Consider the following 224376-nt stretch of genomic DNA (forward strand, 5'->3'; position numbering starts at 1 on the left):
GGCGCCGCTCGGCGTGCTTTTGCCGAACGGGCTCGGCCTCAATGTCGACGGAAAGGACATTGGCCGCGCCTATTTCGTGCGCTGCTTCCAGGACGGCTGCTATGCCGAGGTCATCCTCGAAAAGCCGCTGCTCGACACGCTGAAGACCGGCACGTCGGCGACGTTCATCGTCTTCCAGACGCCGGAAGAAGGCATCGGCATCCCTGTCGACCTCAAGGGTTTTGCCGACGGCTTCGCCGCCCTTCCCTGATCCCGAGCTTGGCGCAGAACCAGGTTCTGACGCAGCTCTCCTGAATGCCGCATCTGAATGCCGCATCGGCTGGCCGTCGTCATTCGCCGACGCCGATCGTCATTGCCGATTGTGCGAGCGCGGCTTCGCGCCTACATCGGGGGAAAGCAATCTTCCCACGGACGGACGCGCCATGAACAGCCTGATCGGCCAATTCGATATTTCCGACGATCGCATCAAGCAGATCGTCGCCGACACCATCAACGGCGCCGACGACGGCGAACTGTTTCTCGAATACAGCGAGAGCGAGGCGCTGATGTTCGACAATGGCCGGCTGAAGACCGCCAATTTCAACACCGACCAGGGCTTTGGCCTGCGTGCCGTCGCGGGTGAAGCCAGCGGCTACGCCCATTCGAGCGACCTCTCCGAAGCCTCGCTGCTGCGCGCGGCCGCTGCGGTCTCGACCGTCAAGGGCGGCTATTCCGGAACGCTTGCCGCCGCGCCCGCCCGCACCAACCGCCATCTCTACGGCGACGAGAACCCGATCCCCTCGCCCTCCTTCGAGGCCAAGGCAAAGCTGCTGCAGGAAATCGACGCCTGGCTGCGCGCCGAGGATCCACGCGTGCGCCAGGTGACGGCCTCGCTCGCCGCGTCCTGGCAGCATGTCGAGATCGTGCGCGCCGACGGCCAGATGGTGCGCGATATCAGGCCGCTGGTCCGCATCAACGTCTCGGTCGTCGTCGGCGACGGTGACCGCCAGGAAAGCGGCTCCTACGGCATGGGCGGACGCAAGGCATTTGGCGACTTCCTGATCGAGGACAGCTGGAAGCATGCCGCCAAGGAAGCGCTGAGGCAGGCGCTGGTCAATCTCGAGGCCATCCCAGCTCCGGCCGGCACATTCGACATCGTGCTGTCCAGCGGCTGGCCGGGCGTCATGCTGCACGAGGCCGTCGGGCACGGGCTGGAAGGCGATTTCAACCGCAAGAAGACCTCGGCCTTCGCCGGCCTGCTGGGCCAGCAGGTCGCCGCCAAGGGCGTCACCGTCGTCGACGACGGCACCATCCCGGAGCGGCGCGGCTCGCTCACCGTCGACGATGAAGGCACGCCCTCGGCCCGCAACGTGCTGATCCAGGACGGCAAACTGGTCGGCTACATGCAGGACCGGCAGAACGCACGACTGATGGGCATGAAAGCCACCGGCAACGGAAGGCGCGAAGGCTACGCGCACCAACCGATGCCGCGCATGACCAACACCTACATGACGTCAGGCGACATGGAACCGGACGAGATCATCGCCTCGGTCAAGAACGGCATCTACGCCGTCTCCTTCGGCGGCGGCCAGGTCGACATCACCTCAGGCAAATTCGTGTTCGGCTGCACCGAGGCCTACATGATCGAGAACGGCAAGGTGACGCAGCCGATCAAGGGCGCCATGCTGATCGGCAACGGGCCCGACGCCATGCACCGCGTCTCGATGGTCGGCAACGACATGAAGCTCGACAATGGCATCGGCATGTGCGGCAAGGCCGGACAGGGCGTGCCGGTCGGCGTCGGCCAGCCGCATCTCAGGATGAACCAGATGACGGTGGGCGGCACCAGGGTTTGAGGCTCGGGCCGTTCCGGTAACATCGCCCGCCAAAGTGATGTTTCCGAGTTGGGGCGGCCTGACAATGTCCAGATCCAAGATCGTCATCCTGACGGGCGCCGGCATTTCGGCGGAATCGGGCGTCGCGACCTTTCGCGATCCCGATGGTGTCTGGGCCAAATTCAACCTTGAGGACGTTGCGACGCCCGAAGGCTTTGCTCGCGACCCCGCCAAGGTGCAGGATTTCTACAACATGCGGCGGCGGCAGATGCTGGGAGAAATGGATGCGGGGGTGCTCGCCGAAGCACCCCGACGCCGCGTTAGCGATTGATGCCAACCAGATCGTCCGCGATCATCACCTTGAAGTGAACACAATTCGCATTAGGAAATTAGTAACTGTTAAACTGCCTGGGCTGCCTTTTTGCGCACGACGCAGCACCAGTTCCTCGTTGCGATGGTGGTTTCGGCAATGCGGCATTCTTCGGTCCTGACTTCGTCAATCCTGCTTGGCTTGGTTTCGTTGATCGGCGCGACAGCGCTGCAAGCCGCTCCGGCAGCAGCACAGTCGACGTGGTTCAAAGTGCGATCGACGCAATCTTCTGCCGTCACGGTCGGTGGTCCTACCAGCGTCCCCTACGGCTGGGTCGATTTCTGCCATCGCCGGCCAAAAGAGTGCAAGGTGCCCGCTCTGCCGGCCACGAACGTCAAGCTGACCGCGCAGAACCTGCGCACTCTGAAGCGGATAAATCAAAAGGCGAACAGTTCCATCAAGCCCGTCAGCAATTTCGACCACTGGGGCACGATGGCGGACCACTGGGATTACCCGGTTGACGGTAAGGGTGACTGCAAGATCTACGCACTCTACAAGCGCAAGCTTCTTCAGGAGGCCGGGTTCCCCCGGCAGGCGCTGCTGATGACCGTGGTGCACGACCTCGACAATGAAGGCCACACCATCCTGACGGTGAAAACCGACAAGGGCGATCTGGTCCTGGACAATCTGGTCGACGAAATCAGGCCGTGGAACGCGACCGGCTACTACTTCGTGAAACGCCAGTCGCAGCAGAACCCGAATATCTGGGTGTCGATCAACCAGCGGGGCGGCACGCCGCAGACCCTCACGAACGTTGCCAAGCTCGTAGATTGAGCAACCTTTATGGCCGTAGCAGTCCAGGCGCCACCGACGTCCGATGAGTTTCAGCGCTCGGGATGAAGGAATTGCCGCCAGCCTAGGCTGGCGGCAATAGCCGAAATCAGCTGTTGATCAGGTGGCCTTGCCACCGTTCTTCTTGCAATCGGCCCGGAACTTCTCGCGCGCCTTGCCGTGGAGCTTCTTGGCGTCCGCGAGTGCGGAACATTGCTTGGAAATCGCGGTCTTCTCCGGCGTCATGGCAGAGGCCGCCGATTTCTTCGCCGGGGCGGCCGTGGTGGCGGCCGGGGCAGCCGTGGTCGTGGTCGCTGCTGTCGTCGCTGCCGCGGCGACTCCCGTCGCTATGAACCCGGCCAGGGCGATGGACGTCAGAACGCTTGCAATCCTCATTGTGCTCACTCCGTTGAGACCCCCCGGCGCCGACTGGGTACCAGCGGGCCGAGGCACTGCGCAATCTTGGTCGTGGCCAACCACGCAGTTGTGATCTGATCGCGGGGTAACCGCCACGGCCCGCCATGTTTTGTCGCCGGCCGACACGGCCGGTTACCTCACACAACGCGACCAGCGACGCGTTTCAAGCCTTTGTCTCATGCATGTCCCGACCCAGGCCGAACCACCTCTGGCCGACATGCGCTATTTCTTGCAAGCGGGCTCATTGGGGTGCCCGCAAGACGGCTTCTTGACGGCCGGCGGCTGCGGCTGCGGCGGCCTTGGCTGTGCCTGCCGCTGCACCTGCTGCTGCATTTGCTGCTTCGGCTGGGCGTGGAACTCCGGCCTCTGCGGCCTGGGCTGACCCTGCACCTTCAGCTGCGGGTTGCCGTTGTTGACCTTGAATTTCTGCTGGACATTGCCACCACCATTTCCGTTGGCAGGCAAACTGTGGAATTTGGGACCGTTGCCATTGCCCTGTGCCCCATTGCCTTGCCCATTGGCCTGACCGTTCGTCTGGCCGCCGCCCTGATTGTGAAGCTTCTTGAACTTGCCGTTGGGCGGGTTCTGGCCTGAATTCTGGCCAATAAGCGCTGGTGGGTTGTTCACCCCATTCGCCGCGGACGTGCCGTTGGCGCCCGGAATCTTGCGCAACTTGGCATCCTTGCCGGTCTTGCCGGTACCATTCTGGCCTTGCCCATTGCCCTGGCCATTGGCCCCGTTTTGCCCATTAACCACCGGGTTGCCGGTCACGGCGTTTCCACCTGCCGTGGCCTGATTGTTCAGGAGCTTCCTGGACTTGTTCTTCGGCAGGTTTGGGTTGTTGGGCAGGTTCTGTCCATTGAGCACCGGCTTGCCATTGACGAGCGGCAGCGTGTTGCCGTCGGCGCCGGGCAAGGCATGACCCGTCCGCTTGTCGGCAGGCAATGTCTTCGACAGCGGCGTGACACCGCCCGGCTGCTGGCCACCCTGCCCCGGCTTCAGCGGGAGGCCGCCCGGGTTCTGCTTCGGCAGATTCGGGTTGTTGGGCAGGTTCTGCCCATTCAGCACCGGCTTGCCATTGACGAGCGGCAGCGTGTTGCCGTCGGCGCCGGGCAAGGCATGACCCGTCAGCTTGTTGGCAGGCAATGTCTTCGACAGCGGCGTGACACCGCCCGGCTGCTGGCCACCCTGCCCCGGCTTCAACGGGAGGCCACCGGGATTCTGCTTGGACAGCACGGTTTCCTTTTTCTGCAGGAAGGCCGGCAACGCGACCTTCGTTGCCAGCGCCGCCGCACCTAGGCCCACGGCGCCAGCAGTCAGTTTCTGGCCGGTGGTGAGGCCACCGCCCTGGTTGTTGTTCTCGTTGATCGTCGTGTTGTTGATGATCGTTGTGTTGTGGATGTTGTTGAAGATGACGTCGTTCGGCGGCGGGGAGATATCACGCGGCGGGTTAACCCAGGCAGGCACCGGCACGAAAACAGGCGTCGGCAGAAGGAAGATTCCGACTGGCGGCGGCGGTGGTGCCAGTTCAATGAAGTCGCGCGGCCGCGGCGGCAGGAAGATGACCGCCACGGGTGGCGGTGGCGCGAAATCGAATTCCGGGTCGTCGAAATAGAGCACGGGCCGGTCGACATAGACGATCTCATCGGGCGGTGGCGGCGGCACGTCGTAGGCGTAGACGGTAAAACCCTGCGGCGGTTCAAGCGCGGCGTCGAAATGCTCGAGCCTGCGCCTTGCGTCCCAGGCGTGCGGACCGTGCGGATAGCGATCGAGATAGGACCAGTAGGCTTCGGGCGTGTCCCTCAGCCAGGTCTGGCGCCAGGTGATCGCCTCGCGCCGCGCCGCCAGGATCGCGCGCACGCGCCTGGCCATCGGATCGTGGGGATAGGCGACCAGAAAATCCTCGTAGCCACGCATCGTGTCGCGATCGAGAGCCGCGATATAGGCATCATGCGCATCGAAGTCGCGGATTTCCTTGGTCCGCATGGCGCCGACCTCCGCTGACGACACCTGCTGCGGCGGGGCATCCGGCCCGCGGTCGAAGAAGACGAAAGGCTCCGTGATCTTGGAGGCGTTCCAGGGCAACTCCGCACCCTGCGTCACCTCGTTGACGCGCAGGCGCGTGCGGTCGAAAACATCACCAAGCTGCAGGCCGCCATCCCTGATCATCTCGGCAAGCGCCTGCGCATAGGCGCCGTAAGGTCCTTTGCCTTCCGGCGCGACCGTGCCCGGGGCGGCGTTGAAGGCGATCAGCATGTTCGGGTCGGGATCGACCAGTGCAAGGCCGCCAGCCAGCGGCTGGTTCGATTTGGCGAAGGAGTTTGGCCGCGCCGCATCTAGCACGACGATGTTGACCTTGGTCGGCAGCGCTGCAAGCGGCTTGGTGAGGTCGGAGATCCGCACCGCGGCCATCGGCACGTCAGCGGCGTTGGCGATCTGGGCATCGACGGGCGCGAAATAGTTCTCGCCCTCGAACTGCAGGCCCTGGCCGGCCAGATAGACAAACACCACGGCGTCGGGACCGGCTGCCGTCACCTTGGCGAGGAAATCGCGATAGGCGCCGCGCAGCGATTCCTGGTCGACGTCGCGCGCGCCGACCACGTCGAACCCCGCCGCTTGCAATGTCTGGGCAATCAGGCCGGCATCGTTGGCCGGCGTCGCCAGCGCGCCCGCCGGATAGGCGGCGTTGCCGATGACGAAGGCAAGGCGCTTCTGGCTTTGCGCCAGCGCCAGGGCTGTCGGCCCGAACGCGAAAATGGAGAGGGCGAGGAAGAAAGCGAGAAGTTTCGAGACCGTCCGCATTACGATCATCCGTCAGTGAGAGTGCCGAATCTTCCGCCCCAACCGGACTAGGCTGGCACAAGAAGGCGGCTTTGCGGCGTCAATCCGGCCGCTTTGGGCCGGGAGAGGCCGAAGTGCCCGGTCTCAACGAAACGTGATCACGGGCCGGTCTCAGCCGCGCCTTCTCCTGGGCTTTTCCAGCAGGGCGACCGCCTCGACATGGGGCGACCACAGGAACTGGTCGATGGGCGTCACGCTCTTCAGTTGATAGCCGCCGTCGATGAGGATGCGCAGGTCGCGAGCCAGCGTCACCGGATTGCAGGACACCGCGGCAACGAAGGGAACATCCGAGCGGGCGATCTGCTTCGACTGGTCTTCGGCACCCGCGCGCGGCGGATCGAAGACAAGGCCGTCGAAGGCGTTCAACTCCTTGAATGTCAGCGGCCGGCGGAACAGGTCGCGGCGCTCGCCCGTCACCCGCTTCAGGCCGGTCGCGAATCGTGCCCCCCGATCGAGCGCCGAGAGAGCCGCCGCATCGCCCTCAACCGCATGGACTTCCGACTTGGCGGCCAACCGCAAGGCAAAGCTGCCGCAACCGGCGAAAAGATCGGCGACCTTCTTGGCGCGTTTCAGATGCGTGCCTACGATCTCGGCCATGGCCTGCTCGGCTGCCTCGGTCGCCTGCAGGAAGGCGCCGGGCGGCACGGCGACAGCGACGCTGCCGAACATCACCACGGGCTTCCTCGGCTCGATGACGATCTCGTCATCGATGGACAGCCTGGCAAAGCCTTGCGCCAGGACAAAATTGGAGGCGATGCGGCGCTGGTGTTCGCCGAGCTTGCCGGACTCATGCACCGCGACGTCGAGGCCGGAACCCGTCACCGTGACCGCCATCCGGAACGATTTGGTGGTGGCGCATATCAAGTCGGCGAGCGCCCTCAACCGGTCGAGTGCTGCGACGATCTCGGGCAGCGAGATCGGACATTCCGATATGGAAATGATTTCCGGTGACAAATGGCGATTGAAGCCGAGCAGCATGCCCGTCTCGCTGCGTCGGGCGGCAAGCACGACGCGGCGGCGCGTGTGCGCCGCGCAGGCGACCAGTTCGTCAATGCCGCAATCGATGCCCTTCAGGGCGTGCACCACCTTCTCGCGCTTCCACTGGCGATAGGCTTCGGCCTCGAAATGCTGGAGGGCGCAGCCGCCGCATTCGGTGAAATGGCGGCAGGCGGGTTCGATGCGCAGCGGCGAGGCTGCCAGCACCGCCATCAGCGCTGCACGATCCCGTTCGCGCGCGGCGGTAACGGTCTCGCCAGGCAGCGTGAAGGGGATGAACAGATCGCCGCTTTCGGTTTCGGCAATGCCGTCACCCTGGGCGCCAAGCTTTTTGATGGTGAAGCGCGCGCTCATCGATCCTTGATCCCACCAAGCAGGAATTCGCGATTGCCGTCGCCGCCTTCGATCGGCGACAGATGCAGGCCGAGCGAACGCCAGCCCGGAACGGCGTCCAGCCAATCCTGCAGCAGGCCGGCGACGCGGGCGGCATCGAAGGGGTCCTTCAACAGGCCGCCCTTGCCGATCGCCTCGCGACCCGCCTCGAATTGCGGCTTGACCAGAAAGACCGCGGCAGCCCCAGGTTTGGCAATCGCAAGCGCCGGCGGCAGCGCCAGTCTCAGCGAGATGAAGCTGACGTCGGAGACGATGAAATCCGGAATGCGGCCGGCAAGATCCGCGGCGGTGAGGTCACGCGCATTCAGTCCCTCGATAACCGTCACGCGCGGGTCCTTGCCGACATCGGGATGCATCTGGCCGTGCCCGACGTCGATCGCGGTGACATGGGAGGCACCACGCTCCAGCAGCACCTGGGTGAAGCCACCGGTCGAGGCGCCGATGTCGATGGCCTCGCGGCCGGCCGGATCGAGGCTGAAGTGATCGAGCCCGCCGATGAGCTTCAGGGCCGCGCGCGAGACATAGCCTTGCGCCGGATCATCGATGGCAACAAGGCATTGCGGCGAGACGTTCTGACCGGGTTTACGGGCAATGGTGCCGTCAACCGTCACCGTGCCACGCTCGACCGCGTCGCGGGCACGCGAACGGCTGGCAAACAGGCCGCGCTGGACGAGCAGGTCGTCGAGCCGCTGGCGTGTGCTGGCTGGCAGAGGCGAGTTCATCGGCCTTCATGGCGAAAGCCGGCAGCGAAGGCAAGGACATTGGGACGGACGAAGAACATCCTCGCACGCAGGCGAATGGGTCAAGCCGCTCCGCGGCTTGCTGGAATCGCTTTGGGTCCGGCACAATGTTAGGGAGGCGAGCCGTTTGCTGTCAGAACTCGGAGGAGGAACGAATGCTGACGGGAACCTGCCATTGTGGCGCAACCCACTGGACCCTGGAAGGCGATCCCGGGCCGGTGACGGCCTGCAACTGCACGCTCTGCCGTCGCTATGGCGTGCTCTGGGCCTACGACTATGTCGACGAACGCATTCGCGTTTCGGGACCGACGGACAGCTATACGCGCGCCGGAAAGGCCACACCGTCGCTCGAAATCCTGTTCTGCCCGACCTGCGCCTGCGTGCTCGCCTGGCGTGGTTTGCGCGCCGAGGAATCTGGTCGCACACGCATCGCCGTCAATGTAAGGCTGGCGCCACCCGAGGCGGTCGCCGATCTGCCTATCGACCATTTCGATGGCCTCGACACATATGACGACCTGCCCCGCGACGGGCGTTGCGTGCGCGACATGTGGTTCTAGAAGATGGTGCGGGACACTTGGCGCTCGACGGCCGGAGACAAACCGTCGTCGCGACCCCCCGATGCCTGCACAGCAGGATGCTCGGTGGCATTGGCAGGCGGCGGAACAGGATCCGGCAAGACCACAAGCTGCGGCACCTGCTCGTAGGAAAAGCCGCCGCGGATATCACCCATCTTGCTGGCAACGATGCCCAGCGCCGCCTTTTCGAGATTGCGATCATAGCGCGTCTCGGCGGCGGCCGGCGCGACTATGGTGGCCAAGAGGGCCGCGCCGCACAGAAGCGTCTTCATTGTTCTTGTCTCCCTGCCTGACGCCGGTCTAGCAGGGCGCCGTTGAAAAACGGCCAAGGGACACGGTAAGCAAAACGCCAAACGGCAGTGTTAACAATGCGTTACGAAATCAAGCCGGCAAACTGATTCAAGCGCTTCAGATTTTGAGTCAGGCGCGCTGGGCGCGGGCCGTATGATCGAGCGCGGTGAAAACGGTGCGCACGATGCCGGTGGCATCGAGCCCGGCATCGGCATACATTTTTTCCGGCTTGGCGTGATCAGTGAACACGTCAGGCAGCACCAGCGGGCGCACCTTCAGGCCGCTTTCCAGCAATCCCTCATGGGCAAGGAACTGCAGCACATGGCTGGCGAAGCCGCCAATGGCGCCCTCCTCCACCGTGACCAGAACCTCGTGCGAGCGGGCCAGCCGGCGGATCAGATCCTCGTCGAGCGGCTTGGCGAAGCGGGCATCGGCAACGGTGGTGGAAAGCCCGGCCGCGCCGAGTTCCTCGGCAGCTATCAGGCAATCCTGCAGGCGCGTGCCGAAGGACAACAGCGCCACCTTTGTGCCTTCCCTGACGATGCGGCCCTTGCCGAGTTCGAGAACCGAGCCGCGCTCCGGCATGTCGACGCCGACGCCATTGCCGCGCGGATAGCGGAAGGCGATCGGGCCGTCATCATAGCTTGCGGCGGTGCGCACCATATGGCGCAGTTCCGCCTCGTCAGCCGCCGCCATCACGACAAAGCCCGGCAGGCTTGCCAGGAAGGTGGTGTCGAAGGCGCCGCAATGGGTGGCGCCATCGGCGCCGACGAAGCCGGCGCGGTCGATCGGGAAGCGCACCGGCAGTTTCTGGATCGCGACGTCATGGACGACCTGGTCATAGGCGCGTTGCAGGAAGGTCGAATAGATCGCCGCGAACGGCTTGTAGCCTTCGGTCGCGAGACCGGCAGCGAAGGTCACAGCATGCTGTTCGGCAATGCCGACATCGAAGGTCCGTGACGGGAACACTTCGCCGAACAGATCAAGCCCTGTGCCGCTCGGCATGGCGGCAGTGACAGCGACGATGCGGTCGTCCTCGCGGGCTTCCTGGATCAGGCTCTCGGCGAACACCTTGGTGTAGGCCGGTGCGTTGGCCGGCGCCTTGGCCTGCGCGCCGGTGATGACGTCGAACTTGTTGACGCCGTGATACTTGTCCGCGGCGGCTTCCGCCGGCGCATAGCCCTTGCCCTTCTGGGTGACGACATGGATCAGCACCGGGCCTTCGCCATTGTCGCGGACATTCTTCAGCACAGGGATCAGATGCTCGAGATTGTGACCGTCGATCGGGCCGATGTGGTAGAACCCGAGCTCCTCGAACAGCGTGCCGCCGGTGACGTAGCCGCGCGCATGCTCAACCGCCCTTGTGATCGCACGATCGGCGCGCTTACCGAGATAGGATGTCAGCTTCTTGCCGAAGTCGCGCAGGCCGGCATAAGCCTTGCCCGAGGCGAGCCGCGCCAGATAGGCGCTCATCGCGCCGGTCGGCGGCGCGATCGACATGTCATTGTCGTTGAGGATGACGATGAGTCGGGCATCGAGCGCGCCGGCATTGTTCATCGCCTCATAGGCCATGCCGGCCGACATGGCGCCGTCGCCGATGACGGCGATGACGTTGTTGCGGCCGCCGGAGAGGTCGCGGGCGGCGGCCATGCCGAGGCCGGCAGAGATCGATGTCGAGGAGTGGGCGGCGCCGAAGGGGTCGTATTCGCTTTCGGCGCGGCGGGTGAAGCCGGACAGGCCGCCCTCCTGGCGCAATGTGCGGATGCGGTCGCGGCGGCCGGTCAGGATCTTGTGCGGATAGGCCTGGTGGCCGACATCCCAGATCAGCCGATCGTCCGGCGTGTTGAAGACGTAATGCAGCGCCACCGTCAGTTCGACCACGCCGAGGCCGGCGCCGAGATGGCCGCCGGTGCGCGACACCGCGTCGACCAGTTCGAGGCGAAGCTCGGACGCCAGTTGCGGCAATTCGCTCTCGTCAAGCGCGCGCAGATCCGCCGGAATGCGGACCTTGTCGAGAAGCGGCGTATGCGGCGTTGCGTTCACGGGTGCTCAGGCTTTCTGTTCAACGGCGGGATAAGCCGCCGGCCGGCGAAAGTAAATGCGTGTCGGTGACGCGGATCAATCAGATCCCCTCGCCGATTTCCTCAGCTTTCCGGCAGCGGGATGAACTCTTTCTCATCTCCAGGAACGATATCGAAGCGTCCCGTCTTCCATTCCTGCTTGGCCTGTTCGATGCGCTCCTTCGACGAGGAGACGAAATTCCACCAGATGTAGCGCTGCGAGCCAAGCGAGGCTCCGCCGAAAAGCATGAAATGCGCACCGATGTGCGACGATATGATGATCTCGTCACCGGGCCGGAACACCAGCAACCGCTCTGCCGGAAAGACGTCGCCCGAAATCGCGACCTCGCCTTCCAGCGTGTAGATGGCGCGCTCTTCCGCGTCGGCGGGAATCTTTATACTGGCGCCCGGCGCCAGCCTAAGGTCGGCGTACAGTGTCTCGGAATCGGCTCTCACGGGGGAGCGCAACCCTTGAAAATCGCCGATGACGATGCGGCCGCGGACGCCTTCGGCATCGATCTCGGGCAGCCGCAAGGCAGCGGTGTTCTCGAAGACCGGGGCCACTTCCTCCTTGCCATCGGGCAAGGCGAGCCATGTTTGCAGGCCAGAGATCGACATCGGCGCTCCACGCAATTCCTCCGGCGTGCGCTCGGAGTGGACGATGCCGCGGCCGGCGGTCATCAAATTCACGTCGCCCGGCTGGATCACCATTTCGGTGCCCAGGGAATCGCGATGACGGATCTTGCCGTCGAACAGATAAGTCACCGTCGACAGGCCGATATGCGGGTGCGGACGGACATCGAGAGCCTGGCCTGCCCGCAGGATCGCCGGACCCATGCGATCGAAGAAGATGAATGGCCCGACCAGCCGCCGCCTGGCGGTCGGCAGAGCGCGGCGCACCTCGAAGCCGCCAATGTCCTTGGCATTCGGGATGACCATCAGTTCGATCTGGTCGCTGGCAAAGGCGTCGCCGGCTTCAGGGTCTTTTCCGGGAAAGAAGCTCATGGGCTCTCCTTGTCAGCGGTCGAGGACCGCTCTGGCCGCATCAGGCAAAGCGGATCGCCGCTTTTGCCCGCAGTTTGGCCGCCACCTCTTCGCGGTTGCGCGGGTGCTGATTGGTTTCGAGCGAATCGAGAAGTTCGCGCGCCGATGCCGCAATGGCTTCGACGGCGTGATCGAACGCATGCTGGTTCTGTTTCGAGGGCCGTGTCGTTCCGCTCAGCTTGCGAACGAACTGAAGGGCCGCGTCGCGCACTTCGTCATTGGTTGCCGGCGGGTCAAAATTGAACAGGGTCTTGATGTTTCTGCACATCGCTTCCGTATCTCCTTTTGTCCTGGAGCCGTTTCGGGACGAGCTTAATCCTCAACCTTGATCGTGTCCAAAAACCGGCAAGGCTACTCCGCGCCTCAATCCGCGTCGAGCGGCTCGGTTCCGACCGGCTTGCCGTCGCGCGACAGCCTGATCTTCTCGACCTTGTCTTCGGCGGCCTTCAGCAGCCGGTCGCAATGCGCCTTCAGCGCCTCGCCGCGCTCGTAGATCTTGATCGACTGGTCGAGCGGCACGTCGCCACGCTCCAGATCATCGACGATCTTCTCCAACGCGTCGAGTGCCTGTTCGAAGCTCATCGCCTTGACGTCTTCGTTGGTTTCACCAGCCATCATTCATCCTTTCATCAGTCGCCCGACATGGGCGGCGACCGAAAATGCCAGTCCCTGCAGATCGTAGCCGCCCTCGAGCAGGCTGACGAGCCGGTTGCCGCTGTGGCGCGCGGCGCGCTGCATCAGCTGGCCGGTCGCCCAGTCGAAATCGTCCTCGGTCAGGTTGATCTCGGCCAGCGGATCGCGGTGATGCGCGTCGAAACCGGCCGAAATGATGATCAGATCGGGCGCGAAATTGTCGAGCGACGGCAGCACCCGCGACAGGAAGGCATCGCGAAACACCTCACTGCCGGTCTGCGGCGCCAAGGGTGCATTGACGATGTTGCCGGCGCCGGTCTCGGTCTTCGCGCCAGTGCCGGGATAAAGCGGCATCTGGTGCGTCGAGCAATAGAGAACCGAGGGATCGTCCCAGAAAATATCCTGCGTGCCGTTGCCGTGATGGACATCCCAGTCGACGACGGCGACACGCTCGGCGCCATGCTTCTTCTGCGCATAGCGCGCCGCAATCGCCGCCGTGTTGAAGAAGCAGAAGCCCATTGCGGTGGTCTTTTCGGCATGGTGGCCGGGCGGCCTTGCGGCGACGAATACGTTGTCGGCGCGGCCTGCAAAGACGTCGTCAACAGCGGCGTTGGCCGCGCCGATCGCGGCGATCACCGCCTGCCAGCTCTTCGGGCTGGCGGTGGTGTCGGCATCGATGCGGGCAATACCCTCTTCGGGAATGGCGGCACGCACACGGGCGACGAAATCGGCGGGATGGGCGTAGAGGATGGTGGCCTCGTCGCCCTCCGGCGCTTTGACACGATCGAGCGCGGCAAAAGCCTCGTCGTCGAGCACGCGCTCGATGGCGCGCAGGCGGTCCGGCCGCTCGGGGTGACCGGGCGGTGTGATGTGTTCGAGGAAGATCGGATGCGTGTAGAGACGGGTTGTCATGCTCCCTATCTAGTGCCCCGGCGCCGCGATGGCCATGCATTGCAGCTTGATGGCTGGGGAAAATCGCGCCTGCGTCCATTGGCGTCGCTGCGGGGATTGGCGCGGCCGAGCCTTCGGCGTAAGGTCGCCGCTACTGCCTGGTGCCCGTCGCAAGCGGGAGAATCGGGAACACGGTTGAATTCCGTGGCGTGCCCAACGCTGTGAGGGGGACCGCGCCGGTAAATGCCACTGTCGATGACGGGAAGGCACCGGACGCGGGTTGATCCCAAGCCAGAAGACCGGCCTGGCAGGCATCGTCATCCGCATGGTCAGGCGGACGGCATTGATAGCGATCGCAAGGGGACACGCGATGCCGGAACACATGACCGCTGCTTCAGGTGACGAGTTTGACCAGATGGCGCGCGACGCGGTTTACCGCGCCATGTTCACGCGGCGCGACGTGCGCAGCCATTTCCTGCCCACCGGGCTCGACGACGCGGTGCTGGCGCGGCTTCTGCTTGCCGCCCACCATGCACCGTCGGTCGGCTTCATGCAGCCGTGGAATTTCATCGTCATCCGCGACGCCGCGCGACGGGCTGATGTGCGCGACCTGTTCCTGGCCGCGCGCGAGCAGGAATTGCCTGAAATCGAAGTGGAAAGACAGGCGCTCTACCGCAAGCTCAAGCTTGAAGGCATCTGCGAAAGCGCCCTCAACATCTGCATCACCTGCGACCGCGAGCGCTCAAAAAACTCGCCGCTGGGACGTTGGCACAATCCGGAGATGGATCTCTACAGCACGGTCTGCGCGGTGCAGAATTTCTGGCTGGCCGCGCGTGCCGAAGGCGTCGGCGTCGGCTGGGTCAGCATCATCGAGCCGCAAGCGTTGAAGAGCCTGCTGTCCATTCCCGAGCACGTGACGCCGATCGCATATCTCTGCGTCGGCCGGGTTTCCGAGTTCGCATCCAAACCGGACCTGGAAACGCATGGCTGGGGCCGGCGGCTGCCGCTGCCCGACCTGATCATGAGCGAGACTTTTTGCGGGCAAGGAGAGACGCCACTGAAGTCAGCGGTGGCGCACCTCAACACGGTTGCTGCTGCGCAGGCGAATCCCGCCGATCAGTGCGTCGCGCCGGCCGTGCCCCAGCGCGAGCCGCCAAAGGAGGCCAGCGCCTTGTCCTTCAACTCTCGGAACTTCGACGACGCCTCGGCCAGCCGGGCATCCCAGGCCGGATCAGGCACCTGGCCGGCGATGGTCTTGAAATAGACCTGCATCAGGCAGGCGATGGCGAAGGGCTCGATGAAGGCCGCCTTGAAGGCCCAGGCAAAGACGATGGCGAGCACGAAAGCCCAGCCGGCGAGTTGCCCTGGCATGAGGAAAAGAATGGCGGCGGCCGGGGCCAGCATCAGCAGGAAGATGACGAAGGAGACACCCCACATGATGACCGCCAGCCAGACGGCGTTCTTGATCATGGTCTTGCCGTTCTGGGCGTAGAGCACCACGCCTTGCCGAGCGGTTTCGAACGGTGAGGACGAATTGATGCGGATGTTGTAGCCGAGGATGATCTCGTCGACATAGGTGAGTGACAGGCGGATCACCGTGTTGATGAAGGAGACCAGGCCGCTCAGCCCCGGAATGGGCAGGAAGGCGGCGATGCCGCCGAGCAGGCCGGTGATGGCGCGGATGGCGCCCTTGACCAGCTGGTCGACGACGAAAAGGATGTTGGCCTCGGCGAAGCGCTCGGTCACGACCTGCCTGGCATAGGCGATCTGGTTCTGGCCGTCGGGAACATCCCGGCCATCAATCAGATGGACCATCACGGCGATATGGCCGGCCTTGACGACGTAGAGGATGTATTCGCGGATCCAATAGACGGCGATCGAAACCACGCCGAAGCCGACCACCCCGCCCCACAGGGCAAAGGACATCGGCCCGTCAGGATCGGTGGAGATATGGCCGACGCCATAGCCGACGGAAGCGCCGGTGCCGGTCGCCATGATGTAGGCCAGCGTGATGCCGAAATAGACGATTATGCGGAAGACAATGAAAGGCCAGGTCCGCACCATGATGGACACCGACCTGCCGATATCGAAATCCCACATGTCCCGAATCTCCCCTCAGAGATGGCTGGGAAGGATGCGCTCACCCCGAGGATTGTCAATCATGAGCGGTGGACAGCGGTGCGCCCAACGAGGATTTAGTTCTGTTGCGAACCCGGTTTTCTGAGCAGTCCCTCGAGCAGTTGCTTGAACGCCGCAACCACTATCTTCGACGTCGCTTCGGGGTCGTTAGAATTGGCGATCCGCTGCGCCGCCTGGCTGCTCGCCCCGTTGATCAGCCGTGCGGCGGTCTCGGGGTCGACGCCCGGGACGACCACCCCCTCCCCTTGCAGCGCGGTCAGATGATCGGTCATTGAGCCGACGCAGGCATTGGCATTCGACCATTGCGCCGGATCGCCCAAGACGGCCGGACCGTCGCGGAACATGATGCGCTGGATTTCCGGCTCCAGCGCCATTTCGATATAGGTCGTGCATTCGTCGACGAAATGCTGCCAGCGGGTCGGCGCTCTCGACGCCACCTCATTCACCCGGGCCGCCATCTCGCCGTCGATTTCGGCGATAACCGCCTCCAGCAGTCCCTTCTTGTCGCCGAAATGGTGATAGAGGGCGCCGCGCGTCAGCCCGGCCGATGCCGTGAAATCATCCATCGACGCTTCGGCATATCCGATCGTGCCAAAGGCCTGGCGGGCCGCGGCAATCAGCTTGGCGCGCGTTTCGGCGATCATTTCCTTGCGGGGTCTGTGCATTTCCGTCTGGTCCTATTCACATACGTTCCGTATGCCAATTGACATACGTCGCGTATGCTCTATCTAATCTTCATACGCTTCGTATGTAATTGTCGAACCGCCCTTTGTCGAGGAACCCCATGCAAAACCCCTATTCAGAAATCTTCCGCGCCCCTGGAGCGAGGGGCTTTGCGGCCGCCGGCTTCATGGCGCGCCTGCCGATCGCCATGGCGCCGATCGGCATCGTGGCAATGCTGTCGCAGACGCGTGGCGAATACTGGTTGGCGGGTGCCGTCTCGGCGACATTCGCTCTGGCCAACGCATTCCTGGCGCCGCAAATATCAAGACTGGTCGATCGCCTTGGCCAGACGCGGATCGTCGTGCCCACGACAATCATCTCCGTGCTCGCCTTCATCACTCTCACTGCGGCCGCCAATCAGGACTGGCCGGTTTGGACGCTGTTCGTGTCGGCGCTGCTGGCGGCGGCCATGCCCAGTATGCCTGCCATGGTGCGCGCGCGCTGGACGGAGCTTTTCCGGGGCCGGCCCGAGATGAACACCGCTTTCGCCTTCGAATCGGCGGCGGATGAACTGGTCTACATCGCCGGCGCATCGCTGTCGGTCGGCCTCAGCGCCGCCCTGTTTCCGGAAGCGGGCATGCTGGCGAGCACACTGTTCCTCGCCTTGGGGTCGACCGCGTTCATCCTGCAGAGATCGACCGAGCCGCAAGTGCGCCCGGTGGACCACGGCTCGAGCGGCTCGGCGATCCGCCTGCGGCCAGTGCAGATCATCACCTTTGCCCTGATCTTCATTGGCGCCACCTTCGCGACGACGGAAGTGAGCACGGTGGCCATCACAAAAGAGCTCGGCCAGCCCGGCGCCGCCAGCCTCGTCATCGGCGTCTACGCGCTGGGGTCGTTCGTGCTCGGCATCATTGTCGGCGCGCTCAACCTGAAGGCTCCACTGCAACGCCAGCTTGCCATCGCGGTCGCCCTGGTCACGCTCGGCACGCTACTGCCGCTCACCGCCAGCAGCGTGCCGCTTCTGGCGTTGACCGTCTTCATCAGCGGCGTGGCGATCTCGCCGACCTTCATCACGGCCTTCGGCCTGATCGAACGGCATGTGCCGGAAGCGATGCTGACCGAAGGCATCACCTGGGTGACCACCGGGATCGGCATCGGCATGGCGCTGGGCTCCTTCGCCGCCGGCGCCGTGGTGGATGCGTTCGGCGCCCAGAACGGGTTCTGGGTCTCGGTGGCATCAGGCACGATTGCGCTCGCCACCGTGCTGCTCGGCCAGCGCATCCTGGCCACGCAAAAATGCGAGCTGGACGGATGCGACGCTGCGGTCGTTCCCGCGGAGTGACACGGTCGGAATGGCTTGGGCCAGTGTGACTTCGTCATCCACGGGCGGAGCGACGCGAAGCGGAGCGCAGACCCGAGGATGACGACATCGCGGAGGTTTCAGGTAGCTAGAGGATCTCTGTCTTGGCGATGTGGATGCCAAACCCTTCGAGGCCGACATAATGACGCTCGCGCGAGGCGATCAGGTTGATCGAGGAAATGCCGAGATCCTTCAGGATCTGCGCGCCGAGGCCGATCTCGCGCCATTCGTTTTCGCGGCGGCGCGCCTCTTCGTGATCCTCGCGGTCGCCGCTCAGCGGACGCTTGCGCTCCTGGTGCGCGACGCCGACGGAGCCCTCTCTGAGATAGACGATGACGCCGCGCTTGCGCTCGCCCATCGCTTTCATGATGCCGTCCAGGCGATGGCTGGTGCCGAAGACATCGGTCACCACATCCTCGGAATGCAGCCGCACCGGCACGTCCTCGCCATCGCGTATATCGCCAAAAACGACAGCGACGTGATGCATCGTGTCCCAGGGCAGCGTGTAGGTGAAGACCTGCGCCTTGCCGCCAAGCGTGTCGATATCGGAGCAGGCGACACGCTCGACCAGCGTTTCCTTGCGCTGGCGGTAGGCGATGAGGTCGGCGACCGACACCTGCTTCAGGCCGTGCTCTTCGGCGAAAGCCTGCACTTGCGGGCCGCGCTTGACGGTGCCGTCGTCGTTGACCAGTTCGGAAATGACGCCGATCGGCGGCAGGCCGGCGAGCTTGCAGAGATCGACCGCCGCTTCGGTATGACCCGAACGCATCAGGACGCCGCCTTCGCGGGCGATCAACGGAAAGATGTGGCCGGGGCGGACGAAATCGGACGCGCCGACATTGCCGTTGGCAAGGTTGCGCACGGTCAGCGTGCGGTCGTCGGCCGAAATGCCTGTCGTCGTGCCATGCTTGAAATCGACGCTGACGGTGAAGGCGGTGGTGTGGGCGGAATCATTGTCGGCGACCATCGGCTGCAGGTTGAGCCGCTTGGCTTCCTCACGCGGCATCGGCGTGCAGACGATGCCCGAGGTGTTGCGCACGATGAAGGCCATCTTTTCCGGCGTGCAGTGAACGGCGGCGACGATCAGGTCACCCTCGTTCTCGCGCCCGTCATCATCCATGACGACGACGATCTCGCCGCGTTCGAATGCGCGGATGGCTTCGACAATCTTCTTCTGATCGTAAGGCATGGGATGCTCGCTTCGCTCGCAGGGATTCGGCAGTAGGCAGAAGGGAAGAAAAAGGCTGTTTCGGGCGGCCTACTGCCTATTCCCTACTGCCTATTCCCTTCCCTGTCTGTCCCCTGTGCCGCAGATAGTGATCGGCAATCGCGCAGGCAACCATTGCCTCGCCGATCGGCACGGCGCGGATGCCGACGCAGGGGTCGTGCCGGCCCTTGGTCATCACCTCGACGTCGTTGCCGTCCTTGTCGATCGACTTTCGCGGCGTCAGGATCGACGAGGTCGGCTTGACGGCGAAACGGGCCACGATCGCCTGACCTGTCGAGATGCCGCCAAGGATGCCGCCGGCATTGTTGGACAGGAACACCGGCTTGCCGTCATTGCCGATCCGCATCTCGTCGGCATTCTGTTCGCCGGTGATGCGCGCGGCCTCGAAACCATTGCCGATCTCGACGCCCTTGACGGCGTTGATCGACATCAGGCCCGACGCAATGTCCTGGTCGAGCTTGGCATAGATCGGCGCGCCAAGCCCTGGCGGCACGCCGTCGGCGACAATCTCGATCACAGCGCCGACCGAGGATCCGGCCTTGCGGATACCGTCGAGATACTGCGTGAAGACGGGAACCGAAGCAGGGTCGGGCGTGAAGAACGGATTCTCCGCGTCGCCGATGAAATTCCAGTTCCAGTTGGCGCGGTCGATCGATTTTTCGCCCATCGAAACCAGAGCGCCGCGCACCACCATGCCGGGCACCACCTTACGGGCGAGCGCCCCTGCGGCGACCCTGGCGGCGGTCTCGCGGGCGGAGGAGCGGCCGCCGCCGCGATAGTCGCGTGTGCCGTATTTGACGTCATAAGTGTAGTCGGCATGGCCGGGCCGGTACTGGCGGGCGATCTCGCCATAGTCCTTCGATCGCTGGTCGACATTCTCGATCAGCATGGAGACCGGCGTGCCGGTGGTGATCATCGTCTCGCCGTCCTCGTCGAGGACGAAACCGGACAGCACCTTCACCTCGTCGGGTTCGCGGCGCTGGGTGACGAAGCGCGACTGGCCCGGCCGGCGCTTGTCGAGTTCGGCCTGGATTTCGTTGCGCGTAAAGCGGATGCCGGGCGGGCAGCCATCGACCACGCAGCCAAGCGCTGCGCCATGGCTTTCGCCCCAAGTGGTGACGCGGAAAAGATGGCCGAACGTGTTGTGAGACATGGAAAAGTGCCCTGCCCGGCAGCGGAGCCGGTTGAAGCCTGCCTTCTATTGGCGTTTTTTGCGGTGGTCAAACTGTCATCCCTGCCGTTTAAGTTTTGACACATTCGGCTGGTTTCTGCTTTCTTCCATCCGCCGTTGAGGATCCGCCGCCACAGTGCCGGCGCAATGACCAAAGAGGACGATCATGCGTACCCTGATTGGCGCTGTTGCCGCCACCCTGCTCTATTCCACCGCCGCCTTCGCCGGACAGACCGAAGGCCTGATCAAGAAGGTCGACAAGGACGCGCTGACCCTGACGCTGGACGACGGTAAATCCTACAAGCTGAACGCCGAAACCGATCTCGACTCGCTGAAGCCGGGCATGGACATCGTCATCGCCTACGACGTGACCAATGGCGAGAATGTCGTGACCGATATGCAGTTGCCGGACAGCGACACGAACTAGGTCAGGCGGCTTAAAGCCACTCCAGGCTCTTGCCTTCGAGTTTGAGCACGCGATCCTGTGGTATTTCGAGGTTCGCGGCCTCGTCCTCGGCCATATCGAGCACGAAACGGAACAGGGTGCGCATGACGCCGCCATGCGTCACGCAAACCGTCTTGCGGTCGATCTCGTCGAAGCAGGGTTTCACCCGTTCGAGCAGCATCTGGTAGCTTTCCGCCCCCTCGCCCGGCGGCTGAAAATTCCATTTGTCCAATGCGCGGAACCGGCTTGCTCCGGGAGACTGTGTCTCGAGTTCGGCAAAGGTAAAACTCTGCCAGTCGCCGAAATTGACCTCGACCAGCCTGACATCGGTTCGATAGGCGAGCGGATCGAGTTTCATCGCGGCGCGGATGCGTTCCATCGTTTCGCGCGTCCGCCGCATCGGGCTGGCGACGAAGTCGAATTCCCCGGGATCGCCGACAAGGTCGGCCAGCCGACGCCCGTTTCCGGTCGCCTGCTCGCGGCCAAGGGCATTGAGATCGGTGTCGGCCTGGCCCTGAAGCCGGAATTCGGCGTTCCACGCGGTCTGGCCGTGGCGCACGATATAAACCAGCGGGTACATCAGGTCTTCCGGAGGTCGGGCCAGGGCCTGGGCGGAGGATGGGCGGAGGGCGTTATTCCTTGACCGTCGAAATATCAGGCGCGTCGACCGCCTTCATGCCCACCACGTGATAGCCGGAATCGACATGGTGCACCTCACCGGTGACGCCACGCGACAGGTCGGACAGGAAATAGACGCCGGAATCGCCGACCTCCTCCTGCGTGACCGTCTGCTTCAGCGGCGAATTGTATTCGTTCCACTTCAGTATGTAGCGGAAGTCGCCTATGCCCGAGGCGGCCAGCGTCTTGATCGGGCCGGCCGAGATCGCGTTGACGCGGATCTTCTTGCCGCCGAGATCGACGGCAAGGTAACGCACGCTGGCTTCGAGCGCGGCCTTGGCGACGCCCATGACGTTGTAGTGCGGCATCACCTTCTCGGCGCCGTAGTAGGTCAGCGTGAGCAGTGAACCGCCCTCGGTCATCAGCGCCTCGGCGCGCTTGGCGATGGTCGTGAAGGAGAACACCGAAATGTCCATGGTGCGCAGGAAATTGTCGCGCGTCGTCTCGACATAGCGGCCGGTCAGCTCGTCCTTGTCGGAGAAGGCGATGGCATGGACGAGAAAATCGAGCTTGCCCCAATGCTTGGCGACATTGGCGAAAACCTCGTCGAGGCTCGCCGGATCGGTGACGTCGCAATGGCCGGCGACAAAGGCGCCCAGTTCCGCCGCCAACGGCTCGACACGCTTCTTGAACGCCTCGCCCTGATAGGTCAGCGCGATCTCGGCGCCATGGTCGACGCATGCCTTGGCGATGCCGTAGGCTATCGACCTGTTGTTCGCGACGCCAAGAATAAGGCCGCGCTTGCCGGCCATCAGGCCCTGTCCACCCGCCATGTGAGCGCTCTCCGCAAGGTTTGTGCTTTGTGGAGTGCCTATCGCACAGGCACACAGCCCCTTCAAGCGCTCAAACCGGACAGTTCGGGGGACAAGAGCGCTGGATCAGCCTTTTTGACCACGCAGCAACGCTTCGAGAGCGCTGTCGCCGCCCTCCGGCAGCATGATGCGGACATGCGCGTAGAGATCGCCGTGGCCGCCGGCCTTTTCCGGCAGGCCCCTGCCCTTGAGCCGCAGGACCTTGTCCGAGCTCGACCAGGCGGGGACGTTGACCGCCAGCCTGCCGGTCGGCGTCTCGACCGGCACCTTAGCGCCGAGCACCGCATCCGCCAGCGACACCGGCAGATCGGCATGCAGGTCGCGGCCCTCGATGCGGTAGCGCGGATGCCGGCGGATATGGATCTTGACCAGCGCGTCGCCGGGCTGGCCCGGCCCCTGCTCGCCCTGCCCCTTCAGCCGGATGGTCTGGCCATCCTCGACAAAGGCCGGCAGTTTGACCGCCACCTTGCGGCCATCCGGGAACATCGCCGTCACCTTTTCGGCGGTCGCCGCTTCCTCGATGGTGACGTCGAGCGTGACGTTCAGATCAGCCGCCGTCGCCGGCTGGCGGCGGTCGCCCATGCCGGCACCGCGCGCGCCGGAAAAGGCGTCGCCGAAGATCTGGCTGAAAATATCGCTGTTGCCGTCGAACGGATCACCGCCCGGGCGCCCCGAACGGAATTCGAATCGCGAACCGCCGGCGCCTTGCTGGCGGCGAAACCCGGCAAAGGGGTCGCCGCCACCGGCGGCGCCCTCAAAACCCTGGAAGCGCGGCTTGCCGTCGGCGTCGATCTCGCCACGATCGAAAGCGGCACGGTTCTTCTCGTCGCCGACGATCTCATAGGCCTGATTGGCCGCGGCAAAACGGTCCTTCGCCTTGGGATCATTCGGATTCTGGTCCGGATGATGTTTCTTGGCGAGTTTCCGGTACGCCGATTTTATGTCCTTGGCCGATGCGTTCTTTGCAACGCCCAGGACCTCATACGGGTCGCGCATGCTTCCTGCCCTGGAAATGAGTTGAGTCCATACTTGCCCCCTATATGCGCTCGGATAGGAAGAAATTCCAGTAGCGGGTGGCCATATTGAAGGCGGAAAATCAGAGCCTGATCCGAAAGTCGGCGGCTGAGGCTTGGCGAGGGATTTTTGCCGATCCGGAAGGAGCCGATCGCAGCCGATATCGGGATATCGGCAAGATTGGCGACGCGCTGGGCGGCGAAAAGACCCGCCAAGCCGACCCGATCGACTTTCGGATCAGGCTCAGAGCGCCTTGAAGCCCTGCATGCGCCAGCCGCCGGCGCTGGCCAGGCAGAGCTCGCCCTCGAACATGGCAACGCCGTCAAAGCTTTCGCGCGAAGCCTTGAAGCGGCGGCAGGTCTGGCCCCGGTCCTTCAATTCCGCGAGTTCGGTGATGGAGCCGCGTGAACCGGTGCCGGCATTGGCCCACGGCACGGCCTGGCCGCCGAGCTGCTCGATGTCGGCGGAGGACACCGCATTGCCGATCGTCGTCTGGTCGGAGTCGCGATCCGAATCGGCAGGCGCCGATTGAGGCTGCGTGCTGCTGGTCAGGATCGAGCGGTCGACTTCGGCTTTTTCCAGGCTGAAGCCACCCGCGCCGCAGGCGGCAAGCGGCAAGGCGGCCGCCACGATCGCCGCTTTCGCGCTGGCCGAAGCGATAACGCTCCATTGCCTGCTGTCAAAAGCTTGCGCGATACGCGACAATCGGCAACCTCCCTGATTTCGTGACAATTTGAGAAAAACTATGAGTGACACAGAGTTAACAACCAGTGACTTTACCGAAGCGGCCGAGCCGTTTCGCCTCTTTGCCGCATGGCTTGACGACGCCACCAAGAGCGAAATCAACGATGCCAACGGCGTGGCGCTGGCGACCGTCGACGCCGAAGGCATGCCGGATGTGCGGATGGTGCTGCTGAAGGGGTTCGATGAAGGCGGGTTTGTTTTCTACACGAATTTCGAGAGCGCGAAGGGCCAGGAGATTCTTGGCAGCATGAAGGCGGCGATGTGTTTCCACTGGAAATCGCTGCGCCGCCAGGTGCGCATTCGCGGCCCGGTGGAGATCGTCAGCGATGCCGAGGCCGACGCCTACTACGCGACGCGCCCACGCGGCAGCCGCATCGGCGCCTGGGCGTCGAAGCAGTCACGGCCGCTGGAAAGCCGCTTCGCACTGGAGAAAGCTGTCGCCGAATACACGGCGCGCTACGCCATCGGCGAGATTCCGCGCCCGAAGCACTGGTCGGGTTTCCGCATCGTGCCGAAGACGATCGAGTTCTGGCACGACCGTCCATTCCGGCTGCATGACCGGGTGGTCTTTACCCGCAACGCCCAAGGCGATTGGGACAAGACGCGGCTCTATCCCTGAAAGGGCAAGGCCTCAGCTCTTCTTCCTGGTCATGAACGCGGCGAGCGCGGCGCGCGCCTCATCCGACTTCAGCCGCTCGCGAAAATGCTGGCTTTCCTCGCCGATGCGGGCAACGAGGTCGTCGCGCGAGCCGCGCATGAGATCGCGCGCGATCTTCAGCGCCTGCGGCGGCTTAGTGGCGATCTGGCTGGCGGCCGCAAGGACCGAGGCCTCCAGCGCGGCCTCCTCGACCACATCGTAGATCAAGCCGGCGGCCTTCGCGCGCTCGGCGGAAAAACCTTCGCCTAGGCCGAGCAGCGCGAAAGCGCCTTGCTGACCAAGGATGCGTGGCGCCAGCAGACTGGAGCCAGCCTCGGGCACCAGGCCAAGATCGACGAAAGGCGTCCTGAAGACGGTGCGCGGCGTGGCGAAGGTCAGGTCGCAATGCAGGTTGATCGTCGTGCCGATGCCGACCGCGATGCCGTCGACGCCGGAGACGATGGGTTTTTCGACCCTGGCCAGCGCCATCAGGAAATCCCAGACTTCCGTGCCGCCGTCACCGCCGGTGGCGACAACCATGAAATCGGCAAGATCGTTGCCGGAGGAGAAGGCGCCGGGCACGCCGAGGAAGACATGGACGCGGATCGCCGGATCGGCGTCACCCTCGGCAAGCGCCGCCGACATCTTTGCGTACATGGCACGCGTCAGCGCGTTCTTCTTGTCCGGGCGGTTCATGCGGATGATCTGGATGGCGCCCTGGCGCTCGACGAGGATATGGTCTGTCACGGTCTTCTTCCCTGGTGAGCGCTAAGAGAATTCAAGCTGATATCAGCGCCTTGCCGGCGGCAGCGAGGCTCTCCGCGCCGTCGATGACACGCTCCTTCAAGGCGCGTGCCTCGCCGAGCAGGTTTTCGGCGAAGAAGCGGCACAGGGCGATGCGATCCTGATCGGCAAGAGCGCCGCGCGCCAGATAGGCGCCGCCGGCGGCAAGCGAGATCAGCCTGAGATACGGCGTCGCTCCCGCCAGCACCTCTTCCATCCGGCCGTCGGCCGACGGTTTCTGCAGGAAGCGCGTCGCTTGCGTCAGGTCGCTAAGGGCTGCGTCGAGAGCATCGGCGGTGCGGCCGAAACCTTGCAGGTTTGAGGTCCGCACGGCGTTGGCGACGGCGGCCAGTTCGCCGATGAAGCCATGCACATGTTCGCCGCCGCCGAGCGGCAGCTTGCGGGTGACCAGATCGATCGCCTGGATGCCGTTGGTGCCCTCGTAGATCGGTGCAATGCGCGCGTCGCGGTAGAAGGCTGCTGCACCGGTTTCCTCGATGAAGCCCATGCCGCCATGCACCTGCACGCCGAGCGAAGCCACCTCGACGCCGACATCGGTCGAAAACGCCTTGGCCAGCGGCGTGAGCAGGTTGGCGCGATCACGCCAATGCACAGCCTGATCACCATCCGAGACGCGCGCCATATCGATGGCATGGGCGCAGGAATAACTGATCGCCCGCGCCGTCTGCGTCAGCGCCTTCATGGTCAGGAGATTGCGCTGCACGTCGGGGTGATGGACGATCGGCGCCATGCCGGCGTCGGCATAATCCGCCGCCTTGCCCTGGCGGCGCTCATTGGCATAGGCAATCGCCTTCTGGGTGGCGGCTTCCGCGACCGCGACACCCTGCATGCCGACGGCCAGGCGGGCATTGTTCATCATGGTGAACATGCAGGCGAGACCCTTGTTTTCCTCGCCGATCAGCCAGCCGATGGCGCCGGGTCCGGCGCCCTGGAAACCGTCGCCATAAATCATGGTGCAGGTCGGCGAAGCATGGATGCCGAGCTTGTGCTCGAGGCCGGAACAGAAGACGTCGTTGCGGGTGCCAAGCGAGCCATCATCGTTGACGAAAAATTTCGGCACCAGGAACAGCGAGATGCCGCGTGTGCCGGTGGGCGCATCGGGCAGCCGAGCCAGCACCAGATGGATGATGTTGTCGGTGAAATCGTGCTCGCCATAGGTGATGAAGATCTTCTGGCCGAAGATGCGGTAGGTGCCGTCGCCAGCGGGCTCGGCGCGGGCGCGCAAGGCGGCGAGATCGGAGCCCGCCTGAGGCTCGGTCAGGTTCATCGTGCCCATCCATTCGCCGGAGACGAGCCTTTCGAGATATTTCGCCTTGAGCGCTTCGGAAGCGTGCTTGTCGAGCGCTTCGACCGCGCCCATGGTCAGCGTCGGGCCGATGCCGAAGGCCATGGCGGCCGAGTTCCACATTTCGAGCGCGGCGACGCCCAGCATGGTCGGCAGCGCCTGGCCGCCATACTCTTCCGGCCCCGACAATGCGTTCCAGCCGCCATTGATCCAGCGGCGATAAAGCTCCTTCCAGCCGCGCGGCATGGTGACGGCGGCATCCCTAAGCACCGCACCTTGCTCGTCGCCGATCTTGTAGAGCGGTGCCACCTCCTCGGTGGCGAAACGGCCGGCCTCGCCAAGGACGGCGTCGACCAGGTCCTCGCCGAGATCGCCGAACCTACCGGCATCAAGGGCGGATTTCATGCCGGCAACATGCTTCAGCGTGAACGCGATATCCTCGACCGGTGCCCGATACATGCCGCTCGATCCTCCTGATGCACCGGCCTCGCCAATCCTAGAGCCGGCGCGGCTGCAAAACCATCCGCCTTTGGGCGGTCTCCGCGTTTCTTTTTACGTAAACGTCAAACTTTGTCACGTGGATTTTGCAATCGCGCCGGCCTGTATTAAATTCGATAGGCGCCGCATCAAGCCGACCGGCGACAGACCAGAACCAGCCGACCGGAACAAGCCCATGCTCGCCAGACCCGACGCCTATCGCTGCATCGAATGCGGCTTGCCTTACCGCGCGACAGGGTTTTGGCATCATGGCGGCCAGTTGGAGCACGGTGCGGCCTACTGGTCGGATCGCGGCATATTGTGCTCGCCGCAATGTTCTCTTGCCCACCACCGCAAGCGCGCCGCCGAAGGCACGCTGCAGCAGGAGCCCGCGCCCGATCCGTTTGAATTTCAGCCCTTCAGCCGGCGCTAGCTTCCCAACGGCCTCTGCATCGAGAAGCATTTCCTTAACCATAGCGGTTCACCATCGGTGTTTGATCAACGGGGACCCCCTGTTTGAAAACGCCGGCGCACCTTCTTCGCCGCTCAGCGATCGCTCTTGCGGCGATGATGGCGCTGATATCGGCGTCAAAGGCTTCGGATTTCTCCGAGCCGTGGAAGAACGCCGACCGCGCGCTGGTGATCGACGCCTACGAATACAATTCCATCGATTGGGCGCAGTTGGCCACCGACAAGCGCATCGCCGCCTTCATCAACAAGGCGTCGGACGGCATGCCGCCGCCCTATTTTTGTTTCGGCAGCGACACCGACGTGAAGCTCTGCAAGGCGCTGTGGAAACGCCATGCGGTGACGCGCGAACTGTTTCAGACGCGCCGGGTCGTGGCCAAAGCGCTGGGACTGAAATGGGGCGCCTATCATCTCGCCCGCCCCGGCAATCCGGTCGAGCAGGCCAATAATTTCCTCGATTTCGCCGATCCGGCACCGGACGATCTCATGGCGCTCGACATCGAGGGCATCGATCCCTCGCAATGGATGTCGCTCGACGATGCGGAGGAGTTCGTGCGCCAGGTGCATCGGCGCATCGGCCGCTTCCCGGTACTCTACACCAACGGCAAGACCGCGCAGTACATCGCCGACAACCGCTACAAGTACCGGCTCTTGTCGCGGCTGCCGCTTTGGTACGCACGCTACAAGCCTGATATCGACGTGCATTTTCCGATGGGCAACTGGCAGGGCTACGCGCTCTGGCAATTTTCCGCGCAAGCCAATTGCGGCCGCTTCCGCTGCCCCTACAGGGTGGCCGGCACGCCCAATGACATCGACGTCAACGTCGTGCCGGCGGATGCCGCCATGCTGCGCCAGCAATGGCCCTTTGGCGGGCTCATCGACGTGCCATCCGACTATCTTGCCAGCGTGCCGGTGCCGCTGTCGCGCGAAGCAGCGCTCGCCGGCAAGACCACCCTCATCTATGCGGATGTGGCAACGCCGCCGACCTTCGAGGAAATGGTCGCGGTCCTCGGTTCGCGCTGGTCCAAATTCCGCGACGGGTTCCGCATGCCCGTTGTGAAGACGGTGCCGCGCAGGCCGGGCTTCGGCATCGTGCAATATGTCGCCTGGAAGCGGACCGGGCAACGCTCACCCGAGCAGTTGGACGCCGCGCTTGCCGCGGCCGACCCCGTGAGCACCGGTTCGACCGAAATCGATCGCGGTCAGCCGTAGGCCGCCGCTCCGAAATCTCAGCTCGCCCGCTCGCGCGCCACGGCCTGCCAGCCGATGTCGCGGCGGCAGAATCCGTCCGGCCAATCGATCCGGTCGAGCGCGGCATAGGCCCGCTTCTGCGCCTCGCCGACCGTGGCGCCGGTGGCGGTGACATTGAGGACGCGGCCGCCATTGGCGACCAGCGCGCCGCCGTTGATGGCGGTGCCGGCATGGAAGATCTGGACGCCTTCGCCCGCCGCTTCCCCGACGCCGCGGATGACCGAGCCTTTTTCCGGCGTGCCGGGATAGCCCCGCGCCGCCATCACTACGGTGAGTGCTGCCTCATCGCGCCAGCGTATGGACGTGTGCGCCAGCTGACCGTCGACGGCGGCATTGAGCAGCACCAGCAGGTCGTCCTTGAGCCGCATCATCAGCACCTGGCATTCCGGATCGCCGAAGCGGGTGTTGTATTCGATCAGCTTCGGCCCCTTGTCTGATATCATCAGCCCGGCAAAGAGAATGCCGGCGAAGGGCGCGCCAAGCTCGGCCATGCCGCGCATCGTCGGCTCGATGATCTCGCGCATGGTGCGCTCAATCATTTCCGGCGTCATCACCGGCGCCGGGGAATAGGCGCCCATACCGCCGGTGTTGGGGCCGACATCGCCGTCGCCGACACGCTTGTGGTCCTGTGCCGTGCCGAAAGGCAGCGCGGTCGTGCCGTCGCAGAGGCAGAAGAAGCTCGCCTCCTCGCCGGTCATGAATTCCTCGACCACCACCTCCGCACCGGCTGCGCCGAAGGAGCCCTCGAAGCAGGCATCGAGGGCCGCCCGCGCCTCGTCCAGCGTCATGGCGACCGTGACACCCTTGCCGGCGGCGAGCCCATCGGCCTTGATGACGATCGGCGCACCCGTCTTTTCGACATAGGCCTTGGCCGAGGCCAGATCGTTGAAACGGCCATAGGCGGCGGTGGGGATGTCGTATCGGGCGCAGAGGTCCTTGGTGAAACCCTTGGAGCCTTCCAGCCGCGCGGCGGCCTTCGAAGGCCCGAAGACGCGGATGTTTTCGGCGCGCAAATCGTCCGCGATACCGGCGACAAGCGGCCCTTCCGGACCGACGACGACGAGGTCGATCTTCTTCTCCCGGCAGAAGGAGGCGACAGCGGCGTGGTCGGTGATATCCATCTTAACCAGTTCGGCCTCAGCGCCGATGCCGGGATTACCGGGGGCCGCGTAAAGCTTGGTCAGCAGCGGCGAGGCGGCGATCTTCCAGGCAAGCGCATGTTCGCGGCCGCCGGAGCCCAGAAGAAGAACGTTCATGGCCACCTCTTGATGCTAACCCTGGAGAGCACCCGCTATTGCTCTCCGGGCGACGGGTCAAGGCATCAGGGTGTTTTGATCCGAATTGCGCACGGGAACGTTATCCCCGGCCGAATATGGGCGCCGAATTCCGGCGCCCATATTCTGGCCCGCTTCAGCCGGGAAAGACCACCGGGAACCAGTCTTCGCGCAATTTCTGCCCCGGCCGCATGCCATGGCCGTGATAGGGCGGCGAGGTACGACCCGGCCGCTCGACATAGTGGGCATCGTCGCCGACCCAGCGCAGCGACAGCGCCCGGCGCCGCGCCGCGGTTAGATTGCCGCGCGCGCCATGCGCGGTGCGGAAGTCGAACAGGATGGCGTCGCCCGGCTCCATCTCCCATTCGAGCACTTTCATCGACGGGTCGTTGTCGGGATCCGGCACCGGCAAATAGTCGCCTTCGCCGGCATAAAAATTGCTGTCGTCGAGCCAGCGCACGGGCAGGATCATCTTGTCCCATTTGTGCGAGCCGGCGATCAGGCGCAGCGTTGCCTCCTTCACCGGATCGATGGGGATCCAGAAGCTGACCGTCTGCTGGCCATCGACGAAGTAATAGGGGATATCCTGATGCCAGGGCGTCGGCTTCTGCGTGCCGGGCTCCTTGACCAGAACGTGATCGTGGAAGAACTGCGCGGTGCGCGACTGCATCACCGCCGCCGCCAGTTCGGCGGCCGGCGACTTCCGCACCAACTCGACGAATTCGGGAATGCGCTCCCAGTTGCAGTAATCGTCGAAGAAACTGCCGCGGCCATTGGCGATGTCGGACGTGGTGGCGCTGCGGTTTTGCATGTTGCGCTCGATGCCGGCGGCAATCGTGTCGACCCAGCCCTTGAACGCGCCGCGGATACAAACCGCGCCGTCACGCTGGTAGTCGGCAATCGTCTCCGCATCGATCAGGCTGGTGTCGATGGCGCGGGCAGCAGTCTGGGGAGCCATGGTGTCCTCCTTTCAGGATCGGGACGACTATCGCAACCCGCATTCATTCAGTAAAATAATAACTTCTCATCTGATACATAGAATCAGACTATGAGAATCAGCCTCACCCAATTGCGTTATCTGGTCGCTGTCGCCCGCCACGGCAGCGTCACCGGCGCGGCCAGGGCGTTGAACATTTCGCAGCCCTCGATTTCGGTGGCGATCGACGCGATCGAAAAGGATTTCGGGCAAAAACTGTTCGTGCGCCAGCGCGGCAGCGGCGTCTCGCTGACCTCCTTCGGCCGCGTCGTCGTGGCCAAGGCAAAACAGGTTCTTGCCGAGACCGACGAACTGATGAGCCTGGGGGCGGGCAATTCGGCCGTCGGCGGCGAGTTGGTGCTTGGATGTTTCGAGGATCTGGCGCCCTATTTCGCGCCGGGTCTGATCCGCGCTTTTTCCGAACGCCATCCAGACGTCACGGTGATCGTTCGCGACGAAACGTTCGAGACGCTCGGGCGGCGTCTGACGGATGCCGCCATCGATCTCGGCCTCAGCTATGATCTTGGCCTGCCCGCGCATTTCGCCCGCATCCTGCTGCACGAGCTGCGGCCGCATGCATTGCTGCCGGCAGGTCATGCGCTGGTGGACTATCCCGAGGTCAGCCTGGCGGATCTGGCGGCCTATCCGCTGATCACGACGGACCAGCCGCACAGCTGGCAGCACATGCTCGACCTGTTCCGTGGCCGTGGCCTCTCGCCGGGGGCCGACAGGGCGACAAGCTCGTTCGAACTCCAGCGCAGCATGGTAGCGAACGGATTTGGCGTCGCCGTCAGCTACACCCGCCCGCACGGCGACCGCAGCTATGATGGACTGCCCCTGATCTGCAAGCCGCTGTCGGATCCTCTGCCGATGCAACGCATCATCCTCACCTATGACACGCATCAGCGCGTGTCGAACGCGGCACTGGCATTTGTCGAGACGGCGAAGGCCTGGTTTTCCACGCGCGACATCTTCGCGTCGTGACGGGTTGGCGGCCGTCCCTCGGCCGCTTGCCGCTTGACGGTTTCGGCGGCTGCTGCCACTCCATAGGCATGGAAACCATCCAGTCGAAAGCGGCCCAGGGCCGTGTTGCCGATGCACCGAACGGCCATTGGGTCTATCGCGTGCTGCCGCGCGCGGTTTGGCCCTATGCGCAGCTCGCGCGATGGGACAGGCCGATCGGCTGGCAATTGCTTTTGTGGCCGTGCTGGTGGTCGGCGGCGCTCGCGGCAAGCGCCTATCCCCGCCCCGGCGACCCGCTGCTCTCGCTGCTGCCGGCGCCATTGTATCTCGTGCTGTTCCTGGTCGGCGCCATCGCCATGCGCGGCGCCGGCTGCACCTATAACGACATCGTCGACGAAGGCATCGACAACCAGGTCGAACGCACCCGCTCGCGTCCGCTGCCATCGGGCCAGACCACACGCCGTCGGGCCTGGCTGTTTCTTGTCCTGCAGGCCCTGGTCGGCCTTGCCGTGCTTCTGCAGTTCAACAGCTTCGCCATCCTGCTCGGCATCTGCTCGCTGGTGATCGTCGCTATCTATCCATTCATGAAGCGGATAACCAACTGGCCGCAACTGTTTCTCGGCCTTGCCTTTTCCTGGGGCGCGCTGATGGGATGGGCGGTCGAGTTCGGCGATCTCGATGGCCCCGCCATCATGCTCTATATCGGCTCGATCCTGTGGGTGATCGGCTACGACACGATCTATGCGCACCAGGACAAGGAAGACGATGCCATTGTCGGCGTGCGCTCGACGGCGCGGCTGTTCGGCGACAACACCAAGGCGTGGCTGGCCGGGCTTTATGGCGGCACCCTGATCTGCTTCGCCATCGCCTTCGCCTCGGCGCAGGCGCCCGTTGTAGCGCTCGCCGGACTGATCGCCGCCGGCGCCCACATGGCGCGGCAGATCACGGTTCTGGATATCAACGATCCGGACCAATGCCTGCGGCTGTTCCGGTCGAACAACCAGGTCGGCTGGCTGATCTTCCTCGGCCTGATCGGCGGCGCATTGTGGGTGGCGCTGAAGCCGCTGGTGTAGTCTTCCTTCTCGCCGTCACTATACGGGGAGAAGGTGGCGGCAGCCGGATGAGGGGCAGCGCCAACCTTCAAGGTGAGAGGTTCAGCGGCGACACAACTCAACTAAGTCTTAAGGTAGTGACCAAACACTCAGGTCGGCGCTGCCCCTCATCGCCCTGCCGGGCACTTCGCCCCGTATAGTGACGGGGAGAAGAAGGCTAGTCGCGTGAAATGATCTCCTGGCCGTCGATGACCAGCCTGAGACCGAGGTTGCCGGCCCTGCGGCGGGCAAGGAAGCGCGGGCGGCGCGTGTTGGAAACGCGGCCCTTGCGGCGATCCTGCGGCGGCAGCGTCTTGATGGCGGCGCCGAGCGATTCTTCCAGGGTGCGGGCGACGCCGTCCGATTCGATCAACAGCATCGGCAGGCGGTAGGCATCGGCCCAGGCGCGCCAGTCGGCGGCGACATCGTCGAGATCGTCGGCCACCAGCAGCGGCACCGACAGCATCGGATCATTGTGCAGGAGTTCCAGGGTCACCGTGACATTGCCTTCCGGATCCTCCATCGCGCGGGCGGCGACGCCGCGGAACGCATTGGCCGGCAGGGCGATGATCGCCGGTAAGCCGCTCATCTCGAGCATGCGGCGGATCACGGCGCCACGGTGGTCGATGGTGAACGTCACGTCGCCATAATCGTCGCGCGTGGCGTAGCTGACCATCTGGGGCAGTCGGAATGGGTCGAGGCGCATGTTGCGTCCCGCCCAGACTGGCTTCAGTCCGGTGTTCATAGAGTGCCTTCCTGTCTGTCTCCTGAGAGCCGGTGTCCGGTTCTCTCCGGGCCAGTTTTCCCGGCCTCGTTATGGGGAAACAGTAGCGCGGGCTCCTTACCGCCGCGCTTAAGAAAGTCGGTTAAATTTTGCTGATCTCAGGGATGGTTATCGGAATGCCACCGGCCACAAGATGTTGAAAGGATCAGATAACCTTACCGGGATTCATGATGCCGGCGGGATCAAAGGCAGCCTTTACCCGGCGCATCAGATCGATGGCCATCGGCGGCGCCGTGGCGATCAGTTCGTCGCGCTTCAACTGGCCGATGCCGTGCTCGGCCGAGATCGAACCGTGAAAGGAGCGCACGACATCGTGCACCGCCTTGTTCATAGGATGGTAGAGGGCGAGAAACGCCTCGTCGTCGCCATCGACGGGCCGCGAGATGTTATAGTGAAGATTGCCGTCGCCCATGTGGCCGAAGCAGACCACGCGGGCGCCGGCACTGACCGACGCCACCGCGCCTGCGGCCTCTTCGATGAAGCGCGGGATCGATGCGATCGGCACCGAAATATCGTGCTTGATCGAGGCACCCTCCGGCTTCTGGCATTCGGGCAGCGTCTCGCGGAAATTCCAGAAAGCGTCGCCCTGGGCAAGGCTGGCCGCGACCACCGCATCGCCAACGATGCCTTGCTCGAGACCATCCGCCAGCACCTCCTCGATCAGTTCCCGGCCATCGGCTTCCGAGCGGCCGGAGGAAACCTGCATCAAGACATACCAGGGCCAGTCGTCGGCCAGCGGCCGCACGACACCTTGACCATGCCTGAGCGTAAAATCGTAAGGTCTCTTACCGATCAATTCGAAGGCGGTCAGCGAAGCGCCGGCGCGGTCCATGGCCAGGCTGAACAGCGACAGTGCCGCTTCGGCAGACGACAGGCCGGCGAACGCGACCTCACGCCCCTTCGGCTTCGGGAACAGCTTCAGCACGGCGGCAGTGATGATGCCGAGCGTGCCTTCGGCACCGACGAACAGGTCCTTCAAATCGTAGCCGGTGTTGTCCTTCTTCAGCTTGCGCAGATCGTCGAAGACCTCGCCTGTCGGCAGCACCACTTCGACACCGAGGCAGAGTTCACGCGCATTGCCGTAGGCCAGCACGCCGGTGCCGCCGGCGTTGGAGGAGAGGTTGCCGCCGATCTGGCAGGAGCCTTGCGCGGCGAGCGACAGCGGAAACAGCCGGTCGGCGGCGTCGGCCGCTTCCTGCAGCGTCTGCAGAATGACGCCGGCCTCCGCCGTCACCGTATTGGACAGGACGTCGATCTCGCGGATGCGGTTCAGCCGCGACAGCGACAGGATGATCTCGCGGCCGGATCTGTCCGGCACCTGGGCGCCGACCAGCCCGGTGTTGCCGCTTTGCGGCACGACCGGCGTTCCGGTCTCGGTCGCCAGCCTCATGATGCGGCTGACCTCGTCGACACTGCCCGGCCGCAGCACCAGCGACGTCGCGCCATGCCAGAGCCCGCGCCGCTCGATAAGATAGGGCGCGATGTCCTGCTCATCGCGCAGCGCGTATTTGTCACCGACGATCGCCGCAAAGCGGTCGATGAGAGCGGGATCGAGTTTTTGCAAAATTTCGGTCATGCGGCAAAACTATGTTGTGGGGTGTGCGTTGTCACCGGGGGGCGGCTGCACGCGAGAGCCGGTCGTTGATGGCCTCGCCAAGACCATCAACGGGAATCTTCTCGACAGCGATGGTGCGCGCGCCGCTGCGATCGAGTTCCTGCATATAGGCGAAAAGGTTGCTCGCCGCTTCACGCAGGTCACCGGATGCTGACAGGTTGAGGAAGGTTGTAGCATTGCGCCAGCCTTCGGCCCGCTGTCCGCCGAAGCCGAGCAACGCCTCGCCCTCGCCGACCATTCCGGCATTGAGCCGCATGGCAGCACCTGGCGCATAGTGCGAGGCGAGCATGCCTGGCGCCTCGATGCCCGCCCCTCCACCGCGCAACAGCTCCATGCCGATGGCCGCCTCGATCTCCTCGGCGGCAATGCCGCCGGGCCGGAGCAGGCGCACTCCTGCCCCTTCGGCCTTGACGATGGTCGATTCCAGCCCGACCGGCGTCGCGCCGCCATCGACGACCAGCTTGATGCGGGCGCCGAGATCGGCCGCCACCGCTTGTGCCGTCGTCGCGCTGATCCTGCCGGAAGAATTGGCGCTGGGCGCGGCAAGCGGCCGGCCGAGCTTTGCGATCAGGTTGCCGCCAAAGCCCCTCGGCATGCGCAAGGCGATCGTGTCGAGCCCGGCCGTGACCAGCGGATGGATGCCGTTGCCAGGCCGCTGCGGCAGCACCAGCGTCAGTGGACCCGGCCAGAACGCCTGCGCGAGTTTCTTCGACAGCGGATCGAACAGGGCGATGCGCTCGGCCATGGCCATGTCGGCGACATGGGCAATCAGCGGATTGAAGCGCGGCCGCCCCTTGGCCTCGAAGATACGCGCCACGCCGATGCCGTTGGTGGCATCGCCGGCAAGCCCGTAGACGGTTTCCGTCGGGATGGCGACGACATCGCCGCCCTCAAGCAAAGCCAGCGCCCGCTCCAACGCCTCGCCGACGGCAAGTATCTCAGCCACTCTCGTCACCTCGCAGATGCCGGCTGCGTAGTACGATGGCGGCTGTTGGGCAAGCCGGCTGTTCGGCAAGAGAAGGTCTTGGCGATTTATCAATCCCTAAAATGCTATGTTTGTGCGAAAGCCGGCATCAATTCCGGCCTGCTATTGAGCAGCTTCTGGGCAAGGGGAGCTATATCAGTGTCTGTGCGCGTATTGCTGGGAATAACTCTGGCCACGATGGCCAGCGGAGCTCAGGCCTCGTCCCTGGTCTTTCCCGGCGCCCCGGCCGCGACGCCCTCCATCCTGGTGCTGAAGGCGGCTGATATCAAGGCAAGCGATGTGGTGTCCGTCGTCGCGCTCGGCGAGCCCGACGTCACCTATGAGAAGGTTGCGGCGATCCCCAACGCGCCCGAGGCACGGCACGGCTTCATGCCAAGCCCGATGATCATCCGCGGCGGCATCGTCGGCGGCGATTTCTCGACGCCGACGCAAGCCAAGGCACCAGCCGCGACCACCGCTGCGGCTCCGGCCCCGGCCCAGGCGACCGCCTCGGCGGCTCCGGCGTCGGGCACGCAGAGGAAGCCGGCCGCACCGGCAGCCGCACCGAAGCCCGTTCCCGGGGTCGGCAAGGTCAAGTAGCGGCCACGAATTGCTGGACTAGTCAGCTCGTTGACAGCTTGATGGTGCCCTGCGCACCATTGTCGCGCGAGTTCGTGCCGGCATATCTGGCTGCTCGAAGCCGCCGCCTGAATTTGGTCAAGCGATTCAGGAAAAGGGGTGGCTCTGGCAGACGAGCTTCGTCGTTTCAAAGGGGGTTGATCATGAGACTATCCAAGACCGTTACCGTGGCCGGGCTTCTGCTGGCATCGCTGCTGGGCGCCGGTACAGCGCAAGCCGATGACATGCTGGGGTCCTATGTCGCGCGCATTTCCGATCGGGATCATCAGGCGAGCGACGGCTATGCGCTGGACAGCGCCGCGCAGATGGTGCGGCAGGACCGCGCCAACTGGCACAAATTCCATCGCCGCGACAGCGACGATGAGGGTGATGCCTGGTTCAGGACCAACGACCAGCGCGCCGATCTGCAGCGCATGCTGGAACGTCCCGGCGCGATGAGTTCGTCGACCAAGCGCGCCATCGTCAATGGCGAACCTCTGATCCAGGTCGACGTCTACGAGGACAGCGTGCGCGTCAGCATCCTGGAGAACTGACAAGCGCCCGGGAAGACGGATAAAAAAGGGCGGCGCCGATGCGCCGCCCTTCTTCTCGACAGAGCCGGATTGAAATCTCAGGCCGCTTCTTCCTTGTCGTCCTCGTCTTCCTCGGACGCGCTGTCTTCGGATTCTTCGTCGCCTTCGGCCTTCACGGCGTCGTCAGCGTCGTCCTCGTCTTCGTCGTCATCGCCCGAGAGCTTGGCGGCTTCAGCGCCGTCTTCGTCAGACTCTTCGCCGTCTTCGTCTTCTTCTTCGTCGTCGCCATCTTCTTCGTCGCCATCCTCCTCGTCGTCAGAGTGATCGGCGGCATCGACCGCCGTGGCAGCGGCATGGTCGAGGACGGTTTCGGAAGCGGATTCAAGCGCCTCGGCGGCGGCCGAGGTTTCTTCAGTCACTTCGATGTCGTGATCGGAATTCATGGAAGCCTCCGTTGGGTTGGGGAACATGTCCCTTTTGCCACGGAGAGATCATCGTCATATGACTGTAAGCCGGCTCGAACGGCCGGCTCGCAGATATTTTTCTCAGGCCTGCGACCTTTTTATCTGAGCATGATCGCCGGACAAACGAAAACCGTTTGTCCGAGAAAACCGGCACCAACTTTTTTGGATCATGCTACTCAGCCGGCGATTTTCGCGAAGTCCGCGACCTGACCGGTGGCCGCACGGATGCGAGCGAGCAGCGCCAGACGATTGGCACGTACGGACAAGTCCTCATCATTCACGAGAACATGCTCAAAGAATGAATCAACAGGTTCGCGCAACGCGCTAAGCGCCAGCATGGCGGCGGAAAAGTCTTCGTTTTGAATCGCTTCGCCGGCTTGCTTCTCGGCCTGATTCACCGCCGAAAACAGCAATTTCTCCGCATTCTCCTTGAACAGAGCCGGCTCAACGGTTTCGGCGACAGCCGTTTTCTTCTTCTCCTCGGCGGCCAGGATGTTGGCCGCGCGCTTGGTGCCGGCAAGCAGGTTCTTGCCGTCCTCGGTGTCGAGGAAGGAGCCGAGCGCTTCGACGCGGCGGACGATCTGCAAGAGATCGTCGGACTGTGGGGTGATGACGGCGTCAATGAGGTCGTGTCGGGCGCCCTGGTCGCGGAGGTAGACTTTCAGGCGGTCGTGGAAGAAGGCAACGAGGTCGGCGATGAATGGCGACAGCGATGTATTCAGCTCCATCAGACGCTGGCCATCGAAGAACTCTCGCTCCTGATCGGCGGAGCCAAAAGTTTCTGCACTTGCGTTGGCCAGCCCGCCTTTCAACAAGTTGGAAATCAGGCCTGCTTCCGACAACAGCTGGCTTGTCCCCTTGTAATCGCGAATGCGGGAATCGAGCATCGCGACCACGCCACGGCTGTCTGCGCCCTCGCCTTTTTGTTCGTATACAGCGAGGGCCGACGAGACCGCGGCCGCAATGGCAACGCCCAGCGAAAGCTTGAGCTTGTTTTCCAGAATGGTCCTCACCACGCCCAGCGCCGCACGACGCAGAGCATACGGGTCCTTCGACCCCGTCGGCTTTTCGTCGATGGCCCAGAAGCCGACCAGCGTATCGAGCTTGTCGGCAAGCGCGACGGCGACCGACACCGGATCGCTCGGCACGTAGTCGGACGGGCCTTGCGGCTTGTAATGTTCCTCGATGGCCGCGGCCACGGACGGGTGCTCGCCTTGGAGCAGCGCATATTTGCGGCCTATGGCGCCCTGCAATTCGGGGAATTCGCCGACGACTTCAGTGGTGAGATCGGCCTTGGCGAGAACCGCCGCGCGAGCGGCGAGAGCTGGGTCAGCACCGACGGTCGGCGCCAGTTCTTCGGCGAGCCGCCTGATCCGCTCCACCCGCTCGCCTTGTGTGCCGAGCTTGGCGTGGAACGTCACATTGAGATGGTCGAGCCGGGCCATGCGCTGGTCGAGCGGCTTTTTCAGGTCGAGGTCAAACTTTTTCGCCGAGGCTTCGAGCCGGCCCAGATCAGGCAGATCGCCCTGGTCGGTCGTCCAGAAATAGAGCGCGTCGGAGAGGCGGGCGCGCACCACCTTGCCGTTGCCGTGCGCGATCTCCTTGCCACCGTCCCTGGCCTCGATGTTGGCGGTGAGGATGAAGCGGTTGGACAGCGCTTCGCCTTCACCTTGCGGTCGGGTGACAAAGCACTTCTGGTTGGCGCGGATGGTCAGCCGGATCACCTCGGCCGGAATGGCGAGGAAATCCTCTTCGAACTCGCCCATCAGCACGACAGGCCATTCGACGAGACCGGACACTTCCTCCAACAGCCCTTCATCCTCGACCAAATCGAGCCCATTGGCGAAAGCGAGGTTGCGGGCGTCGGCAAGGATGATCTCCTTGCGCCGGTCGGCGTCGAGCACGACCTTTGCCGCTTCCAGCTTGCTCACATAATCGTCGAAGCGGCGTACGGTGATTTCGCCCGGTGCCAGGAAGCGGTGGCCGTAGGTGATGTTGCCGGAGCGGATGCCGTCGATCTCGAAATCGACCACGACCGGCTCCTCGGTTTCCGGGCCGAAGGTGCACAGGATCGATTGCAGCGGCCGCACCCAGCGCAGCGAGCCCGGCTTGGCCGAGGCCGGTCCCCAGCGCATCGATTTCGGCCAGGGGAAATTGCGAATAATGCCCGGGACCAGTTCCGCGATGATCTCTTCGGCCGCCCTGCCCGGCTTCGAAATGTGGGCGACATAGAAGTCGCCCTTCTTCGGGTCGGAATGGACATGCGCCTCGGCGACCGAGGACAGCCCCGCCTTGCGCAGGAACCCCTGGACCGCCTGCTCGGGCGCCGTCGTCGATGGTCCCTTGATCTCTTCGCGGATGTCCTTCGAGCGCGCCGTCAGGCCCCTGATGTCGAGCGTCAGGCGCCGCGGCGTCCAGTATTCGCGCGCCGCCTCATAGGTCAGCCCCGCCTCGACCAGACCGTCGGTCAGCATCTTCTTGAGATCACCCGCCGCCTTGCGCTGCATGCGGGCGGGGATTTCCTCGGAGCGAAGTTCTAGAAGCAGGTCGGGCATAGGGTCAACTCATGCGGGAGAGTGGTCCGGGCGGGGCATAGCAACTCGGCTGGCCGCTGTCACCCTTTCCGGAAATTTTGGCTGCCCTGTCGGGACGCGGCACCCCAGTCCGTCCTTGGATCAAAGATTTCCATGAACCGAACGCAGCGCTGAAGCGACCCACGCTCAGGCAGGGAACTATTGGCTGAACGACCATGAAAACAGCATCCAGACTTCTGCAGATCCTCGCGCTCAGCGCCTGCTTCACCGCGCAGGTCCATGGCGCCTTCTCGATGCCGGGTGTTCGGCAGGCATTGCGGACAATGGCTGGCCCGAGCGGCCAGATCCTGTCACCGATCAACGCTTCCCTCGAAACGATGAGGTCTGCCTGAAGCTCAGGCAGCCAATCCACCCGCCTGCGTCTTCAAAAACGCCTCGCCGCAGGCCTTCGCCAGATTGCGCACCCGCAGGATGTAGCTCTGCCGCTCGGTGACCGAGATCACGCCGCGCGCGTCGAGCAGGTTGAAGACATGGCTGGCCTTGATGCACTGGTCGTAGGCCGGAAAGACCATCTTGTGCATCGGCAGATTGTCGTTCGACGCCGGCGCTCCGGCCTCGAGCAGTGCCTTGCACTCAGCCTCGGCGTCTTCGAAATGCCTAAGCAGCATCGCCGTGTTGGCGTATTCGAAATTGTGGCGCGAATATTCCTGCTCGGCCTGCAGGAAGACATCGCCATAGGTCACCTTGTCGGCACCCTCACGGCCGTTGAAGTTGAGATCGTAGACATTGTCGACGCCCTGCACGTACATGGCCAGCCGCTCCAGCCCGTAGGTCAGTTCGCCCGCCACCGGCGCGCATTCGATGCCGCAGACCTGCTGGAAATAGGTGAACTGCGAGACTTCCATGCCGTCGCACCAGCATTCCCAGCCAAGCCCCCAGGCGCCCAACGTCGGGCTCTCCCAGTCGTCCTCGACAAAGCGGATGTCATGCAGCAGAGGATCGACGCCGATCGCCGCCAGTGAGCCGAGATAGAGCTCCTGCAGGTTCGGCGGGTTCGGCTTCAGGATCACCTGGTACTGGTAATAATGCTGCAGCCGGTTCGGGTTCTCGCCATAGCGGCCATCCTTGGGGCGGCGCGAGGGCTGGACATAGGCGGCGTTCCAGCGACGCGGCCCGAGCGCGCGCAGCGTCGTTGCCGGGTGAAAGGTGCCGGCGCCGACCTCCATGTCGTAGGGCTGGAGGATGACGCAACCATAGGCCGCCCAGTAATTGTGCAAGGTCAGGATCAGCCCCTGGAACGAGCGGCTGGGGTGCACATGGGCAGGGATTTCAATCGTCACGGGTGGCCTCGACAGCAAAGGCTAGCTTGCCGGCACGTCCTAGAGACACGGCGGCGAAGCGTCAAGCAAGGGCACGCCGGATGCGAGCCTCCATGGGTATGCCGCGCGGTGTTGAAGGTTTGCCGAGGGCTGGCCCATTGCCGACCTCGGGGGCCTGAGGTCTGTTCGTTCCTACAGTCCACATCAACGACGATAGGTCCAGCCATGCCGAGTTCCATCATCGTCCGCCTGGTCACGCGACAGGATTTCGATCGGTGGCTGCCGCTGTGGGACGGCTACAACGCATTTTATGGCCGCTACGGCGAGACGGCGCTGGCGAGCGAAATCACGGCGATGACATGGTCGCGCTTCTTCGATGCCTATGAACCGGTCCATGCGCTGGTGGCCGAAAGCGAGGGAAAGCTCCTCGGCCTTGTGCACTATCTCTTTCACCGCAGCACGACGGCGATCGCCCCGAACTGTTATCTGCAGGATCTTTTCACCACGGAGGCTTCGCGTGGCAAAGGCATAGGCCGGGCGCTGATCGAAGGCGTCTATGAGCGGGCGCAGGCCGCTGGCTCCGGACGGGTGTATTGGCTGACGCACGAAACCAACCAGACCGCGATGAAGCTCTACGACAAGGTCGGCGAGCGCTCCGGCTTCGTCGTCTACCGGAGGCTATTCTAGGGTCTGCTGATATTCAGGTGATGCCGGCCTGACCTGAATCTCAACAGCCCTAGACTGGAAACGAAAACGGGGCACCTAAAGAAGCCCCGTTCGCATTCAAACATCCGATCTCAGCCCTTCGGGACAGGCACCGGCTCGGGCTTGACCTTGGGTGTCTCCTGCGCCGTGTTGGATTCGATCGGCGGCAGGCCCTTCATCAGCTTCTGCTGCAAGGTGGCCAGCACGTCGGGATCGGGCTTGAGGTCGCGGGCCTGATTCCACTGGAAGGTGGCTTCCAGCTTGCGGCCGACGCGCCAGTAGGCGTCGCCGAGATGGTCGTTGAGAACCGGATCTTCCGGCTTCAGCGATACGGCGCGTTCCATCTCGCGCACCGCGTCATCGAAGCGGCCGAGGCGGAAATAGGCCCAGCCCAGGGAATCCACGATGTAACCGTCGCTCGGTCTGAGGTCGACGGCCTTCTGGATCATCGCCAGGCCTTCCTTCAGGTTGGTGTTCATGTCGACCCAGGAATAGCCTAGATAGTTCAGCACCTGCGGCTGGTCCGGCTGCAATTCCAGCGCCTTGCGGAAATTCGGTTCGGCCTTCGGCCATTCCTTCAGCCGCTCATAGGCGATGCCGCGCTGATAGAAGATGTTCCAGTTGGCAGCGGTCGGCGTCTTCAGCGCCTCGACGGCCTTGTCGTAGAGGTTGGCGGCCGAGCGGAAATCCTCCTTCGAGGAATAGACCCCGCCAAGCGCCAGATAGGCGCGCATGTCGTTGGGATGAGCCTCGACGAAGGCCTTCAGATGAGTGATCGCCTCGTCATGGCGGTCGAGATCGGCAAGGTTGAGGCCAAGCTGCAGGTCCGAAAGCTCCTTCAGCGGCGAAGAATCGGGAATCCGCCGATAGAGCGCTATGGCACCCTCGCCGTCCTTCAGCTGCTCGGCGACGGCAGCGAGTTGCACGAGAGCCGCGTCGCTGTCGGGCCGCAGGGCGAGCGCATATTGCAGATAAAGGCGAACGAACGGCTCGCCGCCGCCCCGGTTGAGCGCGGTGGCAAGGTCGAGCAGGATTTCGGAAGCACCGTCGGACGGACCGGAAACGAAGGGCGCGATCTTGTCGCCCTTGCTGATCCTGTCGCGCAAGGCGACGATTTCGAGCTTACCCGGCGAAAACGCCTCGGCCTGGTCGAGCACCGAGATCGCCTTGGCCTTGTCGCCCTTGCGGGCCAGGAACGAAGCATAAGCCTGCGCGTTGCGCATCCAGGTTTCGGGCGCGGCACCGCCGGCGGCGGTATCCTGCATCGTCGCGGCGTAGATCGCCTCGGCCTTTTCGGGCATGTTGGAGGCATCGGCGATCAGGGCGCGGTGGAAGGATTTGAACAGGCCGAACCAGTCCGGGCCCTGAAGCTTGTCGATCGAAGCCATCGCGTCGCCGGCTTGGCCAGCACCCTGTTCGGCCCAGCCGGACATCACGCCGGAGATCAGCCGGTCAAGGTCGGATTCCAGTGACAGCTTCAGCCAGTACTGTGCCTTGGTGAAATCCTTCTTGTGGAAAGAATCGACGGCCAGCGCCAGGCGCGAGAAGCGCTCGACATCGGGCACTTCCTTGAGCTTGTCGGCATAGACCAGGGATTCGTCGAAGCGGCCTTGCGCGATCAGCGACAGCATCAGGCTCTGCTGCAGGCCGGTGTCGCTCGGATCGAAGGCCAGGGCCTGCTTGTAGTAAGCGATGGCGCTGTCGAGGTCGTTGTCGCCTTCGGCGATCCGGGCTGCCAGATAGGCGCCCGAGAACGACGAGATCTTGACCGGTTCGGTGGATTGCTTGGCATAGGCCGGCAAAGCCGAAATCGCCATGCCCGTCACAATTGCCAGCCTTGTCAGCCAGCGCGCACGTCCTTGCTGCATCGTATCCCTTTCAGCCAGGCGCCATCTCCGCGTCAGCGGGATCGACGTAGACTCGATCTTTCCGGGCAAAGCATGGCCTTTTTGGGGTCGCGCTTCAATCCGCCTGAAATTCACAATCGAGGCAGCCGATTAACAAACCATAGCTGGAGGTGATTTTCGACTGGGGAAAAGCCGGCGTCAAGGTCAGTCCTGCACGATGGGCCGCCGCACCTTCGTCTCGGCAAAGCCGCCGGCCGCAATCGCGCCGCACAGCTCGCTCCACTCGCAGCCGCCGCAAGCCTTGCGCACGCCACCAACGGAGAACGCCTGTCGCAGCCGCGCCAGGATTGCCGCGTCGAGATCAAGGCGGACGCCGGGCTGGATTGGCAGGGCCAGAACATCCCCGACATCGCGTGCGGCAAGCCGGTCCCGTTCGACGACGCTCTCGTTGCGGCAATGCGGCTCCGGCCCGTCGAGCAAAGGCGCGCAGATGTCGTCAGGACCGGAAACGAGGAGGATGTCCTCGCCCCCGCTCAGGCGCTCCGCGATCACGTCATAATTAACGGTGAAGGCGGGGCTGTATCCCTTGCCCACATAGGTGAGCAGGCAAAGGAGATGATGGGCGCGCAGCCTGATCGTCACGGAGTGGCCGGCTTCGCCTTGCCGCCGCGAAGTGCCATCAGAGTCGCCGCACCAAGCGCCGACTTCAGCAAGCCGCCGACAATAAAGGGCACGAAGCCGAAGGTGATGGCCTTCTCAGTGCCGATCATGACGGCAAGCCATGCGGTACCGAGCACCAGGCAGGCAAGATTGCCGAGCAGCATGGCGGCAAAGGCAAGCACCACCCTGTTGCCGTTCCAGCCGCGTTCGGCCAGCCAGCCGACCAGGGCGCCGGTGATCGGGAAGGCGAAGAGATAGCCGCCGGTCGGCCCGACGAAATGCGCGACGCCGGCGGCACCTCCAGCCAGCACCGGAAAGCCGGCAGCGCCCTCGACAAGCCATGCCGCGATAGTGACCGCGCCAAGCCGCCAGCCATAGAGCGCACCGATCAGCGTCACCGCGAAGGTCTGCATGGTTACGGGAACCGGCACCATCGGCACTTCGATGTAGGAAGACAGCGCCAGGAACAGGGTGCCAAGCACGACGGCTCCGACCTGCCAGGCGAGCGAGCGGTCCTGAAGCCGAAGCGGGCTGAAGGACGGCTTGCGGGGCGTGAATGCGATGTCTGTCATGAGGGTCCCTTCGGTCGATTTGAAATTATAGATAATTTCTATTTTCGATCTATTATCGAATCCACATTTCTCGCGACATAGCAAGCCTTCCCACGACAAAGAGCGTCTGAACTGCGTCGCGATGTGCTTCGGGCCATTGCTTTGTGGATGTCGCCCCAAATTGAGGGCCACTTTTGGGTGACAGGCATCAACCAACGATCGCGAAGGCTTCACGCGTCGCGCCGGACGCCGTCTTGACCGGCTTGCGGCCAATCCACTGGACATGCCGACCCAATGTCGCCGCGGCCGATTCGGTATTTCCCTGCCGCAAGGCGGTCAGGATCGCCCGATGGTCCTGATCGGTACGCGTTTCCCACTCCGATCGCCATGCCGCGAAAAGGAAGCGGGCGCTGGCCGCATGCAGATCGTCGATGGTGGCGAGCAGGCGCGGCATGCCGCACGGCGCCAGGATCAGCCGGTGAAAGTCGCGGTTGGCTTCCTCCCAGGATCGGACGTCGCGGGACTTGTCGCCTGCCTTGGTCGCCTCCTCGGCGAGATCGAGAATGGCTGACGTCAGATGCGGCGCGGCGTGGCGCAGTGCCAGCACTTCGAGGGCGGCCCGCATTTCGGCGACCTCCTTGACCTCGCCGAGATCAAAAGCCGCGACGCGCACGCCGCGGCGCGGTTCGCTGACGGCCAGGCCTTGCGCCTCCAGACGGCGGAAGGCCTCGCGCACCGGAACATGGCTGGTGTTGAATTCCTCGGCGACATGATCCTGGCGCAGCCGCGCTCCAGGCTCGATCGCGCCCGAGATGATGCGGTCCGCCAGCGCCTTGCTGATGCGCACCGCGATGGTGTCGTCCGTGCCCTTTGCCATGTTTTATAGATAATTTGCGGCAAGGCACCTTGTCGAGACGGCGAAGCCGTGTTCGCCAAGGTTCTCCCCAGTACAAAGCGAGGGGAAATTCGGCGAAAGGTCGGCCTTCTCAGTTCACCCGGCTGATGCAGAAATCGATGACGTCGATCAGCGCCGATTTCTGCGGCGTTTCTTCGAGCGGCGCCAGAGCGTCGCGGGCGATCTCGCCGAAATGACGGGCGCGGCCGATCGTGTCGGCGATGGCGCCGTGACGAGTCATCAGGCCGATCGCCTTTTCCAGACCCGCGTCGTCGACGACATTGTCCTCGATGGCGCGCTTCCAGAAGGTGCGCTCGGCCTTGGTGCCGCGCCGGTAGGCGAGGATGACCGGCAGGGTCACCTTGCCCTCCCGGAAATCGTCGCCGACATTCTTGCCCAAATCCTTGCTGGTGCCGCCATAATCCAGCGCATCGTCGATGAGCTGGAAGGCGAGCCCGAGATTCATGCCGTAAGAGCGCAGTGCAGCGCGATCATTACGCGTTGCCTGGGCGATGACCGGTCCAACTTCGGCGGCGGCCGAAAACAGCGCAGCTGTCTTGGCCTTGATGACGGCGAAGTGCTCGTCCTCGGTGGTTTCAAGGTTCTTGGCGGCGGCGAGCTGCATGACCTCGCCCTCGGCGATGATCGAGGCGGCGCTCGACAGGATGTCGAGCGCTTCGAGCGAGCCGACATCGACCATCATGCGGAAGGCCTGGCCAAGCAGGAAATCGCCGACCAGCACGCTTGCCTGGTTGCCCCAGATCATGCGGGCGGTCTTCTTGCCACGGCGCATGCCGCTCTCGTCGACGACGTCGTCGTGCAGCAAAGTCGCGGTGTGCATGAACTCGACCGAGGTGGCGAGTTTGACATGGCCTTCGCCGGCATAGCCGAACATCTGCGCGGCGGCGAGCGTCAGCATCGGCCTGAGCCGCTTGCCACCGGACGAGATCAGATGGTTGGCGACCTCCGGAATCATCTCGACGTCGGAGCCGGCCTTGGACAGGATCAATTCGTTGACGCGTCCCATATCGGCCGCCGTCAGATCGATCAGATCCTTGATGGAGGCGGGCTCCCGCTTCCCGTTTTCGATGTTGAGAACGACACCCACGACAATCACTCCCGTCTTGTTGTAACGCGTGCGACGGCACCCTTAATCCCTATCCAGACTCTAGGGCGGCGGACACGGCCACGGCAAGTGGCGAATTGGCGCGGCGCCGGCGACAGCCTGTCAACCGGCACGGGAGGGAGCGAGGCTCCGCCACGGAAATCCCCTGCCCGTTTACATCAATGACGCAAACTGCGAGTTTCATATGATGATAGAACTTGTCCGTACCAACGATGCCGTGATCATCTCCTTCGTCGAATCGCTGATGCGCGACGCCGGTATCGCCTGCTTTGTCGCCGATCAGAATATGAGCATTCTCGAAGGGTCGATCGGTCTTTTGCAGAAGCGCGTCATGGTCGACGCCGACCAGGCCGATGCCGCACGTCGCATCCTCAGGGATGCCGGCATCGCCAACGAGATCCGCACAAAATAATGTCGGCCGCGCCAGCCGCCCCTGCCCTTGACACCCTTGGCCCGGACACGCCGGCCCATACGGTCGATGCCTTCCATCGCGGCCGGTTCTGGCTGGTGCAGCCCAAGCATGGCGGCCACCGCGCCGGCATGGATGCGATGATGCTTGCGGCATCGGTGCCGTCCGTCTTTGGCGGACGTCTCGCCGATTTCGGCGCCGGCGCCGGCGCTGCCGGCCTGGCGGTGCTGTCGCGCTGCCCGGCTGCCCAGGCCGTTCTGGTCGAACGCGCGCCGGAAATGGCCGCCTTCGCATCGGCCACCCTTGCTCACCCCGGCAATGCGCATCTCAGCGATCGCGCATCCGTGCTCGTCGCCGACGTCACGGTTTCAGGCCAGGCCCGGGTGGCGGTCGGTCTGGCCGACAATGATTTCGACTTCGTCATCATGAACCCGCCTTTCAACGCCGCCCGGGACCGCGCCACGCCGGACCGGCTGCGAAAGGAAGCCCATGTCATGGAGGACGGGCTGTTCGAAAGCTGGATCCGCAGTGCGGCGGCGGTGGTCAGGCCGCGCGGCGGGCTTGCCGTCATCGCGCGTCCCGAACAGCTCGGCGCCATTCTCGACGCGATGTCGGGCCGTTTCGGCGATGCCGAGATGCTGGCCGTGCACCCTCGCCCCGACGCAGCGGCGATCCGTATCATCGTGCGGGCAGCGCTCGGCGCGCGGGGAAAGCTCGCCATCCGTCCGCCTTTGATGCTCCACGCGCGATCGGGCAACGGCCCCGACGAGCGAGGCGAAATGATTGCCAACGGTCTCGCCTCGCTGTTTGAAGATTGAGCTATTCCTGGCCGCCGCATTGCCGTTGGCCGGGAAATCCCTACATGCCTGCAACCCATCGACCGGAGACCGCGCCCTCGTGAAACGCCTTTTCAACCGCCTGCTGCCGAAATCCTGGCGCTCCACCGTCGTCACCATTCCGGTCATCCGGCTGCACGGCACGATCATGGCCGGCGGTCAGTTCCGGCAGAATCTGTCGCTGGCCTCGACGGCCGGCCTCATCGAAAAGGCGTTTTCCTTCGATGCGCCGGCGGTCGCCATCTCGATCAATTCGCCCGGCGGCTCGCCGGTGCAGTCGCGGCTGATCTTCAAGCGCATCCGCGACCTGGCGGTTGAAAAGAACAAAAAGGTGCTGATCTTCGTCGAGGATGTCGCGGCCTCGGGCGGCTACATGATCGCGGTCGCCGGCGACGAGATTTTTGCCGATCCTTCCTCCATCGTCGGCTCCATCGGCGTGGTCTCGGCCTCGTTCGGCTTTCCCGAACTGATGAAGAAGATCGGCGTCGAACGCCGTGTCCACACCGCCGGCCAGAACAAGGCGGTGCTCGATCCGTTCAAGCCCGAGAAGAAGGAGGACGTCGAGCGGCTGAAGGCGCTGCAGCTGGAGGTGCATGAAACCTTCATCGATCTGGTCAAGGAGCGGCGCGGCACTAAGCTGAAGGACGATCCAGATCTGTTCACCGGCCTGTTCTGGACCGGCAAGAAGGGTCTGGAGCTCGGCCTCGTCGATGCGCTCGGCGACATGCGCACGGTGCTGAAGACCCGGTTCGGCGCGAAGACCCAGCTCAGGCTGATCACCGCGCCGCGCGGTTTCCTCGGCCGTTTCGGCCTGTTCGGCTCGAGCAAGGGCTTTTCAGCGCCCGATATCGCCGCCGCTGCCGCCAGCGGCGTCATCGATGCGGCGGAAGAGCGCGCATTGTGGGCTCGCTTCGGGCTTTGAAAACCGCGCAAAAGCGTCTAGCATGAAGGTTTGAAGTCCTATGCATGCCGTTTTCCCAAAACCGGACACAGTTTTGGGCGACATGCATCAACCGACCCGACCGGCCGCCTTCGCCGGCCCAGCGTGGTAGGAGTTGTGACATGCCGCAGATCATCTTCTTCGCCGTCGTTGGCGCCGCCGCCTATTTCGGCTACCGCACCTTCATCCGGGAAGCGGAGCGTGTGACGGCCAAGGTACGGCGCACCGAAAAGCAGGCGGCCAATGGCGCGATGGGAACGCTGGTCAAGGACCCGAAGACCGGCGAATACCGGCTGGCCAAGGACTGAGCATCATCCCCCATACGACTGACGCCGTGGACACCGAGATCGGTTCGCGCACCTGGCACGCGCACGCCAAGATCAATCTGGCGCTGCATGTCACCGGCAGGCGTGCTGACGGCTATCACCTGATCGAAAGCCTGGCGGTGTTCACGCGCTTCGGCGACAGGGTCGAGATCGCGCTCGCCGATAGCGACGATTTCGCCGTGTCCGGCCGCTACGCGCCAGCGGTTCCCGTCGACGCCAGCAATCTTGTGCTCAAGGCGCGCGATGCCTTGCGGCGAGAGGTTGGCTCCGGGCGAACTCCGCCCGTCTCGATAAAGCTGGAAAAGAACCTGCCGGTTGCCTCCGGCGTCGGCGGCGGGTCGAGCGATGCGGCGGCCGTGTTGCGCGGACTGGCGCAGGCATGGGCCCCGGACATGGACGACGCCGGCCTGGCGCGGATCGGCCTTTCGCTTGGCGCCGACGTGCCGATGTGTCTGGCGGCAAAGCCGCTGGTGGCGCGCGGCATTGGTGACGAGCTGTCGATGGTGCCGGACTTTTCGGCGCTGGGACTGGTGCTGGTCAATCCGGGCACGCCGGTCTCGACGGCGGATGTCTTCGCGGCCCTGTCCCGCCGCGACAACGAGCCCCTGCCGCCGCTGCCGCGCAGCATCGATTTCCATAGCCTGCGCAACTGGCTGGAGATTACCCGCAATGATCTGGAGCCAGCTGCGCTTGCGCTGCAGCCCGCCATAGGCCGCGCGCTGTCATGGCTTGATAAGGCCGGATCAGGCTTTTCACGCATGTCGGGATCAGGCGCGACCTGTTTCGGCCTGTTCGAGACCGGCAATGTCGCCAAGCGCGCGGCGGCCGAAATCCGCAGCCGCCAGCCCGACTGGTTCGTCGCGGCGACGCGCAGCATGTCATCGGAGGCTGAGTGAAATGGCTGGGATCAACGAGAGCCGTTCGTTCGTTCCGGTGCGTATCGCGGTGCTGACGGTTTCGGACACGCGCAGCCTTGCCGACGACAAATCCGGCCAGACGCTGGCCAACCGCATCACCGAGGCCGGCCACATACTGGCCGCCCGCGATATCGTCACCGACGACCGCGACAAAATCCGCCATACGGTGCTGGCGTGGTCGCGCGACAAGGCCATCGATGTCGTCATCACCACCGGCGGCACCGGCTTTACCGGGCGCGACGTGACCCCGGAGGCGCTGGAGCCGATCTTCGAAAAGCGCATGGATGGCTTTTCCGAAGTGTTCCACCGCATTTCCTACGACAAGATCGGCACGTCGACGATCCAGAGCCGGGCAACCGGCGGCGTCGTCAACGCCACTTTCGTCTTCGTGCTGCCGGGCTCGCCCGGCGCCTGCAAGGATGCCTGGGACGGCATCCTCAAGGCGCAGCTCGACTACCGCCACATGCCCTGCAACTTCGTCGAGATCATGCCGCGCCTGGACGAGCATCTGCGGCGCGGGAAGTAATACGCGGAATTGCGCTTCCAACAGTCCGCCCTCAGCGGATGACCGGTTCACCATGAAAGCGCCGGCGCGAGGGGCGTGAGACGCCGAAGCCGACTTCCATCATCAGCCTCGGCGTGCGCGCCGGCACGGTGCCCATGTGGAAGCCGAACGGATCCTCGACGAAGCCGAGGCCGGCTTCGCCGGTCAGCGTTACCGGACTTTGCTCGCCATAGACGTCCAGCACCTCCTGGGCGGGATGGCCGACCAACAGGGTGAGCTGGTGCTTGATGGCGCGGCGCCTGTGGCTGCCCCTGACATAGACATGCGGCCCGGTGTCGGCGTCGACCGGCTTGAGGTAGAAGAAGAACTTCAGCATGCGCCAGTCGTCGAGGTCGAAGTGATACTTGCCGAGCGAGGCAAGGTTCTTGTCGGCGTCTGAGGCTTCGCCGGTCGGAAAGCTCCACCAGACGCGCGTCGTGATCAGTTTCGCCTGAGCGCCGAGATAGTGCGCGGCAATGTCGAGAAGCAGCGGATCGCGCTGTACGGCGAGTGCGGCCGGGCAGTCGAGGATGCGCTCGAAATAGTGCCCGCTGAGCAGAGAGCGGCCGAGGCGTTTTTCGGCCTGCGCATGCTCGCCCGGCATGAATTCGAGACGGCGGTCGAAATTGCCGAAGCAAGGCGTGCGCCCCGCGAAATCCGCGATCTCTTCATGGATCTCCGAAGGCAGGGCGAGGCCTGAAAACAGGCCGTCGGAACGCAGCGCATCGACCACAGCCGCCCGCGCGACACCGGAAAACATCGTATCCCCGATATTGTTCGCAGGACGCGCGCGCTTTGCGCCCAGCCAATGCATCCGGCGCCCAGGCATGGTGCGCGCCAGCATGAACATCGGCAGCCAGGCAGGGTTTTCGCGCAGGTCCGTGAGATAGGTCGGAATGCGCACGGCAATGCGCCGCAGCAGGCTGCCGTTGCGCGCAATGGCCTCGAGACTGGCGGCTCCGGATTTATCGGGCGTTGAAAGGGTCATCGAGTCCTCTTCCATGAGGGTGACATCCGATGCCGCATCGGTGCCCACCACTCGCATGACCCAAACCCAATTCACCCGCCGCGAGGAAAGCTAATCTTACGTCGCATTTTGTGCAACGCACAATGAACAGAGCAGATGCAAAAAATCACTTCGGCGCCCGGGGCTGCTGCTTGGGCGGCGCCACCCAGATCTCGGCTTCGAGCTTCTTCGTCGCCAGGCCACGCGCCAGCGCCTCGGCGCTGCCGGCGTTTTTCGACAGGGACGCCGCCTGGCGCTTGCTGATCACCAGCCCGTCGGCGAGCGCGCGGTTTCCCGAAAAGACCCGGGCGAGGAACGGCGCGCGGCTGCCGCGCGCGCGAGAAAACCGTGCCGCCATGGTTTGCCTCGCCGTGTGGGCGACGACCGCGTCGATCCAGCCCTCCACCAGCCGCGCGCCCGGCTCCAGCAAGAGCAGCCAATCGCCCTTGGCCTGCCTTATCCCGGCGGCGATGCCGCCGCTTGCTACGTAGTGGCAGCCAGCATGCTCGGCGACATGATGCGTCTGGTCGGTGGAGCCGGTGTCGCAGACGATGACGTCGCGCACCACGCCCTCCACCGCGCCGCCGATCAGCGAGCCGAGCGTACGGGCGAGAGCCTCCTCGTCATTGCGGGTTTCGATGAGAACACTGAGCATATTTAGCCGAATAGCGGAAAGCCGCGCATAGCGCCAGTTTTTGCGGCGCAGCATAAAAAGTTCTTGCTTTGTTCTCATCGGCAAAATAGGAATAATTTCATGAACAGAGCGATTCGAAACAACATGGACAGTCCCTGGGAGCGGGCCAAGATGGAACCGATCGTGCGCGCCGACATTGCAGCCTTCGGGGCAGGGCGAGCCGAAATGGCCAATGCGATGATCGAGCAGAGTGGCATGCGCATCCGTCCGGACCGCAACCGCGGACGGTCGGCGGGCATCAATCCGTCCGGCCGCTTCGAACCGGTCAGCCGGCATGTGTTCGACGATGGCTGGAGTTCGCTGGAGGAACTGCCGCCGTTCAAGACCGAGGTGCAGGTGGAGAAGCCGCGCACCATCATCACCCGCAACGAATCGCCCGACATCTCCTTCGACCGGTCGATCAACCCCTATCGCGGCTGTGAACATGGCTGCGTCTATTGTTTCGCGCGGCCGACGCATGCGTTCATGGGCCTTTCGCCCGGGCTGGATTTCGAATCCAAGCTGTTCGCCAAGCCGGATGCGGCGCGGCTGCTCGACAAGGAACTATCCAAGGACGGCTACCAGCCGCGCACCATCGCCATCGGCACCAACACCGATCCCTACCAGCCGATCGAGAAACAGTACCGGATCATGCGCGAGATCCTGGAAGTGCTGGAAGCGCGCGGCCATCCGGTCGGCATCGTCACCAAATCCGCTCTGGTGACGCGCGACATCGACATATTGTCGCGCATGGCCGAACGCGGCCTGGCCAAGGTGGCGCTGTCGGTGACGACAATGGACCGCATACTGGCCAGGACGATGGAGCCCCGCGCGTCGACGCCGACCAAGCGGCTCGAAGCGATCCGGCAGCTTTCTGACGCCGGCATTCCGGCTTCGGTCATGGTGGCGCCGATCATCCCCGGCCTCACCGACCAGGAGATGGAGCGGATCCTCGATTCGGCGTACGCCGCCGGTGCGCGCGAGGCAGGTTACGTCGTGCTGCGTCTGCCGCTGGAGGTCAGCCCGATCTTCAAGGACTGGCTGCTGCGCCACTATCCCGACCGTTACCGCCACGTGATGTCGCTGATCCGCTCGATGCGCGACGGCAAGGATTACGATTCGGAATGGGGCAAGCGCATGAAGGGCGCTGGACCCTACGCCTGGCAGATCGGCCGCCGCTTCGAAATCACCGCCAAACGGCTTGGCCTCAATACCGAACGGCGCACGCTGCGCACCGACCAGTTCGTCGCCGCCGGAAAGGACCAGGAGCAGCTGATGCTGCTGTGAGACTGCAATTCGCCGCGGCGGTTTGAGCTGCCACGGCGCACAAAATCCCGTCCGGCCTGCCCCGGCCTGCAGACGGTGCCCTCCCGGTCCGGCGCCCCACCCGACCCGGAGGGACTTGCGGAGAATCGGAGCCAATGCGAACCTCGCCGCAACATGGCTCGCGCGCGTTCCGATTCTCCGCTTCTCTTCGAAATCGTCGAGAAACCCGATTTCTCCTTCGAAACGAAGGCGATGGCGGATGGGCTTTGGCCGGTCGCCGGGATGGACGAGGCTGGCCGAGGGCCGCTGGCTGGACCGGTGGTCGCGGCAGCGGTGGTGCTCGACCCAGCCAACATCCCCGAAGGCCTCGACGATTCCAAACGGCTCAGCCATTTGCAGCGCGAGGCGCTGTTCCTGCGCATCCTCGGCTCCGCACAAGCGGTCTCGATGGCCTCGATCAGCGCCGAGGGCATCGACGGCAGCAACATCCTCAAGGCGAGCCTCGAGGCGATGCGCCGCGCTTTGGTTGGGCTGTCGGTTCGCCCGAAGCTAGCGCTTGCCGACGGCCGCGACGTGCCGCCTGGACTGCCGTGCGACGGACGCGCCTTGATCAAGGGCGACCAGCGCTCGCAATCGATCGCCGCCGCCTCCATCGTCGCCAAGGTGATGCGCGACCGCATGATGTGCGGCTGCGGCAGCTACCACGACCGCTACGGCTTCGAGGTCCATATGGGCTATGCCACGGCCCGCCACCGCACGGCGATCGAGGCGCATGGCCCGGTTGCACGGCTGCACCGCGTGTCGTTCGCGCCGTTCAGGCTGGGCGGGGCGGAAGTGACCGAAGAAGAGAGCTTCGCAGAGCTCGATTGAGCAAACTGGCCGAGTGGGCGATCTCCGCTCTCGTTCGGAGATCGATAGCGTTGACCTCAGCGCTGAAACAAAAAAGCCGCCAGGTTGCCCCGGCGGCTTTCTGATTTCCAAATGTTGTCAGCCTAGTTCAGCTTGGCCTTCACATCCGCGAGCGAAGCCTTGAACAGGTCGGCTCCGGCCTTGACGTCGACCTTCGCGGCGAGCAGCGCGCGGGCGGCTTCGACGGCGATGTCGACGGCACTGGCGCGCACCTCGGCGACCGCGTCACGCTCGGCCTGACCGATCTTCTGCTCGGCAAGTGCCGTGCGCCGGGCAACATAGTCTTCGGTCTTCTTGTGTGCTTCGGTGGCGAGCATTTCGGCCTCGCGCTTGGCGGCCGCGACGATGTCGGCAGCCTCCTGCTCGGCTTCCTTGCGCTTCTTCTTGTACTGGCCGAGCAGTTGCTGGGCCTCGTCGCGCAGTTTGCGGGCCTCATCGAGTTCGCTGCTGATCCTGGCAGCGCGGGCGTCGAGCGCCTTGGCGATAAGACCGGGCACCTTGATGTAGATGGCGACGCCCAGGAAGATGATCAGGGCAATCGTGGCCCAAAGCGTTGCGAGAGATGTAGCGTCCATGATGCGCTCCTCACCGGGCCACGGATTTGACCGCGGCCGCGATCTCGGCCTTGCTGGCCTTGCCGCCGACCAGGGCCTCGACGATCGCCGAAGCAGTGTCCTCGGCGATGCTGCCGACTTCCTTCATGGCGTTGGCCTTGATGGAAGAAATGCGCGCCTCGGCTTCGCCAAGCTTCTCGTCGAGCGCGGCCTCGATCTTCTTGCGTGCGGTCTCCGCTTCCGCCTTGGCAGCATCGGCGGCCTGCTGGCCGATCGAGCTGGCGTTCTTCTTGGCTTCCGCCAGTTCCTGCTCGTAGGCAGCAACGGCGGCGTCGGCCTCGCCCTTCAACTTCGCTGCCTGATCGAGGTCCTGGCTGATGCGATCGTTGCGGACATCGATGATGCCGCCGACGCGCGGCACCACGACCCGCTTCAGGAAGAGGTAGAACAGCCCGAAAGTGATCGCCAGCCACAGAAGCTGCGACGGGAAGGTCGCAGGATCGAAGGGCGGAAATGCGCCATGCGCTTCGGCAGGCACGCCGGTACCGGAGTGCGTATCGGCTCCGATCGCAGCATGGCTGGTATCGGCTGATGGCGCGGACTCTTGCGCGAAGGCAGATGTCACGAACATAGACTATCCCCAGATATCAGGCCCGCCGCTCGCGCGGCCGGCCTGTCCAATCTTCCCAAAGCCTGGCTCAGCCGAACAGGGCCAGCAGCGCGATGAGAAGCGAGAAGATGCCCAGAGCTTCGGTCACGGCGAAGCCGAAGATCAGGCGGCCGAACTGGCCATCAGCAGCCGACGGGTTGCGCAGCGCGCCCGACAGGTAGCTGCCGAAGATGTTGCCCAGGCCAATGCCCGCGCCACCCATGCCCAGGCAAGCGATGCCGGCGCCGATGTACTTTGCTGCTTCTGCGTCCATTTGTTCAACTCCTTTGGATCTGAAATTCCGTTGCGTTTCCATCCGGCGCCGACGTCGTTGGGCCGGAAACTTTTCCTCAATGCCCGGGATGCAGGGCGTCGTTGAGATACATGCAGGTCAACACCGCGAAGACGTAGGCCTGCAGGAAGGCGACCAGCAATTCAAGCGCCGTCAGCGCCACCGCCATGGCCAGCGGCAGGACCGAGCCCGCGACGCCGACCGCGCCGAGAGCGGAAAGGCTGACGACGAAGCCCGAAAACACCTTCAGCGTGATGTGACCGGCAAGCATGTTGGCGAACAGACGAACCGAGAGGCTGACCGGCCGCGAGACGAAGGAGATGACTTCGATCAGCACCACCAGCGGCAGCAAGAACACCGGCACGCCATGCGGCACGAAGAGTTTCAGGAAGCCGAGACCGTGCTTCATGAAGCCATAGACCACCACGGTTCCGATCACCAAGGCGGCGAGGCCGAAGGTGACGATGATGTGGCTGGTGACGGTGAAGAAATAGGGGAACAGGCCGAGCAGATTGGCGACCAGCACGAACATGAACAGCGAGAACACGAAAGGGAAGAACTTCATGCCCTGCGTGCCGGCGGCATCGCGCAGCATGTTGCCGACGAATTCATATGCCATCTCGGAGATCGACTGCAGGCGGCCGGGAACCAGGCTGCGGCTCGATGTCGTGAGGAACAGGAACGCGGCAGCGACGACCACGGTCGCGACCATGAACAATGCCGAATTCGTGAAGGACAGGTCGTAGCCGCCGATGTTAATCGGAACCAGCTTGATGATATGGAACTGGTGGATCGGATCGACCTTGTCAGCTGCCACGTTCTAACCCCGTCAATGCCGCGTACGGCCAAATTACCATTGCCGCACGAGGGCGGCTATTTCCGAATGCCGCCTGAAGGGCGGTCATTTGCTGTCGTCCCGGCCAGAGCGCGATTTATCGCCCTGTCCGAATTCTGCCACAACGCCCGCTGAACGCATGACATTGAGCACGCCGGCGCCAAAACCAAGCAGCAGGAAAACGATCAGACCCCACGGCGATGTCCCCGCCATACGGTCGATGATCCAGCCGATGCCGGCGCCCACCACCACACCAGCGATAAATTCACTGGAGAGTTTGACCGCCTGGCCATAACCGGCCGCACTGCCCGCTTTCGCGTCGTCTTTCCCCTCGAGCCGGTTCGGCCGCCTTGTCGCAAGTGATGCTTCAAGTTCACGCCGACGTCGCTCAAGATCGTCGTCGCGGATGCCGGTTTCATGCTGCTTGCCGCGGCCGGTTTCTCCGGTTCCGTCTGGCCCATTCTTGTCGGCCATCGCAACCCCCCTGCCCGGTCAGACCGTCACCGTCCGTCCGCTTCTAAAGTCGCCGGCAACATAGTTAGAGGGTTTGCGCCCGTCAAGCCACGGGCGGAAGATCATTGCCATGTATTTTAGGCAATAAAATCAACAAATTAGAGAGGTGCGACATCGTGCCCGTCGCGATGATGTGGATGCGCCGCACGAATCCCCCCGGCAACGGCTCCCTGATCGAGCCTGTGGCCGGCGCAAAAGACCATCGGCCGGCGAGCCCTCAGCTCCAGCCGCCGCCATAGGTGCGGTAGAAGATATGCAGGCCGATCTTCGTCATCTTCTGCATGGTGCGCGCCCAGCCCGGATGGACATATTGGGCATAGTAGTGGGTCGACGATCCGACCTCGGGAATGAATATCTTGCCGGCGGTGACGGCCATGGCGATATCCTGCGCGGTCTTGTAAGCGGCAGGGCTGTCGATGCGCTTTCTCCTGCCGTCGCAGGCGAAGGAGAACTGGCAGCGGTTGAACCAGCTGTCATTCTGGTAGACCACACCGCAGATCGAATTGGGATAGGCCGGATTGCGCACGCGGTTGAGGATGACCTGGGCAACGGCGGCCTGGCCGCGCACGGATTCGCTCCGCGCCTCGAAATAGATGCCATTGGCCAGGCACTTTTGCTCAGGCTTGGAGAAGACGCTGGCCGGAAGCGGGTTCTGGATCCATGAATGGTCGCCCTTGGCCATCGGCGGAATAAAGCGGCCGCTATTGGGCTGCTCATCCTGCAGCAGAGCTTCGAAGGGCGAGGCCTTGGCATAGTCCGGCTCGGATTGCGCGTAGGCCGTCGCCAGAACATCCGGATGATCGTTGTTGACCAGGGCGGCAAGCATGGCCGGCACGCCGGGATCCGGCTTCTTGTCCTCACGCGCGTGGAATTCCGCGGCGATCTGGATTTCCTTGCCTTTGATCTGCGGCTTGGCGAAAGCCATCTTCAGGCCGCCGTCCATGCTCGGCCGCATCAAGGAAGAGGTCCGCTGGAAGATCGAACCGGCGTTGAAGTTTTTCGGCGGCGCAACGGGAGACACCTGGACGATGCGGCCTTTCTTGTCGGCGCGCACCACGCGGTCCTCGTCGGGCGAGCCACTGACCTTGCCGCCCTTGCCGCGAAACGACACGTTGCCGACGCCAGCCAGATGAATGCCCGATCCGGAGATCGAGCCGGTGACGTCGGAATCGACAAAGGGCATCTCGGCGGCATGGGTCGAACCGGCGACGGATCTCTCGACATAGGAATTCCAGCGCGCGGTCGGCGATTCGAGGCCGGAGACGAGACTGGTCATGTCCTGATAGGCGGCAACGGTAGGGAAGCCGATCCAGATGCCGAGGCCGATGATGAAAGGAGACACAAAATTGCGTTTCTTCTCACCGGCGGCGGCGACAAGCCGCTTCAAGACGCGTCGATGCACGGAACTCTCTCCAGGAACGCTACTGACCCCACTGGAGAGCAAAATGATGCATTAACCTTGATGGGGTGTTAATTTCTGGAGACTTTAATCATTGATTTTGTTAATCTTTTGGTAATAAACGCCCGCACCGGAGGCACCGAAGTGACCCTTGATTCCATTGAAGAAACCGGCATGGCGCCCGCACCTTGGAGATAGCAAAAATGACTGAGTGGAAACCAGACCTCTGTATCTATCACGGCGGTTGCGATGACGGCTTTGGTGCCGCATGGGCTATCTGGAAGAAATGGGGCAACGAGGTTGCCTATGTCCCTGGCTACTACGGCAAGCCTTTGCCCGATGGCGCTGGCCGCAATGTGCTGTTCGTGGATTTCTCAGCCAAGCGGCCGGAATTGGTGGCGATGGCGGATAAGGCAAAGAGCATCTTCGTGCTCGACCACCACAAGACCGCTGAGGCCGAGCTCGCCGACTGGAATGGACCGATGCCGGCGCTTGCCGATATCGAGCTTTTAGCGGCGAAAGCATGTACCGAAACCGGATCACCCATCGTCGCCGTGTTCGACATGCAGCAGTCGGGCGCAACCCTGGCTTGGCAGTTTGCCACCCAGACAAACAGGCAGGATGATCCTTGCCCGAACATCCTGTCGCTGATCGAGGACCGTGACCTTTGGCGGTTTGCTCTCGGCGACCGCACGAAGCAGTTTTCGGCGGCTCTGCGAACCTATCCCATGGATTTTGCGGTTTGGGATGAGATCGCCGCCCATCCTGACGATTTGATCTTCGAAGGCGTCGCCATCCTCCGCGCTCATCAGGCGAATATTGGCAAGATTTTGCAGGAGGTCTATTTCTCCGATGTCGGCGGCCATCTCGTGCCGACCGTCAATGCGCCATATCATTACGCTAGCGATGCCGCACACGAGATGCTGGCGAAATTCCCTGGCGCGCCGTTCACGGCTTGCTGGTTTCGCCGCGCTGATGGACAAATCCAGTATTCGCTTCGCTCCGAAGACGACCGCCTTGATGTGTCCGAGGTCGCAAAAACCTTCGGCGGCGGTGGGCATCGCAACGCAGCGGGCTTTCAGGTCGCAGCCTGACGTTTCTCAAAGGAGAGATGCATGGACGAGATACCCGAGGACATTCAGCAGACGGCAACCCGGTTCGCTGGCGAGTACCTGGCGCGCGACATCTCATGCGAGAGGCTATATCGCGATGTTGCTGCGCTGCTGGTTGCCGAACGTGAGCGGTGCGCCAATATCGTTGAGGGAATCGGGGATGTTGGCCGCGATTGGGCGCTAACCAGCTTCATGGGCAACCTGAGACGTGACATCGCTGCCGCCATCCGACGTTCCTAACCCTCCGCATGTTCGCACCACAGGATAGGAGCCCCATCATATTGCTCGTCTGAGGGAAATGATGGGATTGTATGTGATGGACCCATGATACCTCCCCGCGTCATCCTCACCCTTGCCGTGATCTTCGGGATTATCGTCATGCTTGGAGAGGTGGTGTATTGGGGGATTGAGATGGCGGGGTGGAGTTGAGGCGGTCGGGGCGCTACTCCCGAGAACGGAACATATCGGTGGCGTAGTTTGTGGCTCTTCTCCAGCCTGGCGCCAGTCAGTTTCCCGTCCGAAACCCCGAGTTACACCGATATACCAGCATGAAAGAACGGTTCGCGCTCTCTCGCCGCCTCGCTGATTTATAGCATGCCTCCAGACGCACGAAAAGAGCCCGCCCGGCGTGAGCCGAACGGGCGTGTTGATTTTTGCGACTGGATTGGAGGCGGGCGTGCTATACAAAGCGGGCCGGCTTGGTGTTTCAGCACCAGACCAGCCCTGACCGAAACGATCATGGAGTGATCGAATGGCTACCTCTCGGATATGCTCGATTGAAGGATGCGACAAGCCCCATCATGCGCGCGGCCTATGCGCTGGCCATGCCCATCGGCTGAAGAAGTATGGTGACCCGCTCGCTGGCGAAACATCCAAGGGGCAGGCCAGGGCGTTCTTTGAGAAGGCGCTTGCCTATGAAGGCGACGAGTGCCTGTTCTGGCCGTTTTGGCGCAACAATATGGGGTATGGAGAAATCAAGACAAAATCGAGCGTCAAGCAGAGTGGCATGGAGTACGCACATCGCAGAATGTGCATGGAGGCCCACGGCGAGCCGCCGAACCCGAAAGACGAAGCCGCCCATAGTTGCGGCAACGGAAAGCACGGGTGCATCACCAAGGGGCATCTGTCGTGGAAGACGCGCATCGAAAATCAGGCCGATCGGCTGACCCATGGCACCGCGCCGCGCGGGACAAGGTGCGGAACGAACAAACTGTCTGAGGCTCAAATCCACCAGATAAGAGCCATGAGCGGGAAGGTGCGCCAACGCGACATGGCCGACCAGTATGGCGTCAGTCAGTCGCTCGTCAGTGTCATCTGCTCGGGCAAGCTGTGGGCTTGGCTGGCCTAGCGTCGCCTTGGTGGTTGCCGCCGCGGCCGCTGCGCTTCCTGCTCTTCACGGCGATCTAGCCGTTCAAGTAGAGCTTTATGCATATCTTCCATCTCTTCGGTACGGCGATCGGCCAGAACCTCGAGCGCGAGACGGCATCCACGCACCTCGACGATCAGCCGTTCCTGCTGTTCCTTGTCGCCATAGCCTATGCCGATTCCGGTGAGAACCGGATGGTCTGGCTTTGCCGCCGGCCATCGTTTCGAATAGCCGACATATGCCGCGGTTGCCGCGCCCAGGAAGACGCCCGCCAATGTGATTGCATTAGTCCAGTCCACTGCCCTTACCCCGCGCCAAGACGTCATTGACGGTGCGGGCATCCCTCGCTGCACGCATGATGTTCACGATATCTGTGAGCAGCCATCCGCATGCCATTACGAAGGCAAAGCCGAAAGTGGGCTGAAAAGAGAGGACCAGTTGGGTCCAGAAGAAGCAACTAAGGAACGCCATCACGGCGCGCGCGATCGGACTTCGTCGCCAGGCGCCGTTGATGAGCAGGATGGCCAGCCGGAATGACCCGAACACGGTGAGCGTCGTTGCCCACACGCTCTGGCCTGCTATCTCCAGCAAGAACTCGTACCCCTTGCCGTAGCCGTTGGCGACCGAGGAGACCATCAGGTTTGTATTGACGCTCAGCATCATCCCGATGCCGAGGAGCACGAATGCGGCGGACCATTCTGCCCACCTGGGGAAGAACGCCGCGGTGAAATTGTCCCTTATGTGGGCAACTATCATTGTGACCGTCTCTAACCTTACCATCATCGCCCATTGCCCATGCGTATGCGATTAAGATGCCCGGCGTGAATTGGCTTCGCTAGTACCTGACGACGCCGAGCAACAACAAAACGAGCAGCGTCACGATGACGATCGCACTGACCAGCCAGGACGGCAGCCGATTGGGGACGATGCCCGCCGGCCAGCCTGTGATGGCCAGCACAAGCAGAACGATCAGGAGGATATCGAAGCGGGTCAGCATAGCTCAAATCCTCCCGAGCAGTAGCAACACCACCAGGACGATGAGGATCACACCGACGATGCTGCCCGGAGCTGCTCCCCAAGATTGAGAGTACGGCCATGTCGGCAACGCGCCGATCAGGACCAATATGAGAAGGATGACGAGGACGGTTCCGAGTGACATGATCAGGTTCCTTTATCCCACTGGTTGATCTTTTTGATCTGGGCCGTGCAGACCCGAAGGCCGGCTTCGTTGACATCGCCCCTGTCAAGCAGATCGCCGGTGACCTGTGGCCCGCCAGGCTTGGACCAGATCGGCGGCGGCTGGCGCTTCAGCGATGCAGGGATATGCCGCTCGACGGTGACGTACTTAATGACCACCTGCGGCTTTGGGGTTGCCATACAGCCCGCGAATAGCATCGGGGATAGGCAAACGGAGATAAGCATCAACGTCCGCATTTTTTGCCCTCAGATCGGCCAAAGCCTTGGCCATGTTCAGCGTTGAATTGTTCGCCGCTTCGACTTCATCGGCGAGATCGCCCGCCAGCTTGTCGACACGAACGTTTTCGGCCGCTTGCGCCGTCATGGTCTTTTCGTTGTCGGCGTTGACATCCAGCGCTGTCTTCAGGCTGCGTTCGGCTGCCTGCTGTGCCGCGACTGCATCGCGCGCCTCAACCTTGTAGTGATAGGCGACGAGGCCGGCGCCCATGGCGATGATCAGGCCAAGGATGGCGGCATACCCGGTGATGTTCACGCCCACATCCCATAGATCGCGGCAGCAATGGCGAGCGTGACGGCGGCTTTGGTGAGGCTGCGCATTACCGATTGGCCGTGCTAATGAACCAAACGCCGACGATGAGGCTGACGAGGCCAGAGACCACCTCGATGGCCATCAGGACGCCACCGACGGTGATTGCATGGTCCATCATGGTCCTTCTCCGGGCGGCGGTGGCATGGCCGGGCCTGTCGGCACCTCTGGCGGCACAACCGTCCGCTGATAGGTCTCTTGCATCGCGCCGCCACCGCCGATGTTGTTGAGCCCGCCCTTGTCGTCCCAGACGGCGCCGAAGACATAGGAGCCGATGACCGATGCCATCAGCAGCAGCAGGCCGTTGACGGCGGTTTCGGAAAGCTGGATCGGCCGGCCTAGGATCGCCAGATAGGTCACCATCGCACCGCACCAGACCAGCACAATGATGATGATCCTCCGGCGCACCAACCACGACGAGCGGAACGCATTGCGCGCGGTGCTGCGCGGGTTCATGTCAGCCAACCCATTCGCCCGTCAGGGCTTGGTCGTAGTGCTGCGCGATGACGGCAATCTCCTGCGCGCGATCGGTGCCGTTGATGATGCGGCGCGCGTCGACAAAGTCGGAATGCTGCAGGTCGATATAGTCTGCGAGCTTGCGGCCGGTGAACCAGCCCTCGCGCATGCCGGTCACGGCGATCTTGGCTGCGTTGGCGGGATCGAGCGCAAGCGTCGGATCCTGGTCGCAGGCGATGCCGAGCTCGCGTGCGGCCCGCTGGTAATTGGCTTGCCAGGTCAGTTGGACGAATCCGCGGCCGTACCACGGATAATAGCGGAGATTGTTCCGGCGCCAGTTTTCCGAAAGCCAGTAGGCCTCGACGACGGGCCGCATGGTATGCGCGGTCTCCCAGAACGACGTCGCTAGCACATAGGCGCACTGATTGCGAAGCAGACCCTGCGCCTTGCTCTCGTCGATAAGCATGCGCGTGCAACCGAGGGACAGGTCCATGGCAGTTCCTTTCCGCCCTCGCGGGCAGGTTGAATAACGGGGTATATCGATGGGAATGGCGACCCAGCCGGGTGGCGCTGCGCTGCGGGCCAACTCACCCTATGGTTAAGCTGCCAAAAATCTCTTTTGAATCACTAGCTTACGGGCCGGAGTATGACAGGCCAAAGTAGATGGTAGTTAAGCACTTGTTAAAATAACGTTGACACCTCTCGGGCCCAAGAACAGGATTATCGACGGGACCGGGGGATGAGCTTCACAACAAGCACCTCTGTCCGGGTAAATGGGTAAACAGGGGAATTGGCATGAAAAATCTTCTCAAGCAGTTCCGCGACGACGAAAACGGCGCCGCGATGGTCGAATACACGATCCTTCTGGGCATCATCACGATTGCAGTCATCGCCAGCGTCATCACCGTCGGCGCCTGGGTCAGCGGTCGCTGGGCGCTCCTCGCCACGACGCTCCCGTAAGCCGAGGCTTTTCGGGAGAACTCAAATGAAAAATCTCATGACGATCACACGGCGCTTCAGTGCCGATGATGACGGCGCAGCGATGGTGGAGTACACCATTTTGCTCGGCATCATCACCATCGCGGTGATAGCATCGATCATTACAGTCGGCGCTTGGGTTACCGGCCAGTGGGGCGGTCTTGTGGCCGTATTGCCGTGAACGAACAAAGCGTCGGGCCGTCGATTGAACCCGATCCTGACGCAGTGCCGGCGGTTTCGTCGCCGCCGGCACATCCCTTTTTTTGGGAAAGGCTGCACATGGACTTCGCCCGAGAGACATTTGATTGGTCCGTGAACAAGGTCAGAACCGACCCCTTTACGTTCGTCCTGTGCATCTATGCGATAGGGTTGCTGCCAGCCGCACTTACTTCTCTCCTTTTGACCTTTGTCAGAAATGCCGATGCGCCATGGCTGTTCGCGACGGTGCAGGCCTTGACCGATGCCGCCATTTGGCCGCTGAAGGTTGCCGGTTTTTAGGCTCCGATCCAGCTCTTGAAATTGTTGATGATGGTCGCGCGGTCGCCAGAGGATGGCACAGTCGAGAACGCCGCGAATTCGAACAGCTTGCCATCCATAAACGCACCAGAGCCAGCATAGCCGAGCCGCATCTGTCCGGTCATGACTTGCGTGTTGCCGGTGGCAGTCGCAGCGCTTTCGACGCCGTTGACGCCAATATAAAGGTTTCCGCCCTCATGACGCCATGTCAGCACATAGGCGGTCGATGCAGCAACTGAAGCCTGCGCGTAGTCTTCAGTTCCATCGTAGTTGTAGGCATAGACCAGAGGTGACCCGCCGTTCGACCGCAGCGTCATGCCCGCATAGAGAGCGGCATCCATGAAGACGCCGGAATTGCTATATTTTGTAGCGCTATCCGTCGGGAACGTGTCAATGAGGACACTGGCGATGACAAATCCGGCATTGTTGGCGATGATGGTCGACAGAGCGAACGCCCCATCGAGAGCATCATTGACGCCATCATAATCCGCGCACTGTCGACTATTCGGACCAGCAGTGCTGACCGTCGGTCTATTGGCGCTCGTACCCTGTGCGAAGTTTCTGGAAGCGCCGGATTGGTCATTGAGCAGCGAGACCGCGCCGGATGAATTCGTGAATCTCGCCCCGCCGGCATAAGTGGACAGCAGATCGCGCGAGAGCGAACATGCCAATGTCGGCGAGAGCCCATCCAAAGGGTAGACGATGGGACTGACCGAAGCCTGACCGAACAATTGCCCCGTTGAGAGCAGCATCAGATTGCCGTCCCTTTGAGCGTGGCGGCGATGTTGGCGACAGATGCCTCGGCCGGAGAATTTGACGGTGCAAAGAACTCGATGCGATGACCGGCCGAAACAGTCTTTGCTGTGCCGCTCGATGTCGTGAAGGTGAATGCCCCGCCAGTCGATATCGAGATGGTGCCTATCGATGAGCCATTGTCCTGCACATCGATCGCGAATGTTGCTGCAGGATTGGTGCCGACATGGCCGGACGATCCGGAGAAATTCGCGGCCAGCGCGATGTCGCGAACGGCGATGAGCTTGCCCATCAACTGACCAGCGGTCGGCGTTCCTGCAAAGCTCAGCGGCACGTCGTATGGCAGATCTGACCATGCCGGTGCAGCAGAGCCAAGCGTCTTCAGGAATTGCCCACTGGTGCCACCAACCAGTTGTTTCCAGCCTGCCGGTGAGTTGCTGTCGTAATACAGGATATTGCCCGCAGCCGCGCCGGCGAAGGCGTCAACGGTTATGACCGTACCCGATCCCGAGATGGTGACATCGCCATAGTCGCCATCGGCGAGCGAGCCGCCGCTTGTGGCCACAGAGGCACCATAGAGGCCCGGGGACGAGCCGTTGGTGTAGCCGATGAAGAATGCCCCAGGCGCCACTGCCTTGGTCAGGGCGGTCTCTGGCGAGGCGCCGTCCGTGCTTTTCAGCGTGACGGTGTAGGTGGCATCTGAGTTGTGGAAGATGAACGGCCGCTTGACCGCCGGGAGGATCAGCGTGCGCGCCGCGGCGAGCGCGGCGGCCGGCTTGTAGATCATGGCCGAACGGAACTGAGCGGCGGTCAGTGTGACGTTGCCGGCCGAGAAGTCGACGCCCGTACCGCCATAGATATCTGACAGCGCATTTGCCAATTGGGTCAGGCCGTCATTCGACGACTGCCATTGCCCGTCGGCCTGACTGTCTGCAATGAGCGTCAGGTTGAGATCATTCGCCATGGAGGCTCCTAAAGGGTGACGGTCGTTTCACGCGTCGGGCAGATGACGCCGGTTCCAGACACCTGCCGGACATCGAAGGTGAGGTTGCTCCCCGTGGTCAGCGGAGAGCCGAAATCCGTCGTCTGAAGATTTCCTGGATAGTCGTAAAGCGTGGCGTTGTTCACGGTGACGGTGCGCAGCACCGTGCCGGCGGGACCGCTCTTGATGCGCACGATGAATTGTTCCAACGTCTCGCCGAGCGGGGCGGTATATGCGTCCTCGCCATCATCAGCCCAAAAGGAGCCGATGCGGGAACGACGCACCCAAGACAGCCGCACATCGGAAGGGCTTCCAATAGATGCCTTGAGGTTGCAAGGCTTCGGAATCTTCTCAGCCTCGCCCGTGACGGTTCGGTTGACGGACGGCGTATTGTTGATGTTGCCGCCGAGACCGACCGGCTTGAAATCGAAGGCATCATCAAGCGAGGCGATCGTGTAGTCGATGCGCTGGACGTTCTCCTCCGAGAGCCAGACAACATAGTCACCGATTGCATGGAGAGCGGTGTATTCCTCCGAGGATTTGCGGCCGCGGCGAAGCCCTTCGAAGGTATAGGTGCCGTTAGCGTTTACGGTGATGGACATCACCTGGCAGACTTCCCACCTGCCCGGCTGGCCGATGGCGAAGAAGTTCGCGCCATTCACCATCTCGAGATAGGTCGCTGAGGTCAGCGTCGTCGGGTCGCCCGAGATGAAGGCAACATTCAGCGTGCGCGTGAATTCTGTGGCGTAAGGGATATCCCAATTCGGAAGAATTCCCAGAGCGACTCCGACAATGCCATTGGTGGTCTGGCCTGCCACCGCCTGATAGGTGCCTGACGAGTCCTTGCGGTAGAGCGTAGCGCCATCCCAATAGGGCTGCCCGGCCGAGGCCAACACATGATACTGCACCAGGCCGGAGCCCGCGAGATCGTGGCTATCGGACAGCAGCGGAATATCGAGATGGTAATAGCGGCTTGCCGGGGTGCCGATGGGCTCGGGTTCAATTGGTCTACCGACCGCGCCAGAGATAGACACCGAAACGCTTGACAGGAATTCCGTAGCGAGCACGTCGAGCAAGTAGTCGGGCCGCACGGTCGTTTCCGTGATGCGCGCGGTGATCAGGCGGTTGGCGAAGATGAACCGGGCGATATCCTCCGGCTCGACGTCCCCATATTTGGCGCGCAGCGTCATGGTGAACTCATGACGCTCGATCGCCATCCGGTTCACCTTCTGCGTGGCCAGTGTCTTGATCGTATCGGCATCGGCGATGATCGGAATATCGGCCTTCACCGACCAGTCAGCCGGCGCTACCGGCAGAGGAAGGGTCGGAATTTCCCCGAATTGCGCGCGCGTCTGGTATATCTGGTCAGGGTCGCGATAATTGATGCCGTAGCGGGAAACGAACTCCTCCGGGTTAAGGCGCCTGGCCTTGATCGCCTGTCCGCCACTGTCGGCAATGTCGCCAGAAGAGGAGAGCGTCAGATCAACGGCAAACGAGGCGTCAGTCAATGCCCGCTTGAAGATGATGACGCCGGAGCGTTCAAAGATGGCGATGGAATAGGGCTCGCAGGTCGCTCGCGCAATGTCTCGCACGCCTGCCGTCACATCGATCACAGCCCCCTGCACCTGATCATCAACATTGATGGTTTCGATCTGCGCTGGTTCGAATCCCCCTGCCGCCATCAATGCTTCCAAGAAATCCGACAGGTTGCGCAGAGACCCACTGCCTGCCACGTCAAACTGCCGGCGCTGCGGCACCGTGTTGTCTGTCGTTATGGCGATGCTGGAATCGGCGTCGTAGACATACCGCCCGCTCGACACATCGGCATTGGAGACCGTTCTGGTGGTCCCATCAATAAGACTGGTGAAATAGTAGGAAACGCCGGACTGGAAGAAGAGCGTGTCATTCAGATTGCTTGCATCAGCCGTTCCCAGGCGGCGCGATTGTGCGACTTCGATCTGGTAAGGGACGGAAACAGTCCAGACGGTGGCGCCTGTTGCGCCATCAATGCGGATGGCCTGAGCGTTGTCGTCCCAAACGATCACGTCATCATTGTAGAAGACCGCATAACGAAGATTATGTGCAAAGGTCGCGAAAGAGGTGATGCTTAGAACCTGTCCGAGCGCGTTGACGACGGCCTTGTAAAGCACCGTCCCGACGCAGACCCAGACGTCGGCGTTATCCGCGCGGATGTCGCCAATGGAAATGGATTCCGGCACCCCTCGTCCGTCCCATGACGCGCCAGAAAGGCTGACCCGAACGATTGAGCTTGCATTAAACGTGAAGAGAGAGACATAGCCGAGGTGATAACTTCCGACGATCAGGACGCCGGCACTGCCGATCTGAAAGGCACCTGCAGCATTGAGCAACTGACCGGTGCCGCCGATATCCAGACCTTCGGAGATCGCAACTCCCGTGACGGGGTTGAACAGGATCGGATAGGTTCCGCCGGAAATACCCGGCACGAAGCCAAAACCGATGAGCCTGTCGATATTGGGGAAATAGCGGAAATAATCCTCGACAATAGTCGAATAGGCACGGCCGAGGCCACTGACCGGGATGGCATAAATCTCTCGCAGAAACCCCGTCGAGAAGCGGCGGATCATCCCTGAATTGTTCGAAAACCCATACCAGGTGTTGCTCTCCCAATCTCCAGCGGCAACGGTGTCTACCGGATCCGATGAGAATCCGACGAAGTTCTGGACCGATACCGCGTCGCCGAGAGCCTGAACGAACTCCGCCTCGAACACTGGTGGGGAGCCAAACCCGAACACGTCATAGTCTTGGACGACGATATCGAGATAGCCGCGATGGGCTGAGACGTTGGCCTCACCCTCTTCGCTCACCATGGCGGGGTCACGGCCTTGCGTGCTGCGGCCATCGTAAAAACGGAAATTAAGGCCGTCGGCTCGATATCCGGTGGTCCCGTCCCAGATCAGCTTACCATTGGCGTAGAGTTTGCGTATCGACCATTGCGAATCCGGCACCAGAGGACGTGCAAAGCGAAGCCTGGCCGTCAACCCGGTCGTTGTCGTGGTGACGGTATCCCAGAACTCCTGATGCGTTGAAGTGATGGTCAGGATCGGCGCGCACCAGATATAGGCGGCCGGCAATCTAGCTAGGCCCCAAATAACCGGGATCGTCTGGCCATAGGCCGAGGTCGGCAAGGTGGCCTGGAAAGGCGGGACATCCGCAACCGTCGGCGTGGCCGGCGGCGGTCCCCCGATGTAGAGGATCGGACGCTTGATGCCCATTTTACTTGCCAGCCCCGATCAGGAACGCCAAGCCGGGCAGCAGGTTTTCACCACGGAAGTTTATCGAGTTGGCAAAGCGATCCCTGCACATGGTGAACGTCTTGTCGCAGCCGGGGACGATTTCGAACGTGTCATTAACGGCGACCGGCCAGCGGGCGGCACCCCAAAGCTGGATGCGTGACGTGGATTGCGTCCAGGCGCGCACCTGGTTGTACAGCCCGATATTCTGGCCCGAGGTCCATTTGATGACGCCATTGGTGAACCAGCCATCGACAGCACGGCTTTCGGTCAGGGTCGCGGTGAAGTCGCCATCATCGGTATGCGTCGCCACAACGCCGGAACGCACCCATGCCTCGGCCGCCGTGAAGACCGCCGTTCCGTCGGTCGTGGTCGCGGCTACGGTGTAATTGTAAGATGGAGCCGAGCTCGCTGTCGTTCCCGCCGTCGTGCATCGGAACATGCGGTTGTGATAGTTGCCAGCATCCGAGACACGTACATAATCGCCGACGGCATAGGCAGTGCTGCGCGCCACATTATTGGGATAGAGCGGCAGGGTGCAGAAGCCGGGGCGCGGGTCGCCGAGATCGGAACGGCAGGCGACCGACAGTTCCTCGACAGTGATCTCCTTGGCGCGCTGCAGGATGCCGCGCACCTCGAACACGGCAATCTTGCCTCTATCGTCATAGTTGATTTCGGAGACCGTGTAGGGGCCAAGCTGCATGCCGCCGTCTGACGGGCTGTCGAAGCTCACTACGAACAGGGTGATTTCCATCCCCTCGAACGTGCCGGCATAGACATCCTCGGCGTCATAGGCATCGGAGATCGCAGCAGGTGCCGTCACCTCGCCATCAGGGACCGAGCCATCACCGGTGAACTTCAGGGTCGAGCCCTTGAAGCTCTTGTCAGCCGTCCAGGTATGCGAGTTGAACGATTGATCCTGCCCTGTGCCTGAGACGCGAATGGTGGTTCCGTCGAGAAACACGAATTGACCAAGCCAGCCGAGCGTGTGCGGCGTGGCCGACATTGCAGCCTTGAGGCCGGCAGAGGTGAGCCTGCTCAACGGAAGCGCTCGACGAGAACGAAGGGCCCGGCCGAGGCGACTGGACGGGTATTATTCAGGGTGACCGGGAACGTGATTGGATTGTAATCCAGTTCGAAGCGGACGCGCGCAAACCAGTTGCATGACCCGACGGCTATAGCTTGTCCAGCCGTCGGGATATGTCCGCCCGTAAAGGTGACCACGCCATCGGCTTCGGTATAATTGGCCGTGATCACTCCTGCGACCTTCATGACAAGGCTATTTACGATGGTGATCGGACGACGGTATGGCCGATCGACGTCTGGGTAGGTTTTATAGATTTGGAATGACGCCGTGGTGCCGTCGCCAGTGCCGATGTTCTCGTCGGTCAGCGTGCTGTATTGCGGATCGCGCAGTGGGAATAAATTTGCCGCGCCGCGACGACCTAGCAAAAACGCCTCAAACGCCTGGATTTCGGCGATCGGCCTATTGATCAGGCTGGCCTCATACTTCCAAAGTGCTATGGGCCAGTCTTGGTTGCGATCCTCGAAACCACCGAGCAACGGAAGGGATGTTGTTTGAAAGACCGGCCCGCAGCGAAGCCCGAGCGCGAACTTGTCATTGATGGCGACGGTATCGACCATTATGCCCTCGCCGCCGCAGTCGTCATTGTGTAGTACATGTCGAGCGCCTGTTGCTTTGCGGTCTCATTGCTCACGCCCGGCGCCGCGGTATAGTTGAAGGTGATCGGATTGCCCGGCTGCTGGACATTGACCGAGGTGCCATAGTTCCCGTCGCTCGATGTCGTCGGGAATTTGACGCTCGGCCGCGTGGTTTTCCCGACACCCCAGCTTGAGATGTAGCTGCCATATTGGGAATCGAAGGAGTCCCCGAACATGGTTTTGCCGGTGCCCGTAGCGCCGCTGTCATTGTTGTGGACCAGGGCAGCCAGGGCATAGGAGTTGAGCTGCTGCATCGAAGCGCCAACGACCTGAGAAAGCCGACTGATTGCGATCGATTGCTGCTGTGAATAGCCGCCGATGTCGCGGCTCAAACTGCTGAGGTAATCCTTGGTGTTGGAGTCGAGTTTCGAAACGTTGTCGGCGGTCTGCTGGGTATAGGAAGCCGTACTCTTCGAAGAATCGAAAATCTTAGCGCCGTATTGATCGGTGTGCTCGGTTAGGAAATTGGCTGGGTTGCTCTGATACCCCCCGTACTTTCGTACCCTTACGCCGTTTACGACGGTATCGTCTGACCTAGATGACCGATCGATCAAGCCAAGGTCAGAAGACCCGGGGCCGTACTGCGTGACGCTTGGCGGACCGGATGTCCCACTCCGGTAGCCGGTGACTGTCGGCAGCGACTTGGGTGCGGCAGCGCCAATATTGCCCATCGACTTGAGCATTTCGTCGAAGGCACCAGACGCGTTGTTGGCTGCGGCTTGAGCGGCAATGCTGGTACGGCGCAACTCCTCCTGCAGCGCCTTCAAGTCTTCCTGCGCGCGGTCGGTCTGGACGGTAACATCGAGGCCGACCGCAGCATCCTTTCGCAGATTGTCGAGCGTCTGCTGCACCTGCTCGATATCGGCTTGGATGGCGGCTGTGCTGCGATGCGACGATTCCGCCAGCCCGTCGAGGCCGTTCTTGATGCTGCCCTCGCCAAAAATCTTGGCGAAGTTAGCGAGGCTCGGATTGTTGATGAAGTTGTCGATGACGGCGGCGGTGTTGTTCAATTCCTTGGAGAAATCGGCAAAGCCCTGGATCGAGCCTACCAGGATAGGCGCCAGATTGATCAGCGCCTGTCCCAACTGGACGCTGATGACCTTGGAGAGCAGATCGAGTTTGTCGTCGAGTTCGCCGGCGCGCTGCAGCAATTCGTCGGGAATGATGATGCCCATCTCGCGGGCCGACTGCTTGAACTTTTCGATCGAGGCGCGACCCTGCTCAAGGATGCGGGCCATCTCGATGCCGCCCTTGCCGAAGATGACCGTCGACAGCGCCGCCCTCTGTGTCGCGTCGCTGGTATTCGCCATCGCGTCGGATACAAGCTTGAGCCGTTCCTCCTGATCCTTGGTGTTCAGGATGGCCTGCAGCAGTTGCGGGTTGAGGTTTTTCAGGCCGGCATAGAGTGCGCCCTGTCCCCTTTCCGCTAGACCGGAGTTCTTGGCGAAAATATCGAGCGACGAGTTGAAGCTGTCGTACTCGATGTTTGCCTGTTTCGCGGCAAAGGCCAGCGCCTGGAACGTGTCGGTCTTCAGCCCCGTCGTCTTGGCATCGCTGGCTATCTTGTCGTATTCGGAGATGGTCTCCTTCAGCTTGTCGAATGCGCCGCTGAGCGATGCAATGGCGGTCAGGCCTGCACCAGCCGCCAATCCCGCGCCGAAATTCTTGAGCGTGGCGCCGACCGAGTTGACGCCCTTCTCAACCGTGCCGACGGCCTTGGCCATGCGCGCCGACTGCTGCTCGACCGTAGTCGCTGACGACTTGAAGCCATCCGCAAACTTGGCAGCATTTGTGGAGAGATCGATCGAAATCGATCCGACGGTTGCGACCACTGGATTACCTCAAATTCTTCAACCGCCAGGCCGGCCGAAAGCGGCGGCCAAGGCAAGAGCAGGATCGGGAGCTTGCTCCCAAATGGACGAGGGGGTTTTCGGGAGTTTCTTCGGATCGTGCCATGCGAAGACGTTCAGCTTGGAAGCGCACCATGCGAGCGTCCAAATGTCCTCGACCTGCTGCTGGAACGTGATCTCGATGCGCTGCCGAAGCGCACAAAGGGTTGACGACCAGAACTGATCGTCAGATATGCCGGCGCGGATGGCGGCCTTGTAGGCCTCGGCTACAATACCTCCGCGCCGTCCGGAGGGGGGTCGTCGGCCTCTTGCGGCTCGTTTGTCGATGCCGCCCATTCCTCATAGGGCTTGCCGTAGATCGCCATGGTGATGGCGTCCTGGCACTTCTTCGCCAAGAGAACGAACGGCTTGTCGAGCGGCCATTCGGGCATCGCATCTCCGCTTGAGAACAGCGTTCCCTTGTTATTGCGCAGGCTGGCCTTGAGGACCGCATTCATCTTCGATGCCGAGACCATCGACAGGCCAAGGAACAGCCTGTTCGACCATGTGAACTCACCGAACTCATCCTCGAGCGCGGCGAGCCCTGCCATGTCGAGACGCAGGACCACGCCGCCGCCGAACTCCGAGGCCGAAACCTCACCGATATGCCTGTTTGCCATTATGGGCCAGTGCTCCAGGTGACAGCGCCGGAGACTTCCAGCGTAACGTCACGCGTGATGATGGTATTCGGCGCGCCTTGGATCGGCCCGAGATTTACATAGGCCGAGAACGACACCAGGTTGTTGGTCGCCCAGATGGCCGTGAAGTCCAGCCGGAAGTTGGTCAGCACCTTGCTGTCGAACTTCGATTTGAGACCAGTCGCCGCGTCATGCGTGGCGTTGGTTGGATCGAAGTGACAGGTCAGCGAGACCTGCCCGCCGTCCTTCATGCCGGGGATCTTCTCCATGAACTCGCCGGAGTTCAGGTGCGTCCCGTCGAGCATGGTCATGCTCTCGTTGGGACCATTGAAGCTCGCCACGTTGGCAATGGCGGTGAAGATTTCCGGGGAGCCGGCATCGCCCATTTTAAGCAGCGTGCCGCGCCCGGCTTTGCCGGTTGTTGCAACCATTTCGAGAGTTCCTTTTCAGGCAGCAAAAGCCCGTCGGGATTGACGGGCCGGGGAAGCGCTTTGAGGGGCGCGGGTTATCGCCAGCGGACGGCGAAACTCATGACACGACGATGGGTGGACAGATCGTCGGCGAAATCAGTGAAGTCGACGGGCTCCTTGGTGAACCAGGCATCATCCGTCGGCGGCGAGTTGGTGCCGGCCCAGTGCAGATCGCGCAGGGCAATCTTGACCGCTTCGCCGATATCGATGGCTTCGCTCGCTTTGAGCGCGATGCAGTGGATTTGCACCGTCGCCTCCGGGTATTGAGAGGCGCCGGCGAGCAGGTATTCCTCATCCTCCGCCGACATGGCGACGGCGATAGCCGGCAGCGCAAGGCCCTGTGGCAATGGAAGCGGCTTGATCCGGGTCGAGACCAGCGCGGTCACGCTCGCCTGCGCCAGAAGCGCGTTGATGGTCAGGGAAACCGCGCTCATTCAACCAGGCTCGCTTGGATTTTGAGGAACTTGCGGCGATCGATTTCGCGAGGCCGGCCGACGATGCGATAGGTCTTGTCCTCGAAAACCAGTTGGTGATTGGGCTCAAGGCCGGTGCGATACCGGATGGTGAAATACAGGCCCATCTCCGCATATTGCCGAGCCGAAGCCTCGCCCTCCACAGACGTATGGAACTCCATCTTCGCCCAGACGGTGGCATAGGTCGACCACGCCTGAACGTCCTCATTGTAGGCGTTGGTCGTTGTGGTGTAGCTTTGAAGCTCGACGCGGCGGTCGAGTTCCCCGGCGCTGATTGAGGCCATTATGCTGTTCGCCCTTTACCTAGCGCTGTCATTCATTGTCGGTCTGGCCGCGCAGAACTATCGCGGCCGGCGTGGCATGCCCTGGTTCCTGCTGTCTTTTGTTGCATCGCCGGTGATCGGCGGCTTGCTATTGCTCGCCTCGAAAGACTTGCGGACTGCTCATGTCGCGGTGACGGTCACCGGGCCAGCCGAGCCGCGCTTCACCAATGGTCCGATCTTCGAAAAGACCTGCCCGCAATGTGCCGAGCAGGTTAAGGTCGACGCCAAGATTTGCCGGTTCTGCCGGCACGAGTTCACTTAGGCAGTTTCGCAGCCAGTTTCGCCGCTCGCTTTTCCATCTCCGGGCCGATCTTGTCGCCGAAGCGCTTCACGACCTGATCGCGGGTCGAATAATAGGCTGGCGCCATGAATGGATGCGGCGCCGAGCCAGGATGAACGACACCCCTGCCCGGCTGGTAATGCGGCGCCGTGCCGAACTCGACCAGATGAGCGTATTTGACCGGCCGGCGTGGACCGAATTCGGTGTTGCGCTGGAAGCCAGCGTTCGGGCCTACCTGAAACGTCGGATTGAGCTTTGATGTGCGCGGCTTCTGCCTGATAACCAGCGATGCCGCCAGCGTCCCGGTGCTTTCCTTCAGCGGCAGCGCCTTGGCATTGGCTCTTGCTGCCTTCAGCGTGGGCTGCAGAGCAAAGCGTGAGGTCACGCCAAGCGGAACCGCCACCTGCTGCGAAAGCGCCCGCAGTGCCCTTGCTGTTTCCTTGTCGCCGCGAACTGGCATGGTCAGGCCAACGTAGGATCGCGCATCGGGTAAAGCAGCGCTGTCACTGGCTTCGGAAGCTGCCCCACATCGAAGAACATGCCGTCCGGGTCGCCGTCGCGCTCCTTCAGCAGGATGCCGGCCAGCATCAGGACCGCCATCGCAACATCGTCGACCACATTGGTCAGATCGTCCGGCGGCGAGTTCGGCGGGCTGTCGATGATGAGAATGCTGCCGGCCTGCCATTTGAGATAGCGCACCACGGCGCGCGAGGATGCACTGAGCGCCCGCGAAATGACGGCATCGGTCTCAGCATCGTCGAGATGAAGCCAGTCCCGTGCTTCCTGGATGGTGACGATGAGGAACGCCATGTCAGTCGACCTTTACCGGCGTGATTTCGCGCGCGGGTTTTATGATCCCATCTTTGCCATCCCGCCCCTTTTTGACCGCCAAGGTCCAACAGCGCTGCTCACCATCCGGCTTGTCGGTCGTATCGGTATGGCAATGGTAGATATTGCCGCCCCAGGTGCAGACGTCACCTTCCTTATAGGATTCTCCACTGCGGAAGACGCCGCGATAGATCATCCATGGGGCTGTGAACGCAAATTCCTTGACCTGACTGCCTTTGACGAAGCGAAACTTGAACCCACGCTCGCCATCGAAGACGACGCTCATGTCATCGAACCCGACGCCGTCGGCACCGTCTTTGCCTGGCGCGCCGTCCTTGCCGACATATTCACCGAGATCGACCGTGGTGCCGTCGCGCAGGATTCCGTTCAGGTGTCCCCGATCATCCCTGATGAACTTCACGACGTCGAGCCCGTCCCGACCGTCTTTGCCGTCGACACCATCCTTGGGAACCGGAATGAGGGTGACAGCTTTTGTCACCGCTTCCTCGATCAGCGGACGCACATCGTCGAGGGTGACGCTTTGCCCATCCTTTGGCACGGGGAGAGCCGCCACCGCGCGTTCGACCTCTGCCATGATCTGCGCGGCCACCTCGACCGGATCGGCGTCCTTGCCCTTCTCTGCGGGCGGGAGCGCGGCAACGGCGTCTGCGACCATCTGCTTGATCAGTTCGGGATCGGCGTCCTTGCCGTCGATGCCTTCTGGAATCTTGTCGACTGCCTCCCGCACCATGGCACCAATATCGGGAAGTTGAGCCGCGAGGCGATCGACCTCTCCCTTGATCATCGGCGCGACATCATCAAGCGTGATCGACTTTCCCGGCTCACCGTCTTTTGGAACCGGCCAGGCGGCGATCATCTTCTCCATGGCCTCGATGCGAGCATTAAGCGGCGCTAGGCTGCGCTCGACATGCCCTTTGACAATGGCAACGATCTCCGCGCCGAAGACTTTCCCGTCGAACGTCATCAGCCGAGGCCCTTCCATATCTCGAGCAGAGCGTCTTTGGCCGCTGCTGCGGTGGCATTGTCATTTGAGGCCGCTTGCGGATCCTCCGCTTGCGCTGCCGGCGGCATCATCGGAACGGCCGTTGGTTTTGCGATAGTGAACGGATCAGGCTGAGCATCGCGCTTGGCAAGCGCCTCGAGGCTGTAATTCTGCTGCTGCAGGTAGACGGCGTTGCCACCCTTGGTCTTCTTCACGCCGATCCTGGCGCGCATCTCATCGATTTCGAGGATGCCGGCCGACTTGTTCAGGACGTCCATCTGCGTCAGCGAATCCATGCGCAGCAGATTGTCGACGTCGAATTCGGTGCCGTAGGTCTTGCCGGCAATGAGCACGCCCTCGCCGATGCCGAGCCCTTCATCGAGACAAAGCTCGGCGGACTCGATGAGCGCCTGCAGGCACTGCGAATAATATTCAGTGTTGAGCGCCTGGACGTTGTTGTTGGTCGGCATCTGGCCGACGCCGATCTTGTAGGGCGGCACATGAAAGACCGAGCAGACAACCTCGGCCGTCCATTTCAACTGGTCGATGAGCTGCGATTCCTCGGCGGTCAGCGCCATGCGCTCATATTTCAGGCCATCGCCGAGAACCGCGACCTTGCCGGCATTCTCGCCGGAGAACTTGGTGTCCCAGGCTTCTTTCAGCCGGGCCGCCGTGTCGTCGCCGATCGAGCCTGGCGCCGTGAGCACGCCGCCGGGCTGCGACTTGTTGCCGAAGAACTTCGCCGAGTTGTTCTGGATGGCCAGGCCCTGGGTGGCGGCCACACCGGCGGCATAGATCGGCGACGTCCCGACCAGCGGATGGAACAGGCAGTTGAACCGGTCGTGGATGATCTCGCTCGCCGGCACCGTGATCGCTTCGGTGAGGCCGGAGAGGTTGTCGTGGTTCAACCGATACCAGACCGAGCCGTCGTCGGCGACGAGCACCCGCACCCGGTTCGGGTCGAGTACATAGAGCGCCGTCACCACCTGGCGATTGTCGCGCACCTTCAGGACGTAGGTGTTGCCGCGCATGAGTTTGGAAAGGATCCAGCCTTCCCAGAACTGGATGCGGTTCTGGTAGCGGTTCGGCTTGCGCAGGACGGGCGAATAGGCTGGGCTGCTGACTTCGGTCCAGATGCCGTCGGCGTCTTCCTGGACCAGTTCGACGCAGAGCTTCGAAATGTCCGACGCGATCAGCGTGATGCACGCATAGACCGCGTTGTAGGAGAGCACCGAGTTGAAATCGACGGTGATGTTCTGCTGCCAGGCGCCGGCAAAGCTCTCGCGAATGAGGTTAATCCATCCGCCGCGGTTCTCGGCGACAGCGGTGGCGCTGGCCGGCACCGCCTTCGCGCGCGGCACGATGGCGCTGGTAAGGATCGTCAGTGCGTTAGCCATTCGGCTTCAGTCCCGAGCGGAGGAAGATGGCGGCGCCGAACATCAAAAGTCCGACAGCGATAAAGGCCCAAGGCATGCCCACCAGCAGATAGATGCCGACGACAATGAAGGCTGCGGCCGAGACGAACAGCACAGCAATGAAGGCAATCGCGATGTTCATCCGGTCGCTTTCTGCGTCGTGATGGTCAGGAAGGATTTCACTGGGTCACCGTCAGTCGCTCGGGCTGGTGGATGCGTTGGTTAGGGAGCCGGTCAGCGTGAAGGCACCGCCAGAACCCTTGTTGGTCAAAAAGCCAGTCGCGTCACCCGAGAAGAAGAACTCCGGCTGATAAGCGAATGGGGTAGAACCATCAGCACCCAGATCGACAGGCTTGCCGCCGCTTTCAAATTTCGCCCTGGTGGCAGAATCCGACCAGTCGACGTAATGCGTGGTCGTCACCCAGACGTCGGAATATTCGACGGCGCCGGCGTTGGCCCCCTTGTTCACGATAAAGTTGTGAGCACTCCACGGATAGAGAATGTCTCCCGGCCGGTCGAACAGTAGCGTTCCCGTGCCATCAACATTTCCTACCCACAAGGACCAAGTGCGCGCGCCACTGCCATTCACGGACAGCATGTAGTGCAGCCAGATGTCGTCGGAGAAAATATCCGTGACGCCGCCGCCGCCAAAGCCTGGGTTGTCCACGCCATCGTTTACAGCGAATGTGAAGTAGGCATCTGAGATAGTGCCCCAGTCGCTAGTTGCGACCACCTGAATATCATCCGATGCTAGATAGTCGGCTGACCCATTTAGGTCGGCCAGAGTGCCGGGGAATCTGATCCAGAAAGACGCCGAAAGAACCGAGGAGTCAGCTACATTGCCGTCCTGATGCAGGAACGCCGTTGCATCAAAATGCACACCATGCGTGACATAGTCGTTGCCGCCCCCACCACCCCCGCCCGCACCGATATTCGCCGCGACATCATCGAGAAGCCGCGCAATCGACGCCCTCAGATGCGAGAGAGACCCTCCATACTGCGCGTCGACCTCGGACAGCATTTGTGCGATGGACTTGAACAAATACGCCGTTGGATCGCCGAGCACCGTCGCCAGATATTGCGGCCATGTGTGGCGCAGCGGATCGTAAGCGAAGCCCTCGCCCTCAAGCGCGGCTATGACTTCTGCCTCCAATGTCTCCTGTGGGGTGGTCAGATAGCTCATAGCATCTTCCACAAATCTCCAGAGACGAGCTCGCGCTCATCGAACTGTGAATAGGCTAGGCTGTTCAGCCAAGGTTGCCGATCGGGATAGATCGGCTCTTCAATGCGCCCAAGATCGCAGCGCCCGACAAGCGAGGCCGCGCTATCCTGGTGGACGAAGACCGGGCATCCCATGATGACAGCCTCGACCGCGGCATTTGATCCGTGCGTCACCAGGCAATGCGCACCCTTCAAGTCTTCATGCAGTTTGCGGCCAGAGCGCTGCATTTCCTTGTTGCGGATCAGCAGTGGCCGGTCTGTCAATTCGTTCAGGCGCTTCACCGTGCGCCGCGTCCAGCCTTCGATGCCGTGAAAGCGCTCGTAGGTCTCGCTCGGCTCGGCAACGACGATGTGTCGGCCAGTGCGCTGCCATGGCCAGATTGGCGCGGGTTTGCGTTCCCAGCGATCAGCCGGCACATCGCGGACTGACTGCATCTGAAACGAACCGACATGCCAGCGATACATGCCCCCGTTGTCGCCTGTTGGCAGGTCGGTGGCGAAGACGCGGAAATAGTAGCCACGGTCCCAGTAAATCCACTTCCGGCCGCGCGCCCGCCACCCCTCGATCAGCGGCTTGATATCCGGCGTGCAGCCGACCACCGGAATGATGTCGTCCGACAATCGATCGAGCGCAGCGAAGTCGGCCCGCACGATGCAGCCGCCGGCCTTCTCGATTGTCGCTCCAATGCGGTTGAACAGATTGAGCTTGAACGCCTTCAGATGGCCGGGAATGAACAGGCAGACAGACGACGGAGAAATTCCACCCGTCATTCTCGAACCATCGGCTCTGGCAGAAGGTGGACCGCGATGCGATCGCCATCTCGCATGTTGGTCAGGTCAAGCGCCAAACGAACGATCGCATCGTGGATCTTGCCGGCCTCATCCTCGCCGTCCTCGACCTCGACATATTCGCGGTAGTCCTCGCCGTGCCCGTTTGGCGAACATTTCGATTCGAGCCCGACCCAATACCGTCTCACTGCCAACCCTCCCTGACCCAGGCTTCATTTACCGCCGGCGGCTTTGGCATGCCGTGGAAATACACGATGCGTGCCGCGCCCAGACCCTTGCCGCGAACATGCGCCTTGTATGACTGCACCTCGCCGGGCCAAATCGCGTCGATGGTCTCGTGCGGCTGCTTGCGGAGCCAGTCCATGTCGTTTTCGCCGCGCCAATCGTCGAAGATAGCCCGCTTGCCGGCCGGGCAGAGCACCACGCCGTTGCAGGCTTCCTTGCCGTAGGGATTCGGCAATGCAATCTTGTCTGCCGTCATGCACCAGTCGGCGAGATGGTCGATGTTGCCCAATATGACGGTATCAAGTCCGACGACAATGAGAGGCACGTTGAGTATAAACGGCTCGATGCAAAAGCCGTAATCAGGTTTGCCTCTGGTTCGAAATCTTTGCTGCAGGATGGGCTCATTGAACTCTCGATACCGATCGGTGAAACAGACAAACCTGAATGGCCTGGAGAGATTACGGTCGAAACCACGATATAGCTTTTCCACCCACGTTTCGTCATAGCCGCGCGAGAAATTTCGGGAATGCTCGTTAGCGTCCCAGAGCATCGTCGCGACGGTGATCAAGCGACATACCTCATCCGCCGCTTTGGCCAATCAGCGGGCCGCTGGAGCGCCTTCCAGTCGTTCCGGCGGTAGACGACGCCCGGAGCCACGCTCTTGCCCACAACGGCCCCTGCGGCCACCAGAGCGCCCTTGCCGATGCGAACACCCGGCAGGATGATTGCGCCGGCGCCGATCGATACATCATCCTCAACAATGACCGTCGGTCTGGTCGGGCTTTCAAACCCTTCCTTGTCGGTCGATGGCCACAAATCGTTGCAGAACCGGACACCCGGCCCGACGAACACACGATCACCGATGACTGTGCCGGGGTTGATCGAGCAATGGTCCTCGATACGGCAATCGGACCCTATCTGCGCGCCGTCGACCTTGGTGTATGGCCCGATGCTAGTCCGCTCGCCCACCATGGCGCAACGGATCACGCTTGCGAACTGCCAGACCTGCGCGCCGGCCGCCACGAAGGAGGTCTCAACAAGCGCCAAAGCGTGGATCATGCGCGCCAATGCTCGGCAACCCATGGCAACCGGACATATTGCGACGGGTCGCGCCAGCCGGGAAAGCACACCACTTTGGCATCCGCCGGCAGCGCCTCGCCCTTCGGCCAGCCGCGCTTCTGGAAGGCGTACACGCCGCTCTCCTTGCCGCATTGCCATCCGGCGGCATCAGGGATCATGTCGGCCAGCCACGCTTGGTCATCGGGGAACGAAAAGTACGGCACCTTCGCGGCCAGTTCCGGGGAAAACTCCTGCCATACATCCGGTCGGTAGCCGGCCTGAAGCATCCAAAGCGAGCCATTGAACGGGCAAGGATTGACCGCGTTGGCGCCCTGCAGGATGACGAAGGGCTCCGGCCGGTCGAACAGTTCATCCAGCGAGCCGGTGACAATCAGGTCGAGGTCCATGCAGACGATGCGGTCGCCTTCCTGAAAACCAAAAGCCTTCTGGAAAACGGTATCGAAAAGCCGGAGGCGCGCAAAGCAGCCTTTCATTTCGGCGAGGTGAATGTCCTGCGGGCCGGGAGAGAACACCCGGAACTCATGATCCTGCTTCAGGTGCCTCGCGACGCCAGCGCGAAGCCGATCGACATAGATCCAGTCGTATTTCGTGCCCCAGAGCCAAGTCGAGACTATGAGCGCCATAAGACGCCAATCCCGTTGTTCTTGCCGGTCGGGCAGAAGCGAAATTCCTCGACGCGCTTCCGTGCGAACTTAATGACGTGCCAGAATTCGGGAACGTCAATACGGACGCCCTCTTTCCAGTCCGGCGCACGATGCCATGCGATGTCATGGAACGCCACGATCTTGCCGATAGACCCGTAGTTTTCCCAATCCTTCCACAGGTAAGGCGTCGTATGGTTGGCGTCGATGAACACGGCGTCGAACGGCCCGAGCGCCCGCACCTGCGCGATGACATCCGGCGCCGTGCTGTCGCCCCAGATCAGGTGCGTATCGTAGCCTTTCAGGCGAAGCTTGGAGACCGTCGCTTTCAATTCGGCTTCGCTCTGTGGCCATGCCCGCGTGCCCCGTGGAAGATCCACCGAGACCACCCGCGACCCTACCGGCATCGCGCTTGCGAGACGTTCCAGCGAACCGCCGAACTTGGAGCCTATCTCGAGGAAGGATTTGACGCCCTCTTTGCGGAAGACCTCGGCGAGCGCGTCGATCTCGGCGGCAACTTGCATGATGGTCATGTGCGCGCCCAGATCGCTGCAACGCCGAGCTCGGCAGAGATGTAGGACGTGTGGATGCGGATCAGACCGACCTGCTTGAGGTCGCTGTCGAGGTTGCTGATCTCCTCGTCGTTCTCCTCCGGCTTGTCCGACGTCCCGCGCCAAGCGAAGTATCCCTTCGTCCACTTGCCGAAATGCTGCATCAGCGCCGTCAGGTCCGCCGGATTCATGATGCGCTTGAGCTTGTGATAGGTGGCGAGGCAGAGCGTGAAATCATACTGCTGCCCGACGAAGGCCGACAGCGCCGCCGGGCCCCTTGTCAGGTCTACCACCTCGAACCGGCTTTCAGTAGAGCGCAGATCGGCGAAGACCTCGCGCGCCGTGTTGATGCCTTCAGGGAAGATGTCGCAGCCATGAACCACCGTCGCGCCATTGTTGGCGAACTCGAACCCGACCAGCCCGCGGTTGCAGCCGATATCGAACACCGACTTGCCCTTGGCGCGCAGCAGCAGGTCGACCATGCCATCCATGCGGATATCGTGGTACCCGGCGACGCGACGCTGGACGGTGTACTTGGCCCCGACGGGGGTAAACTTGTCGACCATTCAGAGCCTTTCCCGAGCCTCTTCGATGACTTCCTCGACGGAGATTGCCTCCATCGCCTTCCTGCAGTGCGAGCAGGGCTTCAGAGAGCCACAGGCCTCAGCACCACCGGTCAGGTTCGCGTGCGTCGTGTAGCCGGTCACAGATGGCGGAATGAAGCCACCGAACAGGACAACCGCCGGAATGCCGACCGCGGCCGCCGCATGATGAAGACCGCCCTCAGAGCCGATGTAGATCGCCGCATGCGACAGCACCGCCACCGCATCGCGAAAGGACGTTGTCTTGAGCGCTGTCACACCGGCCAGCACCGGCGATCCCTTGTCGGACTGGAACTGCGCGACCTTGTGGCCCGCCGCCTTTAGCCGATCTGCCACGGCCTGGAACTTTGCCCTGCCCCAATCCTTGTTGGCCGCTACCGACTTCCACGGCGCGCTTTGCGGCTCGATGATCACGAACCCCTTGCCGAATCTGGCCCCTGCCTTCCGCTCGGCATCATCAAAATACATCTCGCCGGGGATGGCGTGGAAATCCATGTTCCAGACCCAGCGGTCGCCGGCCTGCCGATTGTAGAGACGATGACCCTTGTAGAACGGGATCCAGTCAATGCGATCGGCGCATTCAGACCCAGGAGCGACGATGTTCGGATTGCCGCGAAACACCTCGGCGCTGTGCTGGTCCCAGATGATCTTGATCCCGTTGCCGAAGGCGATGCGCCGGCCGCGCGCCGCGGCACCCTTGGCCAAGCCGGAGCCGAGGAGTTGGTCGCCGAAGCCCATTTAAGAGCCCATCGAGGCAACTGCAAATAGCCCTGCGACGATGAACAACGAAATCAAGATGACGATAGCTATCGGGAAACCGACGCCGTAAATTGGGTTTGCCGAAGCATTGAGCATTGCCGTCCGCTCTGGATGCGGGCCCCACTGATGGTCCGGTTCGCCAGCGAACAGATGAACTTCCAAATCGTAGGTTTCCGGATCGGGCAGTAGATCGACATTCATGAGGCCAGCGCGTTCAACTGCATACCTCTTGCCGGCGATGACGACCTTCAGTTCGCAGCCGCCATCCTCGGCAGACAGAGTTGCAAGAAATTCCTCAACAGTCACGCTGCCCACCTCGCCAGTTCTGCACGCCATTCGTCGGCGTATTCGCAATCCTCGTAGCCCGCCATTGCCGGCGTGCCATCTGTGAAATGCACGATCGCCGGGTCGATCGCCGGGTCGGAATGGCCGACCAGATAGTTCCATTTCGGATCGAGCGCGCCGATCTCCTCGTCCTTGAGCCAGCAGAAGGCATGCAGATCGCGGCCGGGTACCGAGTTGACCAGTTCCGGCGTCAGTTTCTGGTTAGCCGGGTGGTCGCAGTTGAACAGCATCACGCTCGACCAGTTCTTGCGCGGGTACCGGGTCTGGGCCTGCCCGTCCATTTTGGTGGTCGCCGTCGGCTGGTGATCGTGCTTCACCACCATGACGGCCTTGTCGGAGTCGGCCGATTTGAACAACGCCAGCAGATCGCGGCGCACCAGCATGTCGGCGTCGATGAACAGCGCCCATCCTGTCTTGGCCAGACGAGGCACCATGAAGCGGCTGCAGGCGAATTCCGTGCTCATCGGAGCATCGGAGATATCATCCCACAAACGCCCGTCCTTGCGGCTCGTTGGCCGGGTGTATAGCCCCCCGGTTCGAAGATCCGTCAGCACCACGCCGCGCACCGGTATCGGGGTGATGAGATGCCGGTTGATGGAATGACGCGCCACCGCGAATGCGTCGGCCTCACGCGGATCGAAGCCGACCCAGATCGATTGTTTCATTGCCATTCTGCGAGCATGTCCTCGATCGAGCGGCGCGGGAAACAGCGCATCGCCGAGCCCTGAAACGTATTGATGACTTGAACGCCCATTGCAGACAGCACCGGCGCGGCTTTGTCGAAAGCCTCGATCCAGCGGCGAAAGTTGGATTCGTTCGGGTTATTGGCGCCGTGCCAGGTATTGCGGCCGTACCAGTGGATACCGTTGCGATCAGTCATGTCGAAGCCGACGAGAAGGATTCTCTTGGCCCCGAATTGAACCGCCAGATTGAGCGCCTGGAACCCGCTGTTCCCGCCGGCCCCGACCGTGCCGATTTTCATCTGCAGATCATCGAGATAGCGATTGCCACCACTGGCCGCGATCTTCACCCGGCGAATGTCGGGAAACCCTTCAAGGCCATTGCTGGCCCAGCAGATTTTCAGGCCGTGGAAGTCGGGAAGGCCCTTGCGGTGCTTCCACCATGGCCCGTCGCAGCCGTAGACCACATCCGCCCATGGGCAGAGGTCGACGGTTTCCTTGATGGCGATGACCCGCGCCTTGTCCCGAAGCGCCTCGATATTCGATGTCTTGGCCGATGGCCCAGATGCTATGATTGCGACGGTTCGTCCTCGCCAGTCGGGCCAGGATAGCTCATTGGTCTGACCGCGGTTGTCTCTTCCGCCGTCATGTCGCGGCGAAGGTAAGCCCGCTTCGGCTTTGGGGTTTCGTCGACTTCGACCACCTCCGGCTTTGCTTTCTTCGGCGGGTCGACATGGGCGGGCTTTGCCATCTCGGTGGCGCGCATCGCCTTGTGGCGGCGCTCCAGGCGTTCTGCATCGCGCTCATTGGCGACATCGAACGTCTCGCCGGCCTTATATTCCTTGCCGTGATCGCCGTGATAATAGAGCCGCTGCGCAATCATCTTGACCATTGGGGATTCTCCTCAAAAAGAGAAACCCGCCGAACCGAAGCCCGGCGGGTCTATTGTTCCGATCAGCCGTAGTTGCCGCCAGTGATGTACTGGACGGCGCCGGTACGGGCCTTGACCCAAGTGACATAACGCTCGCAGCGGATGCCGACGAGGTTGTTCTGCCACAGGGACACGAGCTGCGTGGAAGCGGTGACTGGAGAATCCGGCGCGCTGTCGGTCTGGATCGAAGCTTCGGTCGAGACATCGACTTCCACGCCACCATCGTCGGCGATCAGGATGCTGTTCGCAGCCAGCGCGACGATGATACGGCCATCCGCCGGCGAACCGCCGTTGGCCGCGACGTTTTCGGAGGTGACCACCGGAACGCCTTCGATGAAGCCGCCGTCCTTGTTGATGTCGGGGAACTCGCGCCCACCGAAATCGTTGCGGAGCAGAGCAAGGCGAAGAGCCTGCGTCTGGCTCATGACGATGACCAGATCATCCAGAGTGTAGTTCGACGCCGTGTAGAGCGCCAGGAGGCGGCCAAAGTCGGCGCGGAATGCGTCGGCCGTGATGCCGCTGGCCGTGATCGGCGTTGCAGTGTTGGTGATGGATGCCGGGGAAACACCGGTAACGACAGCCTTCGACGGATCGAGGAAGTCGTTGTCCATCAGCTTGATGATCGCCTTGGTCAGCGAGTTGATCATCACGGCTTCAGCGCTCGGCTGCGAAAACCGGAGCAGTTCCTGGGTCAGGAACGTGATGCCGGCGATCTTGTTGAAGTCGAGCGTAACGGTGGCGAGCGCGCCCGCGCTGACTGGCTTGGGCGAACCCTGTCCGACCCAGTAACCGGTGGTCTCTCCGGTCTCGCTCGGCACCTTCACGTTGAAGGGGACGGCACGCAGGCCGGGGATGCGACCGATAAGGGTCTTGGGGCGAAGCAGTTCGAGAAACTCGTTCTGCAGGTTGTTGTAGGTCACCAGCGGGCCGGCCCATGCCGAATCCGTGGTCGATGCCGCCGCAACCGCCGCTTTGATGACATGCTTCGGCGTCTTCAGGAGTTCGGCGAGTTCGCTGCCCCATCCGCGCGAAATGGCGATGTCATACGGCGAGCAGCCGTCTTCCTTGGCCATGAAGCGGGCCGAGAGCAGGCGAACGAAGCCGGTGCCCTTGGGTGCGTTCTGCTTGACCTGGATGATGCCGGGCTGGCGCGAGCGAGTGCCTTCGGCTTCGCTGGAACCGCCAACCGCCTTGGCCGTTGCGATCACGTTCTTTTCCCGCTCACGAAGGCGGCCGAGATGCTCGTCGATCTCCTTCACTTCGCCCGAGAGCGTGTCGTAGGTTTCCTTCTGCTCGGCGTCGAGGGTCTCACCCTTTTCGGCCGCGCCGTCCATGATCTTGTCCATGTCGGCGGACTTCGCCTGACGCGTGGCTTCAAATGCGGAGATCTGCTCCGCGATGGTCTGTTTCATTTTCGTGCCCTCCTTGGGCAAAGATTTCACGGTTGTGGTGGGTTTTTCCCGTGTCGCCGGGGGAGGAACAGGCCGACCTTCGCCATCCGAAATGCCTGTCGCGGCGCGGATTTTGGTGTCGATCGACTTGATTTGAGAAATGGTGGCGTCGGCGTTGGCCGGAATCGTCACCAGTGAAAGTTCCATGACTTCACTGGAAATGAAGCGGACGCCGCCCGTGCCCTCGATGAAAGCGTACTCGATGGCGCGGAATCCGATGGAAACTGCCGAAACCAAGCCCGCTTTCACAGACTGCCAAGCCTCGTCGACGCGATCCTTCAGCGTGCCTGGCTCGGTGATCTGTGCCAGCTTCGCCTCGAACGTGATGCCGTTCTTGGTTGGCTTATCGAACTTGACGGTGCCGACCGGCTTGTCCGACTGGTGCTGCCAAAGCAGCGGCATCGGGTTCTTGAACTCGACGCCCATCGGCTCGACGATATCGCCCATCCGATCCGGCGTCGGAGTCGTGGCCGTGCCGCGGATAATACGGTTCTCGGTGTCGACGCTCTTAACGTCGAGCACGGAATAGGCTCGGTTCATGGTGGTGGTCCTGTTAAGGCCGCGTCAGCCGACGAACAGCATCTGGAATTTCTTGGCAGGGGCGCCCTCGTAGGCATGGGCGGCCCCTACAGCCATCGCGAGAGCAACGGCGCAGTCGATCTTGTTGGTTGCCCGCTCCTTGGCGAGCCAGTAGTTGCCCCAGCGGTCTTCATCGGTGACGGCCGACATCATCGCCGAGATCAGAACCGGGTTGCGTAGGAGCCGGATGCGCCCTTCGCTGATGGCGTCTTCAAGCATACGAACTGAGCCTGGCATCCACAGGCCTTCCGGCTTGCGCTTGGCTGCTTCGGCCGCATCCTTCATGGCCTGGTTCGGCTCGCCCTTTTTCGTCCCACCTTGCGGATGCTCTACGAACTCGACCGAGATCCCTAGCTTTTCGCATTCCGGTTCGAAACCGCGACGAAATGCATACCGGTCATAGGCCAGACACTTGACCTGGAAATCATGGGCGTATTCCGCGACCGCTTGCGCAACATGGTCGTAGCGGATGCTCAAACCCTTGGGCGCGTTGATGAAGCCGGCCTTCGCCCATTCTCCGTAGGGCTGCTTGTCCTTTATTGCCCGCGCTTCCATCGTGTCGCCGGGTGTCCATGCCTCAATCCAGGCATCGAACGTTGGCTTCAGGACAGATTGGATCTTGCCGTCCCGCTCGGCCTCGACCTCAACTTCTCCGGTCCTGACCACGCAGGCGAGCGCCGTGATGTCCTTGTTCTGGGAGAGATCGCAGCCCATCCAGATCGACTTGCCGCGGTGCTGTTCCTTTTCAAAACTGGCGATGCATGGCTCGAGCGCGGTGCGCGTCATCCATGCCGTTTCAGCATCCGTCCACACGCAGAAGTGGAGCCGTAGAATGTTGTTCAGCTTCGAAGGGATGTCCTTCGCCTGCTTCACGACACCGGCCAGGTATTCCTCAGTGATAGTGATGCCGAGCAGTGGGTTGGCCTTCGCCCAGCAGGATGGATCGGTCAACGGGTCATCGCCAACGTCGAGCCCGCAAACAAAACTGAAGGTGGTGTCGTCTATGATCTCGCCCAGGTAATGGGCGTCATCGTCCTTTGCGTCTCGGTTGCCAGCCGCCACCTTGACGGCATGTTCGTGTTCGTCGCGGCAGACGCTGGTCCGATCGCTGCCCGAATTCGTGATCATCAATAGCAGCGGTTGCCGGCGAAACTTGAACCCGCGCTCCAGCATTTCGATGATGCCGGAGTCTGGATGCTCGTGCAGTTCGTCGATGAGCGCGAAATGTGGTCGTGGGCCTGAGCCTGTCTTCTTCGTTTCCCGTGAAACCGGCCTGAAGAATGACCCGTTTTTCAAATAGGCGAGGTTGAATTCCTTGCCGGCAGAACCGCTGCGCTTGATGCGCTCGTCGAGATCAGGAGACTGGACAACCATCTTGACGGCATCGCGGAACAGGATGCCCGCCTGCTCCTTGGTGGCGCCGGCCGAGTAAATCTCCGCTCCAGCCTCGCCGTCATAGAGCAGACCGCACAGCCCTATCCCGCCGGCCATGGGGGACTTACCGTTGCCCTTCCCCTGCTCGATGTAGGCACGACGGAACCGCCTGGTCCCGTCAACCCGCTTCCAACCGAAGATTGATCCGACAATGAAGTCCTGGGACGGGTGAAGATTGAAAGCCTGCTTGTCGAACTGGCCTTCGCTGAGCTTCAGCTTGCTCTCGAAAAACTCCTCGATGATGCGGTCACCTTCGAACCCATCGAAGAAGATGTCATCGCGCTGGATATCGTCCAGGTGGCGGCGGCATGCATTCCTGACATGAGGCCCGGCCACTACATCGCCGGCGACAACCGCCAGCGCATAGGCCGTGGCCCGATCAGGCGAAGCCGCCGTCTTCCTTTTTGCCCTTGCCATCAGATCCGATACGGTTTCGCTCGTCAGTAAGGCCAAGCTCGCTCATGTAAGCGCGCATCTGCCCGTGCTTCGATGCGGGGAAACTTGTCGGCGCGAAGCGGAACTCCTGCCACAGTTCGCAAAAGGCGATCGCCGCGGCCTCTTTCGATCCGTCCAGCCATGACGCCGGTTCGATATAGCGTTTCCAGGCCGAAATGCCTTCGCCCTTCAGGGACTTTGGGCGCAAAAGCTTGCCGAATTTCGCGCTGGCGTCTTCGGCGATCTTCCTCAGCTTGCTCTCGGTTCCGTGGCGCGTTACGTTCCGCGTTCCGTCTATCAACCTGAGATGTGCTGGCTTTGGTTTTGCGCCCCGAGATGCCATTGCAGAATTCCAATCTCAAAACTTTAATCTGCAAAAACGCGAACTTTGGATCGGCGAGCGGTCGGGCTGGTTTTGCTTTGCTGCACTGCAATACCCCCCCCCCTACCGCACTGCACCATGCCATTTGTGTTGCGACGCACAATGGTTGTGGTTTGAACTGTCGATGTTTGAACGGGTCAGGGTTGAACGATCGACGATCTAGCGGTTCGAGGGATGACGTGGGTCTTGCGGCCATCCATCGGCACCGATCTGCGTGCTGAAGCCGAGCTTTTCCTCTGATTGGATTGGTCCATCATGGCATGGAGCACATGAGGACTCGAATGGACCAGCAAAGAAGGCTGTCTTCTTGGTCTCAGGGTCGACGTGGTGGCATACCGTGGCGATGGTGATGCGGCCTTGCTTCTTGCACCTGGCACACAGGGGATGCTTGGCTAGCTGCCCTGCCCTGATGCGCTGCCACTGTCCTGTCTTGTAGAGCTTGCGGTATGCTTCGGCTTCAGGGCTGCGTCTGTCTATGCGTGCCATCTACCTGAGAGGGATTGGCCGGTTGATCTGCAGCAACGAGACATCCACGCCTGCAGCCTTGGCCGCATCATAGACTGCCTTGCTGACGATTACGCGCTGGCCGTTGCACTGGGCCATGAACGACCGAAGCATGGCGTCGCATTCTTGGGGCGTCTCGGGTGCGAATAGCGGCATGCCCATGGCGTTCACCTGCAGTTCGGGTTTCCCAGCCACTCGCTTTGCGAGCAGTCGTGCTGGAACAACGGGTGAGCGCATGCCGATAGGGCCAGGATGGCGAGGGCGATCAGGATGCGCATGTCAACTCTTTCGGTTCGCGACCTCCGCGACTGCCTGCCGAACATCACTCGTCACGCGCAGGACGATAATGCCGGCCTCGATTGGGGTGTCGTACCCGTCCCCGATCAGCCCGATCTTGGCCTTGAATGTCTGGCCCCAGATGGTGACGTCGACCTCGACATCGGTAAACCGGATGAAGGTGTCTTTCAGCGGAAGGTCTCCGCCCATCACGCCGCCTGCTTCCTGCGCTGATGGTCTCGCTGGCGGCGCATCTGGTTGCGCTTGGCGCTCCACGAAAAGTCGTCTTGATCTGGTGAGAGAACCCTGGCGAAGGCCCCGTCGGCGATCCAGGAATTGATGCAATCCCGCTCGCCAATGTCATCGCCCGTTATATCTGCAACATCACTGATTTGAGGGGGGTCTTGCAACAGGCGGATTTGGGCCGATCCGCTATGCTGCGATGCGTTGCGAACCAGAATGGCTGAAATTTGGGCCAAAGCGCGATCTTTTCTTGCGCGGCCGGTGTTGGGATGGATGCCCTCGACCTTGAAACACCAGCGCCGAAATGACTTGCCACCGACCTTGGAGCGAGCCCAGGCGAGCAGCGCGCGCCGCTCATTGTCGTTGCCGACCGAGAGAAGCCATTCGTACAGCGCCTCGAGTTCGCTGATCTCCCGCGCCGACGGCATGAAGCCGATGCGCTCCCAGAATGCCTTACGCTCGGCCGCCAGCGGGTCTTCGTTGTCATCCAACCAGTCGCCTTGGATGAGCTTGCCCTTCTTGACGACGCGCTGTTCCCTGGCCTTACCCCATCCGTTCTTGTCTGCTTGGTCATGGACATAGGGAAGCTGCTGCGCTCGCAAGGGCGCCGGCCCCACATGCTCATGGCTGGCGCGCTCGATCTCCGCGGCTCGGATGAAGCGTTCTGCTATTTCCCCGATGTTCATGATTCTCTCCAGTGCGTAGGTTCTGGAACGCGGTGCTCGCTGTCGATACGCATCCAGCCGGTGGCGTCTTCCACCTCTGCGAATGTTTTGCCGGTAATAGGGTCGGCAAGCGAGCCGAAGCGAACTGTGCGCCAAACCGCTGGCCCTTCGTAGATTATCGCGCCTTCGTAGACTCGCTTGACATGAACCGTCGAGCCATCCTTTGGGGCAGTTTCGATAGACATCCACTTCGTCATGCTGTCCTCCGGCGGTCGTCGAGCAAATCAGGCTGATCCGCCCATTTCCCGAACCGCTTATATAGCCTCTCCTGCACCATGCCGGCCAGCGCCGGTCTGATCTTGACGAAGCCGCGCAACTGCTGGGCAACGAACTGAAGCTCGCCGACGGGTGCAGCATCCCATACCTCAAACCAGTCGGTTGGCCGCTCATGGTAGACCTTGGCATAGGCACGCAACAGGTCAGAGGCCGCCCACAGACCACTTTCGTCGAGCAGCGCCTTGTTGTTCGCGGTCTCGGCCAAGGTGCGCATGACGGCCCGCGCGTGGTGCATGCCGAAGCGCTCGATGATGCGATGGATGGATGCGACGGCGCGCGTCTGGCCTATGTCGGGATAGCGGTTCGCCGGCACGATCTCGATGCCGAATTCCTGACAGAGTGCGGTGACGCGCGGATCGATCATGCGAGACCTCGCTTGCGCAACGCCGCCAGGGCCGATGTATGATCGCGCCTGAACAGCCTGCCGAGTTGGTTGAGCGACATCGAGGGCCGCGCGGTCTTTACCGCCGCAACGGCGTCAAACCTAGCCTCGATGACGTTGCGCCTACGGCTCTTGCCGATGATATCCGCGAATTTCAGGCCGTGCTTGCGCGCGATATCGGCGATAATGGTCTGGGCTTCGGTGCGCGGGATGACCAGCCGCACCACGTTGTCCGCCACGGGGACGGCCACCAGCGCGATCTCTTCCCTCACCGCCTCAATGGCCGCGATGGGCTGTCCTCGCTCGCTGGCGCGTCTGGCTATGCCTGCCATGGTGCGGGAGTAGGCGTAGAGCTTGCTCACTTCGCCTCCCCGACATCATCGAAAGTGAATTTCTGCCCTTCAGGGCCAAAGCAGCCGGCGCCGATATGGTCCTTGTAAAGCTTCAGTTCGATGACGGTCCGCTTGCATTGCGCCTCGGTCATCTGGGTTTGCTTCACGTCCGATATCCCCGTGAAGCCGCCGATTACGATGATGAGAGCCCAAGTCGTCATGCCGATTTCCTCCGTTCAACTCGCACCTGACGCCCGCGCACGATCACGGCCCCCAGCGCCTGTTCCTGCTCTGCCGCGCGCTGTGCTGCTTTCTGTTCGTGCCAGGCAGCGATTCCGAGCACGTCGCGGGCCTCAGTGATTTCGCCCCGAATTGGCGGGTTGAGGCGCGCGCGGACGTATTCCTTGGCCGCTTCAAGCGCTCTTCCCGCTGTCGGATATGGCTCGCAGCCTGGAATGAACCGGAAGGGCTGGCTATCAAACAGGCGGTAGCTGCCGCGATATCCGCCACGGACGGGCACGGCGTTGAATTCGGGCAGGAAGCAGCCGGTCATGGCAGCGCCTCCAGATGGTAGCCCTCGGTGCCCGGCCCTGATCTCGCCTTTGGAATCGTCCAACCTAGCCTGGGCAATTTCTTCCGCAGCCGGATCATGATGACCGATATCGTCACGCCCGGATTGTCAGGGCCGCCGCCGGCTTCGTTGCTGTAGAGGATGTCCGCGAGCCGATCCCTGGTGATCGACCGTGGATATGCCCGCACCAAGATTTCCACGATGCGACGCTCAATCGGGCCAAGCGATGCGCTCGACAGTCCCTCTATCGGCGCGCGGGGCGGCGAGCCGGTGTTGACCAACGCTCAGGTGCTTTGCAAAGTCTGCCACACCGAAAAGTCTGGCGACGACATCCGCCGCACCAGGAAGGCTGACAAGCAGCGCGACAAGGCCAGCGGCGCCATCAAGCCAGCCGGCAAGCTTCGCGGCCCATCATTCGCCCAATCACCGAAACCCAAGCGCGAACGGCCTCAATTGCCCGCGCGCAGCCTTTTCAGGAGCGCATCATGAGCGGAGAGACGAAGACACTCGAAGCCCTTGCCCGAGCCTATGACCGCGAAGACGCCTCACAGCGTGGCGAGCCCGATCCTTGGGACGACGGCGCCGAAGATCCTATCTGGCGCGCTGAACGCCTCGCCTGTGCCAAAGCAGCGATGCAGGCGATCAGCACCCCTATAGCAGCGGGTGGCGGAGAGGCGACTGCCAGCGCGGTATTCGACGCTATCAGGCCCTATGTCCGCGACTTCGTGGATTTCGACCTAGTGCGACACGTCCTCCGCGAAGCCCTTTCCACCCCCGCATCTGGAGGACTGGCGGTGAAGGCGCTGCGCGACGCGATGCGGCAGGCAATGGACATTTATCAAGCCGATGCGGAGTCGGATATCGGCGAGGCCATGTTCATGGTTTTGCACACCGCGCTCTCTTCCCTCGACCGCACCACCCTTCCTACGGCGGAAGGATGGCAGACAATGGACAGCGCGCCGAAGGACGGGACGGCGATAATCGGCTCGAATGACGATGAAACAGCCTACATCTGCGCTTGGGTCGCTGACGACGCCGAGGGCAATGGTGACTGGCTGGCATATGGGTCAGACGTAGTAAACCCTCGCCGCTGGATACCTGTGCCGTCTGGAAAAGTGATGATCCGCGCATTCGTAGCCCCTTCTAATGGAGCCCAGTAATGGCCGACGACCTGATCGAGAGACTGCGGGACGCTGTCACGCACGAAGGCAATATTACCTTCACCGAATACGAATCCATCGTTCGCGAAGCCGCCGACGCCCTCGCCGCCAAGGACAAAGCACTGGAGGAATTGAGGGCGGAACTGGAGGCATTGAAGCGCGAGAACAAATCGCTTTCGGCTGAGATCGATGCTCTGGAGGAGGAAGGCTGCGGCGTCGATGACGATATCCGCAAACTGAATACCCGCGCCGAGGCCGCAGAATCCCAACTGGAGATGGCTAGGAAGGCGCTGGAGCCGTTTGCGCGGGAGGCCGAAGTGTGGGGCGGCTATGATGAGACCGAAGCTCTCGTAGAGGGTTGGAATGGCGGCCCCGCCTCACAATTGACAGTCGCCCATCTCCGTGCCGCCGCCCGCGCCCAGGCTGATGGAGAGACGCCATGAGCGAGACAGACGCAAACGGATGGCTTGATATCAGCACGGCGCCAAAGGATGGCACCCGTGTGATCTTGGCCGTCCCCCACTACGAATCCGGCTGGAATATCGGTGAGGCATATTTCGACGCCTCGAACCCGGAAGATGGTGACTGGTGGTGGGCGGGTTCAAGCGCTGGCGATTATTGGGCGTCACCGCTGCGCGAATGCAACCATCATCCGCCATCTCATTGGCAGCCATTGCCGAATCCGCCCGTCCCCAACCCTCCCTCAGAGGGGGAGACACGGTGACAAAAGCTCTCGCGCTCTCGCAACGGGAGGCCCGGACATTGCTGCGCGCGGCCGAGGCGGAGCGCGGGATTATCGAAGTCAAGATAGGCGACAAGGTTTTCCGCCTTATCCCCGAATGTTTCGCACAGGAAACTCCCAAGGTTGACGGCAAGGAAAAGGGCTACTTCTGATGCGCTCCATGCCGCGCCCCCGCAAGCCTTACGTCCACAAGGAAACGACCCGCCATGGGAAAACCGTCTGGTATTTCCGGCGCGGGAAAGAGGCGCGTATCCGCCTGCCTGGCGTGTTCGGTTCGAAGGAATTCAGCGCCGCCTATGACCAAGCGGCTGCCGGCAAGCCTATCGAAAAGCGCGCCACGGCGCCACAGTCTTCCATGCGCTGGCTGGTCGATCGCTATTATGAGAGCGGACGATATTCGAAGATGAAGCCGAACACGCAGCGCAATCACCGGCTGATGCTGGAGAGCGTTTGCAAGAATGGCGGGGACCGGTCGTTTCGCAACTCGACATCTGCCGACATCATGGCCGGCGTGGTCCGCAGGGAAGCGACCCCGCGCATGGCGGCAACCTACGTGAGCGTGATGCGCGCGGTGTTCGACTTCGCCAAGGATAGCGGCTGGATCGCCGTCAACCCGGTAGGGATCGACATCAAAGCGCGGCAGGAGAAGTCGGACGGCTACCACACATGGACCGTCGAAGAGGTCGAGCGCTACCAGGAACGACACCCGGTCGGCACGCAAGCGCGGCTAGCTATGGACATCTTCCTTTTCACCGGGCTTCGCCGGTCGGATGCCGTCACACTGGGCCACCAGCACGTCAGGGGCGGCGTACTGAGCATTCGGGCGGGGAAGAATGGCGCGGAGATCACAATCCCGCTCCTAGCGCCTCTGCGGGCTTCTATCGAGGCTGCCGAGACCGGAGACCTGATCTTCCTCTTCAACAGCCGCAAGCAGCCGTGGAAGAGTAACAGCTTCGGCTATTGGTTTGCGGATAGGTGCATCGAGGCTGGCATCATCAAGGGCCGCGCCCATGGGCTCAGGAAGGCCGGCGCCACCATCGCGGCGAACAACGGGGCGACACCTTTCGAGCTGACCGCCATGTATGGTTGGTCATCCACAAAGATGGCTGAGGTCTACACCCGCAAGGCCGATCGGGTTAAGCTGGCGGAACGCGCCGCGAACAAGCTATTCCCGCACCAACCGAAAGGTGCGGGCAAGAGGCGCAAATCACCAAGCGAAAACAAGTAGTTGAAAAGTCGCGATTAACTCTGATGGGACGTTAACGGGATCGATCGGGTTTTCTCAGTCGGCTCAAGGTCGTGGTTTCGAAGTCGGGCGGTTTTAGGGCCGGAGCGTTCAGGCGGGTCGCAGGAAGACCGGCCAGGCGATCAGCGCGCAGACGGCAGCCGACAGCCAGACACCCGACCAGGACCAGAGGTGCAGCAACCCCGGAATGGCCACCGGCACAAGGAAGAAGCCAACGAAGACAAAGGTGTTAGCCAGGCTGAGCGCGGTTCCGACATGGCCGGCGCCGGCAAGCGTGGCAAGCTCGGTATAGGCGACACCATGCCAGGCGGAGACCGAGATGCCCGCGACAATCAACACCGAGGGAAGGACGGCGATCAGAAAGGACCGGCCGCCCGGCAATGCGGGGCTGGCCAGGACCATCAGCCAAAGCACAGAGAAGGCCAACCCGCTGAGCGCACCGCACGAGCGCAGAAACTGGCGACGGTTGCCATGGCGGTCGGTGAAGCGGCCGCTCCAGACGCGCATGACCATGGCGCCGATCTGCACGGCTGCGAGGCTCGCGCTGATCGCCGCTGTCCCCAGCCCGACGAAGTCGTGCAGGAACACCGATGCGAAAGTAAGCACCGCCACTTGCGGGAAGCAGAGCAGGCCGATGGCGGTGGCGATGCGCCAGACCTCGATGTTGCGCAGCGGCGCCGGTCCGGCCACGGCGGACGCAACGACGTGACCTGTCGTTGGCGGTTCGTGCAGCCAGCGCCAGGCAAACAGCGCGGAGAGAGCGGAGGCGCCGGCCAGTAGCGCGAACACCGCGGAAAAGCCGAAAGCAAGCGCAAGCGACGGCAGGACAAGCGCGCCGAGACCGCCGCCGAGTGGCACCGCCGTCTGCCTTATGCTCATGGCGAAACCGCGCTCGTTTTCCCGGAACCAGCCCATGATGGCGCGGCCGCTCGAGCCGTTGACGCTGCCGCCGAGCAGTCCGGTGAGGAGCAGGCTTGCCGACAGCAGCATGACATCGGGAACGCCCGACCTTGTCGGCACGACGAGCATGGCCATGGCAAGGAGCCAGGCCGCCGTCGCGCCAAGCCCGATCAGGAGCACGCGGCGATCGCCCCAGCGATCCGTGAGCAAGCCCCAGGGCAATTCGCTGAGTGCAACGCCCAAGCCGAGAAGGCCGAGTGCGAGGCCAAGTTCGGCATTGCTTAGGTGGTAGCCCTGACGCAGCACGACCGCCGTTGCCGGTATGCCGGAGAAGGTGGCCGAGAAACTGGCGTTGGCGGCGACACCGATGCCCAGGACCTTCCAGCGGTGGCCGGGGCTGAACACCCTTCCGGCAGGGCCGGCAGCACTGCCTCCCAGCAATTTCTGCGTGTCTTGGTCGGTGCAGTCGAGGATGGCGGACATGATTTCATTCCCGTGACGGCCCAGTCGCCTGGACCTTGACGGCATTTCTCTAACGCCATAGGTTCATCCTTAAAATCAGGAAGTTTTTGACTATCAATCCTGAAAAGCAGGACGTTTCCATGCAACGCGTGACCTTCGACCTCGACGTTCTCCGCAGTTTCGTCACTGGCATGGAGCTGAGCAGCTTTGCCAAGGCCGCCGACCGGCTTGGCCGGTCGACCTCGGCGGTCAGCGCGCAATTGAAGAAACTGGAAGAGCAGGCAGCGACGCCGATCTTCCGCAAATCGGGGCGTGGGCTGGCCTTGACCGAGGCCGGTGAGACTATGCTCGGCTATGCGCGGCGGCTGCTCGAACTAAATGACGAGGCGGCGGCGGCCATCCACGATGTCGAACTGGAGGGCTGGGTGCGGCTCGGCCTGCAGGAGGATTTCGGCGAGGCGGTGCTGCCGGACGTGCTCGGCCGCTTCGCCCGCGCCCACCCCAAGGTCAAGATCGAGGCCAGGATCGCGCGCAGCCACGAGCTTGCCGAAAGGGTGATGTCAGGCAGCCTCGACATCGCTCTCGCCTGGCACAGCGGCCAGACGCTGCCCTACAGCGAGCATGTCGCCGATGTTCCAATGCGCTGGATCGGCCCGGCAAAGCGCATCGAGACCAGTTTGCGCGACGGAGAACCGCTGCCGCTGGTGGCGCTCGAGGCGCCATGCCTGTTGCGCACGGTGGCGACGGAAACGCTCGACCGCGCCGGGCTGCCCTGGCGCATGGCCTTCTCCAGCCCGAGCCTTGGCGGCATATGGGCGGCTGTCGCGGCGGGGCTGGGGCTGACGATCCGCACCGATATCGGCCTGCCGGCCAGCGTCAGTGCGATGACGCCAGAGATTGCCGGTCTGCCGGCGCTGCCCAAGATGGCGTTGTTCCTGCACCGCCGGGATGCCGAACCCGAGCCGGTGGCGGCCCGCCTCGGAGACATATTGCTGGAGGCGGCACGGCAGGCCTTGCCGGGCAATGCGCGGACTGTGGGCTTGCGTGCGGTCGCCTGATCGGACGAGTACCGACGCTCAGTTGCGCTTCTTGGCCCGGCCGGCGAACGGATTGTCCGAGGTGCGCAGCGCGATGCGGATCGGCACGCCCGGCATGTCGAAGGCTTCGCGCAGGCTGTTGGAGAGATAGCGCACATAGGATTGCGGCATCGCATCCGGCCGCGAGCACTGGACCACAAAGCCCGGCGGCCGCGTCTTGGCCTGGGTGACGTACTTGACCTTCAGCCGGCGCCCGGCAACGGCGGGCGGCGGGTGATGCGCCAGTATGGCTTCCAGCCAGCGGTTGAGCTTGCCGGTCGAGACGCGGCTGTTCCAGACCTTGTGGGTCCGCAATACCGCATCCATCAGCTTGTCGAGGCCGCGCCCGGTCTCGGCCGAGACCGGCACCGCCTGGATGCCGCGCACCTGCGGCAGCAGCCGCTCGGTCTTCTCGCGCAGTTCCGCCAGAAGCTCCTGCGGATGATCGATCAGGTCCCATTTGTTGAAGGCGATCACCGGCGCCCTGCCCTCGCGGATGATCAAATCGGCGATCTGCAGATCCTGCTTCTCGAAGGGAATGGTGGCATCGAGCACGATGATAACGATCTCGGCGAAACGAATGGCGCGCAAGCCATCCTGCACCGACATCACTTCCAGCTTTTCGTGGATCCTGGCCTTGCGGCGCATGCCGGCCGTGTCGAACAGCTTCAGCCGACGGCCATGCCAATCCCAGTCGACGGAGATCGAATCGCGGGTGATGCCGGCTTCCGGTCCGGTCAAAAGCCGCTCCTCGCCGATCAGCGCATTGATCAGCGTCGACTTGCCGGCATTCGGGCGGCCGACGACAGCGATGCGCATCGGCTTGGTGTCGTCGTAGGTGTGCACATCCTCGGCGTCAGGGTCGGCAATGTCCTCGCCGATCAGCACCTCGGTGGCGGCGATCTCGTCGTCTTCGCCCTCTTCGTCTTCGCCGAAGGCGCGCGCCTCGCCGATCGCCGCGATCACAGCATCGCGCAGATCGGGCATGCCCTGGCCATGTTCGGCCGAAACCGGGATCGGCTCGCCCAGCCCGAGTTCCCAGGCCTCCAGCATGCCGCCCTGCGCGCCCTTGGCCTCGGCCTTGTTGGCGACCAGAACCACCGGTTTGCCGGACTTGCGCACGATCTCGGCGAAGGTCCTGTCGTCGGGCAGCAGGCCGGACTTGGCGTCGATGGTGAAGAAGATCAGGTCGGCTTCGTGGATAGCGATCTCGGTCTGCGCGCGCATGCGGCCGGGCAAGGTCGATGCGCCGGCGTCCTCGAAACCAGCTGTGTCGATGACATCGAAATGCAGATCGTAAAGCTTGGCGGCATGGACGCGACGGTCGCGGGTGACGCCCGGCGTGTCGTCGACAAGCGCCAGCTTCCTTCCCACCAGCCGATTGAAAAGGGTCGATTTGCCGACGTTAGGTCTGCCGATGATGGCGACTTTGAAGGTCATACGGTCCTACAATCATGCATGTCGTTGTCCCAAAACCGCTGCACACTTTTGGGCGACATGCACTTACGAGGCATTGCCCGAGCCGCGGATCAGCTCGGACATCAGCGTTGCCCGCTCGCGGGTGTTGCGCGGGGCTCCGTCATCGGCCGCGATCTGGTCGAACAGTTTCAGCGCATCCTGGGTCTTGCCTTCCTTCCAGGCGGCAAGGCCGAGCGCCTCGCGCGCCGTGTGGCGCAGCGTGTTGGTGTCCGATGTCAGCGCCTCGACGCGGCTGGAGACGTCGGCGAAGGAACCGTGGTCGACGAGCAGCAGTGCTGCCCTGAGCCGCGCCATGTCGCGAATGCCCTGGGGAATGGCGGTGTCGGCGGCGACATCGTCGAAATCCTTGACGGCGGCAGCAGTGTCGCCCTTGCTCGCCTTGACGGTGGCGGCACGCATGCGGGCAAGCAGCGGATAGGCGCCGTAGCCATCCTTCTCCAGCTGGTCGAGCGCGGCCAGCGCCTCGTCGTTCTTGCCGTCATTGGCCAGCTTCAGCGCTTGCGAGAAGGCATCGCCGGAGCGGTTGGCGCGCGTCTCGTCCCAATAGCGATAGCCGACGAAGGCAGCGGTGCCGAGCACCACGAGGATCGCGATGACGAGCAAAGCCGGGCCGAAACGGTCCCACAGCTTCTGCGCCTGCTCGCGACGCATCTCGTCGTTGACTTCACGGATAAAACTGTCGTCGGACATCAATCAAACCACTTTTGCCCCGGGCCGGGGCGGTTCATGAGCCCGCGTTTTAGCGAAATTTTGTCGGCATGGAAGGGGTTCGGCCGGAAAATCGCCTATTCCCCAGGGGCAAACGGATGTTTGGCCGGGGGAAACGGATGTTTGCCCGGCCAAACCGCCCAAAAAGCCCAATCGCACCCACGCCACATTTCGGGGATAGCCGGCTTGTGACCGCCCGGAGCCTGTAAGTTTGCCGATGCCCAGTTTGTCCCGCGTTGCTGCGTTCGCGCTTGCCTCCCTCGCCTGTGCCGGCGCCGCTCTAGCCGATCCGCCCGCACCGCCAATGCCGGCAAAGCCGAAGCAGGTGGTCATCATCTCGTTCGACAGCGCCCGCGACATCTCGCAGTGGAAGCGCAGCCGCGCTCTGGCGCAGCGCACCGGCGCGCATTTCACCTATTTTCTCTCCTGCGTCTTCCTGCTGTCGCCGGAGACACGCAACGAATACACCGCACCGGGCAAAACAGCAGGTAAATCCAATATCGGCTTTGCCGCTTCCAAACAGGAGGTGGCCGAGCGGCTGGAACAGATCGGCCTCGCCGCGCATGAAGGCCACGATATCGCCAGCCACGCCTGCGGCCATTTCGACGGCAAGGACTGGAGCAAGGCCGACTGGCTGAAGGAATTCACCTCGTTCGCACACATTCTCGAGAACGCCTATGCGATCAACGGCATCGCACCTGAACCCGCCGGCTGGCGCGATTTCGCCCGGCATTCCGTGGTCGGTTTCCGCGCGCCCTATCTGTCGGCCAGCAAGGCGCTTTACGAGGCGCTGCCCGCCGCCGGCTACCAGTTCGACGCCAGCGGCGTCTCGCAAGGCCCTGCCCAGCCACCAACCGTCGGCGGCATCACCCGCTTTTCACTGCCGCAGATCCCGGAAGGACCGAAATCACGGCCGGTGATCGCCATGGATTACAATCTCTATGTCAGGCATTCCGGCGGCTTCGAAAAGCCGAGCAAGTTGGACGAGTTCGCCGAGCGGACCTATCAGGCGTTTCGCGCCGCCTTCGACGCGCAATATCAGGGCAAGCGCATTCCGCTGGAACTCGGCTTCCACTTCACGCTGATGAATGACGGCGCCTACTGGAACGCGCTGGAGCGCTTCGCCGGCGAGGTCTGCGTCAAATCCGAGGTCGAATGCATCAGTTTTCACGATTATATCGCGCGGCAGGCTGCCGGCCAGAAGCAAACCTCGGTTGGCGGCTGAGCCGCCAACCCGTTTTACGTCAAACCCTCACTATGCCGGATCTTCGGCGCCCTGCCTTGCCAGATAGCGCTGATCGATATCGGGCAGCGGTTCGCCCAGCAGCGTCGCCTCGAAGGCGCGCAGGCGCTTGTGGACCGATTGCAGCTCGACAATGGTCGACCACGAGGTGAGGAGGAATTGCAGCGAACCCGTCACCTTGCCGAAGGCGTTCGAGATCTGGTTCAGCGCACCGAACGTTATCTTGTGCGCGACCAGCGACGGACCCAGGATCAGCAGCGAGAAGATGTTGTCGGCCTGCAGGTAGGTGTACCGGACGACGTTGAAATAGATGTAGTGGAAATAGAGCCTGAAATAATTGTGGCGGACATTGGCGAACAGCTCGGCGGTGGTGGCAGGCTGTGCACGATCCACATGATCCTCGCCGTAAACCAGTTCCTTGCGGTAGGCGGCTTCGACGCGCTGGTTGCGGAACTGCAACCCCGGAAGTTTCAGGCCGGCAATCATCACCGAGATCGTTCCGAACAGACACCAGGCAAGCGCCGCGACCACCAGGGGCTGCGGGATCGCGCCGATGATCGGCAATTCGCTGATATGGGCCTGCAGTTGGATCATCACCGGCAGGAAGGCGATCAAGGTCATGATCGACTGGACGAAGCTGGAGCCGAGATCTTCCATGATCTGCGAAAACCGCATCGTGTCTTCCTGGATGCGCTGCGAAGCACCCTCGATATGGCGCAGCCTGGCCCAGTTCTCGATGAAGTAGTTGTTCATCGCCGTGCGCCAGCGGAAGATCCAGTGGCTGACGATAAAGGCATTGACCACCTGCACATTCATGCCGACCAGCGCCAGCCAGGAAAAGTCGGCCAGCCCGGTATAAAATTCACCGTTGGTCGATTTTCCGGTCCCTGACATCAGCCCCTGCACATAGTCGAAGAAAGGCCCGTACCAGGCGTTGACGGCGACGCTGACCTGCACATTGAAATAGATGAAGAACAGGATGACCGCCGTCATCAGGATCGACCAGCGCTGCCACGGATGCGGCGAATACCAACTCCAGAATGCGTAGAAGATGGCGACGCAGGCCACGAAGTAGATGTAGAACCAGAGGAACGGCTTCGACACGAGAACGGCGATACCGATGATGGGCGGCGCGTCGGCGGCGGCTGCCGGCAGGCCAAAAATCGCGCCCAATTGCTCACCGCCGAAAAACCAGAACAGGATCGCCGCAAGGCTCCAGATGGCGGCCGAAGAGAAGAAGAGCTTCGGCTGCGGGAAGAAGGATACGAACACTGTGGCGAATTCCTTGCTTGATGGGCAAATCAGCTGACTTCGGCGGGCATAAAGTCACACATTAGGGGGAAAGAAAATGCCTGCCCGATGCCCGGCGCAGAGCAAGACCACAAATCATGGCGATTTTGGCACGGCCGACCACGTGATGACGCCGGAGACCACCAGCATGGCCGCAGCGACAATCGAAGCGAGGAAGAAATTGCCTGACATCTGCGCCAAAAGGCCGGCGGCGATCGGGCCGACGATCTGGCCAAGGCCGAACGACGCCGTCATCAAGGCAAAGATGCGCCGGGGCGCCTGTGGCGCCTGCTGGCGGGCGGCCTGCAGGCCAAGCGCGGTGATGGCGATGAAGGTGCCGCCGAGCAGCAGACCGCCAAGCAGCGGCCCGGAATATCCGCCAAGCGCCACGCTGGCGGTGACGCCGATCACTTCTATGAAACATGCCAACGCATAGGCTGCATTGAGCCCGACCCGTCCGGCTATCTTCTGCCACAACCAGGTCGAGGGAAAACCGGCGAGGCCGGCGACCAGCCAGACCATGGCCTCGAAGACGCGGCTGCCGCCGCCCTGGCGGACGATAGCGACCAGGAACGTCGCCGTCACCACATAGCCAAACCCAAACAGGCCGTAGGCGACGATCATCTTCATCAGCGACCGGTCTTTCGGCAGGGCCGGCTCACGGACGGCTTGGCCGTTGGCCAGCGGGCCTTCGTTCGTCAGCAGCGTCACGACCACGAAGCCGCAAGCTGAAATTGCCGCCGACCACAACCAGCCCGCAGCCCAGCCGGCATGCTCGGTGACCAGCACCGCCATCATCACTGCGGAGATCGCGATGCCGAGGCCGACACCGCCGAAATGCCAGGCCTGCAGGTCGCCACGACCGGCGGCAGTGATATGGCTGAAAACGATGCTGGCCATGAAGACCATGACGAAGGCGCTGGCCAGCCCGGCCAGAAAGCGGATGAGGAGAAAGGCGACCATGGCGTCGGTCAGCCCCATCAGCGCGGCAAGGACGGTGCTGGCGCCAAGACTGCCCAGCATCAGCAGACGCTCGCGGCCATGCGCCCAGCCGCCCGCCGCCACAAAGGCGCCGACGAGGTAGCCGAGATAGTTGGCCGAGGCGATCCACCCGGCATTGGCCGGCGACAGATGCAGCTCTTCCATCATGCCGGGCAGGATCGGCGTATAGACGAAGCGGCCGATGCCCATGGCCACCGCCATCGCGATCATGCCGGCGACGGTGAAGCGCAGCGCTGTTGAGGTGGCCGATCTCATTGCAGCGCACAATAAATGCAGGGATCGCTGAAACAATCCACCATCCGTTGGGCCAGTGCGCGCGCAGAGAGGCGCGACGGGTTCGACTCCTAATTGAGCTGAAGGCGCGTCATCGGCTTAGCTGCGCCCACCCAAACCGGCATGCAACGAAGCGGTCTCGTGCACCGTTCGCCGGGCCGTCAGCCTGAACGGCACGTCGCCCAATTCACGCTCCGACATGGTGTTCAGCACGGGATGCGACAGCGGATCGGTCAGCCATGTCTGCGTGTCGTTCTGCGCGCGCGACCCGGACGGCGTGCCCATGGCGAACAGAACCTTCAGCGACGACAACAGCCTTGACATTTCCGGCTCCTCGGATCTGGCTCCCATCGATAAAGTCTGCCGTTCCCTCTCGTCATTCAATTGAGATTTCAGCCGGAACGGTTTAGAAAATCTCAAATGGCCATGCTCAACCGCGTTCATCTCAACGGCCTTCGCGCCGTCGAAACCGTAGCCCGTCTCGGCTCGCTTGCTGCGGCCGCCGGCGAGCTCAACGTTTCCGTCAGCGCCGTCAGCCAGCAGATAAGCCGCACCGAAAAGCAGGTCGGCCAGGCGCTGTTCGAGCGCACGGCAAGTGGTCTGGTGCTGACCGAGTTCGGCGCCGTCTTCGCGACCCGCCTCGGGGCTGGATTTCGCGAGCTTGCGCAGGCCGTGGCGCTGGCCGACGAAGCGAGCCAATGCACATTGGTCGTCTCGGCGGCACCGGCCTTCGCTTCGAAATGGCTGCTGCCCAGGCTGTCGCGTCACTTCGACCGCCATCCCAATGTGCTGTTGCGCATCGACGCGTCGGTGCGGCTGGCCAATCTCGACCATTCCGACGTCGACATCGCCATCCGGCTTGGCGACGGCAAATGGTCCGGCGGCCAAGCCGAACTGCTCCTGGCGCAGGAAGTGTTCCCGGTCTGCGCACCTGACATCGCCCGGAAACTGAAGTCGATCGAGGACCTTGCCCAGACCTGCGCCATTACCGACGAGCGGGCGATGATCAACTGGGAGAGCTGGTTCGCGGCAGCCGGTGTTGCGCCCGTCACCTTCCAGAAAGGCGCGCGCTTCACAGACCCGATGCTGTGCCTGGAATCGGCGATTGCCGGCCATGGCGTGATGCTGGGCTGGCAATTGCTGACAGCGGATGCGCTGGCCGACGGGCGGCTGGTGGCGCCGTTCGGCATCCGCGCCCAGAGCGGGCTCGGCTACTGGATGGTGACCGCGTCGGCCAAGACGGAGAGCCGCAAGGTCCGGGATTTCAAGGCCTGGATCAAGGAAGAGATCGAGGCGACGATGGCGCAGTTCGGATCACTCGAAAGCGCTGCTTAAGCTTGGCCCACCGCAAACCCGGTGGAAAGGATCATGGCAGCGGTCTATGTATGGGTCAGATTCCCACATCACGGCAGGCAGGATCATGACCACACATTCGCGCGGCGTTTCCGCAACGATCGACCCGGTGAAGCTCGACAGGCTGGCGGAAGTCGCCATCAAGGTCGGCCTGCAATTGCAGCCCGGCCAGGATCTCGTACTGACCTCGTCGATCGCGGCCCTGCCGCTGACCAGGCGCATCGTCGAGCATGCCTACAAGGCCGGTGCCGGTCTGGTGACACCGATCTTCAATGACGACGAGATGACGCTGGCGCGCTACCGCTTCGGCGCCGACGCCAGCTTCGATCGCGCCGCCGGCTGGCTCTATGAAGGCATGGCGAAGGCTTTTTCCAACAATACCGCCAGGCTTGCCGTGCGCGGCGAGGATCCGTCGCTCCTGTCGGCGCAGGACCCGGCAAAAGTGGCGCGCGCCAACAAGGCCAATTCCATGGCCTACCAGCCGGCGCTGGAAAAGATTACCGGCTTCGACATCAACTGGAACATCGTCGCATACCCGGATCTCGCCTGGGCCAAGCAGGTGTTTCCCGGAGATGCCGACGATGTCGCGGTGGCGAAACTCGCCGACGCGATCTTCGCGGCGTCGCGGGTCGACGTTGAAGACCCGATCGGCGATTGGAAGGCGCACAATGCCGCGCTGCGCGGCCGCACCGAGTGGCTCAACGGCCATAATTTCCATGCGCTGCATTTCACCGGACCGGGCACCGACCTGACGGTCGGGCTGGCGGACGGCCATGAATGGATGGGCGGTGCCTCGACCGCCAAGAACGGCATCACCTGCAATCCCAACATCCCGACCGAGGAGGTCTTCACCACGCCGCATGCCAGGCGCGTCGAGGGCCATGTCTCCTCGACCAAGCCGCTGTCCTACCAAGGCACGCTGATCGACGAGATCTCCGTGCGTTTCGAAGAAGGCAGGATCGTCGAGGCCAAGGCGTCGAAAGGCGAAGATGTCTTGAAGAAAGTGCTCGACACCGACGAGGGCGCCCGCCGTCTCGGCGAGGTCGCGCTGGTGCCGCATTCCTCGCCGATCTCGGCCAGCGGCCTGTTGTTCTTCAACACGCTGTTCGACGAAAATGCCGCCTGCCACATCGCGCTCGGCCAGTGTTATTCCAAATGCTTCGTCGACGGCGCCTCGCTCAGCCAAGACGAGATCGCCGCGCGCGGCGGCAACAAGAGCTTTATCCACATCGACTGGATGATCGGCTCGGACAAGATCGACATTGACGGCGTCCACAAGGACGGCAGCCGCGTGCCGGTGATGCGCAAGGGCGAGTGGGCCTGAGGGTTCGGCGTAGGGAGGTCGAATGGCTTTCGACCTGATGGTCAAGCGGATTTACGAGCCGCCCGCTCCCGATGACGGGCAGCGGGTGCTGGTCGATCGCATCTGGCCGCGCGGCGTCAGCAAGGAGCATGCCGCGCTGGCCCTGTGGCTGAAGCAGATCGCGCCGAGCGACGCGTTGCGGAAGTGGTTCGGGCACGAGCCGCAGCGCTGGGCGGAGTTTCGGAAGCGGTACGGGGCTGAGCTGGACGGGAATGGTGAGGCGGTGGCGACGCTGCGCGACCTGCTTCGCGAGGGCAAGGTGACGCTGCTCTACGGCGCGCATGATGAGGCGCACAACAATGCGGTGGCGCTGGCGGAGTATCTACGCGGTATGGGCTGAGGCGGCCGGACCTTTCTGAGGCCGGCGGGACAGCGCGCGCCCCTCTGTCCTGCCTGACATCTCCCCCACGAGGGGGGAGATCGGACGTCGCAATGCTTTCGCCTACTTCCCGACCGCCTGCTCATAAACTTCCGGCTTGAAGCCGACCAGAACCCGGTCGCCGACCTCGAGCACCGGCCGCTTGACCATCGTCGGCTTGGCCAGCATCAGCGCCTTCGCCTTCTTTTCGTCGAGACCTTGCTTGTCCTTATCCGCCAATTCACGAAATGTGGTGCTGGCCTTGTTGAGCAGCTTTTCCCAGCCAACCTTGCCGACCCAGCCATCCAGCCGCTTGTTGTCCAGCCCCTCCGCACGAAAATCGTGAAAGCGATAGGCAACGTCATGGCTCTCCAGCCAGACGCGCGCCTTCTTGACCGTGTCGCAGGTGGTGATGCCGTAAATCGTAGTCGTCAAGGCGCGTCCCTCAAGCTGACAGTCGAATCCGTCCCACAGCCTAAAACCGCCCTTCCCGCTTTGCCAGCGCCCAGGCCCGCACCGTCGGAATTTTTGGACTTGCCAGTACTAAGGATTTTCCTCCACCGCGAAGACGCGACCCGCAAAAACCATGAGGAAATGGGTTTCTTCAACGGCTGGGGTACGGTGGCCGACCAGTTTGCCAAGTATGTGAAGACCATTTGAATTTGCATGGCGGCCAGGGGATTGCCCCGGACGCCATGCTCATTTTTCAAACTTGCAACGAAGAGAGCAAAGGTCGGAAAGCCTGACTTCCGGCCTCAGTAGTAAAAGCGCTCTTCGGTGATCTTGCCGTTCTTGACCGTGTAGAGGCCAACCTCATCCATCGTGACGCGCTGGCCGGTGGCCTTGGGCGTAATGTCGAACGTGAAGCGCACCGCGAACTGGTCGCCGTTGACATAAGGGCCTTCGACCGAACCACCGTGGACTTCGTGGTTTTCCTGCCACCATTGGCTTTTCTGCCTGAGGGCCTCCTTGCCGTGGCTGACGGCCATCGGCCCCTCCATGGCTTCGTAACTGGCGATATCGTCGGCATTGTAATTTTCAGCAGCGCCATTGTGATCGCCCTGCTTGAGGAGCTCGGTGAAATCCTTGGCAATTTCCGCGATGGTCATGCGTATTCCTCCTGTTCAGACGCACTGCAATTAGGGAAGAGCCAGCCCGTCTGCCACCTGTGCCCACATGACAGCTGACAAGGCGTGTCAGGACGATCGATATAACGCGGCTCTGTGACACGAATTGCAGGAGCGCGGGCAGCGGCGGTTGCAGACACAAGCCAATTCCGCAATGCTAGGTGCGTGTGCAACCTCTACAACATCACCACAACGCAAGAGGCGATCCGCCAATGGACGCGCGCATTACGCGATATCAGCGGCAACCTTGAACCTTCCGTTGACATCTATCCCAATCAACCCGGCCCGGTCGTCCGCAACACGGCAGACGGGAAGCGTGAGCTGGCGAACCTGCTTTGGGGGTTGCCGACGCCTCAAGAGCGTATGAAGGGTAAGGCCGACTACGGCACGACCAACGTTCGCAATCCACAATATTCGCACTGGCAACAGTTTGTCGGGGTCGAGCATAGATGCGTCGTACCGGTCACCAGTTTTGCCGAACCCAGCCCGACACCGAGCGACAAGGACCCGGAAACAGGCATCCAACGCAATTACTGGTTTGCCCGTGACGAAAGCCGGCCTCTGTTCTTCTTCGCCGGCTTCTGGACCCGTTGGCAGGGTGTTCGAAAGGTCAAGGACGGACCCGGCGACTTCGAGTTATTTGCCTTCATGACAACCAAGCCTAACGCCCTCATCGCGCCGATCCATGAGAAGGCTATGCCCGTAATACTGACCACTTCGGAAGAGACCGAGGCCTGGCTGACAGCACCCTGGGCAGAAGCACGGCATTTGCAGCGAACAGCGCCAGACAACGCGTTGGTCATCGTTGAGAAGCCAGCCACACAAATCAAGTTTCCGCAGCAGGCACCAGCCCAAGGGTCTCTGTTCTAGGCTGAAGGGATAGCCGCGCTCCTCATTCCTCGTCTCGCCATATCACACGGCGAACCATGCGGATTTCGACAAGGCGTCTCACACGAATTTTCAAGCGCTCAGCAGCACTCGGCAAAATTATGTCGGCATCAAGCTCGCGAAGCTTGCAGCGCTCGCACCGCATATGCCCTTCGACATCCCAAAAGGGAATGTCACCAACAAGCTTTGCAAGGTCGCCGGGCAGATAGTGCCGGGTGATGTTGCAGTGCCGGCATCGGACACGAATGAGTTGCCCCACTTCGTGCGCGAGGCATAGGGTTTGCACATTTCGGCGCGGTCGGGTGCTCAATTCCGGCATCAACTAATTTAGGAATGTCTTCCTAGCTTAGTCAATTCCTACTTAATTCCATGGTCGTTTGTTCACATGTCGATCAGACCTGCCCCGCCCGTAACTGTGCGGCGACCTTGCGAATGTGGGTGCAACTAACTCGGCAGCATGGGGCAGTTGGCGCCACGGCGCAGGCTGACATGCGCCACGTCGCCGACGCTGAATTGAAAACCCTCTGCCTGGCGCGGCGCATCGATCACCACCGGCAACCCCTGCCCCAGTTCAGCATGCAGCCGCAAGGTACGGCCGTGGAAAACGATGCTGTTGACGCGGGCCGGCGCGGTGCCGGGCATGGCCTCGGTGGCCGCCAGCAAATCCTCCGGACGCACGCCGATGGTGCGCATTTCGCCTTCGCCGGGTGACTGGCCGGTTTCAGAAATTGCCTCCAGCGGCAAGGTGCCGGCGGTGAAACGGAGGCGCTCGCCATCGCGGCCGACAAAGCGCGACTGCAGCAGGTTCATGGTGCCGATGAAGCTCGCTACGAACTTCGTCGCAGGCTGGTCATAGAGCGTCGCCGGCGGCGCGATCTGCTCGATGCGGCCCTTGTTCATGACGACGATGCGATCGGAGATCGACAGCGCCTCGGTCTGGTCATGGGTGACCATGACAAAGGTCGTGCCGAGCCGCGATTGCAGCCGCTTCAACTCGACCTGCATCTGTTCGCGCAGATGCGCATCGAGCGCCGACAGCGGCTCGTCGAGCAAGAGCACGCGCGGCTCACAGACGATGGCGCGAGCAAGTGCCACGCGCTGGCGCTGGCCGCCCGACAATTCGGAGACACGGGCGCGAAACTTGTCGGCGAGACCGACCATGTCCAGCGCTTCGCCGACCCGCTTTGCCTGCTCGATTCCCGACAACTTGCGCAATGACAGGCCGAAGCCGACATTCTCGGCGACATCCATATGCGGAAACAGCGCGTAGTCCTGGAACACGGTGTTGACAGGCCGGTCGAAGGGCCGAAGCGCCGTGATGTCGCGGCCGTCGAGTAAGACCTTTCCGCTCGACGGGCTTTCGAAGCCGGCGATGACGCGCAGGCTGGTGGTCTTGCCGCAGCCGGACGGCCCGAGCAGCGTGATGAACTCGCCGCTGATAATGTCGAGATCGACGGCATCGAGCCCGACGATGCCGCCCGGGAAAACCTTGGAGACCGCCTGCAGCCGGACGAGTGGATCAGGCGCCATCGCGAACCTCGGAAGGCTTCGTGGTGTTGACCCACAGGATCTGGCATTGCTCGGCGCCGGGATTGCGGAAGGCATGCAACAGCGTGCTCTTGAAGGCAAAGCTGTCGCCGGTCTTCAGCCCGTATTTTGTCGAGTCCACCACCAGTTCGACCTCGCCCGAAAGCACATAGCCGAATTCATGGCCGGCATGGGCATAGGCTTCCGCCGTGCCGCCACCGGCCTCCACCGTCACCAGCATGCCGGTGAGCGTCGCACCCGGCGGCGACAGCAGCGCCTTGGCGATGCCTTCCGACTTGACGGGAATGGAGCGCCGCTTGTCGGCGCGCACGCAATAGAGATCGTTGACGGCCTCGTCGCCATCGGCGATCAGCGCCGAAGGCTCGATGTCGAGGGCGGCGGCGAGCGGCCAGATCACCTTGACGCGCAGCGAGGACATGCCGCGCTCGATCTGGCTCAGCGCGCCGATCGACACACCTGCTTTTGCCGCCAGTTCGGCCAGCGACAGGCGCCGCTCCAGCCGCAGCGCCCGCACACGGCGCCCGACGCGAACATCGGCATCGTCCTTGGGTTTTTCGGCGGCCTCGTCGACTATGTCCATTCGTCGATCCTTGTTGCGTCTAAGGCCAGCACCAGACAACGGCCGGCCTCGGGATTGAATTCGTACTTTACCGGGCGTTGGCGCCGCCCCTCACCGCCTGCCGGCATCCTCTCCCCGTATAGTGACAGGGAGAGGGACGCTCTTATCGCCGGTTTCGCCAATCACCAGCGTCGCAAGGGACTCGCCAGCATTGCGCCCGGCTCCTTCTCCCCGTCACTATACGGGGAGAAGTGCCCGGCAGGGCGATGAGGGGCAGCGCCAGCTTCCGAAATTAACCACCGATCACCCGCCAGCCTTCACCTTCTCGAACATCTTGGCCACATCGTCGTTCTGCTTCATCGGCCCGGTGAAGATGGTGCTCTTCAGCATCACCTCGGGATCGGACGGCAGCTGCAGTTTCTCCAGTTCCTCCTTCGTGACGCCGGCGAAGGCGGTGCTCAGCGAACTGCCATAGCCATAGGACTGAATGAGATATTTGCCCGAATCGGCATCCAGCCGGCTGTTGATGAAATCATAGGCGAGATCGACATTCTTGGCGTCCTTCAGCATCACGAAGCCGCAGGCCCAGGTCAGCATGCCTTCCTTCGGATTCATGAATTCGACCGGCACGCCCTGCTTCTTGAGCGAGGTGGCCGAGGCGTTCCAGGTCATTGCTGCGACCAGTTGGCCGCTGGCAAGCGCCTGCTCGACCGACGTCATGTCGGTGGTGTAACTCGACAGCAGCGGCCGCTGTTCGCGCAGCTTTTCCGCGACCTTGTCCATCTGCTCGGGCGTCATGTCGAACGGATTGACGCCGGCCAGAAGCGCGGCGACGATCGGCGTGTCGTGCACGGCGTCGATGGTCGCCATGCGGCCGGCATATTGTTTGTCCCAGAGCAGGTTCCAGCTTGCCTCGGGGTTCTTCACCAAATCGGTGCGGTAGAGGATGGAAGTGTTGCCCCAGTCCCACGGCACCATCCACACCTTGCCATCGCCGGCCTGCAGGTCGGGCAGGTTCTTGAACACCGGGAAGATCGAATCCCAGTTCTTGATGCGCTTGGTGTCGATCGGCTGCAGCAGGCCTTCCTTGTTCCAGCGCGCCACCTTGTCGTAGCAGGGGTGCGCGATGTCGGGCCGGAAGCCGGCCTTGACCTTGGTGAAGGCATCGTCGTCATCGCCAAAGATCGAGGCCTCGACGCCATCGGGATGCGCGGCGAGGAAGCTCTTGTTGAAATCGGGCAATTCGTAACCCGACCAGGTGAAATATTGCAGCTTTTCGGCGGCCAGCGCCACGGTCGAAGACAGTGCGAGCGCCAGCGCGGCGAGGCCGGCGCGCGCCTTGTGTCCGGTTATCGATGTCAGGTGGAATGTCATTTTCGTTCTCCTCTCATTGTTATGGTCAGGCTGGATTGCGGCGCTTGGCACCGAGCCCGCGATGGCGCAAGATCTCGGCGGTGCCGGCGATAATGAAGGATGTGGCCAGGATCACCGTCCCCAGCGCCATGACGGTCGGCAACGAGCGGGGGAAGCGCAGCTGGCTCCAGATATAGAGCGGCAGGGTCGGCTCGGTGCCGGCAAGGAAGAAGACGACGATGAATTCGTCGAAGGAGATCAGGAAGGCCAGCATGAAGGCCGACAGCACGGCGGGCAGGCTGAGCGGCAGCATGACCCGCCGGAACGTCGTCCAGTCGGAGGCGCCGAGGTCGAGCGCCGCCTCGCGGACCGTCCTGGGGATGGCGGCGAAACGGCTGCGCATGACGACGACGGTCGTGGGCAAAGCCACCAGTATGTGGCCGAGCACGATGGCGATGCGCGACGGCCCAAGGCCGATGAGGTTGATCAGGATCAGCAACGATATGCCAACGATGACGCCGGGGATCAGGATCGGCAGGCGGGCTATGGCGCTTATGGTGGCGGCAAGCGGCGAGCGGCCGTAAAGGTCCATATAGGAAACGGTGATGCCGCACAGTGTTGCACCGGAAGCGGCGACAGTGGCGATGACGAGGCTGTTCACGAGCGCGCCCGACAGCGCCGGATTGCCGTAGAGCGTCTCGTACCATTGCAGCGTGAACCCCTGGAGCGGAAACGCCGCCTGGATGGAATCGTTGAAGGAAAACAGCGGGATCAGCAGGACCGGCAGATATAGGAACACCAGATAGGCAAGCACGTAGAGGCCGAGCCAGCGGCCATCCCGTTTCGTCCCGGCCCGGTCCACTCTCATGTGCGGCTGCCAAATCTGCGGTCGGCGTTGCGCGCGACCAGCACCACGACGAGGATGACCAGCATGACGCAGACCGAAAGGGCGGCGCCGAACGGCCAGTCATTGGCCTTGCCGAACTGCGACTGGATCAGCGTGCCGATCATGGTGCTGGCCGGGCCGCCGACCATGGCCGGCGTGACATAGTCGCCGACTGTCGGCACGAAGACGACGAGCGCGGCCGCCAGCACGCCCGGCATCGAATTCGGCAGCACGACGCGGCGGAAAGCGGTGAACGGCCGCGCGCCGAGGTCGGAGGCAGCCTCGAGCAGCGATTTCGGGATGGTGTCCAGCGCCACGTAGATCGGCAGGATGGCGAAGGGCGCATAGGCGTGAGCCAGCGTGACGACCACAGCGGCTGGCGTGTTGAGAAATGCCAGTGTCGGCTCCGACCAGATGCCGCTTTCGATCAGCGCCGAGTTCAGGACGCCATTGTAGGCGAGTACGATCTTCCAGGCGAAGACGCGCAGGAGATAGCTGGTCCAGAACGGCAGCGTCACCAGGAACAACAGCAGGCCGCGCCGGCGCCCGGCATGGAAGGCAAGATAGTAGGCGACGGGATAGGCGGTGGCGACGGTTGCCAGCGTCACCAGGCCGGCGATGACCAACGAGCGCAGCGTCACCGTCCAGTAGAGCGGATCGGTGGCCACGGTGACGAAATTATCGACGGTCAGCCCAACGCCGAGGAGCGAGCCGTCATTGCCGCGAAAGGCAAGGAACAGCACCAGGCCAAGCGCGAACAGGATCAGCAGGAAAGTGACCAGCGCCCCTGGCAACAGCATGGCGAGCCGGAAGCCCGATGAAGACCGGGCCTTTGGCGCTTGTGCTGCAACTAAGGCCGACATCGACCAGCTCACCAAATTTGAAATTGGCTAACAATTTTTCATATTCGTGAAACTGTCAAGCAGAATCCGGCTTTCCTGAATTGGTCGTCATCAACGCTCCGGCGACTGCCGGAACGCTGCGCTTTGCCCGGATTGGTCGAAAAGCCGTAGCCGACCTGGCAAGCCTGCCGTTCTCGGCCGCGTCAGTAGGTAATCTCACCGAACCGTTTGGCTGGTGTGCCTCGAACGCCTGCGCGCACAGCGAACAACCCGCCCTCCTGCGGGTTTGCCTGCAAATGCCTCTCGCTCATGGTAAACCGTGCCGAAGTGACGAAGAGGATATCGAAATTCTCGCCGCCGAAGGTACAGCTCGTGGGCCAGCTGCAGGGCAGGTCCACCACCTTGTCCAGAACCCCGTCAGGTGAAATGCGAACCAGGCAGCCGCCCCCCGCAACGCGACAATTCCAGACATAGCCCTCCGCATCCATGCACGACCCATCCGGCAGGCCGCGTGGAAAGTCCGAGAAGAAAGGGCGCCTGTCGGTTATTCGCGACCGCACCCTGTCCCAGTGATAGCGAAAGATCTGGTTCTTGGTCGTGTCCGCCGTGATGAAGGTATCATTCGCTGTCCAGACCATCGTGTTGGTGATGCCGAAGCGATCGGCGCTGAGCGCCTCGACGATGCCGGCCGTGTCGACGCGATAGATCCGCCCCGCATCTCGCCAAATATCGCGTGGACGATCGTCGGCATCGATGTTGTTTTCCATGGTGCCGACCCAGAATGAGCCATCCGGGGCGACAATGCCCTCATTCAACCGTGTGTCAGGGCTGTCCGGTTCGATCGTCGCGATCGTCCTGAAGGCTTTTCCAAAATCCCACAGAGCCACATCCTTTCGCAGCCCGACGATCGCGCCACCGTCCTTACGCAGGCCAATCGAGGTTGCGAGGTCCGGCGTCGGCCAACTCCGATGATCGCGAGTACCCGGATCGAGCTGGTGAATGCGTCGCCCGATGATATCCACCCAGATCAGCGTCTTCCTGTTCTCGTCCCAGAGCAGGCTCTCACCGACGATATCCTGGGCATCGAACACGAAGCCTGGCTGTTTCTCTCCGCTATCCACTACCCTTTTCTCCCTTCCCAACTGTCGCGTAGTCAACCGCTATTGACAGACAAGATTTCACAAAGATATACCCATTTCAAGAAAACATGTCATACAGGTTTTGGGCAAATGGTAAGCGATCGCGGCATTGGGCCTGACGAGACAAATCCTGGGCTGGTGAGTGCCGCAATTCAGGCCATCACCCAGCACATCCGCGTTGAAGGCCTTGGCCCTGGCGACCTCTTGCCCAGTGAAGCCGACATGACCCGCAAGCTCAGTGTCTCGCGGACGGTGGTGCGGGAGGCGTTTCGGTCGCTGTCGGCGATGCGCCTCATCGACATGAGCGCCGGCCGGCGCGCCAGCGTTGCCAAGCTCGACATTGGCGCCATGTCGATGGTGATCGAGCACGGCGTCACGACCGAACAGATCAGCGTCCAGCAGGTTTATGATGTGCGCCGCACCATCGAAATGCGCACGGTGGCGCTCGCCGCACTCCGGCGGACCGACGCGGAGGCGGCTGAAATACAGAAATGCGCGCGCCTGATGCGCGAGAATTACCGTGCGCCCGAGATCGTCATGGAACACGACATCGCATTCCATGAGGCGATCGCGCGGGCCTCTCACAACCCGGTGTTTTCGTTGATCATCAACGCCTTCAGCGGCGTCACGCGACGCACCTGGGTGATCGGCTGGCGTACGCGTGTAACCGAGGAAGAGCAGATCAAGATGATCGAGGGGCACGCGGATATTGCTCGGGCGATCATCGCGGGGAACCCGCAACTTGCCGCCGAACATATGGCCGCGCATTTCGACAAAAGCGTCAAGGCATTGATCGACGCGGGGATCGCATGAAAATCCGCTCGCTTGAGACCATTCGCATCGAAGAGCGGCCCAATCTGCTCTGGATCGAGGTGCATACCGACCAAGGCATTACCGGCCTTGGCGAAACCTTTTTCTTGGCCCGCACGGTCGAGGAATATGTCCATGAATATGTCGCGCCACGCGTAATCGGCCGCGATCCACTGCAGATCGATCTGCTTTCCGCGGACCTGGTTGGCTATCTCGGTTTCCGCTCAAGCGGGGTCGAAGTCCGCGGCAATTCCGCCTTCGACATCGCGCTCTGGGATATTTTCGGCAAGGCCATGAACCAGCCGATCGCGCAACTCCTGGGGGGCTTTTCGCGCCGGTCCATCCGTACCTACAACACCTGCGCCGGCACCGAATACATCAAGGACGGCAAGGGACAGACCACCGCGAATTATGGTCTGGGCACAAGGCAAGGATACGACGACCTGAACGGGTTTCTCCACCGCGCCGACGAATTGGCGGCGGAGCTGCTTGAGGACGGCATCACGGCCATGAAGATCTGGCCTTTCGACCATGCCGCCGAGAAAAGCCGGGGGCAAGACATCACCGCCGGCGACCTCAAAGCCGCGCTGCAGCCCTTCGAAAAGATCCGCAAAGCGGTTGGTGACAAGATCGACATCATGGTCGAGTTCCACTCCATGTGGCAGCTCTTGCCGGCGATCAAGATCGCCAAGGCGCTCGGGCCTTATGGCACGTACTGGCATGAGGATCCCATCCGCATGGATAGCCTCGCCGATCTCAAGCGCTACGAGGCCGCGAGCCCGGCACCGATCTCGGCGTCGGAAACCCTGGGCAGTCGCTGGGCATTCCGCGACCTTCTGGAGACCGGCGCCGCAGGCATCGTCATGCTGGACATTTCCTGGTGCGGCGGGCTTTCCGAAGCACGCAAGATCGCCGCAATGGCGGAGGCCTGGCATTTGCCGGTCGCGCCGCATGACTGCACCGGACCAGTGGTCCTGGCGGCATCCACGCATTTATCCCTCAACGCGCCCAACGCGCTCGTACAGGAGAGTGTGCGGGCATTTTACAGGACCTGGTACCGCGACCTCGTGACCGCGCTACCGGAAGTCAAGGACGGCATGATCACCGTGCCGCCTGGCCCAGGCCTCGGGCTGGAACTCAATCCCGACCTCGGTCGGGCCTACACCGTCCATCGCCGCGTCTCCGACAAGACGGACATCTGAAGAACACTCAACGGGAGGAATAGAAATGAAACGACTGACTGCAACGCTTTTGCTCGCCACGACGCTGCTTGCCGGGCCTTCCGTCGCCAGTGCCGACGGGCTCAACATCGTCTTTACACACCATTCGTCGGCCTCGAACACCTTCTGGCAGGCGGTGAAAAAGGGCTTTGACGATGCCTGCGGCAAGGTCGAGGCCAAGTGCAACATGATTTTCACCCAGACCGAAGGCTCGGTCGAGCAACAACTCGCCAACATGCGCGCCGCACTTGCCGCCAAGCCGGATGCCCTGCTGACCTCGATTGTCGACAACAAGGCGTTCGACGACGTCATCAAGGAGGCGCGAGATGCCGGTGTGTTGGTGATTGCCGTCAATGTCGATGACACCGAAGGCGCCAAGGGCAATGCGCGGCAGGCCTTCATAGGGCAAGGTTTCAAGCCGGCGGGCTATTCGCTCGGCAAGGCGATTTCCGAAAGCTTCCCGAAAGAGGGGCCAATCAAGGTTCTGGTCGGCATTTCCGCACCCGGCCAGAACTGGTCCGAAAGCCGTGGCGCAGGCGTGATGCAGTTCCTGGAAGAGTACAAGGCGGCCCATCCCGACCGCCAGGTCTCATGGGAGCGGATCGACAGCGGAACGGACCTCGCGATTACATCCGATCGTGTCGGCGCCTATCTCAATGCGCATCCCGACACCACAGCCTATTTCGACACCGGCTTCTGGTGCGCGGGCGTTGCGCGGTCGCTGCAGGACCGCGGCGTCGCGCCGGGCAAGGTACTCCTTGGCGGTTTCGATCTGGTGCCGGAAGTTCTGCAGCAGATGCAGAAGGGCTACGTACAGGCTTTGGTGGACCAACAGCCCTACATGCAGGGCTTCATGCCCGTCATGGAAGCCTACTTGAACAAGAAGGTAGGTCTGGCCCCCTCCGACATCGATACGGGTCAAGGCATCGTGCGCCGGGATCAGGCCGACGCGATCATGACGCTTTCCTCGCAAGGTCTGCGTTAAGCCCACGCGCGCCATGTGTTCGCCCGGCAGTGCTCGCACCGCCGGGTGGTCCCTTGCCTCGAATTCCTGGAGCCTGCCTTGAAACGCCTCTTCAAGACCTATCTGGAAAAGCCGGAACTGGCGGGACTGATCCTGCTGGTGCTTCTCGTGGTGATTTTCGAGATCCGCTCGAATGGCGTGTTCCTCAACCAGGATAACCTTCGCGGCATACTCGGCATTCTGCCGGAAACGGGCCTCGTCGCCATCGGCGTCACGATCTTGATGATCAGCGGCGAATTCGACCTGTCGGTCGGATCGGTGTTCGCCCTGATGCCGATGTGCATGGCGGTCCTCATGGTCGAAGGGGTGCCTTTCCCACTTGCCTTGCTGGCCGGGCTTATCGTTTGCGCGGTGATCGGATTTATCAACGGCTATGTGACGATCTGGTTCGAGATCCCGAGCTTCATCACCACGCTCGGCATGCTTTTCATCGCCCGGTCGCTGACGATCGTCGTCTCGGGCGGGTTTCCACCCTTGCTTCCCGCCGATCTTCCGAACTGGCTGTTCACCTCGTTCGTCGGCCCCGGCAACATGTTCCGCATGTCGTTCCTGTGGTTTGCGGGAATTGCCCTTTTAACGTCACTGATGCTTTCCAGAACCAATTTCGGCAATTGGATAAAGGCCACCGGCGGCTTCCACCCGGCTGCCGCCTCGATGGGCATCCCGACAGCGAGAGTAAAACTCGCATGCTTCGTGGTTTGCTCGATGCTGTCGGGTTTCGCCGGCATGTTGCAAGTGCTGAGGCTGGGCTCTCCTTTGCCTTCCATTGGCGAAGGCCTGGAACTCCAGGCGGTGGCCTCGGCGGTCATCGGCGGCGCTTCGCTCGCAGGCGGCATCGGTACGGTCGCTGGCGGCATCATCGGCACGATCCTCATCCGGATCATCGACAATGGGCTGGTGCTCTCCAATGTCGACGCGAACTGGTTCAAATTCGCGATCGGCTTCCTGACCATTTTCGCCGTCGTGGCCAATGCCTGGATGCGCAAGCGTGCCAAGGCGATCAAGATGGAGGGCTGAGCCATGGAAGACGCAATCATCTCCGTCCGCAATCTTCACAAATGGTATTCCGGCGTCCATGCGTTGAAGGGCGTGAGCCTCGACCTGAAGCGAGGCGAGGCACTTGGGTTGGTCGGCGACAACGGTGCCGGCAAATCGACGCTCATCAACATTCTGTCGGGCGTCCATACCGCCGACGAGGGCGAGATCCTGGTCGAAGGCAGACCGGTGCGGATCGCCAGGCCACGCGACGCGATGAACCTCGGCATCGAGACCATCTACCAGTACAATTCGATGGTTCCCACCATGTCGATCGCCAGGAACCTGTTTATCGGCCGCGAACCGACGCTGTTTTCCGTATTCGGCGTCGGCATACTGGATCAAAAGAAGATGGGCAGCGAAAGCATCAAGGCGATCGCCAATGTCGACCTGCATCTGCGCTCGCCCGACGCACTGGTCGGTGAATTGTCAGGCGGCCAGCGGCAGGGCGTCGCCATCGCGAGGGCCATGCATTTCAAGTCGAAGGTGATGATCCTCGACGAGCCGACCAATCACCTTTCGGTCAAGGAGACCAGCAAGGTCATCGGCTTTGTACGTGGATTGAAGGCACAAGGGGTGACCGGCGTTTTCATCAGCCACAACATGCATCACGTTTTTGATTGCTGTGATCGCGTGGTGGCGATGGCGCGCGGCGAGGTCGTTCTCGACAAACGCATCGAGGAAACCTCCATCGATGAAGTTCACAACGTGCTTTGAGGGGCGGGAACGGTGATGACGAACCTTTCCGGTAAAGTTGTGCTCCTGACCGGCGGTCTGGGTTCGCTCGGCCGCGCCCAGGCTGCCGCGCTTGCCCGCGCTGGCGCGCGCGTGCTTCTGCTTGACCGGCCGGAGAATGCAGAAGGGCCCGGAATCGCAGCGGAATTGGCGGCGGCAAACAAGGGTACGATCGTCTATGTCGGTTGCGACTTGAACCAGCTGGCCGAAGCCGAGACAGCGGTTAAGGCGCTCGCCGACGAAGAAGGCACGATCGACATTCTGATCAACAACGCGGCGCTCATCATCAACCGTCCGTTCGAGGAATTCTCACTTGGCGAGTACGAGGACCAGATCCGTGTGAATTCGTCAGCCGCCTTCGCGCTGGCGCGCGCCTGCGCGCCTGGCATGAAGAAGAAAGGCCAGGGCAGGATCGTCAACTTCTGCTCGGTGACGCTGAACGGTCGCTGGGACGGCTACGTTCCCTACGTGGCTTCGAAGGGAGCCATGCTGGGACTCACCAAGTCGCTGGCGCGGGAATTGGGACCACACGGCATCACCGTGAACGCGGTGTCGCCAGGCGCCGTCGTTTCCGAGGCAGAGGAGCGCGTCTTCGGAGAACGGCTCGAGGAATACAATGACTGGATCCTTGCCAACCAATGCCTGAAGCGACGCATCGAGCCGCAGCATATCGCCGATCTCGTGCTGTTCCTCGTCTCCCCGGCATCGGACATGATCAGCGGTCAGAACATCAACATCGATGGCGGATGGTAGCCATGGCTGCTTTTCAATGAGCAATGGCGATGAGATCGAACTTGCCGATGGGCGTGCGAGCGTCGTGGTGCGTCCCCGCGAGGGCGCTGCCATCCTGCGCTACGACGCGCTCCGTACCGGCCGAGCACCGACGCCTGTGTTTGAGCCATCGAGGGGTCTGCTGAAGTTCGGGTCCCAACTGCTGATCCCTTGGTCAAACCGCATTTCCGGCGGCGGCTTCGAGTTTGACGGGCGCTTCCATGCGATAGAGCCCAATGTCAACGGCGAGCCGTTCCCACTCCACGGCGACGCATTTCAAAGGCCGTGGCGGTTGACGAGGCGAACCGGCACTGAAATGGAGCTGGCTCTGGAGGATGGGGCGATCGGACCCTACCGCTACCATGCGAGCGTCCGCTATGCATTGGAGGATGGCGCGCTGTCCGCCGTGCTGGCTGTCGAGAACCGAGCCGCCATACGCCTGCCCTACGGGCTAGGCTTCCACCCCTGGTTTCCGCGCCGCCCGCGCACTCTGCTCCAAGCATCGGCGCGCAGTGTCTGGTTGGAGGACGAGCGACACCTGCCGACGGGGGTGGTGCCGCTGGCCTCCCGGCCGGACTGGGATTTTTCGCAAGCCGCGCCGCTTCCCGACGCCTGGGTCAACAATGCCTTCGAAGGCTGGAACGGGCACGCCTCGATCATCCAGCCGGATGACGCTATCGCCGTCACGATCGAGGCGTCGCCCTCGCTGAATGTCTTCGTCCTCTATTCGTCGGCACGAAACGCTGATTTCTTCTGCTTCGAACCCGTTTCACATGTGGTGGATGCTCATCACGGCAGCGGCCTGACCACGCTGGAAAAAGGCGGATCGACAAGCGCGCATTTGCGGTTACGTTGGGATGAGCTGTAGCGCCACATCGGAAGTCGCGACGCAGTGCAGTGACATCGTGACAAAGGCCATTTTCGTTGATCGCCTGTCGCTTGGCACATGCTGCTTCAGGGCGTGTCGGCTTGAAGAGGCCATGCGCACCTCATAACATCGAACCATCCTGCGTAACGACGAGAGTGCAATGACAAACATGACGTTTCTGCCTGACGATGGCGTCTTTCTCGGCCGCGCTCGATCGGCTGATGTGCCTCACCCACTCGTGGTCACGGCGCGTGACGACACCGTCTTCGATATCACCTCGATCGCAGCGCCGACCGTGCGGGACATCTGCGAAATGGCCGATCCGGCAGGTCATGTGCGCTCGGCCAAGGGCAAGCCGATCGGCTCGCTCGACGACATCGCAGCAAACAGTTTTCAAGCCAGACGCGATCCGACAAAGCCCCATCTCCTCTCCCCGGTCGACCTGCAGGCGGTCAAGGCGTCGGGCGTGACCTTCGTCGTCAGCCTGCTCGAGCGGGTGATCGAGGAACAGGCGCGCGGCTCGGCGGAAAAGGCCGACGCCATCCGCGCCGACATTGCCGGGCTGATCGGCCACGACCTTTCGAAGCTCAAACCCGGTTCGCCGGAAGCCATGGAGATCAAGGCCAAGCTGATCGCGCGCGGCGCCTGGTCGCAATATCTGGAAGTCGGTATCGGTCCCGACGCCGAGATCTTCACCAAGTGCCAGCCGATGGCCTCGGTCGGCTTCGGCGCCGATGTCGGCCTGCACCCGGTGTCGACCTGGAACAATCCGGAGCCGGAGATCGCCATGATCGCCGCCTCGAGCGGCAGGATCGTCGGCGCCACCATCGGCAACGACGTCAATCTGCGCGACGTCGAAGGGCGCTCCGCGCTGCTGCTCGGCAAGGCCAAGGACAACAACGCTTCGGCGTCGCTTGGACCCTTCATCCGACTGTTCGACGACACCTTCTCGATCGACGACGTGAAGCGCGCCGTGGTGCGCCTCAAGGTCGAGGGCGAGGATGGCTTCTCGCTGGAGGGCGCAAGCTCGATGGCCGAGATCAGCCGTTCGCCCGAAGAACTGGTAGCCGCCGCCATGGGGCCGCATCACCAGTATCCGGACGGGCTGGCGCTCTATCTCGGCACCATGTTCGTGCCGTCGAAAGACCGCGGCGAAAAGGGCAAGGGGTTTACCCACAAGGTCGGCGACATCGTCACCATCTCGTCGGAAAAGTTCGGCGCGCTGGTCAACCGGGTGCGGCTGTCGCCCGATTGCCCGCACTGGACCTACGGCGCCAGCCATCTCATGCGCGACCTGGCAAAGGCCGATCTGATCTAAGAACCTGCCCACAACGCCATGACCTTGCTTGGCGTGGATGCCATCTGGGCCGCCTTCACCACCGGTGCTCTGGTCGTGCTTGGCTTGGCGATCGACCGGCTGATCCGGCCGTGGCGCCACTGGCACGCCGGACACAGCGGGGACAATCCGCTCGGCTGAGCCTCGCCGCCAATCATCATCCGGCCGCCCGGAAAAATCACCCCGACTGATGCAATCTGATGGGACCGTTGATGGCGCCGCGTCAGGCGCCAACTACATCTGCAGATGGAGGCTTGCCATCCGTCGAAAAAGGGAATGCTCTGAGGCATCCGAGCGGCGCTGGCAAAAGACGCAATCCGGCCGACGCCGGAACAAGAGACGGATCATCTTCAACCGGGAGGAAATCAAATGCTGACAAGACTGAGACTTGTGCTCTACGGCCTGCTGGTCGCGCTGACGGTCGTTCCGGCAGCGGCGCAGGCCAAGACCTTCTACTGGATTTCGCACGGCGGCCCGGCCGACCCGGTCTGGACCTACTTCCTGGCCGGCGCCAAGCAATGGGCCAAGGACACCGGCAACACCGTCAACACCTCGTTTCACAATGGCGACGTCGCCTCCCAGCAGGAAGCGGTTCGCGCCGCCCTCTCGGCCAAGGCCGACGGCATCGTCACCACCAGCCCCGATCCGGGCAGCCTCGTCGAGATCGTCAAGGAAGCCCGCGCGGCCAACATCCCTATCATCAACTTCAACACGCCTGATCCAAAAGCCAATTTCAATGCCTATGTCGGCGGCGACAACGTCACCTTCGGCAAGCATTGGGCGCAATATCTGGTCGACAAGGGCCTGGTGAAGAAGGGCGACTTCGTCTGGATGCCCGTCGAGATCCCCGGCGCCACCTATGGCGTCCAGGAAGAGGAAGGCATCAAGAGCGTGTTTGGACCGCTCGGCATCACCTACGAAGTGACCGAAGCAACGCTCGACCAGGCCGAAGTGATCAACCGCATGGTCGACTACCTCACCGCCCACAAGGGCAAGGTCAACGCCATCATCGGTCTCGGCGACCTCGTCACCGGCTCGATCAAGCGGGTGTTCGACCAGGTCGGCGTCAAGCCGGGCGAAATCCCCGTTGTCGGCTGGGGCAACTCGCTCGACACCACGCAGGAAGTGCTGAACGGCTACGTCAATGCCGGCCAGTGGCAGGACCCGCAGGCGACCAGCTATGTCGCGCTGTCGCTCGCCAACATGGCGGCGTCAGGCATTCCTCCGGGCTTCAACGTCATCACCGGCGCGCTCTATGAGAAGGACACCGCCGGCATCTACGACAAGATACTGTCCGGCAAATAAACCGCGATCCCTGGCGCCGTGTCCGTCTGGCTCGCGGCGCCAGATATCTTCTTGCGTCGCGACAATCCATCCGAGGCGGTGGAGATCGCGGCCCGTTCCAAACCATGTCGCGGGTTCCCAGTGGAAAATCATTCGCTTGTCCAACGCCTGATTGCGCGGCCTGAATTCGGTCCCTTCGTGCTGCTCATCGTCGAGATCGGCGTTTTCTGGGGCTTCAATCACGACTTCCTGTCGCCGCAGAACATCTCCAACACCCTGGCCTTCACCGTCGAGCTCGGCCTGATCGCGCTGGCGATGACCTTGCTGATGACGTCAGGCGAATTCGACCTGTCCGTGGGATCCCTGTTCGGCTTCTCGCCCGTGCTGATGTGGACGCTGTTCAACAGCGGCGTCACCTCGCTGGAAATGGGCTTCGTTGCCGCGCTGGTGGTTGCCGCCCTGATCGGCCTGGTCAATGGCTGGTTCGTCACGCAACTCAAGATCCCGTCCTTCCTGGTCACGCTCGGCATGCTGCTCGTGGTGCGCGGCAGTGCGCTTTTCATCACCGACGGTTTTCCGCAGCGCACCTGGAGCGCCGAGGGCAGCTGGCTGGCAGAGGCGCTGGTCGGCGACTTCTTCATCGGGCCGTTCCGCATCTACATGTCGCTGTTCTGGTTCATCGCCGCGGCGATCGCGCTCGGCTATGTGCTGACGCAAAGCCGGACCGGAAACTGGATCCAGGCGGCGGGCGGCAATCCCAACGCCGCGCGCGCCCGCGGCGTCAATGTCAACCGCGTCAAGATCGGCCTGTTCGTGCTGTCGTCGCTCATGGCCTCGCTGGCCGGCGTCATCTCCTCGCTGCGAACTTCCGCCGCCAATCCCAATAGCGGCACCGGCTACGAACTCGAAGTCATCGCCATGGTGGTGATCGGCGGCACGGCGCTGACCGGCGGACGCGGGACCATCATCGGCACCGTGCTCGGCATCCTGATCCTGCGCGTGATGCGCAACGGCATCGTGCTGATCGGCGTGCCCGGTCTTGCCTACAATATCTTCATCGGCGCGATCATCCTTGGCATGATGGCGCTCCACTCATGGCTGGAACGCCGGCACCAGGCAGGGACTTGAACCATGGCCGAGCCATTGATCCGCATGCAGAACATCCGCAAGTCCTACGGCCGCGTGCAGGCGCTCGAGGACGCCAATTTCCATGTCAACGAGCGCGAGATCGTCGGCCTGCTCGGCGACAATGGCGCCGGCAAGTCGACGCTGATCAAGGTCTTGTCGGGCGCGGTGCCGCTGACCAGCGGCGACATCTTCATCCGCGGCAAGAAGGTCACCTTGCGCAGCACCAGCGACGCCATCGCGCAGGGCATCGAAACGATCTACCAGGATTCCGCGCTGGTCACGCAACTGTCGATCGCCCGCAATTTGTTTCTCGGGCGCGAGCCGATCAAGCCGCCGCGTTTCCTCAACCGCATGGACCAGGAGGCGATGAACACCGTCGCCCGCGACCTGCTCAAACAGGTCGGCATTTCGAAGAACATTCCGCCGACGACGCCGATCGGCTCGCTCTCCGGCGGCGAACGCCAGGCGGTGGCGATCGCGCGCGCCATGCATTTCGACAGCGACCTCATCATCCTCGACGAGCCGACCAACAATCTCGGCGTCGCCGAGACACAAGGCGTGCTGAGCTTCGTGCGCAACGCTCGCGATTCCGGCCATTCCTGCATCTTCATCGCGCACAACATCCATCATGTCTTCCAGGTGGTCGACCGCATCGTCGTCATGCGCCGGGGCAAGGTGGTCGCCGACGACATCGACCCGAAGGAGACAACCGTGACGGAAGTCGAACGGATCATCACTGGCATGTCGGACAAGGAAATTCGCGAAGCCATCGCCGACGGCAAGCCGCCGCACTGAGGGCGGAAGCCGCCTTGTCGAAACAGCCCAACGCGCATCGCGGTGATGGATGTCGATCACCCGTCCCTCGGATCGCATCGGCTGCGAAATTGCTTGTCTGGCGCACGATCGCATCGGCGCATAGGGTTGCGGCATGAAGGCCACCGTCTCCGACATCGCCAGGAATTGCGGACTCTCGACCGCGACGGTCGACAGGGTGCTCAACAACCGGCCGGGCGCCAGCGCCGCCAACCGGCAGCGCGTCATGGAAGCCGCCAAGCAGCTCGGCTATCTGCCGGTCGCCGACCAGGTTACGCTTCCCTCCAAGCCCGCAAACCTTGAATTCTTCCTGCCGATCGGCGGCAACGCCTTCATGCAGGATCTGGCAAGGCACATCGAGGACTATGCATCGCGCCTGCCGCTGGTCGCTTCGTGCCGGATCCACAACCTCGCCGGCATCTCGCCGAACGCACTGCAGAGCGCCGTAGAAAATCTGTCGCTGAGGGCCAATGGCGTCGGTGTCATCGCCATCGACCATCCGCGAACCCGCAACATCCTGCGCGACATTGTCGAGGCCGGCATCCGCCTGGTGACGCTGGTGTCCGATATTCCTGCCGCTCCCCGCTCGGCCTATATCGGCATCGACAACCGGGTGGCGGGCCGAACGGCGGCACTTCTGATGGGCCGCTTCCTCGGCGGCCGCGAGGGCCATCTGGCGATGGTCGTCGGTTCGCGCTCCTATCGCGGCCATGAGGAGCGTGAAATGGGCTTTCGCTCAGTGCTCGGCGAAGAGTTTCCCAACCTCACCGTAACCAGTGCCGTCGAGATCAACGACGAACCGGATGCCAGCTACGCCGAAACCATGAAGGCGCTGCACAACGAACCGGAACTGCTCGGCATCTATTGCGTCGGGGCCGGACGCTCCGGCGTTGCGAAAGCCATCCGGGAAGCCAGGCCCAACCGCAAGCCGGTGTTCATCTGCCACGACCTGACGCGGGAAACCCGCGGCTATCTCGTCGACGACCTCGTCGACGTCGTCATCGACCAGAACGCCAGGCTGATCGCCGAACAGTCGGTTATCCGCCTGCTCGGCTCCATCGCCTCATCGGCGCCCTATCTCACCCGGAAATTCATCGAGCCGCGCCTGATTTTCAGGGAAAACGTGCCGGTGCAATAAGGCCGGCGCCTCGGAAAAGCCGGTTTCTTGGATTTGTCTGATAATTGATACGGCAAATCTGCACAGCTGCTATGCACAATTCATTGTTGCCGAATCATTGGGCAACTCGTAAGTTCTGGTTGTCGGCCATCTACTCCTCCCAGATGCGATGCCGACGATGAATGGGGTGCACCTCCTCCCGCGCCACATTCGAAATCGAGCCCGCTGCCACCTCCTCCCGGCAGCGGGCTTTTTTCATTCAGCATCGGAAATTCCTTCCACGCCAAAGGGCGCCAAGCATCGCCTCGATCATACGCCGGCAAATCGCCAACAGTCGCGGCGGATTTCAACCGGCGGCGGTGCCCCGGAAGGAAACGATCAACCCTTCGGCCATGCGCACGAACTGCGTGCTCGGACCTTCGGCGCCCACGGTCTGCACGCTGACACGGGCGCCTTCGAACAGCAGCGACAGCGTATCGGCAAGCAGTTCGGCCTGACCGATGCCCGCACCCCGGCATAGCGTCACAAGGCGTTCGCGCTGGGCTTCCTTGAGTTCCTTGATCACCAGCCTCGCCGGATGGTCTGGCTCGGTCAGCTCAGCGGCGGCATTGGCCATGTCGCAGCCGCGGCCGTCGGTATTGAGCATGGCAGCCGCCTTGCCAACCCAGGCATGCAACTGCGCGAGCTTGTCGCCGGGAAACTCGGCCTCGAAAGCGTCCCACATGGCGCCGGCCTTGGCCGCATTGGCGCGCAGGCACTCAACGATCAGTTCGTCCTTGGATTCGAAGTGACGATAGAGCGTCATCTTGTTCGTGCCGGCAGCTTCGGTGATGGCGTCGACGCCGACGCCCTTGATGCCGTGCTTGTGGAACATGTCGCGTGCCGTCTCCAGAATCCGATCCCGGGGACGAGAGCGCTCCACGACGCCGTCTGTCATCATGATCTCCTTTCGTTTCCAAAAAACCCTCGGCCACCTCTTGACTAGGGTGTTACCGGTCTGTAACTTCCAGAATGTTACTTACTGGTAACACCTATGTCGCCCGCCGTCAATAACAAGGCCGTGAACTGGTCCTGCCAGATGAGACGGACGAGAAACTGCCAATCATGCGGCTCCGGCCGGTGAGGAAATGAAAAACGGTTCGCGAGCATGGGCTGCGAATCGACAGACAAGGAGCCGGCCAATGCCACAGCGCCGCGATCTTACCATAAATGAGGCCGTCCGGGATCCGATGATCCGGCTGGTCATGAAGGCAGATGGGGTCGACCCCCGCGCCCTCGAGAAGATGCTTCGCTCGCTTGCCGATGGGCAGCGTCGCGAGGTGCCGTTGCTGCGTTCACGGGAAGTCTCCCGTGACGGGCACGGCCAGTTATCCAGAGTTGCCAGCGCCTTCGGGCGGGCAAGAGCAGCCGGCGAGGCATGTGTGTCGTGGTAAACTTCTTCATTCACCGTCCGATCTTCGCCTCGGCGATCGCCATCATCATGGTGCTCGCCGGGACGATTTGTTATTTCCTGCTGCCGGTCTCGCAGTTTCCAGACATCACGCCGCCCCAGGTCGTGGTCAGCGCCCACTATCCGGGCGCCAGCGCGCAAGTCGTGGCCGACACGGTGACGACGCCGCTGGAGCAGCAGATCAACGGCGTGCAGGGCATGACCTACATGTCGTCGACGAGCTCCAATGACGGCTCCTCGACCATCACCATCACCTTCGATGTCGGCTACTCCCTGAGCACCGCCGCCGTCGACGTCCAGAACCGCGTCTCGCAGGCGGCCTCGTCGCTGCCGGCGATCGTCAACCAGGGCGGCGTGACGATCAAGAAGCAGAACCCGAACTTCGTGCTCATCGTCAACCTCACCTCGCCCGACAAGTCGGTCGATCCGGTGGCGCTGTCGAACCTCGCCTACCTGCAGGTTGTCGATCCGCTGAAGCGTCTGCAAGGCGTCGGCGATGTGCAGATCTTCGGCGAGCGGCGCTATTCGATGCGCGTCTGGCTCGATCCGGACAAGCTTGCCAATCTCGGCATCACCGCCGTCGACGTGCAGAATGCCATCTCCGAGCAGAACGTCCAGGTGGCGGCCGGCAAGATCGGCCAGTCGCCGGCACCCGCCGGCACCGCCTTCGAGATGCAGGTCAACGCTGTCGGCCGCCTGAGCGACCCGAAGGAATTCGGCGACATCGTGGTGCGCGCCAACACCGACACCGGCTCGCTGGTGCGGCTGCGCGACGTCGCGCGCATCGAACTCGGCGCGCTGCAATATTCGTCGTCGGCCTTCTTCGGCAAGGACCCGACCGTGGTGCTCGCGGTCTACCAGATGCCCGGTTCCAACGCGCTCGACCTTCAGCAGCGCGTCAAGGACAAGATGCAGGAACTGTCGGCGCGTTTCCCGAAGGGCGTGTCCTACGCCATGCACTACGACACGACGCGCTTCGTCTCGGCGTCGATGCATGACGTGCTGATCACGCTCGGCGAAGCGCTGGTGCTGGTCGTCGCGGTGGTGTTCATCTTCCTGCAGAGTTGGCGCACGACCATCATCCCGACCATCGCCATTCCGGTGTCGCTGGTGGCGACACTGGTCGTCATGGAGATGCTGGGCTTCTCGCTCAACATGCTCTCCCTGCTCGGCATGGTGCTGGCGATCGGCCTTGTCGTCGACGACGCCATCGTCGTGGTCGAGAATGTCGAACGACAACTCGAGGCCGGGCTGAAACCATTGGCGGCGACCAAGGCCGCCATGGCCGAAGTCACCGGTCCGATCATCGCCACCACCGCCGTGCTGATGGCCGTGTTCGTGCCGGTCGCCTTCATTCCGGGCGTCTCGGGTCGGCTCTACAACCAATTCGCGCTGACGGTGGCGATTTCGGTTGGGATCTCGGCTTTCAATTCGCTGACGCTGAGCCCCGCGCTCAGTGCCGCTTTCCTGCGCCATAGGCATGGGCCACAGTTCTTCCTGTTCCGCTGGTTCAACACCGGCTTCGACAAGCTGTCGCATGCCTACGCCCATGGCGTGCGCTTCCTCATCCGCCTGCGCTGGATCATGCTTGGCCTGTTTGCGGCCGGGCTGGTCGCTACCTATTTCGTCTGGCAGAAGCTGCCCTCGACCTTCCTTCCGGTCGAGGACCAGGGCTATTTCTTCGTCGTCATCCAGTTGCCCGACGGTGCCTCGCTCGAGCGCACCGACGCGGTGGCCCAGAAGGCGCGCGACATCCTGCAGGCGACGCCCGGTGTCGACATTGTCGGCTCGATCAGCGGCCTGAACTTCCTGACCAGTGCGGCGCAGTCGAACTCGGCGGTCGAGTTCGCCATCCTCAAGCCATGGGAAGAGCGTGGCCCCGACCAGAGCGCGTCGAAACTCGTCGCCGATGTGCGCGGCAAGCTGATGCAGATTCCGGAAGCTTTCGCGCTCTCCTTCGATCCGCCTTCGATCCCGGGTATCGGCACGACCGGTGGCTTCGAATTCGTCGTCGAGGATCTCACCGGTCGCGGCAGCACGGCCCTCAATGACGCGACGCAAGCCGTGATCGCCGAGGCGCGCAAGCAGCCGGAAATCAATCCGCAGCAGCTGTTCTCGCCGTTCTCGACCTCGACGCCGCAATTCAACTACGACCTCGACCGCAGCAAGGCCAAGCTTCTCGGCCTCAACCTGCCCGATGTCTTCAACACGCTGCAGATCTATCTCGGCTCGCTCTACGTGAACGACTTCAACCTGTTCGGCCGCACCTTCCGGGTGACCATCCAGGCCGACAAGGATGCACGTGCGGGCGCCGCCGACATATCGAGGCTCTATGTGCGCAATGCCTCGGGCGGCATGGTGCCGCTCTCGACGCTGGGCAAGCTGGTGCCGTTCGTCGGGCCGGAAACCGTGCCGCACTACAACAACAACGCCTCGGCCTCGATCAATGGCGGTGCCGCGCCGGGCTTCTCCTCGGGCCAGGCTGTCGCTGCCATGGAACGGGCGGCTGCCACCGCGCTCCCCAGGGATTTCGGTTTCGAATGGACCGGCATCACCTTCCAGGAACTCAAGGCGGGATCGATCGCGTCCGTCGTCTTCGGCCTCGCCATCGTCTTCGTCTTCCTGATCCTGGCGGCGCAGTATGAGAGCTGGGCGATGCCGTTCATGGTGCTGCTGGCGGTGCCATTGGCCTTGTTCGGCGCCTTCGCGGCCCTGTCGGTGCGCGGCATGCAGATCGACGTCTACTCGCAGATCGGCTTCGTCATGCTGATCGGCCTGGCGGCCAAGAACGCGATTCTGATTGTCGAGTTCGCCAGGCGGCGGCGCGAGGAGGGCCTCAGCATCGTCGAGGCGGCGATGGAAGCCGCGCGGCTGAGGCTGCGGCCGATCCTGATGACGGCCTTCGCCTTCATCCTTGGCGTGCTGCCACTGATGTTCGCCACCGGCGCCGGTGCCGCAAGCCGCCAGTCGATCGGCACCACGGTGTTTGGCGGCATGGTCGCCGCGACCATCCTGTCGCTGGTGTTCGTGCCGGTCTTCTACGCGGTCATCGAACAGTTGCGGGAGCGCCGCGAAAGCGGCGAACCCGCCTCCAAGCATACTGAACCAACTGCCGAACCCGCCTTCCCTCCCCTGGCGGAAGCGGCCGAATAAGATTGGAGAAATATTATGCGTAAATGGAAAATTGCTTTGGGAGCGGCTGTCGCGCTGGGCGCGATCTCCGTGGCCAGCGTCCACCTGCTCGATATGGGAAATCTCAGGCTGAGCACCGGCACGGCCGGTGCGGCAACGCCCGCTCCGGCGGCATTCGTCATGCCGGTGCCGGTGGCGAGCGTGGTCAAGAAGACGATCCCGATCTATCTGGACTATGCCGCCCGCATCGAGCCTATCCGCAGCATCACGCTGCAGGCGCGCGTGCCCGGCTATTTGCAGGAACAGACGGCGCAGGACGGCGCGGATGTGCGGCAAGGCGACGTTCTCTACAGGATCTCGCCCGACGACTTCCAGGCCGCGCTCGACCAGGCGAAAGCCCAGGTCCAGCGCGATACGGCGACGCTCGACTATGCGCGGTCCAATCTCGGCCGCGGCACCGAGCTTGCCAAGAGCGGTTACCTGGACAAGGACAGCTTCGACCAGCGCACCAGCACCTTGCGCGAAGCGCAGGCGTCGCTGGCGCTCAACCAGGCGGCCGTGCGCACGGCGGAGCTCAATCTGAGCTACGCCGAGATCCATGCTCCGTTCCCCGGGCGCCTGGGCCGCAACCAGGCTTCGGTCGGAACGCTGGTCAGCGTCGCCGGCACGGTGCTCAACACGCTGGTGCAACTCGACCCGATCTATGTCACCTTCAATCCGAGCGAGACGGATCTGGCCGAGATCGAGCAGGCCCGCGCGGCCGGCCCGGTCGATGTCGAAGTCCTGCTGCCGGGTCAGACCGAGACCAGCCAGACGGGCGAACTCACCTTCATCGACAACACGGTCGATCACTCGACCGGCACCATCACCGCGCGTGCCACCATCGGCAATGCGAAGTTCACGCTCATGCCTGGCCAGTACGTCCGCGTGCGGCTGCATATCAGGCAACAGCCGGACGCGCTGATGGTGCCGCAGACGGCGCTGGGTTCGAGCCAGCTCGGCAAATATCTCTACGTCGTCGGCAAGGGCAACACGGTCGACCAGCGGCTGGTCTCGCTCGGGCCGACCAGCGGCGACCTTGTAGCTATCTTGAGCGGCGTCTCGGAAGGCGACCAGGTGATCACAGGCAATCTGCAGAAGATCGGACCCGGAATGCCGATCTCGCCACTGCCACAGAAACCGGCTACCTGACACCCCCGCAGGCCCGGTTTCCGCGCGGCGCCCTCGACCTACCCACGGGTCGTGGGCGCCGTATTCACAAGCAGGCCGACAAGAGCGGCCACATCGGCACGGTCGGCCTTGGCCGGCGGCATGAAGGCGCAATAGGGGTTACCGAGGCGCACCGAGACCGATGACAGCGCGATCAGGCGCCCGGCCTCCAGATCGGCCTGCGCCATCACACGCTGGCCGAGCGCAATGCCCAGACCCAACCTCGCCGAGGCGATCGCCAGGCTGGACAGGCCGACGCGCCGGCCATGCGACGGGTCGGGCGAGCGGCCGCCTCCACATGCCGCGAACCAGTCCGCCCAGCTTGGGTGCGAGGCATAGTTCGGCCCCCAATTGGTGTGGATGAACAGGCTCTCATGCAGGTCCGTGAGCCCCGGATCGCCATTGCCGTTCCGGTGCCAGAATTCCGGCGCGCAGACCGGTAGCACATCGTCATGGACGAGGCGCACCATCCTCAGGCCGGGATAGTGATAATCGCCATAGGAGATGCGCAGGTCGACATTCTGGCGTACCAGATCGATCGGATCGTCTTCGGCCCGCACATCGATCGCCATATGCGGGAAGGCCTCGAGAAGAGCGGCCAGCCTCGGCGCCAGCCACAGCTCTGCCAGCGAGAACGGCACGCTCACGACAAGCCGTGTCCTCAAGCCGCCTTCCAGCATGCGCTGGGCGATGGCGGCAATGTCACCCAATGCCCGCGCGGTCTGCGGGTAGATGGCGTGACCGGCGTCTGTCAGGGTGATGCGGTTGCCAGTGCGTACGAACAGCTGCTTGCCGAACCATGTTTCGAGATTGCGGATCTGCTGGCTGACCGCCGCCGAGGATACGCCGAGCTCGCTCGCGGCCAAAGTGAAGCTGCCGGCGCGGGCCGCGACCTCGAAGGCCTTGATCGCGTTCAGTGGCGGCAGTTTTTCCATGCCAATCTCCATAAGTTTTTCTTGCTCATTCCTAATAATTTTCGCCGTTGAGAGAAAGAATTTTTTGCGATCTTCTGTGCCCAACCGATGGAGCACGCGACATGAAAGACATTCTCGATCTCGACCGTTATCCGCTCGACCGCGAAGGCAGCGCCGAATGGAAGCGCCTCGTCGAACAGTCGATCGAAGCCCTCCGGACCGACGGCATGTTCAATCTCGAAGGTTTTCTGCGGCCCGGCGTCGCCGAACAGGCGGTGCGGGAAATCAAGCCGGTGATGGACACGCAGTCCCATGTCCACAAGCGCATGCACAACATCTACTTCAAGCCCAGCATTCCCGAGCTCGCACCCGACCACCCCGCTTTGCGCAAGGTCGAAACCATCAGTCACACTGTGTGCGCCGACCAGATTCCGGACAGCACCGTGCTTGCCATCTACGAATACGAGCCGCTCGTGCATTTCCTGGCGGCGACGATGGGCAAGGAAAAACTGCATGTCATGCAGGATCCGCTGGCCCGCACCAATGTCATGGCCTATCGCGCCGGCGAGGCGCTGAACTGGCATTTCGACCGCTCGGAATTCACCACGACGCTGCTTTTGCAGCAATCGCAACGTGGCGGCGACCTCGAATACCGCACCGATCTCAGATCGGATGACGACCCGAATTATGAGGGCGTCGCCAGGCTGCTCGAAGGCCGTGATCCCGACGCCAAGATCCTGCGCATGAAGCCGGGTACGCTCAATGTGTTCCGCGGCAAGAACACCGCGCACCGCGTCACCACGGTCGAAGGCGAGCGCGAACGCATGATCGCGGTGTTCTCCTACTACGAGAAACCAGGCGTGATGTTCAGCGCCGAGGAGCGGGTCGGCTTCTACGGCCGCGCGGCCTGAGCCGCCCAAACCGCGTCCGTATCGGAAATGCCGGGCGACGATGAAAAATCCGAAATGCCATCTTGTTAGATTGTCGACAATCTGATTGTCTTGCCCACTGTACTCGCTGGAGTGGGCCGGATGGTGACGACGGATTTCAGCCCGATTGCCGATACGACGCGTCGCGCCGAAATCGTCGCGCTCCTGCGGCGCGCCATCCTGACCGGGCAACTGCAACCTGGCCAGAAGCTCAACGAGCTCAGAATCTCCGAACAGATGCGGGTCAGCCGCGCGCCATTGCGCGAGGCGATGCGCGAGTTGGTGCAGGAAGGCATCCTGACCAGCATTCCATATGCTGGCACCTTCGTCATCGACGTCACCGCCAAGGACATCGACGATGCCTATTCGCTCAACCAGGTGCTGGATGAGTTCGCCATCGAACGAACATGGCCCCAGCGCGACCAGCGTTTCTTCGATGAACTTGACCGGCGCCACGAAGCGGTGAAGCAGGCGACACGCAACCTCGACACCACAAGGCAGATCGAAACCGCGCTGCAACTGCACGGACTGATCTATGAATGGGCCGACAATTCAGTGCTTCTGGAAACCTGGCAACGACTGACCAGCCGGCTTCAGATGTATTTCGCGCTGCACCAGCATGCGCGCAACGAGCCGGTGCCGGCCGAAGACGTCCATGAGATCTACGTGCAACTGATGAAGGGCGCCGATATGCGCGCTGCCCAGCGTCATGCACGCGAACATATCAATCTCGACTTCGAGCAGTTGCTCTCCTATGCGCGCAGCCTCGAACAGCGTCCGTCAAAGGGCGCCTGACCAATTCCCAGACATCGCAGCCAGCGGACAGACAGAAGTGCAGATCAAATCCATCAAAGCCTACCATGTCGTGCAGCCCTTCGTGGACGGCCCCTACCGCATGTCCAAGGGGCGCCAGGCCGACGCCTTTGACGCGGTGATCGTCGCCATCACCGCCGACAGCGGCCTGACCGGCTGGGGTGAAATGGCGCCGCTCGGCAATTTCTACTCGGCCGCGTTTCCAGCAGGAACACGCGCGGGCGTGCCGGAAATCGCGCCGCATCTCATCGGCCACGATCCGCGCGGCCTCGCCAGCATCGGCCGGCTTATGGACACGGTGTTCAAGGGCCATCCCTACATCAAGTCGGCGCTCGACATGGCCTGCTGGGATCTCGCCGCGCGCGCCGCCGACGTGCCGCTGGTGACCATGCTCGGCGGCCGCGAGAGCGACATGGCGGAGACCTACCGGGTCGTCACCCACGGCACGCTCGATCAGATGGCGGCACTGGCAAAAAGGATCATCGCGGAGGGCTGTCGGCGTTTGCAGGTCAAGGTCGGCGGCAATGTGCACGACGACATCGAGCGGGTGACGACGGTCGCCTCGGCCGTGCCGAAAGGTACGGTGATTTTCTGCGACGCCAATGCCGGCTGGACACCCTATCAGGCACGGCAGTTCGCCGATGCCACGCGCGGCATCGACTACACGTTCGAGCAGCCCTGCACGACGATCGAGGAGAACATGTCGGTGCGCCGCATGCTCGACAAGCCGATGGTGCTCGACGAATCCGTCACCTCGCTGGAAGCGATGCTGGAGATTCACCGCCTGGGCGCGGCCGACGGGTTGACGCTGAAGATCTCGCGGTTGGGCGGTGTGACCAAGACCCGGCAGATTCGCGACGTTGCCGTCGACCTCGGCTTCATGATCACTGTCGAAGACACAGGCGGCGCCGAGATCGACACGGCAGCGATGGCGCATCTGTCGCTGTCGACGCCGGAGGAGCGCCGGCTGCATGCCATTGCCTTCCATCAATGGGTGACGGTGCGCACGGCCTTCAACGCCCCGCCGGTCACCGGCAGCCATATGGGCGTTCCAGACGGACCCGGCCTCGGCATCGACGTGGACCCGAGCCTGCTCGGCAAGCCTTTCTTCGAGATCGGCTGAGATGAAAATCCGCGGTATCACGGCAACGCCGATCAATCTTCGTCTCGAAGCGCCCTATGGCTGGGTGTTCGGCGAGCTCGACGGGTTTTCGCAGACCATTGTCGAGGTCGAGACCGAGGAAGGGCTGATCGGCCTCGGCGAGGCGCCGACGCCAGCGGCGGCCGCGATCATCAACGATGTTCTGGCCGCGCGCCTGGTGGGCCGCGATGCCTTCGACATCGCCGGCGCCGAGCATGTCTGCCTGCCCTACTGGACCGGCGTGCAGTCGATCAACGACCGCACCCGCATCATGGCCTTCGGCGCAATCGAGATGGCGCTGTGGGACCTGCGCGGCAAGGCGTGGAAGCAGCCGCTCTATCAGCTGCTCGGCGGCGCCGTGCGCAAGGATATCCCGTTCACCGACTATTTTTCGCTGCGCGGCGATGGACCCAAGGTGAAGGGCGAGACGACGCCGGAAGAAGTCGCCGACTATTGCGTCGAGCTGCACGAGACGCATGGCACGACCTTCTTCGAAGGCAAATTCTCGACCGAAGACCCGAAAGTCTCGCTCAGAATGGTCGAGCTGATCCGTGAAAAACTCGGCGACGAGGCGATGATCCGCATCGATTCCAACCAGGCCTATTCGCTGGCGACGGCGCGGCGGCTGGCGCGGCCGCTGGAAGAGCTCGGCGTGCGCAACTGGGAGGATCCGGTGGCGACGATCGAGGAGATGCGCCAGTTGCGGCAGCATTGCTCGATCCCGTTCTCGACCCACAACATCGACATTGCGCGCGCCATGGACCTCAAGGTTCCCGATGCCTTCGTCGGCAATCCGACGGCGCATGGCGGCATCGGCCGCCTCACGCGTTTCGTCGGCGCCTGCGAGCACGCCGGCGTCGATTTCTGGTGCTACAGCGGCGACAGTGGCATCGGCAGCGCGGCCTATCTGCATCTTTGCGCGGCGCTTGGCTGGATCCGGGAGCCGAACCAGTCGCTGTTTCGCATGCAGCCCATGGACATTACCGAGGAAGGGCCGTTTTCGCCGAGGAACAATGTCGTGCGCGTCCCGGAAGTCCCCGGTCTCGGCGTCACCTTATCGCGGAAAAACCTCACGGCCTGCCATCGCGATTTCGTCGAGAACGGCCCGTGCAACAAATATCATGACCCGGCGAAGCCCGGAACATATCGCCGCCTGCCGCTGAACTAGGAGACCGAGAAGGAAAGGAGACTAGCCAACACAAGGGTCCGCCGTAGCAATCTGGATCGCCACGACAGGGCCTGACGGGTGAAAGCATGGCCTCAAGAAAATCTGAACCCTGCGCCGCCAGGATCGGATGGACCAGGAAAGACAGCATGCTACAGTCCCGGTCGACCGACTTCGTTGATGACCGGGACAAGGAGAACTCCACGGAATTTCGTCAACTGGAAGTGCATTCTTCAGCCATAAGAAACAAGGGGAAAGGGTTAAACCCATGAGCAAGAACTACCGCATTCTCGACCTGATCCGTCGCAATCGCTCGCCGCTCGAAAACCATCTCATCGACGGTCTCGTCGACGGCCGTGTCAGCCGCCGCGACTTCATTCGCCACGGCAGTCTGCTCGGCCTGTCGCTGCCGCTTCTGGGCGGCATCACCACCGCTGCCGGCCTTAGTGGCATGCCGTCGCTCGCCCGCGCCCAGGGCGCGCCCGGCGCGACCATCCGTGTCGGCAGCAGCGTGCCGGCGGCAACCATCGACCCGGTCACCATCGCCGATGCCGGCGGCCTGCTGATCATGCAGCAGGTTGCCGAATTCCTCTGCGTCGACGGCCCCGACCTGGTGCTCAAGCCGGCACTGGCCGAAAGCTGGAAGCCTAACGACAACGGCACGGTGTGGACCTTCAAGCTGCGCAAGGGCGTCAAATTCCACTCAGGCGGCGAGATGAAGGCCGACGACGTCGTAGCCAGCATCGACCGCCTCGCCGACCCGGCAAACTCGTCCAACGCGTTGTCGGTGTTCACCGGCATTCTGCAGAAGGGCGCCACCAAGAAGGTCGACGACTACACGGTGGAATTCCATCTCGACGCCCCGAACGGCAACTTCCCCTACATGGTGTCGTCCGACAACTACAACGCCGTCATCATCCCGGCGAGCTACAAGGGCGACTACGAGAAAAGCTTCGACGGCACCGGGCCGTTCAAGATCGAAAAATACACGGCCAAGGTCGGCGCCTCCTTCGTCCGCAACGAGGACTATTGGGGCGAAAAGGCTCTGCCGGAGCGCACCGAGTTCACCTTCTTCGCCGACATGCAGCCGCAGATCCTGGCGCTGCAGGGCGGACAGATCGACATCATCAACCAGATGCCGGTGCTCGCGGGCGTCGCCCTGCTCAATGATCCGAGCGTCGACATCATCAGCCTGAAGTCGGTCGCGCACCAGCAACTGCATCTGCGCTGCGATTCCGATCCGTTCAAGGACCCGCGCGTGCGCCGCGCCATCGCGCTCAGCCTCGATCGCGACAAGCTGGTCGCCGGCCTGATGAAGGGCCGCGCTTCGGCCGGCAATGACAGCCCGTTCGCGCCTGCCTATCCTTCGACCGATACCAGCGTGCCGCAGCGCAAGCAGGACATCGCGCAGGCCAAGCAGTTGATGGAAGCGGCCGGCGCCGGCAAGGGTTTCAAGGTGACCCTGACCACCGAGCGCTACCTGGAAATACCGGAATACGCCCAGCTCATCCAGAACTGGGTCAAGGAGATCGGCATCGAGCTCGAGCTCAACATCCTCGACCAGGGCGCGTATTACGGCGACGCCGTATTCGGCAAATCGAACTGGCTGGATTCGGTGATGGGCATCACCGACTACGGCCACCGCGGCGTGCCGAACGTGTACCTTGCAGCACCGCTGAAGAGCGACGGCACCTGGAACGCCGCGCACTTCAAGAACAAGGACTATGACACGCTGGCGACCAGCTATATCGCCGCGCTCGATCTCGAGGCGCAAAAGGCGACGGCGGGCAAGATCCAGAACCTGCTGCTCGAGGAAACGCCCGTCATCTTCGGCTATTTCTACGACTATCTGACGGCGACGGCGAAGGGCGTGGCCGGCGTGCAGCCGACCGCCATGTCGCAGCTGTTCCTCGAAAAGGCATCGAAGGCCTAAAACGAAAGGGAAAGCCAATCCTCTAACAGCCAGCTCCCGCGTGGGGGCTGGCTCCACAAGGAGTCTTAGCCATTCTCTCCTTCTTTGCACGGCGTGTGTCGCTGTCGCTGGTTACATTGTTCCTGCTCAGCATCATGGTGTTCCTGGGCGGCCAGGTGCTGCCCGGCAATGTCGGGCGCGCGATCCTGGGGCCGTTTGCCGACCAGCGCGCTGTCGACGCGCTCAATCACACGCTGGGCGTCGATCGGCCGCTGCTCACCCAATATGCGACCTGGATCTGGAATTTCATCCGCGGCGACATGGGCACATCCTACATCTTCCGCTCGCCGGTGGCGCCGTTCGTCATCGATGCCTTGGGCAATTCGATGAAGCTGGCCGCGGTCGCCTTCGTGCTGGTGGTGCCGATCGGCATCCTCGGCGGCGTCGTGGCCGCGCTCAACCTTAACCGCCCGCTCGACCGTATCATCAGCCTGGGCGGCCTGTCGGTGACGGTGTTGCCGGAATTCGTCACCGGCATCATCCTGATCCTGATCTTCGGCGTCTGGCTGCGCTGGCTGCCGATATCGGCGGCATGGCCGAAGAACGCCGGCTTCTTCACCCAGCTCTACTATCTGATCCTGCCGTCTCTGCCGCTGTTCCTGGTGCTGTTCGGCTATATCGCGCGCATGGCGCGCTCCGGCATGATCGAAGCGCTCGATTCCGACTATACGCGAACGGCGGTGCTCAAGGGCCTGCCCTGGCGCACGGTGATCTGGCGCCATGTGGTGCGCAATGCGCTGCTGCCGACCATCACCGTCATCGCCACCCAGACCGGCTATCTCATCGGCGGCCTGGTGGTGATCGAGACGCTGTTCCGCTACCAGGGCATCGGCTCGCTGATCTTCACCGCCGCGCGCGGCAAGGATTTCCCGATGCTGGAATCCGGTATCCTCACCATCGGCATCGTCTATGCCGTGGCGACATTGATCGCCGACTTCCTCTATTCCGTACTCAATCCGCGTATTCGGCTGGGGTCAGACCAATGAGCGCCGTCCAGACCACCTCCCCTCCGCAAGACGATACGCGCCGGCGCAGCCCCATGGCGGAAGTCTTTTTCTCGCTCATGCGCTCGCGGACCTTCCTTGTCGGTCTCTTCATCGTGCTGTTCTGGGTCGCCTGCGCACTGTTCGGCGAGCACTTCGCACCCTACGACCCGCTTGCCGACGACATCATCAATGCGTTGGCGCCGCCCTCGTCCGAACACTGGTTCGGTACCGACCAGATCGGCCGCGACGTCTTCTCGCGCGTCATCGTCGGCTCGCGCGACATCCTCACCGTCGCCCCGCTGGCAACCTTGCTGGCGACGGTCGCCGGCACGGCACTCGGCCTGCTCACCGGCTATTTCCGCGGTATCGTCGACGATGTCGTCAGCCGCATCCTGGAAGCCTTCATGGCCATCCCCGTGGTCATTGTCGCGCTGCTCGCGATCGTCGCGCTCGGCACCTCCAAGGCCACCGTCATCGTCGTCATCGGCCTGAGCTTCGCGCCGATCATCGCCCGGACCGTGCGCTCGGCGGTGCTGGCCGAGCGCGAACTCGATTATGTCGCCGCCGCGCAGCTCAGGCACGAGAGCGCCTTCCACACGATGTTCGTCGAGATCCTGCCCAACGTCATCCCGCCGATTCTGGTCGAGACCACCGTGCGGCTGGGCTACGCCATCTTCGCGGTCGCCACGCTCTCCTTCATGGGCTTCGGCATCCAGCCGCCCTCACCCGACTGGGGGCTGTCGATCTCCAGCAACTACGGCATGATCGGCGGCGGCTTCTGGTGGACAGTGCTGTTCGACGCGCTCGCCATCGCCTCGCTGGTGATCGGTGTCAACCTTGTGGCCGACGGCGTGCATGGAGCGCTCAATGACTAGTTCCGCAAAGGCTGAAAACGCCCTCGAACTGCACGACCTGTCGGTCGCCTACCGGGTCGCCGGGCGCAACCGCGCCGTGCTGCGCAATCTCAGCCTCAAGATCAGGCAAGGCGAGGCCTATGGGCTGGTCGGCGAATCCGGCTGCGGCAAATCCACCGTGGCGCTCACCGTCGTGCGCTATCTGCCAAGGAACGGCTCGATATCGGGCGGCGCGATCTCGCTCGACGGCCAGGACGTCATGAAGCTCGATGCCGAGGCCTTGCGGCGGGCGCGCGCCGAAAGCGTCTCGATGGTCTATCAGGATCCCGGCAAGGCGCTGAACCCGTCGATTCGCATCGGCCGGCAACTGACCGAGATCTTCGAGCTCGGCGGCATCACGGGACAGGCGGCGACCGATCGCGCCATCGCCATGCTCAACCGCGTGCGCATCTCCGATCCGCCAAGCGTCATGCAGCGCTATCCGCACCAGCTCTCCGGCGGCATGCAGCAGCGCGTGGCGATCGCCATGGCGCTGGCCAACGATCCCTCGATGCTGATCCTCGACGAGCCGACCACCGGCCTTGATGCGACGGTCGAAGCCGAGGTGCTCGACCTCATTGCGCAGCTCAGGCAAGAGCTCTCGGCCTCGATCCTGTTCATCAGCCACAACCTCGCCGTCGTCTCCAACATGTGCGACCGCGTCGGCGTGCTCTATGCCGGCATGCTGGTGGAAGAAGGGCCGACGGATGTCGTCTTCAACGATCCGCGCCATCCCTATACGGTCGCGCTGCTGCGCTGTCTGCCACGCGGCGGCCAGCGCAAGGACCAGGGCCGGCTCGACACCATTCCGGGCTTCCTGCCCGGCATAGGTGCCGACATCAAGGGCTGTGCCTTTGCCGACCGCTGTGCGCTCGCCGACAATCGCTGCCGCACCGAATTGCCGCCGCTCTATGATTTGAGCGACGAGCGCGGCAAGCGCCTGTCGCGCTGCTTCCATCACGACAAGGCGCAGGCTCTGCCGCGCGCCACACCGAGCGATGTTGCGACAGCGCCCAAGCCGACAACCGCGCCGGTGCTGCGCGTTGCCGGACTGAACAAGACCTATGCCAGCCACGGCCATCCCTTGCGCGCCGTCAAGGATGTCTCGCTTGATCTGCGGCCCGGCGAGACGCTGGGGCTGGTCGGCGAATCCGGCAGCGGCAAGACCACCTTCGCCAGGCTGCTGCTCGGCCTTGTGCCGCCCGATGACGGCGGCACCATCGAACTCGAGGGCAAGGCGCTGGCGCCGAAGCTGGAGAACCGTGGCGACGACCAGGTCAAGGCGATGCAGATCGTCTTCCAGAACCCGGACTCCGCGCTCAACCGCTCGCATTCGATCCGCCACATTCTCGGCCGCGCCTTGAAGCGGCTGGCCGGCCTCTCCGGCAAGGCGCAGGAGGCACGCCTCGACGATCTCGTCCGCTCGGTGCGCCTGACCGACCGGCATCTCGCCGTCAAGCCGCGCCAGCTGTCAGGCGGCCTGAAGCAGCGCGTCGCCATTGCGCGCGCCTTTGCCGGCGATCCGCGCATCGTCGTCTGCGACGAGCCGACCTCGGCGCTCGACGTCTCGGTCCAGGCGGCGATCCTCAACCTGCTCGCCGACCTGCAATCGAAGGAAGATGTCAGCTACATCTTCATCTCGCACGACCTTGGGGTGGTGCGTTACCTCTCCGACAAGATCGCCGTGCTCTATCTCGGCCGCATCATGGAGATCGGACCTTCGGAGGAAGTCTTCTCCGGTCCGCATCATCCCTATACCGAGGCATTGCTGTCGGCTGTGCCGAAGCTCGACCAGACCGAGACGGCGCGCATCCGGCTCGACGGCGAAATCCCCAGCGCCACCAACCCGCCCCCGGGCTGCGTCTTCAACACACGCTGCCCGCGCAAGATCGGCCCGATCTGCGAGCAGCAGGAGCCGCCGCTGGCCGAAGCGCAGCCTGGCCATTCCATCCGCTGCCATATCCCCTACCCGGAACTTGCCAGGCTGCAGAAGGCCGCCGTGATTGAACCGGCATAGCAGGATATTGCCGGCCGGCTACCTCAGGCCGGCCATGCCTAGAGCAATTCCAGGAAAAGTGTGAAACGGTTTTCCCGGGAAAAGCGCGTAGCGCTTTCCCTTAGGAATTGCGTCAAAACAAGGAGTTAGAGCAGTTCATCGTTTCCGCGAAATGTGAACTGCTCTAAGGAACGGTCGCCTTCCGAAAAACCCTGTTCGCTGGTCCAGTCCCTGGCCAGCGAGCGCAAGCCCGTCAGGGCGACATCCAGAACATCCGACGAGACGGGATTCGATGGATAAGCGAGATAGATCGGCCGCTGGAACACCGGCGTGTTGTCGATACGCCGCATCTCGCCGCGCTCGATGTGAGTGCTGACGGCGCTGAGCGGCAGATAGGCGGCCGCTTGCCGCGACAGCACATGCTGCAGGCCGATGAAGACCAGGCCAGCCGAGATGGCTGGCTTCACCATGCCGGCAAAGGCGCGGTCATGCTCGATGCGGAATTCGAGCCCCCAATCCATCAGTATGTAGTTTTCGGTCCATGGCTTGGTCTGCGCCGCATGCTGGACGAGCACGACCTGATCGACGGCCAGCGTCTCATAGACGATGCCGGGATGCGGGCGCGGCAGATAGAGGATGCAGATGTCGAGCAGGCCTTCCGCCAGCTGGTCGATCGCCAGATCCGGGAAACTGCCCTCGAGGCGCAGCGCCACGTTCGGCCGCCTGGCGCGCATCCACTCGACCCATGGCGAAGTGATCCGGTCCCACAGGTAGGCGGGAGCGGTCAGCCGCAGCAGGCTGTCATAGCCATGGGGAACGGCGATATTCTGCCTCGATTGCTCCCAGGTGCGGGTGATGGACGAGGCGTGCGGCAGGAATTGCCGGCCGGCGGGCGTCAGCTTGACGCCGTCGCGGTCGCGCACGAAAAGCCGGCGCCCCAACTGCTCCTCCAGCCCCCTGATCCGCGCGCTGACGGTCGACTGCGCGAGATTGAGCCGGCTGGCCGCCACGGTGAAGCTGCCATGTTCGGCGACCTCCAGGAAACTGCGCAGGTTCTCTGTATCCATGGCTTAGACCTTGCATCGAAGATTTCACCTATTATGACAGCGGCAGCTACCAGCTGGTTTTCCAGACCGCCGAATTCCTGTGCATCACGCAGCCGGATCTCACCCTGAGGCCGGTGCTGGCGGAAAGCTGGTCGCCGGCGCTGGTGCTCTACGAATCCGATCATCTGCCGGTTTACTACTTTCCGATGAGCGACGTGCGCGAGGAGTTCCTGCTGCCGAGCAGGACGACGACAGAAAGCCCGTTCAAGGGCGTCGCCACGCATTATTCGCTGAACACCGGCATAACGCTGGTCGAGGATGCCGCCTGGCGTTATCTGGATCCGGTCAAGGGATCGCCTGACCTATCGGACTACATGTCCTTCTATTGGCCCAAGATGACGCACTGGTACGAGGAAGACGAAGAGATCTTCGTCCACGCCCGCGACCCGTTCCGCCGGGTCGACTGCCTGCCCTCCTCGCGGCGGGTGCAGGTCATTCTCGACGGCGAACAGGTCGCCGATTCACGCCGTGGCATATTTCTGTTCGAAACCGGCCATCCGGTGCGCCACTATCTGCCGATCTCGGACACGCGGCTCGATATGTTCGCGCCCAGCCGCTACATTTCGCGCTGCCCCTACAAGGGCATCTCCAACTACTATCACGTGACGACGCCCAAGAAGCGGCACGAGAATCTCGTCTGGTACTATCCCGAGCCGGTGCATGAGGCCGCGCGCATCAAGGGACTGGTCTGCTTCCACCACGAACTGGTCGACAAGATCCTGGTCGACGGCGTCGAGATCCCGAAAGAGGCGACGGCGGCATCGGACGGTTATTTCTAGGCATCGCCGCCCCTTGCCGGCTTGCGCATTGAGCGCTTGATCGAAACATGGCCCAGCGCATACCTTCCCTGAAACGGGAGGGCTATCGATGGATCTTTTCAAGCTGGATGGCGATGTCGCGCTGGTCACCGGTGCCGGCAGCGGCATTGGCCAGGCAATCGCAATTGGATTGGCCGAGGCAGGAGCCGACGTCGCGTGTTTCGGTCATGCGTCGAAAGGTGGGCTTGAGGAGACCGCGCACCAAGTCACGGCACTTGGCCGCAGGGCTTTGGTGCTGACCGGCACGGTCGCTTCGGCGAGCGATCTGGCGGCGGCAATCGATCGCGTCGAGGCCGAACTCGGTGCATTGACCGTTGCCGTCAACAATGCCGGCATCGCCGGTTCGGAACCGGCCGAGACCTTGTCGCTCGAGACATGGCAGAAGGTGCACGAGGTCAACGTCGCCGGCGTGTTCCTGTCCTGCCAGGCCGAAGCCCGCAAGATGCTGGCGCGCCGCGAAGGCTCGATCATCAACATCGCCTCGATGTCCGGCACTATAGTCAATCGCGGATTGACGCAGGCGCACTACAACTCCTCGAAAGCCGCCGTCATCCACATGTCCAAGAGCCTTGCCATGGAGTGGGCTGATCGCGGATTGCGCGTCAATGTCGTCAGCCCAGGCTATACGCTGACACCGATGAACAAGCGGCCGGAGGTGGCGGAGGAGATCAAGATCTTCAAGCGCGACACGCCGATGGGGCGCATGGCCGCGCCGGAGGAAATGGTCGGGCCGACGGTGTTCCTGGCCAGCCGCGCGTCGAGCTTCGTCACCGGCCTCGACCTGATCGTCGATGGCGGCTACGTCTGCTGGTAGGGCCACATCTCGCCGAACTTCGCCTGCAGTCTGAATTTGTGCATCTGCGAAGCGTTAGTCGTTGCGCGAGATGAACGTTGGTATATATAATTTCATCCTATGAAAGGGCTTGGCGAGATGGGGCTTGCCATGCCGACAGCCGAGATCATGGGACCTTGATGGCTTGCACCTTGCCGGGCGCCGCAAGACTGGCAATTGATCCGCAGATGATCGCTCCACCAGCGGTCTGTCGGCAGCCATGACGCGGACGGCATATTCCATCATCACGAGAATTGAGCACCATCTTGCCTGCGCTGGCCAAGGCCAGGGCGACAATTTTGGCGCCGACGGACTTGCGCAGCGAACCGCCTTTCCAACACAATCAAGAAAAGCCGCAAGAAGGGAACGACCGATAACCGTCACAGCTTGAAGGAGAACAAGCATGTCATTTCGCAGTCGAGTTTCAAAACTATCGATGGGCGCCGTTGCGCTCGCAACGCTGAGTCTGCTGACACCTTCCGCCCAGGCCGCCGCACCGGAATCCAACGACCCGATCAAGATCGCGCTGTTCGACTGGACCAGCGTCAATCTCAACGCCAAGATCCTCGGCGGCATCCTGGAAAAGCTCGGCTATACCGTTGAATACCCGACCGCCGACTACCTCTCCAGCCTGACCACCGGCCTCACCAATGGCGACCTCGATGTCGGCCTGGAGTTCTGGGACACGACAGCCGGCGAGGCGATGAAGGCCTCCGATGCGACCGGCCAGACCGAGCGGCTGGGCAAGCTCGGCCCGAAGGCCAAGGAAGAGTGGTGGTTTCCTGAATACATGAAGGAGAAATGCCCAACCTTGCCAGACTGGCATGCCTTGCTCGACGCCACATGCGCGGCTTCGTTCTCGACGGCGGAGACCGCACCAAAGGGGCGCTATCTCGGCGGCCCAGTGACCTGGGAAGGCTTTGACGACGAGCGCGTCGCGGCACTGAAACTGCCCTTCACCGTCATCCATGCCGGCACCGATGCGGCGATGTTCGCCGAACTCGATTCCGCCTATCAGCGCAAGGCGCCGATCATGCTGTGGATCTATTCGCCGCACTGGGCGCCGGCCAAGTACAAGGGCGAATGGGTGCAGTTCCCCGAATACACGCCTGAATGCTACAACGATCCGAAATGGGGCGTGAACCCCGACGCCAAATATGATTGCGGCAAGCCGCATGGCGAGATCTGGAAATATGCCTGGAACGGCATGAAGGACAAATGGCCGGTCGCCTACAAGGTGGCCAAGGCCTTCACGATCGATACCGACGAGCTCAACAAGATGAGCGGAGAGATCGACCTTGACGGCAAGAAGCCGGAAGATGTCGCCGCCGCCTGGATCGCCGCCCACGAGGCAGACTGGAAAGCCTGGGCGCAGTGATCGTTCCGACTGGAAAGCGAGACCCGGCCGTTGATCGGCCGGGTCCCAAGTCTTGATGTTCCAGAAGGACGATTGGATGACGACTGAACAGGGATCGACCCAACCAGGCACCAACGATCGCCCGGTAAAACTTGCCTGCCGCAATGTCTGGAAGCTGTTCGGGACGAACGCGGCCAGTTTCATCCGCGAGCGCGACGGCAAGGCCAGCATGGCCGATGTCAATGCTGCCGGACTGGTCGGCGCCGTGCGCGCCGTCGATCTCGAAATTCGCCAGGGCGAGATCTTCATTATCATGGGCCTGTCGGGCTCCGGCAAATCGACGCTGGTGCGCTGCATGTCGCGGCTGGTCGAGCCGAGCCATGGCAAGATCGAATTCGAGGGCAAGGACCTGCTCAAGATTTCCGATGCGGCGCTTATCGAATTGCGCCGCCACCGCATGGGCATGGTGTTCCAGAATTTCGCGCTGCTGCCGCATCTCAATGTGCTCGACAACATCGCCTTTCCGCTCGGCATCCAGGGGCAGGACCGGGCAACGCGCGAGGCGCGCGCCCGCGAGGTCATCGAGCTGGTCGGCTTGCGCGGCCGCGAGCATTTCTACCCACGCGAATTGTCCGGTGGCCAGCAGCAGCGCGTCGGCATCGCCCGCAGCCTGGCGACCAAACCGGAGATCTGGTTCCTCGACGAGCCGTTCTCCGCGCTGGATCCACTGATCCGGCGCGAGATGCAGGACGAGCTGATGCGGCTGCAGACCATGCTGCACAAGACCATCGTCTTCATCACCCATGATTTCGACGAGGCGATCCGGCTGGCCGACCGTATCGCCATCATGAAGGACGGCGAGGTCATCCAGATCGGCACGCCGGAGGAACTGGTGGTCAATCCGGCGACCGACTATGTCGCAGAGTTTACCCGCGACGTCGACCGCGCCAAGGTGATTTCGGCGCGCAGCCTGATGCGGACTTGCGATGGTTCGGAGCATGGCGGCACGGTTTCGCCTGATGCCAAGATCGCCAGTTTCTCGGCCAACATCGTCTCGGCCGGCAAGCCGTTCGCGGTGATCAACGGCACCGGCAAGCCGATCGGCGAAGTGACGCCGCAAGCGGTCATCGATCTGCTGGCCGGCATCGAGCACGCGAGAGCCGGCGCATGACGGTGGCGGCAAGCGCCAGCGAGGCCAGGCCGCCACTTCAGCGGTGGCTGCTCGTCTGGGCGGCGGCCCTTGCCGCTGTGCTGTTGGTGTTCCTGCTGCAGGACAGTGTCCCCTGGGCTGTCAACTATCCGGCCAGCGCCGTCGTACCGGTCGCCGACTGGGTCAGCGCGCTGATGGGCTGGATCAAGTCGAACCTGTCCTGGCTGACGCGCTCGATCACCGCGGTGCTCGGCGTGCCGCTCGATTTCGCGCTCAATCTCTTGGCCAAGAATTTCAAGATCGGCCATGGCGCGGACGCCTATGTACTGCCGCGCCTCTCCTGGGTTGGCGTCTGCGCCGTCGCCTTCATCGCCGGACATGCCGTAGGCGGTCGGAAACTCAGCCTGCTGGTCGGCGGCTGCTTCCTCTACATCGCACTGTTCGGCCAATGGACCAGCGCCATGCTGACGCTGGCGCTGATCTCCATCGCCGTGCCGTTCTGCATCGTCACTGGCCTGTTCGCCGGCATCTGGGCCTGGCGCAAGCCTTGGGCGGAAAGGCTCATCGTCTCCCCTGCCCTCGACCTGATGCAGACGATCCCGACCTTCGCATATCTCATCCCGATGCTGCTCCTGTTCGGCAACAGCCCGGTATCGGCGATGATCGCCACCGCCATCTTCGCCACGCCGCCGATGGTGCGGGCGACGATGCTCGGCCTCACCCGCGTGCCGCTGGAGATCGGCGAATTCAGCGACATGGCCGGCTGCACGGCGCGGCAGAAACTCTGGCGGGTGCTGTTGCCCTCGGCGCGGCCGACGCTGATGGTCGGCGTCAACCAGGTCATCATGCTGGCGCTCAACATGGTCATTATCGCCTCGATGATCGGCGCCGGCGGCCTCGGCTACGACGTGCTTCTGGCGCTGCGCGCGCTGAAGGTTGGCGAGGCGATGGAGGCTGGTCTCGCCATTGTGGCTCTGGCGATCGCGCTCGACCGGCTGAGTCAGGCCATCGCCCACAAGCAGGCGAAGGGCCATGTTCATCAGGCGGCGAACCCGAGCTTCTGGCGGCGCCATCCCAATCTGTCGCTGGCCATCGCCATCCTTGCCGTCACCACGCTGCTCGGCCTGTTCGTGCCGGCCTTCGCGGCGGTGCCGAAGGCGATCACCTTCACCACCGCGCCGCTGTGGAAGGCAGCGGTGAACTGGGTGACGATCAACTTCTTCGATGCGATCGAAGCCTTTCGCGTGGCGCTGATCCTCAACGTGCTGAACCCGGTGCGTGCCTTCTGCGAAGGCTTTCCCTGGCTGGGCGCGGTGTTCCTGCTCGGCCTTGCCGGCTATCAGCTCTCGGGCCTGCGCCTGGCGGCCCTGGTCGCCGCGCTGACCGCTTTCTGCGCCGTCACCGGACTGTGGGAAAAGACCATGGCCACCGTCTATCTCTGCGGCATCTCGGCCTTCATCGCATGCCTGATCGGCATCCCGGTCGGGCTGATGGCCGCGCGCAGCGACCGCTTCGAGAAGATCGTCACGCCCATCATCGACACGCTGCAGGTACTGCCGTCCTTCTGCTTCATCATCCCGGTGGTGATGCTGTTCAGAGTCGGCGACGTGACCGCCATGATTGCAACGATAGCCTTCGCCGTGGTGCCGGCGATCCGCTACACCAATCACGGCATAAGACAGGTGCCGCCGGCTCTGATCGAGGCGGCCAAGGTGTCGGGCTGCACGCCGCGCCAGACCTTCTTTCGCGTGCAATTGCCGCTGGCGCTTCCCGAGATCATGCTCGGCGTCAACCAGACCATCCTGATGGCGCTGGCGATGATCATCATCTGCGCCATGGTCGGCACGCGCGACCTCGGGCAGGAGGTGTTCATCGCGCTGTCCAAAGCCGATTCCGGCCGCGGCATTGTCGCGGGCCTGGCAATCGCCTTCATCGGCATCGTCGCCGACCGGCTGTTCAACGCCTGGACGGCGAAGGCGCGGGCAAGGCTGGGTTAGAGCAATTCCAGGAAAGTGTGAGCGGTTTTCCGTCCGGAATTTCTTCAAAAACAAAGCGCTAGAGCCGCTCACCGTTTCCGTTAAACGGTGAGCGGTGAGCGGTGAGCGGCTCTAGGTTGGAAGATGCGCCGCGGCTACTCCGCCGCGACGCCCTTCACCTCGAGATAGCTCTCCATGGAATCGTCCAGCGCCTGCAGCCAGGGCGTATGGTGCAGCGGCGCCATGGTGCCGGTCATCAGCGAACGGTAGGCGTGGTCGCGGAAGCCCATAATGTCTTCCGCCTTGTGGTGTTCCCATTCCATGAAAGTCTGGTTGACCGCCTCGACATCGAAGCCGGGATAGTCGGTCTGGTCCATCAATTCCTTGGTATAATCGCCCTGGAACCAGATCATCTGCTCGGCGTCTTCCAGCGTTTCCTCGCGGGCGCGCCATTTGGCGCTGTGCTCGGCCATCGCCTCGACTGACGGCAGCTTGATGCGGCCCATGATCACATCGCGGGCGAACCAGGCCTGCGCGTCGAACATGTTGAAGGTGTAGAACTGGTCCTGCATGCCGATATAGAACAGCTTCGGATTCTTTTCCCACACCACGCCTTCATAGAGATCGAGCGGCCACATGCGGTTGGCGGTCTTGAGCTTGAGGTCGTCGGTGAGGAAGGGGAAGGAATGGAGGTAGCCGGTGCACAGGATGATGGCGTCGACGTCCTTGGTCGAACCGTCCTTGAAGTGGGCTGTCTTGCCGACGACCTTCTGCAGCAGCGGCACCTCCTTCCAATTCTCCGGCCATTTGAAGCCCATCGGCTTGGAGCGATAGCTGGAGGTGATGGATTTGGCGCCGTATTTGTAGCATTGGGAACCGATGTCCTCGGCCGAATAGGAGCGGCCGATGATCAATATGTCCTTACCCTTGAATTCCATCGCGTCGCGGAAATCATGGCTGTGCAGAATGCGGCCGTTGAAGGTGGCAAAGCCCTCGAAATAGGGAACGTTGGGGACGGAGAAATGGCCTGAGGCGACGACGACGTTGTCGAACTCTTCGGAATAGGTGACGTCGTTGGCGCGGTCATGCGCGGTGACGGTGAATTTCTTGGTCTCGTCCGAGAAGGTCACCATGCGCACCGGGCTGTTGAAGCGCACCCATTTGCGCAGGCCCGATTTTTCGACGCGGCCCTTGATGTAGTCCCACAAAACGGCGCGCGGCGGATAGGAGCCGATCGGCCGGCCGAAATGCTCCTCGAACGTATAGTCGGCGAACTCCAGGCATTCCTTCGGCCCGTTCGACCAGAGGTAGCGGTACATCGAGCCATGCACGGGATCGCCATGCTCGTCGAGGCCGGTGCGCCAGGTATAGTTCCACAGGCCGCCCCAGTCCGACTGCTTTTCGAAGCAAACGATTTCAGGGATGTCGGCGCCCTTGTCCTCAGCCGACTTGAAGGCCCTGAGCTGTGCCAGGCCGGACGGTCCGGCGCCGATGACGGCAACACGCGTTTTCATTTCAAGGGCCTCCTCATTTTTTGATTTCCCCAGCGAAACAAATTTCACTGACAGTGACACTAATTGGCCCTTCGGTGCTGTCAACTGACATCTGCGGGAACAGCGTTTGCCCGCAAAGGATTCCTGGCGAAAAACCTACGCGGACAGAATCCATGGGATCGTCCGATGGCACTTAAGACGGCTTGCCGACACCGCCGCGCTGCTGTATCGCCAGCTCTGATGTTCACCTTGAGTGAAATTAATCCGCGAAATCCGGGAGCGACATGGCGAAAGACAGTTCCAAGGCCGGGCTTGCCGGTGCCAAGCCGAAGCCCCAGCCAAAGGTCTCGGCGGACGGCAAGACCATCCGCGCACCGCTGACGCAGAACCCACACGCCATCCGCGACACACGCGAGAAAGTTCTGGAGGTGGCTATCGGCCGCGAGGTGCGGGCGTTCCGCAAGAAGCTCGGTATCACCGTCGCCGATCTCGCCGTCGCCACCGACATTTCGCTGGGCATGCTGTCGAAGATCGAGAACGGCATCACCTCGCCGTCGCTGACCACGCTGCAGGCGCTGTCGCGGGCGCTCGGCGTTCCCGTCACCGCCTTCTTCCGCCGCTTCGAGGAGGAGCGCAGCGCTGTCTTCGTCAAGGCCGGCGAAGGCCTGGATGTCGAGCGCCGCGGCACGCGCGCCGGCCACCAGTACAATCTGCTCGGCCATATCGGGTCGAACACCAGCGGTGTCGTCGTCGAACCCTACCTGATCACGCTGACCGAGGATTCGGATGTGTTCCCGACCTTCCAGCACGAGGGCATGGAGTTCCTCTATATGTTGGAGGGCGAAGTCGTTTACCGGCACGGCAGCAACCTCTATCCGATGAAGCCGGGCGACAGCCTGTTCTTCGACGCCGACGCGCCGCACGGCCCGGAGCAGCTGACGAAACTGCCGATGCGGTATCTGTCGATCATCTGCTATCCGCAGAACAGCGCGGGTTAATCGGGCCCAAAACCCGGGCTGGTCGCGCTCCCATCATCCAGCTTCGACAGCCACTCGACCAGCGTCGGCCGGTACCGTGTCAGACCCTTGTAGGTGGCGAGTTCCTCGGGCAGGTCGCGGATGACGCGGTGCAGGCGGCGTGCCCATTTCGGCTGCGTCACCAGCTCGTCCATCTTGATCAGGTAGCAGCGGATCGGGAAGACGATGCCGTTGGAGCGCGGCAGCCGCCAGAAGCTTTGCAGCTCGACGCGCAGATGCACCTTGTCGCCGACATTCTCGGGCGTCACGGTCGTCCGGTCCGGACCCCATTTGTGGTAATTTTCCGGGCTGGTATCGAGGCGCGGATTGATGGTCATCGTCCAGTTGAGGCGCCGCGCCGGCTTGCCCTGCTGGATGTTGGTGAGGAATTTCAGCGCCCGCGTGAAAATCCCCTTCTCATGCGCCAGCGGCACCGGTGCATGCCACTCGAAAAAATTCATGCCGATGTCGAAATCCAGCGACCAGTCGGCCTGGGTGGTGACCATGCCGGCATCCATCCACAGATTGCCGTCGCGCTGATCGAGGATGCAGAAATCGCCCTGGCTCTGGCGGGTGATGTATTCCATCGGCCCGTAAGGCAGGGTCGAGGTGTCGCCGAATGTGAAGGTGTCGTCGATGCCGAGCGGCCGGTTGATCCAGCGCCAACGGTCGCCGTCCCGCGTCAGCGTGAAATGCTCGGGATAGCCCAGCGCCTGCTGTTCCATCAGCAGTTCGAGCAGATCCCAGCCGGCCAGCGTCATATGCGGCAGCGACTGGCAGCGCAGCGGATCCTCGGCGAGCACCAAAGCGCGGTCCTGCATCTCGGCGACGTAGTGCTCGTCGACATCGATCAGATTCTCCAGCACGCTGCCCTTCGGCCCGACGACGTGCGGCTCGATGTTGACCGCATACATGTAGGCGTCTTCATGGAACGGGAACGGGAACCGCCTGATGTGCTCCGGGCTGTTCCTGAAGGTGAAATCGTCGCGGAAGGTTTCCTTGCGAAAGGTGATGCCCAAGCTCGCCTCCTATCTTTCCAGCACCAGCGACCGGCCCTCGAAGCGCGACACGCATGGCATGATCTTGCAGCCCGAGCGGTGGTCTTCCTCGCTCAGCCAGTGGTCGTTGTGGATGAACTTGCCATCGTAAGAGATGACATTGGTTTCGCATTGGCCGCAGACGCCGCCTCGGCAGAGATAGGGCGGATCGACACCGGCGGCCTCGATCGCTTCCAGCAGGCTCTGCTGTTCATCAACGCGGATCGTCTTGCCGCTGACCGCCAACGTGACGTCGAAAGGCAGGCCGGGCTGGGGTGCCGCGAAATGCTCGAAATGCACGGCTTCCGATGGCCAGCCCAAGGCGGCCGCGCGGTCGCGCACCCAGTTGATCATGCCAGCGGGGCCGCAGACATAGAGATGCGTGCCGAGCGGCTGCGTCGACAGCAGCCGGTCGAGATCGATGCGCTCGTCACGGTCGTCATGGTAGAGCCGGATGCGCCTGTCGTAGCGCTCCCGCAGCACGTCGGCATAAGTGCCCAGAGAGGCGGTCCGGCAGGTGTAGTGCAGTTCGAAATTGCCGCCCTCGCCCGCCAGTTGCGCTGTCTGCGCCATGAAGGGCGTGATGCCGATACCGCCGGCCAGCATCAAGTGCTTCTTCGCCCTGAGATCGAGCGAAAACAAATTGACGGGATAGCTTATCACCATCTCCAGGCCCGGCTTGACGGACCGGTGCATGAACAGCGAGCCGCCGCGGCCGACATCGTCGCGGCGCACCGAGATCGTGTATTCGCGCGTGTCGAGCGGCGAACCCATCAGCGAATAGGGATTGAGCCTCGTGCGATCGCCATCGCGCATCTCCACCACGACATGCGCACCGCCGGAAAAGGTCGGCAACAGCTCGCCGTCGCGGCGACGGAAATGGAAGCAGGTGACCAGTTCGTTGACCGGGACGACATCGCTGACGACGACATCGAGCTTGGTGGTGCCGGTGCTCATGGGAAGGCCTCCTCGATTGGAGGGATCTCCGAGCGATCCTCGGCGTTGATGCAGACACCCTGGAAAGCGGCGAGGCGCCGCGAATAGTGATCGCGCACCAGAAGCAGCAGGCCGCAATGCGAACAGGCTGCTGGCTGTGTCGTGACGTTCTCGGTGATGCCCTTGCAGTGAACGCACTGCATGCGCCTGGCCAGCGAGCCGCGATGCTCGGTCTGGATGGAGGTGTGGTCGATACCGGCTTCGAGCGCCACCTGCATGGCCTGGCCGATCAATCCCTCGGTGCCGGCGAGGTAGAGGCGCAGGCCCATATGCGCATTGCCCAGCGTCTGCTTCAGCCTCGGCAGCAGGCTGGCAAAGGATGGCGCGAGATGAAACTGCGCCGGCTTCAGCGCTTTGAGGGTGGCGACGTGTTTGTTGTCCGGACCCGGGATAAAGTCGATTTCGGCGCCATCGAAAAACCCGGCGGGCGCTTTTGCGGCCATATCTGAAATAGCGAGCGCACCTTCGGCATCGGCGATGAAAAGATGATGTTTGCCGGGCTGCGGAGAGAGCGTTCCGTAGACCGGCCGGCTGATGATGCTTTTGGCTGCCATTTAAGTCTTCGTGCCTCGAACCTCTCGCTGTTGAGTATGCCTCAGCCTTTCGCCGTGCGCTTGGTCTTCTTGGGATCGTCGAACGGCAATGGCTGCGCCGTCGCTTTGATCGATCCGCTCTTGTTGCGGATTTCGAGCTCGGTGTCCGTGACCGCGCAGTCGACGTCGAGACGGGCGATGCCCATCGATTTCTTGACCAGCGGCGAATACATGGCGCAGGTCACCACGCCGACCTTTTTGCCGTCGCGATAGACCGGCGCGCCCTCGTCGGCCGGCTCCTTGCCGTCGAGCAGCACGCCAAAAATCTTGAAACGCTCCTTGCCCTTCAGGCGGTAATGTTCATCGGCCCCACGGAAGCCGGTCTTGCCGGGGCTGACGGTGAAGTCGAGGCCGAGTTCCCACAGCGTGTCGCCAGGACTTTCATTCTCGAACGGATATTTTTGCGAATTGTCGTAGGGATAGAACAGCAGGTAGCTTTCGACGCGCAGCATGTCGAGCGTGGTGAAGCGGCAGGGAATGATGCCGACGCTCTTGCCCTCGTCGAGGATCCTGTCCCAGATCGTGCCAGCATCCTGGCCGCGGCAGAAGATTTCGTAGCCGCGCTCGCCGGTATAGCCGGTGCGCGAGATCATGACGGGGAAACCGAACAGCTGCGTCTGCATGTGATGGAAATAGTTGAGGTCGCGAATCCCCGGCACATGCTTGGCGAGATAGTCGACCGCGGTCGGCCCCTGCAGCGACAGATCGTGCAGATTGTCGTCGAAGCGCAGCGAGACATCGCGGCCCATCGCGGCGCGCTGCAATTCCTCATGGCCGGTGCCCGAGCCATGCACGACCATCCAGCTGTTCGGGCCGGTGCGGTAGAGGATGCAGTCGTCGGTGAATTTTCCCGCCTCGTTGAGCATGCAGGCATAGGCCGATTTGCCGGGATAGATCTTTTCGACGTCGCGGGTGGTTGCGAGATCGATGAGATGCGAGGCGTGCGGCCCTGTGATGTGCACCTTCTTCAGGCCCGACACATCCATCAGCCCGGCCTTGGTGCGGATGGCGATGTACTCTTCGTCAGCATCCTTGTCGTAGGTCCAGGCGGTGCCCATGCCGCTCCAGTCTTCGAGCTTCGAACCCAGCGCGCGATGGCGATCCGCCAGGGTCGAAAATCTCCAGGATGCCGTCATCCGATCGTCCTCCGTTCAAAAATCCACTGTTCCCCGCTCCTTGGCTTGGAGGCCGGAGCTTTGGGTTGAATATTGACCGCAAACACGGGAGGGCCGCAATCCCCTGAAAGCAAATAATTTCATTGTCAGGCAAAATTCATCACCCCAAGCAAACGGTTAACTCAGCGTAAATTCGTCTTGACAATTGCGGTAAACGGCCTGAATTTATGAAAAAAATTTCACTCTCTTGAAAGAGAGCGATGCGCGGTGGATTCGGAACCGGGGCGTCGAAAAAAGGGGACAAACCGATGTCAGACCTGCAGCAGCGCATCGAGGTGCTGTACCGTTCCGATTTGCGCGGATCCGCGCTGCTGATCATCTGCCTGTGGGCGACGATCCTCTTCGTCCTGTTCATGACGTGGCCATACATCCCGCACGCCGGCATCAAGGCCGTCGTCGCGATCGCCGCTGCCGCCGTGCTGATCTTCAACACGGCCGCGATCCTGGCGATGGTCAAACACTACAAGGAAGACAAGGACTTCATCTACGGCCTCGACATCAAGAACGCCGACGCATCCCGCAACCGCCAGTCCTGAGGGGTACAAGAAATGTCGCGCTATACGCCGCCGGAGCAGAGCAAGGCCGGCCAGGTTTTCGATATCGTCGTCGTTGTGGTCGCCATCTTCGTGGCGTTGTGGCTGCCGCTGAAGCTCGGCCTTGCCGGAGCCGCCAAATCCATCGACGCGCTCGATGCCAAGACCTGGGAAGCGCTTGGCCAGAACCCGACCATGGCCGCCATCTGGGAGAAGCTCGGCTACACGCCCGAGACGGCGCATGACGTCATCCAGAACCGGTTCCACTATGTCATCGACTGGCCGACGCTGATCATCATGGCGGCGGTGCTGATCGGTTATTTCGTCTTCCTGTTCCGAGCCTCCGACCGCGAATATCGCGACGTCATCAACGAAAAATTCGACGACAAGTAAGAGTTCCGAAGACAAGCAATCGGGGACGCACCATGTGGATTTCACTCTCTTACGCATGCTGGGGCATCTCGATCGTGCTCGCGCTGTGGATGCTCTACGACTGGTTCAAGGTCGACACGACCTATTCCGAAGACGTTCTGACCTCGTCACGCGAAGGCGAGCTTGAAGCCGTTTCCGAGAAACACCGGATTTGAGTGGGGACGAACAATGACGACGACCGTACTTGAACCGGCAATTCACGGCGACAGGGTTTCACTGCTGCGGGTGCTCGGCCCGGCCCATGTCTGGGCACTCGGCGTCGGCATCGTTCTGGTCGGTGAATTCACCGGCTGGAATTTTTCGGCCGACAAGGGCGGCGCGCTCGCCGCGCTGATCGTCTGCTGGATCGTCGGGCTGCTCTATACCTCGGTCGCCATGATCGATTCCGAGGTAACGTCGACGGTCGCCGCGGCCGGCGGCCAATACGCGCAGGCCAAGCATATTGTCGGGCCGCTGATGGCCTTCAACGTCGCGCTGTTCCTGGTCTTCGCCTACACGATGCTCGAAGTCTCGGACGCGATCCTGCTGGGCGACACCATCGTCGCCAAGGCCGGCGTCGAAGGGCTCACGCACAATTCCTTCATCGCCGCCACCATCGTCGTGCTGGCCTGGCTCAACTATCGCGGCGTGCTGATGACGCTCAACGTCAACTTCGTCATCACCGCAATTGCCTATGTCTCGATCGTCATCCTGTTCTTCTCGGTCAGCCCGTGGACGCAAGGCGCGGTGCTGAAGCTCAACGAGTTGGTGACGCCGGGCAATGCGCTGCCCTATGGCTGGATCGGCGTCATCGCCGCCTTCCAGTTCGGCATCTGGTATTATCTCGGCATCGAAGGCACCACGCAGGCGGCCGAGGAAGTGCGTTCGCCGGCCCGCTCGCTGCCCTACGGCACGATGGCCGGCATGATCACGCTTTTGATCGCCGCCGCCATGACCTGGTATGTCTGCGCCTCGCTGATGCCCTGGGAATATCTCGGCATCACCTATTATCCCTTGTGGGACGCCGGCAAGCTGACCGGCAGCCCGCTGCTGGAAAACCTCTTGTTCATCGCAACGCTGCTGGCGGCGCTGGCCTCCGCCAATGGCTGCATCAACGATGCAGCGCGCGCATGGTTCTCGCTCGGCCGCGACCGCTATCTGCCGAGCTGGTTCTCGGCGGTGCATCCGAAATACCGCACGCCCTACCGCTCGATCCTGTTCCTGCTGCCGATCGCGCTTGCCTTCGCCTTCATTGCCGACCTCAACCAGGCGATCACCTTCTCGATCCTGTCGGGCGTGCTGCAATACACCTTCATGAGCATCAACATCATGATGTTCCGCAAGAAGTGGCCGCTCGGCACGATCCGCCGTGGCTACACGCACCCGTTCCATCCGCTGCCGGCGATCGTGCTGTTCTGCCTTTGCGTGGTGACCTTCTTCGCCATCTTCCTCGGTTTCGGCTCGCAGCTGATCGCGATGACCATCTTCTATTTCCTGATCTCGCTGTGGTTCCATTTCTACCGCTACAAATTCGTGCGGCGCGGCGACCAGTTCACCATGCCGTGGCCGAAACCGCAGGGCTATTGATGGGAGACGGCCCGCCCCGATCCTTGGCGGGCCAGACATGACAAATGTCCGAAGTGACATCAGCACTGCTCGCCGGGGTCATTGTCCTGGCTCTCGTCCTCCATCTTGCGTGGCTGGCGCGGCGCAGCCGCAACAGGGCATTGGCGGCACTCGCCGCCGAGGAGGCCAGCATACGCACCATTGTCGCCGACGCCGCTGATGTTTTGGACGGCACCGCCGGTGTCGTCACCTGGGAAGGCTCGTGGAACGGCCAGCGCGTCCAGTTGCGCACCATCGTCGACACGCTGGCGACACGAAAACTCCCGGCGCGCTGGCTCAGCGTTTCGATCACCGAAAAGGTAGCCGTGCCAGCGACGTTCGACATGATGATGCGGCCGGGCTCGCCGACGACCTTCTCCAATTTCGATCACCTCCAGCATACGCTGCCGAAGGCGCCGGGATTTCCGGCCGAGGCGGTGCTGCGGACCGACCGCCGCGGCACGCGTTTCCCGCAAGGCATCATCGCCGAACATCTGGAACCCTTTTCGGAAGGGCGCGCCAAGGAACTGCTGATCACGCCAAACGGCGTGCGCATCGTGTGGCTGCTGGCCGAGGCCGAACGGGCGCGCTACGGCGTTTTCCGGCAGGCCGCGTTCGGTGAGGCACAGATCGATCCAGCGCTGATCGAGCGGCTGCTCACCTCGCTCTCGGCACTGCGCGACGCCATCAACCAAAGCGAACGGCAAGCCGCATGACCAGTTTGAATACGCAGCCGGCACCGGTGAGCCCTTATCTCGTCCTCGGCGCGTCAATCGTGCTGCCGGCAAGCGGCCATGTCATTCTGGGCGTGCCGGTGCGCGGGCTGCAGTTCCTTTTCTTCATGGTGATCCTGGCTTGGGTGACCGCCAAGATCGCGCCGCCCGACGCCAGCTTCATCGGCCGTCACGCCGGCGGCTTGCTGATCTATGCGCTATCCATCTTGGACGCCTACAAGCTCGCCCGTATCCGCCATGCCCAATGGGTTCACAATGCCGCGCAGGGCAGTGATAATTCGCAAAGCGGCATTGCGCCACATACGTAACTACAGGAAAATTTTTTTCATATGATTGAATTTGCGGGACTCATCCGATACATCATCTTCTAGCTACAAACGCCGGGAGGCTGACATGTGTGGAATTGTCGGACTGTTTTTAAAGGACAAGTCGCTGGAGCCGAAGCTCGGCGCGATGCTGTCGGAGATGCTGGTATCGCTCAGCGACCGCGGGCCCGACAGCGCAGGCATCGCCATCTATGGCGCGCCTTCCAGCAATGAGGCCAAGATCACCATCCAGTCGGCGAAGCCCGCGCGCGATTTTCGCGACCTCGATACCGAGCTTGCCAAGGCCATCGGTGCGCCCGTGAGCATTGCGGTGAAGTCGACCCATGCCGTTGTCAGGACCGCGCCTGCCAAGATCGACGAAGCGCGCGAGGCGATCCAGGCGCTGCGCCCCGACATCCGCATCATGGGCGCCGGCGACGTCGTCGAGATCTACAAGGAAGTCGGACTGCCGGAGGCGGTTGTCGATCGCTTCGACGTCCGCAAGATGAGCGGCACGCATGGTATCGGCCACACCCGCATGGCGACGGAATCCGCGGTGACGACGATGGGCGCGCATCCCTTCTCGACCGGCGCCGACCAGTGCCTGGTGCACAATGGCTCGCTCTCCAACCACAACAATGTCCGCCGCGAGCTGATCCGTGAGGGCATGAAATTCGAGACCGAGAACGATACCGAGGTCGCGGCCGCCTATCTCTCCTCGCAGATGGCGCATGGCAAGAACCTCGGCGAAGCGCTGGAAGGCACGCTTTCGGACCTCGACGGCTTCTTCACCTTCGTCGTCGGCACCAAGAACGGTTTTGGCGTGGTGCGCGACCCGATCGCCTGCAAGCCCGCCGTCATGGCCGAAACCGACCAGTATGTCGCCTTCGGCTCGGAATATCGCGCGCTGACCAAACTGCCCGGCATAGACAATGCGAGGGTCTGGGAACCGGAACCCGCAACCGTCTATTTCTGGGAGCATTGAGTTCATGCCGGCAACCAAACTTTCAAAGGCGGCGTCGCACGACCAGGCCTCCCGGATCTTCGATCTCGATGTGTCGTCGCTGCGCGAGCTTAACCAGGCGCTGCACAATCTGACGCCCGGTTCCAACGAAACGGCGTGGGAAGTGCTGCATCCAAAGGGCAGCCATTCGGTCGCCGTCGGCGTCGACCAGCCCGTCACCATCGATGTGCGCGGCAGCGTCGGCTATTACTGCGGCGGTATGAATTCAGGCAGCACGATCACCGTGCACGGCTCGGCCGGACCCGGCGTCGGCGAGAATATGATGTCGGGCTCGATCATCGTGAAAGGCGACGCCAGCCAATATGCCGGCGCCACCGGCAAGGGCGGCCTGCTGGTCATCGAGGGCAATGCCTCGTCGCGCTGCGGCATCTCGATGAAAGGCATCGATATCGTCGTGCACGGTAATATCGGCCACATGTCGGCCTTCATGGCGCAGTCCGGCAATCTGGTGGTGCTGGGTGATGCCGGCGATGCGCTGGGCGACTCCATCTACGAGGCGCGGCTGTTCGTGCGCGGCAAGGTCGACAGCCTCGGCGCCGACTGCATCGCCAAGGAGATGCGGGCCGAACACCTGGAACTGCTTCAGGGGCTGCTCGACCGCGCCGGCGTCACCGGCGTCAAGCCATCGGAGTTCAAGCGCTACGGCTCGGCGCGCACCCTCTACAATTTCAATATCGACAACGCCGACGCGTATTGAGGCAGCATGACCTATCGCAACCCGCCGACGACGCCGCGCAAATCCGCGACCTTCGACGACTACACGCTTTCCGAAATCCGTCGCGCCGCGGCGACCGGCATCTATGACATCCGGGGCGCCGGCGCCAAGCGCAAGCTGCCGCATTTCGACGACCTGCTGTTCCTCGGCGCCTCAATCTCGCGCTATCCGCTCGAAGGTTATCGCGAGCGCTGCGACACATCAGTCGTGCTCGGCTCGCGCCATGCCAAGAAGCCGATCGAGTTGAAGATACCGATCACCATTGCCGGCATGAGCTTTGGTTCGCTCTCCGGCCCGGCCAAGGAAGCGCTCGGACGCGGCGCGACCCTGGCGGGCACCTCGACCACCACGGGAGACGGCGGCATGACCGAGGAAGAGCGCGGCCATTCCAAGCAACTGGTCTATCAATATCTGCCGTCACGCTATGGCATGAATTTGCGCGACCTGCGCCGTGCCGATGCGATCGAGGTGGTTGTCGGCCAGGGCGCCAAGCCCGGCGGCGGCGGCATGCTGCTCGGCCAGAAGATTTCCGACCGCGTCGCAGAAATGCGCACCCTGCCCAAGGGCATCGACCAGCGCTCGGCCTCGCGCCATCCCGACTGGACCGGCCCGGACGATCTCGAGATCAAGATCCTCGAACTGCGCGAAATCACCGACTGGGAGAAGCCGATCTACGTCAAGGTCGGCGGCGCCCGCCCCTATTACGATACCGCGCTTGCGGTGAAGGCCGGCGCCGATGTCGTCGTCGTCGACGGCATGCAGGGCGGCACGGCGGCAACGCAGGAAGTGTTCATCGAGAATGTCGGCCAGCCGACGCTCGCCTGCATAAGGCCCGCGGTGCAGGCGCTACAGGATCTCGGCATGCACCGCAAGGTGCAGCTGATCGTCTCCGGCGGCATCCGCAACGGCGCCGATGTCGCCAAGGCGCTTGCACTCGGCGTCGATGCGGTCTCGATCGGCACGGCTGCTCTCGTCGCGCTCGGCGACAACGATCCCCGCTGGGAGGCGGAGTATAACGAGCTCGGCACCACGGCCGGCGCCTATGATGACTGGCATGAAGGCCGCGATCCCGCCGGCATCACCACACAGGACCCGGAGCTGATGAAGCGGGTCGATCCGATCGCTGCTGGACGGCGGCTCGCCAACTATCTCAAGGTGATGACGCTTGAGGCGCAGACGATTGCGCGGGCCTGCGGCAAGAACAGCCTGCACAATCTCGAACCCGAGGATCTCGTCGCCCTGACGATCGAGGCAGCCGCCATGGCCGGCGTGCCGCTCGCCGGCACCAACTGGATACCGGGGAAGAACGGCTTCTAAAACAGCATCCAAATACCATAAGCGAGGAACTATAATGGGGAACGATCTCGCCGCTTTCGCCAAAAAGAACGGCGTCAAATATTTCATGATTTCATACACCGACCTGTTCGGTGGCCAGCGCGCCAAGCTGGTGCCGGCGCAGGCGATATCAGACATGCAGAAGGATGGCGCCGGCTTTGCCGGCTTCGCCACCTGGCTCGACCTGACGCCGGCGCATCCCGACATGCTCGCGGTGCCGGATCCGGACTCGGTCATCCAGTTGCCATGGAAAAAGGAAGTGGCCTGGGTCGCCGCCAACTGCATCATGGACGACAAGGAGGTCGACCAGACGCCGCGCAACACATTGCGGCGGCTGATCGCGGAGGCGGCCGGCGACGGCATGCATGTCAAGACCGGCGTCGAGGCCGAGTTCTTCCTTATCTCGCCGGACGGCAGCGTTATATCAGACCAATACGACACGGCCTCGAAGCCCTGCTACGACCAGCAGGCGGTGATGCGCCGCTACGACGTCATCGCCGAGATCTGCGACCACATGCTGGAACTCGGCTGGGGCCCCTACCAGAACGACCATGAGGACGCCAACGGCCAGTTCGAGATGAACTGGGCCTTCGACGACGTGCTCGCCACCGCCGACAAGCACTCCTTCTTCAAATTCATGGTCAAGTCGGTGGCCGAGAAGCACGGCCTGCGGGCCACCTTCATGCCGAAACCCTTCCAGGGCCTGACCGGCAATGGCTGCCATGCCCACATCTCGGTGTGGGACAAGGCGGGCAAGACCAATGTCTTCGCCGACAATTCGATGGAGCTCGGCCTATCGGCCAAGGGCAAGCACTTCCTCGGCGGCATCATGAAGCATGCCTCCGCACTCGCCGCGATCACCAACCCGACGGTCAATTCCTACAAGCGCATCAATGCCCCGCGCACGATTTCCGGCGCGACCTGGGCGCCGAACACGGTGACGTGGACCGGCAACAACCGCACCCACATGGTGCGCGTGCCGGGCCCCGGCCGCTTCGAGCTGCGCCTGCCCGATGGTGCGGCAAACCCCTATCTCTTGCAGGCCGTGATCATTGCCGCCGGCCTCGACGGCATCCGCTCCAAGGCCGATCCCGGCAAGCGCTACGACATCGACATGTACCAGCACGGCCACACGGTGAAGGGCGCGCCGAAACTGCCACTCAACCTGCTCGACGCACTGCGCGAGTTCGACAAGGACAAATCACTCAAGGCGGCGCTGGGTGAGGAATTCTCGTCGGCATACCTAAAGCTGAAGCACCAGGAATGGAATTCCTATGCTTCGCACTTCACGCAATGGGAGCGCGACCACACGCTGGATATCTAGGCGCATCGGACCGAAAAGTGTCACACGGTTTTCGGGCAAATCCGATGCGTCAAGAAAATTCCCTGCCGGTGCGAGCGACCTCGGAATGAACTGATGAAATACTCGATCTTCTCGCTCGCCCGCGCCGCCTTGTCCGGCCACAAGAACTGGCAGCGCACCTGGCGCGACGCCACGCCGAAAGATCGCTACGACGTGGTGATCATCGGCGGTGGCGGCCATGGCCTGGCCACCGCCTGGTTCCTGGCCAGCGAGTACGGCATCAGGAATGTCGCGGTGCTGGAAAAAGGCTGGATCGGCTCCGGCAATGCCGGCCGCAACACCACAATCATCCGCTCCAATTACGGCCTGCCCGGCAATACCGGCTTCTACGAATTGTCGATGAAGCTGTGGGAGCGGATGGAGCAAGACCTCAACTACAATGCGATGGTCAGCCAGCGCGGCGTCATCAACCTCTACCATTCCGACGCGCAGCGCGACGCCTATGCGCGGCGAGGCAACACCATGCGCATTAACGGCATCGACGCCGAACTGCTCGACCTCGCGGCGGTCAAGAAGATGATGCCGTTCCTGAACTTCGACAATGCGCGTTTCCCCGTGCAAGGCGGGCTGTTGCAGCGGCGCGGCGGCACGGCGCGGCACGATGCCGTGGTCTGGGGCTATGCCCATGCGGCGAGCGAGCTCGGCGTCGACATCATCCAGAATTGCGAGGTGACCGGCTTTGTCAGGGATGCCAACGGCAAGGTGAGCGGCGTGGAAACCTCGCGCGGCAGGATCGGCGCCGGCAAGGTCGGCATGGCGGTCGCCGGCTCCTCGTCGCGCGTCGCTGATATGGCGGGCCTGCGCCTGCCGATCGAAAGCCACGTGCTGCAGGCCTTCGTCTCCGAGGCGATCAAGCCGCTGATCCCCAACGTCATGACCTTCGGCGCCGGCCATTTCTATGTCAGCCAGTCGGATAAGGGCGGCCTTGTCTTCGGCGGCGACATTGACGGCTACAATTCCTACGCCCAGCGCGGCAATCTGCCTGTGATGGAGGATGTCTGCGAGGGCGGCATGGCGCTGATGCCGATGATCGGGCGCGTGCGGCTTTTGCGCCAATGGGGCGGCATCATGGACATGTCGATGGACGGCTCGCCGATCATCGACAAGACGCCAGTTGAAGGCCTCTATCTCAACGCCGGCTGGTGCTATGGCGGCTTCAAGGCGACGCCCGGCTCAGGCTTCGTCTTTGCCCATCTTCTGGCCCGCGACACGCCGCATGAAGAGGCTGCACGATTCCGCCTCGACCGGTTCCGGACTGGCGCCATGATCGACGAAAAGGGCCAGGGCGCCCAACCGAACCTGCACTGAGGACGGCCGGAAAATCATGCGCATTGTCTGTCCCTTCTGCGGCGAACGCGAACTCGGCGAGTTCACCTATCTCGGCGACGCCAAACCGGTGCGGCCGGCGGCGGATGCCGGTGAGGAAGCGGTCTACGACTATGTCTATCTGCGCGACAATGTCGCCGGCGTGATGAGCGAGAACTGGTATCACGGCGGCGGCTGCCGGGCATGGCTGAAGGTCACCCGCAACACGTTGACGCATGAGATTTCCGCGGTCGAGCCGGCTGCGGGCGCCGGTGCGGCGAAGGTCGGCGCGTGATGGCCGGCGCGCAGACAAACCGGTTGGGCAATGGCGGTCTCATCGACCGCTCGGAGCCACTGAACTTCCGCTTCGACGGCAAGACTTTCTCCGGCTTCCAGGGCGACACGCTGGCCTCAGCGCTGATCGCCAATGGCGTCAAGCTGGTCGGCCGCTCGTTCAAATACCATCGCCCGCGCGGCATCCTGACCGCAGGTTCGGAAGAACCCAACGCGCTGGTCGAATTGCGCACCGGCGCACGGCGCGAGCCGAACACCAAGGCGACGACGGCCGAACTCTATGAGGGGCTCGAGGCCGCCAGCCAGAATCGCTGGCCGTCGCTGCGCTTCGACGTGATGTCGGTGAACCAGCTGTTCGCGCCGATCTTCGTCGCCGGCTTCTACTACAAGACCTTCATGTGGCCGGCGAAGTTCTGGGAAGCCATCTATGAGCCGGCGATCCGCCGCGCCGCCGGCCTCGGCCGCGCTGCGGGCGTCGCCGATCCCGACCACTACGACAAGGCCTGGGCGCATTGCGATGTGCTGATCGCCGGGTCCGGTCCGGCCGGTCTGGCGGCGGCGTTGGCCGCCGGCCGCAGCGGCGCCCGCGTCATCCTGTGCGAAGAGGATTTTGCGTTCGGCGGCCGCCTGCTGTCGGATGGCGGCACGATCGATGGCCTGCCGGCCGCCGAATGGCTGTCGCGGACGCTGGCCGAACTGGCGGCAATGCCCGATGTCCGCATCATGACCCGCACGACGCTGTTCGGCGTCTATGACGGCGGCACCTATGGCGCGCTGGAGCGGGTCAACGACCACCTGCCCTCGCCACCCGAACATCAGGTGCGCCAGCGGATGTGGCGCATCGTGGCCAAGCGCTGCGTGGTCGCGGCCGGCGCCCTCGAGCGACCGATCGTCTTTGCCGGCAACGACACCCCCGGCGTGACGATGGCTTCGGCAATGCGAACCTATGTCGGACGCTATGCCGCCGCTCCTGCAAAGCGCATCGCGCTGTTCACCAACAATGAGGATGGCTGGCGCACGGTCGAGACAGCACTCGGCGCGGGATTGCAAATCGCGGCGGTGATCGACGCGCGGCCTGACGTGTCGCCCGCACATCGCTCGCTCGCCTCCAAGGGTGGCTTCCCGGTGCTGCACGGCTCCGTGACCGGCGTCGATGGCGGCAAGGACGGCGTCAAAAAGATCGCGGTGTCGCTGACCGGCGGCGCACGCGCCGAAGTCGAGGCCGACGGGCTGGCGGTTTCCGGCGGCTGGAACCCGGCGGTCGGGCTCACCTCCTATCATCGCGGCCGGCCGAAATGGCGCGACGACATCGCCGCCTTCGTGCCCGACGGCGCGCCTCCCGGCATGGTCGCGGCCGGTGCGGCCAACGGCGATTTCGGACTTGGCATCTGCCTCGCCCAAGGGTTTGCCGCCGGCGCGGCCGCGGCACACCATGCCGGACACAATGGCAAGGCAGGCACCGCGCCTGTCGCCGACGACGAAGCTTTTTCGCTGACGCCGCTCTGGCACGTCACCGGCAAGGGCAAGGCCTTCGTCGACTACCAGCACGATGTCACCGCCTCCGACATCGAACTGGCGCAGCGCGAGGGTTTTGAATCGGTCGAGCATCTGAAGCGCTACACCACGCTTGGCATGGCGACCGACCAGGGCAAGACGTCCAACGTCGCCGGCCTCGCCATCATGGCTGCGGTGACCGGCAAGTCCATTCCTGAGACCGGCACCACCATCTACCGGCCGCCTTACGTGCCGGTCGCCATCGGCGCCTTTGCCGGCCATCATCGCGACGAGACCTTTCATGCGACGCGGCTGACGCCGTCGCATCACTGGGCCGCCGAACAGGGTGCTGTTTTCGTTGACACAGGACTCTGGAAGCGGGCTCAGTGGTACCCCCGCGCCGGCGAGAAGGACTGGCTGGAATCGGTGACGCGCGAGGTCAAGGCGGTGCGAAGCGGCGTCGGTTTCTGCGATGTCTCGACACTCGGCAAGATCGACGTGCTTGGCCCGGATGCCGGCGCCTTCCTCGACCGCGTCTACATCAACACCTTCTCCAACCTCGCGGTCGGCAAGGCGCGCTATGGGCTGATGCTGCGGGAAGACGGCATCGTCTATGATGACGGCACGACGTCACGGTTGGCCGAGGATCATTATTTCCTGACCACCACCACGGCCAAGGCCGGACTGGTGATGCAGCATCTCGAATTCTGCCGGCAGGTGCTGTTTCCCGAGCTCGACGTGCAGCTGACCTCCGTCTCCGACCAGTGGGCGCAGTTTTCCATCGCCGGCCCGAAGACCCGCGACCTGCTGAAGGAGATCGTCGACCCGACGGAGGACCTGTCCAATGAAGGCTTTCCGTTCATGGGCGCGCGCGAAGTCGCCTTGCGCGGCGGCATCAAGGCAAGGCTGTTCCGCATCTCCTTCTCCGGCGAGATGGCGTTCGAGATTTCCGTTCCGGCACGCTACGGCGAGGCGATGGCGCGCAATCTGATGCTGGCCGGCAAACCGTTCGGCGTCACGCCTTACGGCACCGAGGCGCTTGGCGTGATGCGCATCGAAAAGGGTCACATCGCCGGACCGGAACTGAGCGGCACGACAACGGCCGCCGATCTCGGCCTAGGCAAGATGATGTCGACCAAGAAAGACTTCATCGGCCGCGTCATGGCCGGCCGCGAGGCGCTGGCCGCGCCCGACCGGCAGGTCGTGGTCGGCATCAAGCCGACGGACAGAGCGCGCCGGCTGCGCTCGGGCGCGCACATCATCCCGAAGGGGCAGACGCCTGGGCCAGGCAACGACCAGGGCTATGTCACCTCGGTCTGCTTCTCGCCGACATCAGACCAGTGGATCGGGCTCGCGCTTGTCGAGCGCGGACGCGAGCGCATCGGCGAGATCGTCCATGCGCATGACCCGATACGCGGCGAGGACTATGACGTCGAGCTCTGCAATCCCGTTTTCTACGATCCGGATGGAGGGCGCCAGCGTGGCTGAGTTTTCCTGGGACGTTCGCAGTCCGCTCGATCGCGTGCTCGCGGTCGGGCGGTATGGCGCGCATGGCGATGCCGGCGTGACGCTGACCGAGATCCGCAATTTCGACCTCGTCCAGGTGATGGCGCGGCGCGGCAAGACGGCGGAGCTGGCCAAGGCCGCCAAAGTTCGCTTTGGTGTTGCCGCTCCAGAAACGCCGAAGGCGGTCGGCACGGCTGATGCCACGCTGATCTGGTCGGGACCGGATCAGTTTTTCATTCTGTCGAAGGGACGCAAGCACGCGATGGCGGCGCTCGCTCCTCTCCGTGCTGGATCGGCTTCACTGTCCGACCAATCGCATGCGCGGGTGCTGATCGCCGTCTCCGGCGCCAAGGCGCGAGCGATGTTGGCCAAGATGTCGTCTATCGATCTGCATCCCAGTGTGTTTGCTGTCGGTGCGGCGGCGGCCACGTCGATGGATCACACCAGCGTCACGCTGTGGCGCGGGAATGATCAGGCAGATGGGCAGGCTGTGTTCAACGTGCTGGTGTTCGCGACTTTCGCCGAAAGCCTATGGCACACGATGCTGGATTCGGCTGCTGAGTATGGCGTGGTTGTCGGGCATTCAGAAGATTTGGCGTAGCGCTCGTGCGCGCTCCTCCCTTCTCCCCTTGTGGGAGAAGGTGGCCGAGCGAAGCTCGGTCGGATGAGGGGTGTTCCAGCTTGGTAATGACGGCACTCCGTCACGCACCCCTCAACCATCTCGGCACTGCGCGCCGATCCACCTTCTCCCACAAGCGGAGAAGGGAAGATGCGCCCTTCGCCTTGCCAAACGCAATCGCGCTGCTATTCTTGCTGCTAAAATAATTTCACACACAGGCAAACTTGTTTCTCGAACCGCAAGGCTGAGATGAGCCAGTCGCCCTACCCAACAATCACAGCCGGACCGCCGCGACCGAGCCTCATCCTGAGGCCCGGCCAGATCGCGCTGCCGCCGGGCCTGGAACGCTACACGATCCAAGGCAATGGCGCGGTAGTGATCGAGGTCGAAGCCGGCGACACGATCACGGTGCGCAATGTCGAAGGCGGCCAGGCCTGCGAGTTGCTGGCCTGGGACACCACAGGCATCACCGATCCCGGCATCTTTGGCGAGAAATCCAACAGCAATGCCGCGGGCATCAAGGCGCTCCTCGCCGAGGGCGATGACAGCCTCGCGTCCCTGCGCCGCGGACTGGCGCGCCGGCAGGTGGTGCTCGATCAGGCAAAGGCGCTGCGCGTGTTCGGCAGCACAACACCCGCCGGTACGGAACAGAGTTTCACAGTCACGCGCGACGGCTCTATAATCATTGCTGCGCCCGGCGGGCCGATGCTGGTCGACGGCCATGATACGGCGACACCGCTCACCGTCATCGTGCGCCGCGCCACGATCCGCCTGAAAACAAAATCGCAGTTGGCCAATCCCCTCGCCGATCCGGTGCTCGATCTGCGCGTCCATTCGGCAACGGCGGAATCCTACTTCGTCAAGGCCGGCGACTATTTGCAGATCATCGATGTCGACGGGCGCCAATGCACCGATTTCCAGTGCTTCTCGGCGCGCAAGCTGGACAAGGGCCTCGACCATCCGCTCGATGTGACGACGACCCGCACGCTGATGGGGTCGAGCTATCCGATGCCCGGCCTGCATTCCAAATATTACGACCAGGACATGGAGCCGCTGGTCGAGGTGGTGCAGGACACATGCGGCCGGCATGATGCCTTCGCACTGGCGTGTGCCGCCAAATATTACGACGATATCGGCTATCCCGGCCACACCAACTGCTCGGAGAATTTCAACAGCGCCCTGTCGGACAAAGGTGTGAACCCCCGCGCCGGCTGGATGGCGATCAACTTCTTCTTCAACACGGCGATCGATGCGCATGGCGTGATGGTTTCCGACGAGCCATGGTCGCGGCCGGGCGACTATGTGCTGCTCAGGGCGCTGACCGACATCATCTGCGTCTCCTCCGCCTGTCCCGACGACACGACGCCGGCCAATGGCTGGGATCTCACCGACATCCATGTGCGGACCTATTCCGGCCAGCACAAATTCTCGCGAGCGATCGCCAGACGCATGACGCCCGATTCGGAACCGAAAATGACCCGCGAGACATCCTTTCATTCGAGCTTTGCCAAGCACACCCGCAATTTCTCGGAATACAGGGGCTACTGGCTGGCCAATTCCTTCGCTAGGGAAGGCGCCATCGCCGAGTACTGGGCCTGTCGGCAGGACGCCGTGATCATGGACCTGTCGCCGCTCAGAAAATTCGAGGTCACCGGCCCGGATTCCGAAGCGCTGCTGCAATACACGCTGACCCGCGACGTGAAAAAACTTGGCGTCGGCCAGGTCGTCTACTCCGCCATGTGCTACGAGCATGGCGGCATGATCGATGACGGCACGCTGCTCAGGCTCGGCAAGGACAATTTCCGCTGGGTTGGCGGCGACGATCTGTCCGGCGAATGGCTGCGCGAAACGGCGACAAAGCTCGGCCTCAACGTGCTGGTGCGGTCGTCGACCGACCAGATGCACAATGTCGCCGTACAGGGTCCAAAGAGCCGCGATATCCTTAGAGAAGTGATCTGGACTTCGCCGCTGCAGCCGTCGATCGATGAGCTCGAATGGTTCCGCTTCGCGGTCGCCCGCATCGGCGGCGGCAACGGCATTCCGATCGTCGTCTCGCGCACCGGCTATACCGGCGAGCTCGGCTATGAGATCTGGTGCCATCCGCGCGACGCCGAAAAAGTGTTCGACGCCATCTGGGAAGCCGGCCAGCCGCACGGGCTGAAGCCGATGGGGCTGCAGGCGCTCGACATGGTGCGCATCGAGGCCGGGCTGATCTTCGCCGGTTATGAATTTTCCGACCAGACCGATCCGTTCGAGGCCGGCATCGGCTTCACCGTGCCGCTGAAGAGCAAGACCGACGATTTCATCGGCCGCGACGCGCTGATCCGACGCAAGGAGAACCCGCAGAACAAACTGGTCGGGCTCGACATCGACAGCAATGTCGCGGTCGGCCATGGCGATTGTGTGCATGTCGGACGTGCCCAGATCGGCGTCGTCACCTCGGGCATGCGCTCGCCGGTGCTGAACAAGAACATTGCGCTGGCCAGGCTCGACGTCACCCATGCGGCTGTTGGTACCGAAGTCGAGATCGGCAAGCTCGACGGCCATGCCAAGCGGCTGCCGGCGCGCGTCGTCGCCTTCGCCCATTACGATCCGCAGAAGACCAGACCTCGCTCGTGACTGCTGCCTTCCGGACAGGCAAAACCGGGCGCCGGCGGTGCCGCGAGACGTATTGTTGCGTACGCGCGCAAGCGTGATGTGCACGGCGTCACAAAACGCTTGACGTGAAAGCGCGCCGGATCAATCTTCACTCCTAAGAAAAAAATACGACTGAGTGGAAACACCGGAGTCGTAAGGTCATGTGCCGGGGAGCAAGCTTCGCAAAGCCGAGGCATCGCTGGCGGGGAACACTGGAAAAAGGGGAAGTCACTGACATGAGCACCATAAGCACGGCCCTCGAGCAGCCTGCCGAAAGCAAGCTGCTCAGGCATATCGACTGGCGCGGCGCCTTCTGGGTGGCGAGCGGCGTTCCGGCGCTGGTCCTGTTTTCGATCGGCGGCATCGCCGGCACGACGGGGACACTGGCTTTCCTGATCTGGACGGTCTCCATGATCATGGGCTTCCTGCAATCCTTCACCTATGCCGAGATCGCCGGCCTGTTCCCGAACAAGTCGGGCGGCGCCTCTATCTACGGCGCCACCGCCTGGCTGCGCTACTCCAAGTTCATCGCGCCGCTGTCGGTGTGGTGCAACTGGTTCGCTTGGTCGCCGGTGCTGTCGCTCGGCTGCTCGATCGCCGCAGCCTATATCCTCAATGCGCTGGCGCCGGTGCCGTTGTTCACCGAGACCTCGCCTGATGTCGTCGCCTATATAGCGGCGCATGCCGGAACGGCGCCCGCCGACGCCATCACCGCGGTGACCGCGGCCGCGACACCGGCGATCCGCAACTGGACGCTGTACAGCCACACGCTGGGTCCGGTTTCCTTCACGCTCAACGCGACCTTCTTCATCGGCGCGGTGCTGATGCTGATCATCTTCTCGATCCAGCATCGCGGCATCCTCGGCACGGCCAATGTGCAGAAATATATCGGCCTGCTGGTCATCATCCCGATGCTGATCGTCGGCGTCGTGCCGATCTTCACCGGACAGATCAACTGGGCCAACTTCTCGCCGCTGGTGCCGCTGGCCGCAGCCTATGCGCCGGACCCGGGCGCCTGGAACATCGCCGGCTGGACGCTGGTGCTCGGCGGCATGTTCATCGCCGCCTGGTCGACCTACGGCTTCGAAACCGCCGTCTGCTACACCTCCGAGTTCAAGAACCCCGGCACCGACACGTTCAAGGCCATCTTCTATTCCGGCCTGCTCTGCATGCTTCTGTTCATCCTGGTGCCCTTCACCTTCCAGGGCGTGCTCGGCTTGAACGGCATGCTGGCGACACCGATCGTCGACGGCTCCGGCGTGGCGGATGCACTGGCCGGCATGGTCGGCGGCGGCAAGATCATCCACAGCCTCTTGGTGATGCTGATGATCCTGGCGCTGGTCCTGTGCATCATGACGGCGATGGCCGGCTCCTCGCGCACGCTCTATCAGGGCTCGGTCGATGGCTGGCTGCCGCGCTATCTCAGCCACGTCAACGAACATGGCGCCCCGACACGGGCGATGTGGACCGACCTCTGCTTCAACCTGATCGTGCTGGCCATCGCCTCGGCCGACGCGACGAGCTTCTTCTTCATCCTCGCCGTGTCGAATTGCGGCTACATCATCTTCAACTTCCTCAACCTCAATGCCGGCTGGATCCACCGCATCGACAACGGCCATATCGCACGGCCGTGGAAAGCGCCGACCTGGCTTCTCGGGATCGGAGCGATCTTCGCCTACGTCAACGCCATCTTCATGGGTGCCGGCGCCAAGGTGTGGAACCCGATGGCGCTGTGGGCTGGGCTGATCACGGCGGCGCTGATCATCCCGGTGTTCTGCTTCCGCCACTACATCCAGGACAAGGGCAAGTTCCCCGACCACATGCTGGCCGATCTCGGCATGACGGGAGCGGACCTCGCGGTGAAGAAAGCAGGCATGCTGCCCTATCTGACGCTGGTCGCCGGCGTGGCGGTGATGCTGATCGCCAACTGGATATTCGTCATCTGACAGGCCGATTTATCAGACATAGGGCGCGCTTCGGCGCGCCCTATTTTTTTGGTCTCAAGCCGAGACCTCAACCAGCCTTGCGGATCGTCGTCTTCTCGAAGAACCGGTTGGGCGGACGCTTCAGACCGAGATTCTCGCGCAGCGTCGATCCCTCATACTGCCGCCTGAAGATGCCGCGCCGCTGCAGCTCGGGCACCACCTTCTCGACGAAATCGTCGAGCCCGGCGGGTAAATAGGGAAACATGATGTTGAAGCCGTCCGATCCCTCGGTGACCAGCCATTCCTCCATCTCGTCGGCAATGGTTTGCGGCGTGCCGACGAAGGCGAGGCCGGAATAGCCACCCAGCCGCTGGGCAAGCTGGCGCACCGTCAGGTTTTCGTTCCGGGCAAGCTCGATGACGCGCTCGCGGCTGCTCTTCGAGGCATTGGTCTCCGGTATTTCAGGCAAAGCGGCGTCAGGATCAAAAGCCGACGCATCATGCCCAAGCGCGATCGACAGCGAGGCAATGCCGCTCTCGTAATAGACCAGGCTGTCGAGCTTCGCCCGCTTGGCCCGTGCCTCCTCGACACTGTCGCCGACGATGACGAAAGCACCAGGCAGGATCTTGATGTCGTCGCGGGAGCGGCCGAGTTTTTGTGCCCTGCCCTTGACGTCGGCAAAGAAGCGTTGCCCGGCGGCAAGATCGCCATGAGCGGCGAAAATCACCTCCGCCGTCTCGGCCGCCAGCTGCCGTCCGGCTTCCGAGGCACCAGCCTGGACGATGACCGGCCAGCCCTGTACCGGCCGCGCAATGTTGAGCGGCCCGCGCACCGAGATGTGCTCGCCCTTGTGGTCCAGCACATGCAGTTTGGCGGGATCGAAATAGAGCCCGCTTTGGGCATCGCGGATGAAGGCGTCGTCGGCAAAACTGTCCCACAGGCCGGTCACGACATCGTAGAATTCCCGCGCCCGGTGATAGCGCTCGTCATGCTCGACATGTTCGTCCAGCCCGAAATTGAGCGCCGCATCCGGGTTGGACGTGGTGACGATGTTCCAGCCGGCACGGCCGCCGCTGATATGGTCGAGCGACGCGAAACGGCGCGCAATGTGATAGGGCGCGTCGAAGGTCGTCGACGCGGTGGCAACGAGACCGATATGATCGGTGACGGCGGCCAGCGCCGACAGCAGCGTGAACGGCTCGAACGAGGTGACGGTGTGGCTGCGGCGCAGCGCCTCGATCGGCATGTTGAGCACGGCCAGATGGTCGGCCATGAAGAAGGCGTCGAACTTCGCGGCTTCCAGCGTCTGGGCGAAGCGCTTCAGATGCGCGAAGTTGAAGTTGGCGTCGGGATAGGCGCCGGGATAGCGCCAGGCGCCGGTGTGCAAGCTGACCGGGCGCATGAAGGCGCCAAGCCGCAATTGCCGTTTTTCTGTCATGGAAAGACACCCTGATGAGGACGAGCGTTGCCGCTCCGGTGTCGCGCAGGATGGAACCGCTTTGCGGCCCTGGGAAGGAATTCTGTTTTGCAGAATCGGCAGCGGGGAGCATTTTCATCGGCGCAACGGAGCAGCCGTCACGCCGCATCATCCGCCATAGCCGATGGCGGATGATGCCATAGAACAGCTCTATTCCGCGGCCAGGGCCAGTTGCGGCCGCTCGGTCGCCAACTCTGGTTCGGGCGCCTGCTCGCTGTTCACCGCCTTCTTCGGCTCGCGGCCGAAGAACAGCGCGTAACCTGCCGGCAGCACCAGGATGGTCAGCACGGTGGCAACCACGATGCCGCCCATCATGGCGTAGGCGAGCGGGCCCCAGAACACGGCGCGCGATATCGGGATCAGCGCCAGCACCGCCGTCATCGCCGTCAGTACGATCGGCCGGAAACGGCGCACAGCCGAGCCGATGATGGCCTCCGAGCGCTCCATGCCTCTGGCGATGTCCTGGTCGATCTGGTCGACCAGGATGATCGAGTTGCGCATGATGATGCCGAGCAGCGCGATCACGCCGAGGATGGCGACGAAGCCGAACGGCGCACCGCTGATCAAAAGCGCGGCAGCCGCACCAATGATGCCGAGCGGACCGGTGGCCAGCACCAGCATCGCCTTGCCGAAGTTCTGCAGCTGGATCATCAAGAGCACCACGATGATGGCCAGCATGATCGGCGCCTTGGCGGCGATCGAGGCCTGGCTTTCGGCCGAATCCTCGGCACCGCCCTGGATCTCGATCTTGTAGCCGGGCGCCAGGCCGTCGCGCAGGCCCTGCATGTCCTTGTACATCTTGGTGACGACATCGTTGGACTGCACGCCGTCGGGCAGCGTTGCCCTCACGCTGATGGTCGGCAGGCGGTCGCGGCGCCATTCGATGCCTTGCTCCAGCACCGGCACCACCTTGGCCACCTGCGACAACGGCACGAAGCCGCCGAAATCGGTCGGGATATACACCGAGTCGACCGAGGACAGCAGGCTGCGGCTGGCATCCGGCTCGCGGGCAACGATGGAGACCGTCTCCTCGCCGTCGCGGAAGTCGTCGAGCGGCGCACCGGCCATGGTCGCCTGCAGCATCTGGCGGATGCGTTGCGAGGTGACGCCTAGCGCCCGGGCGCGATCCTGGTCGATGACCAGCTTCATCGCCGGCACCGGCTCAAGCCAATCGTCATGCACCGCGCCCAGCAACGGATCCTCGCGGAATTTCGCCTTCACCTGGTCGGCGATGCGGCGCACCTCCTGGCGGTCGGGACCCATGACGCGCATCTGAACCGGCCAGCCGGTCGGCGGGCCGAGGAACAGGCGGTCGACCTTGGCGCGGATCGAGGGGAAATCCTCGGCCAGAACCGTGCGCAGCTTGACGATCAGCCGCTCGCGCGCCGGCTCGTCATTGGCCATCACCAGCATCTGGGCGAAGTTTGGGTTGCGCAGTTGCTGGTCGAGCGGCAGGAAGAAGCGCGGCGCGCCCTCGCCGATATAGGTGGCGATGAAGCGCTTGTCCTTGTCGTCCATCATCTTGGCTTCCAGCGCCTTGGCCTGCGCCTCGACCTCCTTGATGCTGGTGCCTTCCGGCAGCCAGAGGTCGACCAGGATTTCCGGCCGCGACGATTGCGGGAAGAAGTTCTGCGGGATGAACTGGAACGCCCACAGGCTGGTGCCGAAAGTCACCAGCGTCATGACGAGCACGATTATGCGGTGGCGCACCGCCCAGCCGACGGTCGAGCGCAGCCGGCGGTAGAAGCGCGTGTCGAAGACATCATGATGGCTGCCGGCATGCTTGCGCTGCTTGAGGATCATGTTGCCGAGCCACGGGGTGAAATAGACCGCGACGAACCACGAGACGATCAGCGCGATGCCGACGACATAGAACAGGGTGCGCACATATTCGCCGGCCGTGGAGGCGGCGAAGCCGACCGGGATGAAGCCGGCGGTGGTGATCAGCGTGCCCGTCAGCATCGGGAATGCGGTCGATGTATAAGCGAAGCTCGCGGCCTCGATCTTGACCAGCCCCTCCTCCAGCTTACGCTCCATCATCTCGACGACGATCATGGCATCGTCGACAAGCAGGCCGAGCGCGATGATCAGGGCGCCCAGCGAAATACGCTGCAGGTCGATGCCGAGCTCGTACATGATGGCGAAGGTAGCGGCCAGAACCAGCGGAATGGCGATGGCGATGACCAGCCCCGAACGCCAGCCGATCGACAGGAACGAGACGACAAGCACGATCAGCAGCGCCTCGCCGAGGGCATGCATGAATTCGGCCACCGCATCCGTGACGACGCCCGGCTGGTCGGAAATCTGGTCGACCGACACGCCATAGGGCAGCGCTTCTTCAAAGCGCTTGTAGGTCGCCTCGACATCCTTGCCGACATCGGTGACCTTGAAACCCTTGGCCATGACGACGCCAAGCTGCACGCTGTCATGACCGTTGAAACGGTATTTGCGCTGGAAGGGATCCTCGAGCCCGGAGGTCACGGTGGCGATGTCGCCGAGACGGGTGACTTGCCCGCCGGCACGCAGGCGCAATTCCCTGATATCGGCGGCCTTGGTGACGTCGCCTTCGACGGAGATGCGCACCGAATTGACGCCGGTGTCGACGGCACCGGCCGGATCGACATTGTTCTGGCCCTTGATAGCGTTCTGCAGGTCGGGCAGCGTCAAGCCACGCTCGGCGAGCGCCTTGGACGAAACGTCGATATAGAGCTTTTCCGGCTGATCGCCAATGATGACGGCCTTCTCGACGCCAGGCGTGGTCAACAGCATGTCGCGCGCCTGGATGGCGAACTTCTTCAGCTCCGGATAGGAGAAGCCGTCACCGCTGATCGAATGCAGGGTGATGAAGGTGTCGCCGAACTCATCGTTGAAATAGGGACCGAGCAGGCCTTGCGGCAGGTCGCCGGAAATGTCGCCGACCTTCTTGCGCACCTGATAGAAGGCGTCCGCCACCTCGGCGGCGTTGGTGTCGCCCTTGATCTGCACGGTGATGATGGCGCTGCCGGCGCGCGTGAAGGATCGCACGAAGTCGAGATGCGGTGTTTCCTGCAGCTTGCGCTCGATCTTGTTGACGACCTGGTCTTCCATCTCCTGGATCGAGGAGCCCGGCCAAATCGCCTGCACGACCATTACCCGGAAGGTGAAATCGGGGTCTTCCTTCTGGCCCATGCGCATCAGGCCGAGGGCTCCGGCGATGATGATCAGCCCGAACAGGAAGCGCGCGATGGAGGGATGGCCGATGGCCCAGCGCGACAGGTTGAAGGGCCGCTTTTCTTCAGTGGAGGTCGTCATCGTTGCAGGTCCACTTTGCTTGTTTGCCGGCGCCTGGCACTTCGAAGAAGCGCCGCGCGCGAAACGAAATCATCTGCGTTCGATCTGGCTTCCGGGCGGCGAGGCCTTCCGAGCGGAGAGACACTCATCGCGGTGGGACGCTAAGTCGATGCGGGGGTACATCGGCCGTGACGTCTCAACCTTCGGGCGCACGCCGCCCGGAAACCTGCGGCCGCGAGAACGCGCGGCCGACCTATCTGTCCTCAGCGCAGCCGGCTGGCGTCGTCGCCCTCGGCGGACGCTGATTGCTGCGCCACGCCGCCGGCGAGCTTCACCCTGAGATTCTCGGTCATGAACTGCGTCCCCGCGGCGACCACGATATCGCCGGGCTTCAATCCCTCGGCCACACGCACGCCATCGGCGGCGAACTTGGCAACCGTCACCGGACGGGCATGAACGGTGTCGGCGCCACGATCAACGGTCCAGACGATCGACTGGCTGTCTTTCTCAGCCAAGGCGCTCAAGGGGATCGAAACCAGTTGCTTCTCGTTGGCGGCCGAGGCCTCGATATTGGCGGTCATGCCTAGAAGCACGCGGGAATCATTGGGCAGGCTGACACGGACGGCGAAGGTGCGCGACTGCGGATCGGCGCTGCCGGCAACCTCGCGGACCTTGCCGTCGAGCGCCAGCGTGCTGTCGGACCAGAAGCCCGCCTTGACTGACTTGCCCGGCTTGAACTCGGCGATCTCCATTTCCGGCACCGCGATCAGCACTTCCTTTTCGCCGTCGACCGCGACAGTGACCACAGGCGTGCCGGAGCCGACCACCTGGCCGACATCGGCGTTGACAGCCGTGACGATGCCGTCCCTGTCGGCCTTGAGGTCGGTATAGCCGACCTGGTTCTTGGCCTGGTCAAGCGACGAACGGGCGGAGTCGCGCGTGGCGACCGCCTGGTCATGGGTCAGCGTCGCCTGTTCGAGCTGCGATTTCGGCGCGAAGTTTTTGGTGAAAAGCTGCTCGGCGCGCTTGCGCGCTAGCTCCGTCGTCTCGACCTGCCGTTCGGCGGCATCAAGCGCTGCCTGCGCGCTTTTTACCGAAAGGTCGTAGTCGGTGGGATCGATACGGGCGAGCACATCGCCCGGCGCCACGTGCTGACCGATGTCGACAAGGCGCTCGGTGATCTTGCCGTTGACGCGGAAAGCCAGGGCGCTTTCGGTGCGGGCCCGCACGGAACCCGAATAGGAGAGCATGCGGGAGTCATGCACCTGGGCGATTTCGACGACCTTGACCGGGCGGATGATCTCCTTGACCTCGGCCTTCTCCTGGCTGCAGCCGGCAAGCCCAAGCGCCGCGACGAACAGGCCCGCGACCGGCAACCGGCGGATAATGGAATGGGACAAAGACACCTTGGCACTCCCGAACTGGAGATGAACTGTCGACCGGCGCCCGGCGGGCGGCGGCTATTTCTTCAAGGCCTTGATCGCATAGTCGATCAGGTCGTCGGGCATCGCCCGGTTGGTCTTGGCAAGGCACTGCGCCACCATCTGCGGATGGCAAAGGATGATTGTGGCGGCGCCGAAGCAGCGTGACGCGGTCACCGGGTCCTGCTCGGCGAACTCGCCGGTCTCGATACCCTCGCGTATCACCTCCGCGAAGAGATCGTGGATGCTGTCGATGTGCTTGTCGATGACGCCCCAGTCGCGCTCCAGCGCGACGATGACCATCTCATGGACCTTCTGCGCATCGAGCATGGTCTCCAGCGTCATCTTGTATTGCGCATGGATGTAGCGACGAAGCCGCTCCTCGGCACCAATCGGCAGGCGCATGATCTCGTAGGCCATGTTGTAGCTGGCCCCGAGCATCCGGCCGCACACCGCCTGGTGGATTTCAACCTTGGAGGCAAAGAAACGGTAGATGTTGGCCGGCGACATGCCGAGCTCGCGGGCAATGTCGGCAACATTGGTCTTACCGTAGCCGTAGTGCCGGAACAGGCGCTCGGCGCAGTCGAGAATGCGCGTCACATTCTCCTGTCTGGCGGCATCGACCATGATGTTGGCGGCTTCGGACATAGCTCTTTCGTTTGACAAGTGACGAATTTCAATTTTCGTCAGTCGTAAATTGAAGAAGATGGGATGTCAACGCGAAATCGACGTACGCGTACAAGATAGTGACAGATGGTGACATCCAACAGACGTCACCAAGCGGCCCAAGGATGCGGGCAACTCAACATATTTTTGAAGAAGCCGCCGGCGCTTCAGGCGAGTTTGGCCATTTCCCGCAGCCGGAATTTCTGGATCTTGCCGGTCGAGGTCTTTGGAATCTCGGCGAAAATCACCGCCTTCGGCACTTTGAAGCGGGCAAGCAGCGAACGGCAGTGCTCGATGATCTCGGCCTCGGTCGCCGTCTTGCCGGGCTTCAGCTCGACATAGGCAACCGGTACTTCGCCCCATTTGTCGTCATGGCGCGCCACAACGCCGCAGGAGGCGACGGACGGGTGCTTGTAGAGCGCATCCTCGACCTCGATCGAGGAAATGTTCTCGCCACCCGAAATGATGATGTCCTTGGAACGATCCTTGAGCTGGATGTAGCCATCGGGATGCATGACGCCGAGATCGCCGGAATGGAACCAGCCACCGGCGAAGGCTTCGTCGCTCGCCTTGCGGTTCTTGAGATAGCCCTTCATGACGATATTGCCGCGGAACATGACCTCGCCGATGGTTTCGCCGTCGGCCGGCGTCGCCTGCATCGTCTCGGGATCCATGACGGTCAGGCCTTCGAGCGCGGCATAGCGCACGCCCTGCCTTGCCTTCTTGGCGCTGCGCTCGCCCTTGGCAAGATCGTCCCATTCGCCGTGCCATTCGTTGACCACGGCCGGGCCATAGGTCTCGGTCAGGCCATAGAGATGGGTGACGGCAAAACCGGCATCGGCCATGCCCGACAGCACGGCTTCTGGCGGCGGCGCGGCCGCGGTGTTGAAGGTCACCGTCTGCGCGAACGTGCGCTTATCCTCATCCTTGGCATTGATCAGCACCGACATGACGACCGGCGCGCCGCAGAGATGGGTGACGCCGTTATCGGCGATAGCATCGTAGATCGGCTTCGGCCGCACCCAGCGAAGGCAGACATGGGTGCCGGCCTGGACGGCCAGCGTCCATGGAAAGCACCAGCCATTGCAGTGGAACATCGGCAGCGTCCAGAGATAGACGGCGTGCTTGGCCATGCCGGCATGGATGGTGTTGGTGTAGGCCATCAGGGCGGCGCCGCGATGGTGATAGACGACGCCCTTCGGATTGCCCGTCGTGCCCGAGGTGTAGTTGAGCGAGATGGCGTCCCATTCATCGTCGGGCATCGACCAGGCGAAATCCTCATCGCCGCCGGCGACAAAATCCTCATAGTCGAGCGCGCCAATCCGCTCACCCTTCGGATAGGGGGCGTCGGCGGCGTAGTCGGGATCGTCATAGTCAATGACCAGCGGCTTGACCTTGGCCAGATCGAGCGCCTGCCGGACGACGCCGGAGAATTCGCGGTCGACGATCAGCACCTTGGTCTCGGCATGGTCGAGCTGGAATGCGATGACCGCGGCGTCGAGGCGGGTGTTGAGCGAATGCAGAACCGCCTTGGTCATCGGCACGCCGAAATGCGTCTCCAGCATTGGCGGCGTGTTGGACAGCATCACGGTGACCGTGTCGCCCTTGCCGATGCCGTGCTTTTGCAGCGCCGAGGCGAGCTTCAGCGAGCGGCGCCAGAAATCGCGGTAGCTGATGCGCTGGCGGCCGTGGATGATGGCTATGTGGTCGGGATACGTCCTTGCCGCGCGCTCCAGATAGGTGAGCGGCGTCAGCGGCTGGTGGTTGGCCGCGTTCCTGTCGAGATCCTGTTCGTAAGGATTGCCCATCCCGTCCTCCCCAAAAAGTCCTTTTCGAGCTTTCTAACCTTAGGGCTCTCGTCAAGCCATCCCCCTGAATGGCCGAAAATGCTATGCTGTCCTGGCTTTGTAGAACGACCATCCCGGATGCGTTTTGTTTAGAGGCGATCGCACTCACGCATGCCAATTTGACTTTTGTCGAGAGCCGTGACTAATGTCAGCCGAGGAGGCGGCATGGCGATCCGACCGGCAGAACAACTCATTCACAAAGCCGCCTGGCTCTACTATGCGCATGGCCTGCGGCAGGACCAGGTTGCAAGCCAGCTTAACATTTCGCGTGCTTCGGTGGCCATGTATCTGCGCAAGGCGCGCGAGACCGGCATCGTCAACATCTCGACCTCGACCCAGTTGTTCACCGACGACGTGATGGCGCGCAGGCTCGAGGACGCCTTGAAACTCGACGCGGTCTGGATCGCGCCGGAGAACGGCCATATCCCGGACCCGTCGACTGATATCGCCGTGCTGGCGGCGAGCGTCTTTCTCGAACTGGTCAAGAAGGGCGACCGCATCGGCGTCGCCTGGGGCCGCACCGTCTATACGATCGCCGACATCATGTCCTATGCCGACCTGCAGGATGTCACGGTGGTGCAGCTCTGCGGCAATCTCGGCGCGCCCTACTCCTATCGGCCCGACCAGTGCACCATGGAGATCGCGCGGCGCCTCAACGCCAAGGGGCTTAATTTCTATGCGCCGCTGGTGCTGTCGACGGAAGAGCTGGCGCGTGCGCTGCGCGCCGAGCCGGTGATCCGCGAACAACTGGCCGGCATCAGCGATTGCAACCTCGCGCTTTTCTCCGTCGGCACCGTCGATGCAGACAGCCACGTCGTCAAATGCGGCGCGCTCAACCCGGACGAAATGGCCGCGCTGCGCGGTATCGGCGCCGCCGGCGTGATCGCCGGACAGATCATCGACGCCAAGGGCGAGGCGCTCGACTGCAGCTATAACCGCCGGGTCATTTCGGCTGACCTCGCCTCGCTGCGCGCCATCGAAAAACGCCTGATGGTGGTGCAGGAGGACAGCAAGTTCGAGCCATTGCTGGCGGCGCTCGCCGGCCGGCTTTGCACGCATCTAGTGGTCGGCGCGCATATGGCGCAGCGGCTGCTCGATCATGCCGGAGCGGCACCACAAAACGCATCCTGAAAAAGCAACCCTTCGCCGGCGCATTGTCATCAAGGCGTCGCGGCATTCCTGTTTCACCACCCAAGACAGCAACTGGACGAAGCGAACATGAAGAATTTGTGGAACGACGACACGGCCGAGAAACTCGTCGCCGACTATGCGAAAAAGGGTGTCGGCCGCGACCTCGCGCTGCGCGTCTACACGACGCGGCTGCTGGGCGGCGTGCCACAGCTGGTCCTGCATGGCGGCGGCAATACGTCCTGCAAGATCAAGGCGACCGATCTCGTCGGCGATGAATGGGATGTGCTGTGCGTCAAGGGCAGCGGCTGGGATATGGCCGTCATCGAGCCGCAGGGCCTGCCGGCGGTCAAGATGCGCGCCCTGCTCAAGGCGCGCGCGCTGGACAAGCTCGCCGATGAGGACATGGTGGCGCTGCAGCGGGCGAACCTCATCGACCCCTCCTCGCCCAACCCCTCGGTCGAGACGCTGCTGCATGCCTTCCTGCCGCACAAATTCGTCGATCACACCCATTCGACCGCCATCCTGGCTATCGTCGACCAGGAAGATTCGAAGCCGTTGGTGAAGACGGTGTTCGGCAGCAAGATGGGCTATGTGCCCTACATCATGCCGGGCTTCGACCTCGCCAAGGCGGCGGCCGACGTCTTCGATGCCGACCCGACGGTGGAAGGACTGATCCTCGACAAGCACGGCATCTTCACCTTCGGCGACGATGCCAAACAGGCCTATGACCGGATGATCCACTATGTGAACGTCGCCGAGGAGTACGTCGCTGAGAATGCTAAGCCGAAGGCTGCCAAAGCAGCGTTGCCGGCAAAGCTCGCGACCCCGGCTTCCATTGCCCCGATGCTGCGCGGCGCCGTTGCGGTGGCGCGCGGCGAAGGCCGCTTCGATCGCATGATCTCCGACTTCCGCACCTCCGACGCGATCGTCGATTTCATCAATTCGGCCGCCATCGCCGACTATGCCGGACGCGGCGTGTCGACACCGGATCTGTCGATCCGCATCAAGACCGGACCGATGGCGGTGCCCGCGCCAGACGCCGACAAGGTTGGCGACTACAAGGGCGTCATCAAGAGCCATGTTGACGCTTTCGCCAAGGAGTACCGCGCCTATTTCGAGACCAATGACGCACTCGACGACGTCAAGCGCACCATGCTCGACCCGATGCCGCGGCTGACGCTGGTGCCGGGGCTCGGCATGTTCGGCCACGGCCGCACGCTGAAGGATGCCAGGATCGCCTCCGATGTCGGCGAGATGTGGATCGAGGCGGTGCGCGGCGCCGAAGCCGTCGGCCGTTTCCATCCGCTGTCCAAGGCCGATTTGTTCCCGCTCGAATACTGGTCGCTCGAACAGGCCAAGCTTGCCTCCAACAAGCCGAAGCCGCTGACCGGCCAGGTGGTGCTGATCACCGGCGGCGCCGGCGCGATCGGGGCTGCGACGGCAAAATTGTTCGCCGACAATGGTGCCCATGCGGTCGTCGTCGATCTCGATGCCGAAAAGGCCGCTGAAGCCGCCAAGAAAGCCGGCAACAATTCGATCGGTGTAGGCGCCGACATCACCGACCCGGTCCAGGTGCGGGCCGCTTTCGACAAAGCGGTCGCAGTCTTCGGCGGCGTCGACATCCTGGTCTCCAATGCGGGCGCGGCCTGGGAAGGCCGGATCGGCGAGCTCGACGATGCGCTGCTGCGCAAGAGTTTCGAACTCAATTTCTTCGCCCATCAGTCGGTGGCGCAGAACGCCGTGCGCATCATGCTCGAACAAGGCACCGGCGGTGTGCTTCTGTTCAACACCTCCAAGCAGGCGGTCAATCCCGGTCCGAAATTCGGCGCCTATGGCGTGCCGAAGGCGGCGACATTGTTCCTGTCCCGGCAATATGCGCTCGACTACGGCACCCATGGCATCCGCTCGAACGCCGTCAACGCCGACCGTATTCGCTCCGGCCTTTTGACCGACGCCATGATCGCCAGCCGCTCCGGCGCGCGCGGAGTGTCGGAGAAGGAATACATGTCCGGCAACCTGCTTGGCCAGGAAGTGACGGCGCAGGATGTGGCGCAGGCCTTCCTGCATCACGCGCTTGCCGAACGCACCACCGCCGACGTGACGACGGTCGACGGCGGCAACATCGCGGCGGCGCTGCGATAGGCTTTCCAGCAGACAACAAAAAGGGCGGCTCGCAGGCCGCCCTTTTCATATGCGCTATGACGCCACCTACTTCGCGTTCGGGTTCGGCATCCAGGCCGGCATGGCGACATCGGCATGGGCGAACTGCGGCAGCTTGGCCGACAGGTCTTCCATGTTCTTGATGTCCTTGTCGATCAGTTCCTTCTGGGTGATCAGCGTCGGCGGCACGATGACGTTGTGGCCGGGATCTTCACCGGCGAGCAGTTGCGCCAGAGCGCGCACCGAGACCTGGCCGACGACGGCCGGGTTGGTCGCCGCGGTCGCCGCCCAGGCGCTATCGGGCTCGCGCATCGCCGATATATCCGATGTCGAGATGTCGGCCGAATAGATCTTGATGCCCTTGTTCAGGCCGGCCTCGTCGACGGCGATCTTCACGCCCTTGGCGAATTCATCATAGGGGGCGAACATCACCTTGATGTCGGGATGGGCCGACAGCACCGAGCGCGCCTGGTTGGCGACGGAGTTGGCGATCGGGTTGTCGAGCGTGCCGAACATCGCGACTTCCTTGATGCCGGCATATTTCTTCTTCACGTCGACCCAGGTCTCGTTGCGGCGGTCGAGCGGCGCGATACCGGCGATGTAGACATAGCCGGCATTCCAGCTATCACCATTGTCCTTCACCGCCTGCTCGAGCGCGAGACGGGCAAGGTCTTTATCCGATTGTTCGATCTGCGGGATCTTGGGGTTTTCGACATTGACATCGAATGCCACCACCTTGATGCCGGCGTCGACCGCGCGCTGGGCCGCATCCTTCATCGATTCCGTCAGGCCGTGCTGAATGATGATACCCTGCACGCCAAGCGCGATGGCCTGGTCGACCATATCGGACTGAAGGGCGGCATCCTGGCGGCTGTCGAGCACGCGCAGGTCGATGCCAAGCGCCTTGGACTGCGCCTCGACGCCCGAGAGATAGGCCTGGAAGAAGTCGCCGGTCGAGAGATAGCGCACCAGCGCGATCTTGACGCCGGGCTTGTCGAACGGCGCCGGCTTGTCCGCGGCAAAAGCCGGGACCTGCATCAGCATGGTTGCGCCGGCCAGCCCGAGCGCCACCTTCCCCAGAAGTCTTCTCGTGATGTTCACCTTGTTTCCTCCACTCTTGTTGAACCCAAAATCCTGTCCGGTCGAGACTACCCCCTGCCCCTGCCCGAAAGGGCAAAGGTGAAGACAAGGGCGACGACCAGAACCACGCCCTTGACAAAATCCTGCGTGTAGTAAGGCGCGTTCATCATCGTCAGGCCTTGCAGCAGGATGCCGACGAACAGCGCGCCGACGGCCGTGCCGAAGGCGTTCGGCTTGGCGGCACCGAGCACCGCGTAGCCGATCAGCGCCGCGGCAACCGCATCGAGCAGCAGATTATTACCCGAGGCGATGTCGCCGCGTCCAAGCCGGGCGGCGAGCAAAATGCCGCCGATCGAGGCAAAAACTCCTGAAATAACGTAGGCCCAGATCTTGTATGCCTTGACAGGCGCACCGGCGAGTTCGGCGGCACGCTCGTTGGAGCCGACCGCGTACATCATGCGGCCGAACCGGGTGTATTCGAGGAAGAACCAGATCAGCAGGGCCAGCACCAGCAGCACCACCACCGACACCGGAATGAGGTTCGGGATGAAGAAGTCGAAGCGGTGGCGGCCGAGCGCCAGGAAAGCGTCGCCGAACTTGCCATTGGCGACCGAACCGTCTGGCATGGTCATGCCGGTGGCGATCGAGCGGCCTTCGGTCGGGATGCGCTGCAGGCCGACCAGCAGGAACATCATGCCGAGCGTCGCCAAAAGATCGGGCACGCGCATATAGACGATCAGCCAGCCGTTGATCAGCCCGACAATAGCACCGATGAGCAGGCAGACAACGACCGCCACGACGGCGTTCTGCTCCAACACCACCATGACATAGGCAGCCGCCATCATGGCCGATGTGGCGACCGAGCCGATCGACAGGTCGAAGCCGCCGACGACCAGCGTGGCGGTGACGCCGAGCGCCAGCACGCCGGTGATGGCGACCGACTGGAAGATGAAGACGGCACTTTGCGGCGAGACAAACCCATCGGCGGCGATCGCGAAATAGGCGACGAGCCCGAACAACAGGACGATAAACCCATAGCGTATGGCGTGGTCGCGCAGCGTCATTCAGCGCACCCGCGCGACGCAGCCATTCCTATCCAACTCGGACGCATAGTCTCTCCATTCCAATTCTAGCCGCTGCCACGCTCAGGCGGCGCTGTGCAGCGGCCCGCCGGCAACCTCGGCCAGCAGGCGATCGAGATCGACTTCGGCGTTGCGGTGTTCGCCGACGATTGTGTGTTCCGACATCACCAGGATGCGGTCGGCCGTCTCCAGCGCCTCGTCGAGTTCGGTGACGAACAAGAGCGTCGCGCGGCCATTGGCGCTTGCTCTCAGCTTGGCGGCAATGTCGCGCCTGGCCGAGATGTCGACGCCCTGAAAGGGCTCGTCGAGGATGAACAGCGCGGCATTCTGCGCCATCCAGCGGGCAACCATGACCTTCTGCTGGTTGCCGCCTGACAATGCCGACATTTCGTCTTTCTCGGAACGGCAGACGATGCTGAGTTCCTCGATCTGCCGGCGCGCGGTGGCGCGTTCGAGGCGGCGCTTGAGCACGCCAAGAGTCGACATGCGCTTGAGGAAAGGCAGGCTGACATTGCGCTCGATGTTGAAGCCGCTGACGATGCCGCTGGTGGCGCGATCCTTGGCGACGAGGAACACGCCGGCGGCGATCGCATCGCCGGCCGATCGCGGCGCATAGGGCTTGCCGTTCATCGTCATGGTGCCGGTCAGCGGCTTGCGCACGCCGAACAGCGTCTCGGCAAGTGCTGTCTTGCCGACGCCGACGAGGCCGGTGATGGCGACGACCTCGCCATCGCCAAGCGTCAGCGAAATCGGCCTGGCGCCTAGCCCGATGCGCAGGCCTTCGACCGTCAGGACCGGCTTGGCCGAACTCCTGGCAACGATCTGGTCGAGATGGATCTTGCGGCCGAGCATGGCATTGACCGCGCCTTCATAGTCGAGCGGTTTGGTGTCGAAGGCACCTGAAATGACGCCGTCGCGCATCGAGACGATGCGGTCGGCAAGCCGCCTGATGTCCGACATGCGGTGTGAGATGTAGAGGATCGCCACGCCTTGCTCGCGCAGCCTGTCGACCAGCGCGAACAGCCGGTCGGCCTCGGCGCTGGAGAGCGAGGAGGTCGGCTCGTCAAGGATCAGCACTTTCGGCTGATGCGCCAAGGCCCGCGCGATCGCCACCATCTGGCGATCGGCCAGCGAAAGGTCGTTGACGCGGGCCTTGAGATCGATAGCCAACCCCATGCGGTCGGCGACGGCCTTGGCCTCGCGGCGCACGCGGGCCGGATTGAACAGCGTCGGCACGCCCTTGCCGCTCAGCCTGTCGAGTGTGAGGTTTGTGGCGACGTCGAGGTCGGCGACCACACCGTCATTGATGTTCTGGTGCACGGTGACAACACCGGCGCGGATCGCCTCCGCCGGCGTGTTCGGCGCAAAATCCTGGTCCGCGAGGGTCATCGTGCCGCCGCCGCGTTCGTAGACGCCGCTGATGATCTTGACGAGGGTGGATTTGCCGGCGCCATTGGCGCCCATCAGCACGGTGACTTGGCCGGAATGCAGCTCGAGCGAGATGCCGCCAAGCACCTCGTTACGGCCAAAGGATTTCCTCAGTCCCTCTACACGGAACACGGCATTGCCGACCATGCGTTCCTCCCTGACCATGACGCTATGGGCTACATCGGCAATTGTCAACACGATTGACAATTGCCAGATCGCTTCCTAGCTTGGCCCCGCCGTCAAGGCTCCCTTATGATCGGAGCGCACAGGCGGGAGGGACACGAATGACCGGAAAATCGCCGTTCGAAGCACTGTCGGTGGAGACGCTTGCAACGCGCCTCGGCACGAACGAGGCGCTGTGCGCCAAGATCGGCAGGGACACGACACAGTGGAAGGTCCGCGAGGTCGGCGACGGCAATCTCAACCTCGTCTTCATCGTCGAGGGCGCCGGCGGCGCGGCGGTGGTCAAGCAGGCCCTGCCCTATGTCCGCCTGGTCGGCGACAGCTGGCCGCTGCCGCTGAAGCGCTCCTTCTTCGAGTATCACGCGCTGACAAGGCAAGAGGCGCGCGCGCCGGGCTCGGTGCCGGCGATCTATCATTTCGATGAAGGCCAGGCGCTGATCATCATGGAGTATCTGGCGCCGCCACACATCATTCTCAGGCGCGCCCTGATCGACGGGCGCCAGTTGCCCAACATCGCCAGGGATATCGGCCTGTTCATGGCCCGTACGCTGTTTCGCGGTTCCGACCTGTCGATGGTGACCAAGGATCGCAAGGCCGATCTCGCGCTGTTCGCCGACAATGTCGAGCTCTGCGACATCACCGAGAACCTGGTGTTTTCCGATCCCTATTTCGACGCCAAGATGAACCGCCATACGTCGCCGCAGCTCGACGGCATCGTCGCCGAACTGCGCGCTGATCGCGACCTCAAGGTCGAGGCGCAGCGGCTGAAGCACATTTTCGCCGCCAATGCCGAGACATTGCTGCATGGCGACCTGCATTCCGGCTCGATCATGGTCACCGACACGGAGACCCGGATGATCGATCCGGAGTTCGCCTTCTACGGACCGATGGCCTTCGATGTCGGCATGCTGCTCGCCAATTTCTGGATGTCGTTCTTCTCGCAACACGGACATGAGGAGAAGGGCAAGCGCGATGCGATGCGCGTCTATCTGCTTGGGGTCACCGCAGAGACATGGGCGGTGTTCCGCGCCGAATTCTCGCATCTGTGGCGCAGCGAGCGCACCGGCATGCTCTACCAAAAAAGCCTGTTCGAGGATCAGGGCGACAGGCTGGGTGCCGAACAGGCGCTCGACCATATGCTGCACCAGATCTGGACCGATCTGCTCGGCTTTGCCGGCATCGAGGTGCACAGGCGCATCCTCGGCCTCGCCCACAATGCCGATTTCGAGACCATTGCCGATGAAGAGCTTCGCGCCAGTTGCGAGGCAAAGGCGCTGAAATTCGGCCGTCACATCGCCGTCAACCGGCGCCAGATACACAGCATCGACGAGGTCAACACCCTGGCCGCGCTGATCGAACAGGAGAGCAGCATTTGAACGTCGGCGACCGCCACTACCGCACCATCTGGCTGAGCGACGACGGCCGTTCGGTCGAGATCATCGACCAGCGCTGGCTGCCACATGATTTCCGCATCGAGACGATCGGCACGGTTGCCGGAATCGCCACCGCCATCCGCGACATGTGGGTGCGCGGCGCGCCGCTGATCGGCGTCACCGCGGCTTACGGCGTCGCCATGCAGATGGCGGATGATCCGTCCGACGCAGCGCTCGATGCCGTGTGGGAGACGCTGCACGAGACGCGTCCGACGGCGATCAATCTGCGCTGGGCGCTGGACGAGATGCGGCGCTTCCTCAAGCCGCTGCCAACGCAACAACGCGCCGCGGCCGCCTATCGGCGCGCCGCCGAGATCGCCGACGAGGATGTCGGACTGAACCGCGCCATCGGCGAGAACGGTCTCGCCATCATCAAGGCGATCGCGGCGCGCAAGCAGCCGGGCGAAACGGTCAATATCCTGACCCACTGCAATGCCGGCTGGCTGGCGACCGTCGATTACGGCACTGCCACCGCGCCGATCTATCTGGCAACGGAAGCCGGCATCCCGGTCCACGTCTATGTCGATGAGACCCGGCCGCGCAACCAAGGCGCCCAGCTCACCGCCTGGGAGATGGCCGGCCACGGCGTTCCGCACACGCTGATCGTCGACAATGCCGGCGGCCATCTGATGCAGCGCGGCGCGATCGACATGGTCATCGTCGGCACCGACCGCACCACCGCCGACGGCGATGTCTGCAACAAGATCGGCACCTATCTGAAAGCGCTCGCCGCCGCCGACAATGACGTGCCGTTCTATGTCGCGCTGCCCTCGCCGACCATCGACTGGACGGTGCATGACGGGCTCGAGGAGATCCCTATCGAGCAGCGTTCGGCCGACGAGGTCTCGCTGGTCTGGGGCAAGACCGCCAGCGGCGAGATCGCCCAGGTACGCATCTCGCCCGAAGCGACGCCGGCCGCCAACCCGGCCTTCGACGTGACCCCTGCACGGCTAGTGACCGGGCTCATCACCGAGCGCGGCATCGCCAAGGCCTCGCGCGAGGGCCTGAAGGCAATGTTCCCCGAACGGGCATAGCGCCGAACCCGGCTAGTACAACGGCTTGCTCATGTGCCCCGGCGTCGGCCATGTGTCGGTGATGCCGGGCTGCACCGGACGCTCGAGATAGGTCGACAGCACCACATAGCTGCGCGTCGAGGTGACGCCGGGCGTTTCGTAGAGGCGAGCAAGCAGGCCTTCCAGCGCCCTCGTATCTTCCGTGCGGACCTTCAACAGCATGCAGGTATCGCCGGCGACGGTGTGGATCTCCTCGACTTCCGGATATTGCGAAACCGCCATCAGCTCCGGGGTCTTGCCCCAGCCCCTGGTGTCGATATGCACGAAGGCGAGCAGCGGCTTCTTCACCGCTTTGGGGTCGATGATCGCTGCCGTGCCGCGAATGGCGCCGCTGCGCCGAAGGCGTTTGACCCGTTCATGCGCGGCTGGCGGCGAAAGCCCGACCCGATCGCCGAGTTCGGCATAGCTGACAGTCGCGTCGTCGACGAGAACACCTAATATTTTTCGGTCAATCGCATCGATATCGCGGGGCGCAGGCCTGTTCTGCAGAACGCCATCTGTTTCTTCATCCATGTCGACAATCCTGATTGCCACGGAATTTAATACGGCCATTATGATGATATGTCGAACAGCAATCAAGCCACAGTCCTGGCAGCAGACGCCAGGCCGCCGATCCCAGCCCTCGCTTATCTGTTGACCGGCTGCATCGCCGTGATCGGATCGAATTCGCTGGTGCTGGGGCCCATAGCTCCGGCGGTGGCCTTGTCCTTCGAAAGCAGCGTCCCGACCGTCATGGTCGCGGCGGCTGCTTTTGGCCTCGGAACCTCGGCGAGCGCCCTGTTCCTTGCCCGCTACATCGACCGGCTCGGCGCCCGCCGGATGCTGCAAGGAGCGTTGCTGTTGCTGGCCATTGCCCTCGTTGCCAGCGCGGCAGCACCGACGGTGATGATGCTTGTCGCGGCGCAACTCATCGCCGGCATCGCCGCCGGCGTCGCCATGCCGGCGATCTATGCGAGTTCAGCGGCGATCGCGCCGCCCGGCCGCGAAAGCGGCACCATCGGCGTCGTGCTGACCGGATGGACGCTCAGCATGGTGGCCGGCGTCTCGCTCTCGGCCGTGCTTGCCGATCTCGTGCATTGGCGCGCCGTTTTCGCCGCCGTCGCGGTGCTGGCAATGCTGGCGTTGGCCAGCCTCACCATGACGTCATTGAGCGACATCAGGAAGAGCGGCCCGGCACCGACGCCGCTGGCGGCACTCGGCATTCCCGGCATTGTGCCGCTTCTCATCGCCTGCGCGGCCTTCATGACCGCGTTCTATGGCGTCTATGGCTATCTCGGCGACCACCTGCACAGCGGACTTGGCAAATCGGTGAGCGCCAATGGCTGGGCCGCGCTCGCCTACGGCATCGGCTTCGGCACGGCTGCCCTCCTCGACGGCTTGATCGATCGCCTGGGCGCCCGTCGCGTCATGCCGTTCGCCTATCTTCTTGTCGCCGCCGTCTATGTCGCCATTGCCGCGACGAGCGACAGTTTCGGCCTGACGCTGGCCATGGTGGCTATCTGGGGGCTTGCCAATCATTTCGGGCTGAATGTCCTGGTGATGCGCCTCTCGGCGCTCGACCCCTCGCGGCGCGGCACGATCATGGGCCTGAACAGCGCGGTGACCTATCTGGCGGTCTTCATCGGTACCACCGGCTTCGGGCCGATCTATTCCAGCTTCGGCTTTGCCGTCTGCGCGATGGTTGCGGCGCTGCTGATGCTGGTTGCCGTAGCGGCGACTGCGTGGCGCACGCGATAGGGCGGTTCTTTTACGGAATTGTTCCAGTTGACAGAACGTGATTGGCCACCGGCCCGTCGCTCGGTTGACAGCGGCACCCCTGCCCTTCAATACAAGCCCGTTAATGTTCTCAGGGCGGGGTGAAAATCCCCACCGGCGGTAATGGTTTCGGCCAAGCCCGCGAGCGCTTTCCGAAAAGAAATCGGAAAGGTCAGCAGATCCGGTGTGATTCCGGAGCCGACGGTTACAGTCCGGATGAAAGAGAACGAAACGGAAAACGGACCGCTCCGGCGGGACGAATTCCGTATCGTGCGTCCTGATTCTGGCTCGAAACGGAAGGATGGACCCATGAATCAGCATTCCCACAAAGACTATGAAACTGTTCGCATCGCCGTCATCCGCGCGCGCTGGCACGCCGACATCGTCGATCAGTGCGTCAACGCCTTCGTGGCGGAACTGGCCGAAATCGGAGGCGATCGCTTCGCCGTCGATGTCTTCGACGTGCCTGGCGCCTACGAAATCCCGCTGCATGCCAAGACCCTGGCGCAGACCGGCCGCTATGCCGCGATCCTCGGCACGGCCTTCGTCGTCAATGGCGGCATCTACCGGCATGAATTCGTCGCCAGCGCCGTCATCGACGGCATGATGAACGCGCAGCTATCAACCGGCGTTCCGGTGCTTTCGGCGGTGCTGACGCCGCACAATTATCACGACAGCGCCGAGCACCATCGCTTCTTCTTCGAGCACTTCACCGTCAAGGGCAAGGAAGCGGCCAGGGCCTGCGTGGAAATTCTCGCCGCGCGGGAAAAGATCGCGGCATGAAATCTTCCCGGCCGGGTGGAAATCGCGATAACACCCGGTAGTATTTGCGAAATACCGAGTTCGGGGAGGATGCCGGTGCAGACCAAGAAGATCATCAATGACGGCAATCGCGCCGTCGACGAAATGCTTGAAGGGATCCTCGCCGCGCATCCTCGCCACCTCAGGAGCGCTGACGGCAGTCCGCGCTCGATCATCGCCCGCGACGGGCCGCGGCCCGGCAAGGTCGGGCTGGTGATCGGCGGCGGCTCGGGCCATGAGCCGACCTTTCTCGGCTTTGTCGGCAAGGGATTGGCGGATGCGGCGGCCATCGGCAACGTCTTTGCCTCGCCGCCGCCCGATCCGATCCTCGAATGCGCCAAGGCAGTCAGCGGCGGCGCCGGCGTCTTGTTCATGTACGGCAACTATGCCGGCGACGTGATGAATTTCGACATGGCGGCCGAGATGGCAGCGATGGATGACATCGAGGCGCGCACCGTCCTGACCACCGACGACGTCGCCTCGGCGCCGCGCGACCAGCGGCAGAAGCGCCGTGGCGTCGCTGGCAATTTCTTCATCTTCAAGGCGGCCGGTGCGGCCTGCGACCGGATGCTCTCCCTGGACGAGGTGGAGCGCATCGCCCGCAAGGCCAACGACCACACCTTCACCATGGGCGTGGCGCTGTCGGCCTGCTCGCTGCCGCAGACAAGGCGGCCGAATTTCGAGATCGGCGCGGACGAAATGGAGATCGGCATGGGCATCCATGGCGAACCCGGCATCGCCCGCGGCAAGCTCGGGACCGCCGACGCGATCACCGACGAGATGCTGGACAAGATTTTCGCCGAGATGGCGCCCAAGCGCGGCGACAAGGTTGCTGTGCTGGTCAATTCGCTCGGCTCGACGCCACTGATGGAGCTCTACATCATGAACCGGCGGGTCAAGCAGCGGCTCGACGATATCGGTGTTTCCACCCACGCGACCTGGGTCGGCAATTACTGCACGTCACTGGAAATGGCCGGCGCCTCGGTAACGCTTTTTCATCTCGACGAGGAATTGCAGACCATGCTCGATCACCCCTGCGACTGCGCCATGTTCCGTGCCGGCTGACGAAAGAGCAAAACCGTGACCATCGACACCGCTGACCTGAAAAGAATGTTCGATACGATCGCGGTGGCGATCGAGGCCGACAAGGACCGGCTCTGCCAGCTCGACGGCGTCATTGGCGACGCCGATCACGGCATCGCCATGGCGCTCGGCTTCAACGCTGTGCGCGATGCGCTGGCCTCGCTCGACCTTGCGGCGACCGAGCCGACGGCGCTGCTCAACACGGCGGCGAAATCATTCCTCAATGCCGTCGGCGCTTCCTCGGGCCCGCTGTATGCGACGGCCTTCATGCGCGGCGGCGCCGCCGTCAAGGGCAAGGCGACGCTGGCGGACGCGGACTTCATCGCCCTGTTCCAGGCCATGGCACAGGGCATCAAGGATCGCGGCAAGGCCGAACCGGGCGAAAAGACGATGGTCGATGCCTGGCAACCGGCGGCCGAAGCGGCCGCCGCGGCCAGTGCAGCCGGCAAGACCTTGGCTCAGTGTCTCGAGGCGGCCCTGGCAGCCGCCGAGCGTGGGGCGGAAGCAACCAAGGACATGATCGCCGCCAAGGGCCGCTCCTCGCGGCTCGGCGAGCGATCGCTCGGGCATATCGACCCCGGCGGGGCATCGGCCGTCACCGTGATCGGCGCGATACGCAAGAGCCTGAGCTAACGTTTCGCCGCCGCGTCGAGCCTGTTGATCGCCTGGACGTTGCCGGCCGAGGGCCCTTGTTCGTCGAACTCGGAGGCCAGCCACGTATCGACGATCGCCTTGGCCAGTTCCGGGCCGATGACGCGGGCGCCCATGGTGATGATCTGCGCGTTGTTGGATTTCGCCGCGCGCTCGGCCGAATAGGTGTCGTGGGTGAGCGCGGCGCGGATGCCCGGCACCTTGTTGGCCGAGATCGAGACACCGATGCCGGTGCCGCAGAACAGGATGCCGCGATCGTTCTCGCCGTCGATGATGGTCTGGGCGAGTTTTTGCGACAGGTCGGCATAATAGCCGGCCTGGCTGAGATCGCTGACCGTCAGGCCGGATTTGGTGGCAAGGTGCGCGGCGATGACATCGAGCAGCGGCTTGCCGGCGCTGTCGGCTCCAATGGCTATTTTCATGTTTTTCCCTTTCGTGTCCGGATGGTTTCAGATCGCCGCCGAGGCGCGGCCGAGAATGTCGATGTAGCCGTCCGCCTGCCAGGCGGAACGGCCGATGAAGAGGCCGTCTATATTGGGCTGGCCGACCAGCTCGGCGGCATTGCCGGGATTGACGCTGCCGCCATAAAGCACCGGCGGCACCGACGGCAGCAGGGCGCCGGCCACTGTCTTGATTAATGCCTGCTGCTTGTCGGCATAGTCGGCGCTGGCCGGAATGCCCTTGTCGCCGATCGCCCAGACCGGCTCGTAGGCGAAGAGGATTTTCCCGCCCTTCGCCTCGCCTTCAAGGAATTGCAGCGCGCCCTCGACCTGGGCGCTCAGCACGGCATCGGCCTGCCCGCTTTCGCGCTCGGCCAGCGTCTCGCCGACACAGATCAACGGTATCAGTCCGTGCTTCACGGCGGCCGCCGTTTTCAGGCCAACCGTGCGGTCGGTCTCGCCGAAATGCTCGCGCCGTTCGCTGTGGCCGAGTTCGACCAGATCGAGCCCGCAATCCCTCAACATCAGCGGCGAGATCTCGCCGGTCCAGGCCCCGGCGTCGGCCCAATGCATATTCTGGGCACCGACCTTGATGTGCGTCGACGACAGCGCCTGCTTGACCTCGCGCACCGCCGTGAAGGGCGGGATGACGAAAGGCTGGATGCGGTCATCGAAACCGGGAATGAAACCGGCCAGGCGCTGCGCGAAATCCAGCGCCTCGGCGAGCGTCTTGTTCATCTTCCAGCTTGTACCGACCCAGTAAACCACGCGTACTGCTCCTTAACTTTGCTGATCACGATCCGCCGATTTCCGGCATCATGATCCCTTGTCGATCACCGTCAGCGAAACGCCGGCGGCATCCAGCACCGCGCGCACGCCCGGCTCGGGCGCCCGGCCGGTGAAGACCGCGTCGAATGCGCTGAGATCCGTCAGGAAATGCAGCGCCGTGCGGCCGAACTTGCCGTGGTCGACCAGCAGATATTTGCGGGTCGCCGCCACCATCATCAGCCGCTTGGCCTGTACCACCTCCTGATCCTGGTGGAAGGCGGAAGCGCCATGGATGGCCGAAGACGACAGGAAGGCGACGTCGGCGCGCAGCGATTTGAGCGAGGCCTCGGCCAGCAGGCCGAAGAAGCCGTGGAACTTCTTGCTGTATTGGCCGCCGAGCGCGATCAGGTTGATCCCTCCGGCGCCGGCCAGTTCCTGGATGACGGCCAGATTGTTGGAGATCACCGTCAGCGGCCGCAGGTCGGCGAGATGGCGCGCAATGCCGCCCGCCGTCGAGCCGTCATCGATGATCACCGTCTGGCCAGGTTCGATCATGGCCACGGCAGCCGCGGCCAGACGCTGCTTTTCCTCGGTCGCCTGCTTCTGCCGGTAGCGGAAGTCGCTTTCGAACAGGCTGCTCGGCTGGATCGAAGCACCGCCGCGCACCTTGCGCAGGAAACCGCTTTCCTCGAGCTCGTCGAGGTCGCGATGCACGGTCATCTTCGAGACGCCAAAGCGCAAAGCGAGATCGTCGACGCCGGCCTGACCGGCGTCCATCAGAAACTCCATAATGCCTTGCCGCCTGATGTCGCTTTTCATTGCCGCTGACCGCCCACGCCCGAAGCGCGGCTCCTTGATCGAGCGCAAGATATAACAGCTTCCGCCGCAAAAGTATCAAATATTTTGTGATAATGGGATAAATTCGTGGGATATTCCGTTTGCTCTGATCGCGGCTCTGTAACAAGAATTGCTGCCGCGACGGGCTGTGACGGTTGCGGTTGCGCGGAAATCCGGCCAGAAGCATCGGTGGGCTGGACGATGCGCGGACAGTCCGCAACCACCAGGTTTGAAACCAGATACGGGAGACTATTCGTTGGCTCGCATCACATTGAGACAATTGCTCGATCACGCCGCCGAACACGGCTATGGCGTGCCGGCCTTCAACATGAACAACATGGAACAGGGCCTCGCCATCATGGAGGCGGCGGAAGAGACCAAATCGCCTGTCATCCTGCAGGCAAGCCGCGGTGCGCGTGCCTATGCCAATGACGTGGTGCTGGCCAAGCTGATCGACGCGCTGGTCGAGATCCATCCCGACATCCCGGTCTGCATGCATCTCGACCACGGCAACAACGAAGCCACCTGCGTCACCGCGATCCAGTACGGCTTCACCTCGGTTATGATGGACGGCTCGCTCAAGGAAGACGGCAAGTCGCCGGCCGACTACGCCTACAATTCCGGCATCACCAAGCGCGTCGTCGACATGGCGCATTGGGGTGGCGTGTCTGTCGAAGGCGAGATCGGCGTGCTGGGATCGCTGGAGAGCGGCGGCGGCGAGCAGGAGGACGGCCACGGCGTCGAAGGCGCGATCAGCCACGACCAGTTGCTCACCGACCCGGTGCAGGCCGAACAGTTCGTGCGCGACACCCATGTCGATGCGCTGGCGGTGGCGATGGGCACCAGCCACGGCGCCTACAAATTCTCGCGCAAGCCGGACGGCGCGGTGCTGGCGATGAACGTCATCGAGGAGATCCATCGCCGCCTGCCGAACATGCATCTGGTCATGCACGGTTCGTCCTCGGTGCCGGAGGAATTGCAGGAGATCATCAACAAATATGGCGGCCAGATGAAGCCGACCTGGGGCGTGCCGGTGGAAGAGATCCAGCGCGGCATCAAGCACGGCGTGCGCAAGATCAACATCGATACCGACAACCGCATGGCGCTGACCGGTGCGATCCGCAAGGTGCTGACGGAAAACCCGAGCGAGTTCGATCCGCGCAAATATCTGACGCCGGCAATGGCGGCGATGCGCAAGCTTTGCAAGGAGCGCTTCGAGCAGTTCGGCACCGCCGGCAACGCACCCAAGATCAAGCCGCTGCCGGTCTCGGAAATGGCCAAGCGCTACAAGTCTGGCAGCCTCGATCCGAAATTCGGTTGAATTCTGGCTACTTCAATCTGCTGAGTTCATCGGGCAGGAGCCGCATCGGCCCCTGCCCGTTTCTATTCGGCCTTTGGCAGAAGATCGGACCTGCCTGTCTCGATGAACGGCGCCCAGTAGTCGACGGACTCGCGGATCATGGCGACCACCTGATGGTCGACCGGCTCGCGCTCGCGGAATGACAGTTCGAGGCAGATCTCGTTGTCGGTGCCGCCGCCGCGCCGCACCGTGTCCAGCAGCCTTTCAGGCGTGATGCGGCCATCCCTGTTGTAGGCTGATGTGAACGGCCAATGGCCGCCCTTGTTCATCGACGACTGCTTGATGTGGATGATCGGCGATTTCCTGGGAAAGGCTTCGGCCCAGGCATAGGGATCGATGTCGGCCGGATTGCTTGAGGTGACGTCGCCATGGTCGATGTCGACCATCATCTCCAGCGGAATGGCCATGCCGGCGACGTCGATAGCACCGTGCAGCATCCTGCAATTCTCGATGGTGTGGCCGAATTCGCGGCCAACCGACATCGGTTCCCAGAACAGATAGGTCAGGCCGGCCGCACGGGCATGCTCTGCGACCTCGCGCCAGCAATCCAGCGCGATGTCGAACAACCGCGCGCGGCGCTCGGGGTCGTCGAAGTCGCGATGGGTGAAGATGGCGAATTGCGTGCCCATGCCACTGGCGCCAAGCTCGGCCGAGATGTCGGCAAAGGTCTTGAACCAGTCGACATAGTAGCGGCGCACATCGGCATCGGGATGGCCGAAATGATTGAGCCGGCCGTAAGGACCGGTCATGCCGGACGTGACACGCACGCCGGTGCGGGCGAGCGCGCCGCGAAACAGGCGGACGAATTTGACGATCGTCGCCGCCGGCCAGCCGGGATTGACGAACTCATGCGTGAGCTGCACGTCCCTTATGCCGATGTCATAGGCGATGGTGTCGATCAGGTCGTCAGGATCGGCGAAGCGATTGACCAGCGGATTGGTGTTGAGGGAGAGCGTGAAGGCCAAGGTCGCTATCCCTCCCCGACACAAAGCAAGACACTGGAGCGGAATGCCGTCATTGCAGCGTCGTCCCTTCGCGGTTGAGTTGCTGGCGGTATTTCTCGGCGTCCCAGTTCAGCAGGTCGGCATTCTCCTTCGGGCTGAGATAATTTACGCGCGCAACGCCATCGACGCGCGCGACGACGTCGGCCAGGCAGCGCGCCATCGCTTCGGCGCCGGCATTGGCATCCCGGCGCATCAGCACGCCCTTGCCGGGAAAGAGGATGGATGTCGGCGCGGCTGCATTGCGGGCGACGACCGCCGCCGCGTTCTCGCCAGGGCCGGCGATCACCGAGCCGATACCGAGGAAGATGACATGATCCGGATAGAGGCTGCCGGAGGCGGCGATACGGCAACTGGCGAGGTCGGTCGCAACGGCATGCGCGGCGGTCGAGGCCGGCAGCCGGTAGTCGCTGCCGGAGGCGAGCCTCAGCAGCGCATCGAGATCGGGGGGCGGAGCCGGGCGCGGCGGCCGCGCGAGCAGCCCGGTCACCCGTTGCAGCAGCAAGGCTGCTTCGGCGACCGTATCGGCGGCGACCACCAGGCCGTGATTGCCAAGCACGAGCACGTTGGTCGCGGGCTTCAGCCGCTCGGCGATTGCCTGCGCCAGCGGTAGGCCGGGCCGGCGATAGGGTACGAAGGCCCAGTCGAGGCCGCGCAGGCGCCCTTCCAGCAAGGCTTCGGCATTGGCCTGCACGGCGATCGAGATCGTCTCGACGCAATGGACGTGGACCACGATCTTCTGCGGCAGCAGCGCATGCACCGTCGTCTCGATGGAGGGCCGCAACTGGCGAGGGTTGAGGTCCGCCAGCGTGAACTGCCCCGCGGCCTCCGCCGCCGGGCTGCGATGCGCCACGGCATCGAGCAACGGCGCCAGCGCGACCGGCACCATGATCTCATCGTCGCGCGCGTTCTTCAGCCAGGTGCCCGAGGCCTTTATCCACAGCACGCCGGACTGCTTGATGGAGGTGTTGCCGCCAGCGCCCTGAACCAGCAACGGGTCGGCACCGATGCGGGCGGACAAGGAGCGCAGCATGCGGAATTCACTGGCGCCGGTATCGACGGGATGGACCATCAGCCTGCCCTCGCCAGCCGGTTCGCACACCAATGCTCGAAGGCCGCCCTTTCCTCGGCGGACAGATGCAGGCCGTGCTTGGTGCGACGCTCGAGAATATCGGCTGACGTCACGGCCCATTCCCGGTCGAAGAGATAGGCGGCCTCGCGCTCGAAGAAATCCTTGCCGAAGCAGCGCCCGAGCTCATCGAGCGAACGCGCCGCGCCAACCAAAGCCCGTGTCCTGGTGCCGTAGAGCCGGCCATAATTCTTCAGCAGAGACGCCGGCATCCAGGGATATTCACCTGCGAGGTCGCCGAGAAACTGTTCGAAATCGGCATTGGCGATATCGCCGCCGGGCAGATGCGCTTTCGCGGTCCAGGGCTTGCCCATATGGGGAAAGAACGGCGCGATCCTGTCCAGCGCATGTTCGGCCAGTTTGCGGAAGGTGGTGATCTTGCCGCCGAAGACGGAGAGCAGCGGCGCCTGCGCATCCGGCGCGTCGAGCTCGAAAATATAGTCGCGGGTCACAGCACTTGGGTTGTCGGCATTGTCGTCATAAAGCGGCCTGACGCCGGAGAACGAATAGACGACATCGCCGCGTGCCAGGCCGCGCTTGAAATAGCGGTTGACCACCTTGATCAGGTAGTCGATCTCGCTCTCATCCGCCGCCACGTCCTCGGGGCGGCCCTCATAAGGGATATCTGTGGTGCCGATCAGAGCGAGATCGTTCTGATAGGGGTTGATGAAGATCACGCGCTTGTCGCTGTTCTGGATGAGATAGGCCTGCCGCCCCTCCCAGAATTTCGGCACGACGATGTGACTGCCCTTGACCAGGCGTACGTTGCGCCTGGAGTTCTGGCCGGCAACGCGGTTGACGATGTCATTGACCCAGGGGCCGGCGGCATTGATCAGCGCACGCGCCCGAACCACCGTCCTGATGCCCGTCCTGCCGTCCTGCATCTCGACAACCCACAGGCCGTTCTCGCGGCGGACGGCGGTGCAGGCGGTGCGGGTGAAAACCCTGGCGCCGCGCTCGGCGGCGTCGAGCGCATTGATGACGACGAGCCGGGCATCGTCGACCCAGCAGTCGGAATATTCGAAGCCGCGCCTGAAGGCATCCTTGATCGGCGCGCCCTCGGGCGCGGTGCGCAGGTTAAGCGTTCTAGTCGCCGGCAGCCGCTTGCGCCCGCCGAGATGGTCGTAGAGGAACAGGCCGAGCCGCACCAGCCAGGCCGGCCGGTCGTCAGGGCTGTGCGGCAGCACGAAGCGCATCGGCCAGATGATGTGCGGCGCCGATTCCAACAGCACCTCACGCTCGATCAGCGCCTCGCGCACCAGGCGGAACTCGTAATATTCGAGGTAGCGCAGGCCGCCATGGACGAGCTTGCCGGAGCGCGAGCTGGTGCCTTCGGCGAGATCGTCCTTTTCGCACAGGATGACGGAAAGGCCGCGGCCCGCTGCGTCGCGCGCGATGCCGGCGCCGTTGACGCCGCCGCCGATGACGAAGAGGTCGACGATTTCAGGGCCGCCGTTCATGTCGCAGTAGCCTCGATGTCGATTTGAAAAGTCATGGCCACCGCCTCAGCACGGATTGACCGGAGGCAGGCCGGCGAGGTAGCGGCGCACCTCTTCGGCGGCCTTTTCGGCGGCATAAGTGACGGTGCGCACCGAAGCGCCGGCGATGTGCGGCGTCAGCGTCACGTTGGGAAGCAGCAGCAAGGGCCAGTCCGACGGCACCGGCTCGACCGCGAAAGTCTCCAGCATGGCGCTGGCGATCTGCCCTGAAACCAGCGCCTCGTAGAGCGCGTCATAGTCGACCAGAGGCCCGCGCGCGGTGTTGATGAGAATCACGCCCGGTTTCATCAGCGCGATGGTGTCCTTGCCGATGAGGCCGCGCGTCTCCTCGGTCACCCGGGGATGCAACGTGACCACGTCGGAGCGGACGAGGAGATTGTCCAGAGCGACGAGTTCGACACCGGCATTGCGGTCGTCGGCACTCAACTGCACATAGGGGTCGCAAACCAGGACGTGGCAGCCGAAGGCGCGCAGCAGTCGAACGACCTTGGTGCCGATGTTGCCATAGCCGATGACGCCGACGGTCATTTCGCTGAGCTCGCGGCCAGTGCGGTCGGCGCGGTAGAGGTCGCCGCGCCATTCGCCCTTGCGCAAGGCCTCGTGGCCGACCCGGATCAGCCGCGTCTCGGCCAGGATAGCGCCGAGGGTGAACTCGGCGACGGCCGTCGCGTTTCGGCCGGGCACGTTGACCACCGTGATGCGATGTGCCCTGGCCGCCACCATGTCGATGTTGATCGGGCCGCCGCGCGAAACCGCGACCAGTCTAAGCGCCGGCAAGCGCCGCATCATGGCCTCCGACAGGGGCGCCAGCTGGGTGACGAGGATCTCGGCATCGCCGATGAAATCAACGATCTCGTCGGGATGGCCGAAATACTCCTTGACCTTGTCGAGGCCGAGCGCCGGATTGCCGAATTCCATCGGTTCATCGGGCCAGGCCGTCTGCAATGTCCTGATATCGAGGTCGCCACGCGAGACTTTCTCGATCTCGGTACGGAAAACCTGCGGAAGCATGAAGTTGTCGCCAATGATCGCTATTTTCTTACGCATACTCGACTTCTCAATTCAATTTGCCTGCGACGCCGCCATTGCGCGCCAGACCGGCCGCAGCGCCTGGTGTGCCAACATGTAGGACGGGGTCATCTTGTCGTAGATCGCGGCGAGGCTGCGGTCGCTCGGCTCGGCCTCGCCAAGCAGCGGTGTCACCCATTCGCCGACGCATTCGTCCATGGACGGGTAGAGACCGACGCAGACAGCGGCGATCATTGCCGCGCCCGCGGCGCCCGCCTCCTCGCGCGCGCTGGTGCGAATATCGGCCCCCACCGCCGCACCCAGGATCTTGCGCAGCGCCGGGCTTCTGGCCGCACCGCCGGTCAGGCGGACTTCGCGCGGCAATGGCCCCATGGCGGCGTAGCAGTCGCGTGCCGCGAAGGCCAAGCCCTCGAAGACGGCGCGAACGAGGTCGGCATAGCCGTGCCGTGAGGAAATGCCGACAAAGCCGGCCCTGGCATTGGCATCGACGAACGGCCCCCGCTCACCGGCTTCCGACACATAGGGCTGATAGAGCAGCGAGGCCGGCTGCGCGGCCGCGATCCAGGCATCGACCAGCGCGATCATCTCGCCATTGCTGCGCGATATGCCTTGCGAGGCGAGAATGCCCGAGGCGAGCCCAAGCACCCAGTCGATGTTGAGCGTCGCCGCCATGTTGGACTGCATCTGCGCGAACACGCCGGGCGCCGGCATCGCCATCGTATAACCGGTCGCCGCTTCGTTCAGTTGCACGTCCTCAGGGGTTTCGGCCAGCCGCATATGCATGCCGGTGGACCCGATGATCGAGCAGCCGGGCTTGCGCAGGCGGTCGAGCAGGCCGGCGCCGAGCGCGGTGCAGACGACGTCGACATAGCCGAGCACGACCGGCGTGCCGGCCAGCATCCCGGTGGCGTCGGCCGCTGCCTGCGACAGGGCGGTGCTGTGCCTGGTGCCATCGACGATCGGCGGCAGCAGATGCCGGAGATCGGCGACGCCAAGCACGTCGAGCACATCGTCGCTATAGTCGCGGGTGTGGAAATCGCCGAAGGTGAAGGTGCCCTCGGACGGATCGGTGGCGCGTTCACCGGTCAGCTTGAAATAGAGCCAGTCCTTGCAGTGGAAGGCGGTTGCCGCCTTGCCGAGCATTTCGGGCATGGTGCGCTTCATGAAGACGAATTGCGAACCCTGCTGGCAGGCGGCGAGCCCGCTGCCGGTCTTCTCGAAGCGGAGCCGATCCTCGGGCCGCGCGCGGATTTCCTCGACAATGGCCGCGGCGCGCGCGTCGAGCCAGAGCCAGCCCTTGGCGACCGGCTCGCCCTTGGCGTCGATCAGCCAGGTGCCGTCGCCTTGGCCGGTCACGGCGATCGCCACGGTCCGGCTGGCGAGATTGGGCACTTCGTCGGCGAGCTGGCGCAAGGTCGTGGCGGCATCGCTCCATGTGCGCGCCAGATCCTGTTCGGCGCCGCCACCCGGCAGCGTTTCATAATGGTTCGGCAGCGCGGCGGCGGCAATCTGCCGGCCAGACGTGTCGAAGGCGATTGACTTGATGACGGAGGTGCCGGCGTCGATGCCGATCAGTATGTCACGCATCAGGCAAGCTCCATGCCGTGCGAAATCGCCTTGCCGCTCGCCTGATCGAAGACATGAAGATTCTTCGGATCGATGCTGACATTGATCGGCGCACCCAGATCGAGGCGGGTGCGGTCATGCTCGACCAGGACCAGCGAGCCGCCGGCAAAATCGGCGGCTATGTGGGTCTGGTCGCCGAGCCACTGGTTGGCCGAAACCCGGGCGGGAACACCCTCCTTCGAGCGCCGGACCGCGTAAGGCCTGATGCCGATCACCACCCGCTCGCGGCTGAGCAACTGATCGCGAACCGGAGCGCTGAAGGCGTCCTTGTCGTAGTCGAGCGACAGGCCGTCGGGAAGCTTGAGATTGATGCGGCCTGCGGCGGTTGCGACATAGGCCTCGAAGACGTTCATCGGCGGCTCGCCGACGAAGGTGCCGGTGAACAGGTTTGCCGGACGTTCCTTGATCCGGTCCGGCGTGTCGAACTGCTGCAGCACGCCGCCTTCCATCACCGCGATGCGGTCGGCAAGCGCATTGGCTTCGGTCTGGTCGTGGGTGACCAGGATCGCGGTCAGGCCGCGCTCCTTGATGAAGTGTTTGATTCGGCCGCGCAGCACGGCGCGCAACTGCGGCTCGAGCTGCCCCATCGGCTCGTCGAGCAGATGCAGATCAGCCTCGCGGATCAGCGCCCGGCCGAGGCTGGCGCGCTGCTGCTGACCGCCGGAGATCGAGCTTGGGTAGCGCTCCAATATGTCCTCGATCTCGAGCAGTTTGGCGATGCTGGCGACTTTGGCGTCGACCTCGCTTTTCGGCAGCCGGGCAGCCTTGAGCGCAAAAGCCATGTTCTCGCGCACGGTCAGCGGTGGATAGAGCGAATAGCCTTCGAAGGCCATCGCCACATTGCGTTTGACCGGCGGTAAGGTGTGCACCTGACGGCCGCCAACCGAGATGGCGCCCCGCGACACCTCCTCGAAACCGGCGATCATGCGCAGCGTCGACGTCTTGCCGCAGCCGGACGAGCCAAGCAGGGCGACGATCTCGCCCTTGCCGATTTCCATCGTCAGGTTCTTGACCGCGTGCACGCCCCTGTCGATCGGACCGTAGAACTTGTCAACACCTGATATGGTGAGCGCGCTCTGGCTCATGCCGCTTCTCCATTGCGCAAGGCGACGACGTTCTTGGAACCGATGCGGTCGCCGCTGGCGTGATCGAACAGCAAGGCGCTCTTGCCGTCGACGGCGATATGGGCCTTGCCTTCGCTGCGGCCCGGCGTTCCGGCCGGGCGCGAGACCAGGATTTCGCGGCCGCGCACGGTGCGCACAAGTGTGACGATCTTTTCGTTGAGCGGCGTCTCGGCCTCGACCGTCACCGGAATGGCGCCAGGAATGCCCTCCTCGACGAAACTCAGCGCTTCCGGCCGCAGACCGATGACGCAATCGCGGCCAACCGCCGCGTCGTAAGCGCCGGACAGATGGACCTGGACGTTCGACAGGCCGACATAGATGCCCTTGGCATCGCGCGAAGGCTTGACGTCGAGCAAGTTGATGGTGGGGTCGCCGAACAGCCGCGCGATCTCGATATTGGCCGGTTCGCGATAGATCTGCTCGGGCGTGCCGAGCTGCCGGATGACGCCTTGCGACATCACCGCGATGCGGTCGCCGAGCGCCATGGCTTCCTTGTAGTCCTGGGTGACATAGACGACGGTGGCGCCGCGATCGGCAAGCAAACGCGGCAGTTCGAGCCGCATCTCGAAACGCAGCTTGGCGTCGACATTGCGCAAGGGGTCGTCGAGCAACAGAAGCGGCGGCGAACCGACCAAAGCGCGGGCAAGCGCCGTACGCTGCTTCTGGCCGTTGGAGAGCGCGCGCGGCTTGTGGGAGAGCACATGGGCGATCTTCAACAGCTTGGCGACACTTTCGACGCCGGCCTTGATGGCGCCCGGCGAGGACCGCTTTGCCTCCAGAGGCGTTGCGATGTTGTCGAACGCGCTCATATGCGGAAACAGCGCGAAATTCTGGAACGCCATGCCGACGCCACGAAATTCCGCATCGACATCGGTCATGTCGTCGCCGCCGATGAAGATCTTGCCCTCATCCGGATCGATGACGCCGGCGACCAGGCGCAGCAGTACCGTCTTGCCGGCGCCGGACGGGCCGAACAGCACGAGGGTTTCGCCGTCGGCAACCGTCAGCGACAGATTGTCGAGGACGGTCTGGCTCTTGTAGCGCTTGACGATGTTTTTGAGTTCGAGGCTGGCCATGTCTATCCTTTCACCGCGCCAAGCGAGAGGCCTTCGACGAGATAGCGCTGCGCATAGAGGGCGAGCGCCAGCGTCGGCGTGATCGAGAGCACGATGGCCGCCGAGATCTGGCCGTACTGGATGCCCGAGGAGGTGATGAAGGCAAGCGCGCCGACCGTCACCGGCTGCTTGTCGGCCGAGGCCAGCACCAGGGCGAAGACGAAATTGTTCCAGGCGAAGATGAAGGCGAGCAGGCCGGCGGCGGCGATGCCGGGACCGGCGAGCGGCAGCGCGATCTTGCGGAAGGTGGCGAACCAGGAATGGCCGCCGATGCGGTAGGCATATTCGATGTCGGCCGGAATATCCTCGAAATAGCCGCGCACGATCCAGAGGATCAGCGGCAGGCAGATCAGCTGGTAGACCCAGATCAGGCCGATATAGGTGTTGGCGAGCCCGAGCTTCTGGAAATAGAGGGTGAGCGGCAACAGCACCAGAAGCGCCGGCGCGAATTTGAACGACAGCAGCGTGAAGGCGATGTCCTCCGAGCCGCGGAATTTGTGGCGCGCGAAGGCGTAGGCCGCCGGCACACCGAGCAGCAACGAGACCGCCACTGAGGTCACCGACAGGAACACCGAATTCCCGAGGTTGCGCATGAAGGCGATGTCGAGCGTGCCGGCGGCGGTCATCAGCTTGCCGGTGATCAGCGCGGTGTAATTGGCGAGCGTCGGCTCGAAGATCAGCTGCGGCGGGATGCGCAGGATCGTCTCGTTGGTCTGGAACGACATCATGAAAATCCAGACGATCGGGAACATGAAGAAGATCACGACCAGCGTCAGGGCTATGCCACGCAGGATGCGCTCGAGAAGCGAGGTATGTTCCATCCCGGCCTCCTATGCCTGGCCACGGGCGCGTTCGCGCAGCCGCAGCCAGTTCTTGATGAAAATGTTGGAGAGGAAATAGGTGATCGCCCACAGGATGATCATCAGTGCCGCCGAACGGCCGACATTGGTCGACTGGAAGAAGTTGAGATAGGCCTCGACCTGGAAGACGGTCAGCGTGTCGCCCGGCCCCCCTTGTGTCATGGCATAGATGATATCGAACTGCTGGATGGAATCGAGCAGCCGAAACAGCGTCGCCGTCAGGATGTAGGGCGTCAGCATCGGCAGCGTGATGCGGAAGAAGACGAAGCTTCGCGGCACGCCATCGAGCGCCGCCGCTTCGAAGGGCTGCGTCGGCAGGCTGCGCAGGCCGGCGAGCAGCAGGATCATGATGAAGGGCGTGTAGACCCAGATATCGACGAGCACCACCGTGAACAGCGCCGTCGACGGCGACGACGCCCAGCGGAAATCCTGCAGGCCAATGAGGCTGGCGAGATAGCTCAAGACGCCGAAGCCGGGATTGGTCATCAGCTTCCACATCAGCGCGGCAAGTGCGGGCGCCGTCATCAGCGGCATCAACAGCATGATCGAGATGAAATTGTTCAGCGTCGAGCGCTTCTGTAGCAGCAAGGCGATGGCGAGGCCGAGAAGCAGTTCCAGCACGACGGTGGTGCCGGCATAGAGCAGCGACACCTTGAGCGTGTTCCAGAATTTCGGATCGGTGAAGAAGGAGATGTAGTTGTCGCCCCAGTTGAACTGCCGCGCCCAAGGCTGGCTGAGCCGGTAGCGCTGGAAGGAATAGACCACCGAGGTCAGGAACGGGATCAGGATGCCGATGCAGACGAGCAAGGCCGGCAGGCTGAGCACATAGGGCAGCACCTTCTTGCTGATCCTGAAGCCGGATGGCTTGGGCCTTTGCGATACCACCGCAGTCATCGAGCTGCTCCGTTGTTGCTGTCGCTTCGCCCTGCCGGCCGCCCAAGGGAGCAAGGCGACCGGTCGGGCGAAATAGCGGTCACCTTCCGGCACCGCATCGCAAGCTTGAAAAGGTGTGACGAGGGCCAGCCCGCCAGGCAGGCCGGCCCTCGTTGCGACTTAGCCGAGGCCGGCTTCCTTGAGCTGGCCATTGATGCTTTCGGCGAGCTTGTCGAGGCCTTCGTCGACCGGCACCTCCTTGGCCACCATCTTCTGCAGCGTCGCCGCCCATTCGGTGGTGAGATCGAAGAACAGCGGCTGCGCGGTGAACTTGATCGAGGCGCCGGGCGCGGAGGCGTCGAACATCTCGACATAGCCGGGATAGCTCTTGTTCAGCTTCTCGCGGAACATCTCGTCCTTCCAGACCGACTGGCGGACGGGATTGACGAAGTCCATCTTGGTCGCGCCGAACAGCCCATGCTCCGGCCCGGAGGCCCATTGCATGAAATACCAGGTGGCGTCCTTGTCCTTCGAGAAATTGGACATTGCCAGCGACCAGATCCAGATGTTGGGTGTCGCCGCCTTGGCTGCCGGGTTGGCCTTGAAGCTTGCGAAGGCGAGCTTGCCGGCCATCTTGTTGTCGCCGCCATTCATGAAGTAACCGAGGATATCGGCGTCGAAGATCATCGCCGAGGCGCCGGCGCCGAGATCGGTGCCGACCTGATACCAGGTGTAGGTCGACCAGTCCTTGGGGCCGCTCTCCTGGATCATCTGAACCCACTGCTTGTGGAAAGCCTTGGACTGGGCGGTGTTCATCGCGGCCGACAATTTGCCGTCTGCCGAAACGTTGAGGTCCTTCTGGTCAAAATTGGCGTAGGCCGACAGGAAGCCGGGATGGATCGTCGCCCAGGAACGCGAGCCACGCACGCCGATGCCATAGACGCCGCCACCGACATCCTTGGTGAGCTTGGCCGCCGCGGCGACCATCTCGTCCATGTTGCCGGGAATGGTGACGCCGGCCTTGTCGAACATCGCCTTGTTGTAGGTGATGTTGTTCTGTTCGAAGCCCCACGGAATGCACCACTGCTTGGCATCATCCGAACCCAGCGCGCCGCCGGGCTTGCCATTCCAGGCACAGGAATTCTTGACGCCGGGCAGGAAGTCGTCCCAGGCATAGTTCGGGTTGGTCTTGGCCGGATCCTTGATCCATTCGTTGAGGTCGGTGATCCAGCCGGCAGGGCCATAGGTCCAGGTCATGTAGGCGCCGGTCATGAAGGCATCATATTCGGGCGAGCTTGCCGAAAGGGCTGCCGTGACCTTGTCGAAATAGACGTCTTCCGGGAACACGTCATAGACGACGTTCATGCCGGTCAGCTTCTTGAAGTTCTCGAGATCGGCGATCATCGCATCGGCATAGGGATGCTTGTTGAGCAGGAGCTTGATGGTCTTGCCCTTGTGCGCCTGCCAGTCGAAGTCGGCGGCGAGCGCGCGTGTCTGCCCCAGATTGAGCAGCGTGCCGGCGGTGCCGGCGGCAAGGCCCATGGCACCCAGGCCCTTGATCAGCCCGCGACGGTCGACTTGTCCGCGCAGGAAGGCATCAATCAGGTCTTTCTCTTTCTCATGCATTTCGTCTTCTCCTCCACAGGGTAGTTTCAACTGAACCGTTGCCGGCTACCCGACCGGCGTCTCTTCCACGAGCGATCGCGCCGTCCGCTCGTCTGTTATCAGGCCCTTGAGATAGCGGCCTTCGAGCACCGACTTGATGGCGCGAACCTTGATCTTGCCGCCGGCGACGGCGACGATCCGGCGGCTGGCAATGTCCTCGCGCGTCAAGGCCAGCGCCCGGTTGGAAACGGTCGTCGCCACCGCCTTGCCGGCCTTGTCGAAGAAATGGCCAAGCAATTCGCCGACGCCGCCATTGCGGCGGATCTCCTCCATCTCGCCCTTTTCGATCATGCCGGTGGCAACCAGCGACGCCTCGCGCTCAGCGGTGCCAATGCCGGCGAACAACAGGTCGGCGGAGCGCGCGAGATCGAAGACCTCGCTGATGCCCTTCTGCCCGAGCAGGACGGTGCGGTCCTCGGCCGTGTTGGCGAACATCGGCACCGGCATGACATAGGCTTCGGCGCCGGTGCGTTCGGCCAGGCGGTGAATGACGTCATGCGGATTGGCCGAGAATTTACGCGTCAGGCCGCCCAGCAGCGAGACGAAGCGGATCTTGTCGGTCGAGGTGCGCGGCAGATATTCGACGCAGGCGGCAAGCGTGCGGCCATGGCCGACGCCGATCAGCGCTTCCTCGCCGCGCTCGATCTCGCGCTTGAGGAACTGCGCGCCGGCAATGCCGAGCGCCTTGAGCGGCAGATCCTCGGAATCGAAGTCCGGAACCACCTCGCAATAATCGAGGCCGTAGCGGCGGGACAGTTCATCCTCGAGCTCGACGCATTCCGACACTTCGCCGTCGATATAGACCTTCACCAACCCTTCCTGGTTGGCCTTGGTGATGAGGCGATGGGCCTTGAGGCTGGTCAGCCCCAGCCGCTTGGCGACCTCGGACTGGGTCAGGCCGCCGGCATAGTGAAGCCACGCGGCACGCGTCGCCATGCTGGTTTCGTCGTCGCGCAGGAGGCCGTTGCCGAACCCTACCATTTCCACCCTATGATATTTTTATCAGTTGCTGCAAAATTTTTCACAACGAGCGGTCGGAGTCAAGCGACCCCTTTTGCGAAATCGCGGGATGGCGATCGAAACGAGCTTTGGCCTTCTGTCTGGCGATGCCGATGAATGGCGATACGAGAGGCCCTATCCGGCGTGCAGGTCAGCACCGCCGGCTGTTCAAGCCAGGTTCTGGATTGCCGTTTTTTGATTGCGCCAGGTCGAGCGCGTGCTTACGCTTGGCCGCCGGACTCTCGTCCTCGGCGCGGACCAGCTTGATGTCGGCGCCTGCCGCCCATACGCCGACATCTTCCCGTCGCAAGGCCGCCGCCATCATGTCGGGAAACAGATCAGGCGTGCAGGCGAAGACCGGGATGCCCAGTGCCGCCACCGAGCCTGCCATCTTCGGGTCATAGCCCGGCCTGCCCTGATCGGTTAGCGCCAGAAGCACCACGACATTGACACCGGAGCGAACGAGTGACGCCAGCCGCTGCAGCAATTCCTGGCCGTTGCCGCCCTCATAAAGGTCGGTGATCAGCACCATATGCGACTTGGTCGGCCGCTCGATACGATCGGCGCAATAGGCGACGGCCTGGTTGATGTCGGTGCCGCCGCCAAGCTGCACGCCGAACAGGACCTCGACGGGATCGCTGAGTTCCTCGGTCAGGTCGACGATCGCCGTATCGAAGCAGACGAGCTTGGTCCGCACCACAGGCAAGGAAGCCATCACGGCGGCGAATATCGAGGCGTAAATCACCGAACTTGCCATCGAGCCGGACTGGTCGACGCACAGCACCACCTCGTCCAGGTCGACCAGTCTGCGCTGCTTTCGCATGAAGCCGACCAGCTTCTCCGGCACGATTGTCTTGTGCTCGGCCTGGTAATGGCGAAGGTTTGCCGAGATGGTGCGCGGCCAGTCAATGTCGCGCTGGCGTGGACGATTGGTGCGTTGCGACCGGTCGAGCGCGCCGCGGATCGCCTCGGCGGTCTTCTGTTCCAGCCGCTGCATCAGCTTGGCGACGATATCGGCGATGATGGTGCGCGCCATATCCTTGGTCTTGGCCGGCATGACCGAACGCAGCGAGATCAGGTCGGCGACGAGATTGACGTCGGCCTCGATCGCCTTGAGGAATTCCGGCTCCATCAGCATCTGCTTCAGATTGAGCCGCTCGAACGCATCCTTCTGGACGATCTGCACGACCTGCGCGGGAAAGAACGACCTGATATCGCCCATCCACTGCGCCACCCGGGGCGCCGAGCGGCCGAGCCCGCCGCGCCGCTTGCGCGGATCGGCCACCGTATCGCCGGCGCCATCGCCGTAGAGCGCATCGAGCGCCGCCGACAGTCGCTTGTCGGTGTCTGACAACGCCGACGATTTCTCATCGTCGGCACCGATCGCCAGGCGCCAGCGGCGCTCCCGGCCGTCGCCCGCGGGCTCCGTTTCGCCGATGTCGACTTCCTCATCCATTGCCGTTCCCGCTCATCAGCAAAGGTCCAAGTCGTTCCAGATGCCGGCGCCAGGCCTCATCGCCGTTTGGCGTCGGCGTCAGCCCTACTGGCAGGCGTCTGATACGACCGAGCACCGCTTCGATCAGCCGCCGCCGCTCCATCGAATCCAGATGCGAAAACACCCGGCGCAGCAGCGGCAGATGCGCGATGAAGGCGTCTTCGTCGAGGGATTTGAGCCAGGCATCGACCGCGCCGCGCAGGCTTTCATCATAGATCAACCTCTGACCAGCAGTGCTGAAAAAACCCTCGAAGAAGCCCGCGGCCTCGGTGACCGGCGTGCCCGGAGAGAGGCGCCGCTCGATCAGGCCGGCCGCGGCTTCGGCGGACAGATGGCCGGCTTCGTAAAGCAGGTGCGCGGCACACCCCGCGACCAGCGCCGTCGATCGAGATCCGTCGAGCACGGTCGCCAGTCCGTTGCGCCAGGCGTTCAGAACGTCCTGTGCCGGTTCGACGAGCTTGATCGCCTCATCAGCCTTGCGCATGGCGCCGACCAGGGCCGTCGAAGCCTGGGCATCGAGGTCGCGCGCGGCGTAGGCGAGCGCGATGCCGCCTTCGACGATCAGCCGTTCCAAAAGGCCGGACAAGCGTGCTGTTTCTGTCTTGCGGGCTTCACCATAGCGGATGATGTCAGCGAGCGGCGGCACCGACGCCAGGATTTCCAGGCATTCGCTGCTGCGCGCCGCGCGTTCCTCCAGTGCCGCCAGGCCGGCGGTCGAAGCCTCCGATAAATTGGCCGTAATGGCGCCCTGAACCAGCGCCGCCAGCGCGTCGAGCGATGTCGTGGCGCCGATCATCTGGATCAGCCGGCCGTTGGCGGCCTTTTCGATGGTCGGTCCATGGACGAGGTTCTCGACCAGGCGAACGGCATATTCCGGCTCCCATGACATGGTCCAGCGCTCGCGGAACGTGCCGCGGCTGCGGCCGCTGTCGGTGAGTTTGCCCCAGTGCACGCCAAGCACGTTCAAGCGATGCAGCAAGGTCGACCGGAACAGCCCGCTGTCGCTGCGCAGGTCGACCGACAATTCGCGCTCCAGCGCCTCCGGCTTCAGCCGCGCCGCCTTCTGGTTGCGCTGCAGATCCTCGATCAGCGGCGCCAGCGGGGTGTCGGTGGAATTTCACCGACATCGGCGCCCAGAAGCAGCTCGGCTTCGACCAGCGCCCACAGCACCGCTTCGCCGTTGAACAAAGCGGCGATCGCGGCGTCACGCAATTCCTCGAAGCCGGGCTTTGGCCGCTCGCGGATCGCAGCCAGCGTGCGTGCCAGCCTTTCGGCTTCGATCAGCGAGGCGGTGGAGACCATATGCCCCTTCGCCCGCAGCACCGCCGCGATCATGGCGAGCCACAGCGTCGCCGCGTCATGCCGGCCGCGCGTCTGCCAGAGATGCTTGCACCAACCGGGCGCGACGACACCGGCCCCGTAACCGAAACCGAGCGCCAGGCGCGGGCCTGTCCATGGCGCCCAGGTCATCGTGCTCTTGCGCCGGGCCAGCCCCTTGAGCAGGGCCTGGTCCTCCTTCTGCGGTCGCGTCGCCTGCAGTGCCGGCACATGGAAAGCGCCGCAGACGACAGCGATCGGCCCGTCGAATTCCTTGCGCGCGGCGGCGATTTCAAGCCGCATATGGGCTTCGCGTTTCGCCTCGAATTCCGCAAGCGGACCTTCGCCCTCGCGCAGCGTCGTCATCGCATCGGCGATCGCCGCGAAGATCGGGCCGGGCTGCGGGTTCTGCTCGATGATGTCGGCCCACCAGCTTTCGCCATCCTCATAGCCCGCGGCCTGCGCCAGCGTGCCGATCGGATCGCGCAGATGCGGCGCCATCTCAACCTCGACGGCGGCTTCCGTTCCATCGGCTTTTTCCGCAGCCTCAACCGGTGCGACCCGCGCCGAAGACGGCAGATCGATGAACCGGACAGTGGCTTTGTTGGAGAAGGCCCAGAGCGTGGCCTGATACTCCGGCGAGAACTCGGCAAAGGGCCAGAAGCTGGTCGCGGCCGGATCGTCTTCGGGATAGCACAGCAACGCCACCGGCGGCTGCATTTCGGGGCGGGCGAGAAATGACAGCAGCGCCGATGCGTCGGCCGGCCCCTCGATCAGTACTGCGGCCGGTTTCAACTCCTGCAACGCCTGCACCAGGCTGGCGGCGGAGCCGGGCCCGTGATGGCGTATGCCGAAATAGGAAACGTCGCTGTCCACCATGACGTCAGATCGCGGCGTTCAAGGCGGTGTAATAGCCGGCGTAGTCGGGCCGCTTCTTGAGCACGGTTTCCAGATACTCCTCCAGCACCAGCTTGTCCTGCACCGGATCCTTCACGATCGCACCGACAAGGCTGGCAGCGAGGCCTTCGGCGCCGAGCTTGCCACTGTCGAACCAAGCGGCCTGACTGAGCCCGCCAACCATGGTGGCGATTGCCTCCGCCGTGGACAGCGACCCGGACGGCGTCTTCAACGTCACCTTCCCGTCCGCCGTCGCGCCGGAGCGCAACTCTCGGAAAATGGTCAGCACGCGGGCAATCTCCTCGCCGACATTCTTCGGCACCGGAAGGTCGAGACCGCCGGCCATCTCGCCGACGCGTTTGGAGACGATCGCCACCTCCTCCGCCATGTCTTCGGGCAAAGGCAGCACGACGACGTTGAAGCGGCGCTTCAGCGCCGAGGACAGTTCGTTGACGCCCTTGTCGCGGTTGTTGGCGGTGGCGATGATGTTGAAGCCGCGCTGCGCGTAGATCGAGGTGTTGAGTTCGGGGATCGGCATCATCTTTTCGGACAGCACGGTGATCAGCGTGTCCTGCACATCCGAACCCATGCGCGTCAGTTCCTCGAGGCGGCAGAGCTTGCCGTCCTGCATGGCGCGGTAGAGCGGCGTCGGCACCAGTGCCTCCTGGCTTGGACCCTTGGCCAGAAGCTGCGCATAATTCCAACCATAGCGGATCTGGTTCTCGTCGGTGCCGGCCGTGCACTGCACGATCAGCGTCGAGTCGCCCATGATGGCGGCGGCGAGATGCTCCGACACCCAGGATTTGGCGGTCCCGGGAACACCAAGCAGCAACAATGCGCGGTCGGTGGCAAGCGTCGCCACGGCGGTTTCCATCAACCGGCGGCGGCCAACATATTTGGGCGTTATCAGCGTGCCGTCGTCAGCCTTTCCGCCAAGCAGGTAAGTCAGCACCGCCTTTGGCGACAGGCTCCAGCCGGCGGGCCTTTGCCGGTCGTCGTTGCGCGCGAGCGCCTGCAATTCGGCGGCGTAGGCCTGCTCGACCGGAAGACGGATGGCTGCGTTCATTTGCTGTTCTCCGGATTGATCATGTGTCGGTTGAAGGCCCTGCCAGGGATGCGTTGAGGCGCAGAAGACCAAGAGAAGGTGCTGCCGGCGCCATGCCGGCCGTGACGACATCGCCGATCAATCTTTCCGACGCCGCGGCCGTGGCGAGAAAGCCCAGCGTTTCCAGAAGCTGGTCGGCGCCGCGCTTTGCGGCCTCATCGTTTCCCGCGACGGCAGCGCACAGTGCCGGCAGCGTCTTGCCGTTGGTCAGGTCGGCCCAGTCCAGCCAGCCTGCCTCGACGCCCTCGGCCAGGCTGAGCGCACCGAGATAATACGTGTCCTTCAAGATCAGCCTGATCAGGTCCCGCTGCCTGCGACTGTCCAGGCGCGGCATCAAATGCAGGGCGAAAAGCGCCGGCTTGCCGCCCTCGGCGGCAAGCGTGTCGGCCAAGTGCGCGACCGCAGCGTCGCTGCCCGACGCGGCGACCATGCGGGAGACTAGGATATCGACATTGTTGTCGGCGCCGAACTGCCACGCGCCTATGAAGTCGGCTTCGGTGACGCCGAAGCGCGCTGCGAGGTCGATCAGGTTCCAGGTCTCGAACAGTTCGGCGCGGCGCCGCTCCTGCGCCGGGGATTTCAGCTTCGCCGGGGCGTAGGTGGTGCGGCGGCGGATGAAGCCGGATTTGCCTTCCGTGATGAAGGCGGCGAGTTCGGCTGTTGGATCTCCCGGCCCGCCATCGCCTGGCTGGCCATGCTCGCCCAACCGCGCCAGCATCCGGCCGGCCAATTCGCGCACCTTGCCGGAGCGGTCGGCGGACAGGCTTTTCAGGAACGGCACGTCACCGGCGCCCAGGCCGAAATGCATGAGCGCAATGAGCACAAGCCTGATCTCGGCTGGTTCGCTTGATCCCTTGGTCTCGATCAGTTGCCGGGCCACAGCGGGTGCTGTGCGGCGCATGTCGGCCAGCGCACTGCGGCGCGCGGCGGGATAGAATTCGTCCCAATTCTCAGCCGTCAGTTGCTCCCGGCTCGTGCGTTTTTCGCCGTCGACGCCCGCCTGCCAGTCGATCCAGGGTGCATAGACATCCGGACTGGTCTGATCCGACGCGGCCGGCATCCAGTCCATCGGATGCAGCACGAAGCCGCGGCTGGCGACGAGGGCCACCACGCGCGACTTGCCCCTTGCGTCGTCGGCGTGTTTCAGCGCCGCCCGCAACAGCGGCCGCAGCCGCCCCGGCAGCATCGGCAAGGCGAGTTCAGGCAGCGGCGGGCGACGCTTCAGCGTCTTCGGCGCGGCCGGCCGCAAGGCGATTTCGAGTGCTTGTGCGGCGATCGCCAGCAATCGGCGCTCACGCTCGTCGGGGCTGGCACCGGCGACGAACTCCTTCCAAGTGGCCGGAGCCAGCTCAAAGCTCGTTCCGCCGGTGATCCAGCAATCGCGCATGGTCGCAAGGCCTGTCTGCTCGATCTCGTTCACGACAGATCAAGCCTTCCGAAGCCGCTTTGCGCCGCCAGAAGATGAAGCCGGCCGCCGCTCCAAACCGCTGCCGTTGCCGCTAGGTCGAGACCAAGCAGCGTGGGACTGATGGTATCGGCGATCGGCAAGGCGATGCCATGCGGATCGTCAGTGGATTGCCACCAGGCGTCCCCCCGATCGTCCAGCAGGATCGCACCGGGGGGCAACAGGACAGGGCAATCGGTGAGCCAGGGGGCCGTGTCCTGGTGAGCGGCATGGGCCGCGAGCGGATCGGCTGCGCCCAAGCCGAAATCCGGCCATTGCCCTGACGTGACGTCGCCCCTGCGCTCCGCAACCAGCGCCCGCAAGGGCTGGCGCGCGGGATAAAAGACGAGCGTTGCATCGAAGCGATCGCCCGGCGTGAAGGCGTTAGACCGGCGACCGGCCGAGGCCGGGAAATAGTCGAGCAGGAGAGCAAATCGCGGGGCGGCGCTCTTCAGGTCGAGCAGCCAGGTCGAATGACTGACAAG

232 protein-coding genes, 3 pseudogenes and 2 riboswitches (2 of these 237 only partly in view) are annotated in these 224376 nt (G+C 62.9%); of the genes and pseudogenes, 97 read left to right on the forward strand and 138 right to left on the reverse strand.

Features of this window, described 5'->3' with window-relative positions:
• The 4 genes and pseudogenes from D3242_RS00790 to D3242_RS00805 form a co-directional block, all read left to right on the forward strand.
• Positions 1-250: the final stretch of an invasion associated locus B family protein gene (locus tag D3242_RS00790; RefSeq protein ID WP_027046616.1), read on the forward strand. The gene continues 311 nt to the left of window position 1, outside the view; the window shows 250 of its 561 coding nt (coding positions 312-561); its start codon lies off the left edge, out of view; its stop codon occupies positions 248-250.
• Between the two features lie 172 nt (positions 251-422).
• Complete coding sequence (tldD, locus tag D3242_RS00795; protein ID WP_019856987.1) at positions 423-1835, forward strand: metalloprotease TldD; 1413 nt, start codon at positions 423-425, stop codon at positions 1833-1835.
• A gap of 64 nt (positions 1836-1899) precedes the next feature.
• Positions 1900-2085, forward strand: a pseudogene (locus D3242_RS00800) (Sir2 family NAD-dependent protein deacetylase); the annotation flags it as partial.
• Between the two features lie 198 nt (positions 2086-2283).
• Complete coding sequence (locus D3242_RS00805; RefSeq protein WP_167470411.1) at positions 2284-2958, forward strand: transglutaminase-like cysteine peptidase; 675 nt, start codon at positions 2284-2286, stop codon at positions 2956-2958.
• A 117-nt stretch (positions 2959-3075) separates the two neighbouring features.
• On the opposite strand, the gene D3242_RS00810 is transcribed toward D3242_RS00805, so the two are convergent.
• The 4 genes from D3242_RS00810 to D3242_RS00825 all read right to left on the reverse strand — a co-directional run bounded on the left by D3242_RS00810 (position 3076) and on the right by D3242_RS00825 (position 8324).
• Positions 3076-3351, reverse strand: coding sequence for a hypothetical protein (locus D3242_RS00810; protein WP_038645418.1), 276 nt, complete (start codon positions 3349-3351; stop codon positions 3076-3078).
• Positions 3352-3594: 243 nt separating this feature from the next.
• Entirely contained in the window at positions 3595-6183 is a 2589-nt protein-coding gene (locus D3242_RS00815) for a caspase family protein (RefSeq protein WP_064983026.1), read from the reverse strand.
• A 141-nt stretch (positions 6184-6324) separates the two neighbouring features.
• Positions 6325-7563, reverse strand: coding sequence for a class I SAM-dependent RNA methyltransferase (locus D3242_RS00820; protein WP_064983027.1), 1239 nt, complete (start codon positions 7561-7563; stop codon positions 6325-6327).
• Entirely contained in the window at positions 7560-8324 is a 765-nt protein-coding gene (locus D3242_RS00825) for a TlyA family RNA methyltransferase (RefSeq protein WP_064983028.1), read from the reverse strand. The genes D3242_RS00820 and D3242_RS00825 overlap by 4 nt, the downstream gene beginning before the upstream one ends.
• Positions 8325-8497: 173 nt before the next feature.
• Here D3242_RS00825 and D3242_RS00830 point away from each other — a divergent pair, with 173 nt between their 5' ends.
• Positions 8498-8899: a GFA family protein gene (locus D3242_RS00830; protein ID WP_019856978.1), complete on the forward strand. Its 402-nt coding sequence runs from the start codon at positions 8498-8500 to the stop codon at positions 8897-8899.
• Here D3242_RS00830 and D3242_RS00835 read toward each other — a convergent pair.
• The 6 genes from D3242_RS00835 to D3242_RS00860 all read right to left on the reverse strand — a co-directional run bounded on the left by D3242_RS00835 (position 8896) and on the right by D3242_RS00860 (position 13857).
• Positions 8896-9189, reverse strand: a complete 294-nt coding sequence (locus tag D3242_RS00835; RefSeq protein WP_064983029.1) for a hypothetical protein — start codon at positions 9187-9189, stop codon at positions 8896-8898. The two genes, D3242_RS00830 and D3242_RS00835, sit on opposite strands and share 4 nt — an antisense overlap.
• Positions 9190-9337: 148 nt before the next feature.
• Positions 9338-11251 carry a 1-deoxy-D-xylulose-5-phosphate synthase gene (gene dxs, locus D3242_RS00840; RefSeq protein ID WP_019856976.1) on the reverse strand — a complete coding sequence of 638 codons (1914 nt, stop codon included), beginning with the start codon at positions 11249-11251 and terminating at the stop codon, positions 9338-9340.
• Positions 11252-11352: 101 nt separating this feature from the next.
• A complete protein-coding gene (locus D3242_RS00845) occupies positions 11353-12273 on the reverse strand; it encodes a pirin family protein (protein WP_064983030.1) in 921 nt (306 codons plus the stop codon).
• Between the two features lie 40 nt (positions 12274-12313).
• Positions 12314-12580, reverse strand: coding sequence for a DUF2277 domain-containing protein (locus D3242_RS00850; protein ID WP_010914875.1), 267 nt, complete (start codon positions 12578-12580; stop codon positions 12314-12316).
• A 95-nt stretch (positions 12581-12675) separates the two neighbouring features.
• On the reverse strand, positions 12676-12927 hold the full coding sequence (locus D3242_RS00855; protein ID WP_027046614.1) for an exodeoxyribonuclease VII small subunit: 252 nt from the start codon (positions 12925-12927) through the stop codon (positions 12676-12678).
• A 3-nt stretch (positions 12928-12930) separates the two neighbouring features.
• A complete protein-coding gene (locus D3242_RS00860) occupies positions 12931-13857 on the reverse strand; it encodes a histone deacetylase family protein (protein ID WP_019856973.1) in 927 nt (308 codons plus the stop codon).
• 121 nt (positions 13858-13978) lie between these two features.
• Positions 13979-14158, forward strand: a riboswitch (cobalamin riboswitch).
• Positions 14159-14251: 93 nt separating this feature from the next.
• Between D3242_RS00860 and bluB the strand changes: the two are divergent.
• Positions 14252-14833: pseudogene (gene bluB / locus D3242_RS33835) on the forward strand (5,6-dimethylbenzimidazole synthase); the annotation flags it as partial.
• 119 nt (positions 14834-14952) lie between these two features.
• Here the strand turns inward: bluB and D3242_RS00870 are convergent.
• Positions 14953-15936, reverse strand: coding sequence for a hypothetical protein (locus tag D3242_RS00870; protein WP_064983031.1), 984 nt, complete (start codon positions 15934-15936; stop codon positions 14953-14955).
• 95 nt (positions 15937-16031) lie between these two features.
• Complete coding sequence (locus D3242_RS00875; protein WP_019856969.1) at positions 16032-16640, reverse strand: TetR/AcrR family transcriptional regulator; 609 nt, start codon at positions 16638-16640, stop codon at positions 16032-16034.
• Positions 16641-16759: 119 nt separating this feature from the next.
• On the opposite strand from D3242_RS00875, the gene D3242_RS00880 reads away from it, so the two are divergent.
• On the forward strand, positions 16760-17983 hold the full coding sequence (locus D3242_RS00880) for an MFS transporter (protein ID WP_019856967.1): 1224 nt from the start codon (positions 16760-16762) through the stop codon (positions 17981-17983).
• 106 nt (positions 17984-18089) lie between these two features.
• Here the strand turns inward: D3242_RS00880 and ribB are convergent, their stop codons facing one another.
• Together ribB and aroC are read right to left on the reverse strand one after the other, a co-directional pair.
• Positions 18090-19190, reverse strand: coding sequence for a 3,4-dihydroxy-2-butanone-4-phosphate synthase (ribB, locus tag D3242_RS00885; protein WP_019856966.1), 1101 nt, complete (start codon positions 19188-19190; stop codon positions 18090-18092).
• A 76-nt stretch (positions 19191-19266) separates the two neighbouring features.
• Positions 19267-20382 carry a chorismate synthase gene (gene aroC, locus D3242_RS00890; RefSeq protein ID WP_064983032.1) on the reverse strand — a complete coding sequence of 372 codons (1116 nt, stop codon included), beginning with the start codon at positions 20380-20382 and terminating at the stop codon, positions 19267-19269.
• Between the two features lie 184 nt (positions 20383-20566).
• On the opposite strand from aroC, the gene D3242_RS00895 reads away from it, so the two are divergent.
• Positions 20567-20827 carry a DUF1344 domain-containing protein gene (locus D3242_RS00895; RefSeq protein ID WP_019856964.1) on the forward strand — a complete coding sequence of 87 codons (261 nt, stop codon included), beginning with the start codon at positions 20567-20569 and terminating at the stop codon, positions 20825-20827.
• Positions 20828-20837: 10 nt separating this feature from the next.
• Here D3242_RS00895 and D3242_RS00900 read toward each other — a convergent pair whose 3' ends face one another.
• The 4 genes from D3242_RS00900 to D3242_RS00920 all read right to left on the reverse strand — a co-directional run bounded on the left by D3242_RS00900 (position 20838) and on the right by D3242_RS00920 (position 24054).
• On the reverse strand, positions 20838-21425 hold the full coding sequence (locus tag D3242_RS00900; RefSeq protein WP_064983034.1) for a histidine phosphatase family protein: 588 nt from the start codon (positions 21423-21425) through the stop codon (positions 20838-20840).
• 52 nt (positions 21426-21477) lie between these two features.
• Positions 21478-22296, reverse strand: a complete 819-nt coding sequence (gene fabI, locus D3242_RS00905; RefSeq protein WP_019856962.1) for an enoyl-ACP reductase FabI — start codon at positions 22294-22296, stop codon at positions 21478-21480.
• Between the two features lie 105 nt (positions 22297-22401).
• Entirely contained in the window at positions 22402-23331 is a 930-nt protein-coding gene (locus D3242_RS00910) for a DnaJ C-terminal domain-containing protein (RefSeq protein WP_019856961.1), read from the reverse strand.
• A 261-nt stretch (positions 23332-23592) separates the two neighbouring features.
• Positions 23593-24054, reverse strand: a complete 462-nt coding sequence (locus tag D3242_RS00920) for an RT0821/Lpp0805 family surface protein (protein ID WP_027046613.1) — start codon at positions 24052-24054, stop codon at positions 23593-23595.
• 40 nt (positions 24055-24094) lie between these two features.
• On the opposite strand from D3242_RS00920, the gene pdxH reads away from it, so the two are divergent.
• Positions 24095-24712 (forward strand): pyridoxamine 5'-phosphate oxidase, encoded by a 618-nt coding sequence (gene pdxH / locus D3242_RS00925; protein WP_019856958.1) that lies wholly within the window; start codon positions 24095-24097, stop codon positions 24710-24712.
• 12 nt (positions 24713-24724) lie between these two features.
• On the opposite strand, the gene D3242_RS00930 is transcribed toward pdxH, so the two are convergent.
• Entirely contained in the window at positions 24725-25477 is a 753-nt protein-coding gene (locus tag D3242_RS00930) for a crotonase/enoyl-CoA hydratase family protein (protein WP_019856957.1), read from the reverse strand.
• Positions 25478-25508: 31 nt separating this feature from the next.
• A complete protein-coding gene (locus D3242_RS00935) occupies positions 25509-27278 on the reverse strand; it encodes an acyl-CoA dehydrogenase family protein (protein ID WP_064983036.1) in 1770 nt (589 codons plus the stop codon).
• Positions 27279-27492: 214 nt separating this feature from the next.
• Here D3242_RS00935 and D3242_RS00940 point away from each other — a divergent pair, with 214 nt between their 5' ends.
• Both D3242_RS00940 and D3242_RS00945 read left to right on the forward strand, forming a co-directional pair.
• The gene (locus tag D3242_RS00940) at positions 27493-27729 is read left to right on the forward strand and encodes a hypothetical protein (protein WP_064983566.1); all 237 of its coding nucleotides are present in this window, start codon (positions 27493-27495) and stop codon (positions 27727-27729) included.
• Positions 27730-27863: 134 nt separating this feature from the next.
• Positions 27864-28976 (forward strand): glycoside hydrolase family 25 protein, encoded by a 1113-nt coding sequence (locus D3242_RS00945; RefSeq protein WP_038645377.1) that lies wholly within the window; start codon positions 27864-27866, stop codon positions 28974-28976.
• 17 nt (positions 28977-28993) lie between these two features.
• Here D3242_RS00945 and purD read toward each other — a convergent pair whose 3' ends face one another.
• Together purD and D3242_RS00955 are read right to left on the reverse strand one after the other, a co-directional pair.
• Entirely contained in the window at positions 28994-30271 is a 1278-nt protein-coding gene (purD, locus tag D3242_RS00950; RefSeq protein WP_019856953.1) for a phosphoribosylamine--glycine ligase, read from the reverse strand.
• 154 nt (positions 30272-30425) lie between these two features.
• Entirely contained in the window at positions 30426-31247 is an 822-nt protein-coding gene (locus D3242_RS00955; RefSeq protein WP_064983037.1) for a phytanoyl-CoA dioxygenase family protein, read from the reverse strand.
• 90 nt (positions 31248-31337) lie between these two features.
• Between D3242_RS00955 and D3242_RS00960 the strand changes: the two genes are divergently transcribed.
• Complete coding sequence (locus D3242_RS00960; RefSeq protein ID WP_064983039.1) at positions 31338-32249, forward strand: LysR family transcriptional regulator; 912 nt, start codon at positions 31338-31340, stop codon at positions 32247-32249.
• A gap of 68 nt (positions 32250-32317) precedes the next feature.
• Entirely contained in the window at positions 32318-33301 is a 984-nt protein-coding gene (gene ubiA, locus D3242_RS00965; RefSeq protein WP_064983041.1) for a 4-hydroxybenzoate octaprenyltransferase, read from the forward strand.
• A 196-nt stretch (positions 33302-33497) separates the two neighbouring features.
• On the opposite strand, the gene D3242_RS00970 is transcribed toward ubiA, so the two are convergent.
• The 3 genes from D3242_RS00970 to D3242_RS00980 form a co-directional block, all read right to left on the reverse strand.
• Positions 33498-34064, reverse strand: coding sequence for a DUF6101 family protein (locus tag D3242_RS00970; RefSeq protein ID WP_019856949.1), 567 nt, complete (start codon positions 34062-34064; stop codon positions 33498-33500).
• Positions 34065-34248: 184 nt separating this feature from the next.
• Positions 34249-35679 (reverse strand): FAD-binding oxidoreductase, encoded by a 1431-nt coding sequence (locus D3242_RS00975; protein WP_064983043.1) that lies wholly within the window; start codon positions 35677-35679, stop codon positions 34249-34251.
• Positions 35680-35710: 31 nt separating this feature from the next.
• The gene (locus D3242_RS00980; RefSeq protein WP_064983045.1) at positions 35711-36664 is read right to left on the reverse strand and encodes an L-threonylcarbamoyladenylate synthase; all 954 of its coding nucleotides are present in this window, start codon (positions 36662-36664) and stop codon (positions 35711-35713) included.
• Positions 36665-36880: 216 nt separating this feature from the next.
• On the opposite strand from D3242_RS00980, the gene D3242_RS00985 reads away from it, so the two are divergent.
• Positions 36881-37282 (forward strand): hypothetical protein, encoded by a 402-nt coding sequence (locus tag D3242_RS00985; protein WP_064983046.1) that lies wholly within the window; start codon positions 36881-36883, stop codon positions 37280-37282.
• Positions 37283-37464: 182 nt separating this feature from the next.
• Complete coding sequence (locus tag D3242_RS00990) at positions 37465-37854, forward strand: hypothetical protein (protein ID WP_027046609.1); 390 nt, start codon at positions 37465-37467, stop codon at positions 37852-37854.
• A gap of 77 nt (positions 37855-37931) precedes the next feature.
• Here D3242_RS00990 and D3242_RS00995 read toward each other — a convergent pair whose 3' ends face one another.
• A complete protein-coding gene (locus tag D3242_RS00995; protein WP_064983048.1) occupies positions 37932-38276 on the reverse strand; it encodes an ATPase in 345 nt (114 codons plus the stop codon).
• A 197-nt stretch (positions 38277-38473) separates the two neighbouring features.
• Positions 38474-40852 (reverse strand): glycine--tRNA ligase subunit beta, encoded by a 2379-nt coding sequence (gene glyS / locus D3242_RS01000; protein ID WP_064983050.1) that lies wholly within the window; start codon positions 40850-40852, stop codon positions 38474-38476.
• Between the two features lie 194 nt (positions 40853-41046).
• On the opposite strand from glyS, the gene D3242_RS33420 reads away from it, so the two are divergent.
• Positions 41047-41223, forward strand: coding sequence for a hypothetical protein (locus D3242_RS33420; protein WP_019856943.1), 177 nt, complete (start codon positions 41047-41049; stop codon positions 41221-41223).
• Between the two features lie 3 nt (positions 41224-41226).
• Here the strand turns inward: D3242_RS33420 and D3242_RS01005 are convergent, their stop codons facing one another.
• Positions 41227-42171, reverse strand: a complete 945-nt coding sequence (locus tag D3242_RS01005; protein ID WP_019856942.1) for a glycine--tRNA ligase subunit alpha — start codon at positions 42169-42171, stop codon at positions 41227-41229.
• Between the two features lie 204 nt (positions 42172-42375).
• On the opposite strand from D3242_RS01005, the gene D3242_RS01010 reads away from it, so the two are divergent.
• A complete protein-coding gene (locus D3242_RS01010; protein WP_064983052.1) occupies positions 42376-42837 on the forward strand; it encodes a GNAT family N-acetyltransferase in 462 nt (153 codons plus the stop codon).
• A gap of 110 nt (positions 42838-42947) precedes the next feature.
• Here the strand turns inward: D3242_RS01010 and D3242_RS01015 are convergent, their stop codons facing one another.
• The 5 genes from D3242_RS01015 to D3242_RS01035 form a co-directional block, all read right to left on the reverse strand.
• Positions 42948-44723 (reverse strand): tetratricopeptide repeat protein, encoded by a 1776-nt coding sequence (locus D3242_RS01015; protein ID WP_027046608.1) that lies wholly within the window; start codon positions 44721-44723, stop codon positions 42948-42950.
• 183 nt (positions 44724-44906) lie between these two features.
• On the reverse strand, positions 44907-45344 hold the full coding sequence (locus tag D3242_RS01020) for a DUF1284 domain-containing protein (protein WP_064983053.1): 438 nt from the start codon (positions 45342-45344) through the stop codon (positions 44907-44909).
• Complete coding sequence (locus tag D3242_RS01025) at positions 45341-45934, reverse strand: biotin transporter BioY (RefSeq protein ID WP_064983055.1); 594 nt, start codon at positions 45932-45934, stop codon at positions 45341-45343. Before D3242_RS01025 ends, D3242_RS01020 begins: the two co-directional genes overlap by 4 nt.
• A gap of 187 nt (positions 45935-46121) precedes the next feature.
• Positions 46122-46790 (reverse strand): GntR family transcriptional regulator, encoded by a 669-nt coding sequence (locus D3242_RS01030; protein WP_019856938.1) that lies wholly within the window; start codon positions 46788-46790, stop codon positions 46122-46124.
• A 109-nt stretch (positions 46791-46899) separates the two neighbouring features.
• Positions 46900-47916, reverse strand: a complete 1017-nt coding sequence (locus D3242_RS01035; protein WP_019856937.1) for a polyprenyl synthetase family protein — start codon at positions 47914-47916, stop codon at positions 46900-46902.
• Between the two features lie 205 nt (positions 47917-48121).
• Here D3242_RS01035 and D3242_RS01040 point away from each other — a divergent pair, with 205 nt between their 5' ends.
• From D3242_RS01040 to moaB, 6 genes are all read left to right on the forward strand, one after another.
• On the forward strand, positions 48122-48346 hold the full coding sequence (locus D3242_RS01040; protein WP_027041409.1) for a putative signal transducing protein: 225 nt from the start codon (positions 48122-48124) through the stop codon (positions 48344-48346).
• The gene (locus tag D3242_RS01045) at positions 48346-49161 is read left to right on the forward strand and encodes a tRNA1(Val) (adenine(37)-N6)-methyltransferase (protein ID WP_064983057.1); all 816 of its coding nucleotides are present in this window, start codon (positions 48346-48348) and stop codon (positions 49159-49161) included. Before D3242_RS01040 ends, D3242_RS01045 begins: the two co-directional genes overlap by 1 nt.
• 79 nt (positions 49162-49240) lie before the next feature.
• Positions 49241-50101, forward strand: coding sequence for a S49 family peptidase (locus tag D3242_RS01050; RefSeq protein ID WP_019856934.1), 861 nt, complete (start codon positions 49241-49243; stop codon positions 50099-50101).
• Positions 50102-50241: 140 nt separating this feature from the next.
• Positions 50242-50427, forward strand: coding sequence for a membrane protein (locus D3242_RS01055; RefSeq protein ID WP_019856933.1), 186 nt, complete (start codon positions 50242-50244; stop codon positions 50425-50427).
• A 26-nt stretch (positions 50428-50453) separates the two neighbouring features.
• Complete coding sequence (locus D3242_RS01060; protein ID WP_064983058.1) at positions 50454-51341, forward strand: 4-(cytidine 5'-diphospho)-2-C-methyl-D-erythritol kinase; 888 nt, start codon at positions 50454-50456, stop codon at positions 51339-51341.
• 1 nt (position 51342) lies between these two features.
• On the forward strand, positions 51343-51888 hold the full coding sequence (moaB, locus tag D3242_RS01065; protein WP_064983060.1) for a molybdenum cofactor biosynthesis protein B: 546 nt from the start codon (positions 51343-51345) through the stop codon (positions 51886-51888).
• Between the two features lie 31 nt (positions 51889-51919).
• Here moaB and D3242_RS01070 read toward each other — a convergent pair whose 3' ends face one another.
• Entirely contained in the window at positions 51920-52894 is a 975-nt protein-coding gene (locus tag D3242_RS01070) for a hypothetical protein (protein WP_064983568.1), read from the reverse strand.
• A 145-nt stretch (positions 52895-53039) separates the two neighbouring features.
• Positions 53040-53567: a glycosyltransferase gene (locus D3242_RS01075; RefSeq protein WP_019856929.1), complete on the reverse strand. Its 528-nt coding sequence runs from the start codon at positions 53565-53567 to the stop codon at positions 53040-53042.
• Positions 53568-53717: 150 nt separating this feature from the next.
• On the opposite strand from D3242_RS01075, the gene D3242_RS01080 reads away from it, so the two are divergent.
• On the forward strand, positions 53718-54872 hold the full coding sequence (locus tag D3242_RS01080) for a PA0069 family radical SAM protein (RefSeq protein WP_027046604.1): 1155 nt from the start codon (positions 53718-53720) through the stop codon (positions 54870-54872).
• 153 nt (positions 54873-55025) lie between these two features.
• Entirely contained in the window at positions 55026-55721 is a 696-nt protein-coding gene (locus tag D3242_RS01085; RefSeq protein WP_038645351.1) for a ribonuclease HII, read from the forward strand.
• A 122-nt stretch (positions 55722-55843) separates the two neighbouring features.
• On the opposite strand, the gene D3242_RS01090 is transcribed toward D3242_RS01085, so the two are convergent.
• From D3242_RS01090 to D3242_RS01115, 6 genes are all read right to left on the reverse strand, one after another.
• On the reverse strand, positions 55844-56335 hold the full coding sequence (locus D3242_RS01090) for a F0F1 ATP synthase subunit B (protein WP_019856926.1): 492 nt from the start codon (positions 56333-56335) through the stop codon (positions 55844-55846).
• A 10-nt stretch (positions 56336-56345) separates the two neighbouring features.
• Positions 56346-56945, reverse strand: coding sequence for a F0F1 ATP synthase subunit B (locus D3242_RS01095; protein ID WP_064983061.1), 600 nt, complete (start codon positions 56943-56945; stop codon positions 56346-56348).
• Positions 56946-57012: 67 nt separating this feature from the next.
• Positions 57013-57237 (reverse strand): F0F1 ATP synthase subunit C, encoded by a 225-nt coding sequence (locus D3242_RS01100; protein WP_013896722.1) that lies wholly within the window; start codon positions 57235-57237, stop codon positions 57013-57015.
• Between the two features lie 76 nt (positions 57238-57313).
• The gene (locus tag D3242_RS01105) at positions 57314-58072 is read right to left on the reverse strand and encodes a F0F1 ATP synthase subunit A (RefSeq protein WP_019856924.1); all 759 of its coding nucleotides are present in this window, start codon (positions 58070-58072) and stop codon (positions 57314-57316) included.
• A gap of 84 nt (positions 58073-58156) precedes the next feature.
• A complete protein-coding gene (locus D3242_RS01110; RefSeq protein ID WP_064983063.1) occupies positions 58157-58564 on the reverse strand; it encodes an AtpZ/AtpI family protein in 408 nt (135 codons plus the stop codon).
• A 256-nt stretch (positions 58565-58820) separates the two neighbouring features.
• Positions 58821-60005 carry a cell wall hydrolase gene (locus D3242_RS01115; protein ID WP_064983065.1) on the reverse strand — a complete coding sequence of 395 codons (1185 nt, stop codon included), beginning with the start codon at positions 60003-60005 and terminating at the stop codon, positions 58821-58823.
• A 200-nt stretch (positions 60006-60205) separates the two neighbouring features.
• Between D3242_RS01115 and D3242_RS01120 the strand changes: the two genes are divergently transcribed.
• The 3 genes from D3242_RS01120 to D3242_RS01130 all read left to right on the forward strand — a co-directional run bounded on the left by D3242_RS01120 (position 60206) and on the right by D3242_RS01130 (position 62462).
• Positions 60206-61096, forward strand: coding sequence for a DHHA1 domain-containing protein (locus D3242_RS01120; protein WP_064983067.1), 891 nt, complete (start codon positions 60206-60208; stop codon positions 61094-61096).
• Positions 61097-61117: 21 nt separating this feature from the next.
• A complete protein-coding gene (locus D3242_RS01125) occupies positions 61118-61354 on the forward strand; it encodes a hypothetical protein (protein ID WP_064983068.1) in 237 nt (78 codons plus the stop codon).
• A 511-nt stretch (positions 61355-61865) separates the two neighbouring features.
• A complete protein-coding gene (locus D3242_RS01130) occupies positions 61866-62462 on the forward strand; it encodes a hypothetical protein (RefSeq protein ID WP_064983070.1) in 597 nt (198 codons plus the stop codon).
• On the opposite strand, the gene D3242_RS01135 is transcribed toward D3242_RS01130, so the two are convergent.
• The 7 genes from D3242_RS01135 to D3242_RS01165 form a co-directional block, all read right to left on the reverse strand.
• Entirely contained in the window at positions 62459-62779 is a 321-nt protein-coding gene (locus tag D3242_RS01135) for a hypothetical protein (RefSeq protein ID WP_147377439.1), read from the reverse strand. The two genes, D3242_RS01130 and D3242_RS01135, sit on opposite strands and share 4 nt — an antisense overlap.
• Positions 62766-63236 (reverse strand): hypothetical protein, encoded by a 471-nt coding sequence (locus D3242_RS01140; RefSeq protein WP_147377440.1) that lies wholly within the window; start codon positions 63234-63236, stop codon positions 62766-62768. Before D3242_RS01140 ends, D3242_RS01135 begins: the two co-directional genes overlap by 14 nt.
• 79 nt (positions 63237-63315) lie before the next feature.
• Positions 63316-63477 (reverse strand): hypothetical protein, encoded by a 162-nt coding sequence (locus D3242_RS33425; RefSeq protein WP_155772696.1) that lies wholly within the window; start codon positions 63475-63477, stop codon positions 63316-63318.
• 3 nt (positions 63478-63480) lie between these two features.
• Positions 63481-63639: a DUF3309 family protein gene (locus D3242_RS01145; protein ID WP_064983075.1), complete on the reverse strand. Its 159-nt coding sequence runs from the start codon at positions 63637-63639 to the stop codon at positions 63481-63483.
• A gap of 186 nt (positions 63640-63825) precedes the next feature.
• Positions 63826-64209: a hypothetical protein gene (locus D3242_RS01155; protein ID WP_147377442.1), complete on the reverse strand. Its 384-nt coding sequence runs from the start codon at positions 64207-64209 to the stop codon at positions 63826-63828.
• Between the two features lie 171 nt (positions 64210-64380).
• Positions 64381-64719, reverse strand: a complete 339-nt coding sequence (locus D3242_RS01160; protein ID WP_064983081.1) for a hypothetical protein — start codon at positions 64717-64719, stop codon at positions 64381-64383.
• A gap of 1 nt (position 64720) precedes the next feature.
• A complete protein-coding gene (locus tag D3242_RS01165; RefSeq protein ID WP_064983082.1) occupies positions 64721-65212 on the reverse strand; it encodes a lysozyme family protein in 492 nt (163 codons plus the stop codon).
• A 302-nt stretch (positions 65213-65514) separates the two neighbouring features.
• Between D3242_RS01165 and D3242_RS01170 the strand changes: the two genes are divergently transcribed.
• From D3242_RS01170 to D3242_RS01180, 3 genes are read left to right on the forward strand one after another with little or no spacing between them, the layout of a single operon-like run.
• Positions 65515-65679 carry a Flp family type IVb pilin gene (locus D3242_RS01170; RefSeq protein ID WP_064983084.1) on the forward strand — a complete coding sequence of 55 codons (165 nt, stop codon included), beginning with the start codon at positions 65515-65517 and terminating at the stop codon, positions 65677-65679.
• A gap of 25 nt (positions 65680-65704) precedes the next feature.
• Positions 65705-65878, forward strand: coding sequence for a Flp family type IVb pilin (locus D3242_RS01175; RefSeq protein ID WP_064983085.1), 174 nt, complete (start codon positions 65705-65707; stop codon positions 65876-65878).
• Positions 65875-66195 (forward strand): hypothetical protein, encoded by a 321-nt coding sequence (locus D3242_RS01180; RefSeq protein WP_064983087.1) that lies wholly within the window; start codon positions 65875-65877, stop codon positions 66193-66195. Before D3242_RS01175 ends, D3242_RS01180 begins: the two co-directional genes overlap by 4 nt.
• Here the strand turns inward: D3242_RS01180 and D3242_RS01185 are convergent.
• The 10 genes from D3242_RS01185 to D3242_RS01230 all read right to left on the reverse strand — a co-directional run bounded on the left by D3242_RS01185 (position 66192) and on the right by D3242_RS01230 (position 76696).
• A complete protein-coding gene (locus D3242_RS01185; RefSeq protein ID WP_064983089.1) occupies positions 66192-66965 on the reverse strand; it encodes a hypothetical protein in 774 nt (257 codons plus the stop codon). The genes D3242_RS01180 and D3242_RS01185 overlap by 4 nt on opposite strands.
• On the reverse strand, positions 66965-67930 hold the full coding sequence (locus tag D3242_RS01190; protein WP_064983090.1) for a hypothetical protein: 966 nt from the start codon (positions 67928-67930) through the stop codon (positions 66965-66967). The genes D3242_RS01185 and D3242_RS01190 overlap by 1 nt, the downstream gene beginning before the upstream one ends.
• An 8-nt stretch (positions 67931-67938) precedes the next feature.
• Positions 67939-71202, reverse strand: a complete 3264-nt coding sequence (locus D3242_RS01195; protein ID WP_064983092.1) for a GTA baseplate fiber-binding domain-containing protein — start codon at positions 71200-71202, stop codon at positions 67939-67941.
• Between the two features lies 1 nt (position 71203).
• Positions 71204-72262, reverse strand: a complete 1059-nt coding sequence (locus tag D3242_RS01200; protein ID WP_064983094.1) for a DUF2163 domain-containing protein — start codon at positions 72260-72262, stop codon at positions 71204-71206.
• Complete coding sequence (locus D3242_RS01205; protein ID WP_064983096.1) at positions 72259-72864, reverse strand: DUF2460 domain-containing protein; 606 nt, start codon at positions 72862-72864, stop codon at positions 72259-72261. The genes D3242_RS01200 and D3242_RS01205 overlap by 4 nt, the downstream gene beginning before the upstream one ends.
• Positions 72864-74774 (reverse strand): hypothetical protein, encoded by a 1911-nt coding sequence (locus D3242_RS01210; protein ID WP_064983098.1) that lies wholly within the window; start codon positions 74772-74774, stop codon positions 72864-72866. Before D3242_RS01210 ends, D3242_RS01205 begins: the two co-directional genes overlap by 1 nt.
• A 284-nt stretch (positions 74775-75058) precedes the next feature.
• Positions 75059-75451, reverse strand: a complete 393-nt coding sequence (locus D3242_RS01215) for a hypothetical protein (RefSeq protein WP_064983100.1) — start codon at positions 75449-75451, stop codon at positions 75059-75061.
• Positions 75451-75900, reverse strand: a complete 450-nt coding sequence (locus D3242_RS01220) for a phage tail tube protein (protein WP_064983102.1) — start codon at positions 75898-75900, stop codon at positions 75451-75453. Before D3242_RS01220 ends, D3242_RS01215 begins: the two co-directional genes overlap by 1 nt.
• A 74-nt stretch (positions 75901-75974) precedes the next feature.
• The gene (gene gp17 / locus D3242_RS01225) at positions 75975-76373 is read right to left on the reverse strand and encodes a tail completion protein gp17 (RefSeq protein ID WP_064983104.1); all 399 of its coding nucleotides are present in this window, start codon (positions 76371-76373) and stop codon (positions 75975-75977) included.
• Positions 76370-76696, reverse strand: a complete 327-nt coding sequence (locus tag D3242_RS01230) for a phage head closure protein (RefSeq protein ID WP_064983106.1) — start codon at positions 76694-76696, stop codon at positions 76370-76372. The genes gp17 and D3242_RS01230 overlap by 4 nt, the downstream gene beginning before the upstream one ends.
• Position 76697: 1 nt before the next feature.
• Between D3242_RS01230 and D3242_RS01235 the strand changes: the two genes are divergently transcribed.
• The gene (locus D3242_RS01235) at positions 76698-76997 is read left to right on the forward strand and encodes a zinc ribbon domain-containing protein (protein ID WP_064983109.1); all 300 of its coding nucleotides are present in this window, start codon (positions 76698-76700) and stop codon (positions 76995-76997) included.
• Here D3242_RS01235 and D3242_RS01240 read toward each other — a convergent pair.
• From D3242_RS01240 to D3242_RS01375, 30 genes are all read right to left on the reverse strand, one after another.
• On the reverse strand, positions 76990-77475 hold the full coding sequence (locus D3242_RS01240; RefSeq protein WP_064983110.1) for an HK97 gp10 family phage protein: 486 nt from the start codon (positions 77473-77475) through the stop codon (positions 76990-76992). The genes D3242_RS01235 and D3242_RS01240 overlap by 8 nt on opposite strands.
• Before the next feature lie 2 nt (positions 77476-77477).
• Positions 77478-77825 (reverse strand): head-tail connector protein, encoded by a 348-nt coding sequence (locus D3242_RS01245; protein ID WP_064983112.1) that lies wholly within the window; start codon positions 77823-77825, stop codon positions 77478-77480.
• Between the two features lies 1 nt (position 77826).
• Positions 77827-78828, reverse strand: a complete 1002-nt coding sequence (locus D3242_RS01250; protein ID WP_064983114.1) for a collagen-like domain-containing protein — start codon at positions 78826-78828, stop codon at positions 77827-77829.
• Positions 78828-80243, reverse strand: a complete 1416-nt coding sequence (locus D3242_RS01255; RefSeq protein ID WP_064983116.1) for a phage portal protein — start codon at positions 80241-80243, stop codon at positions 78828-78830. The genes D3242_RS01250 and D3242_RS01255 overlap by 1 nt, the downstream gene beginning before the upstream one ends.
• Positions 80236-80403, reverse strand: a complete 168-nt coding sequence (locus D3242_RS33430) for a hypothetical protein (protein WP_167470404.1) — start codon at positions 80401-80403, stop codon at positions 80236-80238. The genes D3242_RS01255 and D3242_RS33430 overlap by 8 nt, the downstream gene beginning before the upstream one ends.
• Positions 80404-80454: 51 nt before the next feature.
• Complete coding sequence (locus tag D3242_RS01260; protein WP_064983118.1) at positions 80455-81444, reverse strand: hypothetical protein; 990 nt, start codon at positions 81442-81444, stop codon at positions 80455-80457.
• The gene (locus D3242_RS01265) at positions 81441-82253 is read right to left on the reverse strand and encodes a hypothetical protein (RefSeq protein WP_064983119.1); all 813 of its coding nucleotides are present in this window, start codon (positions 82251-82253) and stop codon (positions 81441-81443) included. Before D3242_RS01265 ends, D3242_RS01260 begins: the two co-directional genes overlap by 4 nt.
• Positions 82250-82459: a hypothetical protein gene (locus D3242_RS01270; protein WP_064983121.1), complete on the reverse strand. Its 210-nt coding sequence runs from the start codon at positions 82457-82459 to the stop codon at positions 82250-82252. The genes D3242_RS01265 and D3242_RS01270 overlap by 4 nt, the downstream gene beginning before the upstream one ends.
• Positions 82456-83064, reverse strand: coding sequence for a hypothetical protein (locus D3242_RS01275; RefSeq protein ID WP_064983123.1), 609 nt, complete (start codon positions 83062-83064; stop codon positions 82456-82458). Before D3242_RS01275 ends, D3242_RS01270 begins: the two co-directional genes overlap by 4 nt.
• Positions 83061-83555: an acyltransferase gene (locus tag D3242_RS34235; protein ID WP_064983124.1), complete on the reverse strand. Its 495-nt coding sequence runs from the start codon at positions 83553-83555 to the stop codon at positions 83061-83063. The genes D3242_RS01275 and D3242_RS34235 overlap by 4 nt, the downstream gene beginning before the upstream one ends.
• Complete coding sequence (locus tag D3242_RS33250; protein ID WP_064983126.1) at positions 83552-84199, reverse strand: glycosyltransferase family protein; 648 nt, start codon at positions 84197-84199, stop codon at positions 83552-83554. Before D3242_RS33250 ends, D3242_RS34235 begins: the two co-directional genes overlap by 4 nt.
• A complete protein-coding gene (locus tag D3242_RS01285; RefSeq protein WP_167470405.1) occupies positions 84187-84741 on the reverse strand; it encodes a class I SAM-dependent methyltransferase in 555 nt (184 codons plus the stop codon). Before D3242_RS01285 ends, D3242_RS33250 begins: the two co-directional genes overlap by 13 nt.
• Positions 84742-84746: 5 nt before the next feature.
• A complete protein-coding gene (locus tag D3242_RS01290) occupies positions 84747-85334 on the reverse strand; it encodes a class I SAM-dependent methyltransferase (RefSeq protein WP_064983130.1) in 588 nt (195 codons plus the stop codon).
• Complete coding sequence (locus D3242_RS01295) at positions 85335-86108, reverse strand: glycosyltransferase family 9 protein (protein WP_064983132.1); 774 nt, start codon at positions 86106-86108, stop codon at positions 85335-85337.
• A complete protein-coding gene (locus tag D3242_RS01300) occupies positions 86109-86435 on the reverse strand; it encodes a hypothetical protein (RefSeq protein WP_147377443.1) in 327 nt (108 codons plus the stop codon).
• Positions 86432-87145 (reverse strand): glycosyltransferase, encoded by a 714-nt coding sequence (locus D3242_RS01305; protein ID WP_064983135.1) that lies wholly within the window; start codon positions 87143-87145, stop codon positions 86432-86434. The genes D3242_RS01300 and D3242_RS01305 overlap by 4 nt, the downstream gene beginning before the upstream one ends.
• Positions 87136-87621 (reverse strand): hypothetical protein, encoded by a 486-nt coding sequence (locus D3242_RS01310; protein ID WP_064983137.1) that lies wholly within the window; start codon positions 87619-87621, stop codon positions 87136-87138. The genes D3242_RS01305 and D3242_RS01310 overlap by 10 nt, the downstream gene beginning before the upstream one ends.
• A 101-nt stretch (positions 87622-87722) precedes the next feature.
• Complete coding sequence (locus tag D3242_RS01315) at positions 87723-88046, reverse strand: hypothetical protein (protein ID WP_064983139.1); 324 nt, start codon at positions 88044-88046, stop codon at positions 87723-87725.
• Between the two features lie 62 nt (positions 88047-88108).
• Positions 88109-90076, reverse strand: coding sequence for a phage major capsid protein (locus D3242_RS01320; protein ID WP_064983141.1), 1968 nt, complete (start codon positions 90074-90076; stop codon positions 88109-88111).
• 24 nt (positions 90077-90100) lie between these two features.
• Complete coding sequence (locus D3242_RS01325; protein ID WP_196774184.1) at positions 90101-92002, reverse strand: terminase large subunit; 1902 nt, start codon at positions 92000-92002, stop codon at positions 90101-90103.
• Positions 91929-92327: a hypothetical protein gene (locus tag D3242_RS01330; protein WP_147377444.1), complete on the reverse strand. Its 399-nt coding sequence runs from the start codon at positions 92325-92327 to the stop codon at positions 91929-91931. Before D3242_RS01330 ends, D3242_RS01325 begins: the two co-directional genes overlap by 74 nt.
• A 525-nt stretch (positions 92328-92852) precedes the next feature.
• Positions 92853-93065 (reverse strand): hypothetical protein, encoded by a 213-nt coding sequence (locus D3242_RS01335; RefSeq protein ID WP_120145478.1) that lies wholly within the window; start codon positions 93063-93065, stop codon positions 92853-92855.
• An 84-nt stretch (positions 93066-93149) separates the two neighbouring features.
• Positions 93150-93356, reverse strand: coding sequence for a hypothetical protein (locus D3242_RS01340; RefSeq protein ID WP_064983146.1), 207 nt, complete (start codon positions 93354-93356; stop codon positions 93150-93152).
• Positions 93356-94075: a hypothetical protein gene (locus D3242_RS01345; RefSeq protein WP_064983148.1), complete on the reverse strand. Its 720-nt coding sequence runs from the start codon at positions 94073-94075 to the stop codon at positions 93356-93358. The genes D3242_RS01340 and D3242_RS01345 overlap by 1 nt, the downstream gene beginning before the upstream one ends.
• Entirely contained in the window at positions 94072-94311 is a 240-nt protein-coding gene (locus D3242_RS01350) for a hypothetical protein (RefSeq protein WP_064983150.1), read from the reverse strand. The genes D3242_RS01345 and D3242_RS01350 overlap by 4 nt, the downstream gene beginning before the upstream one ends.
• Positions 94308-94754 carry a hypothetical protein gene (locus tag D3242_RS01355; protein WP_064983152.1) on the reverse strand — a complete coding sequence of 149 codons (447 nt, stop codon included), beginning with the start codon at positions 94752-94754 and terminating at the stop codon, positions 94308-94310. The genes D3242_RS01350 and D3242_RS01355 overlap by 4 nt, the downstream gene beginning before the upstream one ends.
• On the reverse strand, positions 94751-95134 hold the full coding sequence (locus D3242_RS01360; RefSeq protein ID WP_064983154.1) for a helix-turn-helix domain-containing protein: 384 nt from the start codon (positions 95132-95134) through the stop codon (positions 94751-94753). Before D3242_RS01360 ends, D3242_RS01355 begins: the two co-directional genes overlap by 4 nt.
• Positions 95131-95325 carry a hypothetical protein gene (locus D3242_RS01365; RefSeq protein ID WP_064983156.1) on the reverse strand — a complete coding sequence of 65 codons (195 nt, stop codon included), beginning with the start codon at positions 95323-95325 and terminating at the stop codon, positions 95131-95133. The genes D3242_RS01360 and D3242_RS01365 overlap by 4 nt, the downstream gene beginning before the upstream one ends.
• A complete protein-coding gene (locus D3242_RS01370) occupies positions 95322-95657 on the reverse strand; it encodes a hypothetical protein (RefSeq protein WP_064983158.1) in 336 nt (111 codons plus the stop codon). The genes D3242_RS01365 and D3242_RS01370 overlap by 4 nt, the downstream gene beginning before the upstream one ends.
• Complete coding sequence (locus tag D3242_RS01375) at positions 95654-95956, reverse strand: helix-turn-helix domain-containing protein (protein WP_081296028.1); 303 nt, start codon at positions 95954-95956, stop codon at positions 95654-95656. Before D3242_RS01375 ends, D3242_RS01370 begins: the two co-directional genes overlap by 4 nt.
• A 204-nt stretch (positions 95957-96160) precedes the next feature.
• On the opposite strand from D3242_RS01375, the gene D3242_RS01385 reads away from it, so the two are divergent.
• The 5 genes from D3242_RS01385 (at position 96161) to D3242_RS01400 (ending at position 98805) form a co-directional block, all read left to right on the forward strand.
• Positions 96161-96835 carry a hypothetical protein gene (locus D3242_RS01385; RefSeq protein WP_064983163.1) on the forward strand — a complete coding sequence of 225 codons (675 nt, stop codon included), beginning with the start codon at positions 96161-96163 and terminating at the stop codon, positions 96833-96835.
• The gene (locus tag D3242_RS01390) at positions 96835-97278 is read left to right on the forward strand and encodes a hypothetical protein (protein ID WP_064983165.1); all 444 of its coding nucleotides are present in this window, start codon (positions 96835-96837) and stop codon (positions 97276-97278) included. Before D3242_RS01385 ends, D3242_RS01390 begins: the two co-directional genes overlap by 1 nt.
• Positions 97275-97559, forward strand: a complete 285-nt coding sequence (locus tag D3242_RS33255) for a hypothetical protein (protein WP_147377445.1) — start codon at positions 97275-97277, stop codon at positions 97557-97559. Before D3242_RS01390 ends, D3242_RS33255 begins: the two co-directional genes overlap by 4 nt.
• A complete protein-coding gene (locus D3242_RS33435; RefSeq protein WP_155772697.1) occupies positions 97556-97729 on the forward strand; it encodes a hypothetical protein in 174 nt (57 codons plus the stop codon). The genes D3242_RS33255 and D3242_RS33435 overlap by 4 nt, the downstream gene beginning before the upstream one ends.
• A gap of 203 nt (positions 97730-97932) precedes the next feature.
• The gene (locus D3242_RS01400; RefSeq protein WP_167470406.1) at positions 97933-98805 is read left to right on the forward strand and encodes a tyrosine-type recombinase/integrase; all 873 of its coding nucleotides are present in this window, start codon (positions 97933-97935) and stop codon (positions 98803-98805) included.
• Positions 98806-98913: 108 nt separating this feature from the next.
• Here the strand turns inward: D3242_RS01400 and D3242_RS01405 are convergent, their stop codons facing one another.
• Positions 98914-100206 (reverse strand): MFS transporter, encoded by a 1293-nt coding sequence (locus tag D3242_RS01405; RefSeq protein WP_064983168.1) that lies wholly within the window; start codon positions 100204-100206, stop codon positions 98914-98916.
• A 119-nt stretch (positions 100207-100325) separates the two neighbouring features.
• On the opposite strand from D3242_RS01405, the gene D3242_RS01410 reads away from it, so the two are divergent.
• Complete coding sequence (locus tag D3242_RS01410; protein WP_064983170.1) at positions 100326-101243, forward strand: LysR substrate-binding domain-containing protein; 918 nt, start codon at positions 100326-100328, stop codon at positions 101241-101243.
• A gap of 18 nt (positions 101244-101261) precedes the next feature.
• On the opposite strand, the gene der is transcribed toward D3242_RS01410, so the two are convergent.
• Entirely contained in the window at positions 101262-102701 is a 1440-nt protein-coding gene (gene der / locus D3242_RS01415) for a ribosome biogenesis GTPase Der (protein ID WP_019856920.1), read from the reverse strand.
• Positions 102702-102764: 63 nt separating this feature from the next.
• Positions 102765-103430, reverse strand: coding sequence for a tetratricopeptide repeat protein (locus D3242_RS01420; protein ID WP_019856919.1), 666 nt, complete (start codon positions 103428-103430; stop codon positions 102765-102767).
• 235 nt (positions 103431-103665) lie between these two features.
• On the opposite strand from D3242_RS01420, the gene D3242_RS01425 reads away from it, so the two are divergent.
• Positions 103666-104673 carry a polysaccharide deacetylase family protein gene (locus D3242_RS01425; RefSeq protein ID WP_064983171.1) on the forward strand — a complete coding sequence of 336 codons (1008 nt, stop codon included), beginning with the start codon at positions 103666-103668 and terminating at the stop codon, positions 104671-104673.
• Between the two features lie 30 nt (positions 104674-104703).
• Here D3242_RS01425 and sbmA read toward each other — a convergent pair whose 3' ends face one another.
• The 3 genes from sbmA to D3242_RS01440 form a co-directional block, all read right to left on the reverse strand.
• A complete protein-coding gene (gene sbmA / locus D3242_RS01430) occupies positions 104704-105963 on the reverse strand; it encodes a peptide antibiotic transporter SbmA (protein WP_019856917.1) in 1260 nt (419 codons plus the stop codon).
• A 114-nt stretch (positions 105964-106077) separates the two neighbouring features.
• Complete coding sequence (locus D3242_RS01435) at positions 106078-107238, reverse strand: YbfB/YjiJ family MFS transporter (protein ID WP_064983173.1); 1161 nt, start codon at positions 107236-107238, stop codon at positions 106078-106080.
• Between the two features lie 117 nt (positions 107239-107355).
• A complete protein-coding gene (locus tag D3242_RS01440) occupies positions 107356-107580 on the reverse strand; it encodes a hypothetical protein (RefSeq protein WP_019856916.1) in 225 nt (74 codons plus the stop codon).
• Positions 107581-107676: 96 nt separating this feature from the next.
• Between D3242_RS01440 and D3242_RS01445 the strand changes: the two genes are divergently transcribed.
• The 3 genes from D3242_RS01445 (at position 107677) to D3242_RS01455 (ending at position 110312) form a co-directional block, all read left to right on the forward strand.
• The gene (locus D3242_RS01445) at positions 107677-108591 is read left to right on the forward strand and encodes a LysR substrate-binding domain-containing protein (protein WP_064983174.1); all 915 of its coding nucleotides are present in this window, start codon (positions 107677-107679) and stop codon (positions 108589-108591) included.
• Between the two features lie 85 nt (positions 108592-108676).
• Positions 108677-109933, forward strand: coding sequence for an aminopeptidase (locus D3242_RS01450; RefSeq protein WP_064983176.1), 1257 nt, complete (start codon positions 108677-108679; stop codon positions 109931-109933).
• A 22-nt stretch (positions 109934-109955) separates the two neighbouring features.
• Complete coding sequence (locus D3242_RS01455; protein WP_064983177.1) at positions 109956-110312, forward strand: DUF488 domain-containing protein; 357 nt, start codon at positions 109956-109958, stop codon at positions 110310-110312.
• A 102-nt stretch (positions 110313-110414) separates the two neighbouring features.
• Here D3242_RS01455 and D3242_RS01460 read toward each other — a convergent pair whose 3' ends face one another.
• Together D3242_RS01460 and D3242_RS01470 are read right to left on the reverse strand one after the other, a co-directional pair.
• Complete coding sequence (locus D3242_RS01460) at positions 110415-110765, reverse strand: ArsC family reductase (RefSeq protein WP_064983179.1); 351 nt, start codon at positions 110763-110765, stop codon at positions 110415-110417.
• Positions 110766-111085: 320 nt separating this feature from the next.
• Positions 111086-111439, reverse strand: a complete 354-nt coding sequence (locus D3242_RS01470) for a SnoaL-like domain-containing protein (protein ID WP_064983181.1) — start codon at positions 111437-111439, stop codon at positions 111086-111088.
• A 183-nt stretch (positions 111440-111622) separates the two neighbouring features.
• Between D3242_RS01470 and D3242_RS01475 the strand changes: the two genes are divergently transcribed.
• Positions 111623-112327, forward strand: a complete 705-nt coding sequence (locus D3242_RS01475) for an SOS response-associated peptidase (protein ID WP_019856910.1) — start codon at positions 111623-111625, stop codon at positions 112325-112327.
• Between the two features lie 462 nt (positions 112328-112789).
• Here the strand turns inward: D3242_RS01475 and D3242_RS01485 are convergent, their stop codons facing one another.
• The 6 genes from D3242_RS01485 to D3242_RS01510 form a co-directional block, all read right to left on the reverse strand.
• Positions 112790-113875, reverse strand: coding sequence for an ABC transporter ATP-binding protein (locus D3242_RS01485; RefSeq protein WP_064983182.1), 1086 nt, complete (start codon positions 113873-113875; stop codon positions 112790-112792).
• Complete coding sequence (locus D3242_RS01490) at positions 113865-114473, reverse strand: cupin domain-containing protein (RefSeq protein ID WP_019856907.1); 609 nt, start codon at positions 114471-114473, stop codon at positions 113865-113867. The genes D3242_RS01485 and D3242_RS01490 overlap by 11 nt, the downstream gene beginning before the upstream one ends.
• 282 nt (positions 114474-114755) lie before the next feature.
• Complete coding sequence (locus D3242_RS01495) at positions 114756-115826, reverse strand: ABC transporter substrate-binding protein (protein ID WP_064983184.1); 1071 nt, start codon at positions 115824-115826, stop codon at positions 114756-114758.
• Positions 115827-115851: 25 nt separating this feature from the next.
• Positions 115852-116673 (reverse strand): ABC transporter permease, encoded by an 822-nt coding sequence (locus tag D3242_RS01500; RefSeq protein WP_064983186.1) that lies wholly within the window; start codon positions 116671-116673, stop codon positions 115852-115854.
• A complete protein-coding gene (locus D3242_RS01505; protein WP_027046602.1) occupies positions 116670-117554 on the reverse strand; it encodes an ABC transporter permease in 885 nt (294 codons plus the stop codon). Before D3242_RS01505 ends, D3242_RS01500 begins: the two co-directional genes overlap by 4 nt.
• Positions 117555-117736: 182 nt before the next feature.
• The gene (locus tag D3242_RS01510; protein WP_038645315.1) at positions 117737-118654 is read right to left on the reverse strand and encodes an SMP-30/gluconolactonase/LRE family protein; all 918 of its coding nucleotides are present in this window, start codon (positions 118652-118654) and stop codon (positions 117737-117739) included.
• A 108-nt stretch (positions 118655-118762) separates the two neighbouring features.
• Here D3242_RS01510 and D3242_RS01515 point away from each other — a divergent pair, with 108 nt between their 5' ends.
• The 13 genes from D3242_RS01515 (at position 118763) to D3242_RS01570 (ending at position 130834) form a co-directional block, all read left to right on the forward strand.
• Complete coding sequence (locus D3242_RS01515; protein WP_064983187.1) at positions 118763-119485, forward strand: FadR/GntR family transcriptional regulator; 723 nt, start codon at positions 118763-118765, stop codon at positions 119483-119485.
• Entirely contained in the window at positions 119482-120684 is a 1203-nt protein-coding gene (locus D3242_RS01520) for a mandelate racemase/muconate lactonizing enzyme family protein (RefSeq protein ID WP_064983189.1), read from the forward strand. Before D3242_RS01515 ends, D3242_RS01520 begins: the two co-directional genes overlap by 4 nt.
• A gap of 25 nt (positions 120685-120709) precedes the next feature.
• On the forward strand, positions 120710-121687 hold the full coding sequence (locus tag D3242_RS01525) for a sugar ABC transporter substrate-binding protein (RefSeq protein ID WP_064983190.1): 978 nt from the start codon (positions 120710-120712) through the stop codon (positions 121685-121687).
• 78 nt (positions 121688-121765) lie between these two features.
• A complete protein-coding gene (locus D3242_RS01530) occupies positions 121766-122743 on the forward strand; it encodes an ABC transporter permease (RefSeq protein ID WP_064983192.1) in 978 nt (325 codons plus the stop codon).
• A 3-nt stretch (positions 122744-122746) separates the two neighbouring features.
• Entirely contained in the window at positions 122747-123478 is a 732-nt protein-coding gene (locus D3242_RS01535; RefSeq protein WP_010914799.1) for an ATP-binding cassette domain-containing protein, read from the forward strand.
• A gap of 15 nt (positions 123479-123493) precedes the next feature.
• Entirely contained in the window at positions 123494-124249 is a 756-nt protein-coding gene (locus D3242_RS01540) for an SDR family oxidoreductase (RefSeq protein ID WP_019856897.1), read from the forward strand.
• A 16-nt stretch (positions 124250-124265) separates the two neighbouring features.
• On the forward strand, positions 124266-125135 hold the full coding sequence (locus tag D3242_RS01545; RefSeq protein ID WP_223217767.1) for an aldose 1-epimerase: 870 nt from the start codon (positions 124266-124268) through the stop codon (positions 125133-125135).
• Between the two features lie 160 nt (positions 125136-125295).
• Positions 125296-126453 carry a fumarylacetoacetate hydrolase family protein gene (locus D3242_RS01550; protein WP_038645310.1) on the forward strand — a complete coding sequence of 386 codons (1158 nt, stop codon included), beginning with the start codon at positions 125296-125298 and terminating at the stop codon, positions 126451-126453.
• Positions 126454-126471: 18 nt separating this feature from the next.
• Positions 126472-126612 carry a hypothetical protein gene (locus D3242_RS33440; RefSeq protein WP_019856894.1) on the forward strand — a complete coding sequence of 47 codons (141 nt, stop codon included), beginning with the start codon at positions 126472-126474 and terminating at the stop codon, positions 126610-126612.
• A 228-nt stretch (positions 126613-126840) separates the two neighbouring features.
• Entirely contained in the window at positions 126841-127776 is a 936-nt protein-coding gene (locus D3242_RS01555) for a substrate-binding domain-containing protein (RefSeq protein WP_038645308.1), read from the forward strand.
• A 120-nt stretch (positions 127777-127896) separates the two neighbouring features.
• Positions 127897-128883, forward strand: coding sequence for an ABC transporter permease (locus D3242_RS01560; RefSeq protein ID WP_020628799.1), 987 nt, complete (start codon positions 127897-127899; stop codon positions 128881-128883).
• Between the two features lie 3 nt (positions 128884-128886).
• Positions 128887-129678: an ATP-binding cassette domain-containing protein gene (locus D3242_RS01565; RefSeq protein ID WP_038645305.1), complete on the forward strand. Its 792-nt coding sequence runs from the start codon at positions 128887-128889 to the stop codon at positions 129676-129678.
• A 133-nt stretch (positions 129679-129811) separates the two neighbouring features.
• Complete coding sequence (locus D3242_RS01570; RefSeq protein WP_038645303.1) at positions 129812-130834, forward strand: LacI family DNA-binding transcriptional regulator; 1023 nt, start codon at positions 129812-129814, stop codon at positions 130832-130834.
• Between the two features lie 325 nt (positions 130835-131159).
• Here the strand turns inward: D3242_RS01570 and D3242_RS01575 are convergent, their stop codons facing one another.
• A complete protein-coding gene (locus D3242_RS01575; protein WP_027046599.1) occupies positions 131160-131750 on the reverse strand; it encodes a TetR/AcrR family transcriptional regulator in 591 nt (196 codons plus the stop codon).
• A gap of 489 nt (positions 131751-132239) precedes the next feature.
• Here D3242_RS01575 and D3242_RS01585 point away from each other — a divergent pair, with 489 nt between their 5' ends.
• The gene (locus D3242_RS01585) at positions 132240-135416 is read left to right on the forward strand and encodes an efflux RND transporter permease subunit (RefSeq protein WP_064983574.1); all 3177 of its coding nucleotides are present in this window, start codon (positions 132240-132242) and stop codon (positions 135414-135416) included.
• A 15-nt stretch (positions 135417-135431) separates the two neighbouring features.
• Positions 135432-136586, forward strand: coding sequence for an efflux RND transporter periplasmic adaptor subunit (locus D3242_RS01590; protein ID WP_019856885.1), 1155 nt, complete (start codon positions 135432-135434; stop codon positions 136584-136586).
• Between the two features lie 38 nt (positions 136587-136624).
• On the opposite strand, the gene D3242_RS01595 is transcribed toward D3242_RS01590, so the two are convergent.
• Positions 136625-137539: a LysR substrate-binding domain-containing protein gene (locus D3242_RS01595; RefSeq protein ID WP_064983576.1), complete on the reverse strand. Its 915-nt coding sequence runs from the start codon at positions 137537-137539 to the stop codon at positions 136625-136627.
• 101 nt (positions 137540-137640) lie between these two features.
• On the opposite strand from D3242_RS01595, the gene D3242_RS01600 reads away from it, so the two are divergent.
• The 8 genes from D3242_RS01600 to D3242_RS01635 all read left to right on the forward strand — a co-directional run bounded on the left by D3242_RS01600 (position 137641) and on the right by D3242_RS01635 (position 147434).
• Positions 137641-138429, forward strand: a complete 789-nt coding sequence (locus D3242_RS01600) for a HalD/BesD family halogenase (protein WP_064983197.1) — start codon at positions 137641-137643, stop codon at positions 138427-138429.
• 120 nt (positions 138430-138549) lie between these two features.
• Positions 138550-139242, forward strand: coding sequence for a GntR family transcriptional regulator (locus D3242_RS01605; protein ID WP_019856882.1), 693 nt, complete (start codon positions 138550-138552; stop codon positions 139240-139242).
• A gap of 37 nt (positions 139243-139279) precedes the next feature.
• Positions 139280-140383, forward strand: a complete 1104-nt coding sequence (locus D3242_RS01610) for a mandelate racemase/muconate lactonizing enzyme family protein (RefSeq protein ID WP_019856881.1) — start codon at positions 139280-139282, stop codon at positions 140381-140383.
• Between the two features lies 1 nt (position 140384).
• Positions 140385-141569, forward strand: coding sequence for a mandelate racemase/muconate lactonizing enzyme family protein (locus D3242_RS01615; RefSeq protein ID WP_064983199.1), 1185 nt, complete (start codon positions 140385-140387; stop codon positions 141567-141569).
• Between the two features lie 265 nt (positions 141570-141834).
• Positions 141835-143499 (forward strand): ABC transporter substrate-binding protein, encoded by a 1665-nt coding sequence (locus D3242_RS01620; protein ID WP_019856879.1) that lies wholly within the window; start codon positions 141835-141837, stop codon positions 143497-143499.
• A gap of 71 nt (positions 143500-143570) precedes the next feature.
• A complete protein-coding gene (locus tag D3242_RS01625; protein ID WP_081296031.1) occupies positions 143571-144524 on the forward strand; it encodes an ABC transporter permease in 954 nt (317 codons plus the stop codon).
• The gene (locus D3242_RS01630; protein ID WP_038645296.1) at positions 144521-145399 is read left to right on the forward strand and encodes an ABC transporter permease; all 879 of its coding nucleotides are present in this window, start codon (positions 144521-144523) and stop codon (positions 145397-145399) included. The genes D3242_RS01625 and D3242_RS01630 overlap by 4 nt, the downstream gene beginning before the upstream one ends.
• Positions 145392-147434, forward strand: coding sequence for an ABC transporter ATP-binding protein (locus D3242_RS01635; protein WP_064983201.1), 2043 nt, complete (start codon positions 145392-145394; stop codon positions 147432-147434). The genes D3242_RS01630 and D3242_RS01635 overlap by 8 nt, the downstream gene beginning before the upstream one ends.
• Before the next feature lie 125 nt (positions 147435-147559).
• On the opposite strand, the gene D3242_RS01640 is transcribed toward D3242_RS01635, so the two are convergent.
• A complete protein-coding gene (locus D3242_RS01640) occupies positions 147560-148480 on the reverse strand; it encodes a LysR family transcriptional regulator (RefSeq protein WP_064983202.1) in 921 nt (306 codons plus the stop codon).
• A 113-nt stretch (positions 148481-148593) separates the two neighbouring features.
• Here D3242_RS01640 and D3242_RS01645 point away from each other — a divergent pair, with 113 nt between their 5' ends.
• From D3242_RS01645 to D3242_RS01665, 5 genes are all read left to right on the forward strand, one after another.
• Positions 148594-149298: a DUF427 domain-containing protein gene (locus tag D3242_RS01645; protein ID WP_223217768.1), complete on the forward strand. Its 705-nt coding sequence runs from the start codon at positions 148594-148596 to the stop codon at positions 149296-149298.
• Between the two features lie 88 nt (positions 149299-149386).
• Positions 149387-150151, forward strand: coding sequence for an SDR family oxidoreductase (locus D3242_RS01650; protein ID WP_064983206.1), 765 nt, complete (start codon positions 149387-149389; stop codon positions 150149-150151).
• A gap of 421 nt (positions 150152-150572) precedes the next feature.
• Positions 150573-151547, forward strand: a complete 975-nt coding sequence (locus tag D3242_RS01655; RefSeq protein ID WP_019856871.1) for an ABC transporter substrate-binding protein — start codon at positions 150573-150575, stop codon at positions 151545-151547.
• Positions 151548-151623: 76 nt separating this feature from the next.
• A complete protein-coding gene (locus D3242_RS01660) occupies positions 151624-152697 on the forward strand; it encodes a quaternary amine ABC transporter ATP-binding protein (protein ID WP_027046596.1) in 1074 nt (357 codons plus the stop codon).
• Positions 152694-154673 (forward strand): ABC transporter permease, encoded by a 1980-nt coding sequence (locus tag D3242_RS01665; protein ID WP_019856869.1) that lies wholly within the window; start codon positions 152694-152696, stop codon positions 154671-154673. The genes D3242_RS01660 and D3242_RS01665 overlap by 4 nt, the downstream gene beginning before the upstream one ends.
• A gap of 134 nt (positions 154674-154807) precedes the next feature.
• On the opposite strand, the gene D3242_RS01670 is transcribed toward D3242_RS01665, so the two are convergent.
• The gene (locus D3242_RS01670) at positions 154808-156166 is read right to left on the reverse strand and encodes an NAD(P)-binding domain-containing protein (protein WP_038645283.1); all 1359 of its coding nucleotides are present in this window, start codon (positions 156164-156166) and stop codon (positions 154808-154810) included.
• A 263-nt stretch (positions 156167-156429) separates the two neighbouring features.
• On the opposite strand from D3242_RS01670, the gene D3242_RS01675 reads away from it, so the two are divergent.
• The gene (locus D3242_RS01675; protein ID WP_064983208.1) at positions 156430-157143 is read left to right on the forward strand and encodes a helix-turn-helix domain-containing protein; all 714 of its coding nucleotides are present in this window, start codon (positions 156430-156432) and stop codon (positions 157141-157143) included.
• Here D3242_RS01675 and D3242_RS01680 read toward each other — a convergent pair.
• From D3242_RS01680 to D3242_RS01695, 4 genes are read right to left on the reverse strand one after another with little or no spacing between them, the layout of a single operon-like run.
• A complete protein-coding gene (locus tag D3242_RS01680; protein WP_019856866.1) occupies positions 157140-158180 on the reverse strand; it encodes a heme-dependent oxidative N-demethylase family protein in 1041 nt (346 codons plus the stop codon). The two genes, D3242_RS01675 and D3242_RS01680, sit on opposite strands and share 4 nt — an antisense overlap.
• A 9-nt stretch (positions 158181-158189) precedes the next feature.
• The gene (locus D3242_RS01685; RefSeq protein ID WP_064983210.1) at positions 158190-159155 is read right to left on the reverse strand and encodes a PDR/VanB family oxidoreductase; all 966 of its coding nucleotides are present in this window, start codon (positions 159153-159155) and stop codon (positions 158190-158192) included.
• A complete protein-coding gene (locus tag D3242_RS01690; RefSeq protein ID WP_064983211.1) occupies positions 159152-159748 on the reverse strand; it encodes a dimethylamine monooxygenase subunit DmmA family protein in 597 nt (198 codons plus the stop codon). Before D3242_RS01690 ends, D3242_RS01685 begins: the two co-directional genes overlap by 4 nt.
• A gap of 41 nt (positions 159749-159789) precedes the next feature.
• Positions 159790-160923 carry an aminomethyl transferase family protein gene (locus D3242_RS01695; protein ID WP_064983213.1) on the reverse strand — a complete coding sequence of 378 codons (1134 nt, stop codon included), beginning with the start codon at positions 160921-160923 and terminating at the stop codon, positions 159790-159792.
• Between the two features lie 287 nt (positions 160924-161210).
• Between D3242_RS01695 and D3242_RS01700 the strand changes: the two genes are divergently transcribed.
• The 16 genes from D3242_RS01700 to D3242_RS01775 all read left to right on the forward strand — a co-directional run bounded on the left by D3242_RS01700 (position 161211) and on the right by D3242_RS01775 (position 178788).
• Positions 161211-161498: a hypothetical protein gene (locus D3242_RS01700; protein WP_027046594.1), complete on the forward strand. Its 288-nt coding sequence runs from the start codon at positions 161211-161213 to the stop codon at positions 161496-161498.
• 12 nt (positions 161499-161510) lie between these two features.
• Positions 161511-161888, forward strand: a complete 378-nt coding sequence (locus D3242_RS01705) for a hypothetical protein (RefSeq protein ID WP_019856864.1) — start codon at positions 161511-161513, stop codon at positions 161886-161888.
• A 32-nt stretch (positions 161889-161920) separates the two neighbouring features.
• On the forward strand, positions 161921-162082 hold the full coding sequence (locus tag D3242_RS01710) for a hypothetical protein (protein ID WP_019856863.1): 162 nt from the start codon (positions 161921-161923) through the stop codon (positions 162080-162082).
• Between the two features lie 13 nt (positions 162083-162095).
• Positions 162096-163493, forward strand: a complete 1398-nt coding sequence (locus D3242_RS01715; protein ID WP_019856862.1) for an APC family permease — start codon at positions 162096-162098, stop codon at positions 163491-163493.
• A 44-nt stretch (positions 163494-163537) separates the two neighbouring features.
• Positions 163538-164227, forward strand: a complete 690-nt coding sequence (locus D3242_RS01720) for a hypothetical protein (RefSeq protein WP_064983215.1) — start codon at positions 163538-163540, stop codon at positions 164225-164227.
• Positions 164224-164553, forward strand: coding sequence for a hypothetical protein (locus D3242_RS01725; RefSeq protein ID WP_019856860.1), 330 nt, complete (start codon positions 164224-164226; stop codon positions 164551-164553). Before D3242_RS01720 ends, D3242_RS01725 begins: the two co-directional genes overlap by 4 nt.
• Before the next feature lie 85 nt (positions 164554-164638).
• Complete coding sequence (locus D3242_RS01730) at positions 164639-165535, forward strand: class II glutamine amidotransferase (protein WP_019856859.1); 897 nt, start codon at positions 164639-164641, stop codon at positions 165533-165535.
• A gap of 4 nt (positions 165536-165539) precedes the next feature.
• Complete coding sequence (locus D3242_RS01735; protein ID WP_019856858.1) at positions 165540-166271, forward strand: GltB/FmdC/FwdC-like GXGXG domain-containing protein; 732 nt, start codon at positions 165540-165542, stop codon at positions 166269-166271.
• Positions 166272-166277: 6 nt separating this feature from the next.
• A complete protein-coding gene (locus tag D3242_RS01740) occupies positions 166278-167606 on the forward strand; it encodes an FMN-binding glutamate synthase family protein (protein WP_019856857.1) in 1329 nt (442 codons plus the stop codon).
• Between the two features lie 34 nt (positions 167607-167640).
• On the forward strand, positions 167641-168948 hold the full coding sequence (gene glnT, locus D3242_RS01745; RefSeq protein ID WP_019856856.1) for a type III glutamate--ammonia ligase: 1308 nt from the start codon (positions 167641-167643) through the stop codon (positions 168946-168948).
• A gap of 93 nt (positions 168949-169041) precedes the next feature.
• Entirely contained in the window at positions 169042-170295 is a 1254-nt protein-coding gene (locus D3242_RS01750; RefSeq protein ID WP_038645276.1) for a sarcosine oxidase subunit beta family protein, read from the forward strand.
• Positions 170296-170311: 16 nt separating this feature from the next.
• Positions 170312-170587 carry a sarcosine oxidase subunit delta gene (locus tag D3242_RS01755; protein WP_038645274.1) on the forward strand — a complete coding sequence of 92 codons (276 nt, stop codon included), beginning with the start codon at positions 170312-170314 and terminating at the stop codon, positions 170585-170587.
• Positions 170587-173568 carry a sarcosine oxidase subunit alpha gene (locus tag D3242_RS01760; protein WP_064983217.1) on the forward strand — a complete coding sequence of 994 codons (2982 nt, stop codon included), beginning with the start codon at positions 170587-170589 and terminating at the stop codon, positions 173566-173568. Before D3242_RS01755 ends, D3242_RS01760 begins: the two co-directional genes overlap by 1 nt.
• Complete coding sequence (locus D3242_RS01765) at positions 173561-174187, forward strand: sarcosine oxidase subunit gamma (protein WP_038652306.1); 627 nt, start codon at positions 173561-173563, stop codon at positions 174185-174187. The genes D3242_RS01760 and D3242_RS01765 overlap by 8 nt, the downstream gene beginning before the upstream one ends.
• A gap of 267 nt (positions 174188-174454) precedes the next feature.
• Positions 174455-176824, forward strand: a complete 2370-nt coding sequence (locus D3242_RS01770) for a trimethylamine N-oxide demethylase (protein ID WP_064983219.1) — start codon at positions 174455-174457, stop codon at positions 176822-176824.
• A gap of 254 nt (positions 176825-177078) precedes the next feature.
• Positions 177079-178788 carry a trimethylamine N-oxide permease gene (locus D3242_RS01775; protein ID WP_064983221.1) on the forward strand — a complete coding sequence of 570 codons (1710 nt, stop codon included), beginning with the start codon at positions 177079-177081 and terminating at the stop codon, positions 178786-178788.
• A 67-nt stretch (positions 178789-178855) separates the two neighbouring features.
• Here the strand turns inward: D3242_RS01775 and D3242_RS01780 are convergent, their stop codons facing one another.
• The 5 genes from D3242_RS01780 to D3242_RS01800 all read right to left on the reverse strand — a co-directional run bounded on the left by D3242_RS01780 (position 178856) and on the right by D3242_RS01800 (position 187409).
• Positions 178856-180205 (reverse strand): LLM class flavin-dependent oxidoreductase, encoded by a 1350-nt coding sequence (locus D3242_RS01780; protein WP_064983222.1) that lies wholly within the window; start codon positions 180203-180205, stop codon positions 178856-178858.
• A gap of 189 nt (positions 180206-180394) precedes the next feature.
• Complete coding sequence (locus tag D3242_RS01785) at positions 180395-183535, reverse strand: efflux RND transporter permease subunit (protein ID WP_019856849.1); 3141 nt, start codon at positions 183533-183535, stop codon at positions 180395-180397.
• A gap of 242 nt (positions 183536-183777) precedes the next feature.
• The gene (locus D3242_RS01790) at positions 183778-184920 is read right to left on the reverse strand and encodes an efflux RND transporter periplasmic adaptor subunit (protein WP_064983224.1); all 1143 of its coding nucleotides are present in this window, start codon (positions 184918-184920) and stop codon (positions 183778-183780) included.
• Positions 184921-184974: 54 nt separating this feature from the next.
• Positions 184975-185583 (reverse strand): TetR/AcrR family transcriptional regulator, encoded by a 609-nt coding sequence (locus tag D3242_RS01795; protein ID WP_064983225.1) that lies wholly within the window; start codon positions 185581-185583, stop codon positions 184975-184977.
• Between the two features lie 185 nt (positions 185584-185768).
• Positions 185769-187409 (reverse strand): acyl-CoA synthetase, encoded by a 1641-nt coding sequence (locus tag D3242_RS01800; RefSeq protein WP_064983227.1) that lies wholly within the window; start codon positions 187407-187409, stop codon positions 185769-185771.
• 204 nt (positions 187410-187613) lie between these two features.
• Between D3242_RS01800 and D3242_RS01805 the strand changes: the two genes are divergently transcribed.
• Positions 187614-188579, forward strand: coding sequence for a sugar-binding transcriptional regulator (locus tag D3242_RS01805; RefSeq protein WP_064983228.1), 966 nt, complete (start codon positions 187614-187616; stop codon positions 188577-188579).
• Positions 188580-188666: 87 nt separating this feature from the next.
• Positions 188667-190721 carry a bifunctional aldolase/short-chain dehydrogenase gene (locus D3242_RS01810; protein ID WP_064983230.1) on the forward strand — a complete coding sequence of 685 codons (2055 nt, stop codon included), beginning with the start codon at positions 188667-188669 and terminating at the stop codon, positions 190719-190721.
• A gap of 66 nt (positions 190722-190787) precedes the next feature.
• On the opposite strand, the gene D3242_RS01815 is transcribed toward D3242_RS01810, so the two are convergent.
• The 3 genes from D3242_RS01815 to D3242_RS01825 form a co-directional block, all read right to left on the reverse strand.
• Complete coding sequence (locus D3242_RS01815) at positions 190788-191840, reverse strand: substrate-binding domain-containing protein (protein WP_064983231.1); 1053 nt, start codon at positions 191838-191840, stop codon at positions 190788-190790.
• Positions 191841-191887: 47 nt separating this feature from the next.
• Positions 191888-192883, reverse strand: coding sequence for an ABC transporter permease (locus D3242_RS01820; protein WP_019856842.1), 996 nt, complete (start codon positions 192881-192883; stop codon positions 191888-191890).
• An 81-nt stretch (positions 192884-192964) separates the two neighbouring features.
• Positions 192965-194476, reverse strand: a complete 1512-nt coding sequence (locus D3242_RS01825; RefSeq protein WP_027046590.1) for a sugar ABC transporter ATP-binding protein — start codon at positions 194474-194476, stop codon at positions 192965-192967.
• A 137-nt stretch (positions 194477-194613) separates the two neighbouring features.
• Between D3242_RS01825 and mtnK the strand changes: the two genes are divergently transcribed.
• A complete protein-coding gene (gene mtnK / locus D3242_RS01830) occupies positions 194614-195888 on the forward strand; it encodes an S-methyl-5-thioribose kinase (RefSeq protein WP_064983233.1) in 1275 nt (424 codons plus the stop codon).
• Positions 195885-196979, forward strand: coding sequence for an S-methyl-5-thioribose-1-phosphate isomerase (gene mtnA, locus D3242_RS01835; RefSeq protein ID WP_038645256.1), 1095 nt, complete (start codon positions 195885-195887; stop codon positions 196977-196979). The genes mtnK and mtnA overlap by 4 nt, the downstream gene beginning before the upstream one ends.
• Before the next feature lie 12 nt (positions 196980-196991).
• On the opposite strand, the gene D3242_RS01840 is transcribed toward mtnA, so the two are convergent.
• Entirely contained in the window at positions 196992-197531 is a 540-nt protein-coding gene (locus D3242_RS01840) for an Lrp/AsnC family transcriptional regulator (RefSeq protein WP_027046589.1), read from the reverse strand.
• 48 nt (positions 197532-197579) lie between these two features.
• Between D3242_RS01840 and D3242_RS01845 the strand changes: the two genes are divergently transcribed.
• The 4 genes from D3242_RS01845 to dhaL all read left to right on the forward strand — a co-directional run bounded on the left by D3242_RS01845 (position 197580) and on the right by dhaL (position 201290).
• Positions 197580-198755, forward strand: a complete 1176-nt coding sequence (locus tag D3242_RS01845) for an MFS transporter (RefSeq protein WP_064983235.1) — start codon at positions 197580-197582, stop codon at positions 198753-198755.
• 101 nt (positions 198756-198856) lie between these two features.
• Positions 198857-199005: riboswitch (FMN riboswitch) on the forward strand.
• A gap of 77 nt (positions 199006-199082) precedes the next feature.
• On the forward strand, positions 199083-199556 hold the full coding sequence (locus D3242_RS01850) for a 6,7-dimethyl-8-ribityllumazine synthase (protein ID WP_064983236.1): 474 nt from the start codon (positions 199083-199085) through the stop codon (positions 199554-199556).
• Between the two features lie 69 nt (positions 199557-199625).
• Positions 199626-200639, forward strand: coding sequence for a dihydroxyacetone kinase subunit DhaK (locus D3242_RS01855; RefSeq protein WP_171880401.1), 1014 nt, complete (start codon positions 199626-199628; stop codon positions 200637-200639).
• Positions 200640-200654: 15 nt separating this feature from the next.
• Positions 200655-201290, forward strand: a complete 636-nt coding sequence (gene dhaL, locus D3242_RS01860; protein WP_064983238.1) for a dihydroxyacetone kinase subunit DhaL — start codon at positions 200655-200657, stop codon at positions 201288-201290.
• Here the strand turns inward: dhaL and derI are convergent.
• The 3 genes from derI to D3242_RS01875 are packed head-to-tail and all read right to left on the reverse strand — an operon-like array spanning position 201287 to position 203335.
• A complete protein-coding gene (gene derI, locus D3242_RS01865) occupies positions 201287-201730 on the reverse strand; it encodes a D-erythrulose-4-phosphate isomerase (RefSeq protein ID WP_019856833.1) in 444 nt (147 codons plus the stop codon). The two genes, dhaL and derI, sit on opposite strands and share 4 nt — an antisense overlap.
• A 27-nt stretch (positions 201731-201757) precedes the next feature.
• Positions 201758-202516, reverse strand: a complete 759-nt coding sequence (locus D3242_RS01870) for a triose-phosphate isomerase (RefSeq protein WP_019856832.1) — start codon at positions 202514-202516, stop codon at positions 201758-201760.
• Between the two features lie 48 nt (positions 202517-202564).
• Positions 202565-203335 carry a DeoR/GlpR family DNA-binding transcription regulator gene (locus tag D3242_RS01875; RefSeq protein ID WP_027046586.1) on the reverse strand — a complete coding sequence of 257 codons (771 nt, stop codon included), beginning with the start codon at positions 203333-203335 and terminating at the stop codon, positions 202565-202567.
• Positions 203336-203609: 274 nt separating this feature from the next.
• Between D3242_RS01875 and fba the strand changes: the two genes are divergently transcribed.
• Positions 203610-204674 (forward strand): class II fructose-bisphosphate aldolase, encoded by a 1065-nt coding sequence (fba, locus tag D3242_RS01880; protein ID WP_064983240.1) that lies wholly within the window; start codon positions 203610-203612, stop codon positions 204672-204674.
• Between the two features lie 62 nt (positions 204675-204736).
• On the opposite strand, the gene D3242_RS01885 is transcribed toward fba, so the two are convergent.
• The 16 genes and pseudogenes from D3242_RS01885 to D3242_RS01960 all read right to left on the reverse strand — a co-directional run.
• The gene (locus D3242_RS01885; protein WP_064983242.1) at positions 204737-205678 is read right to left on the reverse strand and encodes a sugar phosphate isomerase/epimerase family protein; all 942 of its coding nucleotides are present in this window, start codon (positions 205676-205678) and stop codon (positions 204737-204739) included.
• Between the two features lie 49 nt (positions 205679-205727).
• Positions 205728-206786, reverse strand: a complete 1059-nt coding sequence (locus D3242_RS01890; RefSeq protein WP_032920996.1) for a class II aldolase/adducin family protein — start codon at positions 206784-206786, stop codon at positions 205728-205730.
• A complete protein-coding gene (locus D3242_RS01895; RefSeq protein ID WP_064983243.1) occupies positions 206786-208303 on the reverse strand; it encodes a glycerol-3-phosphate dehydrogenase in 1518 nt (505 codons plus the stop codon). The genes D3242_RS01890 and D3242_RS01895 overlap by 1 nt, the downstream gene beginning before the upstream one ends.
• Positions 208304-208348: 45 nt before the next feature.
• Positions 208349-209389 (reverse strand): 2-hydroxyacid dehydrogenase, encoded by a 1041-nt coding sequence (locus tag D3242_RS01900; RefSeq protein ID WP_019856827.1) that lies wholly within the window; start codon positions 209387-209389, stop codon positions 208349-208351.
• Positions 209390-209404: 15 nt separating this feature from the next.
• Positions 209405-210958, reverse strand: coding sequence for an FGGY-family carbohydrate kinase (locus D3242_RS01905; RefSeq protein ID WP_019856826.1), 1554 nt, complete (start codon positions 210956-210958; stop codon positions 209405-209407).
• Complete coding sequence (locus tag D3242_RS01910) at positions 210958-212082, reverse strand: ABC transporter ATP-binding protein (protein WP_038645239.1); 1125 nt, start codon at positions 212080-212082, stop codon at positions 210958-210960. The genes D3242_RS01905 and D3242_RS01910 overlap by 1 nt, the downstream gene beginning before the upstream one ends.
• Positions 212079-213197: an ABC transporter ATP-binding protein gene (locus tag D3242_RS01915; protein WP_064983245.1), complete on the reverse strand. Its 1119-nt coding sequence runs from the start codon at positions 213195-213197 to the stop codon at positions 212079-212081. The genes D3242_RS01910 and D3242_RS01915 overlap by 4 nt, the downstream gene beginning before the upstream one ends.
• A gap of 2 nt (positions 213198-213199) precedes the next feature.
• A complete protein-coding gene (locus D3242_RS01920) occupies positions 213200-214057 on the reverse strand; it encodes a carbohydrate ABC transporter permease (RefSeq protein WP_019856823.1) in 858 nt (285 codons plus the stop codon).
• 9 nt (positions 214058-214066) lie between these two features.
• Positions 214067-214990, reverse strand: coding sequence for a carbohydrate ABC transporter permease (locus tag D3242_RS01925; RefSeq protein ID WP_027046585.1), 924 nt, complete (start codon positions 214988-214990; stop codon positions 214067-214069).
• Positions 214991-215149: 159 nt separating this feature from the next.
• Entirely contained in the window at positions 215150-216595 is a 1446-nt protein-coding gene (locus D3242_RS01930) for an ABC transporter substrate-binding protein (protein WP_019856821.1), read from the reverse strand.
• A gap of 45 nt (positions 216596-216640) precedes the next feature.
• Entirely contained in the window at positions 216641-217615 is a 975-nt protein-coding gene (locus D3242_RS01935; protein WP_019856820.1) for a sugar-binding transcriptional regulator, read from the reverse strand.
• A gap of 169 nt (positions 217616-217784) precedes the next feature.
• Positions 217785-219089 (reverse strand): VWA domain-containing protein, encoded by a 1305-nt coding sequence (locus D3242_RS01940; protein WP_223217769.1) that lies wholly within the window; start codon positions 219087-219089, stop codon positions 217785-217787.
• Positions 219082-221324, reverse strand: a pseudogene (locus D3242_RS34445) (DUF5682 family protein). The gene D3242_RS01940 and the pseudogene D3242_RS34445 overlap by 8 nt, the downstream one beginning before the upstream one ends.
• Before the next feature lie 4 nt (positions 221325-221328).
• A complete protein-coding gene (locus D3242_RS01950) occupies positions 221329-222408 on the reverse strand; it encodes an ATP-binding protein (protein ID WP_038645231.1) in 1080 nt (359 codons plus the stop codon).
• Between the two features lie 19 nt (positions 222409-222427).
• A complete protein-coding gene (locus D3242_RS01955) occupies positions 222428-223867 on the reverse strand; it encodes a DUF5691 domain-containing protein (protein WP_064983247.1) in 1440 nt (479 codons plus the stop codon).
• On the reverse strand, positions 223864-224376 hold the final stretch of the coding sequence (locus D3242_RS01960) for an SWIM zinc finger family protein (protein ID WP_223217770.1). 873 nt of this gene lie beyond the right edge of the window; only the last 513 of its 1386 coding nucleotides appear in the window; its start codon lies beyond the right edge, outside the window; the stop codon is at positions 223864-223866. Before D3242_RS01960 ends, D3242_RS01955 begins: the two co-directional genes overlap by 4 nt.

It is taken from the genome of Mesorhizobium jarvisii (genome assembly GCF_003601985.1).
Classification (GTDB): domain Bacteria; phylum Pseudomonadota; class Alphaproteobacteria; order Rhizobiales; family Rhizobiaceae; genus Mesorhizobium; species Mesorhizobium jarvisii.

Bases quoted from the DNA above. Each gene is read 5' to 3' on its own strand.
- tldD (WP_019856987.1), top strand. From the start codon at position 423: ATGAACAGCCTGATCGGCCAATTCGATATTTCCGACGATCGCATCAAG.
- D3242_RS00805 (WP_167470411.1), top strand. From the start codon at position 2,284: ATGCGGCATTCTTCGGTCCTGACTTCGTCAATCCTGCTTGGCTTGGTT.
- D3242_RS00810 (WP_038645418.1), bottom strand. From the start codon at position 3,351: ATGAGGATTGCAAGCGTTCTGACGTCCATCGCCCTGGCCGGGTTCATA.
- D3242_RS00815 (WP_064983026.1), bottom strand. From the start codon at position 6,183: ATGATCGTAATGCGGACGGTCTCGAAACTTCTCGCTTTCTTCCTCGCC.
- D3242_RS00820 (WP_064983027.1), bottom strand. From the start codon at position 7,563: ATGAGCGCGCGCTTCACCATCAAAAAGCTTGGCGCCCAGGGTGACGGC.
- D3242_RS00825 (WP_064983028.1), bottom strand. From the start codon at position 8,324: ATGAACTCGCCTCTGCCAGCCAGCACACGCCAGCGGCTCGACGACCTG.
- D3242_RS00830 (WP_019856978.1), top strand. From the start codon at position 8,498: ATGCTGACGGGAACCTGCCATTGTGGCGCAACCCACTGGACCCTGGAA.
- D3242_RS00835 (WP_064983029.1), bottom strand. From the start codon at position 9,189: ATGAAGACGCTTCTGTGCGGCGCGGCCCTCTTGGCCACCATAGTCGCG.
- D3242_RS00845 (WP_064983030.1), bottom strand. From the start codon at position 12,273: ATGAGCTTCTTTCCCGGAAAAGACCCTGAAGCCGGCGACGCCTTTGCC.
- D3242_RS00850 (WP_010914875.1), bottom strand. From the start codon at position 12,580: ATGTGCAGAAACATCAAGACCCTGTTCAATTTTGACCCGCCGGCAACC.
- D3242_RS00855 (WP_027046614.1), bottom strand. From the start codon at position 12,927: ATGGCTGGTGAAACCAACGAAGACGTCAAGGCGATGAGCTTCGAACAG.
- D3242_RS00860 (WP_019856973.1), bottom strand. From the start codon at position 13,857: ATGACAACCCGTCTCTACACGCATCCGATCTTCCTCGAACACATCACA.
- D3242_RS00870 (WP_064983031.1), bottom strand. From the start codon at position 15,936: ATGTGGGATTTCGATATCGGCAGGTCGGTGTCCATCATGGTGCGGACC.
- D3242_RS00875 (WP_019856969.1), bottom strand. From the start codon at position 16,640: ATGCACAGACCCCGCAAGGAAATGATCGCCGAAACGCGCGCCAAGCTG.
- D3242_RS00880 (WP_019856967.1), top strand. From the start codon at position 16,760: ATGCAAAACCCCTATTCAGAAATCTTCCGCGCCCCTGGAGCGAGGGGC.
- ribB (WP_019856966.1), bottom strand. From the start codon at position 19,190: ATGCCTTACGATCAGAAGAAGATTGTCGAAGCCATCCGCGCATTCGAA.
- aroC (WP_064983032.1), bottom strand. From the start codon at position 20,382: ATGTCTCACAACACGTTCGGCCATCTTTTCCGCGTCACCACTTGGGGC.
- D3242_RS00895 (WP_019856964.1), top strand. From the start codon at position 20,567: ATGCGTACCCTGATTGGCGCTGTTGCCGCCACCCTGCTCTATTCCACC.
- D3242_RS00900 (WP_064983034.1), bottom strand. From the start codon at position 21,425: ATGTACCCGCTGGTTTATATCGTGCGCCACGGCCAGACCGCGTGGAAC.
- fabI (WP_019856962.1), bottom strand. From the start codon at position 22,296: ATGGCGGGTGGACAGGGCCTGATGGCCGGCAAGCGCGGCCTTATTCTT.
- D3242_RS00910 (WP_019856961.1), bottom strand. From the start codon at position 23,331: ATGCGCGACCCGTATGAGGTCCTGGGCGTTGCAAAGAACGCATCGGCC.
- pdxH (WP_019856958.1), top strand. From the start codon at position 24,095: ATGAGTGACACAGAGTTAACAACCAGTGACTTTACCGAAGCGGCCGAG.
- D3242_RS00935 (WP_064983036.1), bottom strand. From the start codon at position 27,278: ATGTATCGGGCACCGGTCGAGGATATCGCGTTCACGCTGAAGCATGTT.
- D3242_RS00940 (WP_064983566.1), top strand. From the start codon at position 27,493: ATGCTCGCCAGACCCGACGCCTATCGCTGCATCGAATGCGGCTTGCCT.
- D3242_RS00945 (WP_038645377.1), top strand. From the start codon at position 27,864: ATGATGGCGCTGATATCGGCGTCAAAGGCTTCGGATTTCTCCGAGCCG.
- purD (WP_019856953.1), bottom strand. From the start codon at position 30,271: ATGAACGTTCTTCTTCTGGGCTCCGGCGGCCGCGAACATGCGCTTGCC.
- D3242_RS00955 (WP_064983037.1), bottom strand. From the start codon at position 31,247: ATGGCTCCCCAGACTGCTGCCCGCGCCATCGACACCAGCCTGATCGAT.
- D3242_RS00960 (WP_064983039.1), top strand. From the start codon at position 31,338: ATGAGAATCAGCCTCACCCAATTGCGTTATCTGGTCGCTGTCGCCCGC.
- ubiA (WP_064983041.1), top strand. From the start codon at position 32,318: ATGGAAACCATCCAGTCGAAAGCGGCCCAGGGCCGTGTTGCCGATGCA.
- D3242_RS00970 (WP_019856949.1), bottom strand. From the start codon at position 34,064: ATGAACACCGGACTGAAGCCAGTCTGGGCGGGACGCAACATGCGCCTC.
- D3242_RS00975 (WP_064983043.1), bottom strand. From the start codon at position 35,679: ATGACCGAAATTTTGCAAAAACTCGATCCCGCTCTCATCGACCGCTTT.
- D3242_RS00985 (WP_064983046.1), top strand. From the start codon at position 36,881: ATGGCCAGCGGAGCTCAGGCCTCGTCCCTGGTCTTTCCCGGCGCCCCG.
- D3242_RS00990 (WP_027046609.1), top strand. From the start codon at position 37,465: ATGAGACTATCCAAGACCGTTACCGTGGCCGGGCTTCTGCTGGCATCG.
- D3242_RS00995 (WP_064983048.1), bottom strand. From the start codon at position 38,276: ATGAATTCCGATCACGACATCGAAGTGACTGAAGAAACCTCGGCCGCC.
- glyS (WP_064983050.1), bottom strand. From the start codon at position 40,852: ATGCCCGACCTGCTTCTAGAACTTCGCTCCGAGGAAATCCCCGCCCGC.
- D3242_RS33420 (WP_019856943.1), top strand. From the start codon at position 41,047: ATGAAAACAGCATCCAGACTTCTGCAGATCCTCGCGCTCAGCGCCTGC.
- D3242_RS01010 (WP_064983052.1), top strand. From the start codon at position 42,376: ATGCCGAGTTCCATCATCGTCCGCCTGGTCACGCGACAGGATTTCGAT.
- D3242_RS01015 (WP_027046608.1), bottom strand. From the start codon at position 44,723: ATGCAGCAAGGACGTGCGCGCTGGCTGACAAGGCTGGCAATTGTGACG.
- D3242_RS01025 (WP_064983055.1), bottom strand. From the start codon at position 45,934: ATGACAGACATCGCATTCACGCCCCGCAAGCCGTCCTTCAGCCCGCTT.
- D3242_RS01030 (WP_019856938.1), bottom strand. From the start codon at position 46,790: ATGGCAAAGGGCACGGACGACACCATCGCGGTGCGCATCAGCAAGGCG.
- D3242_RS01040 (WP_027041409.1), top strand. From the start codon at position 48,122: ATGATAGAACTTGTCCGTACCAACGATGCCGTGATCATCTCCTTCGTC.
- D3242_RS01045 (WP_064983057.1), top strand. From the start codon at position 48,346: ATGTCGGCCGCGCCAGCCGCCCCTGCCCTTGACACCCTTGGCCCGGAC.
- D3242_RS01055 (WP_019856933.1), top strand. From the start codon at position 50,242: ATGCCGCAGATCATCTTCTTCGCCGTCGTTGGCGCCGCCGCCTATTTC.
- moaB (WP_064983060.1), top strand. From the start codon at position 51,343: ATGGCTGGGATCAACGAGAGCCGTTCGTTCGTTCCGGTGCGTATCGCG.
- D3242_RS01070 (WP_064983568.1), bottom strand. From the start codon at position 52,894: ATGACCCTTTCAACGCCCGATAAATCCGGAGCCGCCAGTCTCGAGGCC.
- D3242_RS01075 (WP_019856929.1), bottom strand. From the start codon at position 53,567: ATGCTCAGTGTTCTCATCGAAACCCGCAATGACGAGGAGGCTCTCGCC.
- D3242_RS01080 (WP_027046604.1), top strand. From the start codon at position 53,718: ATGGAACCGATCGTGCGCGCCGACATTGCAGCCTTCGGGGCAGGGCGA.
- D3242_RS01085 (WP_038645351.1), top strand. From the start codon at position 55,026: ATGGCTCGCGCGCGTTCCGATTCTCCGCTTCTCTTCGAAATCGTCGAG.
- D3242_RS01090 (WP_019856926.1), bottom strand. From the start codon at position 56,335: ATGGACGCTACATCTCTCGCAACGCTTTGGGCCACGATTGCCCTGATC.
- D3242_RS01095 (WP_064983061.1), bottom strand. From the start codon at position 56,945: ATGTTCGTGACATCTGCCTTCGCGCAAGAGTCCGCGCCATCAGCCGAT.
- D3242_RS01100 (WP_013896722.1), bottom strand. From the start codon at position 57,237: ATGGACGCAGAAGCAGCAAAGTACATCGGCGCCGGCATCGCTTGCCTG.
- D3242_RS01110 (WP_064983063.1), bottom strand. From the start codon at position 58,564: ATGGCCGACAAGAATGGGCCAGACGGAACCGGAGAAACCGGCCGCGGC.
- D3242_RS01120 (WP_064983067.1), top strand. From the start codon at position 60,206: ATGACTGAGTGGAAACCAGACCTCTGTATCTATCACGGCGGTTGCGAT.
- D3242_RS01125 (WP_064983068.1), top strand. From the start codon at position 61,118: ATGGACGAGATACCCGAGGACATTCAGCAGACGGCAACCCGGTTCGCT.
- D3242_RS01130 (WP_064983070.1), top strand. From the start codon at position 61,866: ATGGCTACCTCTCGGATATGCTCGATTGAAGGATGCGACAAGCCCCAT.
- D3242_RS01140 (WP_147377440.1), bottom strand. From the start codon at position 63,236: ATGATAGTTGCCCACATAAGGGACAATTTCACCGCGGCGTTCTTCCCC.
- D3242_RS33425 (WP_155772696.1), bottom strand. From the start codon at position 63,477: ATGCTGACCCGCTTCGATATCCTCCTGATCGTTCTGCTTGTGCTGGCC.
- D3242_RS01145 (WP_064983075.1), bottom strand. From the start codon at position 63,639: ATGTCACTCGGAACCGTCCTCGTCATCCTTCTCATATTGGTCCTGATC.
- D3242_RS01160 (WP_064983081.1), bottom strand. From the start codon at position 64,719: ATGAACCCGCGCAGCACCGCGCGCAATGCGTTCCGCTCGTCGTGGTTG.
- D3242_RS01165 (WP_064983082.1), bottom strand. From the start codon at position 65,212: ATGGACCTGTCCCTCGGTTGCACGCGCATGCTTATCGACGAGAGCAAG.
- D3242_RS01170 (WP_064983084.1), top strand. From the start codon at position 65,515: ATGAAAAATCTTCTCAAGCAGTTCCGCGACGACGAAAACGGCGCCGCG.
- D3242_RS01175 (WP_064983085.1), top strand. From the start codon at position 65,705: ATGAAAAATCTCATGACGATCACACGGCGCTTCAGTGCCGATGATGAC.
- D3242_RS01185 (WP_064983089.1), bottom strand. From the start codon at position 66,965: ATGCTGCTCTCAACGGGGCAATTGTTCGGTCAGGCTTCGGTCAGTCCC.
- D3242_RS01190 (WP_064983090.1), bottom strand. From the start codon at position 67,930: ATGGCGAATGATCTCAACCTGACGCTCATTGCAGACAGTCAGGCCGAC.
- D3242_RS01195 (WP_064983092.1), bottom strand. From the start codon at position 71,202: ATGGGCATCAAGCGTCCGATCCTCTACATCGGGGGACCGCCGCCGGCC.
- D3242_RS01205 (WP_064983096.1), bottom strand. From the start codon at position 72,864: ATGGTCGATACCGTCGCCATCAATGACAAGTTCGCGCTCGGGCTTCGC.
- D3242_RS01215 (WP_064983100.1), bottom strand. From the start codon at position 75,451: ATGGCAAACAGGCATATCGGTGAGGTTTCGGCCTCGGAGTTCGGCGGC.
- D3242_RS01220 (WP_064983102.1), bottom strand. From the start codon at position 75,900: ATGGTTGCAACAACCGGCAAAGCCGGGCGCGGCACGCTGCTTAAAATG.
- gp17 (WP_064983104.1), bottom strand. From the start codon at position 76,373: ATGAGCGCGGTTTCCCTGACCATCAACGCGCTTCTGGCGCAGGCGAGC.
- D3242_RS01230 (WP_064983106.1), bottom strand. From the start codon at position 76,696: ATGGCCTCAATCAGCGCCGGGGAACTCGACCGCCGCGTCGAGCTTCAA.
- D3242_RS01235 (WP_064983109.1), top strand. From the start codon at position 76,698: ATGCTGTTCGCCCTTTACCTAGCGCTGTCATTCATTGTCGGTCTGGCC.
- D3242_RS01240 (WP_064983110.1), bottom strand. From the start codon at position 77,475: ATGCCAGTTCGCGGCGACAAGGAAACAGCAAGGGCACTGCGGGCGCTT.
- D3242_RS01245 (WP_064983112.1), bottom strand. From the start codon at position 77,825: ATGGCGTTCCTCATCGTCACCATCCAGGAAGCACGGGACTGGCTTCAT.
- D3242_RS01250 (WP_064983114.1), bottom strand. From the start codon at position 78,828: ATGACGTTCGACGGGAAAGTCTTCGGCGCGGAGATCGTTGCCATTGTC.
- D3242_RS01255 (WP_064983116.1), bottom strand. From the start codon at position 80,243: ATGGCTAACGCACTGACGATCCTTACCAGCGCCATCGTGCCGCGCGCG.
- D3242_RS33430 (WP_167470404.1), bottom strand. From the start codon at position 80,403: ATGAACATCGCGATTGCCTTCATTGCTGTGCTGTTCGTCTCGGCCGCA.
- D3242_RS01260 (WP_064983118.1), bottom strand. From the start codon at position 81,444: ATGAGCTATCTGACCACCCCACAGGAGACATTGGAGGCAGAAGTCATA.
- D3242_RS01265 (WP_064983119.1), bottom strand. From the start codon at position 82,253: ATGACGGGTGGAATTTCTCCGTCGTCTGTCTGCCTGTTCATTCCCGGC.
- D3242_RS34235 (WP_064983124.1), bottom strand. From the start codon at position 83,555: ATGATCCACGCTTTGGCGCTTGTTGAGACCTCCTTCGTGGCGGCCGGC.
- D3242_RS33250 (WP_064983126.1), bottom strand. From the start codon at position 84,199: ATGGCGCTCATAGTCTCGACTTGGCTCTGGGGCACGAAATACGACTGG.
- D3242_RS01285 (WP_167470405.1), bottom strand. From the start codon at position 84,741: ATGCAAGTTGCCGCCGAGATCGACGCGCTCGCCGAGGTCTTCCGCAAA.
- D3242_RS01290 (WP_064983130.1), bottom strand. From the start codon at position 85,334: ATGGTCGACAAGTTTACCCCCGTCGGGGCCAAGTACACCGTCCAGCGT.
- D3242_RS01295 (WP_064983132.1), bottom strand. From the start codon at position 86,108: ATGGGCTTCGGCGACCAACTCCTCGGCTCCGGCTTGGCCAAGGGTGCC.
- D3242_RS01305 (WP_064983135.1), bottom strand. From the start codon at position 87,145: ATGGCAATGAAACAATCGATCTGGGTCGGCTTCGATCCGCGTGAGGCC.
- D3242_RS01315 (WP_064983139.1), bottom strand. From the start codon at position 88,046: ATGGTCAAGATGATTGCGCAGCGGCTCTATTATCACGGCGATCACGGC.
- D3242_RS01320 (WP_064983141.1), bottom strand. From the start codon at position 90,076: ATGAACCGAGCCTATTCCGTGCTCGACGTTAAGAGCGTCGACACCGAG.
- D3242_RS01330 (WP_147377444.1), bottom strand. From the start codon at position 92,327: ATGGCATCTCGGGGCGCAAAACCAAAGCCAGCACATCTCAGGTTGATA.
- D3242_RS01340 (WP_064983146.1), bottom strand. From the start codon at position 93,356: ATGGGCGGAGACCTTCCGCTGAAAGACACCTTCATCCGGTTTACCGAT.
- D3242_RS01345 (WP_064983148.1), bottom strand. From the start codon at position 94,075: ATGAACATCGGGGAAATAGCAGAACGCTTCATCCGAGCCGCGGAGATC.
- D3242_RS01350 (WP_064983150.1), bottom strand. From the start codon at position 94,311: ATGACGAAGTGGATGTCTATCGAAACTGCCCCAAAGGATGGCTCGACG.
- D3242_RS01355 (WP_064983152.1), bottom strand. From the start codon at position 94,754: ATGATCGATCCGCGCGTCACCGCACTCTGTCAGGAATTCGGCATCGAG.
- D3242_RS01365 (WP_064983156.1), bottom strand. From the start codon at position 95,325: ATGACGACTTGGGCTCTCATCATCGTAATCGGCGGCTTCACGGGGATA.
- D3242_RS01370 (WP_064983158.1), bottom strand. From the start codon at position 95,657: ATGACCGGCTGCTTCCTGCCCGAATTCAACGCCGTGCCCGTCCGTGGC.
- D3242_RS01385 (WP_064983163.1), top strand. From the start codon at position 96,161: ATGAGCGGAGAGACGAAGACACTCGAAGCCCTTGCCCGAGCCTATGAC.
- D3242_RS01390 (WP_064983165.1), top strand. From the start codon at position 96,835: ATGGCCGACGACCTGATCGAGAGACTGCGGGACGCTGTCACGCACGAA.
- D3242_RS33255 (WP_147377445.1), top strand. From the start codon at position 97,275: ATGAGCGAGACAGACGCAAACGGATGGCTTGATATCAGCACGGCGCCA.
- D3242_RS01400 (WP_167470406.1), top strand. From the start codon at position 97,933: ATGCGCTGGCTGGTCGATCGCTATTATGAGAGCGGACGATATTCGAAG.
- D3242_RS01405 (WP_064983168.1), bottom strand. From the start codon at position 100,206: ATGTCCGCCATCCTCGACTGCACCGACCAAGACACGCAGAAATTGCTG.
- D3242_RS01410 (WP_064983170.1), top strand. From the start codon at position 100,326: ATGCAACGCGTGACCTTCGACCTCGACGTTCTCCGCAGTTTCGTCACT.
- der (WP_019856920.1), bottom strand. From the start codon at position 102,701: ATGACCTTCAAAGTCGCCATCATCGGCAGACCTAACGTCGGCAAATCG.
- D3242_RS01420 (WP_019856919.1), bottom strand. From the start codon at position 103,430: ATGTCCGACGACAGTTTTATCCGTGAAGTCAACGACGAGATGCGTCGC.
- D3242_RS01425 (WP_064983171.1), top strand. From the start codon at position 103,666: ATGCCCAGTTTGTCCCGCGTTGCTGCGTTCGCGCTTGCCTCCCTCGCC.
- D3242_RS01435 (WP_064983173.1), bottom strand. From the start codon at position 107,238: ATGAGATCGGCCACCTCAACAGCGCTGCGCTTCACCGTCGCCGGCATG.
- D3242_RS01440 (WP_019856916.1), bottom strand. From the start codon at position 107,580: ATGTCAAGGCTGTTGTCGTCGCTGAAGGTTCTGTTCGCCATGGGCACG.
- D3242_RS01445 (WP_064983174.1), top strand. From the start codon at position 107,677: ATGGCCATGCTCAACCGCGTTCATCTCAACGGCCTTCGCGCCGTCGAA.
- D3242_RS01450 (WP_064983176.1), top strand. From the start codon at position 108,677: ATGACCACACATTCGCGCGGCGTTTCCGCAACGATCGACCCGGTGAAG.
- D3242_RS01455 (WP_064983177.1), top strand. From the start codon at position 109,956: ATGGCTTTCGACCTGATGGTCAAGCGGATTTACGAGCCGCCCGCTCCC.
- D3242_RS01470 (WP_064983181.1), bottom strand. From the start codon at position 111,439: ATGACCATCGCGGAAATTGCCAAGGATTTCACCGAGCTCCTCAAGCAG.
- D3242_RS01485 (WP_064983182.1), bottom strand. From the start codon at position 113,875: ATGGCGCCTGATCCACTCGTCCGGCTGCAGGCGGTCTCCAAGGTTTTC.
- D3242_RS01490 (WP_019856907.1), bottom strand. From the start codon at position 114,473: ATGGACATAGTCGACGAGGCCGCCGAAAAACCCAAGGACGATGCCGAT.
- D3242_RS01495 (WP_064983184.1), bottom strand. From the start codon at position 115,826: ATGACATTCCACCTGACATCGATAACCGGACACAAGGCGCGCGCCGGC.
- D3242_RS01500 (WP_064983186.1), bottom strand. From the start codon at position 116,673: ATGAGAGTGGACCGGGCCGGGACGAAACGGGATGGCCGCTGGCTCGGC.
- D3242_RS01505 (WP_027046602.1), bottom strand. From the start codon at position 117,554: ATGTCGGCCTTAGTTGCAGCACAAGCGCCAAAGGCCCGGTCTTCATCG.
- D3242_RS01515 (WP_064983187.1), top strand. From the start codon at position 118,763: ATGGTAAGCGATCGCGGCATTGGGCCTGACGAGACAAATCCTGGGCTG.
- D3242_RS01520 (WP_064983189.1), top strand. From the start codon at position 119,482: ATGAAAATCCGCTCGCTTGAGACCATTCGCATCGAAGAGCGGCCCAAT.
- D3242_RS01525 (WP_064983190.1), top strand. From the start codon at position 120,710: ATGAAACGACTGACTGCAACGCTTTTGCTCGCCACGACGCTGCTTGCC.
- D3242_RS01535 (WP_010914799.1), top strand. From the start codon at position 122,747: ATGGAAGACGCAATCATCTCCGTCCGCAATCTTCACAAATGGTATTCC.
- D3242_RS01540 (WP_019856897.1), top strand. From the start codon at position 123,494: ATGACGAACCTTTCCGGTAAAGTTGTGCTCCTGACCGGCGGTCTGGGT.
- D3242_RS01545 (WP_223217767.1), top strand. From the start codon at position 124,266: ATGAGCAATGGCGATGAGATCGAACTTGCCGATGGGCGTGCGAGCGTC.
- D3242_RS01550 (WP_038645310.1), top strand. From the start codon at position 125,296: ATGACAAACATGACGTTTCTGCCTGACGATGGCGTCTTTCTCGGCCGC.
- D3242_RS33440 (WP_019856894.1), top strand. From the start codon at position 126,472: ATGACCTTGCTTGGCGTGGATGCCATCTGGGCCGCCTTCACCACCGGT.
- D3242_RS01555 (WP_038645308.1), top strand. From the start codon at position 126,841: ATGCTGACAAGACTGAGACTTGTGCTCTACGGCCTGCTGGTCGCGCTG.
- D3242_RS01565 (WP_038645305.1), top strand. From the start codon at position 128,887: ATGGCCGAGCCATTGATCCGCATGCAGAACATCCGCAAGTCCTACGGC.
- D3242_RS01570 (WP_038645303.1), top strand. From the start codon at position 129,812: ATGAAGGCCACCGTCTCCGACATCGCCAGGAATTGCGGACTCTCGACC.
- D3242_RS01575 (WP_027046599.1), bottom strand. From the start codon at position 131,750: ATGACAGACGGCGTCGTGGAGCGCTCTCGTCCCCGGGATCGGATTCTG.
- D3242_RS01590 (WP_019856885.1), top strand. From the start codon at position 135,432: ATGCGTAAATGGAAAATTGCTTTGGGAGCGGCTGTCGCGCTGGGCGCG.
- D3242_RS01595 (WP_064983576.1), bottom strand. From the start codon at position 137,539: ATGGAAAAACTGCCGCCACTGAACGCGATCAAGGCCTTCGAGGTCGCG.
- D3242_RS01600 (WP_064983197.1), top strand. From the start codon at position 137,641: ATGAAAGACATTCTCGATCTCGACCGTTATCCGCTCGACCGCGAAGGC.
- D3242_RS01605 (WP_019856882.1), top strand. From the start codon at position 138,550: ATGGTGACGACGGATTTCAGCCCGATTGCCGATACGACGCGTCGCGCC.
- D3242_RS01615 (WP_064983199.1), top strand. From the start codon at position 140,385: ATGAAAATCCGCGGTATCACGGCAACGCCGATCAATCTTCGTCTCGAA.
- D3242_RS01620 (WP_019856879.1), top strand. From the start codon at position 141,835: ATGAGCAAGAACTACCGCATTCTCGACCTGATCCGTCGCAATCGCTCG.
- D3242_RS01630 (WP_038645296.1), top strand. From the start codon at position 144,521: ATGAGCGCCGTCCAGACCACCTCCCCTCCGCAAGACGATACGCGCCGG.
- D3242_RS01635 (WP_064983201.1), top strand. From the start codon at position 145,392: ATGACTAGTTCCGCAAAGGCTGAAAACGCCCTCGAACTGCACGACCTG.
- D3242_RS01640 (WP_064983202.1), bottom strand. From the start codon at position 148,480: ATGGATACAGAGAACCTGCGCAGTTTCCTGGAGGTCGCCGAACATGGC.
- D3242_RS01650 (WP_064983206.1), top strand. From the start codon at position 149,387: ATGGATCTTTTCAAGCTGGATGGCGATGTCGCGCTGGTCACCGGTGCC.
- D3242_RS01655 (WP_019856871.1), top strand. From the start codon at position 150,573: ATGTCATTTCGCAGTCGAGTTTCAAAACTATCGATGGGCGCCGTTGCG.
- D3242_RS01660 (WP_027046596.1), top strand. From the start codon at position 151,624: ATGACGACTGAACAGGGATCGACCCAACCAGGCACCAACGATCGCCCG.
- D3242_RS01665 (WP_019856869.1), top strand. From the start codon at position 152,694: ATGACGGTGGCGGCAAGCGCCAGCGAGGCCAGGCCGCCACTTCAGCGG.
- D3242_RS01670 (WP_038645283.1), bottom strand. From the start codon at position 156,166: ATGAAAACGCGTGTTGCCGTCATCGGCGCCGGACCGTCCGGCCTGGCA.
- D3242_RS01675 (WP_064983208.1), top strand. From the start codon at position 156,430: ATGGCGAAAGACAGTTCCAAGGCCGGGCTTGCCGGTGCCAAGCCGAAG.
- D3242_RS01685 (WP_064983210.1), bottom strand. From the start codon at position 159,155: ATGAGCACCGGCACCACCAAGCTCGATGTCGTCGTCAGCGATGTCGTC.
- D3242_RS01690 (WP_064983211.1), bottom strand. From the start codon at position 159,748: ATGGCAGCCAAAAGCATCATCAGCCGGCCGGTCTACGGAACGCTCTCT.
- D3242_RS01695 (WP_064983213.1), bottom strand. From the start codon at position 160,923: ATGACGGCATCCTGGAGATTTTCGACCCTGGCGGATCGCCATCGCGCG.
- D3242_RS01700 (WP_027046594.1), top strand. From the start codon at position 161,211: ATGTCAGACCTGCAGCAGCGCATCGAGGTGCTGTACCGTTCCGATTTG.
- D3242_RS01705 (WP_019856864.1), top strand. From the start codon at position 161,511: ATGTCGCGCTATACGCCGCCGGAGCAGAGCAAGGCCGGCCAGGTTTTC.
- D3242_RS01710 (WP_019856863.1), top strand. From the start codon at position 161,921: ATGTGGATTTCACTCTCTTACGCATGCTGGGGCATCTCGATCGTGCTC.
- D3242_RS01715 (WP_019856862.1), top strand. From the start codon at position 162,096: ATGACGACGACCGTACTTGAACCGGCAATTCACGGCGACAGGGTTTCA.
- D3242_RS01720 (WP_064983215.1), top strand. From the start codon at position 163,538: ATGTCCGAAGTGACATCAGCACTGCTCGCCGGGGTCATTGTCCTGGCT.
- D3242_RS01725 (WP_019856860.1), top strand. From the start codon at position 164,224: ATGACCAGTTTGAATACGCAGCCGGCACCGGTGAGCCCTTATCTCGTC.
- D3242_RS01730 (WP_019856859.1), top strand. From the start codon at position 164,639: ATGTGTGGAATTGTCGGACTGTTTTTAAAGGACAAGTCGCTGGAGCCG.
- D3242_RS01735 (WP_019856858.1), top strand. From the start codon at position 165,540: ATGCCGGCAACCAAACTTTCAAAGGCGGCGTCGCACGACCAGGCCTCC.
- D3242_RS01740 (WP_019856857.1), top strand. From the start codon at position 166,278: ATGACCTATCGCAACCCGCCGACGACGCCGCGCAAATCCGCGACCTTC.
- glnT (WP_019856856.1), top strand. From the start codon at position 167,641: ATGGGGAACGATCTCGCCGCTTTCGCCAAAAAGAACGGCGTCAAATAT.
- D3242_RS01750 (WP_038645276.1), top strand. From the start codon at position 169,042: ATGAAATACTCGATCTTCTCGCTCGCCCGCGCCGCCTTGTCCGGCCAC.
- D3242_RS01755 (WP_038645274.1), top strand. From the start codon at position 170,312: ATGCGCATTGTCTGTCCCTTCTGCGGCGAACGCGAACTCGGCGAGTTC.
- D3242_RS01760 (WP_064983217.1), top strand. From the start codon at position 170,587: ATGGCCGGCGCGCAGACAAACCGGTTGGGCAATGGCGGTCTCATCGAC.
- D3242_RS01770 (WP_064983219.1), top strand. From the start codon at position 174,455: ATGAGCCAGTCGCCCTACCCAACAATCACAGCCGGACCGCCGCGACCG.
- D3242_RS01775 (WP_064983221.1), top strand. From the start codon at position 177,079: ATGAGCACCATAAGCACGGCCCTCGAGCAGCCTGCCGAAAGCAAGCTG.
- D3242_RS01780 (WP_064983222.1), bottom strand. From the start codon at position 180,205: ATGACAGAAAAACGGCAATTGCGGCTTGGCGCCTTCATGCGCCCGGTC.
- D3242_RS01785 (WP_019856849.1), bottom strand. From the start codon at position 183,535: ATGACGACCTCCACTGAAGAAAAGCGGCCCTTCAACCTGTCGCGCTGG.
- D3242_RS01795 (WP_064983225.1), bottom strand. From the start codon at position 185,583: ATGTCCGAAGCCGCCAACATCATGGTCGATGCCGCCAGACAGGAGAAT.
- D3242_RS01800 (WP_064983227.1), bottom strand. From the start codon at position 187,409: ATGGGCAATCCTTACGAACAGGATCTCGACAGGAACGCGGCCAACCAC.
- D3242_RS01805 (WP_064983228.1), top strand. From the start codon at position 187,614: ATGGCGATCCGACCGGCAGAACAACTCATTCACAAAGCCGCCTGGCTC.
- D3242_RS01810 (WP_064983230.1), top strand. From the start codon at position 188,667: ATGAAGAATTTGTGGAACGACGACACGGCCGAGAAACTCGTCGCCGAC.
- D3242_RS01820 (WP_019856842.1), bottom strand. From the start codon at position 192,883: ATGACGCTGCGCGACCACGCCATACGCTATGGGTTTATCGTCCTGTTG.
- D3242_RS01825 (WP_027046590.1), bottom strand. From the start codon at position 194,476: ATGGTCGGCAATGCCGTGTTCCGTGTAGAGGGACTGAGGAAATCCTTT.
- mtnK (WP_064983233.1), top strand. From the start codon at position 194,614: ATGACCGGAAAATCGCCGTTCGAAGCACTGTCGGTGGAGACGCTTGCA.
- D3242_RS01840 (WP_027046589.1), bottom strand. From the start codon at position 197,531: ATGGATGAAGAAACAGATGGCGTTCTGCAGAACAGGCCTGCGCCCCGC.
- D3242_RS01845 (WP_064983235.1), top strand. From the start codon at position 197,580: ATGTCGAACAGCAATCAAGCCACAGTCCTGGCAGCAGACGCCAGGCCG.
- D3242_RS01850 (WP_064983236.1), top strand. From the start codon at position 199,083: ATGAATCAGCATTCCCACAAAGACTATGAAACTGTTCGCATCGCCGTC.
- D3242_RS01855 (WP_171880401.1), top strand. From the start codon at position 199,626: ATGCCGGTGCAGACCAAGAAGATCATCAATGACGGCAATCGCGCCGTC.
- derI (WP_019856833.1), bottom strand. From the start codon at position 201,730: ATGAAAATAGCCATTGGAGCCGACAGCGCCGGCAAGCCGCTGCTCGAT.
- D3242_RS01875 (WP_027046586.1), bottom strand. From the start codon at position 203,335: ATGAAAAGCGACATCAGGCGGCAAGGCATTATGGAGTTTCTGATGGAC.
- D3242_RS01890 (WP_032920996.1), bottom strand. From the start codon at position 206,786: ATGGTCCATCCCGTCGATACCGGCGCCAGTGAATTCCGCATGCTGCGC.
- D3242_RS01895 (WP_064983243.1), bottom strand. From the start codon at position 208,303: ATGAACGGCGGCCCTGAAATCGTCGACCTCTTCGTCATCGGCGGCGGC.
- D3242_RS01900 (WP_019856827.1), bottom strand. From the start codon at position 209,389: ATGCGTAAGAAAATAGCGATCATTGGCGACAACTTCATGCTTCCGCAG.
- D3242_RS01905 (WP_019856826.1), bottom strand. From the start codon at position 210,958: ATGCGTGACATACTGATCGGCATCGACGCCGGCACCTCCGTCATCAAG.
- D3242_RS01910 (WP_038645239.1), bottom strand. From the start codon at position 212,082: ATGAGCCAGAGCGCGCTCACCATATCAGGTGTTGACAAGTTCTACGGT.
- D3242_RS01915 (WP_064983245.1), bottom strand. From the start codon at position 213,197: ATGGCCAGCCTCGAACTCAAAAACATCGTCAAGCGCTACAAGAGCCAG.
- D3242_RS01920 (WP_019856823.1), bottom strand. From the start codon at position 214,057: ATGGAACATACCTCGCTTCTCGAGCGCATCCTGCGTGGCATAGCCCTG.
- D3242_RS01925 (WP_027046585.1), bottom strand. From the start codon at position 214,990: ATGACTGCGGTGGTATCGCAAAGGCCCAAGCCATCCGGCTTCAGGATC.
- D3242_RS01930 (WP_019856821.1), bottom strand. From the start codon at position 216,595: ATGCATGAGAAAGAGAAAGACCTGATTGATGCCTTCCTGCGCGGACAA.
- D3242_RS01935 (WP_019856820.1), bottom strand. From the start codon at position 217,615: ATGGTAGGGTTCGGCAACGGCCTCCTGCGCGACGACGAAACCAGCATG.
- D3242_RS01940 (WP_223217769.1), bottom strand. From the start codon at position 219,089: ATGGATGAGGAAGTCGACATCGGCGAAACGGAGCCCGCGGGCGACGGC.
- D3242_RS01950 (WP_038645231.1), bottom strand. From the start codon at position 222,408: ATGAACGCAGCCATCCGTCTTCCGGTCGAGCAGGCCTACGCCGCCGAA.